Source organism: Trichococcus patagoniensis, assembly GCF_003051085.1.
Taxonomy (GTDB): Bacteria; Bacillota; Bacilli; order Lactobacillales; family Aerococcaceae; genus Trichococcus; species Trichococcus patagoniensis.
The window spans coordinates 1-188210 of the sequence record NZ_QAOM01000005.1 but is presented as its reverse complement, the minus strand read 5'-3'; the positions used below and the strand labels follow the sequence as shown (position 1 = coordinate 188210).

At 47.9% G+C, this 188210-nt stretch carries 159 protein-coding genes, 2 tRNA genes, 5 pseudogenes and 2 riboswitches; of the genes and pseudogenes, 46 read left to right on the top strand and 120 right to left on the bottom strand.

Annotated features, from left to right (window positions below; translation table 11 throughout):
• From carB to C8U37_RS04835, 7 genes are all read right to left on the bottom strand, one after another.
• Window positions 1-1448: carbamoyl-phosphate synthase large subunit (carB, locus tag C8U37_RS04865; RefSeq protein ID WP_146161809.1), on the bottom strand; the 1448-nt coding region annotated here is incomplete at its 3' end.
• Window positions 1441-2541 (bottom strand): glutamine-hydrolyzing carbamoyl-phosphate synthase small subunit, encoded by a 1101-nt coding sequence (gene carA, locus C8U37_RS04860; protein WP_108032134.1) that lies wholly within the window; start codon window positions 2539-2541, stop codon window positions 1441-1443. The genes carB and carA, both read right to left, overlap by 8 nt.
• Before the next feature lie 345 nt (window positions 2542-2886).
• The gene (locus C8U37_RS04855) at window positions 2887-3612 is read right to left on the bottom strand and encodes a histidine phosphatase family protein (protein ID WP_342749369.1); all 726 of its coding nucleotides are present in this window, start codon (window positions 3610-3612) and stop codon (window positions 2887-2889) included.
• Between the two features lie 127 nt (window positions 3613-3739).
• Window positions 3740-5725 carry a fructose-1,6-bisphosphatase gene (locus C8U37_RS04850; protein WP_108032132.1) on the bottom strand — a complete coding sequence of 662 codons (1986 nt, stop codon included), beginning with the start codon at window positions 5723-5725 and terminating at the stop codon, window positions 3740-3742.
• Between the two features lie 448 nt (window positions 5726-6173).
• On the bottom strand, window positions 6174-6632 hold the full coding sequence (gene smpB, locus C8U37_RS04845; RefSeq protein WP_086627473.1) for an SsrA-binding protein SmpB: 459 nt from the start codon (window positions 6630-6632) through the stop codon (window positions 6174-6176).
• A gap of 25 nt (window positions 6633-6657) precedes the next feature.
• Complete coding sequence (gene rnr / locus C8U37_RS04840; RefSeq protein WP_108032131.1) at window positions 6658-9024, bottom strand: ribonuclease R; 2367 nt, start codon at window positions 9022-9024, stop codon at window positions 6658-6660.
• Window positions 9025-9026: 2 nt separating this feature from the next.
• Entirely contained in the window at window positions 9027-9785 is a 759-nt protein-coding gene (locus tag C8U37_RS04835) for an alpha/beta hydrolase (protein ID WP_108032130.1), read from the bottom strand.
• Window positions 9786-9888: 103 nt separating this feature from the next.
• Here C8U37_RS04835 and C8U37_RS04830 point away from each other — a divergent pair, with 103 nt between their 5' ends.
• Window positions 9889-10227 (top strand): hypothetical protein, encoded by a 339-nt coding sequence (locus C8U37_RS04830; RefSeq protein ID WP_108032129.1) that lies wholly within the window; start codon window positions 9889-9891, stop codon window positions 10225-10227.
• A 39-nt stretch (window positions 10228-10266) separates the two neighbouring features.
• Here the strand turns inward: C8U37_RS04830 and secG are convergent, their stop codons facing one another.
• The 10 genes from secG to C8U37_RS04780 all read right to left on the bottom strand — a co-directional run bounded on the left by secG (window position 10267) and on the right by C8U37_RS04780 (window position 21916).
• Window positions 10267-10506: a preprotein translocase subunit SecG gene (gene secG / locus C8U37_RS04825; RefSeq protein WP_068561081.1), complete on the bottom strand. Its 240-nt coding sequence runs from the start codon at window positions 10504-10506 to the stop codon at window positions 10267-10269.
• Window positions 10507-10787: 281 nt separating this feature from the next.
• Complete coding sequence (locus C8U37_RS04820) at window positions 10788-11957, bottom strand: phosphoglycerate dehydrogenase (RefSeq protein WP_108032128.1); 1170 nt, start codon at window positions 11955-11957, stop codon at window positions 10788-10790.
• The gene (serC, locus tag C8U37_RS04815) at window positions 11957-13042 is read right to left on the bottom strand and encodes a 3-phosphoserine/phosphohydroxythreonine transaminase (RefSeq protein ID WP_108032127.1); all 1086 of its coding nucleotides are present in this window, start codon (window positions 13040-13042) and stop codon (window positions 11957-11959) included. The genes C8U37_RS04820 and serC overlap by 1 nt, the downstream gene beginning before the upstream one ends.
• A 325-nt stretch (window positions 13043-13367) precedes the next feature.
• Window positions 13368-14666, bottom strand: coding sequence for a phosphopyruvate hydratase (gene eno / locus C8U37_RS04810; protein WP_106450750.1), 1299 nt, complete (start codon window positions 14664-14666; stop codon window positions 13368-13370).
• A 94-nt stretch (window positions 14667-14760) separates the two neighbouring features.
• Window positions 14761-16293 carry a 2,3-bisphosphoglycerate-independent phosphoglycerate mutase gene (gene gpmI / locus C8U37_RS04805; protein ID WP_108032126.1) on the bottom strand — a complete coding sequence of 511 codons (1533 nt, stop codon included), beginning with the start codon at window positions 16291-16293 and terminating at the stop codon, window positions 14761-14763.
• Window positions 16293-17048: a triose-phosphate isomerase gene (gene tpiA / locus C8U37_RS04800; protein WP_108032125.1), complete on the bottom strand. Its 756-nt coding sequence runs from the start codon at window positions 17046-17048 to the stop codon at window positions 16293-16295. The genes gpmI and tpiA overlap by 1 nt, the downstream gene beginning before the upstream one ends.
• A 26-nt stretch (window positions 17049-17074) precedes the next feature.
• Entirely contained in the window at window positions 17075-18265 is a 1191-nt protein-coding gene (locus C8U37_RS04795) for a phosphoglycerate kinase (RefSeq protein ID WP_108032124.1), read from the bottom strand.
• 110 nt (window positions 18266-18375) lie between these two features.
• Complete coding sequence (gene gap, locus C8U37_RS04790; RefSeq protein ID WP_108032123.1) at window positions 18376-19377, bottom strand: type I glyceraldehyde-3-phosphate dehydrogenase; 1002 nt, start codon at window positions 19375-19377, stop codon at window positions 18376-18378.
• Between the two features lie 39 nt (window positions 19378-19416).
• Window positions 19417-20454, bottom strand: coding sequence for a sugar-binding transcriptional regulator (locus C8U37_RS04785; protein ID WP_108032122.1), 1038 nt, complete (start codon window positions 20452-20454; stop codon window positions 19417-19419).
• Between the two features lie 367 nt (window positions 20455-20821).
• Complete coding sequence (locus C8U37_RS04780; protein WP_146161808.1) at window positions 20822-21916, bottom strand: RNA polymerase factor sigma-54; 1095 nt, start codon at window positions 21914-21916, stop codon at window positions 20822-20824.
• Between the two features lie 225 nt (window positions 21917-22141).
• Between C8U37_RS04780 and C8U37_RS04775 the strand changes: the two genes are divergently transcribed.
• Window positions 22142-22213, top strand: a tRNA-Arg gene (locus tag C8U37_RS04775).
• A gap of 311 nt (window positions 22214-22524) precedes the next feature.
• Window positions 22525-23124 (top strand): annotated as a pseudogene (clpP, locus tag C8U37_RS04770) (ATP-dependent Clp endopeptidase proteolytic subunit ClpP); the annotation flags it as partial.
• A gap of 351 nt (window positions 23125-23475) precedes the next feature.
• Here the strand turns inward: clpP and C8U37_RS04765 are convergent.
• The 18 genes and pseudogenes from C8U37_RS04765 to C8U37_RS04675 all read right to left on the bottom strand — a co-directional run bounded on the left by C8U37_RS04765 (window position 23476) and on the right by C8U37_RS04675 (window position 39808).
• Window positions 23476-23664, bottom strand: a complete 189-nt coding sequence (locus tag C8U37_RS04765; RefSeq protein WP_233436832.1) for a DNA-directed RNA polymerase subunit beta — start codon at window positions 23662-23664, stop codon at window positions 23476-23478.
• Window positions 23665-23745: 81 nt separating this feature from the next.
• A pseudogene (gene mreB / locus C8U37_RS04760) lies at window positions 23746-24717 on the bottom strand (rod shape-determining protein MreB); the annotation flags it as partial.
• Window positions 24718-24781: 64 nt separating this feature from the next.
• Window positions 24782-26095, bottom strand: a complete 1314-nt coding sequence (murA, locus tag C8U37_RS04755) for a UDP-N-acetylglucosamine 1-carboxyvinyltransferase (RefSeq protein WP_108032119.1) — start codon at window positions 26093-26095, stop codon at window positions 24782-24784.
• A 120-nt stretch (window positions 26096-26215) separates the two neighbouring features.
• On the bottom strand, window positions 26216-26452 hold the full coding sequence (locus C8U37_RS04750) for a DUF1146 family protein (protein ID WP_245879760.1): 237 nt from the start codon (window positions 26450-26452) through the stop codon (window positions 26216-26218).
• Between the two features lie 274 nt (window positions 26453-26726).
• Window positions 26727-27152, bottom strand: coding sequence for a F0F1 ATP synthase subunit epsilon (locus C8U37_RS04745; RefSeq protein WP_108032118.1), 426 nt, complete (start codon window positions 27150-27152; stop codon window positions 26727-26729).
• Between the two features lies 1 nt (window position 27153).
• A complete protein-coding gene (gene atpD, locus C8U37_RS04740; protein WP_108032117.1) occupies window positions 27154-28587 on the bottom strand; it encodes a F0F1 ATP synthase subunit beta in 1434 nt (477 codons plus the stop codon).
• Between the two features lie 18 nt (window positions 28588-28605).
• Window positions 28606-29526 (bottom strand): F0F1 ATP synthase subunit gamma, encoded by a 921-nt coding sequence (locus C8U37_RS04735; protein ID WP_106450737.1) that lies wholly within the window; start codon window positions 29524-29526, stop codon window positions 28606-28608.
• 37 nt (window positions 29527-29563) lie between these two features.
• Entirely contained in the window at window positions 29564-31075 is a 1512-nt protein-coding gene (gene atpA, locus C8U37_RS04730) for a F0F1 ATP synthase subunit alpha (protein WP_108032116.1), read from the bottom strand.
• Window positions 31076-31097: 22 nt separating this feature from the next.
• Window positions 31098-31625: a F0F1 ATP synthase subunit delta gene (locus tag C8U37_RS04725; protein ID WP_108032115.1), complete on the bottom strand. Its 528-nt coding sequence runs from the start codon at window positions 31623-31625 to the stop codon at window positions 31098-31100.
• Window positions 31618-32121, bottom strand: a complete 504-nt coding sequence (gene atpF, locus C8U37_RS04720; RefSeq protein ID WP_170100193.1) for a F0F1 ATP synthase subunit B — start codon at window positions 32119-32121, stop codon at window positions 31618-31620. Before atpF ends, C8U37_RS04725 begins: the two co-directional genes overlap by 8 nt.
• A gap of 39 nt (window positions 32122-32160) precedes the next feature.
• Window positions 32161-32373 (bottom strand): F0F1 ATP synthase subunit C, encoded by a 213-nt coding sequence (atpE, locus tag C8U37_RS04715; protein ID WP_086627433.1) that lies wholly within the window; start codon window positions 32371-32373, stop codon window positions 32161-32163.
• Between the two features lie 61 nt (window positions 32374-32434).
• Entirely contained in the window at window positions 32435-33151 is a 717-nt protein-coding gene (atpB, locus tag C8U37_RS04710; RefSeq protein ID WP_108032113.1) for a F0F1 ATP synthase subunit A, read from the bottom strand.
• A gap of 600 nt (window positions 33152-33751) precedes the next feature.
• The gene (gene upp, locus C8U37_RS04700; RefSeq protein WP_108032111.1) at window positions 33752-34387 is read right to left on the bottom strand and encodes a uracil phosphoribosyltransferase; all 636 of its coding nucleotides are present in this window, start codon (window positions 34385-34387) and stop codon (window positions 33752-33754) included.
• Window positions 34388-34746: 359 nt separating this feature from the next.
• Window positions 34747-35985: a serine hydroxymethyltransferase gene (gene glyA / locus C8U37_RS04695; RefSeq protein ID WP_108032110.1), complete on the bottom strand. Its 1239-nt coding sequence runs from the start codon at window positions 35983-35985 to the stop codon at window positions 34747-34749.
• A 149-nt stretch (window positions 35986-36134) separates the two neighbouring features.
• The gene (locus C8U37_RS04690) at window positions 36135-37163 is read right to left on the bottom strand and encodes an L-threonylcarbamoyladenylate synthase (RefSeq protein ID WP_108032109.1); all 1029 of its coding nucleotides are present in this window, start codon (window positions 37161-37163) and stop codon (window positions 36135-36137) included.
• A gap of 115 nt (window positions 37164-37278) precedes the next feature.
• Complete coding sequence (gene prmC / locus C8U37_RS04685; RefSeq protein WP_108032108.1) at window positions 37279-38127, bottom strand: peptide chain release factor N(5)-glutamine methyltransferase; 849 nt, start codon at window positions 38125-38127, stop codon at window positions 37279-37281.
• Complete coding sequence (gene prfA / locus C8U37_RS04680) at window positions 38114-39193, bottom strand: peptide chain release factor 1 (RefSeq protein ID WP_108032107.1); 1080 nt, start codon at window positions 39191-39193, stop codon at window positions 38114-38116. Before prfA ends, prmC begins: the two co-directional genes overlap by 14 nt.
• Window positions 39194-39235: 42 nt before the next feature.
• Window positions 39236-39808: a thymidine kinase gene (locus tag C8U37_RS04675; protein WP_108032106.1), complete on the bottom strand. Its 573-nt coding sequence runs from the start codon at window positions 39806-39808 to the stop codon at window positions 39236-39238.
• 374 nt (window positions 39809-40182) lie between these two features.
• Between C8U37_RS04675 and C8U37_RS14550 the strand changes: the two genes are divergently transcribed.
• Window positions 40183-41535, top strand: coding sequence for a Mur ligase family protein (locus C8U37_RS14550; RefSeq protein ID WP_211306126.1), 1353 nt, complete (start codon window positions 40183-40185; stop codon window positions 41533-41535).
• A complete protein-coding gene (locus C8U37_RS14545; RefSeq protein WP_211306125.1) occupies window positions 41536-42198 on the top strand; it encodes a type 1 glutamine amidotransferase in 663 nt (220 codons plus the stop codon).
• A 593-nt stretch (window positions 42199-42791) separates the two neighbouring features.
• On the opposite strand, the gene C8U37_RS04665 is transcribed toward C8U37_RS14545, so the two are convergent.
• The 6 genes from C8U37_RS04665 to C8U37_RS04635 all read right to left on the bottom strand — a co-directional run bounded on the left by C8U37_RS04665 (window position 42792) and on the right by C8U37_RS04635 (window position 47834).
• Window positions 42792-43928: a DUF1648 domain-containing protein gene (locus tag C8U37_RS04665; protein WP_108032105.1), complete on the bottom strand. Its 1137-nt coding sequence runs from the start codon at window positions 43926-43928 to the stop codon at window positions 42792-42794.
• Window positions 43915-44316, bottom strand: coding sequence for a GntR family transcriptional regulator (locus C8U37_RS04660; protein WP_108032104.1), 402 nt, complete (start codon window positions 44314-44316; stop codon window positions 43915-43917). The genes C8U37_RS04665 and C8U37_RS04660 overlap by 14 nt, the downstream gene beginning before the upstream one ends.
• A gap of 315 nt (window positions 44317-44631) precedes the next feature.
• Window positions 44632-45198: an RDD family protein gene (locus C8U37_RS04650; RefSeq protein WP_245879759.1), complete on the bottom strand. Its 567-nt coding sequence runs from the start codon at window positions 45196-45198 to the stop codon at window positions 44632-44634.
• The gene (gene sppA, locus C8U37_RS04645; protein WP_108032102.1) at window positions 45198-46238 is read right to left on the bottom strand and encodes a signal peptide peptidase SppA; all 1041 of its coding nucleotides are present in this window, start codon (window positions 46236-46238) and stop codon (window positions 45198-45200) included. The genes C8U37_RS04650 and sppA overlap by 1 nt, the downstream gene beginning before the upstream one ends.
• Before the next feature lie 25 nt (window positions 46239-46263).
• Window positions 46264-47463: an AI-2E family transporter gene (locus C8U37_RS04640; RefSeq protein WP_108032101.1), complete on the bottom strand. Its 1200-nt coding sequence runs from the start codon at window positions 47461-47463 to the stop codon at window positions 46264-46266.
• Window positions 47464-47474: 11 nt separating this feature from the next.
• The gene (locus tag C8U37_RS04635) at window positions 47475-47834 is read right to left on the bottom strand and encodes a PTS glucitol/sorbitol transporter subunit IIA (protein ID WP_170100192.1); all 360 of its coding nucleotides are present in this window, start codon (window positions 47832-47834) and stop codon (window positions 47475-47477) included.
• Window positions 47835-48008: 174 nt separating this feature from the next.
• On the opposite strand from C8U37_RS04635, the gene C8U37_RS04630 reads away from it, so the two are divergent.
• Together C8U37_RS04630 and C8U37_RS04625 are read left to right on the top strand one after the other, a co-directional pair.
• Complete coding sequence (locus tag C8U37_RS04630) at window positions 48009-49040, top strand: lactonase family protein (RefSeq protein WP_108032099.1); 1032 nt, start codon at window positions 48009-48011, stop codon at window positions 49038-49040.
• A gap of 269 nt (window positions 49041-49309) precedes the next feature.
• Window positions 49310-49927 (top strand): flavin reductase family protein, encoded by a 618-nt coding sequence (locus C8U37_RS04625; protein ID WP_108032098.1) that lies wholly within the window; start codon window positions 49310-49312, stop codon window positions 49925-49927.
• An 81-nt stretch (window positions 49928-50008) separates the two neighbouring features.
• On the opposite strand, the gene C8U37_RS04620 is transcribed toward C8U37_RS04625, so the two are convergent.
• A complete protein-coding gene (locus C8U37_RS04620) occupies window positions 50009-50518 on the bottom strand; it encodes a PTS sugar transporter subunit IIA (protein ID WP_108032097.1) in 510 nt (169 codons plus the stop codon).
• 217 nt (window positions 50519-50735) lie between these two features.
• Between C8U37_RS04620 and C8U37_RS04615 the strand changes: the two genes are divergently transcribed.
• On the top strand, window positions 50736-51557 hold the full coding sequence (locus C8U37_RS04615) for an undecaprenyl-diphosphate phosphatase (RefSeq protein WP_108032147.1): 822 nt from the start codon (window positions 50736-50738) through the stop codon (window positions 51555-51557).
• Window positions 51558-51815: 258 nt separating this feature from the next.
• Window positions 51816-53759, top strand: a complete 1944-nt coding sequence (locus C8U37_RS04610) for a heavy metal translocating P-type ATPase (protein ID WP_108032096.1) — start codon at window positions 51816-51818, stop codon at window positions 53757-53759.
• Between the two features lie 479 nt (window positions 53760-54238).
• On the opposite strand, the gene C8U37_RS04605 is transcribed toward C8U37_RS04610, so the two are convergent.
• The gene (locus C8U37_RS04605; protein ID WP_108032095.1) at window positions 54239-55600 is read right to left on the bottom strand and encodes an aspartate kinase; all 1362 of its coding nucleotides are present in this window, start codon (window positions 55598-55600) and stop codon (window positions 54239-54241) included.
• Window positions 55601-55812: 212 nt separating this feature from the next.
• Here C8U37_RS04605 and C8U37_RS04600 point away from each other — a divergent pair, with 212 nt between their 5' ends.
• Entirely contained in the window at window positions 55813-56175 is a 363-nt protein-coding gene (locus tag C8U37_RS04600) for a DUF4828 domain-containing protein (protein WP_170100191.1), read from the top strand.
• A gap of 278 nt (window positions 56176-56453) precedes the next feature.
• Here the strand turns inward: C8U37_RS04600 and C8U37_RS04595 are convergent, their stop codons facing one another.
• The 7 genes and pseudogenes from C8U37_RS04595 to C8U37_RS04565 all read right to left on the bottom strand — a co-directional run bounded on the left by C8U37_RS04595 (window position 56454) and on the right by C8U37_RS04565 (window position 66784).
• Complete coding sequence (locus C8U37_RS04595; RefSeq protein WP_108032093.1) at window positions 56454-58853, bottom strand: glycogen/starch/alpha-glucan phosphorylase; 2400 nt, start codon at window positions 58851-58853, stop codon at window positions 56454-56456.
• A gap of 18 nt (window positions 58854-58871) precedes the next feature.
• Window positions 58872-60311, bottom strand: a complete 1440-nt coding sequence (gene glgA, locus C8U37_RS04590) for a glycogen synthase GlgA (RefSeq protein ID WP_108032092.1) — start codon at window positions 60309-60311, stop codon at window positions 58872-58874.
• Between the two features lie 17 nt (window positions 60312-60328).
• Window positions 60329-61474 carry a glucose-1-phosphate adenylyltransferase subunit GlgD gene (gene glgD, locus C8U37_RS04585; RefSeq protein WP_108032091.1) on the bottom strand — a complete coding sequence of 382 codons (1146 nt, stop codon included), beginning with the start codon at window positions 61472-61474 and terminating at the stop codon, window positions 60329-60331.
• Window positions 61461-62611 (bottom strand): annotated as a pseudogene (locus C8U37_RS04580) (glucose-1-phosphate adenylyltransferase). The gene glgD and the pseudogene C8U37_RS04580 overlap by 14 nt, the downstream one beginning before the upstream one ends.
• Before the next feature lie 58 nt (window positions 62612-62669).
• Window positions 62670-64580 (bottom strand): 1,4-alpha-glucan branching protein GlgB, encoded by a 1911-nt coding sequence (gene glgB, locus C8U37_RS04575; RefSeq protein ID WP_245879758.1) that lies wholly within the window; start codon window positions 64578-64580, stop codon window positions 62670-62672.
• A gap of 515 nt (window positions 64581-65095) precedes the next feature.
• Window positions 65096-65479 carry a (deoxy)nucleoside triphosphate pyrophosphohydrolase gene (locus tag C8U37_RS04570; RefSeq protein WP_108032090.1) on the bottom strand — a complete coding sequence of 128 codons (384 nt, stop codon included), beginning with the start codon at window positions 65477-65479 and terminating at the stop codon, window positions 65096-65098.
• A gap of 21 nt (window positions 65480-65500) precedes the next feature.
• Entirely contained in the window at window positions 65501-66784 is a 1284-nt protein-coding gene (locus tag C8U37_RS04565) for an alkaline phosphatase family protein (RefSeq protein ID WP_108032089.1), read from the bottom strand.
• Between the two features lie 338 nt (window positions 66785-67122).
• On the opposite strand from C8U37_RS04565, the gene C8U37_RS04560 reads away from it, so the two are divergent.
• Window positions 67123-68175, top strand: a complete 1053-nt coding sequence (locus tag C8U37_RS04560; protein ID WP_086987696.1) for an inorganic phosphate transporter — start codon at window positions 67123-67125, stop codon at window positions 68173-68175.
• Between the two features lie 13 nt (window positions 68176-68188).
• Window positions 68189-68821 carry a DUF47 domain-containing protein gene (locus C8U37_RS04555; RefSeq protein WP_108032088.1) on the top strand — a complete coding sequence of 211 codons (633 nt, stop codon included), beginning with the start codon at window positions 68189-68191 and terminating at the stop codon, window positions 68819-68821.
• 106 nt (window positions 68822-68927) lie between these two features.
• Here C8U37_RS04555 and C8U37_RS04550 read toward each other — a convergent pair whose 3' ends face one another.
• The 3 genes from C8U37_RS04550 to gloA all read right to left on the bottom strand — a co-directional run bounded on the left by C8U37_RS04550 (window position 68928) and on the right by gloA (window position 71688).
• Complete coding sequence (locus C8U37_RS04550) at window positions 68928-70061, bottom strand: DUF4349 domain-containing protein (RefSeq protein WP_108032087.1); 1134 nt, start codon at window positions 70059-70061, stop codon at window positions 68928-68930.
• 596 nt (window positions 70062-70657) lie between these two features.
• Window positions 70658-71305: an SGNH/GDSL hydrolase family protein gene (locus tag C8U37_RS04540; RefSeq protein ID WP_108032085.1), complete on the bottom strand. Its 648-nt coding sequence runs from the start codon at window positions 71303-71305 to the stop codon at window positions 70658-70660.
• A gap of 8 nt (window positions 71306-71313) precedes the next feature.
• Complete coding sequence (gloA, locus tag C8U37_RS04535) at window positions 71314-71688, bottom strand: lactoylglutathione lyase (RefSeq protein WP_108032084.1); 375 nt, start codon at window positions 71686-71688, stop codon at window positions 71314-71316.
• Between the two features lie 147 nt (window positions 71689-71835).
• On the opposite strand from gloA, the gene C8U37_RS04530 reads away from it, so the two are divergent.
• Window positions 71836-72678, top strand: coding sequence for a hypothetical protein (locus C8U37_RS04530; RefSeq protein WP_146161807.1), 843 nt, complete (start codon window positions 71836-71838; stop codon window positions 72676-72678).
• Between the two features lie 47 nt (window positions 72679-72725).
• Here the strand turns inward: C8U37_RS04530 and C8U37_RS04525 are convergent, their stop codons facing one another.
• The 3 genes from C8U37_RS04525 to C8U37_RS04515 all read right to left on the bottom strand — a co-directional run bounded on the left by C8U37_RS04525 (window position 72726) and on the right by C8U37_RS04515 (window position 74827).
• The gene (locus C8U37_RS04525) at window positions 72726-73124 is read right to left on the bottom strand and encodes a cytidine deaminase (RefSeq protein WP_108032082.1); all 399 of its coding nucleotides are present in this window, start codon (window positions 73122-73124) and stop codon (window positions 72726-72728) included.
• 106 nt (window positions 73125-73230) lie between these two features.
• Window positions 73231-74343, bottom strand: coding sequence for an iron-containing alcohol dehydrogenase family protein (locus C8U37_RS04520; protein ID WP_108032081.1), 1113 nt, complete (start codon window positions 74341-74343; stop codon window positions 73231-73233).
• Between the two features lie 22 nt (window positions 74344-74365).
• The gene (locus tag C8U37_RS04515; RefSeq protein WP_108032080.1) at window positions 74366-74827 is read right to left on the bottom strand and encodes an S-ribosylhomocysteine lyase; all 462 of its coding nucleotides are present in this window, start codon (window positions 74825-74827) and stop codon (window positions 74366-74368) included.
• A gap of 182 nt (window positions 74828-75009) precedes the next feature.
• On the opposite strand from C8U37_RS04515, the gene C8U37_RS04510 reads away from it, so the two are divergent.
• Window positions 75010-75921, top strand: coding sequence for an AEC family transporter (locus C8U37_RS04510; RefSeq protein ID WP_108032079.1), 912 nt, complete (start codon window positions 75010-75012; stop codon window positions 75919-75921).
• 24 nt (window positions 75922-75945) lie between these two features.
• Window positions 75946-76572: a carbonic anhydrase gene (locus tag C8U37_RS04505; protein ID WP_108032078.1), complete on the top strand. Its 627-nt coding sequence runs from the start codon at window positions 75946-75948 to the stop codon at window positions 76570-76572.
• A 375-nt stretch (window positions 76573-76947) separates the two neighbouring features.
• Here C8U37_RS04505 and C8U37_RS14440 read toward each other — a convergent pair whose 3' ends face one another.
• From C8U37_RS14440 to aroF, 7 genes are all read right to left on the bottom strand, one after another.
• Entirely contained in the window at window positions 76948-77505 is a 558-nt protein-coding gene (locus C8U37_RS14440) for a hypothetical protein (protein ID WP_170100190.1), read from the bottom strand.
• Window positions 77506-77601: 96 nt separating this feature from the next.
• The gene (locus C8U37_RS04495) at window positions 77602-78126 is read right to left on the bottom strand and encodes a transcription repressor NadR (RefSeq protein WP_108032076.1); all 525 of its coding nucleotides are present in this window, start codon (window positions 78124-78126) and stop codon (window positions 77602-77604) included.
• A 153-nt stretch (window positions 78127-78279) separates the two neighbouring features.
• Entirely contained in the window at window positions 78280-79425 is a 1146-nt protein-coding gene (gene pheA, locus C8U37_RS04490) for a prephenate dehydratase (RefSeq protein ID WP_108032075.1), read from the bottom strand.
• 20 nt (window positions 79426-79445) lie between these two features.
• The gene (gene aroC, locus C8U37_RS04485) at window positions 79446-80543 is read right to left on the bottom strand and encodes a chorismate synthase (protein WP_108032074.1); all 1098 of its coding nucleotides are present in this window, start codon (window positions 80541-80543) and stop codon (window positions 79446-79448) included.
• Window positions 80540-81835: a 3-phosphoshikimate 1-carboxyvinyltransferase gene (gene aroA, locus C8U37_RS04480; RefSeq protein ID WP_108032073.1), complete on the bottom strand. Its 1296-nt coding sequence runs from the start codon at window positions 81833-81835 to the stop codon at window positions 80540-80542. Before aroA ends, aroC begins: the two co-directional genes overlap by 4 nt.
• Window positions 81836-81886: 51 nt before the next feature.
• Window positions 81887-82960 (bottom strand): 3-dehydroquinate synthase, encoded by a 1074-nt coding sequence (aroB, locus tag C8U37_RS04475; RefSeq protein WP_108032072.1) that lies wholly within the window; start codon window positions 82958-82960, stop codon window positions 81887-81889.
• A 61-nt stretch (window positions 82961-83021) separates the two neighbouring features.
• The gene (aroF, locus tag C8U37_RS04470) at window positions 83022-84047 is read right to left on the bottom strand and encodes a 3-deoxy-7-phosphoheptulonate synthase (RefSeq protein WP_108032071.1); all 1026 of its coding nucleotides are present in this window, start codon (window positions 84045-84047) and stop codon (window positions 83022-83024) included.
• A 455-nt stretch (window positions 84048-84502) separates the two neighbouring features.
• Between aroF and aroE the strand changes: the two genes are divergently transcribed.
• The 6 genes from aroE to C8U37_RS04440 all read left to right on the top strand — a co-directional run bounded on the left by aroE (window position 84503) and on the right by C8U37_RS04440 (window position 88281).
• The gene (gene aroE / locus C8U37_RS04465; protein ID WP_108032070.1) at window positions 84503-85312 is read left to right on the top strand and encodes a shikimate dehydrogenase; all 810 of its coding nucleotides are present in this window, start codon (window positions 84503-84505) and stop codon (window positions 85310-85312) included.
• An 18-nt stretch (window positions 85313-85330) separates the two neighbouring features.
• Window positions 85331-85861, top strand: coding sequence for a shikimate kinase (locus C8U37_RS04460; protein WP_108032069.1), 531 nt, complete (start codon window positions 85331-85333; stop codon window positions 85859-85861).
• Window positions 85845-86705 (top strand): prephenate dehydrogenase, encoded by an 861-nt coding sequence (locus C8U37_RS04455; RefSeq protein WP_245879757.1) that lies wholly within the window; start codon window positions 85845-85847, stop codon window positions 86703-86705. The genes C8U37_RS04460 and C8U37_RS04455 overlap by 17 nt, the downstream gene beginning before the upstream one ends.
• 163 nt (window positions 86706-86868) lie before the next feature.
• Window positions 86869-87597 carry a DUF2238 domain-containing protein gene (locus C8U37_RS04450; RefSeq protein ID WP_108032068.1) on the top strand — a complete coding sequence of 243 codons (729 nt, stop codon included), beginning with the start codon at window positions 86869-86871 and terminating at the stop codon, window positions 87595-87597.
• A complete protein-coding gene (locus tag C8U37_RS04445; protein WP_108032067.1) occupies window positions 87594-88037 on the top strand; it encodes a GNAT family N-acetyltransferase in 444 nt (147 codons plus the stop codon). Before C8U37_RS04450 ends, C8U37_RS04445 begins: the two co-directional genes overlap by 4 nt.
• Window positions 88038-88056: 19 nt before the next feature.
• Window positions 88057-88281 carry a hypothetical protein gene (locus C8U37_RS04440; RefSeq protein ID WP_108032066.1) on the top strand — a complete coding sequence of 75 codons (225 nt, stop codon included), beginning with the start codon at window positions 88057-88059 and terminating at the stop codon, window positions 88279-88281.
• A 78-nt stretch (window positions 88282-88359) separates the two neighbouring features.
• Here the strand turns inward: C8U37_RS04440 and C8U37_RS04435 are convergent, their stop codons facing one another.
• From C8U37_RS04435 to C8U37_RS04410, 6 genes are all read right to left on the bottom strand, one after another.
• A complete protein-coding gene (locus C8U37_RS04435; RefSeq protein WP_108032065.1) occupies window positions 88360-89364 on the bottom strand; it encodes a sugar kinase in 1005 nt (334 codons plus the stop codon).
• Between the two features lie 857 nt (window positions 89365-90221).
• On the bottom strand, window positions 90222-90998 hold the full coding sequence (locus tag C8U37_RS04430; protein ID WP_108032064.1) for an IclR family transcriptional regulator: 777 nt from the start codon (window positions 90996-90998) through the stop codon (window positions 90222-90224).
• Between the two features lie 123 nt (window positions 90999-91121).
• A complete protein-coding gene (locus C8U37_RS04425; RefSeq protein ID WP_170100189.1) occupies window positions 91122-91769 on the bottom strand; it encodes a YrrS family protein in 648 nt (215 codons plus the stop codon).
• Between the two features lie 120 nt (window positions 91770-91889).
• Window positions 91890-92354 (bottom strand): threonine/serine exporter family protein, encoded by a 465-nt coding sequence (locus tag C8U37_RS04420; RefSeq protein ID WP_108032062.1) that lies wholly within the window; start codon window positions 92352-92354, stop codon window positions 91890-91892.
• Entirely contained in the window at window positions 92351-93136 is a 786-nt protein-coding gene (locus C8U37_RS04415; RefSeq protein ID WP_245879756.1) for a threonine/serine exporter family protein, read from the bottom strand. The genes C8U37_RS04420 and C8U37_RS04415 overlap by 4 nt, the downstream gene beginning before the upstream one ends.
• Window positions 93137-93216: 80 nt before the next feature.
• A complete protein-coding gene (locus C8U37_RS04410; protein ID WP_170100188.1) occupies window positions 93217-96495 on the bottom strand; it encodes a DEAD/DEAH box helicase in 3279 nt (1092 codons plus the stop codon).
• A gap of 441 nt (window positions 96496-96936) precedes the next feature.
• Between C8U37_RS04410 and C8U37_RS04405 the strand changes: the two genes are divergently transcribed.
• The 7 genes from C8U37_RS04405 (at window position 96937) to thiT (ending at window position 104751) form a co-directional block, all read left to right on the top strand.
• On the top strand, window positions 96937-97572 hold the full coding sequence (locus C8U37_RS04405) for a CBS domain-containing protein (RefSeq protein ID WP_108032060.1): 636 nt from the start codon (window positions 96937-96939) through the stop codon (window positions 97570-97572).
• A gap of 15 nt (window positions 97573-97587) precedes the next feature.
• A complete protein-coding gene (locus C8U37_RS04400; protein WP_108032059.1) occupies window positions 97588-98415 on the top strand; it encodes a pyruvate, water dikinase regulatory protein in 828 nt (275 codons plus the stop codon).
• Between the two features lie 24 nt (window positions 98416-98439).
• On the top strand, window positions 98440-101109 hold the full coding sequence (gene ppdK, locus C8U37_RS04395) for a pyruvate, phosphate dikinase (protein ID WP_108032058.1): 2670 nt from the start codon (window positions 98440-98442) through the stop codon (window positions 101107-101109).
• A gap of 545 nt (window positions 101110-101654) precedes the next feature.
• Window positions 101655-101996, top strand: coding sequence for a zinc ribbon domain-containing protein YjdM (locus C8U37_RS04390; RefSeq protein WP_108032057.1), 342 nt, complete (start codon window positions 101655-101657; stop codon window positions 101994-101996).
• A 653-nt stretch (window positions 101997-102649) separates the two neighbouring features.
• Window positions 102650-103438 (top strand): NAD-dependent epimerase/dehydratase family protein, encoded by a 789-nt coding sequence (locus C8U37_RS04385; protein WP_108032056.1) that lies wholly within the window; start codon window positions 102650-102652, stop codon window positions 103436-103438.
• A 144-nt stretch (window positions 103439-103582) separates the two neighbouring features.
• Entirely contained in the window at window positions 103583-103903 is a 321-nt protein-coding gene (locus C8U37_RS04380; RefSeq protein WP_108032055.1) for a hypothetical protein, read from the top strand.
• Between the two features lie 114 nt (window positions 103904-104017).
• A riboswitch (TPP riboswitch) is annotated at window positions 104018-104118 on the top strand.
• Window positions 104119-104175: 57 nt separating this feature from the next.
• Window positions 104176-104751: an energy-coupled thiamine transporter ThiT gene (gene thiT, locus C8U37_RS04375; protein ID WP_108032054.1), complete on the top strand. Its 576-nt coding sequence runs from the start codon at window positions 104176-104178 to the stop codon at window positions 104749-104751.
• 257 nt (window positions 104752-105008) lie between these two features.
• Here thiT and C8U37_RS04370 read toward each other — a convergent pair whose 3' ends face one another.
• Window positions 105009-105875, bottom strand: a complete 867-nt coding sequence (locus tag C8U37_RS04370) for a YitT family protein (RefSeq protein WP_146161805.1) — start codon at window positions 105873-105875, stop codon at window positions 105009-105011.
• Between the two features lie 294 nt (window positions 105876-106169).
• On the opposite strand from C8U37_RS04370, the gene C8U37_RS04365 reads away from it, so the two are divergent.
• Window positions 106170-107222, top strand: coding sequence for a type I restriction endonuclease (locus C8U37_RS04365; RefSeq protein ID WP_108032052.1), 1053 nt, complete (start codon window positions 106170-106172; stop codon window positions 107220-107222).
• Between the two features lie 54 nt (window positions 107223-107276).
• Entirely contained in the window at window positions 107277-107645 is a 369-nt protein-coding gene (locus C8U37_RS04360) for a PH domain-containing protein (protein WP_108032051.1), read from the top strand.
• Between the two features lie 85 nt (window positions 107646-107730).
• On the opposite strand, the gene C8U37_RS04355 is transcribed toward C8U37_RS04360, so the two are convergent.
• The 5 genes from C8U37_RS04355 to C8U37_RS04335 all read right to left on the bottom strand — a co-directional run bounded on the left by C8U37_RS04355 (window position 107731) and on the right by C8U37_RS04335 (window position 112127).
• A tRNA-Leu gene (locus C8U37_RS04355) sits at window positions 107731-107814 on the bottom strand.
• A 254-nt stretch (window positions 107815-108068) separates the two neighbouring features.
• Window positions 108069-108413 (bottom strand): hypothetical protein, encoded by a 345-nt coding sequence (locus tag C8U37_RS04350; RefSeq protein ID WP_108032050.1) that lies wholly within the window; start codon window positions 108411-108413, stop codon window positions 108069-108071.
• A 301-nt stretch (window positions 108414-108714) separates the two neighbouring features.
• Window positions 108715-109176, bottom strand: a complete 462-nt coding sequence (locus C8U37_RS04345; RefSeq protein WP_108032049.1) for a SprT family protein — start codon at window positions 109174-109176, stop codon at window positions 108715-108717.
• Window positions 109177-109192: 16 nt separating this feature from the next.
• On the bottom strand, window positions 109193-111370 hold the full coding sequence (locus C8U37_RS04340; RefSeq protein ID WP_108032048.1) for a Tex family protein: 2178 nt from the start codon (window positions 111368-111370) through the stop codon (window positions 109193-109195).
• Window positions 111371-111416: 46 nt separating this feature from the next.
• Window positions 111417-112127: a metallophosphoesterase family protein gene (locus C8U37_RS04335; protein WP_108032047.1), complete on the bottom strand. Its 711-nt coding sequence runs from the start codon at window positions 112125-112127 to the stop codon at window positions 111417-111419.
• A 337-nt stretch (window positions 112128-112464) separates the two neighbouring features.
• Here C8U37_RS04335 and C8U37_RS04330 point away from each other — a divergent pair, with 337 nt between their 5' ends.
• Window positions 112465-113928 carry an NCS2 family permease gene (locus C8U37_RS04330; protein ID WP_108032046.1) on the top strand — a complete coding sequence of 488 codons (1464 nt, stop codon included), beginning with the start codon at window positions 112465-112467 and terminating at the stop codon, window positions 113926-113928.
• A gap of 316 nt (window positions 113929-114244) precedes the next feature.
• Entirely contained in the window at window positions 114245-116917 is a 2673-nt protein-coding gene (locus C8U37_RS04325) for a cation-translocating P-type ATPase (RefSeq protein ID WP_245879755.1), read from the top strand.
• A 781-nt stretch (window positions 116918-117698) separates the two neighbouring features.
• Here the strand turns inward: C8U37_RS04325 and C8U37_RS04320 are convergent.
• The 8 genes and pseudogenes from C8U37_RS04320 to C8U37_RS04285 form a co-directional block, all read right to left on the bottom strand.
• Entirely contained in the window at window positions 117699-120302 is a 2604-nt protein-coding gene (locus C8U37_RS04320; protein WP_108032044.1) for a cation-translocating P-type ATPase, read from the bottom strand.
• 873 nt (window positions 120303-121175) lie between these two features.
• Complete coding sequence (locus C8U37_RS14830; RefSeq protein ID WP_108032143.1) at window positions 121176-121334, bottom strand: Na-translocating system protein MpsC family protein; 159 nt, start codon at window positions 121332-121334, stop codon at window positions 121176-121178.
• Window positions 121335-121793: 459 nt separating this feature from the next.
• Window positions 121794-122804, bottom strand: a pseudogene (locus C8U37_RS04305) (cation transporting ATPase C-terminal domain-containing protein); the annotation flags it as partial.
• A gap of 96 nt (window positions 122805-122900) precedes the next feature.
• A pseudogene (locus tag C8U37_RS14825) lies at window positions 122901-123155 on the bottom strand (cation-transporting P-type ATPase); the annotation flags it as partial.
• A gap of 332 nt (window positions 123156-123487) precedes the next feature.
• The gene (gorA, locus tag C8U37_RS04300; RefSeq protein WP_108032042.1) at window positions 123488-124837 is read right to left on the bottom strand and encodes a glutathione-disulfide reductase; all 1350 of its coding nucleotides are present in this window, start codon (window positions 124835-124837) and stop codon (window positions 123488-123490) included.
• A 19-nt stretch (window positions 124838-124856) separates the two neighbouring features.
• Entirely contained in the window at window positions 124857-125435 is a 579-nt protein-coding gene (locus C8U37_RS04295; RefSeq protein ID WP_108032041.1) for a dihydrolipoamide dehydrogenase, read from the bottom strand.
• A gap of 67 nt (window positions 125436-125502) precedes the next feature.
• On the bottom strand, window positions 125503-126066 hold the full coding sequence (locus C8U37_RS04290; RefSeq protein WP_108032040.1) for a chromate transporter: 564 nt from the start codon (window positions 126064-126066) through the stop codon (window positions 125503-125505).
• Complete coding sequence (locus C8U37_RS04285; RefSeq protein WP_108032039.1) at window positions 126063-126641, bottom strand: chromate transporter; 579 nt, start codon at window positions 126639-126641, stop codon at window positions 126063-126065. The genes C8U37_RS04290 and C8U37_RS04285 overlap by 4 nt, the downstream gene beginning before the upstream one ends.
• Before the next feature lie 273 nt (window positions 126642-126914).
• Between C8U37_RS04285 and C8U37_RS04280 the strand changes: the two genes are divergently transcribed.
• Together C8U37_RS04280 and C8U37_RS04275 are read left to right on the top strand one after the other, a co-directional pair.
• Window positions 126915-127511: a DedA family protein gene (locus tag C8U37_RS04280; RefSeq protein ID WP_211306124.1), complete on the top strand. Its 597-nt coding sequence runs from the start codon at window positions 126915-126917 to the stop codon at window positions 127509-127511.
• 431 nt (window positions 127512-127942) lie between these two features.
• The gene (locus C8U37_RS04275) at window positions 127943-128272 is read left to right on the top strand and encodes an iron-sulfur cluster biosynthesis family protein (protein WP_170100187.1); all 330 of its coding nucleotides are present in this window, start codon (window positions 127943-127945) and stop codon (window positions 128270-128272) included.
• Between the two features lie 344 nt (window positions 128273-128616).
• On the opposite strand, the gene gcvPB is transcribed toward C8U37_RS04275, so the two are convergent.
• The 4 genes from gcvPB to gcvT all read right to left on the bottom strand — a co-directional run bounded on the left by gcvPB (window position 128617) and on the right by gcvT (window position 133026).
• Entirely contained in the window at window positions 128617-130065 is a 1449-nt protein-coding gene (gene gcvPB / locus C8U37_RS04270) for an aminomethyl-transferring glycine dehydrogenase subunit GcvPB (protein WP_108032036.1), read from the bottom strand.
• Entirely contained in the window at window positions 130058-131413 is a 1356-nt protein-coding gene (gene gcvPA / locus C8U37_RS04265) for an aminomethyl-transferring glycine dehydrogenase subunit GcvPA (RefSeq protein WP_108032035.1), read from the bottom strand. The genes gcvPB and gcvPA overlap by 8 nt, the downstream gene beginning before the upstream one ends.
• A 1-nt stretch (window position 131414) precedes the next feature.
• Window positions 131415-131810: a glycine cleavage system protein GcvH gene (gene gcvH / locus C8U37_RS04260; protein ID WP_108032034.1), complete on the bottom strand. Its 396-nt coding sequence runs from the start codon at window positions 131808-131810 to the stop codon at window positions 131415-131417.
• A 97-nt stretch (window positions 131811-131907) separates the two neighbouring features.
• Window positions 131908-133026: a glycine cleavage system aminomethyltransferase GcvT gene (gene gcvT, locus C8U37_RS04255; protein WP_245879754.1), complete on the bottom strand. Its 1119-nt coding sequence runs from the start codon at window positions 133024-133026 to the stop codon at window positions 131908-131910.
• A gap of 453 nt (window positions 133027-133479) precedes the next feature.
• Between gcvT and C8U37_RS04250 the strand changes: the two genes are divergently transcribed.
• Together C8U37_RS04250 and C8U37_RS04245 are read left to right on the top strand one after the other, a co-directional pair.
• Entirely contained in the window at window positions 133480-136911 is a 3432-nt protein-coding gene (locus tag C8U37_RS04250; RefSeq protein ID WP_108032033.1) for a pyruvate carboxylase, read from the top strand.
• Between the two features lie 286 nt (window positions 136912-137197).
• On the top strand, window positions 137198-137635 hold the full coding sequence (locus tag C8U37_RS04245) for an acyl-CoA thioesterase (RefSeq protein WP_108032032.1): 438 nt from the start codon (window positions 137198-137200) through the stop codon (window positions 137633-137635).
• Window positions 137636-137833: 198 nt separating this feature from the next.
• Here C8U37_RS04245 and C8U37_RS04240 read toward each other — a convergent pair whose 3' ends face one another.
• The 17 genes from C8U37_RS04240 to coaA all read right to left on the bottom strand — a co-directional run bounded on the left by C8U37_RS04240 (window position 137834) and on the right by coaA (window position 161965).
• A complete protein-coding gene (locus tag C8U37_RS04240; protein WP_245879753.1) occupies window positions 137834-138490 on the bottom strand; it encodes an NUDIX hydrolase in 657 nt (218 codons plus the stop codon).
• Between the two features lie 54 nt (window positions 138491-138544).
• The gene (locus C8U37_RS04235; protein ID WP_108032031.1) at window positions 138545-138952 is read right to left on the bottom strand and encodes a secondary thiamine-phosphate synthase enzyme YjbQ; all 408 of its coding nucleotides are present in this window, start codon (window positions 138950-138952) and stop codon (window positions 138545-138547) included.
• 32 nt (window positions 138953-138984) lie between these two features.
• The gene (locus C8U37_RS04230) at window positions 138985-139953 is read right to left on the bottom strand and encodes a tocopherol cyclase family protein (protein ID WP_108032030.1); all 969 of its coding nucleotides are present in this window, start codon (window positions 139951-139953) and stop codon (window positions 138985-138987) included.
• Window positions 139954-140958: 1005 nt separating this feature from the next.
• Window positions 140959-142536 carry a hypothetical protein gene (locus C8U37_RS04220; RefSeq protein ID WP_108032028.1) on the bottom strand — a complete coding sequence of 526 codons (1578 nt, stop codon included), beginning with the start codon at window positions 142534-142536 and terminating at the stop codon, window positions 140959-140961.
• A 439-nt stretch (window positions 142537-142975) separates the two neighbouring features.
• Window positions 142976-144457, bottom strand: a complete 1482-nt coding sequence (locus C8U37_RS04215) for a glutamate synthase subunit beta (protein WP_108032027.1) — start codon at window positions 144455-144457, stop codon at window positions 142976-142978.
• Window positions 144458-144471: 14 nt separating this feature from the next.
• Window positions 144472-149049 carry a glutamate synthase large subunit gene (gene gltB, locus C8U37_RS04210; RefSeq protein ID WP_108032026.1) on the bottom strand — a complete coding sequence of 1526 codons (4578 nt, stop codon included), beginning with the start codon at window positions 149047-149049 and terminating at the stop codon, window positions 144472-144474.
• Between the two features lie 341 nt (window positions 149050-149390).
• Window positions 149391-150248: an agmatinase gene (speB, locus tag C8U37_RS04205; RefSeq protein WP_233436821.1), complete on the bottom strand. Its 858-nt coding sequence runs from the start codon at window positions 150246-150248 to the stop codon at window positions 149391-149393.
• Window positions 150249-150296: 48 nt separating this feature from the next.
• Entirely contained in the window at window positions 150297-151838 is a 1542-nt protein-coding gene (locus C8U37_RS04200; RefSeq protein WP_211306123.1) for an aminotransferase class I/II-fold pyridoxal phosphate-dependent enzyme, read from the bottom strand.
• 86 nt (window positions 151839-151924) lie between these two features.
• A riboswitch (SAM riboswitch) is annotated at window positions 151925-152059 on the bottom strand.
• Between the two features lie 468 nt (window positions 152060-152527).
• Entirely contained in the window at window positions 152528-154081 is a 1554-nt protein-coding gene (locus C8U37_RS04195; RefSeq protein ID WP_108032025.1) for a sodium/proline symporter, read from the bottom strand.
• Between the two features lie 154 nt (window positions 154082-154235).
• Window positions 154236-154745, bottom strand: coding sequence for a DUF2812 domain-containing protein (locus C8U37_RS04190; RefSeq protein ID WP_170100186.1), 510 nt, complete (start codon window positions 154743-154745; stop codon window positions 154236-154238).
• Window positions 154729-155049, bottom strand: coding sequence for a PadR family transcriptional regulator (locus C8U37_RS04185; RefSeq protein ID WP_108032023.1), 321 nt, complete (start codon window positions 155047-155049; stop codon window positions 154729-154731). The genes C8U37_RS04190 and C8U37_RS04185 overlap by 17 nt, the downstream gene beginning before the upstream one ends.
• Before the next feature lie 163 nt (window positions 155050-155212).
• The gene (locus tag C8U37_RS04180; RefSeq protein ID WP_108032022.1) at window positions 155213-156154 is read right to left on the bottom strand and encodes an alpha/beta hydrolase; all 942 of its coding nucleotides are present in this window, start codon (window positions 156152-156154) and stop codon (window positions 155213-155215) included.
• Window positions 156155-156284: 130 nt separating this feature from the next.
• Window positions 156285-157229 (bottom strand): Mn/Fe ABC transporter substrate-binding lipoprotein EfaA, encoded by a 945-nt coding sequence (gene efaA / locus C8U37_RS04175; RefSeq protein ID WP_108032137.1) that lies wholly within the window; start codon window positions 157227-157229, stop codon window positions 156285-156287.
• Window positions 157219-158076, bottom strand: coding sequence for a metal ABC transporter permease (locus tag C8U37_RS04170; protein WP_108032021.1), 858 nt, complete (start codon window positions 158074-158076; stop codon window positions 157219-157221). The genes efaA and C8U37_RS04170 overlap by 11 nt, the downstream gene beginning before the upstream one ends.
• Window positions 158066-158815 (bottom strand): metal ABC transporter ATP-binding protein, encoded by a 750-nt coding sequence (locus tag C8U37_RS04165; protein WP_108032020.1) that lies wholly within the window; start codon window positions 158813-158815, stop codon window positions 158066-158068. The genes C8U37_RS04170 and C8U37_RS04165 overlap by 11 nt, the downstream gene beginning before the upstream one ends.
• A gap of 651 nt (window positions 158816-159466) precedes the next feature.
• Window positions 159467-161020 (bottom strand): glutamine-hydrolyzing GMP synthase, encoded by a 1554-nt coding sequence (guaA, locus tag C8U37_RS04160; RefSeq protein WP_108032019.1) that lies wholly within the window; start codon window positions 161018-161020, stop codon window positions 159467-159469.
• A gap of 21 nt (window positions 161021-161041) precedes the next feature.
• Window positions 161042-161965, bottom strand: coding sequence for a type I pantothenate kinase (coaA, locus tag C8U37_RS04155; RefSeq protein ID WP_108032018.1), 924 nt, complete (start codon window positions 161963-161965; stop codon window positions 161042-161044).
• 406 nt (window positions 161966-162371) lie between these two features.
• On the opposite strand from coaA, the gene mvk reads away from it, so the two are divergent.
• Genes mvk through fni form a run of 4 tightly spaced genes read left to right on the top strand, consistent with a single transcriptional unit; the run spans window position 162372 to window position 166530 of the window.
• Window positions 162372-163328, top strand: a complete 957-nt coding sequence (mvk, locus tag C8U37_RS04150) for a mevalonate kinase (protein ID WP_108032017.1) — start codon at window positions 162372-162374, stop codon at window positions 163326-163328.
• The gene (gene mvaD, locus C8U37_RS04145) at window positions 163318-164325 is read left to right on the top strand and encodes a diphosphomevalonate decarboxylase (protein WP_108032016.1); all 1008 of its coding nucleotides are present in this window, start codon (window positions 163318-163320) and stop codon (window positions 164323-164325) included. The genes mvk and mvaD overlap by 11 nt, the downstream gene beginning before the upstream one ends.
• Window positions 164326-164348: 23 nt before the next feature.
• Window positions 164349-165473 carry a phosphomevalonate kinase gene (locus tag C8U37_RS04140; protein WP_108032015.1) on the top strand — a complete coding sequence of 375 codons (1125 nt, stop codon included), beginning with the start codon at window positions 164349-164351 and terminating at the stop codon, window positions 165471-165473.
• The gene (gene fni, locus C8U37_RS04135) at window positions 165463-166530 is read left to right on the top strand and encodes a type 2 isopentenyl-diphosphate Delta-isomerase (RefSeq protein WP_108032014.1); all 1068 of its coding nucleotides are present in this window, start codon (window positions 165463-165465) and stop codon (window positions 166528-166530) included. The genes C8U37_RS04140 and fni overlap by 11 nt, the downstream gene beginning before the upstream one ends.
• A 362-nt stretch (window positions 166531-166892) precedes the next feature.
• Here fni and trpX read toward each other — a convergent pair whose 3' ends face one another.
• The 3 genes from trpX to C8U37_RS04120 form a co-directional block, all read right to left on the bottom strand.
• On the bottom strand, window positions 166893-167918 hold the full coding sequence (gene trpX / locus C8U37_RS04130; RefSeq protein WP_170100185.1) for a tryptophan ABC transporter substrate-binding protein: 1026 nt from the start codon (window positions 167916-167918) through the stop codon (window positions 166893-166895).
• Between the two features lie 363 nt (window positions 167919-168281).
• The gene (locus C8U37_RS04125) at window positions 168282-168605 is read right to left on the bottom strand and encodes an AzlD domain-containing protein (RefSeq protein ID WP_108032012.1); all 324 of its coding nucleotides are present in this window, start codon (window positions 168603-168605) and stop codon (window positions 168282-168284) included.
• Window positions 168598-169302 carry an AzlC family ABC transporter permease gene (locus C8U37_RS04120; RefSeq protein WP_170100184.1) on the bottom strand — a complete coding sequence of 235 codons (705 nt, stop codon included), beginning with the start codon at window positions 169300-169302 and terminating at the stop codon, window positions 168598-168600. The genes C8U37_RS04125 and C8U37_RS04120 overlap by 8 nt, the downstream gene beginning before the upstream one ends.
• Before the next feature lie 179 nt (window positions 169303-169481).
• Here C8U37_RS04120 and C8U37_RS04115 point away from each other — a divergent pair, with 179 nt between their 5' ends.
• Window positions 169482-170186, top strand: coding sequence for an MgtC/SapB family protein (locus tag C8U37_RS04115; RefSeq protein ID WP_170100183.1), 705 nt, complete (start codon window positions 169482-169484; stop codon window positions 170184-170186).
• Between the two features lie 294 nt (window positions 170187-170480).
• On the opposite strand, the gene C8U37_RS04105 is transcribed toward C8U37_RS04115, so the two are convergent.
• Together C8U37_RS04105 and rpiA are read right to left on the bottom strand one after the other, a co-directional pair.
• Window positions 170481-171782: a pyrimidine-nucleoside phosphorylase gene (locus C8U37_RS04105; protein ID WP_108032008.1), complete on the bottom strand. Its 1302-nt coding sequence runs from the start codon at window positions 171780-171782 to the stop codon at window positions 170481-170483.
• Window positions 171783-171860: 78 nt separating this feature from the next.
• The gene (gene rpiA / locus C8U37_RS04100; RefSeq protein ID WP_108032007.1) at window positions 171861-172538 is read right to left on the bottom strand and encodes a ribose-5-phosphate isomerase RpiA; all 678 of its coding nucleotides are present in this window, start codon (window positions 172536-172538) and stop codon (window positions 171861-171863) included.
• A gap of 198 nt (window positions 172539-172736) precedes the next feature.
• Here rpiA and C8U37_RS04095 point away from each other — a divergent pair, with 198 nt between their 5' ends.
• Entirely contained in the window at window positions 172737-173417 is a 681-nt protein-coding gene (locus C8U37_RS04095) for a serine dehydratase beta chain (RefSeq protein WP_108032006.1), read from the top strand.
• Between the two features lie 18 nt (window positions 173418-173435).
• On the top strand, window positions 173436-174374 hold the full coding sequence (sdaAA, locus tag C8U37_RS04090) for an L-serine ammonia-lyase, iron-sulfur-dependent, subunit alpha (RefSeq protein WP_108032005.1): 939 nt from the start codon (window positions 173436-173438) through the stop codon (window positions 174372-174374).
• A gap of 689 nt (window positions 174375-175063) precedes the next feature.
• On the opposite strand, the gene C8U37_RS04085 is transcribed toward sdaAA, so the two are convergent.
• The 8 genes from C8U37_RS04085 to murB all read right to left on the bottom strand — a co-directional run bounded on the left by C8U37_RS04085 (window position 175064) and on the right by murB (window position 183141).
• Complete coding sequence (locus tag C8U37_RS04085) at window positions 175064-175441, bottom strand: Rid family detoxifying hydrolase (RefSeq protein ID WP_108032004.1); 378 nt, start codon at window positions 175439-175441, stop codon at window positions 175064-175066.
• Window positions 175442-175575: 134 nt separating this feature from the next.
• The gene (locus tag C8U37_RS04080) at window positions 175576-176079 is read right to left on the bottom strand and encodes a cyclophilin-like fold protein (protein WP_245879752.1); all 504 of its coding nucleotides are present in this window, start codon (window positions 176077-176079) and stop codon (window positions 175576-175578) included.
• A gap of 340 nt (window positions 176080-176419) precedes the next feature.
• Window positions 176420-177490 carry an ABC transporter substrate-binding protein gene (locus C8U37_RS04075; protein ID WP_108032003.1) on the bottom strand — a complete coding sequence of 357 codons (1071 nt, stop codon included), beginning with the start codon at window positions 177488-177490 and terminating at the stop codon, window positions 176420-176422.
• Complete coding sequence (locus C8U37_RS04070; RefSeq protein ID WP_108032002.1) at window positions 177487-178338, bottom strand: ABC transporter permease; 852 nt, start codon at window positions 178336-178338, stop codon at window positions 177487-177489. Before C8U37_RS04070 ends, C8U37_RS04075 begins: the two co-directional genes overlap by 4 nt.
• A complete protein-coding gene (locus C8U37_RS04065; protein WP_108032001.1) occupies window positions 178335-179150 on the bottom strand; it encodes an ABC transporter permease in 816 nt (271 codons plus the stop codon). The genes C8U37_RS04070 and C8U37_RS04065 overlap by 4 nt, the downstream gene beginning before the upstream one ends.
• A gap of 10 nt (window positions 179151-179160) precedes the next feature.
• Window positions 179161-180249 (bottom strand): ABC transporter ATP-binding protein, encoded by a 1089-nt coding sequence (locus C8U37_RS04060; protein ID WP_108032000.1) that lies wholly within the window; start codon window positions 180247-180249, stop codon window positions 179161-179163.
• 182 nt (window positions 180250-180431) lie between these two features.
• Window positions 180432-182135 (bottom strand): ABC transporter ATP-binding protein, encoded by a 1704-nt coding sequence (locus C8U37_RS04055; RefSeq protein WP_108031999.1) that lies wholly within the window; start codon window positions 182133-182135, stop codon window positions 180432-180434.
• A gap of 91 nt (window positions 182136-182226) precedes the next feature.
• Window positions 182227-183141, bottom strand: coding sequence for a UDP-N-acetylmuramate dehydrogenase (murB, locus tag C8U37_RS04050; RefSeq protein WP_108031998.1), 915 nt, complete (start codon window positions 183139-183141; stop codon window positions 182227-182229).
• A 336-nt stretch (window positions 183142-183477) separates the two neighbouring features.
• Here murB and C8U37_RS04045 point away from each other — a divergent pair, with 336 nt between their 5' ends.
• Genes C8U37_RS04045 through C8U37_RS04035 form a run of 3 tightly spaced genes read left to right on the top strand, consistent with a single transcriptional unit; the run spans window position 183478 to window position 185333 of the window.
• A complete protein-coding gene (locus C8U37_RS04045) occupies window positions 183478-183726 on the top strand; it encodes a hypothetical protein (RefSeq protein ID WP_108031997.1) in 249 nt (82 codons plus the stop codon).
• 16 nt (window positions 183727-183742) lie between these two features.
• Window positions 183743-184504, top strand: a complete 762-nt coding sequence (locus tag C8U37_RS04040; RefSeq protein WP_108031996.1) for an exodeoxyribonuclease III — start codon at window positions 183743-183745, stop codon at window positions 184502-184504.
• 43 nt (window positions 184505-184547) lie between these two features.
• Window positions 184548-185333, top strand: coding sequence for an SDR family oxidoreductase (locus C8U37_RS04035; protein WP_108031995.1), 786 nt, complete (start codon window positions 184548-184550; stop codon window positions 185331-185333).
• Window positions 185334-185432: 99 nt separating this feature from the next.
• Here C8U37_RS04035 and C8U37_RS04030 read toward each other — a convergent pair whose 3' ends face one another.
• The 3 genes from C8U37_RS04030 to C8U37_RS04020 all read right to left on the bottom strand — a co-directional run bounded on the left by C8U37_RS04030 (window position 185433) and on the right by C8U37_RS04020 (window position 187869).
• Entirely contained in the window at window positions 185433-186077 is a 645-nt protein-coding gene (locus C8U37_RS04030) for a dienelactone hydrolase family protein (RefSeq protein ID WP_108031994.1), read from the bottom strand.
• Window positions 186070-186723, bottom strand: a complete 654-nt coding sequence (locus C8U37_RS04025) for a phosphoribosyltransferase (protein ID WP_108031993.1) — start codon at window positions 186721-186723, stop codon at window positions 186070-186072. The genes C8U37_RS04030 and C8U37_RS04025 overlap by 8 nt, the downstream gene beginning before the upstream one ends.
• Before the next feature lie 177 nt (window positions 186724-186900).
• Window positions 186901-187869, bottom strand: a complete 969-nt coding sequence (locus C8U37_RS04020) for a metal ABC transporter substrate-binding protein (RefSeq protein ID WP_211306121.1) — start codon at window positions 187867-187869, stop codon at window positions 186901-186903.
• Window positions 187870-188210 lie beyond the last annotated feature (341 nt).

Sequence of the window (188210 nt, the reverse complement as noted above, 5' to 3'; positions counted from 1 at the left end):
GTTTCCAGGTCTTTCACGTTTGCAGCCACTTCTTTTTCAAGGTCGATGATGTGCTTGAATTTGTACAGGAAGAAGTAGTCGATTTCGCTCCATTCGTGGATTGTTTCCGGAGTCACGCCGCGGCGCAGCGCTTCGCCCAGGTAGAAAAGACGTTCATCGCATGCAACACGGATGTTCTGTTCGATTTCTGCCATCGTCACGGTCTGGCCTTGGTCTTTCGGCAATGCCAGATGGTTGACGCCGTATTCCAAAGAACGGACGGCTTTCAGCATCGATTCCTCGAACGTATGGCCCATGGCCATGACTTCCCCTGTCGCTTTCATCTGCGTGCCGAGGGTGCGGTCGCCCTTTTCGAATTTATCGAACGGGAAACGCGGGATTTTGGACACGATGTAGTCCAAAGCCGGCTCGAAAGCCGCGTAAGACGTGCCCGTGACCGGGTTCTTCATTTCATCCAAGGTCAAGCCGACAGCGATCTTCGCCGCCATCTTAGCGATCGGATAACCGGTCGCTTTACTCGCCAAAGCCGAAGAACGGCTGACGCGCGGGTTCACTTCGATGATGTAGTAGTCGAACGAGTACGGATCCAATGCCAACTGGACATTGCAGCCGCCTTCGATTTTCAGGGCGCGGATGATCTGTAGGGAGACATCGCGCAACATTTGGTATTCTTTATCGGACAAAGTTTGGGAAGGCGCCACGACGATGGAATCGCCTGTGTGGACGCCGACCGGATCGATGTTTTCCATGTTGCAGACCACAATCGCGTTGTCGTTGCTGTCGCGCATCACTTCATATTCGATTTCCTTGAAGCCGGCGATGGATTTTTCCAACAGACATTGCGTCACTGGTGAGTAGCGCAAACCGTTGGCCACGATTTCACGTAGGTCAGCTTCATTGTGACAGATGCCGCCGCCGGTGCCGCCCATTGTGAAGGCGGGACGGACAATCAAGGGATACCCGATTTCCGCTGCGAAGAGAAGCGCTTCGTCCACAGTATGGACGATGTCGCTTTCCGGAACCGGCTGATTCAATTCCGCCATCAATTGGCGGAACAGATCACGGTCTTCGGCTTGTTGGATGGAACTCAATTTTGTTCCCAACAGCTCGACATTGAATTCTTCCAATACGCCTGCTTTATCCAGTTCCACCGCCATATTCAGACCGGTCTGGCCGCCCAATGTCGGCAATAGGGCATCCGGGCGCTCTTTGCGGATGATGTTCGTGATGAATTCTACAGTGAGTGGCTCCATGTAGACTTTATCAGCGATCTCAACGTCCGTCATGATTGTGGCTGGGTTGGAGTTGACCAAAATGACTTTGTATCCTTCTTCTCTTAAAGCCAAGCATGCTTGCGTTCCGGCATAGTCAAATTCAGCGGCTTGGCCGATGATGATGGGGCCTGAGCCGATCACTAAGATGGATTGAATGTCGGTACGTTTAGGCATGTTGTTTTCCTCCTTGGACTGCTTTCATCATATCTACAAAATGATCGAACAAGTAATTTGCATCGTGCGGTCCGGGCGCTGCTTCCGGATGGTATTGAACCGAGAATACCGGTTTGGTTTTGTGTTTTACGCCTTCGTTTGTGCCGTCGTTCAGGGCGCTGTGAGTTGCGACCAAGTCAGTTTGGCTCAGGCTGTCTTCATCCACGGCATAGCCATGATTTTGGCTCGTCAGGCTGATTTTTCCGGTTGCAAGATCCTTCACCGGATGATTTGCGCCACGGTGACCGAATTTCATTTTGTAGGTTGTCGCACCGCCGGCTAATGAGATCAGCTGGTGGCCTAAGCAAATACCGAACATCGGCAGGTTTTCCTGCGCAATCAATTGTTTGATCGTTTCGATTGCTTCCGGAACAGATGTCGGATCTCCAGGTCCGTTACTCAACATGATACCGTCTGGATTGAACGTTAAAATTTCGTCTGCGCTTGTGTTCCAAGGAGCCAGAATGACTTCGCAGCCTCTTTTCAATAATTCTGCAAGGATGTTGTCTTTGAAACCGAAGTCAAGCAAGACGACGCGTGGACCTTCACCCGCAAATTTTTTGATTTCTTTTATTGAATTCAATTGGATTTCGTCAACCGGTAATTCGTAGGCTTTCAATGATGCAACAATCGCATCCAAGTTGTCCGCATTGCTTACCATTGTGCCGCGCATAACGCCGGCGTTACGGATTTTTTTGGTGATGCTGCGTGTGTCCACGCCGTAGATTCCTGGTACATCAAAGTCCTTCAAAGCTTCATCCAATGTTTTGGTGGAGCGGAAGTTGCTTGGATGTTCCGCCACTTCATGCACGACCATCCCTTTCAAGCCCGGAAGCACGCCTTCATAGTCGTCTACGTTGATGCCGTAGTTACCGATCAACGGATACGTGAAAGTGATGATCTGGCCCGTGTAGGAAGGGTCAGACAGCGTTTCTTGGTAACCTGTCATCCCTGTGTTGAATACGATCTCCCCGATTGCATCCTTTTCTGATCCGAAAGCATATCCTGGATAGCAGCTGCCATCTTCTAAAACTAAAAATCTACGTTGTTTCATATTGTTCCTCCTGATTTCTGATTGACAAGGTCCGTACCTCACTTGCATGAAAAATAGGAAAATGTAAAAAAAAACACACCTGTTATTGGGCGTGTTTCAACGGTTGTTTACATTAATCGTTTCACATGCCTTGTTAGCCTCGCTGTGCTAATTTAAAGACGTTCTAGCCACACTGTATCCCGTACAGCATTGTGGATTACGTTAATTTTAGACTATATGGATAAATTTTTCAATAAATATTTCCCAAAAAGGAAAAAAAGATGTGATTTTTAATTGTTTCTGACTCTAAAATACAGAAAAACCCTTGGAAACAAAAGGTTTTGTTCCAAGGGCATTATGCACAATTTATTTGACATCCTCTTCGACTTTATCGGCAGGCGTCACTTTATGGACTTCCGGTTCCTGCTCATCGCCAGGCGTGAAGTCATCGACAAAATGGTCGGTGCCGTTGTAGAGGTCCAAGTGATAGAAGCCATCCTCATAGCGGACGACCGAAATGCTGGCATTATCCAGATGGCGGTCGATCGAGAAATCAGGAATGACGGCATGGATCATGTTGCGGATCGTCATCCCGTGGGAAACAATCAGAATGTTTCTTTCGGAATCACGGTGCTCCCTGATCAGTTTGATCAAGCCGCGTTCGACGCGTAGCCAGAAAGTCATGTAATCTTCGGCTTCGTGGTAAGGATCCATTTCTTTCAATCCGTTCAGCTCTTCGATGACCGAGCGGTGGGCATCATAATTCGGCTCACCATTCGCGCTTCCCAGAAATTTATTCAGGTTTCCCCAGGTTTCACTCGCATCCAGTCCTTCAAAAGAGCCAAAGAATATCTCTCTGAATTCAGGCATCGCTACTACTTTCAAGTGATCGGCATGCTGGTTTTCTTTCAAAATGATCTGTGCAGTTTCAAATGTCCGCCTCAAGTCGCTGCAGTAGACCGCATCGAACTTGACATCGCCCAATCCTGCTCCGCTTCTCATGACGTCGCGTCTGCCTCTGGGCGTCAATGGTGTGTCGGACCAGCCTTGCATCCGATTGTATTTATTAAGATAAGTTTCTCCGTGTCGCATAAAATAAAACGTTACTCCCTTTTTCAAGGTTAACCCGCCTCTCTCAAGCTACTTTCGCATTAGGATACTTGCTTTCCTTCTCTTATCTTAACAATTCCGGCGGCTGATTGCATCTATTTTCATGCAACTATTTGTCGCTGAGCAGATCTTCCACAATTTCGCCGGATTTGTAGGCGCGCAGCAGTTGCTGCAGGTCGATGACTTGTTGGGTCAGCTTCTTGCCGACATCCGTCTGCCTTACTGTTTTGCGCTCCAATTCCTTGTCGACGATGCGTCGGGTCGAAACGATATCCTTTTCGTTCTCGATGGCATCCTGTCGGGATGTGAATGGCTGATGCGAAACCAGCTGCATCCCGAAGGAGTTGTACAGCAGTGTATAGCCGGCCAGCCCTGTCGTATTCTGGTAGGCTTTCGAGAAGCCCCCGTCGATGACGATCAGTTTGCCGTCCGCCTTCAAAGGATTCTCGCCGATCTTTTCTTGGACGGGCGTATGGCCATTGATGATATGGCCTTTAGTTGGGTCCAGGCCGAATTCCTTCAATATTTTGTAGGATAGTTCCACATTATCGCGTTGCTCGTAATACAAATTCTTCTTCTCGACATGGGTTTCTTTGTCGGCACAATAAAGGCGCTCGAATGTCGTCATCTTATCCTTGCCGAACAGGGACGACGCTTTGCCTTCCCACAGATACCAGATCAAATCCAGGCTGCGGGTATTGTGTTTGGCCGCTTCGCGGTTCAGATAGCCTCTGCGCAACACTTCTTCGTATTTGTCCAGGAGGGCTTTGCCGCGGTACTTGACGTTAGCGATTGCCATCTCCATGAAGCTGCCGTCCGGATTCAGCGGCACACAGCCGTGGAACAAGAGATTGTCGTTGTAGCTCAAATACAGACTGCCTTTGCTGAAAAGGAATTGGACATGCTTCTGCAGTCTTTCCGAATTCAGGAACCCTGTCAGGAGCCTTTCGACAACCAGCTTTTCCTCCTCGGTCAAGCGGTAAGGATCTGAGGGATCTACGGTCGGAAAATAATCGCAAAGCAAGGGATATTCCTTACCTTCCAACGTTACCGTTCCCTTCTCATAATCGATGAAGTTCAACGACAAGCGGTCAGCCATGTCAAATTCCGGATGGCGTCTGATGATTTCACCTTCGAGCTTGAATTGGATGATCGAAATGGCTTGGTTCATTTTGGCAATCTGACGGATCTCTTCCGGGAAGATTTTACTTTCGTCTTCGGTGTTGATTTTCGGCATGAACGGTTCGTAGCGGTCCTCTTTGTAGATCATTTCCGCGAACGTAATCAGCGGACGCAAAGAGATCCCATAAGCATCCTCGATGATCTCAAGGTTGTTGTAGCGGGCACTGATACGGATGACGTTGGCCATACAGGCTGCCGAGCCGCTCGCGGCGCCCATCCAGAGGACATCATGGTTGCCCCATTGGATATCCAGCTCGTGTCCATCCATGAAGGTGTCGATGATTTTGTCCGGAAACGGACCTCTGTCGTAGATATCCCCGACGATATGCAGGTGATCGACTACCAGACGTTGGATGACATGCGAAATGGCGGCGATCAATTCCGTAGCGCGGTCCAAGGAGATGACGGTTTTGATGATCTTTTCGTAATAATCCTCTTTGTTGGTCATGATTGTGTCTTTGAAGAGCAGCTCCTCGATGATATAAGCATAGTCGGCCGGGATCGCTTTTCTGACTTTCGAGCGCGTGTATTTTGAAACAGTGAACGCGCAAAGTTCCGTGATGCGCAACAAGGTCAATGAGTAGAATTCATTGATTTCCTCTTCGGAATCCAGGCTGTCCACGATCATATCGATTTTGTCTTCCGGGTAGTAGACGATCGTCGCAAGCTGGTTCATCTCGCGGGTGCTCAATCTCCCTTGAAAAATCTCGCGGATCTTTTCTTTGACGTTTCCGGATCCATTCCTGAGTACATGTTGCACAGCGTCATATTCCCCATGCAAGTCGCTGATGAAGTGCTCGGTTGCTTTCGGCAAGTTCATGATGGCTTCCAAGTTGATGATTTCGGTTACTGTTTTTGCTGCTGTCGGATATTCTTTTGCCAGCAATCGAAGATACTTGTCTTTCGTTATCATTACAATTACACCCCTACTTTTTTCAATTCACTCAGAACGGAACCCCGTAAGACAAACGCTGCTCACAGGATTATCTTTATTTTTTGTGACAAGATGATTACTTCTATCATAGCTTGAATTAAAAAAAAATGATAGACAAGATGCAAAAGTTACACAATTAGTCACAACTTAGACTATGTACACCCGCGTTGGCTTGCTTCGGTCAAGCCGAGGGGGGCCTTCTCCGGTGAGCGGCAGTCTGACAGGAGCTGACAACGGTAACGGGTTCCGTTCCTCCGGCGAAGCATGCCTCGTCGGAGGTGGATGTGGATTTCGCCGGTCTCCTCCGGCGAAGGGCGACTTCACCGGAGCTGCCGTTAACCGTTAACCTACCGCCAGACGCCAAAACCCCAAAAACGCGCCTGCACTCCATCAGGAATGCAGGCGCGTTTTTTGCGCAAGTTAATATTTATCTTTCTTTCATCGCTCTGTCGATTTCGCGCTTCATATCTTTCTGCTTCAATGCATCACGCTTGTCGTAGCTCTTCTTCCCTTTTGCGAGTCCGATGAGCACTTTCGCGACACCATTCTTGAGGTAGACTCGCAATGGTACCAATGTAACACCGGTCGTCTTCGTCTCCTCGATCAGGTACTTGATCTGCTTCTTATGCAGCAATAATTTCCTTGTGCGCAGCGGATCATGGTTGAAGATATTGCCCTGTTCGAAAGGGCTGATATGCACATTCTGCAGGAATACTTCCCCGTTCCGGATGCTTGCGTAGCCGTCCTTCAGGTTGATTTTCGCTTTGCGGACGGATTTGATTTCCGTTCCCGTCAGCACCATCCCGGCTTCTATCGTGTCGAGGATGATGTAATCATGGCTGGCTTTTCTGTTCTGCGCTAAAACTTTTCCTTCGCCTTTTGGCATAGTCGGACACCTTCATTTCGTTAGCTTACTTCTTTTTGCCTCTTTCCTTTTTCCCTTTGGCTTTTTTGCCTGGACGGGAATAGAACGGCTCTTTTCCTTTTTCGGTCTTTTTGCGCGGTCCGCTGTCGCGATCGGATTGGCCCGGTTTCCGTTTTTTGCCCTTCGGAATCTTCGAGCGGATCTGCTTGACCAGATCCAGGTCGCTCTGGCTCTGGGTCTTTTCCTTGTCGATGACCAGCGAGAAATCGATAGCGCGCGTGACAGGATCCGAATTTTCTACTTTTATTTTGACCTTTTGGCCGATACGATAGATGACACCGGTGCGCTCACCCATCAGAAGCAGATGGCTTTCGATATAGTTGAAATAATCTTCAGTCATTTTCGAGATGTGCACGAGACCCTCTACTGTGTTAGGCAACTGTACAAAGATGCCGAATTTCGTGACGGAGCTGATGACGCCCTCGAACTCTTGACCGATTTTGTCCATCATGAACTCTGCCTTCTTGAGCGATTCGGTTTCGCGTTCCGCATCAACCGAGCGGCGTTCCATCTGCGAACTCTGAACGGCGATATCAGGCAATTGGCCTTTCCATTTCTCAACCACTTTGGGCTCGACGATGCCTTTTCCATACGTGCGGATCAGGCGGTGGACGATCAAATCGGGATATCTTCTGATCGGTGAAGTGAAATGGGTATAATCTTTCGCAGCCAAGCCATAGTGGCCGACCGGTACAGCGTCATACTTCGCTTGCTGCATGCTGCGCAACAGCGTGGTCGAAACAACGGCTTCGTATGGTTCGTCCTTGACTTTCGCCAAAACGGCCTGCAATTGCTTCGGCTTGATGTTTTCATGCGTGCCGCTCACCAGAATACCGAATGTCGTCACGAATTCAAGGAAGCGCATCATTTTAGTCGGGTCCGGTTGATCATGGATCCGGTAGATGAAAGGCAGATTTGCCTTCGTGAAATGATGGGCGATTGTTTCATTCGCGCTCAACATGAAGGATTCGATCAGGCGCTCCCCGACACCACGATCCGTCACATAAATGTCCAACGGGTGCCCATTCTCATCCACAATGATTTTCGCTTCATCGGATTCGAAATCGATGGCGCCGCGTTTTTGGCGTTTCTTCAGGAGGATCTCATGCAGGATGCCCATTTCCTCGAACATCGACACGAAATCGCTGTATTTTTCGCGCAGTTTCTTGTCGTGGTCCGTCAAAATCGCATTGACATCTGAATAGGTCATCCGTTGTTTGGATTCGATGATGCTCGGGAAAATATCATAGGCAACCACTTCCCCATCCGCATCCAATTCCATTTCACAAGACAGCGTCAAACGGTCTTCATGCGGCAACAACGAACAGATGCCGTTGGATAATTTCTGAGGCAACATCGGCACGACCCGGTCCGTCAAATAGACGCTGGTGCCGCGTTCATAGGCTTCGCGATCGATCGGGGAATTCTCTGTCACATAATAGGAAACATCCGCGATATGCACGCCCAGCAGATAATTGCCATTATCGAGTCGTTTCAGGGAAATCGCATCATCCAAGTCTTTGGCATCAGCGCCATCGATCGTGACGATCTGTTCCGAACGCAAATCCCGTCTGCCTTCCAACGCCTCTGCCGGAATCTCCAAAGGAATGCTTTCAGCCTGGGCCAACACATCTTCCGGGAATTCGGAAGGAATGCCGAACTTATAAAGAATGGCAAGAATATCGACGCCCGGTGCATCCTTGTGGCCAATTTCTTTCGTGACCATCCCTTCCATCTTGACTGGATTCTGCGGTGTCGGATAGCTGGTGATTTCCACCAGACAGACACTGCCTTCAACAGGATGGATGCCTTCCGGTTTGATGTAGACAACGATACTGTTGATTTTCGTATCCCGCGGAACAACGAATCCCAAGAAACCGGTCTCTTCACGGCGATCGGAATCGTAAGGAACAAATTCGCCTACTACCTGATTCGATTTACGCGTCAGAACAGCCGTTACCTCGGCTTCGACTCCTTTGTCATTCCAAGGCTCCGCCTCGCGGGTGATCTTCAACTCGACGGTATCGCCGTCCATCGCGCTTCCGGTTTTGCCGCGCGGGACAAAAAGGTCACTCTCGTTCGGATCGACCGTCACAAAGCCGAAGCCGCGGTCATTGCTGCGGAAAGTACCTGTCAAAGTGGCGCCTTGCACCTTCAGACGGAATTGTCCGGTCTTGTTCAGCAACAGGATGCCTCTTTCTTCCAACTGTGCAAATACTTTGACCAATGCTTTGAATTCTTCGGATTCCGTGTAGCCCAACGCTTCACTTACTTCCTTCAACGTCATGCTCTTTGCGGCATGCTCCTGAAAATAGGCAAGAACGTCAATTTGGATCTGATCTATCTTTCTCATACTTATCCCTCATTCCAATTTAGTCGGTTCAAAAATGCCAAGACTGTTTCTTCGAATACGTTTCTGTCTTTCCCCACGGTGATGACATGCGTTGCTTCCGGGAAGAAATGATAATCCACTTCAGCGTCCACGAGGCGATCCGCCAATAATTTTCCACAGTCGGCGCTGATCAATTCATCCCTGCCGGACTGCGCGATGTAATAGGGAACGGCGATTTCGGCCAGATTCGCTTTGATCAGTTCCGTAAACTCATCCAATTGGGCAAGCTGGGCATTCAATTTAGGCTTCATCAATGCCAATTCATGCTCGATTTCCAAATTTGCCATGCCGAGTTTCTTTTTCGACATCTTGGCGAAATGCATAAAACTGATCGGCACCCGCGATTCCTCAAAACTGATGATCGGTGAATTGAAGGAGCCTCCGCCTATGAATCCGCCCGTTTCGATGGCCCTGGTCGCCATGATGCCACCCATTGACAACCCGAATACGGCAAGCTGATCATAGCCCTTTTCCAGCAGCTCTTCTTTTGCGCGCATCGCATCAGACAACCAGACATCAGGCCCTCCCAAATCAAGGATATCCTCAAAACGGCCGGTCGCATGTCCCGTAAAATTCGGTGCATATACAGTATACCCGTTCCGTTCCAAAAAGCGTCCCAACAAACGCACATCATTTGCGCTGCCTGTGTAGGCATGCAGCAAAAGGACGGCGCGCGGGCCAGCTTCGAAGAAAAAGGGTTCTGGTAAATTGATTGCTTTCATAATATTCCTCCCAACTCGTTCATCTTCATTTTACTGTATTTACAGCTTTTTTCCTAATATATCCAATCTGACTATAAATAATTTTGACCACCGGAAAAACATTTTGGCCAAGTCCGTTCCCGCTCCGAAAATTACCGGTGAACCGGCCCTCGTTGGGAATTCCGGTCTGTTCGATTCAGAAATTCCCGGTGAACCGGCCCTCGTCGGGAATTCCGGTCTGTTCGATTCAGAAATTCCCGGTGAACCGGCCCTCGTCGGGAATTTTGGTCTGTTCGATTCAGAAATTACCGGTGAACCGGTCCTCGTCGGGAATTTTGGTCTGTTCGATTCAGAAATTCCCGGTGAACCGGTCCTCGTCGGGAATTCCGGTCTGTTCGATTCAGAAATTACCGGTGAACCGGTCCTCATCGGTAATTTTGGTCTGTTCGAATTCTTTAACTAAAAAAAGCAGAAACCGGATAGTTGGTCTCTGCCTGCAAAATCAATTTGAGGATAGATAGGTTAAAGCCAGGGCGATCAGGATGAACAGTGCTCCGAGAACGACTGTGATCTGACGCAACACCGCTTCAAAACCTCTTGCCTTTTGTTTACCGAATAATTGCTCCGCTCCACCTGTAAGTGTGCTGGCTGCGTTTGTTTTTGATGGCTGCATCAGCACAACAATGATCAACAGCACAGAAACAACCAACAGGGCCGTTAATAGTACATCGTATAATGACAAAGGATGGACCTCCCTATAATAATTTTCTACTACTAACTTTAGCACAAACTATATGGTTTTGCTAGCAATTTCAGAAAAGAAAAGCGCCCGGACCCGCTCACCTCTTTACGAGGGAACTGTCTGGACGCTTGGGGTGTGCTTTTTTATTGGGATACCACACTCTGTAAACGTGTTCTGGTTCGCAGGGGACTCCGCCTAAGTTGACTAACCCACAAGGACAAAAAACGTCCTCTTTGGGTTAGTCCTCTTAGTGCTCATCCCCTCCCGCGAACCATCACACTCTATTTTCTGATGATGCGGACGTTTACGATGCCGTCGATTTTTTTGAAATTTTCGACAACTTCATCCAGTATTGCTTGATCTGTTTCGGCGATATCGATTACAGTGTAGGCATAATTGCCACGGCTGCGGTTCAGGATATCTTCGATGTTGATGAAGTACTTAGCCAAACCAGAAGAAATTTGGCCGACCATGTTCGGGATGTTCTTGTTGATGATCGTCAAACGGATCGGTGATTGCATCGCGATATCGACTCCCGGGAAGTTCACGGAATTCACGATGTTCCCTGTTTCCAAGAAGTATTTCAATGTTTGGGCTGCCATGATTGCGCAATTCACTTCAGCTTCTTCTGTAGAAGCTCCTAAGTGAGGCAAAACAATGATAGCATCGTTGTGAAGCAAAGCTTCATCAGCGAAATCCGTTACGTATTTGCGGATGCTCTTTTCTTTCAATGCTGCCAGCATATCAGCCGTGTTGACCAATTCGCCGCGGGCAAAGTTCAAAAGAACAGCATTTTCTTTCATTTGAGCCAAGAAGGCTGCATCAACCATGCCTTTTGTTTCGGCATTGACTGGTACGTGAATGGAAATGTAGTCTGCTTTTGCCAGTACTTCAGCGATTGAAGAGGCTTTTTGGACACGACGGTTGATGTTCCATGCTGTTTCCACAGAAACATATGGGTCATAACCGATGACTTCCATGCCTAAACGGAATCCGTCATTGGCCAACATCGCGCCGATAGCACCCAAGCCGATGACACCCAATGTTTTTCCGGAGATTTCTGTCCCTGCGAATTGGCTTTTGCCTTTTTCGACTTGCTTCTCGACATCGTCACCGCTTAATGTTTGGACCCATTCCATTCCTTCTTTGATCGGACGTGCAGCCATGATCATAGCAGCCAAAACAAGTTCTTTAACCGCATTGGCATTCGCACCAGGCGTATTGAAGACAACCACGCCTGCTTCGGAACATTCTTCAACCGGAACATTGTTGACGCCGGCGCCGGCACGAGCGATGCCTTTTAGGCTTTCAGGGAATTCCATGCCATGCAGTTTTTCGCTGCGCAGGATGATGCCGTCAGGATTTGCGCCTGAGTTAAGGACGAATTGATCTGCGTTCAGTAAATTTAAGCCTTCTGGGGCAATTGCATTGTAAGTTTTAATCTCGAACATTATTTGAATTTCCCTTCTTTAGCTTCAAAAGCTTTCATAAATTCTGTTAATTCTTTCACGCCTTCATAAGGGAATGCATTGTAGATACTTGCGCGCATGCCGCCTACGGAACGGTGGCCTTTCAAGTTAAGGAAGCCTAATGCTGTAGCTTCTTTGACGAACTTCGCATCCAAGTCTTTTTTTCCGGTAACGAATGGGATATTCGTCAATGAACGGGAATTGATGGCAACAGGGGAAGAGAACAAGTCTGATTCTTCGATTGTGCGGTACAGTAAGCCAGCTTTTTCTTCGTTCATTTTCGTCATAGCTTCCACGCCGCCCAGATCCTTCAACCATTCGAAGACTAATTTTGCTACATAGATGGAGAAGCTTGGTGGTGTATTGTATAAGGAATCATTTTTGATATGTGTACGATAATCAAGCATGCTTGGTAATTTATTCTCGGTCTGGATCAGATCTTCTTTCACGATCACGATCGTCAATCCTGCAGGCCCGATATTTTTTTGTGCGCCAGCATAGATCAAACCAAAGTCATTGACATCGTAACGGTTGGACAAAATGTTGGAAGACATATCGGCAACGATCGGTGCATTCACGAAACGAGGGATTGTTTGGAAAGCCGTTCCTTCGATTGTGTTGTTTGTTGTGATGTGGATGTAATCGTATGCTTCGTCTGTTTCCGGAATTTCAGGAATGTAAGTGAAATTATCCTCTTCGGAACTAGCCAATACTTCCATATTCGGTACTTTTAAGATTTTAGCTTCAGAGATGGCTTTCTTAGCCCATGATCCGGAGTTGATGTAACCGACTTTGCCGCCTTTTCCAAGATTCATCGGAATCATGGAGAACTGCAGGCTTGCGCCACCTTGCAAGAACAAGACTTTATAGCCTTCAGGGATATTCATCAATTCCCTTAATAATTGCTCTGCGTCTGAAATGATCTCTTCGAACAAGGAGGAGCGGTGACTCATCTCCATAACTGACATGCCACTATCTCGGTAGGATAGCATTTCACTCTGTACTTTCTCTAAGACTGATTCTGGTAGTATTGCTGGACCAGCGGAAAAATTTCTTGCTCTTTTCATCCTTTTGTCTCCCCCTTATCAATTTTCCTCATTAATTATTAATAATAATTTAATCTTATTATAGCAGATTCCGCGGCGAATGAAAGCGAAAATGCCCATTTTTCAAAAATAATTACATGCGGATGTTAGGAACAAACCTCCAAAATATGATGATATTGGAACTCAAAACAATTTTTTTGACTCAAAACCGAACGTTGTTGCTTTAAAGTACAAAAAAAGTCCGGCGTTCCAAGCGCCGGACTTTCTATCGCGTCTGGTTTTGCCAGACGTTAATTATGTGAAGACAGTGTTCCAAGCAGCTGTCTTCCTGTTAATCAATTTAAAATTATTTGTTTTTTAGGTTGTAGAAAGATTTCAAGCCATCGTATACAGCCAATTCGCCTAATTGATCTTCGATGCGTAACAATTGGTTGTATTTAGCGATACGGTCAGTACGGCTCAATGAACCCGTTTTGATTTGTCCAGCGTTTGTTGCAACAGCGATGTCAGCGATTGTAGCATCTTCTGTTTCGCCTGAACGGTGAGAAACAACTGCAGTGTAACCAGCTTTTTTAGCCATTTCGATTGCTTCAAAAGTTTCAGTCAATGAACCGATTTGGTTAACTTTGATCAGGATTGAGTTAGCAACGCCTAATTCGATAGCTTTAGAAAGTTTTTCAGTGTTTGTAACGAACAAGTCGTCACCTACGATTTGAACTTTGTCGCCTAAAACTTCAGTTAATTTCTTAGTACCTTCCCAGTCATTTTCATCCAAGCCATCTTCGATGGAGATGATTGGGTATTTTTTGCATAGGTCAGCGTAGAATTCGATCATTTCATCGACAGTCTTTTCGCCTTCGCCTGAATCAGCCAAGTCGTAAACACCTTTTTCTTTGTTGTAGAATTCTGAAGAAGCAGCATCCATAGCAAGAACAACGTCTTTACCAGGTACATAGCCAGCTTTTTCGATAGCTTCGATGATTACTTCGAAACCTTCTTCGTTTGAACCCAAGTTAGGAGCGAATCCACCCTCGTCACCTACAGCAGTAGAGTAACCTTTAGATTTCAAGATTGCAGCCAACGCGTGGAATACTTCAGCACCCATACGTAGAGCTTCTTTGAAAGTAGGCGCGCCTACTGGCATGATCATGAATTCTTGGAAGTCGATGCTGTTGTCAGCATGTGATCCGCCGTTGATGATGTTCATCATTGGAGTTGGCAATGTTTTAGCGTTGAATCCGCCTAAGTATTGGTACAATGGGATATCCAGGTAATCTGCTGCAGCGCGAGCTACTGCGATAGATACTGCCAAGATTGCGTTTGCGCCCAATTTTTCTTTGTTAGGAGTGCCATCTAAGTCGATCATTGTTTTGTCGATAGCTAATTGGTCACGTACATCGAAACCTAAGATAGCGTCAGCAATGATGTCATTTACGTTTTCTACAGCTTTCAAAACACCTTTTCCAAGGTAACGCGCTTTGTCTCCGTCACGTAATTCGATTGCTTCGTGTTCGCCAGTGGAAGCTCCTGATGGAACCATTCCGCGTCCGAAAGCGCCGCTCTCTGTGTAGACTTCAACTTCAATAGTTGGGTTACCGCGTGAATCTAGTACTTCTCTAGCTAAAATATCTGTAATGTATGGCATGGTTTTCTCTCCTTTTAGTTGGCTGAATTACTTGTGTTACCAAGTATCATTTTAGACAATTTTCTTACTTTATGCAATAGCTGAACCGTTTTGCTTACGCTTTAACGATCAGCGATTCGCCTGTCATTTCTGCTGGTTTTTCTACGTTCAATAAATCAAGCATAGTTGGAGCAACATCGGCCAATTTGCCGTCTGTGCGCAACGTGACGCCTTTTTTCGTTACGATCACTGGAACTGGCACGGTTGTGTGCGCAGTATGCGGTTGTCCGTCTTCAGTGGACATAGTATCCGCGTTTCCATGGTCAGCAAAAATGATCGCATAACCATCTTTTGCAAGGAGTGCATCCACGACTGCTCCAAGGTTCTCGTCAACTGCTTCGATTGCTTTGATTGTAGGTTCCAACATACCTGAATGGCCTACCATGTCAGGGTTCGCAAAGTTAAGGATGATGGCGTCGTATTTGTCGTCATTGATCTCTTTCACTAATGCTTCGCCCACTTCATAAGCGCTCATTTCAGGTTTCAGATCATAGGTTGCAACTTTCGGTGAAGGGATCAGGATGCGTCCTTCGCCTTCGAAAGGCTCGTGACGTCCGCCGTTCATGAAGAAAGTTACATGCGGATATTTTTCGGTTTCAGCGATACGCAATTGTGAAAGTTTGTGTTGCGCCAGAACTTCACCCAGAACGTTTGTCATCGGGATCGGCTTGAAGGCGATCTCCGCGATTACAGTATCTTGGTAAGAAGTCATCGTCACAAATTTCACATTTGTTGCGCGCTCTTTGCGGTCGAATAGAGTCCACTCTTCGTTAGTGAAGGCATTTGAAAGTTGGATTGCGCGGTCCGGACGGAAATTGAAGAAGATGATGGAATCATTATCTTTCAAAGTTCCGATCGGTTCGCCGTCTTTGACGATGACGGACGGCAATACAAATTCATCTGTTTTATTATCTGCATAGCTTGCTTTAACAACATCCTGTGCAGATTCAAATTTTTCCCCTTCGCCGTGTGCGATTGCGTTGTACGCCAATTCCACACGTTCCCAACGGTTGTCACGGTCCATAGCGTAGTAACGACCTGAAACAGTCGCGATTTCGCCAAGTCCGATCTCTTCCATCGCTTTTTCCACTGTTTCGATATAGCCTGGTGCAGCGTGTGGATCCACGTCGCGGCCATCAAGGAAAGCATGCAGATAAAGTTTTTTGACGCCTTTTTCTTTTGCGCTCTTGATCAAAGCAATGATATGGTTGATATGACTGTGCACACCACCGTCAGAAAGCAGACCGAAAAGGTGCAAAGCAGAATCATTATCGTTGGCGTGATCGTAAGCACCGACTAGCGCTTCGTTCGTCAAGAATTCGCCATCGATGATGGCTTTGTCGATTCTGGTCAAACTTTGGTAGACAACTCGTCCGGCACCAATGTTTGTATGCCCTACTTCGGAATTACCCATTTGGCCTTCAGGCAGTCCAACAGCAAATCCGGAAGCTAGCATCGTTGCATGCGGAAAATTGTTCCAATAACGGTCAAAGTTCGGTTTCTTAGCTAGCTTAACCGCATTGCCCATCATTTCGTTTCTCCAGCCGAAACCGTCTAAAATAATTATTGCTACCGGTGTTTTACTCATTATTTAATAGCCTCCAATAATGCTAAGAATGAATCAGGAACTAAACTAGCACCACCGACCAACGCGCCATCAATATGTTCTTCAGCCATGTATTCTGCAATGTTTTCAGGTTTAACGCTGCCGCCGTATTGAACGCGGACTTTGTCAGCCACTTCTTGTCCGAAGATTGTAGCAACAGTTGCGCGCACTACGCCGCAAGTGTCGTTCGCATCTTTTGCAGTAGAAGATTTGCCAGTACCGATTGCCCAGATTGGCTCATAAGCGAGAACAAGGTTAGCCACTTGGTCTGCAGTCAAATCTTTCAAAGCAGCCGTGATTTGTCCTGATACCCACTCGTTCGTTACGCCTGATTCACGTTGTTCCAACGTTTCGCCACAGCAAACGATAGGTGTCATACCATTACGTAAAATAGCATGTGCTTTTTTATTGATGTCTTCATCTGTTTCGTGGAAGTACTCACGTCTCTCAGAGTGTCCGATAATGACGTAGTCGACGCCTAAGTCCCCTAAAGCTTTCGGGCTGATTTCACCAGTGAAGGCGCCCTCTTCTTCAAAGTAACAGTTTTGCGCGGCAACTTTCAAATCAGTTCCCTCTGTAGCTTCTACCATTTTTTCTAAAAATAAAGCCGGTGATCCAATAACAGCTTCTACTTTATCAAAAGCAGGAACCTTAGTTTTTACAGCCTCGATGAATGCTTGTGCTTCCTTAGCTGTTTTGTTCATTTTCCAGTTACCGGCAATAATCGGTTTACGCAATATAATCACTCCTTAAGATAGGTTGCTTATTTGTCAGAAATTGATGCTACACCTGGTAATTCTTTACCTTCAAGGTATTCCAAAGATGCTCCGCCACCAGTTGAGATGTGCGTGAAGTCATCAGCAAAGCCTAATTGCATAGCAGCTGCAGCTGAGTCTCCGCCGCCGATGATTGTTACAGCATCGTCTAATTTAGCGATTGCTTCGCAGACACCGATTGTTCCTTGCGCAAAGTTAGATAATTCGAACACACCCATAGGTCCGTTCCATACGACTGTTTTCGCGCCTTGAAGTTCTTTAGTGAACAATTCGATGGAAGCAGGTCCGATATCCAATGCCATTTGATCAGCAGGGAATGCTTCGTTATTAGCGATTGTGATTTCTCCATCGTTGCCGAACTCATGAGCCATTTTAGCATCGATAGGCAAGATCAATTTGTCGCCAGCGCTTTCCAACAATTCTTTAGCCAATTCAACTTTATCAGCTTCCAATAAGGATTTGCCGATTTCCAAGCCTTGTGCTTTCATGAATGTGTAAGCCATACCGCCACCGATAAGTACTTTGTCGGCTTTGTTCAATAAGTGTTTGATAACACCGATCTTGTCGCTGACTTTCGCTCCGCCTAAGATAGCTACGAATGGACGAACAGGCTCGTCAACAGCTCCGCCGATGAACTTGATTTCTTTCTCCATCAAGAATCCAGCTGCGCTTTCAAGGTTAGAAGCGATTCCGACGTTGGAAGCATGAGCACGGTGAGCCGTACCGAATGCATCGTTAACGAACAGGTCGCCTAGGCTAGCCCAGTATTTGCCCAATTCAGGATCGTTTTTGCTTTCTTTTTTGCCGTCAACATCTTCGAAACGAGTGTTTTCGAATACCAAAACATCTCCATCTTTCAAAGCAGCAATTGCTGCTTCCAAAGCTTCGCCGCGTGTTTCAGGAACGAAAGTGACTTCTTTGCCCAACAATTCAGCCAAACGGTCAGCTACAGGCTTCAAGCTCAACTTCGCTTTGTCTTCGTCAGTTTTTACTTTTCCTAAGTGAGAGAAAAGGATGACTTTTGCGTTATTTTCGATCAAGTAGTTGATTGTAGGAAGAGCTTGAACGATACGGTTGTCGTTAGTGATTGCTCCATCTTTCATAGGAACATTGAAATCAGCACGAACCAATACTTTTTTTCCAGCTACATCTAAATCTGTTACAACTTTCTTTGTCATTACGTCGCCTCCTGATATGTGTATCTACATAAGAAAAGCGAGGAAGCGCGTTGCCTCCCCGCTTTTGTTATCTTCTACGATTCAGCTTTCAATAGATGAAAGACTTGATCTTATAAGCTAGCAAATTCTACTAAAGTACGTACTAATTGTGAAGCGTAAGACATTTCATTGTCGTACCAAGCAACAGTTTTAACTAATTGTTTGTCTCCAACTGTCATTACTTTAGTTTGTGTAGCATCGAATAAAGAACCGAAGTTGATACCAATGATATCACTTGAAACGATTTCGTCTTCAGTGTAGCCGTAAGACTCGTTAGAAGCAGCTTTCATAGCAGCATTGATTTCTTCAACAGTTACAGTTTTTTCCAATACAGTCACTAATTCAGTCAATGAACCGGTAGGAACTGGAACACGTTGAGCAGCGCCATCTAATTTGCCTTTCAATTCAGGCAATACATCACCGATAGCTTTAGCAGCACCAGTTGTGTTAGGTACGATGCTTTCTGCAGCAGCGCGTGCACGACGGAAGTCGCCTTTAGGATGTGGAGCATCCAAAGTGTTTTGATCGCCAGTGTAAGCGTGGATTGTAGTCATTAAGCCTTCAACGATTCCGTATTGATCATTCAATACTTGAGCCATTGGAGCTAAACAGTTAGTTGTGCAAGATGCGCCTGAAACGATAACATCGTCAGCATCCATGATATTGTGGTTAACGTTATAAACGATTGTTTTAACGTCGCTGCCTGCTGGAGCAGATAAAAGAACACGTTTAGCGCCTGCATCAACGTGAGCTTGAGCTCCCGCTTTGCTCATGAAGAAACCAGTACATTCCAATACGAACTCTACGCCAAGTTCTGCCCATGGAAGCTCTGCTGGGTTACGTTGTGATAACACTTTGATGTCTTTTCCGTTTACAGTGAAGAATCCGTCTTTAACTTCTACATCACCATTGAATCTGCCTTGAGTTGTATCATATTTCAATAAGTGAGCTAACATTTTAGCGTCAGTCAAGTCATTGATTGCTACAACTTCGATTCCTTCTACTTCTTGAATACGGCGGAATGCTAAACGTCCAATACGTCCAAAACCGTTAATACCAACTTTTACTGTCATACTGAGATTTCCTCCTTAGGATAAGTCAAAATTTTTATTTTAAAGGGTTACCCCTTTTAAAATCAGATTAGCTGCGCCCTCATCCGTAATCAGCCATGTTTGATGCGGGGCATATTTCATAAACGCTTTAATAGCCTTGGCTTTCGTGCTTCCCCCTGCAATGGCCATTGCGTACGGGATCTTTTCGATATCTTCAATCTGAAGTCCGAAGCGGGACAATCGATAGACGATTTCACCGTTCTCATTGAAGTAACAACCAAAGGCTTCACCTACCGCATTATGCGCTTCTAGGGACGAAATCAACCCGTGCGACATCCTGCGTCTTTCCATCATTACTTTAGCATTACCGATACTATATAACAAGCAGTTAGCCTTTTTCATGACGGATAAAGTATGTTTGATTGATGGCTCGGATTTCATGGATGCATAAGCTTTATCGCTCAAATTATCGGGAACGAAAAGTGCCATGTTCTCACCGCCGACCAATTGCGCCATACGATCGCTGACACTGTTGGCTTGTATCGACATGGATTCGCCTAAACCGCCTCGTGTCGGGACAAAAATGAACTCCCTGTTCTGTGACAATTCAGGTGAAAAATGTTCGGCAGCCTGTGCCATTGTACTTCCACCAGCAACAGCAACGATAAATTCGCCTGCCGGCAATAACGCATGCAGTTCTTTGGCTGCAGTTTTCCCGATTTCATCCAGAACGGATGCATCTTCATCACTATCGCCAGGAACAATCCTACAAAACTGAATGTTCAGATAATCCGCTAATGCCTTTTCTTTCGCATTCATATTCAGCAATAACCGCATGAACCTTTCCAGTTGACGAAAAATTTCTTTGCCTTCCTCAGTCAATTCCATCCCGTTCTTCGAACTGGAAAGAAGACCTTGTTTCCGCAAAAAATCTGTCTCAGTCCGCAAAGTCCTTTCTGATAAGGAAACTTTATCGGCCAGGACGCGTCTCCCGACTGGAGCATACATTTGGATATTACGCATGATATGGTAACGATTTTGAAGGACTGACATAAGGTCCGGGACTATTTGCTGCAAGACTGAAATAGACTCTTCCATAAAAACCCTCTTCATTTGCACGTGGACGCTTTTCGCCCCGCTGCAACCTTAGGCGGTCCTCGTTTATTTCATATCAAGAGAGATGGAATAGGACTGCAAATACTTTTTGCATCCGTCTACTCTCCCTCGTCTTTACTTCATCATTTTAACAGTAAACACTAGACGATTCAAGCGTTTTGGCAAATAAATTCGATTTCCCTCAAAATAGATTCGTTCAATATATCACGATTACGCTATAATCCGATTGCCTTTTAGACGCACGCTTTCAGAAAACCTTGATACAGCAACTTTTTGATAAGGGTCGATAATCGTCCCGTTATTGTTTAACGTTTCGCATCTTTTTCATTTATTATTATCGATTCACAGCCTATTCACCGCATAACTGGTGCAACAAAAATGTCCCGCGGTCCGTTTCAATCATTTTCTCCAATATTTCTTCGCGCATGACAGTCACCGGGACCGCCAATTCTTCTGCCAAACGAGTCATATCGAGCGGCTCCAATTCCCGGCCTTCAAGGAAAAAGCCTTTCTGCAAGCCGCAGATCAGTTCTCCCGCCGAAAGCAGCAATTCCTTTCTGAATGCCATTGCCGACCGCAGTTGCTCCCATTCCGTTTTCTTCGCTGACAGAAATTGTTGCACATCTTCAGCTTTGTGCTGCATCATCTCTTCATAATATTCTTTTTGGAAAACAACAACCGGAGAAACCAACTCATTGAATTTAACAGTCAGATGCCCATCCACCAGTTGCAGATAAAGATCCGGTCTGGGCAACGAAAAGCTCTCATCGCCGAATGCTGATCCCGGTGTCGGGTCCAAGGTTTGGGCATACTCGAATACCGCCTTCACGTCGGACAGTTCCACATCCATCTCGTCCGCAATTATTTTCCAGTCCTTGTCACTGAAGGCTGTAAAGTAATTCTCCAGAATATAATAAGCGATTTCCGGCGCATATTCATCGCGCTCCGTCTGCAGCATCAGACATTCCTGCAAATTCCGGGCCCCGACACCCGGGGGATCCAGTTGATGCAGCAGCGTCAACGCGTCCAGCATCACAATCGGTTCGACACCCTTCTGTTCCGCGGCTTCATTCAGATCGATGGTGACGTACCCCTCTGGATTGATGAATGCCACCAAAAATAAAACCAACTCGCGCAAGGGCGTGTCCCGCATATTTGCATAGATTTGTTCCAATAAGAATGTATCCAACGCCGGCACTTCTTCAAACACTTGATCCATAGCAGAAACCGTGTCCATCGGATCATCCTTATCGGGCTTATACACTACCGTTTTTTCTTTTACAGCGCGCTCATCGAATTCTTTATTGATTTTCACTTCGATCAAAGGGTTGCCTAACGCTTTTTGTTGTAGGTAAGCGAATAATTCTTCATTGTTGTACCCGACCAACTTCAGCGATTCCTCCAAGCTTTCCTTATCCATATGCATACTTGATATAATCGACACACCGATCCCTCCTCACCTTTTCAGAATCATTTTATCACACACAAGCTTTTATTGAAATCGTTTTCAATGATTGGGAGTTAATTTCAGCCGTGATTGGACTGTTGTTTCGTAAGGTTCCCAGCCGTTCCGCAGAGTTGAATCAGCACCAAAACAATCATGCGGATCGAGATCGCATTTTCCTCTTGCTATCTTTCACGCTATGGGTTATAATTTTTGATGTTGCTTGTCTCCTTGGTGTAATGGATATCACGTAAGATTCCGGTTCTTGAGATGGGGGTTCGATTCCCTCAGGAGACGTACTATTTTATTGATGCATCAACATTTCCAGTCATCGAATGCAAAAACAGTGTAAAAAATCTCCTTTCCCACGCGGAAGAGGAGATTTTTTTATTAGCTTCTCGCTTCTCTTTAAATCCGATCGGCATTTTCAAAATCTATTTTTGGACATTTGCTGACTGAAACGATATGATTGAGTAAGGTATATTTGATCAGAAAACGCGAAGCTTCAGGCCAAACATTACAATTGACCTTTTCTGACCAATGAGTTAAAATAAACCTTGTAAAGAAAAGCAAAGAAAAACTGTTCATTCAAAACGAACGAGGAGGAAACATATATGAATTTAATCCCTACAGTAATCGAACAATCATCCCGTGGTGAACGTGCGTATGATATTTATTCCCGTCTTCTGAAGGATCGCATCATCATGTTGAGCGGCCCGATCGACGACAACACAGCAAATTCTGTCATCGCCCAATTGCTATTCTTGGATGCACAAGATTCAGAAAAAGATATCTACATCTACATCAACTCTCCAGGCGGCAGCGTTTCTTCTGGCTTGGCCATCTTTGATACGATGAACTTCATCAAAGCGGACGTTCAGACGATCGCAATGGGCATGGCAGCTTCGATGGGCAGCTTCTTATTGACTGCCGGCGAAAAAGGCAAACGTTTCGCGTTACCGAACGCTGAAATCATGATTCACCAACCTCTTGGTGGCGCACAAGGTCAAGCAACCGAAATCGAAATCGCAGCCCGTCATATCCTGCAGACCCGCGAACGACTGAACAAAATTTTGTCGGAACGCACAGGACAACCGATGGAAGTCATCGAACGCGATACAGACCGCGACAATTACATGACCGCCCAACAAGCGAAAGAATACGGTTTGATCGACGAAGTCATGGTAAACTCAAAATCATTGAAATAAAAAAATACGAATAAAGCGAAGATGGCCGGCAACATACTGCCGGCTATCTTCGCTTTTTGATTTGGGATGCTTGTGTAACTGAGATAGCCGGACCATCAACCGGAGTACAGCACCGTGCCGGAGCCCCTGCTCCGGCGAGGCACTTGCTCGCCGGAATACACCGATAACTTTCGGCTTGTTCTCCGGCGAAGCCACTCTCACCGGAGAACACAAGAGAAATGTCGGCCGAACTCCGGCGAAGCCTCTGTTCACCGGAGAAAGCGGTGAGCTGTCCGGCAACCTACCAGTTCACTTATCCCCAAACAAAAAAAGCAGACGGAACGCAATCGCTCCAGTCTGCCTTTTTTTTCCTTAACGGATATAATTGAAGATATGTTCCCAGGTCTGTTTACTGAATACAAGCATCGGATTGCCGTCACCAAGGACGCCATACCCGACCATCAGACCGGCTCCAAACAGGATGAAGGCCATCAACATGAAAATCAAAACCCACATCACTGTTGACAGTACAGGTTTGAAATCAAATTTCACAGCGATCACCTATCTTCCTTTTTTGATTTTGGTTTTTTGGATCAATCGTGCCAATAATCCGAAAAGTCCACTGGATGGACGGTTCTTTTGGTCAATGTTATTCAAGAGGATACCAGTCCCCAAAGCAACAGCATCCAAAGGTTTTTCCGCAGCAAAGACAGGAACTTTCAACTCGCTCGAGAAAAGTTTCTCGATGCCGCTGATCAAAGCACCCCCGCCTGTCAAAACGATTCCGGTATTGATGATGTCCGCAGCCAATTCAGGAGGCGTCATTTCCAATACTTCCTTCGCTTGCTCCACGACAAGAACCAAGGTTTCGTGCATCGCTTCGTATACTTCTTTGGAAGTGATGTAGATGGTGCGCGGAAGGCCCGTCACCATGTCACGTCCGCGGATTTCCATTTTTTCTTCCTTTTCAGGCTCCAAAGCAGTTCCGATCGTGATTTTGATCTTTTCAGCTGTCCGCTCGCCGATCAACAATTTGTGTTCCCTTTTTACGAAGTTCATGATGTCGGCATCCAGTTTATCGCCGGCCGTTTTGATTGAGCTGCTCGTTACGATGCCGCCCAATGACAAGACTGCGATATCACTCGTTCCGCCACCCATATCGATTACCATGTTTCCGTTCGGCTGAAAAATGTCAAGACCGGCTCCGACAGCCGCAACTTTCGGTTCTTCCTCCAGATACACATTTTTTCCGCCGCTCTTTTCCGCAGCTTGGATGATCGCTTTTTGTTCGATTGTTGTGATGTTCGTCGGACAACAGATCAAAATATTCGGCTTGGTCAAAAAGCCCTTTACATTCAAGCGATCAATAAAGTGGGTCAGCATTGCTTCTGTGATGTCAAAGTCTGCGATGACGCCGCCTTTCAACGGACGGATCACTCTGATGTTTGCCGGCGTACGCCCGACCATCATATAGGCTTCTTCCCCAACTGCTAAAACTTTTCCTGTTTTTGTGTCTACTGCTACGACGGAAGGCTCATTCAAGACGATACCTTTCCCTTTAACGTGAATCAGTACGTTCGCTGTACCTAAATCGATCCCTATATCTCTGGCCACGTTGTTCCCCTCTCAAACATTCATCATTTAGCGATAGCTATCTTGCGGACGACAGTTGTCCGACTTATTTTGCAAAAAGTGCTTCAACATCTGAATCGCTGAAGGCCTTCTGTTCATCTTCTGTGACACGTTCGACGTCAGCTCCTAATGCCTGTAGCTTTTTATCGAATTCATAATAACCGCGATCCAAATGCGATAAGTTTGTGACGCGCGTATAGCCTTTGGAAACAAGGCCAGCAATGATCAAAGCAGCTGCCGCACGCAAATCTGATGCAGCCACTTCTGCGCCTTGCAGTTCCGTGTTGCCATGAATCAAGACTGTCTGCCCTTCGACTTTGAAATCAGCGTTCATACGGCGCATCTCTTCCAAGTGCATGAAGCGGTTTTCGAATACCGTTTCCGTCATCGTGCTTGTGCCTTGGGACACCAATTGCGCAATCGTCATTTGCGCTTGCATGTCGGTAGGGAACCCTGGATGCGGCATCGTTTTGACGTCCGTCGCTTTCAAAGTACGGGGACCGATGACACGCAGGCCATTTTCTTCTTCCTGGAAGGCAACGTGCATTTCCTTCAGTTTTGAAATCAGCGGTTTATTGTGTTCGGCAATCGCATCTTCAATGAACACATTCCCGTTCGTGACTGCAGCTGCGATCATAAACGTTCCTGCTTCGATACGGTCCGGGATAATCGAATGCTCCGTTGCTTTCATGGACGAAACGCCTTCGATTCGGATCGTTTCTGTTCCGGCTCCGACCACTTTCGCTCCCATGCGGTTCAAGAAATTCGCCAAATCAACGATTTCAGGTTCGCGTGCCACGTTTTCAATAATAGTGGTTCCTTCCGCCAAGGTAGCGCCCATCATGATGTTCTGGGTAGCACCGACACTCGGGAAGTCCAAGTAGATGCGTGCGCCGACTAATCTGTCGACTTTCGCTTCAACAAAACCATTTTCGATCTTGATGTCAGCTCCCATCGCTTCAAACCCCTTCAGGTGAAGATCGATAGGACGTGTTCCGATGGCACAGCCGCCCGGTAAAGCGATGCGAGCATGCCCCAGACGTGCCAAAAGCGGACCCATTACGACGATTGATGCACGCATTTTGCTGACATAAGCAAATGGTGCTTCAAAATTTATGTCGTTTGATGCATCCGCTAAGATGGTGTTGTTGTTTTCTTGAAATTCAACTCCGACATTCAGATGTTTCAGAACATTATTCATTGTGAAAACATCAGACAGTATCGGAACGTTCGTCAATACAGATTGCCCTTCGCTTGCCAAAAGTGTAGCAGCCAAAATCGGCAAAACTGCGTTTTTTGCGCCTTCAACTTTAACTGTTCCTTCAAGACGGTTACCGCCGCGAACAATTATTTTTTCCATAAAAAAATCCCTCCGAAAGTCAATTGTGATCTCATTTGTATGTTTGTATGCAACTATTTGATAATCCTGGAACTCCGACCTGCCCGTACAGCAACGATCTATTGTGTAACCCTGAGCGGATCATGAGAACAATAAGTAACTGATGTTCCGCGAAGTCGTCACCAACTCGAGCAGAAATGTACTTACTGTGTAGCCTAAAGCAATCGACAGAAAGAAATAGAGCACCCGTGCTTCGCGTATGTGCCCCTTCCTTATCCATTTCTCCAATCTGATGGCTTTCATCGACCAGAAAGAAATGAAAATGAATATCATATGGGATAGCAATACTATTATACCGTTAAACATCGTTAGGTCCAAGCGACGCACTCCTCCCATATTCTCAAACTATACTAACATAAATATTGTGAAAAAAAAACCAGGAAGCTCGTTTTTGTCGGACCATCTGCTAAGAATTTACTAAGAAAATCGTTTACATTTGTTTTCCTGTTAAGGTATAATAATATGTTACAACACATCAGAATGAAATTGAGTGCTATTTCTGCAGATGATTTGTGCATATTATCTCATCCACTAATTAATTGTCAGAAGATGCATGAAACTAAAAAAAAAGAGGCCTACGATGGCCTCTTTTTCAGCTGGATCTGTTCTTCGAAACACCGATACGGTTGACGGCTTTCGAAAGCGAGATCTTCGCACGTTGGAATTCTTTTTCATTTTTGATATCGCGCGCCTCTGCCATGCGTCTTTCGGCGCGTTCTTTCGCGACTTCGGCACGGTCGATATCGATATCCTTTTCGCGTTCCGCACTGTTCGCAATGATGTTGACGATATTGTCGCGCACTTCCATGATGCCGCCGTTGACGGCAATGTGGTTCTGCGCCAATTCATCGGTCACACGCGTTACGATCAGGTCAGCGATTGCCAAAGGCACGATGATCGGGGTATGGTTTGGCATGATTGTAATGCCGCCGTCCGTTGTCTTGGCGGTCACCGCTTTAGCGCGATGCTGAAAGGCGATGCCATCCGGCGTCACCACATTGACTTGCAGGTATGCCATCTCATTCCCCTCCTTTATAGCCTAATTCTTTCGCTCTATTCAGAACTTCTTCAATCGTACCGACGTTGCGGAAAGCTTCTTCCGGAACTCCATCGTATTTACCTTCCACGATCCCTTTGAAGCCGCGTACGGTTTCGGATACAGGGACATAAGAACCAGGAACACCGGTAAAGGCTTCGGCCACATGGAAGTTTTGGGACAGGAAGAATTGGATTCTTCTTGCGCGGTTAACCGTGATTTTTTCGGAATCGGACAGTTCGTCCATCCCAAGGATAGCGATGATGTCCTGCAGTTCACGGTAACGTTGCAAGATGCGTTGTACTTTTGTGGCCACATCATAATGTTCATCCCCGACGATTTCCGGAGATAAGGCACTTGAAGAAGAAGCCAACGGGTCCACAGCAGGATAAATCCCTTGTTCAGTCAGTTTACGCTCCAAGTTGGTCGTTGCATCCAGATGGGCAAAGGTTGTTGCCGGTGCCGGATCGGTATAGTCATCCGCCGGTACATAGATTGCTTGGATGGAAGTGATCGAACCATCTTTAGTAGAACTGATGCGTTCCTGAAGTTGGCCCATTTCTGTCGCCAATGTCGGTTGATACCCTACTGCTGAAGGCATCCGGCCCAATAGCGCGGAAACTTCGGAACCAGCTTGGGTGAACCGGTAAATATTATCGATGAACAAAAGCACATCCTGTTTTTCTTCATCACGGAAATGTTCCGCCATCGTCAAACCGGACAAAGCGACACGCATACGTGCACCAGGCGGCTCATTCATTTGACCGAATACCATTGCCGTCTTTTCGCCGACACCTGACTCCTGCATTTCGTGGTAAAGGTCGTTCCCTTCACGCGTACGCTCACCGACACCCGTGAACACCGAGATGCCGCCATGCTGTTCCGCTACGTTATGGATCAATTCTTGGATCAGTACCGTCTTACCGACACCGGCTCCACCGAAGAGACCGATTTTTCCGCCTTTCAGATATGGCGCAAGCAAGTCGATGACCTTGATGCCTGTTTCCAGGATTTCAAAGTTACTGCTCAACTGATCAAATGTCGGCGCTTTTCTGTGAATCGATTCACGACGGAAATCCTCTGGCATATCGCCCTTCAGATCGATCGTCTCACCCAACACGTTGAACACACGACCTAGAGTGCCCAGACCAACCGGCACTTTGATGGGTGCCCCGGTATCGACGACAGTCAGTCCTCTTTGCAGACCATCTGTCGATTCCATTGCAATTGCGCGAACAACACCATTCCCCAATTCAAGCGAAACCTCCAAAACGATGGTTTCCCCTTCTTCATTACTCCCAGCTTTGGGTGCCTTGTGTACGATCAGCGCATTGCGGATGTCCGGGACACCTTCTTCCAATGGGAAGCCAACGTCGACTACCGGCCCGATTACTTGTACAATATGACCTTTTTTCATGCCTTTTCCTCCCATTTTCTAATTTTCCAGAGCAGAAGCTCCACCGACGATTTCGGTGATTTCTTGCGTGATTGCAGTCTGTCTCACTCGGTTGTATTGAATCGTCATATCGTTGATCATATTGGTTGCATTATCGGTGGCACTCTTCATGGCCGTCATGCGTGAAGCATGCTCGGATGATTTAGCGTCGATAATGGCTCCATAAATCAAACTTTCCGCATATTGTGGAAGTAAAATTTCCAAAATTTCTTCTTTGTTTGGTTCAAAAAGATAATCTACTTCGTAACCGACCGCTTCATGGGAATCCAAGTCCGTCAACGGCAGCATTTTTTCAGCCCGATACTCAGAGATCAAAGCGTTGACATGATGTTTGTAACAAACATACAACTCATCAAAAGCACCATCACGATAAAGCTGGATTGCCTTCACTACGATATCACTGACTTCCGTAAAGCTGGGCTGGTCGTTCAAATCCCTGATTTCGAATGCAACTTCGATGCCGCTCTTTCTTAGATCATCAGCGACCGCTCCCCCTACCGACAGCACAACAAACTCATCGTTTGAAGCGTGGTCGATCGCAAGCATATCTTTTGTCGCTTTCAGGATCGAACTGTTGTACCCTCCGGCTAAGCCTTTATCGGAGGAAATGATCAGATAGCCTGTTTTACGGATTGGGCGCTCAATCAACATATCGTGAAAATCGACCAGAACTTGATCGCTCGCTGACACATGACCATGCTCCTCAAGCAAAGATAATTGCGTGCTGGCTATGTGTGTTACGATTTCGCGTATTTTTGCTGCATAAAGCTGATATCCCCGCACCTTTTGTTCGGCGCGGATCAGTTTGGAGGCAGATACCATTTGCATGGCGCTTGTTATTTGACTTGTCTTCTTTGTGGAAGCTATGCGTTTCCGGATGTCTATTAAAGACTCTGCCATATTATCACCTCAATATTATCTGTTCATGCTGACCAATCTACTCGACATGCGGAATAAAGATGCCCGCGAATGCACTCAGCGCTTCATCCAGGTCTTCCGTAGGCGGTAAGTCTTTTGTCTCCGAAATGATGGAGAACAGATTTGGATAGGACATTTTGACGAATTTGAACAACTCAGACTCATAACGTTCGATGTCCTGCACTGGAATGGAATCGATAAATCCGTGCGTCAATGCATAGAGAATGAGAACTTGTTTTTCGACATCCAAAGTCTTGTGCAAGTCCTGCTTCAGTATTTCCACGGTTCTGCGGCCGCGGCTAAGGCGTTTCTGTGTGGAAACATCCAAGTCCGAACCGAACTGAGTGAATGCTTCCAGCTCGCGATAGCTGGCCAAATCGATACGCAACGTTCCTGATACTTTTTTCATGGCTTTGATTTGAGCAGATCCGCCGACACGGGAAACGGATAAACCAGCAGATAGAGCCGGACGGATTCCCGAGAAGAACAGGTCGCTTTCCAGGAAGATCTGACCATCCGTGATGGAGATGACGTTCGTCGGAATATAAGCGGAGATATCCCCAGCTTGTGTTTCTACGATCGGCAGCGAGGTTATGGAACCGCCGCCCAACTCATCATTTAATTTTGCTGAGCGTTCCAACAGACGGGAATGCAAGTAGAACACATCCCCTGGATACGCCTCGCGACCTGGCGGACGGCGCAAAAGCAACGACATTTCACGGTAAGCAGCCGCCTGCTTGGAAAGATCATCGTACACGATAAGGACGTGTTTGCCTTTGTGCATGAACTCTTCTGCCATCGCTGTAGCAGCGTAAGGCGCGATATAGAGCATCGGCGCGGATTGCGAGGCACTGGCGGTCACGACAATCGTATAATCCATTGCATGATATTTTTTTAACGTTTCCGTCATATTTCGGACCGTCGATTCCTTTTGTCCGATTGCGACGTAGATGCAGATAACATCTTTTCCGCGTTGGTTGATGATTGCATCGATTGCGATGCTTGTTTTTCCGGTTTTGCGGTCACCGATGATCAACTCACGTTGGCCCCGACCGATCGGCACCAAAGCATCCAATGCTTTTAGGCCGGTCTGAAGAGGTTCTCTGACGGACTGACGATCCATAACGCCCGGTGCTGCGTTTTCAACCGGTCTTGTGCCCGTCGTTTCGATGCTGCCTAAACCGTCCACAGGGCTGCCTAAAGCATCCACAACGCGCCCGATCAAAGCATCTCCGACCGGCACTTCCATGATTTTGCCTGTACGTTTGACGATATCGCCCTCATGGATATTCTCATAAGCTCCAAAAATGATGATACCGACATCAGTCATCTCCAGGTTTTGGGCCATCCCGATGGAACCGTTGGAGAACTCCAACAATTCACCGGACATAACGTTCTCCAAACCTTTCGCGCGTGCGATTCCATCACCGATGTAGGTAACTTTTCCAATTTCTTCAAACTCTGACACAGATTGAAAAGTGTTGATCCTATTTTTGATCAATGAACTTAAATCTTCGTTTTCAGTAGCCACATTATTCACCTCTTCAACCCTATTAATCTTTCAGGATATGTCTCTTCATTTCTTTCAACTTCGTAGCGATGGTATTGTCAAAATAGTGGTTTTCCGACTCCAACCGGACGCCGCCCATCACTGTGGGATCGACCACTTCAGTCACAAAGAAGGTCGCTTCCCCGATTCTTTTTGCCATTTTGTCCATAATGCGCGTTTTTTGATCTGCCGTTAAAGGTACTGCAGAAATCAACTTCATGTTCACGAACTCTTTTTTATTCTCATAAAGCGCATTGAACGCCTTTACGGAAGCCAAGATACCTTCGTTATCAAGATTATCTTGGAGTCCCTCGAGAAACAAAAGCGTCTCCGGAGCGAGATACTTCACTGCCAAATCAAGATTTGGCTTCTCGCCCGCAGCGGCATTTGCATGATTGAAGGCATCCTTTAACTGGGACAGATCAAGATAGAGTCTATCTGCAGTCTTCGAGTCTGTCAGGCGGTTATAGTAGGCTTGCACATAGGCTTCTACAGTAGCGATTGCTTTACCGTGCTTTTCCATATCAATCATCCAGCCCTTCAATGAACGCTTCAATTAAGGTCTGTTGATCTGCTTGATTGATCTCCTTGCCGAGGATTTTTTCAGCGATTTCCACTGATATGACTCCGATTTCGGCGCGCAATCCTTCAAGAGCTTGTTTTCTTTCAAGTTCAAGCTCTTTTTGGGTCACTTGTTTGATCCGTAGCGCATCTTCTTTTGCTTCTTTGATGATGTTCTTTTGTATTTCATTGCCTTCCGCTTGCGCCCTGTTTAAAATATCGCTCGCTGTTGTTCTTACTTCTATCAGCTGCGCATCGACTTCCGCGTGTTTTTTCTCGGCATTTTCGCGCGCTGTTGCAGCTTTATCAATATTTGTGTGTATCATTTCTTCCCGATCCGTTAAGATCTTCATCAAAGGCTTCCATGCGAATTTTTTGATAAGAGCCATCAATATCAGAAATGACAACAGCGTGACAATCGTATCACCTAATGCGGTAATCTCTCCCAATACGAGATTGGCTGTCATTCTCATCCCTCCTGTAGTTATCGGTCTTGCTGGTCCCTATTATTGGAAAATCAGTAAGAAAGCTATAACTACCGCCATGATGGGAACAGCTTCGATCAAGCCGACACCGATAAACATCAAAGTCTGTAATTTGCTTTGCAATTCCGGTTGTCTTGCGATCGCTTCGATTGTAGTAGAAATAACCTTTCCGTTTCCTAATGATGCTCCGATGGCCGCACCGGCAACCGCAATAGCAGCTCCTATAAAGTTCATAATAATAATCTCCTTTTTCTCATATAATAATGCACACTTATTAAGCTCATGGATCGGCAGTTTATTCCGCTTCGATCTTATGAGCAAGGTAAACCATAGTCAACGTAGTGAAGACGAAAGCTTGGATCGACCCGATAAAAATGGAAAATCCTTGCCAAACCATTTGGAGAGGAATCCCGACCACCCATGTCAACAAGCCGTAAGAATTCGCTAATGAAGCAATCAACCCCAACAAAATTTCACCGGCATAAATATTTCCGTAAAGACGCAACGCCAATGTCAAAGTGTTCGTAAATTCCTCCAAAATTTTGATCGGCATGAGAGGTGCGACTGGGCGAACATAACTGTTCATGAAATATTCCTTGAACCCATTTTCCTTAATACCAAAGTAATGCGTCAGTAAAATCACCATCAAGGCTAAGCCTAATGTGACGATTGGACTGGCTGTAGGACTCTTCCAATAGGAATAGCCATCGATGTTCAAAATGAACACAAGCCCCAACATATTGGCAACCCATACAAATAGGAACAAGGTGAATCCCAACAAGTGGAATTGTTGCCCGACTTTCCAGTGAAGCGAGCTGGAAATCATGTTCCGGATAAAATCAACCAAATATTCAATCGCCAATTGGCTTTTGGATGTTGGCCTCACCGCCAGTTTCCGGGTAGCAATAAAACAAAATAAAAAAACAATGATGCAAGTCGCCAATACACTTATGATGATATTCAAACTGAAACCCAATCCCATAATATGGATGACTTTAGATTCAGCTTCCAATATTTTCACCTCTTTTCAATACAAATAAAAAAACAGCTATGCCAAACCTAGTCCATGCTACATTATTTTAAAAGACATTCGTAAAAGTAGACAACTAATTTAGCTGGACCTCCCATACTCTAGTCACAATAAGTGGCTATTCCATAAGTTTCTCTGCATATCTGTTCAACATCGCTAATCATAACACCAAGTTTATCGAAATTCAAAGCAAATCTACAGAATATAAGGATATTTTCGGCCTTTTCATGAAAATGATGAAAAGATACCGCCTTCATAATCACAGATACTCAATACATAAATATACTTATAGGATTATGAAAATACGATTACTGACCAAAAAGTTATTTAGACTGGGGAAATAAAAGCAAATTTATTGCCTTTCACGCTACCTTCCATACCCATCGGCACGGTAACCTTAAGCGATTGAAGTATAACTAATTTAACTTGCACAAAAAAACTGAGCCAGAAATGCCCATCGGGTTTCTGGCTCAGCTCTTTATTTTCATTTTTCAAGATTATGTAAATGGGAAGATCGTTCTCATGATAATATTGACTGTTCGACAATTATGGACACAATTGCCTCGTTGTCATTTTGAATGCTTATTTCGTGCCGAAAAGTCGGTCACCAGCGTCTCCCAATCCAGGCAAGATGTAGCTGTTTTCGTCCAATCTTTCATCCAAAGAAGCGGCATAGATATCCACATCCGGATAAGCCGCGTGCAATGCTTCCATTCCTTCTGGAGCTGCCACAAGACAGATGAATTTCATGGATGATGGCGATGCGCCTCTCTTTTCCAAAGCTTCGATGGCTGCGATAGCCGATCCGCCGGTTGCCAACATTGGGTCAACGATGAACAATTGACGTTCTTGGATGTCTGTCGGCAGCTTCACGAAATACTCGACAGGTTCCAATGTTTCATGGTCACGGTACATGCCGATGTGGCCAACTTTTGCAGCAGGCAGCATCGCCAAGAAACCGTCTACCATCCCTAAACCCGCACGCAAGATCGGAATGATGGCAACCTTTTTACCGGACAATGTTTTTTGAGTCGTTTTCACCAATGGCGTTTCGATCTCGATGTCTTCCAAAGGCATGTCCCTTGTTACTTCATAAGCCATCAACATGGCGATTTCGCTTACTACTTCACGGAATACCTTTGTTCCGCACTCTTTCTCGCGGATGATTGTTAATTTGTGTTGAATCAACGGGTGATTCATTACATGGAATTCTCCCATATACTTTTGCCCCACTTTCCTATTTTTGCTCAACCTATTGTAATAGAAAACCGCTACAAATACCAGAAATAAAACGATGAGAAAACACTGAAAGGTATGTTTAGAGATGAACCAACTCCAGTTTTGCTTGTTTTTGGGATTAAAGATGAGATTGTCGGCTGTTCGCTATTATTGGTATTCTGTTCAGCCGACAAAGTGGTCGTTCGTTTGCTCTTCAATATTTCCCACACTACATTCAGCTGACATAGAGGACTTTCGTCGGCTGTTCGCTATTCTCAAATCTACGATAACCTGACGTTGTGGACTGCTCCAGTCGAATAAAAGAGCCACCTCATGGAGGCAGCTCTTCGGTAATCTATTTAAGCTTCAGTTGCAGCTAATTTTTTATGCAATGGGAAACCTTGAGTGATGGCATGGACTGCCGCTCTGACTTCATCCAATTTCGCTTCATCTGTGTGGTTTTGGATAGTTTCCACGATCAATTCAGCAACCTTGCGTGCTTCCGCTTCCTTCAGGCCTCTAGTTGTGATGGCAGGTGTGCCGATACGGATGCCGCTGGCTTTATTGGCGCCAAGCGTTTCAAAAGGAATCGTGTTTTTGTTGACAGTGATTTCAACGGTATCCAACAGTTTTTCTACTTGTTTTCCGTTCAAACCGCTGCTTGTAACATCCAACAGCAATAAGTGATTGTCTGTTCCGCCACTGATGACGCGCAGATCGGATGCATTGAAAACCTCAGCCATTGCTTGGGCATTTTTGATGACTTGTCCGATGTATTCAGTGTACTCCGGTGTTGCAGCTTCAAAGAAAGATACAGCTTTAGCAGCGATGACGTGCTCTAAAGGACCGCCTTGGATTCCTGGGAAAACAGCGCTGTTCAACTTTTTGCCGAATTCTTCTTTGGCTAAGATGACGCCGCCGCGCGGGCCGCGAAGTGTTTTATGTGTAGTCGTAGTTACGATGTGGGCGTATTCAACCGGATTTTGGTGATGTCCAGTTGCGCAAAGTCCAGCGATATGAGCCATATCCACCATCAAATAAGCACCGACTTCATCAGCGATCTCTCTGAAACGTTTGAAATCGATTGCGCGTGGGTAAGCGCTGGCGCCGGCAACGATCAATTTTGGTTGTTCTTTCAAAGCAATCTCTCTGACTTTGTCATAGTTGATCGTTTCGGAATCTTTTTCTACGCCGTAAGCCACGAACTCATAAGTCTGGCCGCTGAAATTCACGGATGCGCCATGGGTCAAATGTCCCCCGTGACTCAAGTCCATTCCCAAAATTTTATCGCCGGGTTGAACCAAAACACGATAAGCAGCCATATTCGCTTGTGAACCGGAATGTGGTTGTACATTGGCATATTCTGCACCGAAGATTGCTTTGATGCGATCGATCGCCAAGTTTTCGATGATATCGATAAATTCGCAACCACCATAGTAACGACGACCTGGGTAGCCTTCAGCATATTTATTGGTCAAGATGCTGCCTTGCGCTCTCATAACATCTTCAGATACAAAGTTTTCGGAAGCAATCAGCTCGATTCCGTTCTCTTGTCTTTCGCGTTCTTTTTCAATTGCTGCAAATAATTCTTTATCCATGTTTGCACCCTTCCATCACATTATTCCAAAATTTTAAATATATAAAAAATGTAAGTTGAGTATAGCATAAATTTTCAGAAATAAAACATATAAGCCCCTGGATTTGAATAATTTGTGTAAAAAGTAAGCTAAAGACGGATATTAGACGGTTATTCCGCCTGTTTTTTCGGATATTTTGAAGAAGCCGCTTTTTCCAAACGATTCATGAATGCCTTCCCGAGTCCGGCAAGGTCATAAGCTTCCGCCAAAATCACATCGACCGGCTGTTCATCGAGATAACGCAAGCCCGCATAGAGACGCTGCGATGCAGCCGCCACATCATTCTTCAATCCTAATGAATAGGTAGCTAGCGCTGCATCCTTATGAATATCCAGTTGCTCTTCCGATGCCAAAATGCCGATTTGCTTGCCTTCACCGCGATATGCTTCAATGATGGCTGCCCAATCAGCGGCCGTTCCATCGATCAGGATGACCGGTTGCGCGGGAGCATAATGTTGGTACTTCATCCCTGGCGCTTTCGGAGCATCTGCTTCATTTGTTGATTGCGCACTGCCTGCCAGTTTGCCGATGATCGGTTCCAACTGCACTTCCGTGATGGCACCCGGGCGCAAAATGACAGGGCCAGCAGCATTGGTCAAATCAAGTACGGTTGATTCCAAACCGATCTGCGTTTCCCCGCCATCAAGGATGCCCGCAATTTTCCCCGAAAGATCGTGCATCACGTGTTGGGCTGTCGTTGGGCTTGGTTTGCCTGATGTATTCGCACTAGGCCCGACCAAAGGAAAGCCGGTTTTTCTGATCAATTCCAGCGTTTGTTCTTGAGCGGGCATGCGCAACGCGACAGTATTGTGGCCTGCAGTGACGGTAGGTGCAAAAACCCCTTCTTTCATAGGAAAAATCAAAGTCAACGGACCCGGCCAAAAAGCCTCCATCAAGGCTTCTGCTTGTTGCGGCACAAAGGCTACATATTCAGCAATCTCGCGATCGGACACATGAACGATCAAAGGATTATCGCTGGGTCTTCCTTTTACTTTATATACATTTTTGACGGCTTCATCATTTGATGCGATAGCACCCAGACCGTAGACAGTCTCTGTCGGGAAAGCAATCAATTGTCCGGCTTTCAGCAATTCGGCTGCCTCATCGATTGTTGCTGTTTCGTATATTTTTGTTTCCATAATAAATGCTCCTTTCTGAATGGTTTGGCACGGAGCAGCGCCGTTCATGTAAAAAAATAGCCGGGGCAATTGCCCGCAGCCCTTTTTTGCCCATGGATAACAGGCGACTCTTTTCTTATTTGACTATCAGCATGCGATCGAGGCCGGACAGATCTTTTTCGATCGTGACCGTTTTATCCGGGAAAGCTTTTTTGTAGAGTTCCAATAGTTTTTCACCTTGGCTGAATCCGATTTCCATGAACAGACACCCGTCCGTTTTCAAATGGAACGGAAGCGTGAAGGCCATCTGTTGGTATAGATCCAACCCATCGTGATCGGCGAACAAGGCCGAATGCGGTTCGTACTCCAGAACGGAGCGGTCCATCAAGCCGATTTCATCTTCGCTGATGTAGGGAGGATTGCTGAGGATGCAATCGAAAGTCTCAAGTTGAACCGGCTCCAGCAGATCGCCTTGCAGGAACCGGATGTCCACATCCAGTTGATCTGCGTTCTCTCTCGCCACAGCCAATGCCTCTTCCGAAAGATCGGTGGCTGTCACTTCATCCTGCGGGCGTTCCTTTTTCATCGCAATGGCTATAGCGCCGGACCCTGTCCCGATGTCGAGGACCTTCTGCGGCCCTTTCCCTTCCAGGCATTTTAGAGCCCGTTGCACAAGCTCTTCTGTTTCCGGACGCGGAATTAACGTAGCTTCCGTGACTTTTAAGGGATAGCCATAGAACCATTCGACGCCTACGATGTACTGGATTGGTTTGCCCGCAACGTACTCATTTATGTCGCTGAAATACTGCTTGTATTCTGGGTCCGTTATCGGATCGGCAAAACGCATCAACAAATCCGTTTTCGTCCAACCCAAACGATCCAAAAGCAGCCTTTCAGCAGCCAACGGACTTTTTTCGTTCTGTTCCAAAAAAAGCGCGCCATTCTGCAATGCTTGCTGGTAAGTGAGCTCCTTAGATTGACCCATTGTTCAAGGACTCCAATTTTTGCGTCTGATCTGCCATGATCAACGCATCGATGACTTCATCCAATTTTCCGCTCAAAATCGTATCCAACTTTTGCAAGGTCAAGCCGATACGGTGATCCGTGACACGGTTTTGCGGGAAGTTATAGGTGCGGATCCGTTCGGAACGATCGCCTGTACCGATTGCTGATTTACGCGTAGCATCGTATTCTGATTGTGCATCTGAAGAGATTTTGTCGTATACACGCGTGCGCAAAATTTTCATCGCTTTCTCGCGGTTTTTGATCTGGGAACGCTCATCCTGCATGGCAACGGCGATTCCGGTCGGTAAGTGGGTCAAGCGGACCGCTGATGCCGTCTTGTTGACGTGCTGTCCGCCGGCTCCGCTGGCATGATAGATGTCTGTGCGGATGTCTTTGTCTTCGATGTTCAATTCGACCTCTTCCGCTTCAGGCAAGACGACAACGGTGGCTGTGGAGGTGTGCACACGCCCTTGTGATTCTGTTTCCGGGACACGTTGGACACGGTGTGCGCCGCTCTCATATTTCAGTTTGGAGTAGGCACCGTTTCCGCTGATCATAAGGATAATCTCTTTGTAGCCGCCGATGCCGGTAATGTTCGCATCCATGACCTCAACACGCCAGCCTTGGTTTTCAGCGAATTTGCTGTACATCCCAAACAGCTTTCCGGCGAATAAAGCAGCCTCATCTCCGCCGGCAGCCCCGCGAATCTCCATGATGATGTTTTTGTCATCGTTCGGATCGGTAGGGAGCAACAAAACTCTGATGCGCTCTTCAAGATCGGCCTTCTCTTTCTTTAAGTCGCTCAATTCCTCTTTGGCCATAGCAGCCATGTCATCATCCAAATTTTCTGACAACATTTCTTCGGTGTCGGCGATTTCTCCTTCGACCTCTTTATAGCGATTGAAGGTCGCGACTTTCTCGCGCAGCCCTGCTTCTTCTTTGGTAAATCCCAAGAAGCGTTTTGTGTCAGCCTGAACTTCCGGATCACTTAATAATTCGGAAAGCTCTTCATAACGGATAATGAATGCATCTAATTGATCATACATAACTATTTCAAACTCCTCTTTTTTTGTTTCTGATTATCTGTTCTAGGCCAATGGCGGGTGGTGGTAATGGTTACGGCAGACGGGAAGATAGGATTCATTTCCGCCGATCTGGATTTGTTCGCCGGCATATACTGGTTTTCCGTCCACGACACGCATGTTCATGATCGCTTTTTTGTGACAGTACCAGCAGATGGTTTTGATTTCTTCTATCTTATCCGCGTAAAGCAACAGATATTTGGAGCCTTCGAACAATTCGTTCTGGAAATCATTCTTCAATCCGAACGCCATCACGGGGATAGACAATTCATCCACGATGCGTGCTAGTTGGATGACATGCGCTTTGGATAGGAATTGGGATTCATCTATCAAAATGCAGGCCGGCTTTTTCGGATTTTTGCTGACTTCCGAGAACACATCCGTATCATCCGCAATCGGAATGGCTTCGCGTTTCAATCCGATCCGACTCGATACATAGCCTACGCCATCACGGTCATCGATCGCGCTCGTAAAGATCATCACTGATTTGTTCTGCTCTTCATAATTGTAGGCAACCTTCAGGATCTCGATCGATTTCCCGCTGTTCATCGCCCCATATTTAAAAAATAACTGTGCCATTATATCCACCTTTCCAACAGCGTCTTGCCTATTTTTCATCAATCGGTCGGAATTTCCTGCAAAAAGAAAGGATGCCCTTGTGTCATCCTGCTTCCGACCCGCTATTATCTCACCTTCATCATTCCGCTCCGGTAAGGTTACCGAACGATAAAAAAACTGAATAACATCCCGTATAATGATAGTAGGAAATGGCACCAAAGTCAATAAAATTCACGATCATCCGCTGTCCTCCGGTAATCGGAACACCCATTTCTGACACGAAGAGGCATCTAAAAATATTCAATCCGGGCAAATTCTGCTATACTAACTCTATCGAAAAAAGCCTTGTTATATGCTATGATGGCAAGAGAAACATAAGTAAGGAGCGAATTTATTTGACTATCCGCGGTTCACTAGCAATCAATATCGGCAAAATCGCCCAGTGGGGTCTTCAGACATTCACTAAAGGCGGAACCAGTCTACCCGGCAAACTGGCCGTCAAATTGGATCCCGACGTGTTGCAACACCTTTCTGAAAATTTTGATGTCGTCATCATCACCGGCACGAACGGCAAGACACTGACGACATCGTTGACTTATCATGTCCTGCAGCAAAAATACCCGCATATCTTGACGAATCCAACCGGCGCCAACATGGAGCAAGGCATCATCTCCTCGTTCCTGGAAGGCTATTCGCGTAAAGTAAAAAAGGAAAGAGCCTTTGCTGTACTTGAGGTTGATGAAGCCAGCCTGGTTAAGGTGACGAAGTTCATCAAGCCGAAAATCATCGTCAACACGAATGTTTTCCGCGATCAGATGGACCGATTCGGCGAAATCTACACAATCTACCAAAAAATGGTCGATGGCGCTGCGTTAGCACCGGATGCCGTCATCCTGGCGAACGGCGACAGCCCGATCTTCAACTCCAAAGAGTTGGTCAACAAACAAATCTATTTCGGTTTCAATCACGAACCGGATGGCGACACCTTGGCGCATTACAACACGGACGGCGTACTTTGTCCGAAATGCCAGCACATTTTGCGCTATAAATTCAATACATACAGCAACCTTGGAAAATACTACTGTGCCCATTGTGATTTCAAACGTCCGGAATTGGCTTATGCTGTCACCAAAGTGGATAAATTGACGCACAAGAGTTCTTCCTTTGAAATCGATGGACATCCGTTCCACACGAATGTCGCCGGTCTCTACAACGTCTATAACGCCTTGGCTGCCTATTCAGTCGGCAAACATTTCGGCCTGACTCCGGAAGAGATCCAGGCCGGTTTCTCGGCTGCCCAGCAAAAATTCGGCCGTCAAGAAACAATCACCGTCGACGACAAAGAAATCATCCTGAACCTGATCAAAAATCCGGTCGGTCTGAATCAGGTCATCGATCTTCTGCATTACGAAGAGGAACCATTCAGCGTCGTCTCGATCCTGAATGACCGCCCCGCAGACGGAACCGATGTCAGTTGGATCTGGGACGGGAATTACGAGAAGTTTTTGGATTTTGATATTCCGAAAGTGACCGTCAGCGGCATCCGTCAAAAAGAGTTGACTTTACGGATGAAGGTTGCCGGTATTCCGGAAGAAAAACTGGAAGTTTTGCCGGAAATAACGGATGTCATCAAAGCTTTCAAAAAGGCTCCAACGAAAAAAATCTATGTGATGGCAACTTACACCGCTGTGCTGCAACTCCGTAAAGAGCTGGCGAACCAAGGCTATATAGCGGAAAGGATGAAATAAATGCGACTACGTATTTGCCACTTGTACGGCAACCTGCTGAACACATACGGCGACAATGGGAATCTCTTGATGCTCCAGTACTGTGCACGTGAAAAAGGCGTTGATTTCGAAACGGAAATCATCAGTCTGGACCAGCCTTTCGATCCCGAAAAATACGACCTTGTCTTTTTTGGAGGAGGCCAGGATTACGAACAGTACATCGTCTCCAAAGACATTCAGGATAAAGCAGCAGGAATCAAGCAATATATCGAAAACGATGGCGTGGTATTGGCCATCTGTGGTGGTTACCAATTGTTGGGCCACTATTATATGGATGCATCCGGCAACAAAATTTCCGGCATCAGCGCCCTGGATCACTATACATTGAGCCAGGACAATAACCGGTTCATAGGCGACATCACGATCCGCAGCGAGGAATTCAATGAGACCTACGAGGGGTTCGAAAACCACAACGGACGGACTTTTCTCGGCGAAAATATGCGTCCGCTCGGAAAAGTCGAAAAAGGCATGGGCAATAACGGGGAAGATAAAACCGAAGGCGCCCGCTACAAAAATGTCTTCTGTTCCTATTTCCACGGGCCCCTGTTGGTCCGCAACATCCACTTGGCTAACCGCATCGTCGATATGGCCATTGCCCAACACAACAAAAAGCTTGAAAAATAAACAAAAAGAAGAGGAGCTGTCCTGTGATGGAACAGCTCCTCTTTTTTGATAGTAGAGTACCGCTTGTCGGATTCCTGCGCATTATCCGACAACCTCAGGATCTCATGCGGGCTGTTTGTCGGATTCTTCCGCCTTATCCGACAACCTCAGGATCTCACGCGGGCTGTTTGTCGGATTCTTCCGCCTTATCCGACAACCTCAGGATCTCATGCGGGCTGTTTGTCGGATTCCTGCGCATTATCCGACAACCTCAGGATCTCATGCGGGCTGTTTGTCGGATTCCTCCGCCTTATCCGACAACCTCAGGATCTCATGCGGGCTGTTTGTCGGATTCCTCCGCCTTATCCGACAACCTCAGGATCTCATGCGGGCTGTTTGTCGGATTCCTCCGCCTTATCCGACAACCTCAGGATCTCATGCGGGCTGTTTGTCGGATTCCTCCGCCTTATCCGACAACCTCAGGATCTCATGCGGGCTGTTTGTCGGATTCTTCCGCCTTATCCGACAACTATCTGCATTCCGCTGAGTGTGATACCCAAAAAAAGGCTGCCCCAGAATGATGCAGCCCATCTGTTCTTTGCTTATATCGATGCCTATTCCATCGCGAACGAAAGCACGATCGTCAGCACTACAAAGGCCAACAGTCCGGCGATGAACGCCCAGGCTTGCCATTTCGCCATATTCAGCGTGCTTCCGATACCGAAGCGTTTTTCGACAAATATCGATGGATCTTCCGGGTTGTAATACCAGACGCCCCATTTCCAGTAGCGCTCTTCGTCCGCTTCCGTCACTTCGTCCGGCAGTTCGCCCGCTTCGTTCAGGAACAATTTTTCACCGCCTTGGCCGTATTTCCAAGTCAAATAGACGCTGTACCCAACTATGATGACCACGAACGGAATCGTCATGCCGATGATCCACTGGGCACCCTTGTCTGCGAAGAACAAGGAAAAGAAATGGATGCCGCTCAACAAGAGCTGCGTCAGCACCGTAACGACGAGGAAGTAATAGGACCAAGCCTGACGGAACAATTTGCTCTGCTTGCTGGAGAGATCGGACAGATAGGGCGAAATCTTCTGTTTCGATTTGATGAAGGAATAGTGGCTGAAAAACATCATCGGAATCATCAACAATTGAATCGCCGGCAACATGAATACATTCACATACGTTTTATCGACGATCCGATCCGGTTCATTCGAGCTGTTCCAGTGAACTGGGAACCGCTCGGGTATCAGGTCATAGAAATAAAGCGTGACCGCCACAGTCACCAAAAGGATGAACAGTTGCGCCGAAACGAAGACCGAATGGGAGACCACCTTCAGATCTTTTTGATAGGCGGTATCGATGACGATTTTGGCTTTTTTCGGTTCAATTTTGATGTCGTTTGCTAGTTTCCAACCGCGGAGCTGCTTTCGTTTCTGCAGGTAAAGCAGGAACGAAAGGAAGATGAAAACGAACATCGCGACCGTCACATAGATACTGGTGACCATCTCCACTTTCTCCTCATCATCCCAGAGAAGGAAGAAAAAGATTGGTGCAGCCAGCAGTATACTCCCAAATATATTTTGATAAAGGTAGTCCTTTTTAAGCTTCAAAACATAGGGATCCTTTTGATGCGATGTCGGAACGGTCACTCCAAACGGCGTACCTAACCGGCTATAATATGGCGTAATGCCGTTGACAACCCCAATAATCAAAAACATGATCACCATGAACCAACTAAATATCAGCATCTGCTTTCCCTTCCCCTTCCAACTCTTTCCCGATTTCGTTCAGCCACCCGTTGAACGTTTCTTCATTGACCTCAAAAATCTGCTTGTCAATCAGGATTTCCTTGAGCTTATCCTGCATCGCCGCTTTCGTGTGTTCATTGGACGCCATCGTTGCGCGTTCGCTCACGAAATAGCCTTTCTGGTTTTTTTCCAGCACGCCTTCGTCGGCCAAAAGATTGTACGCTTTATTCACCGTATGCATATTGATGCCCAATTCGCTTGCCAAACTCCGGACGCTCGGCAATCCAGCCCCATATGACCATTCCCGCTTGAGAATGCCAATTTTGATTTGGTACATCAATTGGGTGTAGATCGGCGTATCGCTGTTCGGAAGAATTTCGATGAACATATTTACCCCTCCTGTTCGTTATATAACAAGTATAACACTTGTGGCGGAATTTGCAAAACTAAACAAAGTCTTCAACAGCTCCGGTGAAGGAGGGCTTCTCCGGAGTTGGAGCCCGCATTTAAGTCTGTTCTCCGATGAGCGAGGCTTCGTCGGAGAACAATCCAAATATCACCGGGATTCTCCGACAAACTACGGCCTCGCCGGAGTTCCGCATCGCTTTTCACGCTGTACTCCGGCCAACACGCCCAAACGTCAAAAAAACGGCATGCGACCGATAACCACCGGTCGCATGCCGTTTTTCGACATTTCTTCTCTCTAGTATCCTTCTTGCAAAGCCCTGATGCTGTTTTCCGTCACGACCGAAGTATCGCAAAGCATATCGATCGGATGTTGTTTCTTGTTTTGGAAGGCAGCGACCAGATAGATCACAGCCACGATTTTGCCGATATAGCGGCCGACGCCTTCGCGGATCAGGATGGTCTGCCAAGTGAGTTTTTCTTCTTTGAAGCAGACGACACGGATGCCGAATATCATTTTCCCAAGCGTTTGGCCGTTCGTATATTTCGTCGTCACTATGAAATACCCGACAAAGATCAGCAACTGAAGGAATCCGTACAAGGTTAAGGGATCGTTCCCTTGCATCCTGATGCTGCCCAAAGCAAAGATCGGCTTGATCAGGATTGCCACCAAAGCCTGCACAACAAGCAGGTCGACGAGGTAGGCAAAGAACCGGATCCAAAAACCGGCGAATGCGTAATCCGGATAGCGGTGAAAGGGGCGTTCCTGTTGATCGGAAAAGCGCTCGGCTTCCTCCCAAGCTACTTTCTTTTTCCGGATTTCTTCCAGGCGTTCTTCATGCGTAGTGGTTTTCTCTTCCATCATCACTCACCTCCGTAGAGATAAAGCAATCTCGGAGCGGCGGTTGTCCCGAAAGTGTCACGGAGCAGTTGCAGTTCAGAAAGCGTCTGGTTATCCTGACTAGTCAGTTTGGCAGCCGCCTGAGCGAACAACCAAGAAAAATCGGAAAACAATCCAGGTGTCGAAGTATAGTCGAACACTTCGGCATCCTCAAGGTCATAAGTTGCTTTCATCGCTTTCAATGCATCATCCGTGTAGGCTATCTCATCCACTAACCCTAGCGCTTGAGCTTGGGTTCCCGAATAAATCATGCCGTTCGCAACAGCGCGGACCTCTTGTTCCGGCATATCCCTTCCGGTCGATACGACGGTGACGAAACGCTGATAAGCCTCATCGACGTATGCCTGAAGCAACGCACGTTCTTCTTCCGTCATATCCCGATCCGGAGACCCGATGTCCTTGAGGCTGCCTGACTTAATCGTATTGTATTCGATACCTAATTTTTCAAGCAGGCCAGAGTATTCGATTGCTTGCATGATGACACCGATCGAACCGGTAGTCGTTTCCGCGGTAGCATAAATTTTGTCTGCACCAGCGGAAATGTAGTAGCCCCCACTTGCGGCCGTTCCTTGCATCGACGCATAGACCGGGAGTTCCTTCTCGGCAGCGATGCGGTACAATTTATCGTGCGCCTCCGCACTTTCATATACCCCACCACCCGGACTGTCCACTATCAGGAAAATCGCTTTGATCGTGTCATCCTCTTCGATGGCTTTCAATTGCTCCAAGAAAAGGTCATGATCATAGCTGGCGCCGTCCGTCAGCATACTCCCCGTACCTGATTGGATGGTGCCTTCGATATGCAGAACCGCAATCCGATTACTGGCATCGCCGCTTTCCAGAACACTTTCCTGCAGGCTCGTTCCTGGAATCAGATTGCCGGTAAGTTGGCTGAGGGAATCTTCCGTTTGGTCAGCCAATCGGGTCGATAGGAATTGCGAGCCGATTGATGCCACGAAAAGCACAAGCGCGATTGCCACCGCAATCCATCTTTTTTTATTCATGAAACATTACCCCTTTTCATTCCGATTATTCTTGAGCATAATCCTCTTCCGGTTCTTCCTCGATTTCTGGTTCATCCAAATACAATCCGGAAATTTCCTTGTACCAATCGAAAATATGCATGAACAGCACTTTAAGGACAGCATAACCGGGAATGCCCAAAATGAAACCGGTCAGACCGAATAGTTTTCCTGCCGTAAGCAACACGAAGATGATTGTGACGGGATGGACCTCGAGATTGGTGCCGAGTACTTGCGGTGAAATGACGCGCCCCTCGATGAATTGCTCGATCGAGAAAACCAGCAGCACTTTTGCCAACATCAGCGGAGAATCCACTATCGCAACAATCACCGCGGGCACCATCGCAATAAAGGAACCCATATACGGGATGATGTTCAGGAAACCTGCGAGTATCCCCAGGACGATGCCGAATTTCATTCCGATGATGGCGTAGCCGATGACGAACATCAGCCCGACAAAGAAGGCGACCGTTATCTGACCGCGGACATATTGGCTGATCTGCGTATTGATTTTCTTCAACAGTTCCCCGATCGATTCCCGCAGATTTGTCGGAAAGAATTGCAGAAAAGTCAGCGGTAATTTCTCTCCTTCTTTCAGCAGATAATACAGAATGATTGGCATCGTGATGATTCCTACAAACGCATTCGTCAACAATCCGACGACACTGCCCAAGCCGCTGACCGTGTTCGACAGGACTTCGTTCAATTTCGCAGAAACACTGTTGAAGAGGTCCGCATTGATTTGGTTGATCTGATCCTGAAGGGAAGTGAACCAATCATAATTTATTAATTCAATCGTCATGCTCTCGAGCGCCTGCCAATAAGCCGGAAATTCGCGGACAATGCCTATCGTCTGATCGCGGATGATCGGGATCAGAATCGCAAATCCCCAAATCATCATCAGCAAAACCAGCACAAAGGCGATCCAAGTCCCTACAAAACGTTTAATTCCTTTTTTCTCCATCAGCGTAACCAACGGATTCAGCATATAAAAGAAAATACCCGCCATTATCAGCGGAAAACCGATAACACTGAAGAAGCTGCCCACCGGTCCCAAAAGATAGGAAATTTTTGAAAATACGAAAACGATCAGGAGAATCAGTAAAGTAATCAGAAGGACAGTCACGAATTTATTGTTCAGAAACCATCTTTCGAACCACGACAACCGATTTCCGGATTTCGTTCCTCTACGCGGAGCTCTTTCCATTGGACTCACCTTCAATCTTTCTTCTTATAAGTAATGGTGGTACCGTCCGTTATTGCCGGCAAAACATGAGGAGTCAAATAGATGCTTGTTTCCAGGCGTTCGTCATCCCAATTTTTGAAGATCATGGTTGTATGCCCAAGCGACTGCAGATTCTTCAGGACGTGCGTACCGACATAGGATATACGGTATTCCTGGTCGTCAAACAAAATCCGGTCACCGTCTTCCAGTTCGAACCATTCCTGGGGCTCCACAAAACGATGGATGACGGAAACCTCCTGCAATGGTGGCGTTGCGCTGTCATCGAACAGGATGATCATGGGTTCCTTTATATCTATCGCTTTTTCTCCAATTTGAATTACTTTGCTTTGCATTGACATATCTCCTTTTCAGACACTTTTTACAACTTCTATTCTATCACAGTTTAATTGGCAAACCATTGATTATGCCGTTGAATCCAACTTTATTTGCTTTACAAGCTTTTTTTCCTGTAATTGTTAAGGGCGTTTGTTATAATGGAATTATCATAATATTTAGGAGGTCTTTGGATGGAACAAGTTTTATATCTTGGCTCTTACACGAAAAGAGAAAGTAAAGGGGTTCATCAAATCACTTTGGACACCGATAAAAAAGAATTGCGTGATTATCGCTTGATTGCGGAAGTCGACAGCCCTACTTACCTGGACTTATCCGCGGACAAAGAAACGCTGTACGCGATTTCCAAAACGGATGAAGGCGGCGGCATCACTTCTTTCAAGAAAAATGAAAATGGAACCTATGACAAGGTAGCCGAAATTTCTGCTGAAGGATCTGCGCCTTGCTATATCTACTTCGACGAAGACAAAAAATTGATCTTCACTGCCAATTACCACGGCGGATACTTGACTGTCTACAAAGAGAACGCTGACGGCTCCTTCACGATGACTGACCGTGCGCAACACGAGGGTTCAAGCATCCATGAAAACCAAACTATTCCGCATTTGCACTACAGCGCGCTTTCCCCTGACAAGAAATACTTGTTGGCTTGCGATTTGGGCACCGACCACGTTTATACCTACACGGTTTCCGACGAAGGCAAATTGGCGGAAGTTGCCCGTTATAAAGCGACTCCCGGCACAGGCCCGCGTCACTTGGTTTTCCATCCGAACGGCAAAGTGGCTTACTTGTTCGGTGAATTGAGCAGCGATGTCGAAGTGTTGGCTTATGATGCAGCAGCAGGCACTTTCTCATTATTGCAAGTCATCACAACTATCCCTGAAGAGCATACCGGTTTCAACGGCGGTGCGGCTATCCGCATTTCCGCAGACGGCAAGTTCGTTTATGCTTCCAACCGCGGACATGATTCATTGGTTGTCTATGCGGTATCCGAAGACGGTAAAACGTTGTCCTTGGTGGAATATGTACCGACTGAAGGAAACATCCCGCGTGACTTCAACTTGGATCCGAGCGGCCAATTCGTGATCGCGGCGCATCAGGATTCCGACAATTTGACTTTATTCGAACGCGATGCAGAAACAGGCAAATTGACGTTGCTGCAAAAAGACGTCTACGCGCCAGAGTGCGTTTGCGTGTTCTACTAAAATTTTCACATTTCCCTCCACGTTCTGATGAACATTGGGGGTTTTTTTGTTTTTAACCTTAATCGGGGATCCCCTGACGTCCGGGCAAAAACCTTCCGGACACCGCTGAGCAGAATAGTTACCTCGCTGAGGAACTCTCCTGTATACTCGACTTATGGATTATTTGAACGGAGGTTGGAGCTTACATGACCACTGGTTTTCACCATATTTCCTGGAACCAAAACGAAAGACAATCGAATCCACTATCCTGAACAGAAAGAAGTGATCCCATGCAGCATTTCAATACCGAAGAACTCAACACGAAACAGATGTACAAATTTTTGACCGGGAGCATCATTCCCCGCCCGATTGCCTGGATCACTACCCAGAATCCGGAAACGCAAGTAGTCAATGCCGCGCCTTTCAGTTTTTTCAGTGTCGCCTCGAATGTGTTGCCGCTGATCAGCGTAGCCATTCTGAGGAATGACGGAAAAATCAAGGATTCCGCCAAAAACCTGCTCGCTTCCAGACAAGGCGTCGTCCATATCGTCAGCGAAGACTTGGTTGAGGAGATGAATAGGACGGCCGCCCAACTGCCGGATACGGAGAGCGAAATCGATCTGACGGAGTTGACGTTGACCGCCAGCCATACGGTCGCTGTACCCGCCATCAAAGAGGCAAAAATCCGCATGGAAACAACCGTCCACCAATATGTGCCTCTGACGGATGCTGAGGGCAACGTGCTGACGGATCTGTTCATCCTGCGCGTCGAAGATTTCTTTTTCGATGAATCGGTGTTCGACCAAGAGAAACAGTACGTTTTGGCCGACAAATTGGAGCCGGTCGCCAGACTTGCCGGCAACGACTATACAAAGCTCGGAGAGATTTTTTCGCTGGAACGGCCTTAACGGCTTGTCTGTCTATCCCACATATCAAAAAAGCTTCATCCGGCAATCACATCCGGATGAAGCTTTTTCACATCTATTCTGTTATTCCTTCGGCAGGACGCTTCCGATTTCTGCTTTGACGGCAGCCTCACCGGTCACATCAAGGCTGAAGTTTTTTACTTTTTCCATATTCGTGATGACGACGACCATCGCGGTGTCTTTGCCGGCTTCCTGCAGTTGCGCCAGATCCACTTTGGCGATCAGTGTATCCGCAGTCACAACTTGGCCTTCCTTCACGAAGACTTCGAATGGTTTCCCGTTCAACTCAACCGTATCCAATCCCATATGCAGCAAAAGTTCCAAGCCGCTGTCCAACAAAATGCCTACCGCATGCTTTGTCGGAAATACGCTCAACACTTTTCCTTTTGCTGGTGAATAGATGTTTCCGTCTGCAGGAATGACCGCGAAACCGTCACCCATCATCTTTTGGGAAAATACTGGGTCTGCAACATCGGAAACAGGTACCACTACACCGTTGGCAGGTGAATACAAGATTTCCTTCTCAACCGGCAGTTTTCCTTTTTTGTCATCCTTCTTAAAAAAGCCAAACATACTATCGCCTCTTCCTTATTTAAATGCGCTTTTGTGAAAATTGGTATACTTCATTTTAACATAAACCGACTAGTAATGTGAACTTTTTTAGGACCGCTTACATCCAAAAACGCCCTCCATTTCCTTAAGAATCCTTGAAAAGGATTGGCTAATCTTTTTCATTTCGCTATACTAGATGATGGAGTATAAAAAAAATGCACAACAGAAAGGATATTATATGGAATTTATGGAAATACTGAAAGCAATCATCCTCGGCATTGTTGAGGGTATCACCGAATGGCTGCCCATCAGCAGCACGGGCCACATGATCTTGGTTGAAGAGTTCATCCAATTGGATCTTTCGCAGGCATTCAAAGAGATGTTCTTCTACGTGATTCAGCTGGGCGCCATCCTCGCGGTCGTCGTCATTTATTTTCACAAACTGAATCCCTTCTCCCCAAGCAAAACGAAGGAAGAGAAGACACAGACTTGGGATATCTGGAAAAAAGTAGTCATCGGTTGCATCCCGGCAGGAGTCATCGGCTTGCCGTTGAACGATTGGGCGGACGAAAACCTCCTGAACGCGACAGTTGTGGCTTTGGCGCTGATCATCTACGGGATCCTGTTCATCGTGATCGAAAACAAGCATAAGGATCGCGAACCGAGCATCACCGATTTCAGCCAATTAACCTATATGAAGGCATTCCAGATTGGTCTGTTCCAAGCCCTCTCAATCATTCCGGGTACATCGCGCTCCGGTTCTTCCATCTTGGGGAGCATCGTATTGGGCACTTCCCGCTTTATCGCAACTGAATTCTCCTTCTTCATGAGCATTCCGATCATGTTCGGGATCAGCTTTTTGAAGATCATCAAATTCGGCTTCGACTTTACCGGACTTGAATTCGCCGTTCTTTTGTCAGGTATGATTACCGCTTTCCTCGTTTCGATCGTTGCCATCAAGTTCCTGATCGGTTACCTGAAACGCAACGACTTCAAAGCGTTCGGTTGGTACCGGATCGTACTTGGAGCAATCGTCCTGATCTATTTCCTGTTTGTCTGAAAAATGAGTTTGGCCATCCTCTTGGGGATGGCTTTTTATTTGTCCTCCCTAACATTTGGAGTTCTTATTGATAATAATTATAATCTGTTTTTTTGAGATATACTTCATATTTTATTGCTATACATAATTTTCCACCATTTCAAATTGTGTCTGAATTATGGATATTGAGAATGAGATTCATTTCCGTTTGATTGTAATGATTATAATCTGGATTTCTTTAGTGCTATCATGAAGGTATAAAAGAAAGGAGTGTCACTCATGAAAGACTTATTCAAGAATAAAGCGATGATCGCAACCATGATCAGCGGCATTCTCATCATTCTTGGCATTGTGTTGCAATGGCAAAACCTTGATACTGCTGCAGCCATCATTTTCGTATTATCGTTCATCATAGGCGGCTATAAACAAGCAAAAGAAGGATTCATCGATACAGTTGAAAATAAACATCTGAACGTTGACATATTGATGGTGCTTGCCGCAGTAGGTGCCTCGCTGATCGGTTACTGGATGGAAGGCGCGCTGCTCATCTTCATCTTCTCTCTATCCGGTTCACTGGAGGAATACGCGACCGAAAAAAGTACCCAGGCGATCACGGCATTGATGAACATTGTTCCTGAAATCGCAAAACGCATCAACCTTGACGGTTCGATTGAGGACGTTGCAGTCAAAGATCTGAAAGTCGGCGATACATTACTGGTCCCTAAAGGTGCCAGTATCCCCATCGACGGCACGATTGCATCGGGTCAAGGTCTGATCGATGAAGCCGCCATTTCCGGCGAATCCGTCCCTGTCGAAAAGACTGTCGGCGATGATATCTTCGGCAGCACGATCAACCTGAGCGAAGCGTTGACCATGACCGTCTCGAAAGAATCCAAGGATACCCTGTTCGCAAAAATTATCCGTATGGTCGAAGAAGCGCAAAAGACCCCTTCGAAGACGGCAAGCTTCATCAACCGCATCGAAAACACCTATGTCAAAATAGTCCTCATTTTTGTGCCGGTCATGATCGCCGTTTTTTATTTCCTCCTGGATTGGGGTTGGAATGAATCATTCTATCGCGGCATGGTGCTGTTGACTGTCGCCTCCCCTTGCGCATTGGTGGCGTCGGCCACTCCTGCTGTCCTTTCCGCCATTTCCAATGCAGCCAAGCACGGTATACTGTTCAAAGGCGGCATCGCGATCGAAAACTTCTCGGCCATGGATTGCATCGCATTCGACAAAACTGGCACGCTGACGGAAGGCAAACCTGTAGTGACGGAATCCAGCTATATGACAGGCACGGATGAAAAACACATCATGTCCGTCGTCTATGCGTTGGAGCACTCCTCAACCCACCCAATCGCTTCCGCGTTGGTCCAACATCTCGATACAAAGGAATATGAGAAGATCCAGATGGATTCAATCCAGGACCTTACCGGATTCGGTTTGGCTGGCGAAGCATTCGGAAGCCAATGGAAAATCGGGAAAAAAACCTTCGTCGTAAACGATGATCTTAACGAGCCTCCCTTCGTTAAGGAAGCATTCGCGCTCCAGAACGAAGGCAAGACTGTCATCTACATTTCGCAAGATGACAAAGTCGTAGCCTATTATGCTTTATTGGATACACCTAAATCAGAGGCAAAAGACATGATCGCCTTTTTCAAAGCAAATGGTGTCCATACGATCATGATTACAGGCGACAATGAAGCAACCGGGCAAACAATCGGCAAGCAATTGGGTGTGGATGAAATTCGCGCAAATTGTCTTCCTGAAGATAAAACAACCATTCTGAAAGACCTACAGTCGAAATATAAACTGGTCGGCATGGTCGGAGACGGCGTGAACGATGCACCTGCACTGGCAAATGCCGACATCGGCATCGCTATGGGTGAAGGAACGGACATCGCCATGGAAACAGCGGATGTAGTACTGATGAAGAGCGAACTGGACAAACTGGAATATTGTTATGGGTTATCGAAGAAGCTGAAAAAAATTACCATGCAGAATATCATCTTCTCGATCACCGTCATCCTCATTCTGATCCTGTCAAACCTGTTCCAACTCATCAACCTTCCGCTTGGGGTAGTCGGACACGAAGGCAGCACAATACTGGTCATCATGAACAGTCTGAGGCTCCTGGCGAAAATCCCTACCCACCACTTTCAGGGCACTGCAAAATCTGCCGGAAAGACTTCCAGCACAGGCCTCGTACAAGAAAAATAAAGACAAAAAGAAAAGCGTTCGGGTTTTTGACTCCGGGCGCTTTCCTTTTTGTATCGCTTGTATCGTGAACGGGATCACAGCAACGGAATCGTTGCGCATCTCCGGTGAGGCAGCCGTTCGCCGGAGAACAGCTGTGTTTACCGCCCTGGACTCCGGCGAAGCCGTCCTCGCCGGAGAACGCAAATAAAATGTTGCACGAACTCCGGGAAAGCCCTGTTGGCCGGAGTTCCCAAGTCAGCAGCCCAATCTGCAAATAGGAAAAGCAAGAAAAGCTGAACGGGTTCGCTCAGCCCTGAAAGAAATTTAGGAAATCGTGCCGACTGAGCATCGTAGAGCGCAATAGGCACGATTTATCTAATTTCCGAAGGGCATACCCGAGAAGCTAGCCAACTTTTTTGGTTGCATAAAATATTTTATTCTTTCCTCGTTATACAAAAAAATGTGGCTGCTTCGAAAGGAAACAGCCACATCCTATTGATTTAGTCTTTTTTAGCCGGGAAAAATGCATCATACAGCACTTTGACTGCTCTGGCTTCGTCCTTTTCGTCGATCCCGAACATAATGCTGACTTCTGATGAACCTTGGTTGATCATTTCCAGGTTGATGTCCGCTTCAGCTAGAGCGGTACAGGCTTTCGCTACTGTCCCGACGGAATTGACCATGCCTTCGCCGACGATCATCAATAAGCAGATGCCGCCTTTGACATTTACATCGTCCGCTTCCAGTTCATTCTTTAAGCGGTACAACAACTCTTGTTCCTGTTGCATCGTCATCTGATTGGCGCGCAGGATGATCGACAAATCGTCGATACCGGACGGCATGTGTTCGAAGTTCAGGTTGAAATCTTCGAAAATCTGCAGCACTCTGCGTCCGAAACCGACTTCGCGGTTCATCAGGTATTTGCCGATATAGATGCTCATGAAGCCGGTCGAACTCGCGATACCGGAAACGATCTGTTTGTTTTCAGGCTTCGTCCTTGTGATGCTGGTACCTGGAGCAGACGGATTGTTGGTGTTTTTGACGACTACCGGAATGCCCGCGCTGAAGGCCGGCTGCAACGCTTCATCATGGAAGACAGAAAATCCGCTGTAGGATAATTCACGCATTTCACGATAGGTCAATTGCTTGATTTTTTTCGGATGTTTGACCATTTTAGGGTTCGCCACATAGATGGCGTCCACGTCCGTGAAGTTTTCATACAGGCTGGCTTTGACGCCGTTCGCGACGATTGCGCCGGAGATGTCCGATCCCCCTCTTGAGAAGGTCAACAATTGTCCTTCTTTTGTGTAACCGAAGAATCCCGGGAACACGATGACTTCTTTCGAATCCCGCAATGCATAAAGATTCTTGTATGATTCGGATAATACACGTGCGTTTCCTGGGTTGTCGGTGACCAAAAGGCCGGCATCCTTCGGGTTGACGTATCTGGCAGGGATACCCTCTTTATTGAAAAATGCTGCCACAAGAATGGCGCTGTTGTTTTCACCACTTGCTTTGTAAGCATCCGACGCATACAATTCATTGTAGAATTTCGTCTGGATCAATTCATCATAGTTTTTGGAAATGATGGCCATGACACTCGGATCGATCTCCAATTCATCTACGATATCTTGATATCTTTTCAGGATCGCCTTCAGCGTTTTTTGGTGATCTTCTTTATTTTGTACCTCATCGGCCAACTTGATAAGCAGATCCGTAACTTTCTCGTCCGAGTCATTGCGCTTTCCGGGTGCTGAAACGACCACAATTCTTCTGTCTGCGTCATCTTTCACAATCTGCAATACTTTTTTCAATTGAGTCCCATTCGCAAGGGAACTCCCGCCAAATTTAATAACCTTCAAACCGAACACTTCCTCACTTGATTTCTTTAATCTTTTTTTAATTTTGTAATTGTTTTTTCATTTATGCTTTAGAATATCATCATATCACGGCTATGGCAATTACCTTTTCAAACTTTACATCATTTGTAACATATTTGTATTGTTAATGCTATGGCCATTTACAAAAAAAAGAATATACTATGAGTTAACTTAGTGTGGGAGGTTTCAAATCAGTGAAAAAAAGTAATCCTTGGAGGATCGTAGTCGGGTTATCTGTAATCGCAAGCATCAGCTCTGCTTTGTTCAAGTCAAATCGCAATGCCGGTAAGAGCCAATCAACATCTTATACCCCTTACATCGGCACATGGAAAAACGACGCACAGTCCTTGAAGGTTGAAATTACTGATAATCTGGAGATTCTCCTGAACAACAAAAAATTAAAAGCAACCCTTGAAGAAGCCAAACCCAACGAACTGGTCTTCCGCGACCACTTCGGCTATTATCTGATTCTGAAAAAAGATACTTCCCCTACGCTGACCATCTACGATGAAGCGGAGGAGCAAGAATTCTACTTCAAACGCGAAACCGATACATAACGGATCGTTAATGCCACACCGCCGCCCCTAATCAGGGCTTTTTTTGTCGGGAATTGAATTTATGCTCAGAGATTCCCCGTCAAAATCTATTTGGCGGGGAAAAATGTCCAAGGGCAACACGAGATCCCCCGCCAAAACCTATTTGACGGGGTAAAATGTCCGTGGATAACACAATATTCCCCTCCAAAGCCACTTTGGCGGGGAATTACACCGCTAAACGCAAGCAAGGGCTGCCTCTAAAATGAGGCAGCCCTTGCTTGCGTTTCGTTACCTTTTGATCAGGACTGTGGTTTGATCTTCCAGATTTCATCCGCGTAACGCAGAATCGTGTAATCCGATGAAAACGGACCTGAGCTTGCGATATTCATCAGTGCCATGCGGTTCCATCTATCTCTGTCAGAAAAGGCCGCATCCGCCTCATATTGCGCTTGCAGGTATCCGTCAAAGTCCTTCAGCAGGAAATACTCATCGTTGTACATGACCAACGAATCGAAGATATCCCGGCCTTCTGTCTCGACACCTGGAATCGTGCCATCAATAAGCAGATTCAGGATACGTTTCAAACGCGGATTCTTGTCGTAGATATCTCTTGAATTGTATACGCCATTGCGATAGTACTCTTGGACTTCATCACTCTTCAGGCCAAAGATGAAGATATTGTCTTCACCGACATTATCCCGGATTTCAACATTGGCACCGTCCAATGTGGCCATCGTGATGGCACCATTCGACATCAGCTTCATGTTGCTGGTACCGGAAGCTTCCTTGCCGGCAAGAGAAATCTGTTCGCTGATATCGGCAGCCGGGATGATCAGCTCAGCCAACGAAACGCCGTAGTTCTCAACGAAAACAATCTTGATTTTGTCATTGATGGAAGGGTCATTGTTGATCAGATAAGCAATCGAATTGATCAATTTGATGATTTGTTTTGCGTAATAATAGCTAGGCGCAGCCTTAGCGCCGAAAATGAAGACGCGCTTCTGAAGGTTAGCATTGGGATTATCCTTTAATTGCAGATATCTGTCCAAGATGTGCAGAACGTTCAACAATTGGCGTTTGTAGGCATGCAATCGTTTGATCTGCACATCGAACAATGCAGTCGGATCGATTTCGATGCCCATCTCGTTTTTCGCATATGCCGCAAAACGTTCTTTGTTGGACAGCTTGACTTGTTCCAGCTTATCCAGGACATTTTTATTGTCGCGGTGCGCCTTCAGGATTTTTATTTCTTCCGGATTGCTTTTCCACTCCGTACCGATCGTTTCATCAAGCATCGCGGTCAGATTTTCGTTTGCAATCTGGACCCAACGTCGTTGCGTGATCCCGTTCGTTTTGTTGTTGAATTTTTGCGGATACATCACGTAGAAGTCATTCAGAGTATCAGCCATCAGGATATCCGTATGCAATCTAGCGACGCCATTGACGCTATGGCTGCCGATGATGGCAAGATTGGCCATCTTAATCTGACCATTGGCAATGATGGCAGTGCGCTGGGATAATTCTTCCCCATATAAAGGCGTTTTTTTGTCGATATGGCGACGGTTGATTTCCTGGATGATTTGGTAGATACGCGGCAACAGATCCGCAATCATCGTTTCTGGCCAACGCTCCATTGCTTCCTGAAGAATCGTATGGTTGGTATAGCTGACTGTTTTCTTCGTGATTTCCCATGCTTGGTCCCAAGTCAACCCTTCCTCATCCATCAGGATCCGCATCAATTCAGGGATTGCCAAAGTTGGGTGCGTATCATTGATGTGGATGGCGATTTTATCAGGGAAAAGGCTCCAGTCCAGTTTCAGTCGTTTGAAATAGCGGACGATGCTTTGGATGCCGGCAGAGGAGAAAAAGTATTCCTGCTGGACGCGCAAGAGACGTCCTTCGTAATTGGAATCATCCGGATACAATACTTCGGTGATGCGTTTGACTTCTTCGCGTTGTTCTTCTGTAGAAAACCGTGCCTCATCCCCGTAAGGAATTTCCGCCGACCAAAGCCGCAGATTATTTACGACGCCGTTATTGTAGCCGACTTGGGCAGTATCGTAAGGAACCGCAAGGATATCACGGGTATTTTCGTGACGCACACGCAATCTGCTGTCCCCGTCCTCCTGCGTAAAGCTGACATCTCCGCCGAAACGGACGATGACGGCTTTGTTCTCTTTTCTGACTTCCCATACGTTCCTGTTGCGGAGCCAATTCTCGGGCAATTCAATCTGATAGCCGTTGATGAATTTTTGTTTAAAAAGACCATAACGATAGCGGATTCCGTTACCATTTCCGGCAAGGCCGGTCGAGGCGATAGAATCCATAAAGCAGGAAGCCAGTCTACCTAGTCCACCGTTCCCTAAAGCCGGATCGACTTCAGCACGCGCCACTTCATCCAAGTCCAGTCCAAGTTCATCCATGCCTTGTTTGACGCAGTCCAGTATACCCATATTCAGGAGATTGCTTTTCAGCATCCTTCCGGGCAAGAACTCCATCGAAAAGTAATAGACTTGCTTTTCCTTTTTCTTGTTGTACTCCATGATTGTTTGAATCCAATCCTCGGAGTAGAGCCCGCGGACCAAGTCCCCCAAAGCAATGTACTGTTCCGTTTTCGAACCAGCCTCATAACCGTAAGCGAATAATTCCTCAAATTTCTTTTGATATTCTTTTTTGAACTCTTGAACGTCAAATGCCATATATGCTTCCAACTCCTCTTATTCGTTGACTAATGACTGATAGACGTCCAGATAATCCTTGGCGGGTTCTTTCCAGCTGAAATCGCTGCTCATTGCTTCGCGGACCATTTCCGCCCAGGCTTTCGGTTGGTTTTCGTATACATCCAAAGCACGATAGATAGTTCCGAGCAGTGCATAGCCACTGAAATCAATGAAAGTGAAGCCGGTGCCTTCACCTGTATAGGAATTATAAGGAACCACTGTATCTTTCAAGCCGCCTGTCTCGTGCACAATCGGCAAAGTGCCGTAGCGCAAGGAAATCATTTGCGACAAGCCACACGGTTCGAATGCGGAAGGCATCAGGAACATATCCGCACCTGCGTACATCTGCTGCGCCAAGGTGATGTCAAAATCGATGACCGCCGCAAAGCGATCAGGGTATTTTGCGGCAAAGTAACGGAAGGAGTTCTCGTATTCCGCTTCGCCGGTACCGAGGATAGCAATCTGCACATCACGGGCATTCAATAATTCCTCGGTTTTTTCCTGCACAAGCTGGTACCCTTTTTGATCAGTCAAGCGTCCAACGCTCGTGATCAATGGGATGTCAGGATTCACTTCCAATCCCAACCGCTCCTGAAGGGCCGCTTTATTTGCCGCTTTACCGGTCAAATCGTCGGCAGAGAAATGGAATTCCAGTTTCGGATCGGTTTCCGGATCATTGACATCGTAATCGATTCCGTTGATGATGCCTCTGATTTTCCAACTGTTGTATCCTAACGTTCCTTCCAAGCCTTCTCCGAATTCCTGTGTCTGGATTTCATTCGCATAGGATGGGCTGACCGTCGTGACGACATCAGAGAAATTGATGCCGCCTTTCATGAAATTGACGTTATCATAATACTTCACGCCGGCTTCATGATAGATGTTCATGCCGGTTCCGAAAACACTTGTCAGAACGGAAGGATCGTAGACGCCTTGGAAACGGATATTGTGGATCGTGATGACTTTGCGGATGCCTTGATACGCTTCGACCCAATGGTATTTATCCACAAGAAGAACCGGAACCATAGCCGTATGCCAATCATTCACATGGACGACATCCGGGATAAAATCGATTTTTTCCATCATTTCGCAGATTGCCAAGGAGAAGAAGCCGAATCTTTCGGCATCATCCATTTGACCGTACAGGGATGGGCGATTGAAATAGGCTTGATTATCGATGAAATAGTACGTCACGCCTTCCAATTCCAATGTTTTCAAACCGCAGTACATGCTTTTCCAACCGACCTGCACGCGGAAATGCAGCAATTCTTTGATGTCTTCTTTGTATTTTGCGGGCATGGTCGAGTAATAGGGAAGTACAACCCTGATATCCACGCCTTGTTTTACTAACTCCTTCGGCAATGCGTACGCGACATCGCCGAGGCCACCTGTTTTAAAGAAAGGAGCGGCCTCACTTGCGGCAAATAAAATTTTCATCGTGCGCATCCTTCTTTCTATACTGTGAGTGTTTTATTTTTTTCGAGCACAACAAGGTTATCTCTTGTGCCTTTCAATATCACGCCAGGACCGACAGTCACATTTTTATCCAGGATACAATATTCGAGGATTGCGCCTTCACCGATCTGTGCACCCTGCATGATGATGGAGTTGCGTACTTCGGCATCCTTAGCGATGTTGACTTTACGATGAATCACGGAGTCTTCGACTGTTCCTTCAATGACACAACCAGTAGCGAACTGGGCATTTTTCACATGAGCCCCTTTGGCATAATAGGTCGGTGCTCCGTTCTTCACTTTCGTGATAACGTGTTGGCTGCCATGGAACAAAGCTGAAAACTTATTCTTTTCCAGCATTTCCATACTTGCGGCGAAGTAGGCATCGATTGAATCGATGTTCGCCATATAGCCGGTATACTCGTAAGTATTGACTTGGTATTCAGGCAAGTATTTTTCAATCAGTTTGTCCGAATCGAGTTGCACGTTTTCCAATTCGGCGCGCTGGATCAATTCCAACATCTTGTCCGCTCTCATGAAGTACATGTTCATGCTCATCGCAAGGCGCTCGCTATCGGAAGGTGCATCCTGCACGTCGGTCAGATGCAGCAAATATTCATCACGATCGATTTTCAGTACTTTTTCATGCGGTCTGTTTTCAACGAAGGATTTAGGCACGGTCTTGTAGACTACCGTGATGTCACCATCCTTTGCCAAATGATGTTGCATGATCGCTTTGATGTCGACATTCGCCAAGATTTTGCTGCCCATGACGATGACATATTCTCCTTGGGATCGTGTGATGAATTCTTTATGGTTCATGTAGAAATCCATGGCGTCGCCATTATGTTCCTGGACCGCTTTCAGCAACTGTTGGGAATAAGTGAAGATTCCGCCACTCAAGCCGGATTCAAGATTCCAAACGGATCCGCTGCGGATATGATCATAAATAGAGCGACCGCTTCCGGCGATGAACATACCAACTGATTTGATTCCAGCATGGCTGATGCTTGAAAGATTGAAGTCGATCAAGCGGTAACGACTCGCAAATGGCAAGGAAGCGATTGGGCGGACTTTCGTCAACGGTTTCAACGCTGTCTCGTCCTCGGTCAGGTTTAATATGGCACTAATACTATTCATCTTCATCTTTCAGTCCTCCTATAACTTCAGCATATCCGACAACTTCGATTTCACCGTTCTTGCCGATGACATTCGCATTGTCGGCAATTTTTGCATTTTCTCCAATGATGGCATGCTCGATTGTGACATTCTCTCCGATTGTTACGTTCGCCATGATCAAACTATCGCGTACGACTGAACCGTTGCCGACCCGAACATTCTGGGAAAGGATCGAATGAGTGATTTCACCAGCCACATAACAACCATCAACGATCATGGAATCCGTCACATTGGATGTCTCTGTCAAGAACTGCGGAGGGGACACCGGATTTTTGGAATAAATGCGCCATTCTTCATCCCTGATGTTCAGGATATGTTCTGGATCCAGGAATTCCATGTTCGCTTCCCAAAGGCTTTCGATGGTACCGACATCTTTCCAATATCCATCAAACGCATAAGCAAAACAGTTTTCGCCATTTTCAAGATAGGTCGGGATGACGTTTTTGCCGAAATCTTCCATTTCGCGCTGTTTTGCTTGATCCTCAACCAAATATTTACGAAGCACTTGCCAATTGAAAATGTAGATCCCCATAGATGCCAGATTGCTTTTCGGTACTTTCGGTTTTTCATCGAATTCAATGATGCGGTTTGTTTGATCCGTATTCATGATCCCGAAGCGCGGTGCTTCTTCCATCGGAACAGGGATAACACCGACTGTCAAACTGGCATTGTGCGCAATATGGACTACTCCAACATGTTGGAGTAGTCCATCTTGTAGATATGGTCACCGGACAGTACCAAAACATATTCCGGGTTGTATCTGTCGATATAAGCGATGTTCTGGTAGATCGCATGCGAGGTCCCCTTGAACCACTTTTCGCCATCTGCGCTCGAATACGGCTGCAGAATAGTCGCTCCACCATCTCCGCCGTTCAGTCCCCATGATTCACCGTTGCCGATGTGTTCATTCAATTCTAAAGGTTGATACTGTGTAACTACCCCGACTTTATTGATGCCTGAGTTAGCGCAGTTACTTAAAGCAAAATCGATTATTCGATATTTTCCGCCGAACGGAACGGCCGGTTTGGCTGTTTCGCGCGTCAATTTCCCAAGCCGAGTGCCTTGCCCTCCGGCTAATATCATTGCTACCATTTGATTTTTCATAGTATCAGGAAGAATGCCTCTTCCTTTCCCCTCCTTCTCATCATAACTATCTGTAGATCTATTTATTAACACCAAAAACACGTTTTGGTTTGATGAACAAAACTCCTAATGCGGGTAAAGTAAACTCGATCGAGAAAGGTTGGCGATTCATGCCATCGAGGCTAGTGATCATTTCAGGAAGATTTTCCGTCCAAGTACCGCCGAATTCCTGCATTTCCGTATTCAACAATACTTCGTAGTGGCCTTCGTATGGTACGCCCACCCGGAAATTGCGTCGCTCGACAGGCGTGAAGTTGCACACGACAATCAGGAAATCGCGGGGTTTCTCACCTGTTCTAATGAAGGAAAGGACTGACTCCAAGCTATTGTCAGCGTCCAGAATCTCTAAACCGGTATTTGCATCATCGACCTCATGCAAAGCTTTCGTATCTTTGTAAAGATGATTCAACGTTTTGATGTAATGTTGGAACTCCGGATTGAATTCGTTGTTCAGGACACCCCATTCGATTTGATCGTAGAAGCGCCATTCCAGGAATTGTCCGATTTCGTTGCCCATGAAGTTCAATTTTTTACCAGGATGAGCCATCATGTAGGCTTGCAGCGTCCGTAAGCCCGCGAACTGCTTATAACGGTCACCCGGCATTTTGGCCAAAAGGGACTGTTTCCCGTGGACCACTTCATCATGGGATATCGGCAAAATAAAGTTTTCATTGAAAGCATACATAAATGAGAAGGTGATCAGGTTGAAATTGTCTTTTCGGAACAACGGATCCATTTCGAAGAAACGCAAGGTATCATTCATCCAGCCCATGTTCCATTTATAGTTGAAGCCCAAGCCGCCCATCTCGATCGGTTTCGTGACGTTCGCCCAGGCAGTGCTTTCTTCCGCGATCATGTAAGTATCCGGCTGGCGCTCAAAAATTTTCGTGTTCATCTTCTTCAGGAATTCGATCCCTTGTCTGTTATGATTGCTGCCATCTTCGTTCGGTGTCCAAGGACCTTCATCATAATCAAGATACAGCATATTCGAAACGGCATCGACACGGATTCCGTCAAAATGGAACTCTTGCAGCCAGAAAATTGCGTTCGAAATCAGGAAACTGTGCACTTGCGCCTTGCCCAAGTCAAAATTCAATGTGCCCCAACGATTGTTGATGGCGCGATTCGGATCGGCGTATTCAAAGGTCGGTGTGCCGTCAAAATTGGCTAACGCATAATCATTTTTGCAGAAATGTCCGGGAACCCAGTCCATAATGACCCCGACCCCTTCTTTATGCGCTTCTTCCACAAAATCCCGCAATTCAATCAAATTGCCGTAACGGGCAGCCACCGCGAAGTACCCGGTGATTTGATAGCCCCAAGAAGCTTCCAACGGATGTTCCATCAATGGCATGAATTCGATGTGCGTGTAGCCCATTTCCTTCACATATGGAATCAACGTTTCAGCAAGATCCTTAAAGGAATACCAGCTGCCATCCTCATGTTTTTTCCAGGAACTGAAATGCACTTCATAAATGTTAAGCGGTTTTTGGTAGATGGACTTTCTTTTTTTGTTTGCGGCCCATCTGCCGTCTTTCCATTTTTTCTCGGGCATATCAAACACGACAGAGGCGTCTTTTGGCGGAATTTCGTACGCGAAAGAATAAGGATCGATTTTGTATTTCTTTTTGCCGTTTTTGTCCTCGATATAATACTTGTAACAGTCCCCTTGTGCTGCATCCACGGTAAAGAGCGACCAGCCTCCGGTTTTGCCGATTTTTTGCATTTCTACGGGTTTCCACTCAGTAAAATCCCCGACCAATGAAACATTTTTTGCATGGGGCGCCCAGACTGTGAAACGCCATCCTTCAATCCCGTTTTCGGTCCGTTGTTTACTTCCAAATAAGCGGTAGCTTTCAAGATGTTCCCCGATGTTGAACAAATACATCTCTTTTTCCAACTCTTTAAGTATGTTCATTTTTGCACTCATCCAGACACTCTCCTTACAATTATATTGCTGTAACAAAACGATCCAATAATGATATATTTAATCATTCCAGGCCCTTTCATTAATATATATCCATAATACCATTTTAAAGATGATTTTGCCATAAATCATGATAAATATATTGAACGGTGTTTTTCTTACTAGTAGTAATAAGCTATCATCCATCGTGGCTTTTTTACATAAATTCAACATTGTAAACGCTTTGGAAATAAAAGACACGAATATCACTATATAGGATCCAACCGAATCACAAAAATGAGCATTCAATTAGAAAGTGATTAGAGATAATCCGAATAAGCTTATCGTTACAACGTTTTTCAAGTTTAACTTACAAATAAGAATATGAAAACACTCAGACAGGATTAGTTATCTATTTCACAATCTACGCATTCCACCATATTGAAAATGTTGACGCTTACATATACATAGTAAAAAAAATCTGATTTGCAAAGATTGTGGCATAATCTTTACAATTCAGGATTATTTTTACTTGCTATTTACAATCGTTGAAGCAGCAACTCCACCGTAGGCACATCTGCCGGCGCCCAGTCCAACTCGGGCAATTCTGAAATCTTCACCCAACGCATTTCCATATGCTCCGACAATCGCGGTTCGCCCTCGTACAATTCACAGAGAAGCGTCGTCAATTCTACGGTTCCGAAATCATATGGATGCTTGATCGTGAGAAGCTTATCTTTGACCAGGATTCGGCAGGAAAACTCCTCTTCCATCTCCCGGACAAGCGCCTCTTCCGCCGCCTCATCGTCCTCAAGCTTGCCTCCAGGGAATTCCCAGAGGCCAGCCAAAGCCTTACCCAGCCCTCTTTTGGCACAAAAAATGCTGCCCTCTTTTTCTATTACAGCTCCTACTACCTTGATCATGCGGTGATTACATCCCCCTAATTACAGAAATATTTTATTGATGACCCTTCCATCCGTTGCTTCCGGAAATTTCAGTCCGATCGCATGCAGGAAAGTCGGTCCTTCGTCTATCAACCTGCCCTTTTCGACAACAGCGTTTTTGTCGATTCCGGGTCCGGAAACCATCAGCATCGTGGCATATTTTTTCTTTTTCGGGCTGAAACCGTGCGTTGCGCTATGCAGTCTTCGGTCGGGAAGGTTTTTGGCGGTGCTTTCCATGAAAGGATACAGCACGTCGCTCTCAAAATAATAACCCGCCTTCGCTTCCAAAATGAAGAGGCAATTCTCATCCGCTCCCATTTTTCTGGCTTCTGCGGCTGAATGGATAGTTTCAACCCGGTCTTCAATCCCTTTCAATGCATCCAATATCATTTTATTGGTGATACTGACATCTTTACGGTAAATATAACAAGCACCATCCGCGGCTTTTGCCAGCACTTTCCAGTCCTTGATGTTCTTTTTGCGATCCAAAGTCTGCCACCCTTTGTCCATAAACAGGTGGTTCGGGCGGATGACCGTATGCGTATCGATCTGATAATGATCTCCCAGTATAGCCAACACGGTTTCCTCATAGATGTCCGTTTCTTTCATCGCGTCGATGATTTTGCCGAGATGGCGATCCATCCGGACGATGGCTTCTTTCGATTGGTCGCTCAAGACGCCGTATTGATGACGCATGCTGTCCAAATCGACCAGATGCACAGCCAGCAGATCTGGCTGTTTCGTTTTGATTGTGTCGACCGCGATTGCCGTGACAAATTCATCCAACTCCGGTTGGGCAATGCCGTTCCGCAACGAACTGTATTTTTTGTTCATCTCCAGCGCATATTTTGTGCTGGATGCAAAAGCGGAAACCATCACTTGATTTTGCCATGGCCTGTTCGGAAAAATTTCCGCGAGGTTATAGTCGATGGATGGACTTTTCCCTGTCACTGGCCAAAGCAAAGCGCAGGTTGTATAACCAGCCTTCTTTGCGACATCAAACAATGTCGCCTTCTTTATTTCTTTGGCATACCAATACCAGTCCGGAGACTGCCTTTCCGGTTGCCGATGTGTATTGTGGATGATTCCGTGGCGATTCGGATTCATCCCTGTTGCGATCGAAGTATGGGCTACGTAGGTCAAAGAAGGATAAACCGATTCCACCTCTTTGACAAGTGCACTTCTGTTCAATATTTCCTGGAAATGGGGCAGCGTCTTGGCAAATTCTAAGTCACTGGCACCAAATGCATCTAACGAAATGATATACAGTTTTCTTTTTACCATAATACACCCTCCTATCCTGTTATTTTACCATATATTGGGAGCCTCATGGATACAGCAAAGTATTTAATTTCAATATTCTTGTGACTGTGGAGGAACGTATTTCGTCACCGCCTTTTTAAAAACATAAACAGCAGAGTTCTTTCCGCTTCGTTTCTTTCAAAATGCTATTCTTTTTTTGGACAGTTAGGAGTAAAATGGATAATGTCCAATATCTAACAATATAATAGTGGAACCATTGAATACGCTGACCTCCGCCGCCACATGGGCAGTTATCGAAAATAAAGGAAGCGATTAGATTTATTGTTTACGCTATTCAAGAAAGTGTGGAAATGCAAACTATGACAATCACATTCTCGGATTTTATCGACAGCATCCAGACGAATCCCATCCTCTTGATCATTGTGGTATTGACTTTGGGTGTTATCTTGGTGAACGGCTGGACCGATGCACCGAACGCAATTGCAACTTGTGTATCCACCCGGTCCATTGCTCCTCAGAAAGCCATCCTGATGGCCGCCGTATTTAACTTTCTGGGAGTCTTCGTGATGACCTCCGTCAACGCCACAGTTGCCCAAACGATTGCGAACATGGTCGATTTCGGCAACGACCCGAAACAATCCATCATCGCGCTCTGCGCCGCTCTTTTCGCGATCGTCCTTTGGGCAACGGCAGCTTGGTACTTCGGAATCCCAACCAGTGAGAGCCACGCCCTAATTGCAGGCATCTCTGGGGCTGCGATTGCATTACAAGGGGGCTTCGGGGCCATAAATGGAGCGGAATGGATCAAAGTCATCTACGGTCTGTTCCTCTCCACGATCCTGGGCTTTGGCTTCGGTTTTGGCGTATCAAAGCTCACCACTGCCATCTGCAGGAATAAAGCGCGGCAAAAAACGGGACCGTTTTTCCAGAAAGGCCAAGTGCTTGGTGGAGCGGCTATGGCCTTTATGCACGGTGCCCAAGACGGTCAAAAATTCATGGGAATTTTCATGCTGGGAATTTTCCTAGGGCAAGGCAACAGCGATACAACCCAATTCATCATCCCGCTTTGGATGATGATTCTCTGCTCATTGGTAATGGCCTTGGGTACCTCGATTGGTGGTTATAAGATCATCAAAACGGTGGGCATGAACATGGTGAAACTGGAAGGATATCAAGGCTTCAGTGCTGACGTCGGTGCTGCAGCGTGCCTTTTGCTCTCATCTATCTGGGGTTTGCCGGTCAGCACCACACATACCAAAACGACTGCCATCATGGGCGTCGGCGCAGCTAAACGGCTGTCTTCCGTAAATTGGATCACCGTCAAAGAAATGGTTTGGGCTTGGGTTCTGACGTTCCCGGGCTGCGGTTTGGTTGGTTACCTGATGGCGCTTATTTTCATGAATATATTCTGAGGAGATTGCAACTATGCTGATGAGAAAAAAAACAAAAGAATATAGCTACTACCAAGAATTCATCGAAGTTTCCGCAATGGCCGTTTCCGCAGCCAAATTGATGACTAGCATTTTGGCTGATTACAATCTGGAGACTTTAGAGGCCCGACTCAAGGAACTCCATGAGATCGAGCATGCAGCGGATCAAAAGAAGCACGAGATGATGAGTTACCTATACAGCGATTTTCTCCCTCCACTCGAACGCGAAGACATCATCGATTTGGCCGGGGAATTGGATACCACCATCGACACGATCGAAGACACGCTCATCCACATCGATATCTACCAGATCCAAAAAATCACGCCGGCAATGTTGAAGTTTATGGAGATAATCGAAAAGAGCGCGTTGAACCTGGATGAAGCCATCAATGATCTGAAGAATTTCAAGAAATCAAAAATCATCAAAGAAGCTATCATTACCATCAATCGCCTTGAAAAGCAGGGAGACTCCTTGTACACCCGTTCGGTCAAGAAATTATTTGTCGAACAGAAGGATGCGCTGACGACAATGGCTACGACGAATATCTACGACCGCTTCGAACGGGCTACCGATTCCTTTGAAGCGGCAGCAGATGTCATCGAAAGGATTGTCCTGAAAAATTCGTAGCATTTTGCGGTGTCAAGCATTTAGTATCCGGAAAAGCAAAGAAGCAGCCACCGAATCTCAGCGGATTCGGTGGCTGCTTCTTCTTTTTCACGCGTATTTGCTCAAATTATGGTTCCAAGGGATCTTCCTTGTTGCCGTCTTCAGATTTTATTTCCTTTGTGGCATCGCTTTTCTCGACCGGCGTTTCCAGCACATTTGTTGCACCATCTTTTGGCGCTACAGGCGGGGTAACGTTCGATTTCGTTGCTACTACGGTCGTTCCTCCGGATTTTCTTGGATGGGTCCGTTCAAACCGTTCTTTCCGGCGCTCCTCGATCTGTTTTCTTTCCTGGAGTTGCTTTTCGGCCCTTTGCTTGCCCCAGATCGTTTTGCCGAACAGTTTTTTGATTGCCCACAACAGCAGCAACACTAACAGAACGGCTACGAAGAACGGCATCGCATAGATGAACCAGATCGCAGCATCCTGCAGCCAATAGTAGAACGAATAGAGCGAATCGGTGAAAGCGTCCTTGACGCGACCCCAAAATGGCGTCGATCCGCCTTGGTTGTTCGAGATGCGCGAACGCTCGGAAACGGTCAGATACAAAGCCGTATAGTCGATCAAATCATCGATGTTGTCCAATTGAGACTGCAGCACTTCCCTTTCGGCTATGGCCGCACTGAGACTGTCTTCGATGGTAAGGATCTCTTCGACCGTCTCGGCCTGCTCGAGCAGCGCCAACAAGCGCTCTTCCTTCCTTTGCAGCACGCTGATGCGGGTGGCTGTATCCTCGTAATATTGCGTAACATCTTCGTTGCCTTGCTGCTCGCTGACTTTTGTGCCCAAGCCGCCTTCCAGATCACCCAAGAAAGCTGACACGGAATCTTTCGGAATCCGGATCGTGTAGGTGCCCTGACGATGGTTTTGAGTCAACGGAGAAGTCGTGTAGAATATGTCGCCGCCGCTTGATTCGTAGGAATATTCCACATAGGCTCCGTATTTTCCGACGATTTCTTTTAGGTAAGCGATGGAATCATCATATTTGAGCGTTTCATAGGAGAGATGGACGGTGGTGACTACCTTTTCACCGATCAAAAGTCCCGAACCGACTTGCCCATCCATTTTGGATATTTCCGTCGTCACATTGTCTACTCCGGCAGCGTCCTGTTGTGAAACACTCGTTTCTTCCGTCGTTAAGAATGAACAACCCACCAGTGAGAATGACAGCAGCGATAGGATCAATAATTTCAGATTTTTCAATTGAGGCGCCTCCAATCTTTACCAAGTTTCCTACTTAGATTATACCGCATGGAAGCCGTGGCGCCTAATAAAGCCCTTACGGATTTAACGGCCGGCTGCGGCGGATTTGGCTTGGCCGGAGATGCCTCGGTTTTGATACCCTCAGCTCCGGTGAAGCGCCCCTCATCGGGATTGCCGCTCATTTGGTGCTCCCTGCTCCGGCCAAATGAACCTCATCGGAGTTGAGGTGCCCCTAATGGCCGGCTCCTCCGAGAAGACGGCTCTTCGCCGGAGCTACCGGCCACATTACTGACGGCACAAAAAGAAAGGGCCGGAAAGGTAAACACCTAAGTGTTCAACTTTCCGACCCTTTCTTCTGATACGGCATGGGTAAACCCATGGATGGGACTGTTCACAGCAGTCACCATCAAACATCCACATCCTGTGGTTGTGCAAGCACGTATGTCCCGTTTGATTTGCAATCACTTCGCCGCTTGCGCGGAATGGGCGAACCCACCTGATTGCTCGTCGCCTCATCGCATGTAAAACATCTTATCATGCAGAAATCGAAAAAGCAAGACTTTTATTTTGGTTGCAGTCAGACTGCTCAATAGTTCTTATTCTTTACCGCTTTCGTCAAATTGCTTCAGCCAAGCGTCGGCGATGAGCCGGTGACCTTTTTTGGTCGGATGGACGCCGTCATTTGATAATGTTTCATAGCCCTCGACAGCACCGATCGCATTCAGATAAGCATCCAGGCCGATCCAATCGGCATCGAATTCTTCGGCAAGGCGTTTGACGATTTCCTGTTTCGGATCCAAATCAACCCGCCAAGTCTTGCGGTCTTCCGGATACGGGAAGACGAACGGCTCCATCAGAATGAGCCTTGCATCCGATTTTTTCCGCAAGGAGGCCAACAAATGGCGGTAATGCATTTCGAACTGTTCCGCGCCCTGTTCGGTCGCGAACACCTTTTCATCGCCGACATTATGCCACGTATCATTGATGCCGATCAACATAGTGACGACATCAGGCTCGAGCGAAACGCAATCGCCGTGCCATCTTTCCGCTATATCATGAATTCTATTGCCGCTGATGCCGCGGTTGATCAGCTGGTAGTGTTCGGAATCGCCTCTGTCCGCAAGAGCCTTCGCGATCAGAGCCACATAGCCTTTTCCCAGCGAATCCGGATTGTTGCGGTTGCGGCCGACATCGGTGATGCTGTCGCCGATGAAAAGCAATTTGTACTTGGTCGTTTTCTCCATAGGTCCGCCTATCTGTTCTGGATGACTTCAACCTTGTAGCCATCCGGATCGGTGATGAAGTAGTATCTTACGGAAGAATCAGGCAAACCCTTATAGTCGGTCACGTTGAATCCGGCAGCTACCTGTTTGTCATGGAGTGCTTCAAATCCGTCCACTCCGATGGCGATATGGCCATAGCCGTCACCGATGTTGTAAGGTTCATGATCGTAATTGTAAGTCAATTCCAACTCGTAGTCATCGCCTTCCAAACCTAAGTAGACGATCGAAAACTTGTGCTCAGGGTAATCCAGCTTCTTTTTCTCTTGGAAATCAAAAGCCTCTTTGTAGAATGTGATCGATTTATCCAGGTGCTGCACGCGGATGCAAGTGTGTAACATTTTCATTAAGTCATCATTCCTCTCGTTTTTGCTGTCCTTATCATACCGAATTATCGGTTCCATTACAAAAAGTTTGTCGCAAAAATAACCTTGCTATATCCTACAAACTGAATTATTCTAGAAGTTAGTTATCAGTGAGAAGGAGAAAATCCAATGAAGATATGTATCTATTGCCATAATCGCATCCCAAAAGAGGCTTTGATCTGCCCAATGTGCGGATCGGATGTTTCCGATTCGGACGCGATCCAACAAGACGAATTTTATCAATCCACTTTATTCGAAGATAATACGGAAAATTTTGTCGACCTTACGGAAGATGAAGAAACAGCCGAAGCGGCTTCGCGTGCCGATAAGCAAGCCTTCACTTTCAATGAAGCAATAAATAAATTCATCCGCTACATGCGTTTTTTGTGGAAAAAAATGAAAGACCCCGCGGAGACCAGAAAATCGCGCAGAGAAAGCCACAATCTTTACGGCTACTTTACATTCGTCCTTTCGGCGTTGCTTTCAGCCGGGTTGGTGACACGGATTGCGGTCGCATTGGCTAATCAATATGATCTGCTATCGCAGATTTCCTTGCTGCCGAACGTCACTTTCCGGGTCGAAGCGGTTGTTTGGTTCATGAAGAGTTTACTGTTGTTCCTGGCGTTCTATTACCTGTACCCACTCCTGGCATACCTCATCAAAACATTTTTTCTGCACAGACGCCATGCCTTCCACAACTGGATGACGCAATACGCAGGAATGAACGCTTTCAGTCTGTTGCTGTTGGGGACTGCCTTTGTGATCAGCCTCATCGCACCGATCCTGATGGCTGTCCCGGTGCTGTTGTTGTTCTTGGTCCATCTTTCCAGCTATCTGGTGACGTTCATCGCCAGCCTGTACCAGACAATAAACGAAACAAAACGGGATACCCTTTACCTTTGCCTCGGCGGCATCAGCGCCCATTTGCTGTTGCTGATGACGATAGCCTATGTGCTGTTTCTGAAAATGTAAAAAACAACTGCGGCCTACCTCTGATTGGTGGGCCGCAGTTGTTTTTTTTACATATCCATATCGGTAAAGGCGTAAGGAACCAACTCTTTGATCGTCAGTTCCTTGATACCTCCGTGCTTATCGGAAAGGTAGACAGGCGTTTCGTATCCGCACAATTCCACCATCACCTGGCGGCAGATGCTGCAAGGTGGGAGGAACGTTTCCGTGTCGCCAGCGATGGCGATGGCTGCGACGTCGTCTTTGCGGTAGCCTCTCGTAACGCCGGTGAACAAGGCGGTTCGCTCAGCGCAGTTTGTCGCGCCGAAGGAAACATTTTCCACGTTCACGCCTTCGATCACTTCGCCGTCCTTATAGAGGACTGCCGCTCCTACCGGAAAATGGGAATACGGGATGTATGCATGTTGCATGGCCGCTCTAGCTCTGGAGACTAATTCTTCACTGTTCATCGATGATCCCTCGCTTATCAAGAATGGGTATTTTTTCTGATCGGTAAATGTTCGTGTTTACAGTATACCGATTATTCCAGATTTTGCCAAATCGGAGAGCCGCAGATCAGAGTTCCGGCAAATTCGCCATGTAGGCCTCGAGTGCCTGGATCGCTTCCGTCATCAACTCGGCAGTGACTTCGTAAGGCAGTCCGTGCGCCGGTGCTTCAGGCTTGGTCGACAGACGGGCGATTTCCATGATGCCTTGCGCGTCCAGCCTGTCCAGATGCAGATCGTGGAGGCTCTTCGGAATGTCCAAATGTTCGTAGAACGGAATCAGATTATCGATCTCCGCCCATTTCTTTTCATAGGCCAATTGGACCATGATTCCATAGGCAACTTTATGCCCATGCAGGAAATGATGCGATTCTGGGAAGTTGGTGATGGCATCATGGATTTCATGGGCGATGGTCGTCCGCGCAAAAGCGTCGCCCATCCCGCCGACCATGCCGCTGATGGAAGTGATGACTTCCGTCAGTTTCACAAAAGCTTCCGTCACTTCACCGGCTTCCAGACTGGCGATCGCCAACTCGGCGTGGTCCAGGATGCTTTGTCTGCAGATGAAGGCAGCTTGGCGCGCCATCATCAGCATCGGTTGTTGGGCATTCTCAGGCAGCGAAAGGATTTCATCCGATTCGTACCATTTGGCCAGCGTATCCGCCAAACCGGCCACAAAGAAATCCTTGGGCGAATCGATGATCAATTTTGGTTCCAACAACAAAAGCGAAGCTTGTTGCTGCAGGAAATCGTAGCGGATGAACACGCCATCCTCAGTATACATGACGCTCAGCGGCGTCCATGGCGCGCAATTGCTCGCTAATGTCGGCACCATTACGTTCAATGTCCCCTCCGCTTTCGCGGCAGCATATTTCACCGCGTCCATGATTTTCCCCCCACCGACGCCGATGATCGCATCGCTCTCATGCTGTGCAGCCAACCCGACGATGCGGTCGACTTCTTCATAGCTGCATTCGCCCGAAAAAGCCACTTCTGTGATTACAAATCCCGCTTGATAAAGATCTTCAAGGTAGGGACGGGCTTTTTGCCAGGATACGGTTCCGTGCACGATCAGCACTTTCTTGACGAAGCGCTCATCCAATCGTTTCGGCAAAGTCGACAGGACGCCTCCTCTGCATTCATATTCTTGCGGTCCTGTCCTTACGATTAATTCTTTCGTCATAACGTCAATCCTCTCTGAATTTCTAGACTGTGCGCGTGAAAGGGTCGCGGCTGATGCCCGCCGCCAACACTTGCTTCGCGTATTCTTTTGCGCCGAACAAGGAATGATCGCGGTAATTTCCGCATTCCTTTGCAGTTGTTGCCGGAACTACGGTCGTTTCCAGCACAATCTGCAACACTTTTTCCAAGGCAACAGCGATTTCTTCCGGAGTATGTTCACCCCAACAAATCATATAAAATCCAGTGCGGCAGCCCATCGGTGACAAGTCGATGACACCATCCACATAATCACGGATATTGATCGCCAAAAGGTGCTCCAACGTGTGCATAGCCCCTGTCGGCAACGCATCTTGGTTAGGCTGCACGAAACGCAGATCGAATTTTGTGACGATTGCTCCTGTTTCATGCACTTCGTAGCCTGCTTGGCGGACATACGGCGCCTTCACCAAATCGTGATCCAATTCAAAACTTTCTACTTTAGCCATCTCTATTTCTCCATTCTTCAGCTTGACACGCTGTTGTTTGTTTATCATCAAAATGCATTCCAATACATTATACTAGACATTTATGAGATTTTCCTTAAAATAATATCACGTGGTATGTTATCATGGAGGAACAGAAAAATCTGACATTCAACTTCACTTGATGAAAGGAGTGCCGCGCCACTTTGATAAGTATCGTTTTCCAACAGATGCTGACTATGTTCAGCATCATGTTCTTTGGTTATTTTCTGATCCGGTCGAATATCATCACCAGCGAAGGGACTCGTCAAATATCGACCATCCTCTCGTTGTTCGTGATGCCCGCGACCATGATCACCTCGTTCAATGCCGCTTTTGATGCGCAACGATTGAAGTTGTTATTATGGGCGACGTTGGCGGCTTTTCTGACGATTTCCATCCGCGCGTTCATCGTCCAGGTCCTGCTGAAAAAAGAGGACCGTATCGATAAATATGCCACAATTTTCCCGAATGCCGGATTTGTCGGTATCCCCTTGGTCCTGGCTACCGTGGGCTATGAGGGCGTCTTTTTTATGTCCGGTTACATCATGGCAAATAACGTCACCCAATGGACTTATGGCCAATATTTGATATCCGGCGACAAAAAGTCTATGTCTTTGCGGCAAACACTTCTCAACCCGGGAATGATCGGTGCCGCCATCGGTTTGTTCATCTACATCAGCCGATTTCCAATCCCTGACTTTCTCTGGAAATCCGTCGATAGTTTGGCCGCGTTGAACACACCTCTGGCCATGATCATCCTCGGCAGCTACATCGCCAACAGCAATTTTGCGGAATTGTTGGCTTTCCCGAAAGCGTATTGGATAACCTTCCTGCGCTTGATCGTGACCGCGATTGTATCGATCATGATCATTTATTTGTTGCCGATCGACAACTATATGGTCGAAATCGTCCTGACCATCGCTTCCTGTGCACCGGCTGCAACGAATACCGCCATCCTTGGCCGTCTGTTCGGCGGCGACTATGAATACGGCGCGCGGCTCGTGGTCCTGACAACTTTATTGTCCATCTTTACAATCCCGATCATCGTGCAATTGGCGCAACTGTTGTTCGGTTAATCAATTCAGAAAGAAGGTATGAGCATGGATAAGTTATTAAAAGGTATCGTCAATTTCAGGAGGAGAGATTTTGAATCTCATCGCGAGCTGTTCAAGGGATTGAAAAGTTCCCAGAAACCTCATACCCTCTTTATTTCCTGTTCCGATTCGCGCATCGATCCTAATATGATCACCGGGACTTTGCCGGGGGAATTGTTCATCATCCGCAACATCGCCAACATCGCTCCGCCTTACCGGATTTCTTCGGAATATTTGGCGACGACATCCGCTATCGAATATGCCGTGCTCGCGCTCGGCGTAGAGAACATCATCATCTGCGGCCACTCGAACTGCGGCGGCTGCGCAGCTTGCTTGCATCCCGAAGGCAAACTCGATGATTTGCCGCATACGCGCAAGTGGCTGGAACTGATCCATCCGGTCCGCGACCGCGTCCTGAAGGAAATTCCGGAATCCGAACCCGAAGCCCGGGCCTGGATGATGGAACAAGGCAATGTCTTGGAGCAGCTGAAGCATTTGGTTACCCATCCCTACATCGCCGAAAGAATGGAAGCCGACACGCTGCAGATCAGCGGTTGGCACTACATCATCGAGACCGGTGAAATCTTCATCTACGACCCCAACCTGTGCGAATTTTTGCTGGCGAACGGTTAAGAAAAACCAAAGAGTCCGTAAGTTACGTGCAACAGAAAGCGGCTGTCTAGTCCCGAAAAGAAGACGGCCGCTTCTTTGTGGTTTGATGGTAAGCTTGTCTGGTCCGAGGTAAGGGTTCGGGATCGGAATCGGGTTAACGGTTAACTTCGGAATTCCCCGCAAAAATGGGTTTGGCGGGTTATCTCGTCTTGTCCGCGGCCGTTTTCCCCCGACAAGGACGTTTTGGCGGGTTTTCTTGCTCTGATTTGAACGGATTTTCCCCGCCAACAAGGTTTTGGCGGGTTATTTCTGAGCATATATTCAATTTCCAAATAGAAAAGGACGCATCCCGCCGAAATCTGGGATGCGTCCTTCTTATTTGATTCGTTTTCCGATCTACACAGAGCGCACAGGTGCTGCTTTTTTGCCGACCGTTTTCCAGACGATTTGGGCCAACCAGTAGTCGACCATGCTGTGGATGACGGTTCCGATGCCGACCAGCAGCATGACGGAAGAAATCAGACCTTTATCGTAATATGCTGTCGTAAGGTTTCCTGCAAAGTAGAACAGGCTCACGACAATGACTTCGCAGCCAGCATGCAACACACCTAGGACTAAGCTGAACAACAATGATTTTTTGAAATCATGCGCCATATCCGGGTGCTTTTGGATGTATTTCGCCCCGACATAAGAAAAAATCATGTGCGTCGCCGCACGCAGGACTACGACCAATGGAAAGCCGCCAAGCATGAAGCCGACTGCCGTTCCAAAGGCAACCGCAACAGCGATGCCGGGTGAAATGAACATGGCGATCATCGTCGCCACATGGCTAGCCAATGTAAAGGATGCCGGTTCCAGAATTATTTTCAAAGGGGAGATCATCGGTATCAGAATCCCTATCGCAATCAGTAGAGCAGCTATCGTAATGTGTTTCGTTTGTGTACGTGTATTCATTTCGCCAATCCCTCCAAAGAAGTTTACAACTGTCTTGACAGTTGTAATATATTATATAATCTTTTCAGGAGTTGTCAAGCTTATTTTCATGCGTTTTCACCCGGAATACAGAATGCCTGCTTCCTGCAATTCTTTTTTGATGCGCAGGAATGTTTCTTCATCCTTGCAGGCAAGTGTATGCAGATGCACGCCGCCCGTCAGCGAAGACAGCATCGCTGCTTCGTTCGAGGCGATCTTTTTCATGAAATCGATGACATCATGGCGCGAGCGGATATGCAGTTCACCGGTCAAAGTGCCGTAGACGGGATGCTCAACTTGGACATCCACGACCTCGCCGCCGTTGTCCACGATGATGTTCAGTTCCGTCACTGTCTCGGCCCGCGAATGCTGGCAGGCAATTTTGCCTGTGAACCGGCTCTCTTCGCCCTTGAATGCACTGGCGGAAAGATAGCCCCTTGGCGTTGCCAGAACTTCGATCCCTTTTGCTCGGATCAAGGCGATATCGCCGACAATGACTTGGCGGCTGACCGAAAACATTTCGGCCAATTGGGTGGCGTTCACCGGTTGATCCGTGGCTTCCAATAATTTGATGATTTCATTTCGTCTCTCTGCTGCTTTCATAAATATCATCCTTCCGTAACACGTTCTCCTCCTAATAGTACCCATTTTTGCGTTGGACTGCAAGAATCGAAAAAAACAAATAGCCAGCAACACACCGCACGGAGCGGTCATCGCTGGCTATTCAGGCCACCCCCAGAAGCACGGATAGCTTATTTATTTGTTTTCGGTAGCGGCCTTATAGCAGCCCAAGAGTCGGAAGTAGACGCTGCTCCGGTGGATGAAGCGCAGGGCTTCATGGACGTTTTCGTCGGAGATGTTGCCTTCGAAATCCAGATACAGCAGGTACTCCCATTTTTCCCCTTCGACGGGGCGGGATTCGATTTTGATCAGGTTGATGTGATACCTAGCGAAATGGCGCAGCAATTTGAACAGCGTACCGGCTTGGTTGTCCAAAGAGAACACCACGCTGACTTTGTTGCAGCGCGGATTCGACTCAAGATCCTTGCCGACGATGATGAAACGGGTCGTGTTTTCGCTCTGATTCTGGATGCTCTCCGCCAAGATGGCGAGGCCATGAATCTGAGCGGCCCTTCTGCTGGCGATAGCACCTTTATGCGGATCTCCGGAGTCCTTCACCATTTTGGCGCTGTCGGATGTGCTGTGGAAGGGAATCTGGCGCCACTGCTCGTGGTCCTTGAAATAATCGGTGGATTGCTGGAAACCTTGCGGGTGCGAATAGACTTCCTCGATCTGATCCAAACCGGTCCCTTCCAGGCCGATCAGATGCTGCTCGATTTTGATGTATTGCTCACCCACGATGGATAGGCCGTATTTGTACAACAGATCGAGCACTTGTGAAATCGCACCAGTAGAAGAATTTTCCACTGGCAGAACGCCGTAATCGATTTCCCCGTTCTGGATACCAATAAACAGCGATTCAAAGGTATGGTAGTTTTTCGGATCGCGGGGTGCTTCCTTGAAATAGGCCAACATCGCTTCTTCGCAGAACGAGCCCGTTTCCCCAAAATAACCGATCTGTGCGCGCTCTTTTGGTTCGTGAATCGCAAAAATCTGCTCATAATCATTCGAAGCCGCCCGGACATCCTTTTGGACTTCCTTCGAAAGATCCATGATCGTATCCAAGAAATGATGGGTCTGCACCGCAAACTCTTCACTCTTCAGATGGGTAAGATTCTTTTCCACTACGCGCTGCTCACGGCCTTCGTCAAAGATGGGCAAATCATGCACCAGCTTATAATTGCCGATGGCTTGGGAAATGTGCATCCGTTTTTCGAACAGAGCCACAAGCTCCTGATCAAGGGCATCCAACTCTTTGCGATAGTCTTCTAAATCCGTCATACTCGCCTTCCACTCCGTTCTCAGTCGTATTTATAGAATTTGGAATCCAACAGCAGATCCAGGATCGCGATCGCCGTCACGGCTTCCAATACAGGGATGGCACGCGGTACGATGATCGGATCGTGTCTGCCTTCAACCGATAATTCCGCATCCGTCTTGTCTTCGATGTTGATGGTCTGCTGCAGCTTCGTGATGGAAGCTGGCGGCTTGATCGCCACTTTGTAGATGATCGGCATGCCGTCCGTGATGCCGCCCAGAATACCGCCGTTATGGTTCGTGCGCGTCTTGATCTGGTCGCCGTCATAATAGTAGGAATCATTCGCTTCCGATCCGAGCATTTCTGCGATGCCGAAGCCGCTCCCGAATTCCAAACCTTTGATGGCAGGCACGGAAAATAAAATATGCGCCAGAACGGACTCAACGGAATCAAAGAACGGATTGCCGACTCCTGCTGGGATGCCCAATACACAGATTTCTGCGGTTCCACCAACGGAATCACCGCTGGCTTTTGCTTCGCGGATCAGATTGCGCATTTCCTCTTCAAGCGACTCGTTCAACAACGGCAGTTCTTTAGTTGCAAAGCCTTTCAGCATTTCAGGTGTGACTTCCGTGTTCAGGAAGCTGTCATCCTGGATTTTGGCTACACTCTTCACGTGGCCGCCGATTGTGATGCCTTGTTTTTCAAGCAATTGCTTCGCAATCGCGCCAGCAAACACTAGCGGTGCCGTGATCCGGCCGGAGAAATGGCCGCTGCCGCGGTAATCGTTGAAGCCGTCGTAGCGGACATAGCCGGGATAATCGGCCTGGCCGGGGCGCATAACTTTCTTCATCTGGCTGTAGTCTTTGGACCGCGTGTCGCTGTTGCGGATGATCGCCGCAAGCGGGCTGCCTGTCGTCATGTCGTTGAAGTAACCGCTCAAGATTTCAGGCTGATCTTTTTCTTTCCTTGGCGTCGTCAAAGCCCCTTGGCCTGGCGCTCTCCGTTTCATTTCCTCCAGAACTTTATCCATATCTATCTCATGGCCTGGTGGCAGACCGTCGATGGTGACGCCGATTGCGGAACCATGTGATTCGCCGAAGATGGATACCTTTAATTTATTCCCAAAAACACCGCTCATTGTATCTTGCCCCCTATTGCTTTATAGTCTTCCCAAAAATTCGGATACGATTTTGAAACGCACTCGGCATCCGTGACCGTGATCGGCTGTTCGCAGACTGTCGCAGCGATTGCCAGCATCATGGCGATGCGGTGGTCTTTGTAGCTCCAGACCGTCTCTCCGCCCTTCAGCGATTTGACGCCGTGGATCAACAGCCCTTCCGGCAATTCTTCGATGTCAGCGCCCAGTTTCTTCAATTCGCTGGCCGTTGCTTGCAGACGATCGCATTCTTTGATGCGCAGTCTGCCGGCGTTGATGATTTCCGTTTTGCCTTCGCTCAGGCAAGCCGTCAACGCGACGACCGGAATGATGTCCGGGCATTGCGCCGCATCGATCAGTGTACCGTGCAGCCCATCTTTTGCCGTGCCGATCAGGCCGTTGCCCTGCTGCTCAAAAGAGACGCCCATCGCTTCCAGAATGGAGACGACAGCGCGGTCACCCTGAAGGGAATCCATCGACAGATCATCCACCAACAAGTCGTTCCCCAATGCGTCTGCGCAAAGGAAGAAGGCCGCTTGGGAATAATCCCCTTCGACGCGGTAATCCGTCGCTTTGTAGGACTGGCCGCCCGAAATCCGGAAGAGCTGATGGCCTTCGTTTTCGATGGTGACACCGAAAGCATTCATGACATCCAGCGTCAGATCGATATAGCCGATCGATTCAAGCGGCGTCGTGATCGTGATGACCGAATCTCCGTCCAACAACGGCAAGGTGAACAAAAGGCCCGTGATGAATTGTGAACTGACATTCCCAGGAAATGAGAAATTACCTGGCTTCAGGTTCCCATCCACAACCAAATCAAGTTCGCCTTCAGTCGGTTTGTAAGAGATGCCTTGTTCCTCGAAAATATCGTAGAAGATGGTCAATGGACGTTTGCCCAGATTCCCTCTGCCGACGAAACGGCTCGCGCCTTGGAAAAGCGTCGAAATCGGAACGACAAAACGTAAAGTCGAACCGGATTCGTTGCAGTCGATCAGGTGCTCAGCGGTCGTTGCACTCTCATTGGCTTTTGCGTCTGTAACGTATTGGCCCGCACCGGTGATCGTCAAGGTGCTGCCGTCCTGCTCGATGACTGCTCCGAATGCCTTCATGGCCTCCGTAGTTGCGATGATGTCATCCGAAAGCGCGATATTGTCGATCTTGCAGGTGCCGTCGGAAAGCGCCGCACAGATGACTGCACGGTGCGCCAAACTCTTTGAAGGCGGGACAGTCACTGTTCCCGATAGCTTATGTGGCTGTATCGTCAAATCCATTTTAATCCTCCTGTTTGTTGCTTCGATTTTGTTTCTTCTATAGTATAAGTTCTACATGTTCTCCAGATCATCAAAGAAGGCGATGGTTTCATCCTGGACGTAGCTGATGCCGATTTCCTTCAACAGGATGACTTTCAGATGATCGTCCAAATTCTTTTTGTCCAACGTCATGATCGCCAACAAACTGTCCAAATCAACTTCTTCCATATGCAGTTCCGTAGGCAAGCCGACTTGTTTCGCCAGTGCTTCGATTGCAGCTGCAGTGCCAAGTTTTGTGAAGCCTTTTTTCTCGGAAAGGCGTGTGATCGCGACCATCCCGATGGCCACCGCTTCACCGTGCGAGTATTTCGCATAATTGGTGTAGGTCTCCAAAGCGTGCGCAATCGTGTGGCCAAAGTTCAACAACATCCGTTCGCCGGTGTCCTTCTCGTCTTCTTCCACGACTCTGCGCTTGATGTCGCAGCACGTATAGAGGATCTTTTCGATGTGCGCCATCATCTCTTCGCGGGTATGCAACGTCTGCAGGAAGCTGAAAAATTCGGCGTCCTTGATGCAGCCGTATTTGATGACTTCCCCTAGACCGTCTCGGAAAAAGTGGTCCGACAACGTGTTCAGCATTTCCGGATCGATGAACACTTTCTTCGGTTGATAGAAAGCCCCGACCAGATTCTTCCCTCTTGCCAGATCGACGCCGACCTTGCCGCCGATGCTGCTGTCCACTTGGGCCAACAAGGAAGTCGGGATCTGGATGAAGGGAACGCCGCGCAGAAAACTGGCAGCCGCGAAGCCCGCTAGATCCCCGATGACGCCACCACCCAAAGCAATGATCAATTCACTGCGGTTGAGTTGGAAATCCAACAATTGTTCATAGATCAGCGGCAGCATCTGGAAATCTTTCGTCTGCTCGCCGGCCGGCAAGGCAACCACAAGCGTTTCGTACCCCGCCGCCTGCAGGCCTTCCTCCAACTGGGACCCGTAATGCGCGTTGACGTTATGGTCCGTGATGATGGCAATCTTCTTGCCGCTGTAGATTTTTTTGATTTCTTCCGGAAGACGGTGGCGCAAGCCATTTTCGATCAGGATCGTATAGCTGTTTTTGCCGAGTCCTACATGTAATTCAGCCATTGTTTCACTCCTCATTCAGATCTCATTCAGATTTCGTTTTTTATCAAGGAAAGTGCTTCCTTTATTTTACCGCATCCAAATGCTTTCCTTCAATGGCAATCAATTGTTTTACGACAGCCATCAACTCATCGAACTCATTCGGGTTCAGGCACTGTTGGCCATCGCTCCATGCGTTCTCAGGATCGTGATGGATTTCGACCATCAGACCGTTCGCGCCGGACATGACTGCGGATTTGGACATGGATGGCACAAGGTAAGCAGAACCGCCGGCATGACTTGGGTCGATGATGATCGGCAAATGGGATAATTTTTGGATGACCGGAACGGCTTGGATATCCAATGTATTGCGTGTTTCCGTTTCGAATGTGCGGATGCCGCGTTCGCAAAGGATGACGTTTTCGTTCCCTTCGGACATGATGTATTCAGCAGACATCAACCATTCTTCGTAAGTTGCGGACAGGCCGCGCTTCAACAAAACGGGTGTCTTTGTTTTGCCGATTTCCTTCAATAGATCGAAATTCTGCATGTTGCGGGCACCGATTTGGATCATATCGACATCCGCCTCGAATTCATCAACGAATTTCGTCGACATCAATTCCGTTACGATCGGCAAACCAGTCGCTTCCTTCGCCAATTTCAACAAACGCAAACCTTCCAATTCCAAGCCTTGGAAGCTGTATGGGGATGTACGCGGTTTGAAAGCTCCGCCACGGAGGAAGTTAGCGCCTGCCGCTTTTGCGCGCTGCGCGATGCTGATGATCTGTTCTTCGCCTTCAACGGAACAAGGACCTGCGATCACGCCGAAGTAGCCGTTACCGATGCGTTGGCCGTCGATTTCGACAACCGTATCGTCCGGATGGAATTTGCGGTTGGCCTTTTTGTAAGGCTCCTGAACTTTCAATACGCGTTCAACGATATGATGTTGCTGGATGGTGTCCATCGATACTTTGGAAGTATCGCCCACCAAGCCCAAAATAGTCATTGTTTCGCCGATTACCGGGCTCACGATGACCCCTTTATCCGTTAAGCGTTTAGTCAGTTCGTCGATTTCCTCTTTTTTGGCCGTTTTCTTCAAAATGATGATCATGTCTTGTTCCTCCTAGTGTGTTTTTGCTTTTAAAAAAATAAAAAGCGGTGCCCATGTTATATGAGCACCGCGTTAAGCTTCGTTATCCAAAAATGCTGTTGCCTGACAATCCGTCCTGCAACCTATTTTTCGCATCCTCTGATGTTTCTCATATTCGCTCTATGCAATTTTTTCCAAACAAAATATCCAGCGCTAAAATAGAAGCCCCAGAATGTAAAGTATGTAAAGTAAAAGTTTGTTTGTAAAAGATTGATAGCATGCGTGGAACCCATCGGATGACCTCTTCTCTTGTGTATCATTTAATCAGCTGAACTCATAATGAAAACGTCTGATTTCAATCATTATAACAAACACTCTAATCATTGCAATAGTTTTTTTAATTTTTTTTTAATTTAATCTGGGTATTGAAATTTACAAGGCAATAATCTACACTTTCCTAAAAGGAGTGAAACTTGATGCAATTTTTCGGCTTATTCGGCGAACATCTCAGCCACAGTTATTCAGAAAGAATCCATTCGACTTTTTTCAATCTGATCGGAATGAACGCCGGTTATAAACATATTGAACTTGCCCCTGAAGATTTGGAAGCGGCCATCGAAGGGATCCGCGTGCTTCAGTTCGTCGGCGTCAACGTGACGATTCCCTACAAACAGACGGTGATGCCTTACTTGGACGAGATCACACCGGAAGCCACGCGCATCGGTGCTGTCAACACAATCAAAATAAAAGACGGCAAGCTGTACGGCGCCAATACTGATTATTACGGATTCGGAACCATGTTGGCTTCGCACGACATCGCGATCGAAAACAAAACGGCCATGGTCTTGGGCTTCGGCGGTTCCGCAAAGGCAGTCGTTTTATATTTACTAGATAATGGCATCAATAAGATTATCATCGTTTCACGAAAAAAAGGCTCCCTGACTGATATTCCGGACGATCCGCGCATCTCCTTGATGAGTTATGATGAGATAGCCGATATCGCAGGCGATCTGATCATCAACACGACGCCGCTTGGCATGTTCCCTGACAAGATCGGCCTCAGCGCGGTACCATTGGAAGTAATCCGTCACTTCAGTGCAGCAGTGGATCTGATCTACAATCCGCAGGAAACGGAATTCCTCCGCTTGGCAAAAACAGCCGGCCTGAAAATATGCAACGGATTGGAAATGTTGGTGCATCAAGGCATCAAATCCCAGGAAATCTGGCTGGAACGGCCTTTCGAGCTTACATTGAACCAAGAAATCTATGACAAAATAATATCATAACGGGAATAGGTGAAAGATTTGGGAAAAAATATCATCCTGATCGGACTGCCTGGCGCAGGCAAGACGACTTTAGGCAAATTATTGAGCAATATAATCGGTTACCGTTTCATCGATTCGGATGCCTTCATTGAGGAGAAGACCGGCAAAAGCATCACTGACCTCTTCCAAATCGGGGAGGACTATTTCCGCAACATCGAGTCGGATGCCTATAAAGAAATTGCCGATTTCGAGGATACGATCGTGAGCACGGGCGGTGGTGTCGTCAAACGAAACGAAAACATCGTGGCCTTGAAACAGAACGGCACAGTCTACTACATCGACCGTGCAGTCGAAGACATCACGCATGACATCGAAGTTTCCCATCGACCGCTGCTGAAGGATGGATTCGAACGGATCTATGCGCTGAAGGCCGAACGCGAGGCCCTCTACCAAGACGCTGCAGATTTCGTCGTCAAGAACGACAAGCCTTTGGAAGAGCTTGCCGCTGAAATCATCGCGCACCACATAGGAGCAGGAAAGGAAGGCGAAGCCCATGACAACCCTCAATAAGGACCTGAACATCACGATCGTCGGCCTGGGCGTAATCGGCGGGTCCTTCGCGATGGCCCTTCACGATGCCGGCTACCGCAATCTTTACGGCATCGACATCGATCAAGCGACACTGGACAAAGCCAAAGCGCAACAGCTCATCAAGGAGGGTTATCAGGATGGCAAAGACATCCTGCCGCAATCCGATTTAGTGATTTTTTCGCTCTATCCCCGTCTGGTGCACGATTTCATCGTCACCCACAAGCAGCATTTCAAGCCGGGCTCGATTCTGACGGATGCAACGGGCGTCAAAAAGTTCTTCATCGAAGATATCCTGTCGGTTTTGCCTGCCTCGATCGACTTCGTCTTCGGTCATCCGATGGCCGGTCGCGAGAAAAAAGGCATCGATTTCGCCAGCAGTTCCGTCTACAAAAATGCGAATTACATCCTGACGCCGCTTCCGTCCAACAAAGAGGAGAATCTTGCTTTCATGGAAGCTTTGATCATGGAGATGGGCTTCGGGAGGATCACGCGCATCTCTGCCGATTACCATGACGAAATGATCGCTTTCACCAGCCAGTTGCCGCACGTTATCGCCGTGGCTTTGGTCAACAGTGATGTTGAAGGCCGCGAAACGGAAAAATTCACCGGTGACAGTTACCGCGAGTTGACCCGGATCGCCAAAATCAATGAAGACCTGTGGAGCGAACTTTTCCTGGAGAACAAAGAGTACTTGCTGGAGAGCATCCAGACGTTTGAGGATCAAGTCGACCTGATCAAGGCGGCCATCAAGAACGACGACAGTGTTGCGTTAAAACAACTTTTCATCAAGTCAACCAAGCGTCGGGAAAAGTTTGACAGATAAGCACCCGTTTTAATTTAGGCTTGCCACCAAAAAAAGGATGCCCTAACAGCATCCTTTTTTTGGTGGCTTAATCGGACTTGACAAGTTGCGAATCCCGCTGAAGTCGACTAAAATGAGAGTAGATGATATATGCGCTGAATAAATGAAAGAAGGCTGAAGAACCATGCGTGAAACTCTGAAAAAATTCAGTTACGCTGTTATCCTGTTCATCTTTGCGAGCTTCATCCTGATTACCGGGTATGAATTTGTGCGGTTCATCCAAACGAGCGGCACTGAGAAGCAAGCTGAGCATTTCCTGAGGCTCGTTCAGGTCGGCTTCGGGCTGGTTGCTTTGCTCTTCCCTTCGCTCCTGGGGAAACATACGCGTATCCTCCTGCCTCAAAGAATCACCTTTATCTATGCTGTGTTTCTCTATTTGGCTCTCCTGTTGGGCAGTCTTGGCGGGTTCTATGACACGGTTGCCGAATGGGATACCATCCAACATGCCTTGAGTTCCGCTTTATTCGGGGTGCTCGGATTTTCCGTCATCGCCAATCTGCAGGAGGGCGGCGTCCAAAGGTTGAACCTGACACCGGTTTTGTCTTCGCTTTTTTCTTTCTGTCTGGCAACTACAATCGGTGTGCTCTGGGAATTCTATGAATTTTTCGCTGACAGCGTCATGGGCCAGAACACGCAACGGACCGCTACAATCGAGGGCATCCCGCTGATCGGTCAGGCAGCTTTACTGGATACGATGGGTGATCTGATCGTGAACTGCACCGCCGCAGCGATCGTCGCAATCCTCGGCTACTTCGCTTTGAAGAGCAGCGGCAATTGGCTTGAGGCCTATCTCATCACCTTCGAAACGGAAACGGAACCAAAAATAATACAACGGACAAGGGGTAAAAAATGATCACTATACGTAACCTTTCACAAGATAATATCGAAACCGCGCTTGCGTTATCCGTCGATGATTGGCAGCGCAAATATGTCCGTTCGAATGCGGAAATGATCGCGTTGGCTTATGTCCAGCCGCAAGAATTGTTCCCAGTCGCCCTGTATGCCGAGGAAGAACTGGTCGGCTTGGCGTTCATCAAAAAAGAAGCAAAGGCTGCAATCATGACGCTCGAACAGATCATGATCGGCCAGCCCTTCCAATCCAAAAGTTTCGGTTCCGAAAGCGTCCGGGAGATTGCGAAATGGATCGAAACGCAATTCGCCTGCACGCTGCTGCAGGCATCGATCCAGATCGGCAACCAATGGGGACGGGAAACGCTCGAAAACGCCGGCTTCATGAAGCGCGGCACCGATCTTGAAAAGCGCGAAATCGAAATGATCTACATAATGAAATAAAGAAAAGTGAGGTAACCATATGAAACCTAGACAATACGAAGCATACATCAAATGGCGCGACAACATGGTCGATTTATCGGAAGATCTCGATGAAGACGAGGCAGCGCACACGCTCATCTGGGATGCCACCGATGCGGAAGCCCGCGATGATTTCAACCTGCTGTTGGCTTTCATGACGCTCGACCAAGTGAGTCAAAATGAAATGAAACAATTGGAGAAGCAATACGACAGCGAATTCATCTGATGAAATCACCACGGCGGAGCCGACAAAAAGGCAAGCATCCGATATTTTGGTCGGATGCTTGCCTTTTTTTACGAATACTTATCTTTTGATTGCGCCGGATTCGGAATTCTTGAAGTCTTCCACTTCTTCGGCGGAGAACTGGTTGCAGTCGCCGTGGATCGTGTGTTTCATGCTGGATGCGGCAATCGCGAAATCGACGGTATGCTCCGCAGTGTACCCGGAGAGGATACTGTGAATAACCCCAGCTGCATAGGCATCCCCGCCGCCGACCCGGTCCACGATCGGTGTGATCGTATGCACGTTTGAGAAGGTCGTTTCGCCTTTGCACCACATCGTCCCTTGGAGCACATTGTGGCTGGCGGAATGCACTTGACGGATGGTGGAGTAGATGACTTCGATGTTCGGATATTTTTCCGCCATCTTCTCGTAATAATAAGTCACATCTTCCTGTTCGCTCGTATTTTCCGGAATCCCCATCAGATACAAGGCATCTAATTTACCGGCCGAAAGATAATCGGTCAACGGCAGGACTTCCTTCAGGAAAGCCCCGCATTCGGCCTGCGTCCAAAGTTTGGCGCGGTAGTTGATGTCGAAACTGACTTTGATGCCGCGTTTATTCGCTTCACGCACCAACTCGACCGTCCATTCGGCCCATTGCTTCGTGAGGGCGGCGGTAACGCCGGAAATGTGGAACAGGTTCACGTTCTCGAACAACTCGTCTAAATCCCATTCTAGCGCTTCCATGCTTGAAAAACTGGAATAAGCACGGTCGTAGACAACCGAAGCCGCCCGTTCCCCGACGCCGCTTTCCAAATAATACGTGCCCAAGCGTTCTCCGCCCTTCCGCAGCAAGTCCGTGCTGATCCCGTAACTTTTCAGATGCTTGCGGACGGCAACCCCCAGCGGATTGGCCGGCACTTTGCTTGCAAAAGCCACATCATGGCCAAAATTAGCCAGACTGATGCCGACGTTCGCTTCCCCACCGCCGTAATGCCCAGTGAAATTCGTTGAATAGGTCATCAATGTTCCTGGATCTGTAGATAGGCGCAACATGATTTCGCCCAATGTCAAAATTTTACTCATCTTTTCGCACGCTCCCGATTATATTAATGGATTTACCTGAACGCGGTTACATACTTCTTTCTGGTATGATGCAACCGACCTGAAATGCAATGTTAAACTCTGTGTATTTCCAAATAGGAAACAATGTTTTCATTTAGGAAATAACTTGGTTTCATTATACGGTTTCCTTTTGGTTATTTCAACACCTATGTGAGCGAATTTCTATTTTATTGACGTTTGGACGATAGTCTGTCACTTAACATAACGTAGCATTGATAAATGAGGTAATTTGTAAGTCGTTAAAATCAATTTAGATCAGTATGAGCGATGAAATGATGCTAAATATCAACACTAAACTAAACTAGTTGTCCGATGACTCGACAGAATAGGACAACCGGAAGCCAGTACCAGCGTTAGTTGTCCGATAACTCGACAGAATCGGACAACCGGAAGCCAGTACCAGCGTTAGTTGTCCGATAACTCGACAGAATCGGACAACCGGAAGTCGGCGCCAGCGCTAGTGTAGTGCGGCCTTAATAAATGAGGTAATTTGTAAGACTTTAAAATCAATTAAGATTAGTATGAGCGATGAAATGATTCTAAATATCAACGAGACACTACACTATATTCTGATTTATCCTGAGAATTGAGGCTTCGGGACATTTAGATATGAATTATCGCGCCAAAATAACCCGCCAAAAGTGTTTTGGCGGGGAAAATCCGTTCGAATAACAGTCAGAAAACCCGTCAAAGCGGCCTTGGCGGGGAAAAAAGTCCACGGACAACACGAGATTCCCCGCAAAACCCATTTTAGCGGGGAATCTCGGTCAAATCCAAACGCGCGAACTCGAACTAGAATACCAAATCAGAACGCCAAATCAGTTAATAAAAGTATTCGTCCTGCTCAATCCGGCCAACAGATTTTTTTTCGTTTCTAGCACCTTTGCGATGGTCTTCTCGCGCTCGAAGCGGTACTTCGGCGTGCTGACGCTGAATGCGCCATAGATTTTGTTGTCGATCACGAGCGCTGCCCCGATGCAGATGACATCCAGGTCGTTCTCCTCGTCATCGGTGGCAAACCCCGACTCTTTGACTTTTTTCACTTCTTCCTTCAGAACATCCCGATCCGTTATCGTGTTTGGCGTGTCCGCAACCAATTCGACCCGATCCAGATACGCCGCTAATTTCTCATCGCTGAAGGCGGCCAGCATCGCCTTGCCCATCGCTGAACTGTAGAGATGGTTGGTGTTGCCGATCCGCGAATTGATGTTGGCGATGGCTTTTTGCGTCTCCAACTTGTTGACGTAGAGGACCTCATCCTTATCCAGAATGCCCAAATGGACGGTTTCATCCAGTTCCGCCTGCAGATTCCGCAGGTACGGATCGGTGATTTTGATGATATCCAGATTCGCCAGCCGGTTGTTGGCGTGGCGGATCAGCGCGCTGCCCAAGGTAAAACGCTTCATCTGCTCGTCCTTTTCGACATATCCGATCAGCAGCAGCGTATCCAAGATTTTCAGTGCCGTCGGGCTGGACAGACCCGTGTTGGCGGCGATGGCGGCCAGACTCTGGGCCTCCTTGCTGTTCGATAAATGATCGATTATTTTTGCGGCTTTCAGCAAGACCGTTCCGTAAGGTTTTTTCTCTTCTTCCATTTTTGACACCCCTCAACTGTTTCCTATTCAAAAATAGCTTACCCCAAAATGAGCAATTCGTACAGAACCCTTTCCAAATAAGCAACAAAAAAAACGCCCTGCAAGAGCGTCTTCTTAGATGAATCAATTGTTCGGTATCGCGTTCAGTTCTTCCACAAGCGTGACTTGCCAGCCTTCGCCGTCGATCCAGTCGAGCTGGACGCGGGCGATCGTTTCTTTCTGTGTGTCCGAGACTGTGGCGGTGACTTGCTGATCGCCGGCGTTGCCGATCCACCATTCGATCATGTTATCGCTACTGATGCCGGTCACGGCAGCAATGGCTTGCTTGATTTCATTGCGGTCGGCGGAGCCGTCGCTGTAATCCGTGACATGTTCCCCGGTTTGGGTTGTGCCGATCGGTTCCCAGTCGCCGGTATAGGCCGTGCTCACATTGTCATCGGTGGATGGAACTTCCTCCGTCTCGGTGTCTTTATCTTTATCGTTCTCTTCTTCCGACTCTTCCTCGGAGCTGTCTTCCTCTTTATCCGAAGATTTTTTAGCTGATGATGAAGTTTCGCTGGAATCATTCGATTCGGTGATGATCATGTTTTGTGAATTTGTTTGATTACCTGCCGCTACGGATGGTTCTTCGTCATTACCGTAAAAAATATTATAAAGGAGCACGAGCCCCAAAAATGCGGCGGCGATAATGCCCACTATAACGAGCAGGTTATTGCGTTTATGATTTCGGTGTAAATCTTGTCTTGTCGGTTTTTGATTGTTCTCGGACATGCAGTAGCCCCCTTCTGAATGATACAAGTTTAGCATATTTCCGATACGGCTATGTTAAATCCAGTTTACAACTCTGTGTCGTGGAAAGCCGTCCACCCGCTTGCCCGCACCTCGCAAACACTATTTGGCCGGGCTATTCTTTTCCTTTGAAGCCTTAATCCTGGTCATGAGCCCGAAAAGGCTGTCCACAATGAAGATCGCCAGTGCGATAGCTCCTGATATCTGCAATGTCAGGATCAGATGTTGCTGCGCCAATGCATACTCTTTGTTGATGAAGGAATAGACCGATTGATAAACGCCGGCTCCGGGAACCAAGGCGATGAAGGCCGGAATGAAATAGATCGTCACCGGCGTTTTCAAATATCGCGCGAACAGGTGCGCGATCCAAGCGATGAACAGGCTCGCCATAAAAGTGGCTCCCACGATGTCCAAAAAAGACAAACCGACAAGGTAGACGCCCCAGCCTAAAGCCCCGCCCAAAGCGCTGTAGCGCAACGTCCGTTTCGGAGCTTCCAAGGTGATGGCGATAAAATAGACGGCCACAAAAGCAACGATCATTTCCACAATGATAGTGAACAGAGTCATCGGATCACCTCCCCGCCGACGACCAAACCGGCACCGATGCCGATTGCGATGAATACCGCGATCACAAAGGCCTCCAATATTTTGGCCGCTCCTGACATGTAATCCCCGCGGAAAGTGTCACGGATGCCGTTCGTCAGCACGGTACCGGGCAATAAGGGCATGATGGCACTAATGATGATTGTATCCGGCTGGATCGGAAACGTTAATAGTTCGGACAAAATGGCCGTCAACACGGCGATCACAAAACTGGAGACCATGTTCTGGATGAACGGGCGGATCTTCCATTTGGCCGCGATGTGCAGGACAAAAGAAACTGCGGCGCTGACCGGGATCATCGCCAAAAAGTCATAGAAAGTGCCGCCCATCAAAAAGATGAACATTTGGATGAAGCCGATCAGTGCAAAACTCTTTTGGCGTCCGCTGTATTGGATTTCGTCGATGTTCTGCAGCGCATCGTAAGCCTCTTGGATCGTCAATCTGTCTTCGACGAAATTCCGCGAAACGGCATTGACGCGGGAAACACGGTTCAAATTCGTCGTGCGTTCCGTGATCCGTTTAACGACCGTGATCGCGTGCATATTCGGACTGTCGAGCGTAGCGACGAGCCCGGTGGTCAAAGCCAACGCTTCGGTCATCTCCAGCCCGGTCTTCTTCAGGATGCGCGTCACCGTATCCTCGACACGGTACGTTTCTGCGTTGCTTTCCAGCATGATTTTCCCGGCCAGGACCGCTGTATCCATGTATAATTCAAAATCCATTTCCGGATTTGGTGTAGCCGTCATCAAGATTCCCCTTCCTTTTCAGACCATTTATTTTGTTGCAGACATCGGCAACAACTTCACCGATTCAACAAAAACAACCATTACATTTCCAGCAGCTGCATCAATTCTTCCTTCGTCAAGGAGGTCACTGATTGGCCGCCTGCCTGGATGACCGAATCGATCATTTCGCGTTTCAGTTCCTGCAATTCGTTGATCCGTTCCTCGATTGTGCCAGTCGCAATCAGGCGGATGACCTGGACGACCTTCTTCTGGCCGAAACGGTGCACGCGGTCGGTCGCCTGGCTTTCGACGGCCGGATTCCACCAGGAGTCGTAGAGGATGACGGTATCCCCGCCGGTCAAGTTCAGGCCGGTCCCGCCCGCTTTCAGTGAAATCAGGAAAAGATCCTTCTCGCCTTCATTGAAGCGGGTCGTCAAAGTCAACCGATCCTGATTCGGCGTCTTGCCATCGAGATAGAAGTAGGCCGCATCCAACTGATCCAGCTTTTCACGGATGATGGCCAGCATTTGCGTGAACTGGGAGAACAGGACGACCCGCTTGCCGTTCTCTTTGGCTTCGGCCAGATACTCCATCAGCCGGTCGAGTTTGCCGGAACCGCCGTCATAGTCGGGCAGGACCAAGGCAGGGTCGCAACAGATTTGGCGCAGGCGCGTCAGCCCGGCGAGGATTTTGATCCGGTTTTCGTTCAGCGTATCCGCATCCAGCATCTCTTTTGTTTCGCTGCGCATCAGCTGCAGCTGCGACAGATAGACGGTCTTTTGTTTTTCCGTCATTTCGATGTAAGCGATCGATTCGATCTTCGCCGGCAGATCCTTCAGCACATCCGATTTCAGCCTGCGCAGGATGAACGGTTTGACTTTCTTGGCGATTTGCGCCGGTTCCATATTCTTGAAGTCCGTTCTTGTTCCGAAAAGGCCGGGCTGCGCAATGCTGAAGATGGTGTACAGTTCGGACAGGGCATTTTCGATAGGCGTTCCGCTCAAAGCGATCTTGTTGTTGGCGATAAGCGCGGATGCGGCTTTCGTCGTCTTCGCGGTGGCATTCTTGACGCTCTGGGCTTCATCCAAAATGACGGTCCGGAAAGCCAAGCCTTCATAAAGGTCCTCATCGCGCTGCAGCAGCGGATAGGAAGTGATCCAGACCGGCGTCTGCTCGGCCTGCGCGTCTGCGATGCAGCCTCTTCTTTCGTTCTTGTTGCCGGTGATGAGCTGCGTTCGGATCGTAGGCGCGAACTGTTTGAATTCCTTTTGCCAATTATAGAGCACGCTCGAAGGACAGATGACCAAATAAGGTTTACTGTCGCCCTCCCCGAGCGAACCGGCGATGAAACTGATGACCTGCAGCGTCTTGCCGAGCCCCATATCGTCCGCAAGGATCCCGCCGAAGCCGTAATGATCAAGCCCCTTCAGCCATTTGAAGCCTGTTTCCTGGTAAGGACGCAAAGTCGCCGTCACATCCTCAGGCAAGTCGAATTCGATCTTTTCGGGCTTCTCCATCCGGTTTATGAGCGTCATGAAATCCTCATCCTGATGTACGATCCCCGCAGCCGTATCGACTCCGAAAGCTTTATAGAGCGGCAAGGACATTTCCTTCTGCAGACTCTTCAGCGGCACATCCAACTGCACGACCGCATCGGTCAGTTCCTTGATTTCCTTTTGGCGCAGATCGACAATTTTGCCGTTGGACAAGCGATGATACGACTTGTTCTGCGCAATCTGAAGGACCATCTGTTTCAGGTCCTCCACATTGATGTCCTCCGTGCTGAAGGTCACATCCAAAAGCCGCGACTGATTGTTGACTTCGATGGCGACTTTCGGCGGCCGCACTGGTTGGTAAAGGAGGTTCTCGACGGCTGGGGTCATGAATATTTCGCAGTGCGGAGAGAGTTTCTCCAAGCCTTCGTAAAGGAAAGACATGATGTCATCCAAATCCGCCAAATAGAGGGCTTCATTATAAATGAAGGCATCATTGCTTGTTTCAGTCAACTTTTGGATTAAGATGCTTTCGGCGATCCGATCCCTGATGACCGTATCCGGGGCTAAATCTTTGTGGACCGCAGCCTCTTTTGCGGCATCAATCTTCGTTTCCCCGTAATTGAAAAACAATTCCATGATCAGCCTATCCTTTTTCCAATCCAGATAGAGTTCAGTCTTCAAAGGAAATTGTTGGTAAGTTTCCCGAACGGATTCCTCCAGCGTTATCGTTGCAACCTTCTGCAAAGCCGGAATGGCGATCGCCAGGAAGTCCCCCGCCGCTTCCGGGGGTATATGCAGCCCATTATGACCGGAATCGGCAAGCGCTTCGTAAAGACTGAGCAGGCGTTCCTTCATGCTTGACTTCAAAAAATAGAAACGGTCGTCGACCATGAGGATGTCCGCCTCGTCGAAAAACAGACTGTTCTCCGCCGGATCCGTTGTTTCATCGAAAAGAAGGCCCCCATCCGGCAATTCGCTCAACACGAAACTGATCGGAAGCTTAGCGGAATCCGGGATCAAATGTTCAGGCGTCAGCCTTTGTCCGCTGGTCTGATAGGAATTGGTTTTGACCGTGACAAATGGTCGTTGCGCCAAGCGCTCCATCAGCTCCTTCACCATGCTCGGCGGAAAGACGATTTCTTTCCGCTCCTCTGCCGTCGGGTAATGGTACCTGGAGACGGCCGCGGTATCGATGACCTGTTTCAACGTCAGGAAAATGGCGCGATCTTCCGGGGATAATGCGTATTTGTCCGCAGAAAATGTGAACTTCTTTCCGAAAGGGATCGTATTCCCTTTCAGCATATCATCGATGACTTGCTCGCAGTCCTTGAGCGTATAAAAGTTCCCGGAGCCTATCCGCATCCGCAGGCTGTAGCGTTTGGAATAGCTGTAATCGACCATGAAAAGCGTATACTCCACCTGAATCGGGGTCCGCTCGATCAGATCATTTTCCTGAAGCAATTCGAACTGGAGCACATCGAGCAAGTGTTTCGTCTGTTCGGTATCGTACTTTTTCCGGGACGGGCTGTTTGCTTTATTGCCCGTCGTTCCTGACCCGCTGAATGGTTTCCCGTCGTCCGTAAAACCCGATGAAGATTTGAGTATCGTCATCAGGAACGCGACTACATGTTTGCAGGGCCCATCATAGTTTTCGAAAGCCGGGCAGGTGCAGTAATAATCGTCCACATCGCCATCTTCATCCAGATAAACTTCGACTTCATATTTTTTCGTGCCTTTGATGTCGGCCTTGAAATTTTGGTGAGAATGGTCCGAGACAAATCCCCGCAACGCTCCGCTCTCGTACAAGTGTTTCCCTTTGCTGTACGTCACATCGCTATATGTCATATCATAAATATCTTGTATATCGAAGCCCACTTCGTACATATCCAGCCACATCCTCACATATCTAGTCTCTGCTATTTTACCATAGAGCAAGGTGCTTGATGCCACAAAATTGGCGCTGGAGTTGTCGGAAATGGTGCCGGATGCTTTTGGGACATGCGCTCTGCTATCCTAATGGCCTGTGTTGCCCAATTCCCGAATAAGCCAGTCGCATTCGCGTATTTATTCTGCGGCAAGGCTCATATTCCCGAATGCTCCTCCAACATTCGGGGCTTTCGCTCCCTGCTGATACAAATTTATCGGATACCCGTCTTGCATTCGGGAATTTCACCTTCCACAGCTATATTTCCACTTGCTTCGGCCCCACCGCTCTCAGCACTTGGAACATTACTGTGAAAAAGATGTCACTTTGTGTTGACAACGTCTTCAATGTGACATACTATATACTCATTAGCACATCACATTAAGAATTGAGGTGGAAAAATGGAACTCACCGACAGGCAAAAACAGATCATCGAAATCGTCAAGAAACAGCAGCCGATTTCCGGTGAAAAGATTGCCTTCATACTAGGGTTTGCGCGGGCGACACTGCGCCCGGACTTCTCGTTGCTGACGATGAGTGGCATCCTGCTTGCCAAACCGAAAGTCGGCTATCTGATCAACGAGGAGCACACCAACTCTGTGCTGGTCGAACAGATTGCCAAACAAAAAGTCGAAAAGGTGATGGCCATCTCGGTCAATCTCACCAAAGAAACGAGCATCCAGGATGCCATCATCCAGCTTTTCCTGGAGGATTGTGGTTCCCTTTATGTCACAGACAACCGGGAAATACTTGGGATCGTTTCCCGCAAGGACTTGCTTAAGAGCGCTTTGGGCGATTCCGATCTGAATGCCATCCCGGTCGGAATGGTCATGACGAAGATGCCGAATCTGTATACCGTCTTCAGCGACACGTTCGTTGTCGATGCCACCAAATTGCTCGTTACCCATCGCGTCGACAGTTTACCAGTCCTTTCCCGTTCCGTGTATGAAGAAACCGGAAAAAAAGAGGTCATCGGAAAATTTTCAAAATCGACCGCCAGCAGATTATTGCTTGATATATTCAACAAAGACCTTTAGGAGGAAAGTGTGCAAATGGACCTTAATGCGATTTACTTAGTATCCGATTCCATCGGTGAGACAGCTGATGTGGTGATCCGTTCCGCCCTCTTCCAATTCGAGACGGAAAATTACCAATTGAAGAAATATTCCTACGTGCAGACGACCGAGGAAATCGACGAAATCTGCGCAAAAGCGGCCGATGACGACCATGCGATGATTTTCTACACCTTCGTGAAAAAGGAAATGGCCGATTACATGAAGGACCGGATCGAAAAAGCCGGCTTGATCGGCGTCGACATCTACAGTCCGATCCTGACCGGTTTGGGGCAACTGTTCCAACTTCCGGCCAAGGAAAAACCGGGCATCAACCGCCAACTCAATGCGGACTATTTCAACCGCGTCGAGGCCATCGAGTTTTCCGTGAAATATGACGACGGACGCGATCCGCGCGGCATCGAAAAAGCCGACATCATTTTGATCGGCGTGTCCCGCACCTCGAAGACGCCGCTGTCGATCTATCTGGCGAACAAAAACGTGAAAGTCGCAAACATCCCGCTCTTTCCGGAATCGAAGCCGCCGAAAGAGATTTTCTCGATCGCGCCGGAACGGATCATCGGCCTCGTCAATTCGCCGAAGAAACTCAACGAAGTCCGCAAAGAGCGCCTGAAAACGCTGGGACTGCCGCCATCCGCCAGCTACGCCGGCATGGAGCGCATCCTTGAGGAACTCGAATACGCAGACCAGATCATGAAACAGATCGGCTGCGAAATCATCGATGTCTCGAACAAAGCGATCGAAGAAACCGCTGACCATATTCTGCACTACATGGATGTCATGAATATCAACCGCAAGCAACTATAGACCAACCACAAGGAGGAAAAGTATATGACGAAGCAATGGGTGTACCGTTTTTCAGAAGGCAAAAAAGAACAAAAGATGTTGTTGGGGGGTAAAGGCGCCAACCTCGCCGAGATGACCAATCTCGGCCTGCCCATCCCTCCAGGATTCACGATCACGACGGAATCCTGCATCCATTATTTTGATGAAGGCCGGACGCTTTGGACTCCGATCCTGCAGCAGATCGACTCCGCCCTCATCGACCTGGAAAACGCGGTCGGGAAATCTTTCCATGACCCTGCCAACCCGTTGCTGGTGTCGGTCCGTTCCGGTGCCGCCTTCTCGATGCCCGGCATGATGGACACGATCCTGAACCTGGGGCTGAACGATGCATCCGTCGCCGGTCTGGCTGAACAGACGCAGAACCCGACTTTCGCATTCGACAGCTACCGCCGTTTCATCCAGATGTTCGCCGATGTCGTGAAATCCGTGCCACGCATCCATTTCGAAGCGATCCTGGATACTGTCAAAAATGAGAACGATTACCAGTTCGACAACCAATTGAGTTTGGATGATTTGACTGCCTTGGTCGCGCAATACAAAGCCGTCTACCAACGCGAAACCGGCGAAACTTTCCCGCAGGAACCGTTGGACCAATTGCAGCAAGCCATCCAAGCCGTCTTCGCTTCATGGAACAATGAAAGGGCTATCCTTTACCGCGACATCCACAATATTTCGCACAACCTCGGCACAGCCGTCACCGTCCAAAGCATGGTGTTCGGAAACCGCGGCAATGATTCGGGTACCGGCGTAGCCTTCACGCGCAACCCGGCGACCGGAGAGAAAAAACTGTTCGGCGAATTCCTGATGAATGCGCAAGGCGAAGATGTCGTCGCCGGCATCCGCACGCCATTGAACATCGACACGCTGGAAGAAGTGATGCCTGCCGTCTACAACGAATTCAAGAACATCGCCGAAAAACTGGAGGACCACTACGCCGATATGCAGGACATCGAATTCACGATCGAAAAAGGCAAACTATACCTGCTGCAGACCCGCAACGGGAAACGCACAGCAGCCGCAGCCGTCGCAGTGGCCGTGGATTTGGCTGATGAAGGCCTGATCACGAAAGAAGAAGCCGTGATGCGCATCGAAACCGGCCAGTTGGACAAATTGCTCCACCCTACTTTTGACACAAAAGCCTTGGATGAAGCTGCGATATTGGCTACCGGACTCGGCGCTTCGCCTGGAGCGGCATCCGGCCATATCTACTTCTCCACAGCCGATGCCGAAGCAGCACAAAAGGACGGCCTGCCGGTCATCCTGGTCCGCCGCGAAACATCACCGGAAGATTTGGCCGGCATGATGAGTTCCGAAGGCATCCTGACAGCACGCGGCGGCATGACGTCGCATGCGGCAGTCGTGGCCCGCGGTTTGGGCAAATGCTGTGTGGCCGGCTGTACTGCAGCTGTCATCGATGAAGAGAACAAAACCGTCGTCATCGATGGCGTGACCATGCACCAAGGCGACCTACTGTCGATCGACGGCGCAACCGGAAGAGTCTACGCCGGCACCATCGCCAAACAGAACCCGACTTTGGGCGGCAAATTCAGCACTTTCATGGAATGGGTCAACGAAATGAAACTGCTGCAGGTCAAAGCCAACGCGGACTCACCGACCGACGTCAAGCAGGCATTGGCCCTGGGCGCGGAAGGCGTCGGCCTGTGCCGGACTGAGCACATGTTCTTCCATAAGGATCGGATTCCGGTTGTCCGCCAGATGATCCTTTCCCGGACGTTGGACGAACGCAAAAAGTACCTGGCAGAATTGTTGGGAATGCAGCGCCAGGATTTCCAGGAAATGTTCGCCCTGCTGCAGGATCGCCCGATGACCGTCCGCTTGTTGGACCCGCCGTTGCATGAATTCCTGCCTACTGCACATGCAGATAAAGTTGCCCTGGCGGAAGCGATGGGAACCGGCTTGGCTGGTTTGGAAGCGCACATCGATTCGCTCCACGAAGTCAACCCGATGCTTGGCCACCGCGGATGCCGTCTGGCCGTCACTTACCCGGAAATCTACCGGATGCAGGTGCGCGCCATCATCGAAGGGGCCATCGTCGCTTCCGAAGAGACCGGTAGCACAATCACACCGGAAATCATGATTCCGTTGGTCTGCGACGTCGATGAACTGCGCTACGTCAAAGCGGAAATCGTTGCGGAAATCGAGGAGGTCTTCTCCGAAAAGGCTGCGACCATCCCTTACTTGATCGGAACCATGATCGAGATCCCGCGCGCGGCCGTCACTTCCGACGAAATCGCAATGGAGGCCGACTTCTTCAGCTTCGGCACGAACGACATGACCCAGATGGGCTTCGGCTTCTCCCGCGACGACGCCGGCAAGTTCCTGCAGGAATACGAAGACAAAGGCTTGCTGAAACCGAACCCGTTCCATACCTTGGACGTCAAAGGCATCGGCAAACTCGTCAAATTGTCCGCCAAATTGGGCCGCGAAACCAATCCCGGCTTGGTGCTGGGCGTCTGCGGCGAACACGGCGGCGATCCCGAATCCATCGCCTTCTTCTCAAGCATCGGCTTGGATTACGTTTCCTGCTCGCCGTACCGCGTGCCGATCGCCCGCTTGGCGGCTGCGCAAGTAGCAATCAAAGAGAATAAAGCGAAAATGTCAGTTCAGAAAGATGCTGTTTTGAGCGCTAAATAATCGAAAAGGCCCGGATCGATGCCTACGATCCGGGTCTTTTGTGTAGAGCGCAATGCGTTTGTGCTCTGGTTGTCCGATTCTTCCGGGTTATCGGACAAGTTCCACAACATTCATGCTCTGATTGTCCGATTCTTCCAGATTATCGGACAAGTTCCACAACATTCATGCTCTGGTTGTCCGATTCTTCCCGGTTATCGGACAAGTTCCACAACATTCGTGCTCTGGTTGTCCGATTCTTCCCGGTTATCAGACACGTTCCACAACATTCATGCTCTGCTTGTCCGATTCTTCCTGGTTATCGGACAAGCTCCACAACATTCATGCTCTGGTTGTCCGATTCTTCCGGGTTATCGGACAAGCTCTGTCGGGAAAACACGAAGAAGCGGTTCTCTTTCTGCTTATTGGTTATTATTCTTATATTGTCCGGATTCTATTGTCAACAAGGCGAAAATGTGGCAGTATAGAAGCATCTTCCGCCTGGGAAAAAAAGGCCGGAAATGAAAAGTCAGAAGACAGTATTTCAAAACAATGGAGGAATAACAATCATGATGGAATTACCGAATTGCCCGAAATGCGGCTCAGCTTACACTTACGAAGACGGCACGATGCTGGTCTGCCCCGAATGCGCGCACGAATGGAGCGCGGATGCTGCTGAAGAAACGAACGAAGGTCAATTGATCGTCAAGGACGCGAACGGCAACCTGCTGCAGGACGGCGACACTGTGACGGTCATCAAGGACCTGAAAGTCAAAGGCAGCCCGACTGCATTGAAAGTCGGCACGAAAGTCAAAGGCATCCGCTTGGTCGAAGGCGACCACAACATCGACTGCAAAATCGACGGCTTCGGCGCGATGAAGCTGAAATCCGAATTCGTCAAAAAAGCATAATATCGATTCAAAAATCAAAAAACTGGCGGGGATCCCACAAAGGATCCTCGCCAGTTTTTTTATCTTTACAGTTTTTCGGGTGATACGTTCCCATGCTATCCGGCCTCACGCCTTTCATCGGTACGATGGCTGTCACACCTGACAGCTAGGAGATATGCGTCGGATCACCGTTCCTTTCCGTTTTGGCTTAAGTTGAGAAAGTTTGATAATCATCACCCCCGTTTAATGCTCGTGTTCATGATGATAAGCCTTGCTGATTCCGTTCAGGACCAACAAAAAAACACATGCGAAAGCACGTGCTCTGTCGGGCAATAGAATGAATGGGAAGATTGTTGCGCAACAGATCCGCACTGACCTTGAAAAGCGCGCATTTGCAAATTCAACAATTCCATCCGACTCATCCCTTCATTTTCGATTGAAAAACAGCTTGCCCTTGCCTATCACCTTACCCTTATTATACTCGGATAATCGCCCGGGCTCAATTAATTTACCCATTCCTTACACAAATAAAACATTGCTTTTGCTTGCCGAATCGGCGTATTTGTAAGGGCTATCCATTGACATTTTCCGGCAGCTTGCATACAGTTAAAGTAAAGCCACTCACGAGCATAACAGCAAAGTTTGTCGCATAGAAACAAGGAGGTTTACCAATAATGACTACAATCATGATCACAGGCGCAAGCGGTAATATAGGAAAAGTTTTGGTGGATCATCTGAAGAAGGACTACGAACTGACTTTGGTTGATATCCATTTCCATGACGTCGAGCCGGCCCTTTTGGAGGGAACCATCGTCAAGGAGCTGGACCTGACTGTTCTCGGCAACTGGGATGGCCTGCTGGAAGGGATCGATTACGTCATCCATCTGGCCGCAAACCCTTCGCCCTATGCTGCTTTCGACGATTCGCTTATTAGCTTGAACTACAAAATGCCCTACTACCTGTTTAAGGAATCATCCAAGTACGAGAACTTCGTCAAGCGCATCATCTTTGCGAGCTCCTTCCATACCGTCAGCGCATACCCAAAAAATGTACAGATTCCCGTCGATGCCCCCGTCCGTCCGGGTGACCTTTACGGCGTATCAAAAGCCTATTTGGAGAGCTTGGCCAGCCACTTCGCCTTTACCGAAGGCCAAGAATCAATCGGCATCCGCATCGGCAACTTCGATGAAAACCTCGACAATCCATTCATTAATGAAGCAGACTTGGCCGAATATGTGTCGCCGAGGGACCTTTGTCATCTCATCGATTGCGCTCTCAACGCCACGCTGATCGAGCCGTTCCTATTGGTGAACGGACTGTCGGACAATCGGTTCCCGCGTCTGGACATCTCGCAGGCACGCACAGCCATCGGTTATCGGCCACTTGACGATGCCTTCGTGATGAAGGGCTTCTTTAAGGATGACAACGGTGATCCCGTTGAACTGTCAGAAACGGAAGACTGATAAGCCGAATTTGGAACAAATTTTTCTTTTTCTTCCCCTCTTTGCCATTCCGACGCCAAAAGCTATTGAAGAGCCCGAAACGAACTGATAAGATGATTATTGGAGAGTGAAATGTTCCAAGATAGACGGAAGGATGTACAATAAATGGCGAAAAAGAACAAAGGCAATCAGATCCAACGCAAGAACGTGACCCCGAAAGTTCCGGAACTGCATAAAAACAATACCGGCGCGGCAGCAAAGAAAAATCTGCCGGTGGATGAAGATCCAAGTTTGCAAAATTCCTTTAATTTCACGATGTACGGTATGCTGATCGGGGCTTCGATCGGTTACTTCGCGGGCAACCTGACCATCGGGTTCGGTATCGGTACATTGATCGGCGCCGTGGTAGATTCCTACTTGAATACGCAGAAGAAAAAGAAACGCGAAGCCATCCTGAAGGTACAGGCTGAAAAAGAACGGAAATAGGCCGTTCTGCACAAACGTAAAGGCGGACTGCATTGTTTTCGGACGTGCTTTTGTGCAACCTGCAGCTTGCATAAAAAAATCAACTGTAGTAAAGTTAATTTCAACTGAATAAACCGTTTCACAAAGGGGTGCCATCATGGCTGAGATAGAATGCAAATTCTGACCCTTCGAACCTGTTCGTTAACACGAGCGTAGGGATTGTGATTGAGAAATGAAATTCATTCTCCTCCTTTGTTGATGGTATATTATGCCCAAAAAGGAGGAGTTTTTTTATGTCTAAAAATCTGAACATCTGGATTGAAGGAACCATCATCGCTGCTTTAGCAACCGTGTTGTCCTTGATTCCTTTCAATATCGGCCCGAGTTTTTCCGTAACAGTTGGTGCACCGGTCATGATCCTGTACTGTCTGCGCCGCGGATTGGTTCCTGGGTTCTTCGCCAGTTTCCTGTGGGGTGTGTTGCACATTCTGATCGGGACGGCCTACATCCTGACCCCGTTGCAAGGATTCATAGAGTACTTCATCGCCTTCGGTTTCACCGGCTTGGCCGGCCTCTTCACGCCGAAAGTCCAACAAGCGATCGCTGATCAAAATCAAAAAGCATTAGTGTGGCAAGTCATTTTGGGCACTATCGTCGGCACGGTCGGCCGCTACTTCTGGCACACAATCGCCGGCTATTATTTCTGGGGATCCTACGCACCTGAAGGCTGGAGCGCTTGGCTCTACTCGATCGTTATGAACGGCGTGAGTGCTTTGGCCACCGGTGCCTTCACGATTATGGTTTTAGCGGTCATCGCGAAAACCAACCCGCAATTGTTCGTACCGAAAAAAACGGTGCGCGGGTACTGAACAGCTGCCGAATAACTATATCTTAGCAGGCCACGTCGGCTGTTAGCGTTGGAACGAAGATAGAACAGCCGACGCTTTCGGGATTCGTTGACTTTTCACGCTGACGCGCAAGAGAGCAGTTGACGCCTCCGCTGTTTGTCGACTGTTTACCTCGATTCACTAACGGAACTGTCAACAAACCAATTTTAGTTGTGTAATAAAAACCAATAAAGCAGAGGCAGCCTCGAAAAATTCGAGGCTGCCTCTGCTTTATTTTATTATTCGACAAGCCCGGATTGGCGTTCCAGCGTGAAACCCTTCCCTGCGACCTCATGGACCTGTCCGATGATCACGAAAGCAAATGGATCGATATCGTTGACCAAGGCATTGATGGCGGACAGTTTGCGCTGCTCGATGACACAAAGGACAGCCTGCTGCTGCACCCCTTCAAAAGCCGTTTCGATGTTCACCATCGTCAACCCGACATCCTGCACGAACAGTAGCGCCTGTTGGATTTCCTTATATTTTTTGGAAATGATGAAAAGCTGCATCTTATTTGTTCCGGTCACCATGACTTTATTAATGACAATGGACGTCAGGAAAACCATGATGAGCCCGTAAAGTATCTGCTCCATACTGGAAAAGAATGCCTGGACCAGCAGAAATATGACGTCGAACGCATACATCCCCACCGCAACCGGGATGCGGAAATGCTTGTTCAGAAGCAGCGGCGGGATGTCCATCCCGCCGGTCGAAGCGCCGACCTTGAACACCAGTCCCACACCAAGACCGCAGAGGATCCCCGCGTAGATCGCCGAAAGCAAGATGTCATCGGTCATGTCCTGCAAAGCGGGCACTGTCCGAAAAAAAGTCAAAAAAGTCGGAAAAATAATCGTGCTCAAAATCGTCGTCAAGGCGAACTTTTTGCCCAACAAAGCCGCCCCGACGAAAAACATGAAGCCGTTGAAAACCAGCACGACCAAGGAAATGTTCAATCCAAAAAAATGATTCAAAATAATGGCAAGACCCGTCGATCCCCCGGCGATCAAGTTTTTGGGCAGGATGAATGCCGCAATCGCAAAGGCTACGATGATATTTCCGGCGACGACCGCTGCTATTGGTTTTAATGTATGCAGTAACTTCAAAGAGGTCACTCCTTTATGTATGATTTGAAGCAGTTGGATACCTTTCGGGAAAAGATATCCACGCCATTATAACAGATATATGGCGGATGGAAAGGGCCGTATCAAATTTTATAAAGTAAAGACTCACCCACAACTATACAACAAAGGAATGTCAAATCATCAATAGGAAAAGTTTCATTTTAATACAAATTAAATATTTTATTTTGCCTGCAATATTTATCGCTAATTAGAGTATAATTATAATAACGGCAAGAGGTCTTCCGTGAATATTACATAATTGGAGGAGGATATAAAATGGATGTTGAAAAATTCGGTGAAGAATTAAAGAAACTTGGTAAACGCGTTGAAAAGATAAAAAACAATATAAATACTGAGGAAGCTACTAAAACATCTCTGGTCATGCCTTTTTTTCAAATTTTAGGATATGATATCTTTGATCCGACCGAATTCGTACCCGAATTTACAGCAGATGTGGGCATAAAAAAGGGTGAAAAAGTTGACTATGCCATCATGCTCAACAGTCAACCGGTAATACTGATTGAAGCAAAAGCAATCAATGAACAACTAACTAAACATGATTCTCAGCTATTTCGATACTTTGGTACCACGACTTCAAAATTTGGAATATTAACTAATGGAGAGGAATATAAATTCTTTACAGATTTAGAAGAACAAAATAAAATGGACATCACGCCGTTTTTGATAGTGAATATCTCCAACATTAAAGATAGCCAAATACCCGAAGTTGCTAAATTCCACAAAGATAATTTTGACATCGAAAATATTATCAGCACCGCTTCTGAGCTGAAATATTTAAATAACTTAAAAATATTTTTAAATGATCAGATGAATACTCCCTCCGAAGAATTCACAAAATATTTAGTCGGTGAAATTTATGATGGCGTAAAAACAAAAAATACATTGGACAAATTTAAACCTATAATTAAAAAGGGCCTTTCTCAATTTATCAATGAGCGTGTTAATGAAAAGTTAAGCGCCGCTTTAAATACATCCGCTGCATCCAAAGAAGAAATAATTGAACCGACTCCATCAGAACCAGAAATTATCACTACTGCTGAAGAAATGGAAACATTTACCATAGTTAAAATAATCTTAAAAGATACGATTCAAATAGATCGCCTGTATTATCGTGATAATAAAAGCTATTTTAATATATTACTTGACGATAATATTCGTAAATGGATAATGAGAGTCTTTGTATATGATAATAAAATCAAGATGGTTCTAAATGACAGTAATAAAACCAGTTATGAAATTTCAAACCCAGTTGAAATAACAACACATTCAAATGAAATAGTAAATGTAGTGGAAACGCTAATACGCTAAACCGTTATAAATGCAGTATTGTAAATAAAAAGAAGACCTAAGGAGGAAATCAAATTGGCAGAAACAAGTGCAATTTTAGCATGGACTTTAGTCAGCGAATGCCCCATTCCTGAAGACGTGAATGATTTATTGGTTACTGGTGAAGAAGCAGTAGCCGCATACAGAACAATGCGGGATAGTGCCATTTTTACAAACAAACGATTGATAATTAGAGACGCACAAGGTTTGTCCGGAAAGAAAATTGAAATCTATTCATTGCCTTATTCGTCCATAAACATGTGGTCGACAGAAAATGCCGGAACATTCGATTTGAATGCAGAAGTGGAATTGTGGACGCGCGCAGGGCACATCAAAGTTAATCTAAAAAAAGGCATTGATATCAGAAAATTTGATAAGCTCATCGCAAATGCGATTTTGAAATAAATAAACAATAACAAATTTGGTACTGACAAAAATAGGATTCTCTGCATCAACGCGATGAAGGGAATCCTATTTTTTTGTATTATTATGCGGCCAAGAAGACTCGAACTTCCACGGGAGATACTCCCACCAGCCCCTCAAGCTGGCGCGTCTGCCATTCCGCCATGACCGCAAAACTAACTATTTCATTATACTTTTGAAGTGGATTGATGTCAACGTCTGATTTCGTCCCTTTTGTTAAAAGCAGTCGATTTGTTAAATGACGCCAACAAAATAGAGTCAGTTGGTAGGAATAGCCGTCCCATCAACCGACTCTCTATTTGTGTCATCCTGCACACCTTAACTAACACAATTTCCACGGTATATCGTTCTATGAAGACCCTCCATTTTATGCCTACTTACTTTTATTACTCAATTAATTTATACTTAACACGAGCATTCTTCATAATTGTAGTCGACCGGATAATCACCGACTGCGATATTGTAAACATTCTTGACATTCAAAACAAGTGCAGGTTCATTTCCAGTCGGTTCAAAAGAGAAAATTCCCACTTTCAACAGTACCAGATCGTTGAAATCGATCACTAGTTTATTTGCCACATCCTCATACTTTTCAGAGGCAATGACCTCTTTTGAAAGACTCAGAATATAAACTTCCGAGTTATTTCCCATGATTAATTCCACATTTGACTGGATGCCTTCCAGACCTTCTGCTACAACCCCTTTTGTGATTTGGAAACCATCTTGCATAGTCAACATCAAAGTACACATTAGGCGATCCACTATTGACCACTTAATAGTCCTCTTTCCACAAACTCTTAAAATCCCCATTTCCTAATTTCTCCCAAAGTTGTATCTGAAGATTCTCATTTGAATAGTCATCATCCAGATTGATGAAGGGTAAAGCTTCGCCGTCCCATATTTTCTCATAGGTGTCTGTTGCATCCGCATAAATATTATTTGTAGATGACTATAAAATCCCTGCAAAAAATTTGGAGGCTACTTGGCGTAATGCAACCCTTTGATATCTATCGCGCCCTTATTCAACTAATTTTATAATATATTCTTAATGTTAAACCTTCATTTGCAGTTTACCCTTGCACTTCCCGCAAACATACTTCTTCACATCGATCCTTCGCTTACGCGGATAATTCTGTCCACATGCACTGCAACTATAGAGCCATTTCGGGGCGGCTGCAATTTCCTCAGCAGGCGCGGGGCGGAGGTCCTTCACAAACCGGCTCCCCCCGCTCGCCTTCAGCAAGTTCCGGAAATCCGCATCCCGATGCCGATACCCCCGCCCTTCCAGATGCAAGTGGTAGTGGCAGAGCTCATGCTTCACGACCTTTTCCAGTTCCTCCAGTCCATGCACTTCCAGCACCAAAGGATTGAAATCTAGATTGTGGCTGTTGAGGTGGTAGCGCCCGCCCGTCGTGCGCAGTCGGCGGTTGAAGCTGGCGCGGTGGCGGAACGGTTTCCGGAAAATGGTAATCGAAATGTGTTCCACCAACTGCTGCAATTCCTGTTCGTTCATTGTTTGTTCCTCATTCTTATTGTTGCGTTAGCATCGTCAAAGCGATCCGGCCTTTGTTCGTATCGACGCTATCGATCCAGACGGTAACGATATCGCCGACCGCGACTACATCTGAAGGATGCTTGACGAAGCGATTGCTGAGTTTGGAGATATGGACCATGCCGTCTTGTTTGACGCCGATGTCGACGAAGGCGCCGAAATCGACGACGTTGCGGACGGTGCCCTGCAGTTCCATGCCCGGCTTCAGGTCTTCCATCGACAGGACATCCTGGCGCAGCAACGGCTGGGCGATGTCATCGCGCAGATCGCGTCCGGGTTTGGTCAGGCCGGTGATGATGTCCTGCAGCGTTTCTTTGCCGAGGCCAGTCGTTTCCCGGGCTTGCGCACGGTCCAGGGCCCCCAAGTCTTCGCGGGCGCGATCGGTGCCTACGTCCTTCAGGCTGAGGCCGGCAAGTGCCAACAGTTCCTTGGCGGCTGGATAGGATTCCGGATGGATGTCCGTGTTGTCGAGTATGTTCTTGCCGTCGACGATGCGCATGAAGCCGACCGATTGTTCGAAGGCTTTCGGTCCCAGGCGCGGCACTTTCTTCAGCTGTTGGCGGCTATCGAAGGCACCGTTCTCTTCGCGGAAGGCCACGATGTTGTTGGCGATCGTCTTGTTCAGACCGGCGACATGCTGCAGCAGCGGTGCGCTGGCTGTGTTCAGGTTGACGCCGACCTGGTTCACGGCAGTTTCGACGACGAAGTCCAGGCGCTCGCCCAATTGTTTTTGAGAAACGTCATGCTGATACTGGCCGACGCCGACTGATTTCGGATCGATCTTGACCAGTTCGGCCAATGGATCCTGCAAACGGCGGGCGATGCTGACGGCGCTGCGTTCCTCGACTTGGAAATCAGGGAATTCTTCGCGGGCGATGTCGCTGGCAGAATAGACCGAAGCGCCCGCCTCGTTGACGATGGCGTAATAGACCGTATTCGGCACTTGCTTGATCTGCTCGGAGGTGAACAGCTCAGATTCGCGGCTTGCGGTCCCATTGCCGATGGCGACCATTTCCACGTTATAATCCTGCAACAGCTTGCGGAAAGCCGGGCCGGCAGCGGCGCGCTTTTCTTGGTTGGCCGGTTTGTGCGGATAGATGACGGTCTTCGCCAAAACTTTGCCGGTTGCATCCACAATCGCCAATTTGCAGCCGGTGCGGTAAGCCGGATCCAGTCCGAGCACGGTTTTCCCTTTCATAGGCGGCTGCAGCAACAAGTTGCGCAGGTTGTCGCCGAAGACATCGATCGCCTGTGCGTCTGCGGCTTCAGTCAATTCGTTGCGCAGTTCGCGTTCGATGGCCGGGCTGATGAAACGGCGGTAGCTGTCCTCATAGGCGGCTTGCACAATCGGCGCCGCGATGCTTTGCGGATTCTTCAGCACTTTTTTCGCTAGATAAGCGAAGATTTTTTCTTCATCGACCACGATCGCAACTTTCAGGATGCCGGTTTTTTCGCCGCGGTTCATAGCCAGGACGCGATGCGGTACAGCCGTGGCGACGCCTTGCGAAAAATCGTAGTACATCTCGAAGACGCCCTTCTCGTCGCTTTCGGCGTCCTTCGCCGTGCTGACAAACTGGCCGTTCTTGCGCGTGAATTCGCGGATGTGTTCGCGGTAAGCCGGTTCGTCGCTGACGATTTCGGCGATGATTTCATGGGCTCCGGCCAACACGTCTTCTATAGTAGAAAGTTCCATCTCCTCGTTCAGGAATTCTTTGGCTTTCGCCTCGACTGATCCGCCAGTAGGACCCGCCAATAGCCACTCTGCAAAAGGAGCCAGTCCCTTTTCCCGGGCGATGGCCGCTTTCGTGCGGCGCTTTTGTTTATAGGGACGGTACAGGTCTTCGACGCGCTGCATCTTGTCGGCGCGTTCGATCTTTGCCCGTAATTCCGGCGTCAGTTTGTCTTGTTCCGCGATGATGCGGATGACTTCTTCTTTGCGTTTATGCAGGTTCGTTGCGTACTGGTGGCGCTCCTCGATTTCGCGGATCTCGACTTCATCGAGCGAACCGGTCGCTTCCTTACGGTAACGGGCGATGAAAGGGACGGTATTGCCCTCCCCCAAAAGCGCCAATACTTTTTCTATTTGTGCGGGTCTGAATTGGTTCAACTCGGCCTTGACCAAGTCCAAGACGATTTTTTCTGCGGTTTCTGTCATTTTTGTTTATTCCTGCCTTTCGGATGAGCCTGCCTTTTCGACCAACTCATCTTTTTTGTACGATATAGTCTTCCTTCAGTCCGTTTTTGTCGAACACGACGCCGTGCAGCGATCCACCGTAGACGGCCCCGCCATCGATGCCGATCTTGCCGTCCGAAATCCACAGATCCGAAATGTCATTGTCGCCGTGGAAGTAAAAAGTCGGGGTGTGCCCGAACACGATCGTTTTACCGGTGCGGTTGGGCTTTTTGTGGAACGGTTCGCGGATCCAGAGGAAATCCTCCTCGGTGCTGTCGTGCCAGTCCTTTTTGCCCAGATCGACGCCGGCATGGACGAACACGTATTGTTCCCATTCATAATACAGAGGAAGCTCCGCCAAAAATGCAAGCAGATCCTTGTAGTAGTGTTTCATCATCAGCGCGATTTCGGTCGGCGAATACTCCTCGTTGATGCGCGCATGCAGAAAACTTTCAAGGGAACCCAAACCGCCGTTCAGAAAATAATTGCCGGCGTATTCCTCCGGCTTTGCGATAAAATTCAGCAGGATAGCCTCATGATTGCCCTTCAGATAGATGGCACCATACTTTTCGACAAGCTCCTTAGCCAGCAGAAAACAGGCCTTCGAATTCTCGCCACGGTCCCCCAGATCGCCGATAAAAATCAGCTGCTGCTTCTCCCGGTCCCACTTTTCCAATAATCTCTTCAGTAAAGTGATCTCCCCATGGACATCACCCACCACAAACACTTCGTCTTTCATGATCCGCACCTTCTCTCGACTAGACTGTTTCGCTACCTTACATTTTAGCATATCACCCGCTTTCCTGCTCAAGCAGATTTCTCAAAAAATACCAAATTTTCCCGAAAAGCTAACGTTAAGATGTAAGGATGGCGTTTTTGATGCGCTTTCATTTCCTATTTTAGCAAATACCGAACATTAAAGTGATAAAACGATTAAATCATTCACTTATTTATTGCAAGCTTTTGGGTGATTGGTTATAATAGTCGAATGGCAAGCAAGGAAAGCATCTGAAATCATTTATTGTACCTGTTTCCTGTCGCTGCCGAAAAAAATTCAGATGGGAGATCTTTTCAAAATGGAAAATTTCTTTAAACTCAAAGAACACGGAACAACAGTTTCCACAGAAGTCGTTGCCGGGATCACAACTTTCTTCGCAATGTCGTATATCATTTTCGTCAACCCTGCAATCCTTTCTTTATCAGGGATGCCTAGCCAAGCAGTCTTCTTGGCGACAATCATTTCCGCTGCAGTCAGCACATTGGTGATGGGCCTTTTCGCCAACGTACCTTATGCTTTGGCACCGGGTATGGGCCTGAACGCCTTCTTCACTTACACGGTCGTCTTCTCACTTGGCTTTTCTTGGCAACAAGCTTTGGCCATGGTATTCATCTGTGGGCTGCTCAATGTTTTCATCACGGTCACTAAAGTAAGAAAAATGATCATCAAATCGATCCCTGAGAGCCTGCAGCACGCAATCAGCGGCGGTATCGGTATCTTCATCGGTTATATCGGGATCAAAAATGCCGGCTTTTTGGAATTCACTTCCGATTCCAGCACCATCACAGCCATCAATGGCGCTCCTTATGACGCAACAGCTGAAACGTTCGCTGGCGGTGTAGGAGCAGTTGTGACAGGCGGCGGCATCGTCCCTGCATTGGTCAATTTCACGCAAATGCCTGCTTTGTTGGCCTTGATCGGTTTGATCATTACGGCTGTCCTGATGGTCAAAAATGTACGTGGTGCGATCCTTATCGGTATCGTTGCGACTACTTTATTGGGTATCCCGATGGGTGTTGTTGATATTTCAACAGCAAGCCTGCAAGCAAACTCGCTTGGGACTGCTATCTCAGAATTAGGTACCACTTTCGGTGCCGCCTTCGGTTCAGAAGGTCTTTTGTCTCTTTTCTCTGATGCTTCCCAATTGCCTTTAGTATTGATGACCATCTTCGCATTCAGCCTTTCCGATACGTTCGATACGATCGGTACATTCATCGGAACCGGCCGTCGCACGGGCATCTTCTCTGCTGAAGATGAAAAAGCGCTTGAAGAAGGATCCGGATTCAGCTCGAAAATGGATAAAGCATTGTTCGCCGATTCTGTCGGTACAGTAATCGGTTCAATTTTTGGTACTTCCAATACAACTACTTACGTCGAAAGTGCTGCCGGCATCGGTGCTGGCGGTCGTACAGGTTTGACTGCGGTTGTTGTTGCCGGTATGTTCATCATCAGCGCGTTCTTCGCGCCTCTGATTGGGGTCGTGCCTGCTGCCGCAACGGCTCCAGCTTTGATCCTCGTCGGTATTTTGATGATGGGTTCGTTCGCGGAAATCAACTGGCATGATCTGGAAGATGCGATCCCTGCCTTCTTCGCATCCATCTTCATGGGTCTTTCTTACAGCATTTCCTACGGTATCGCAGCTGGCTTCTTCTTCTTCTGCATCGTGAAAGTCGTAAAAGGAAAATCGTACGAAATCCACCCGATCGTGTGGTTCACTTCGGCTTTATTCCTGGCTAACTTCATTATCCTGGCACTGATTTAATGAGAATAGGCATATTTCCGATTGATGCGGAAATATGTCTTTTTTTTTAAATGTTTTCATTTCCGGTAATAAATTGTTGCGATTACCTGATTTTGTCGATATAATAAATCCGAGTGTTAAACTGAATATCTCCATAGGGGAGTAACTAGCAGTACAAGGCTGTGGTAACGTCAACAATAAGTAGAGTAATCCTATCTGCTGGTGTTACCTTAAATAGTGAGACTTATGCATACAGTGTTGTCTGACAGACAATTTTATGCATAGGTCTCTTTTCATTTTAACACTACTACATTCAGGTCAAGAGAGGGGAAATACTGTGTCAAAAGAACAACTGAATAAAGCGTTCTTCGCGCAAACGGAAGAGGAAGTCTTAGCTGAACTTAATTCAACTAGAAACGGACTTTCCAAAGAAGAAGCAGCGAAGAGATTGGCTGAGTATGGCGAGAACGTACTGGAAGCAGGTGAAAAACGCACAACTCTGCAAAAATTCTTGGATCAATTCAAGGATTTCATGATTCTCGTTCTATTGGCTGCAGCTATCATTTCTGGTACTATCGGTCATGAAATCGCTGATGCTATCATCATCTTGGCTGTTGTCATCATCAACGCATTCTTAGGCGTCTTCCAAGAGAACAAAGCTGAAGAAGCGATCGAAGCTTTGAAGAAAATGGCTTCGCCTCTTGCTAACGTAAAACGTAGCGGAGAAATCATCCAAGTCAAGTCTGAGTTGCTTGTGCCTGGTGACATCATCGTATTAGAAGCCGGAGATGTTGTTCCTGCAGATATCCGCCTTTACGATGTAAATTCACTTAAAGTTGAAGAAGCTGCTTTGACTGGTGAGTCTGTACCAGTCGAAAAAGACTTGCGCGACGTTGAAACCGATGCTGCTTTGGGTGACCGCAAGAACATGGCGTTCTCAAGCACAAACGTTACTTATGGCCGTGCGGAAGGTGTCGTCGTCCTTACAGGGATGAACACGGAAGTCGGACATATCGCGAACATGCTGCAAAACGCTGAAGAGAAGAAAACGCCCCTGCAGATCAACCAAGATCAAATGGGTAAATCTTTGACCGTCCTGATTTTGTTGGTTGCTGTAGTGATGTTCATCATCGGCTTTGGTTTCAATGGCCGTCCTTGGTTGGATATGTTGATGGTTTCCATCTCCGTTGCCGTTGCCGCCATTCCTGAAGGTTTACCGGCCATCACGACGATCATCTTGGCGTTGGGTACGCAAAAAATGGCAAGCAGAAATGCGCTTGTGCGTAAATTGCCGGCCGTTGAAACGCTGGGTGGTACTGAAGTCATCTGTTCCGACAAAACCGGTACATTGACTCAAAACAAAATGACGATCGAAAAAGTATACTATGATGGCCAAGTTCACGATGCCGATGAAAACATTGACTTGGAATTGCCTGTCATGAAGATCATGAACTTGGCGAATGACACAAAAATCGCCAACGACAAATCTTTGATCGGTGACCCTACCGAAACAGCGATGGTTCAATACGGTTTGGAAAAAGGTTTTGACCTTTCAGCCAAATTGGTTGATATGCCGCGTGTTGCTGAAGTTCCTTTTGAATCAGACCGTAAATTGATGTCAACGATCCACCCTGAAGGCAACCAATTCATGATCGCTACAAAAGGGGCTCCTGATGAATTGTTGAAACGTTGCACGCACATCATCAAAGCTGGCGTCGTTTCACCGATCACAGATGCTGACAGAAAAGAAATCCTGGACACAAACCACAGCTTGGCAATCCAAGCCTTGCGTGTATTGGCAATGGCATTCAAAAACGTCGCTGCTGTACCTGCAAAAATGACGACAGAAGCAGTCGAAACCGACTTGGTCTTTGCCGGTCTGATCGGTATGATCGACCCTGAGCGTCCGGAAGCTAAACAAGCGATCGCTCAAGCACAAAAAGCTGGTATCCGTACCGTCATGATCACGGGTGACCACAGAGACACGGCTTCCGCTATCGCAACACGTTTAGGCATTTTGGATGCGAACTCTTCTGCTGAAGCGGTCATCACCGGTGCTGAATTGAATACTATCTCTGATGATGATTTCTTGCGCACAGTTCAGAACTACTCTGTATACGCGCGTGTTTCTCCTGAGCATAAAGTACGTATCGTCAAAGCTTGGCAAGATAACGGTAAAGTGGTTGCCATGACTGGTGACGGCGTCAACGATGCACCTTCATTGAAACAAGCTGACATCGGTATCGGTATGGGTATCACAGGTACGGAAGTATCTAAGGGCGCTTCCGATATGGTATTGGCTGACGATAACTTTGCCACAATCGTTCACGCGGTTGAAGAAGGACGTAAAGTTTTCGCAAACATCCAAAAAGCGGTTCAATACTTGCTTTCCGCTAACTTGGGTGAAGTATTGACGTTGTTCATCGCTACTATCTTGGGATGGCAGATTCTTGAACCAATCCACTTGCTGTGGATCAACTTGGTTACGGACGTATTCCCTGCTATCGCTTTAGGTTTGGAAGAAGCTGAGAAAGATGTTATGGAACAAGCGCCTCGTGGCCGTTCTTCCAACTTCTTCTCGAACGGCGTCTTCGCCAGCATGATCTACCAAGGTATCTACGAAGGTGCCATCACCTTGTTCGTATTCTGGTTGGCAACTATCCACTACGGTTTCGAATTGCACATCGGTGAAGCAATGGCCTTCTTGACATTAGGGTTCATCCAATTGTCGCATGCCTTCAACTGTAAATCAGTCTTCAAATCATTGTTCTCGGTCAACCCGTTCGGCAATAAAATGTTCAACTACGCAATCCTGCTGTCGTTGGCATTGATGCTGATGGTAGCATTCACGCCTGGTTTGAACAGAATCTTCGGTATCTACGACATAACCGGCCAACAATGGATGATCGTAATCCTGGCTGCCTTGTCGGTTATCCCATTCGTCGAGATTATGAAAGCAGTCTTGCGCGGTATCGGATACGACGATAAAGTCAATAAAATAACGAAATAAGCCTCAAGGATGGCTGAAAAACCACTTTATGTGCGACTTTCACTTTAGAAACTAGTTACTTGGGAGCTTCAGCGTTGGCGCGTGGCTTCATAAGTAATTAGTTCCTAAAAATTAAATTAACGCAACACAAGTAGCCGATATACAACGCGATTTTTTCGCAAGTATTCGGCTATTTCTTTGTATACGGCCATATGTCGACAGTACTTTTTCAGCTCTGGCATGCATCATTCCGTAAGTCCACATTCAAAAGACGCATATAAATGATTCGCACCTCGTGGTAGGAAAAACGTATCAATTTAAGAAGGCACTTTTCATATGCCACAACAAAAACCATCATCTCCCCGTTCATTTACACACCGAACACGAAATTCATTCTGTCACCCATTCCGAAATCCTTCCTTTAGATCCAATTTGTACAATCAAAATAGCAACCGTTGAAATATCCTTCTTAACTGGGATTGGGACCTTTTATGAAATTAACCTTTGTATCAGTTGAATAAAATAATTGACCGTCCATTCGTACGAATGGACGGTCAATTATGGTTCCTCTTTGTTGGTTGACCCAGTAAAGGAATGTTGAAGGGTCTATGATTCTAAACTAGTTTTGCGATGTAAAGCGTCATAGCAACTTATTGATTTGCGTATATGTCCGAAAATCTGAGCGGTTTTTTCATCTTGTATCCGCTTAAATGAAGGTGAATATCATGGTAACAGTCGTGAAGACGCCGTGCTTTGGTATCTCTCGTTGCTTCTTCCAATTCGTAATCCGTATATTGATATCTTATTGGTATCTGCGCTTTCTAATTCTGCGTACAGTCTGTATGCATATTAATGGGATTATAGAAAGTCCGAGAACCATAAGATACTGTTCATTTGTAAGAGTGGCAATTTCAAATAGTTTATTTAGTGGGCTCCAAGTAAGTACAGCCACAAGAAGTGAAGCACCTATCATGAAAGCTGCCCAGATATATCTATTTGAAAATAATATATTGAACGTCAGTGGTTCCTTAGTTCGGCAATTAAATCCATGAACAAGGCGCGAAAGACACAAAACAGCAAACGACATCGTTGTAGCCGTAGTTATAGATGTTTGCATTCCAATATAGAATGCTACCATAGTCACAGATGCGATCAATGAACCTTGAATCAAAATTTCAATTGCAAATGGTTTAGTAAGAAGCGGTTCTTTGATGTCTCTAGGTTTATAATTCATCACTTCAGCGTTTGGAGCTTCTAAGCCAATGGCAATAGCCGGTAAGCTGTCCGTAACTAGGTTTATAAATAATAAATGGACAGGAGCAAATGGGGCCGGGAGATTAAACAGCGAAGCAAAAAGGACTGCCAAAATTCCTGCAGTGTTTCCTGAAAGAAGAAATTTAACCGCATTTTTTATATTATCGTAAATGTTTCTTCCGTTACTAATAGCTTTTGCTATAGTTGCGAAATTGTCATCAGTGAGTACCATAGAAGCAGCATCTTTTGAAACCTCTGTACCGGTTATACCCATAGCTACACCGATATCGGCCTGTTTCAGCGCGGGGGCATCATTAACGCCGTCTCCAGTCATTGCGACCGAAAAACCCAACTCTTGCCAGGCTCGCACTATCCTGATTTTATGTTCTGGAGAAACTCTTGCATAGACCGATACTGTTGGAACAATTTCCTTAAGAGCTTCATCGCTCATTGACTCAAGTCGGTATCCTTCAATAGCTTGAGTGGACTCATCCAAAATACCAATTTCCTTTGCTATAGCTGATGCTGTAACAATGTGATCTCCCGTTATCATAACTGTTCGTATGCCGGCCTTGCGACAATCAGATACTGCTTTTTTTGACTCTGGTCGAGGAGGATCCATCATAGCTATCAGCCCCATAAACGTCAGTCCAGATTCGTCATCGATATCCAATTTATCATTAATTAATTCCTTGTATCCAAAAGCAAGGACACGCAGTCCCTCCTTACTTAAAAGATTATTCATTCGCTCTATTTCTTCTTGAACTTCAGGTGATAGTGGACTAATTTGATTTGCATCATCTATCATAGTTGTTCTTCTTAGAATGACGTCCATCGCACCTTTTGTAATCATCAGGCGTTTACCTTCAATATCATGTAGCGTACTCATCAGTTTTCTGTTGGAATCAAACGGCAACTCTGATATTCGCTTATACTGTCGTCTAACCTCTAGTTCATCCATTCCGTATATTTCCCCTAGTTTAACTAGGGCAATCTCTGTTGGATCACCAATTTCATTATGCTCATTTGTAATAGAATCATTACATAGCATTGCCATCAACAATAGCCTTAAATCATGCTCTCTTTGAATGTCCAATTCATTATCTTTGAATAGCTGACTTCTTGTGTATATCCTTTTTACTGACATTTTATTCTGAGTCAGTGTGCCGGTTTTGTCTGAGCAAATCACAGATACGCTTCCTAAGCCTTCAACTGCATGCAACTTTCTTACAATCGCATTCTCCTGAGCCATCCTTCTGGTACCAACAGCTAATACGATTGTGATGATTGAACTCAATGCTTCAGGTATTGCCGCTACTGCAAGGGATATAGAAAACATCATCGCATCAACAAGGGCATTGTTTCTGTATAAATTCAGGGCAAATACCAATACAGCGATTGCAATAATTATCATAGCCAACTTTTTCCCGAATTCATCGAGACTTTTTTGCAGAGGCGTTTCTTTTTCCGTTGCCTCCTCAATTAAGGTTGCGATTTTACCAATTTCTGTACCCCTGCCAACGCTTGTAACAATAGCCCGGCCTCGCCCATAAGTGATATGCGTTCCAGAAAAAATCATGTTATGCTGATCTCCAGGAGATAAGTCTGTTTCATCAATGAGTAAAGTATCTTTTTCAACACTTACTGATTCACCTGTTAGTGAGCTTTCGTCCACTCTTAGACTAAATGAATCAATGATTCTTCCGTCTGCAGCTATGAAGTCCCCTGACTCAACAAGCATCAAATCCCCAACAACAACATCTTTTGAGTCAATTGTCACAGTCTCGCCGTTTCTTATCACTTTGGATTTAGGTGCCGACAACGCCTTTAACGCAGATAGAGACTCTTCTGCCTTCAAGTGTTGGACCGTTCCCAGTATTGCATTGATAAGAACGACCACAGCAATAACAAGCGTACTTTCTAACTTCCCTAAAACACCTGACAGCACTGCGGCTACTAAAAGTATCCATATCAAGAAGTCGTTAAACTGTAACAAAAAAACGATGAACGGCGTTGACCTTTGTCTTTCCAGTAACTCATTAGAACCATATTTGATACGCATGTTTTCAACTTGAATATCATCAAGTCCTTCTGTGCCAATTTGGAATTCATGTATAATTTCATCTTTTGATTTTGCATAAAAATTCATCATACCCATCCTTCTTTCTTGGAAATCAATATGAGTTAAGCAAAAAACTTAGCATTCTTAGGCACTAAACACGAAGAATCAAATGGTGCTCTGGGAATACAATTATTTTTCAAATTCCAATACATCCTCATAAGAATTTGTAAGCATATGGTTATAGTTTGTTTATGGTCCCTCGTTAATTCTAATACCTGCGATATTCAGTGCGATTGTATTCTCTCGAGAATGTGCCGAGTTTGTCAGGGTCAAATATGCTCTTGACAATTACATTACACCTGGTTTCTTTTTCCATTATTGGACTAACGACACTTTCTTTACTGGGTTTTGTCACAAAAACTATGTTGCGGTTTTCGAATATTCTCATCTATTATCCCCCCTTTCGAAATGTTATCCCACATGAATTTAACTGTAAAAACACCTCTAAAATGCATAATATCAAAATATAACAAACTATCGAATCATGGTTGCCAGTGGCATCCAATAGCCTGCCTGTAGTCAAAACTCCAGTGACAGAAGACGTAAGGATAAATGCATATGACAAGAACATTGCTTTTGATAGTTTTAATTTGTCTGTCAACCAACCAAATATTGGTCGAACCAAACCGTTAGAAATTGCGTTACTATTTTCTAGTATTCAAAATCAAAAACCTAAATTTTAATGCTAACGTTATTTACTAGTGGATTTTCCAGTTGCCACACAACTTAGAGTTACGCATCAAACTTCACCTAAGGGCACTAATCAATCTATTTGCCTTCTATATAATATGTTTACACATTATACAAAAATAAGCCAATTACAACACTCCAAAAAGAGGTATTGTTATTGACTTACTTTTAGACTGGTTAAAATCCTTTTCGAAGTTTTCCAAATTTATTACACTAAATTTTATCAATAGTTCGACCAACAACAATAGCTATGATTTTTTCTGCTGTTTTAATGCTGATATCAGAGTAGGTATTGATAACTCCAATATCTATTACTGATTTAATAGCAGCCTCAAATTCGACTTGAACGTTTCCGAAGAGAGCTGTCCTGATTTTTTTTGACTAACTCAATTCCACCTTTGGTTTTAGCTTGGCTTTTCCCTTAAAAATCAAAAACCCTTTAAGTCTGAAAATAATTATATCTTGAAAAATTATCGTCCTTATTCTCTCAAGGCTCTGCACATTTGTTCAATCTCAAATTTACTTATTCCTTCGCTCATAAAAGAATCAGTTCGTTATTAGCAAAATGTCACTTTTTATCAATTTCCGCCAGAAGACTCCCACCTCAAGAAATGATGGAACAAAGTCTAAAAGGATGCGGGGAAGGGTCTGAGCTACGGAATCTGTTCCACGGTTCAAAAGCAACCGGAATCCGGTCCAGTCCTACACGACCAGACAGACTAACGTAGAGAAACCAAGAATAACCAACTATGCATTATTTTACCTTTTATAGATAATTCCCTCGATATTAACGGGAGAAATATGTCTCGGCTTAATTTGTTAGTCAGTTTATCAGTTTTTGGCTCTTTTGATGATCAGCTTCGTCACTTCCATCAATGCGACAGCTGCCAAGGCCAATCCTGCTGCCATCCCGAAATGCACACAACCGAAGTCGGCCGGTATCGAGAAGATGCCGCGCACCGCCGGCAGCAACGTCACTGCGTACAGGGTGCTGCAGAATGCTACAGCATAAAGGACATATTTGTTGGCAAAGAAGCCTGCGCCGATCGCCGTCTGGGAATTCGAACGAGCCGGGAATGTCTGCAAGGTGCGGGCGATGATCAAAGTTGAGAACGCCATGGCTACACTCATCTCAGCCGAGTAGCCGCGTCCGATGTATTGTGAAAGGATGACGGCTGCCCCGATCAATACCCCGCGGTAGATGACCGAAACGAGCGTGTCGCCCGAAAAAATCCCCTCGTTTGGATTCCTTGGTTTGCGGGACATCACGTCAGGCTCACCCTTCTCCATCCCCAAAGCAATCGCGGGAATGGAATCATTGACCAAGTTGATGAACAGCAGCTGCAGAGCAGTGAACGGATTCACCCAATCCATCAAGAGCGCCGCGATGATCGCGATGATCGCCCCCAGATTTCCAGAGAAGAGATAAGCGATGGCTTTCTTGATGTTGTCGTAGACGTTCCGGCCGACTCCGACCGCGCTGACGATGGAAACGAAATTATCGTCGGTCAGCACCATTGCTGCCGCCTCTTTCGCTACATCCGTTCCGCTGCCCATGGCGATGCTGACTAGGATCAGGTCATGTTCCACATTAAAATCAAGTGCCTCGTTTTCATCCAACGGCCTGTAGGCGAAAGCCAATACACGAAGGGCGCGATGCGAGAACTGTTCATTCTGTTCTTTGATTTTTTCCAGTAGTTCCTTTGTCAACGGCAACACGTCACCGTTCAGCATCGCTTCATCCACCTTCAGCGAACCGGCTTCAAACAGACGGCCATCCGCAGGGACATAATCGCCGGCGGACAAGCTCTTCAATGCATCCAACGAACCTTCTGCTTTTCGCGTCTGGATGACACTGACGATCGCATTGATCATCAGAACAGCGAAAATAATCAAAGATTCCGCCGCATGCCCCACGACCATCTGAATTGCGGCGACAGCCAGCAACACCATGACCATTGCATCCTTGAAAGTCTCAACAAACAACTTCAGCACCGAATCCCGTTCTTTCGTCTCCAGTTCATTGAACCCATACTCGGCCTGTCTCGTTTCGACGGTCCGTATGTCGAGCCCATCCTTGCTGCTCCCTATTTCCGCAAAAATGGTCTCCAGACTCTTTTGGTATGCCTCCAAGGATGTTTCCCCCGGCTTGTTTTTGTGCAGATGGCCCGCATTTTGTTTTGCCGTTTTCACCCACTTTCCTCCGCAACTGAGTAATAAAAAAGAGACTTACGCCTACCGTCTCTCTCAAGAAACGGTAGGCATAAGTCTCACTATTTAAGGCAACACCAGAAGACCCTCTCGGATCTACTTATTGTTGGCATTGCCGCAGCATGGCTGCTAGTTACTCCCTTACGGAAAAACTTCTATTCAATTCCTATTCACAATAAACGACGGGGAAGAAAAAGCAAATCAAAAGTCTAAGTTCTTAATTTTGTAGGAATCCGGGTAAGGAGTTGGGTTATATTTTTTATAGCCATCCGTTTTCTCCAACGAACGGTGAGCTAATTGGCATTTCTCAATTTCTATCGCATCGTCACAAATTCTTCCGCTCCGGTGGGATGGATGGCGACGGTGTTGTCGAAGTCGGCTTTGGTGGCGCCCATTTTGATGGCTACGGCGAAGCCTTGGATCATTTCATCGACGCCGTAGCCGATGCCGTGGAGACCAATGACTTGTTCATTTTCGCCAACGCAGACCAGTTTCATCTTCACTAGCTGACGATGGGCTGTAACGGCCGTGTACATCGATGCAAATGTGGACTTGTAGACTTTTACCTGATCCGCTCCGAACTTGGTCACAGCGTCTTTTTCGCTCAATCCAATGCTGCCGATCGGCGGATGGCTGAAGATCACGGTCGGGATGTTGTCGTAATCCAGCTTTTCGTTCGGCTTGTTGTTGAACAACCGTTCCGACAGTCTGCGTCCGGCTGCGATCGCTACCGGCGTCAGCATGTTCTTGCCGTTCACATCCCCGACTGCGTAGATGCCATCGACCGAACTGTTCTCGTATTCGTCGACGATGATGAATTTTTTGTCGCTGACTTTCACATCCGTCGCTTCGATATTAAGCCCGTCGATGTTAGCTGTCCGGCCGATCGCCCAGATGATTTTGTCGAAGACTTCCGATCTGCCATCCTCGAGATGCAACGTCAAAGTACCATCCGCATTCTTTTCGACGGATTTGGAAACAGCGTGCGTATGCAACGTCGGACCATCCTTTTCGATTTCCTGCATAAGGCCTTCAATGATGATGTCATCGTATTTGCGCAGTGGTGTATCATAACGGACATAAAGGTGCGTGTCCACGCCCAAATTATGCAGCACACCAGCCAATTCGATAGCGATGTAGCCCGCACCGACGACTGCGACTTTCTCGGGCAGTTCAGTCCATTCGAAGAATGTATCGGAAACATCACCGTATTTTGCGCCATGTATCCGCGGACGGATCGGTTTTGCGCCGGTTGCGATCAGTATATGTTTGGCGCGGATCAGTTCCCCATTCACTTCCACCGTATGGTTGTCGACAAATTTGGCGAACCCTTCGATCACATCGACATTGCGGCGTTCGAATCCGGCTTGGTAAGAATTGCGGGAACGTTCAACGTAGGCATCCCGGTTCTTCAGCAAGGTCGGGAAGTCGATTTTATGCGCGCCTGTATCGAACCCGTAATCTGGTCCGTATTTGTGGATTGCCTCGGAAATCTGGGACGCGTACCACATGATTTTTTTCGGTACGCAACCGATGTTCACGCATGTTCCTCCCAATAAATCCCCTTCAATGACAGCTGTTTTGGCGCCATATTCTGACGCGCGATTCATTGTTGCGATGCCGCCGCTGCCGCCTCCGATGGCGATAAAATCATATTCCCTCATTATGTTCCTCCAATAATAGCTACGTATTCTTATTTTTTTCTTTCAGCCAGACACAACCGATCGTCTGCGCTGCCGGCAAAATGGCCTGATAGCGGCCATGGTTATCGTAGGCCTTATAGAAAAGCTTTCCGTCATCATTGTAGCCATACGCATAGACGACTACCCAATGGTTTTTGTACTTGCTGTTGAACAGCCGCGTCGTTCCCACAATGACCGGAACCGGCTCCGGTCGATCAAGCAACGCCGGCACGATTTTTTCCGTGATAAGGCCCGATTTGACAGTCCAATCCGGAATGTCCGCCAGCAAGGATTTCAGTCCGTGCTGCACATCCCAGAAGAAGGTCCCTTTGTAGGGCAGAAATTCGTCAACGACCGTCAGCAAGCCCGCCAACAGCGTATCTTTATCCAGGGAATGCTTGTATTTATGCAGAACCGCATCATGCACCAACACGGCGCTGCAATAAGTGCCGCAGATCCCTGGGCTGCCACTGTTGATCCAGCTGCGGTACTTCGCAAAGCGTGACGGTTTCAGACCGTGCCATTTCTTAGGCAGATTCTTTTTGGACTGAAGCTCTTTATCTGTACGATTTGACGTCATGACAAGTTCCTTTCTTCTTTCTTCAATATTAAAGAAGCGAATGTGCTGTCTTTCATTATACACCCTGTCAGCTGAATAACTGGAAAAGGATGCTCACGGCTCCCGAGACCAGGATGAGCCAAATTGAGTCGATTTTCGTCGTCCGTAGTGCATACAGGGCGGCAAGGAAGATGGCCACCGCCAGGAAATTGATGGTGATGCCGCCGATTGCTGTCCCGCCGGATTGGAATAAGGCAGCCACAAAGAGCGCCAGACCAGCCGCGGCAATCAAAGCCACGACTGCCGGCCGGAGCCCGCCGAGGATTCCTTGCATGATTTTGATGTCACGGTACTTATAGTAGGCCCATGCCAGAATCAGCGAAAGAATGATCGATGGTGTGACCGTACCCATCGTAGCGACAACCGCTCCGGCAAAACCGCCCACTTTGGTACCGACGAAAGTAGCCGAATTGATGGCGATAGGACCCGGGGTGATCTGTGAAATCGTGATGATGTCCGTGTATTCCTGCATCGTCAGCCAGCCTTGGTTCACGACAATTTCATCGCGGATCAGCGGCAAGGATGCATAGCCTCCGCCGATCGTGAATAAGCCTATCTGGAAAAAGGACCAGAATAATTGCAAATAAATCATTTGCCCACCCCCATCTTCGCCCTGTAGCTCAGATTGATGAAACCGACCAAGCCTGCTAGGAAAATGATCAGGACGACATGCACATCGAAGAAATACGATGCGACGAAGGCCGCCAACAGCAACAGCGTATTCACAACATCCCGTTGTTTGATGACGCCGCTGACCATGCCGATGACGACATTGACGATGACTGCCGCTACACCGGCCTGCATCCCGATCATCAAAGCATCCACGATCGGATTTTCACGGAAATTCATGTAAAAATAGGAAATGATCGTGATGATGATAAGTGGCGGCGCAACCGTCCCGAAGACCGTCACTAATGCCCCCAGCAAACCCGCCATCCGGTAGCCGACCAAAATGGACGTGTTGACGGCGATCGCACCCGGCGCGGACTGCCCCAAGGCGACCAGGTCCAGCATTTCGTCCGATTCGATCCACTTGAGTTCCTCCACAAATTTCTTTTGCATCAACGGCACGATGACATACCCGCCGCCGAAAGTAAATGCGCTTAGCACAAACGTTGATTTGAACAACGTCCAAAACAATCGGGCTGATTTTTCTTTATTTACCAAAGCTTCTCCCCGCCTCTTCTTCAATTTCAAGCCATATACTTTTAATTCTACCAAAATTGCTTATCGATGTAAAAAGAACGATTCGGAAAATGCGCGTTGCGACAGTTCTTGGGCATGATTGGGCAGCAATCATTCCAATAGGATTTTCTTAAGATTGTTCAAAATAAATTGAAAATGCTGATGCTTCGTGTATAGTTAGATTAGAACATTAGAATAATATAGAACTAATTTTTGGAGGAGTGAATCACTATCGAAGCTTGGATTCAAAGTATTATGGAACAATTTGGCTACTTCGGAGTAGCATTTTTGATTATGATCGAAAATCTTTTTCCACCGATCCCTTCTGAAGTCATCTTGACTTTTGGCGGGTTTATGACAACCACTACGGAGCTCAATATTCCCTTGATGATCGTGGCCGCAACAATCGGTGCTGTAGTCGGGGCTGCGATCCTTTATGGTGTCGGTACGCTTTTGGATGTCGAAAGATTGGATAAAATCGTCGACAAATATGGCAATATCCTGCGCATCACGCATGAGGATATCCACAAAGCGGATTCATGGTTCGACCGCTACGGTTTCTGGACAGTCTTCTTTTGCCGCTTCGTGCCGTTGATCCGGAGCTTGATTTCTTTACCAGCCGGAATGGCGAACATGAACTTCGGTCTTTTCCTTCTGTTCACGACTGTCGGTACCGTCATCTGGAACACCGTCCTGATCTATTTGGGGGCAGCGGTAGGCTCGCAATGGGAAATGATCGTCCATTACATGGATATCTATTCCAACATCGCCTACGTCATCATCGCTATTATCGGGATTGCCGTCATCATTTGGTATATCCGCAAACGAAAACAAACCGTAAAAGCAGATTAGAAAAGCCGAACGGGTTCGTTCAGCCCTGAAAGAAATTTAGGAAATCGTGCCTTGCAACGTTCCCTTCGGTCACCTTGTACTGGGGCTCTAAGGGATGAATCCCTAAGAGCCCCATGCAACTGAGCATCGTAGAGCGCAATAGGTACGATTTATCTAATTTCCGAAGGGCTAACCCGTGAAGCTAGCCAATATTTTTGGATGCATGAAACATTTTGCACACCTGTGATACACCATCGGTGATGCACTTTTGTATTCGAAATGTTTTATACTTTCCTTTAACATAAGAAGTCTTGCCATCCTCCATTTGGAAGATGGCTTTTTTTGTTTTTTGGTTGATATGTCGTATACTATATGTAAGAAAGTCCAACCGAAAAGTCAGTTTCCCCGAACGGTCACTTGCGGTTAACATACAGAAAGAAAGGGATCACATTATGAAATTCACTTTTACCGATTCCGCTATCGCGGAAATCCAAAAACGTTACGACCTCAAGGACATCAGCCTGTTCTATGCGGTCGGCGAAGATTGCGGCTGCCCTAGCACCGGCATCTTCATGCTGAAGGCCCATGATGCCGGAATGGCGGAATACGATGCCGTGATCGAAACGAACATCGGCCCAGTGCCTGCCCAAAAATGGGCACTGGTTTTTCTCGACAGCGACAATGTTGTTGACTTCAACGCCACCAAACATGCTTTCCAACTAAAAAGCGAGCGTGGCTTCCTGAACATGAACCTGTTGCTGGAGCAGACTGTCGCACAATAAGCTTCGCGCAGAAATGTCAAAAGAAATCCCGACACGGGGGCGTTCTCTCGGGTTTTGGACCAGCATTCCGATCCGAAATCCCGACGCGGGGGCATTCTCTCGGGATTTTGACCAACATTTTGATCCGAAATCCCGACGCGGGGGCATTCTCTCGGGATTTTGACCAACATTCCGATCCGAAATCCCGACACATTGACGTTCTGTCGGGTTTTTGACCAACATTCCGATCCGAAATCCCGACAAACAAACTTATATCCGACTCGGGCCGCCTGCTGCGGCCACAAAACATCTGAAGGGCTGCCTCGTCGAGGCAGCCCTTCAGATGTTCTTTTTTTGGAATCAAATCAGTATTTAACCTTAATCACCCTTGCGGCGCGCACTTCATCCAGTCGTCTGACCGATGTATGATGCGGGGCCTGGGTGACGGTTTCCGGTGTTTCTGCGGCTTCGCGCGCAATCGCGATCAGTGCGTCCGCAAAGTCATCGAGCGTTTCCTTGCTTTCGGTTTCCGTCGGTTCGATCATCAAAGCTTCCTCGACGATCAGCGGGAAATATACGGTCGGAGCGTAATAGCCGTAGTCCAACAAGCGTTTCGCCATGTCCAAGGTCCGCACGCCGCCTTTTTTCTGGCGGTTTCCGGAGAGGACGAATTCGTGTTTGCAGATGACCGGGTACGGCGTGTCGAAATCATTTTCGAGAAGCTTGCGCAGGTAATTCGCATGCAGCACGGCGCTCTCGGATACTTTGCGCAAACCGATTGGACCCATCGTGCGGATGTAGGTGTACGCCCTGACTAGGACGCCGAAGTTGCCATAATAGCCTTTGACCGGACCGATTGAAGCGGGATGATCGCTGTTCAGCACATAGCCCTCTTCCGTCTTTTCCACTCTCGGGATCGGCAGAAACTCCTTCAAGTATGCTTTTACGCCTACCGGACCAGCTCCCGGGCCACCGCCACCATGCGGTGTGCTGAAGGTCTTGTGCAGGTTCAGATGGACGATATCGAAGCCCATCGTGCCGGGCGTCGTTTTGCTCATGATGGCATTCAGGTTCGCACCGTCGTAATACAGCAATCCACCGGCACCATGGATGATTTCGGCAATCTGGACAATGTCGCGTTCGAATAACCCCAATGTATTCGGATTCGTCAGCATCAAGGCAGCAGTCTGGTCATCGACTGCATTGCGCAAAGCTTCGAGATCGACCAGGCCTTCAGCGGTCGACGGGATACTTACCACATCGAAGCCCGCGATGTGCGCACTGGATGGGTTGGTCCCATGGGCGCTGTCCGGCACGAAGACTTTCGTGCGTTGCAGGTCGCCATTTTTTCCATGGTAGGCACGCACCATCATTAGCCCTGTCCATTCGCCGTGCGCTCCGGCTGCCGGCTGCAGGGAAACACCGTCCATACCGGTGATGACCGCCAGATCATCCTGCAGTTCATGCATCAGTTGCAGTGCGCCTTGGACGGTCTCCACTGGTTGATACGGATGGATGTTGGCGAAACCGTCCAAACGGGCGGTCACTTCATTGATTTTCGGGTTGTATTTCATCGTGCAGGAACCCAGCGGATAAAAGCCGTTTTCCACGCCAAAGTTGTCCTGGGAAAGATTGGTGTAATGGCGCATCAGCTGCAGTTCGCTGATTTCCGGCAGTTCGGCCGGCTGTTTGCGGACAAGATGCTCCGGCAGTTTTGCTTTGAAATCCATTTTGGGGACATCGCTCTTCGGCAGGCTGTAGCCTACGCGCCCCGGACGGCTTAATTCAAAAATCACATTTTTCGTTTTACGCATGGTTCACACCCTCCAATACCGCAATGAATCGGTCGATCTCTTCCTTCGTGCGTTTTTCGGTGGCACAAACCAACAACTGATTCGGCTTTTTATAGGTTTCCGCCAAACTGTAGCCGCCGATCATGCCCGCTTCGAGCAAAGCCTGATTCGCTTCTTCAGCCGGGAAAGGCAGATCGATGACGAACTCATTGAAGAACGGCGACTGGTTCAGGATCGCGAAGCCTTTATCCTGCAAAGCTTGGGAAAAATAAGCCGCTTTGTCGACGTTCAGCTGCGCCATTTCCTGGACGCCCTGCTTCCCGAGGGCTGCCATGCAGACGGCAGAAGCCAACGCATTCAAGGCTTGGTTCGAACTCATGTAGGAAGTCGCTTTTTCACGTCGGATATGCTGCTCTCTGCTTTGGAGCGTCAGCACAAAAGCGCGCTCCCCATCAGCATCTACGGTTTCCCCGACGATCCGGCCGGGTACTTTACGGATATGCTTTTGGTTGACGGAGAAATAACCGCAGTGCGGACCGCCGAATGACATCGGCAACCCGAACGGCTGCGTGTCACCGACAACGATATCCGCACCCAAGTTTCCGGGCGCTTCCAGTATCCCCAACGCCAAAGGATTGGCCATCACGATCAACAGCGCCCCTTTGTCCTCGGCGATCTTTTTGACGACAGCCAAATCTTCGACCGATCCGAAGAAATTCGGATACTGGACGACAATCGCGGCGGTATCCGGCGTCGTCAGGCATCTTGTGACATTGAAGTTGGTGACGTCCTTCTCCATCAATACCTCGATGACTTCCAGGCCGCGTCCTTTTGCGGCAGCGTGGACGACGGCACGGGCATTCGGATGGACCGCCTGCGAAAGCACGATTTCATTACGTTTCGTGACGGCCGCTGCCAAACCGACTGCTTCGCTCAAGGAAGCGAAGCCATCATATAAGGAAGAGTTTGTCGCTTCCATCCCCGTCAATTCGCTGATCATCGATTGGAATTCAAAAATCGCCTGCAGCTCCCCTTGACTGGCTTCCGCCTGATAAGGCGTATAGGCTGTATAAAATTCGGAGCGCGAAATCACCGCATCGACCACGCTCGGAATGTAATGATCGTAGGTGCCGGCACCCATGAAAATCGGCATCTGCCCAGCACTGACGTTTTTTTCGGCCAAAGCCTTCATTTGCTTCAAAAGTTCCGATTCGGAGACGGCAGCCGGAATCGCCAACTCTTCCTTCAGGCGGATCGCTTCCGGGATGTCCGTAAACAGGTCCTCCATGCTTTCGACCCCGATGACAGCCAGCATTTCCTTTTCATCTTCGGCTGTATCTGGTAAATAACGGAATTGCTCCTCAGTCATATTAGGCTTCCTCCTCGGCCACGAATGCTTCGTATTCGTCGTAGCTCAACAATTCATCCAATTCGCTGGCATCGCTCAAGCGCATTTCGTACATCCAGCCGCCTGCAAAAGCTTCCGCATTGACGGTTTCAGGCGCATCAGCCAAGGCTTCGTTTTGTTTCGTCACCGTTCCGGACACCGGTGCATAGACTTCCGAGACGGATTTTACGGATTCGACAGTGACCGCTTCGTCCCCTTTGGCCAATTCCGCATCCAGATCGGCCACGAAATCCACGAACACGATGTCGCCCAACTGTTCCGCCGCATGCTCGGTGATGCCGATGCGTACGGTGTCTTCCGTGATTTTTTCTACCCATTCATGCTCTTTCGTGTAATAAAAATTTTTGTGGTCTGCCATTTTGATCATCCTTCCGCGCAGTGCGCTGGTTTATTGTTTATAGAGAATTAAAAAATTTATCTTTATTCAATAATGATGGTTAGCTGAACGAACCCGTTCAGCTTTTCATCCTTTTATAAAATGGTTTCGGAATGATTGTCGCTTGGATGCGTTTGTTGCGTATTTCGATCTGGATTTCCGTTCCGATGGTGGCCGCATCCGACTTCAGCAAGGCCATCCCGATGCTTTTATTCAAAGTCGGCGATTGTGTTCCGGAAGTGACGATTCCGATTTCTTCCCCATCCGATGAAAAGACTTTGTATCCTTCGCGCGGGATCCCTCTTTCGGTTGCTTCGAAACCGACGATTTTTTCGGTCGTTCCGTTCTCGCGGATTGCCGTCAAGGCAGCTTTTCCGATAAAGTCGCTCGCTTTTTTCGTCTTGACCGCGAAGCCCAAGCCCGCAGTCAACGGATTGATTTGCTCGGACAATTCATGCCCGTAGAGCGGCATCCCTGCTTCCAGGCGGAGCGTGTCCCGCGAACCGAGTCCGCAAGGCAACACACCGTAGGCTTCCCCGGCCGCCAACATTTTTCCCCATAAGAACGCGGTCTGTTCACCCGAAAGGTACAATTCAAAGCCGTCTTCACCTGTGTAGCCCGTCCTTGAAATCAAGACATGCGGAATTCCTGCCACTTCCTGGTCCGCGATGAAATGGTAATTTCCGATGGCATCCAGATCGGCGTCCGTCAGTTCCTTCAGGATCTTGATGGCTGACGGTCCTTGCAGGGCGAGCAGGCCGATGCTGTCGGAAATATTTTTGAGGATCGCTTCCGACCCTTTGTTTTGCTGCATCCATGCATAGACTTTATCCGTGTTGGACGCGTTGCAGACCAACAGGTAACTTTCTTCGTCCATTTTGAAAAGGATGACATCATCCACTGCCCCGCCATCCGGATAACACATGATATTGTATTGGGCTTGTCCGCTGCTCATCACGCTGACAGCATTCGTCAGCAGCCCGTTCAGGTAGCTTTCCGCTTCCCCACCGGATATTTCAATCTCCCCCATATGCGAACAATCGAACAGTCCGGCGCGTTCACGGACAGCCTCATGCTCGGCAAGGATACCGGAAAATTGGATCGGCATCTCCCATCCCCCGAAATCAATCAGCTTCACGCCGTTCGCTTTATAATAATCAAATAATGGCGTGCGTTTGCCTATCGTTGGTTCACTCACGTACAAATCCCCCTTTGCTTTCCTGGATTCCGCATTTTTTACGACTGTTTTTCGGCTTTCCGTCACATTACCATGTAACCGCTTCACGTCCCTTTGTTATCTATTTTAGCATAGAAAACGGGCAAAACACTCTCATAAAAGATTGTTCGTATTAAATACAAAACCATTCTCATAATAGCACGGGTCATTTTTAATTACGAAATATATACTTACATTTAACAGTTCACGCTTTATAATCGTTCGTATTTTGTGCATAATTGGCATTTTATTCAATTATTAACAGATTCTTAAAAAGGTTGTTGTAAACTGGCCTGATAATGTGTAAAATGAATAATTAAAAAGATATAATTGATTTCTCTCGCCAAATTTTCATCTTTGGCGGAAATCACGAATCATTTTTAATCATTGTATAAGAAATGTTTCTGAATTTAATAAACTGGCGAGGTGGAAATATTGAAAAAAGTTTTGGTTGCAAATCGCGGCGAAATCGCGATACGTGTATTTCGTGCACTGACTGAACTGAAAATCCCTACTGTTGGCGTTTATGCGCAAGAGGATGAAGGTTCTGTGCACCGTTTTAAAGCAGATGAAGCCTATTTGGTCGGAAAAGGCAAAAAGCCTATCGACGCCTATCTGGACATCGAAGACCTTATCCGCATCGCTAAAGAATCCGGTGCAGACGGCATTCATCCAGGATATGGTTTCTTATCTGAAAATATCGACTTCGCTAGACGTTGCCAAGAAGAAGGCATCAAATTCATCGGCCCTTCTTTGGAACATTTGGACATTTTTGGCGATAAAATCAAAGCAAAAGTTGCAGCTGTGGAAGCCGGCATCCAATCCATCCCTGGTTCGGACGGTCCAGTCGCAAATATCGACGAAGTCATTGCGTTTGCGGAAACTTACTCCTACCCGATCATGATCAAAGCGGCTTTAGGCGGCGGCGGACGTGGTATGCGTATGGCCTTCAACGAACAAGAAGCCCGCGAAGGTTTCGAAAGAGCCCGCAGTGAAGCTTTGGCCGCATTCGGCAGCGATGAGATTTATGTCGAAAAATATATTCAAGATCCTAAACACATCGAAATTCAGATTTTAGGGGATGAGCATGGCAACATCGTTCACCTTTACGAGCGTGACTGTTCCGTGCAGCGCCGCCACCAGAAAGTTGTCGAAGTGGCACCTTGCGTTTCCATGTCGGATGAAGTCCGCCATAAAATCTGCAACTCTGCTCTTCAATTGATGAAACACGTCGGCTATGTGAATGCCGGAACTGTGGAATTCCTTTTGGAAGGCGATCAATTCTACTTCATCGAAGTGAATCCGCGTGTCCAAGTAGAGCACACAATCACAGAGTTGATTACAGGAATCGATATCGTGCAATCACAGATCCTGATCGCACAAGGTCAAGATCTGCATAAAGAAATCGGTATCCCGCAACAGGCAAATATCCCGTTGATCGGCGCTGCTATCCAATGCCGGATCACGACGGAAGATCCGTTGAACAACTTCTTCCCTGATACCGGAAAAATCAATACGTACCGTTCTCCAGGCGGCTTCGGAATCCGATTGGATGCTGGTAACGGGTTCCAAGGTACGGTCGTAACACCATTCTTCGACTCTTTATTGGTTAAATTATGTGTACATGCTTCGACATTCGATCAAGCTGTAAGCAAAATGGAACGTTCCCTGATCGAATTCCGTATCCGTGGCGTAAAAACGAACATTCCGTTCATGTTCAATGTCATTACGCATCCGATTTTTGTATCAGGCGATGCGAAGACGACTTTCATCGACACAACGCCAGAATTGTTCGAATTCCCGAAAACGCGCGACCGCGGAAACAAAACGATGCAGTACATCGGAAACATTACCGTGAACGGCTTCCCGGGCATCCAAAAAGGCCACAAGAAATTCTATGACAAGCCTCGGATCCCGACTGACATTGTCATGCCGGAACAAAAGATCATCACCGCCAAAAATATTTTGGATGAAAAAGGCCCTGCAGCCGTCAGTCAATGGATCAAGGACCAAAACCGTGTGCTCTTGACGGATACGACTTTCCGTGACGCGCACCAAAGCTTGTTGGCTACCCGCATCCGCACAAACGAAATGCAAGCCATCGCAGCCGAAACGCAAGCAGCCATTCCGCAATTGTTCTCTTCCGAAATGTGGGGAGGAGCTACCTTCGACGTTGCCTACCGCTTCCTGAGCGAAGATCCTTGGAAACGATTGAAGAAACTGCGCGCGCAAATGCCGGATACTCTATTGCAGATGCTGTTCCGCGGATCGAATGCGGTCGGATACCAAAACTATCCCGACAACGGCTTGGAAGAGTTCATCAGACTTGCCGCTAAAAACGGAATCGATGTTTTCCGTATCTTCGACAGCTTGAACTGGACGAAGCAGATGGAAAAAAGCATCCAGTACGTACGCGACAACAATAAGATCGCTGAAGCAGCCATCTGCTACACAGGCGATATCAATGATCCGACACAAACGAAATACACGATCCAATACTACAAAGAGATGGCCAAAGAGCTTGAAGCCTTGGGCGCACACACCATCGCAATCAAGGATATGGCCGGTCTTTTGAAACCGCAAGCGGCTTACCGTCTGATCAGTGAGTTGAAGGATACTGTCGATCTTCCGATCCATCTGCATACGCATGATACAAGCGGAAACGGCATCTACACGTACTCAGAAGCGATCAAAGCGGGCGTAGACATCGTAGACGTGGCCATGAGTGCCATGAGCGGCACAACCAGCCAACCGAGCATCAGCAGCTTGTATTATGCCTTGGAAGGTTCTGAGCACGAGCCGGACATCAACATCCACAACGTGCACAAAATCAACCGTTATTGGGAAGATATCCGTGACTACTACGAAGAATTCGAAGGCGGCATCCAAACGACTTCAACCGAAGTCTACGACCACCAAATGCCGGGCGGACAATACACGAACCTGCAACAACAGGCGAATGCTGTCGGCTTGAACGACGAGTGGGATAAAGTCAAAGAGATGTACGCTGACGTCAACAAAATGTTCGGCGACATCGTCAAAGTGACGCCATCCTCAAAAGTTGTCGGCGATATGGCCCTCTACATGGTCCAAAACAAATTGACCGAAGAAGATGTCTATGCTAAAGGCGAAACGATCGACTTCCCTGAATCCGTCGTCAGCTTCTTCAAAGGTGACTTGGGTCAACCTACCGGCGGATTCCCGGAAAGACTGCAGGAAATCATCCTGAAAGGCAAAAAAGCCATCACAGAAAGACCGGGCAGTCTGCGTGAGCCGATCGACTTCGTTGCTTTGAAAGCTGAGTTGGAGGAAAAAATCCAACGCCCAGCCAGCGATGAGGATGTCATCAGCTACCTGATGTACCCGCAAATCTTCCTGGATTATATCGCAGTCTATGATAAGTTCGGCGATGTCACAAAACTTGACACCCCTACTTTCTTCCACGGCATGCGTATGGGCGAGCAGATCGAAGTTCAGATCGAAAAAGGCAAAACCTTGATCATCAAATTGAACTCGATCGGTGAACCTGATTCGGACGGGATGCGTATCCTTTACTTCGACCTGAATGGCCAAGGCCGTGAGATTGAAGTCAAAGACATGTCCATCACCAGCACGAAAGCGATCCGCAAAAAAGCGGAACCTACCAACAAAGAGCATGTCGGCGCAACAATGCCGGGTTCTGTATTGGAAGTTCTCGTCAAACGCGGCGATCGCGTTTCTCAAGGCGATCCAGTCGTGATCACCGAAGCGATGAAGATGGAAACGATGATCCGTTCCACAATCAACGGTGTCGTCGATCAGATCTATGTCATCGACGGCGATCAGATCGAAGCCGGAGACCTCTTGATCGAGATCGAAGCAAAATAATGCATACAGGGCTGCCTCTCTTTCGAGGCAGCCCTGTTCTTACGGAAGCAGCCTGGTGCCCGCTTTGCCGGACATGGGGGCGATGGCGCACCTCAACTCCTGGGAAGCACATGTTCATCGGAGTTGACGCTCCGGAATTCCGGTAAAAACCGGTGAAGCGGCCTTCACCGGGAATTGGAGCCCTGAATACTGCATCATCTCCGCCGAAGTATCCCTTCGCCGGAGATGATGCTCTCGGGTACCGGTTCGCTATCCAGAGAAAACTGTCACAAGGAGGAAGCTTTTTTTGAAAAATGAACTGAACCCCTATATCCACGTCGCCCAATATTACGAAACGGATCAGATGAAGATCATCCACCACTCCAATTACATCCGTTGGTTCGAAGAAGCCCGCGTGGACTTTCTTGACCAGATCGGCGCGAATTATGCGAAATTGGAAGAAGCCGGCATCATCAGCCCAGTCCTTTCCGTCGAAGCACATTACAAAACGATGGTCCGCTTCGGAGACTCCGTCTATGTTCTGACCGAAATCGATTCTTACAGCGGAGTGAAATTAGGCCTAACCTACCGTGTCATCGATGTCGCAACCGGAGAGTTGCGCACAACCGGCAAAAGCAAGCATTGTTTCCTGAACGAAGAAGGCCGCCCTGTTTCGTTGGAAAAAGTCCAACCGCATGTGCACGACAGCTTCGAAACCTATCGGGAACATGTTTTCAGCGTTTGATCAGGTGTTTTTGAGGTTGCCACCAGGAAATACTAACTAGACAAACACATCCAACAGCCCCTCAGCTTCGCGAGAGCGGCCTTTACTGGAGAAAACTGTTGTGGATGCGGCAACAGTACTCGTCACCCGAACATGCGAGTACTGTGCCTTTATCTAGCGCAAAAAGCATGAGCCCTCGAATGAATGGGCTCATGCTTTTTATTCTGCGCTCTGATTTTCATTTTGTTCCAATATGCTCACGAAGCGGTCAGTCAGGTTCGCGGTGAATCCCCACAGTCGATAGTTTTCCAGATGATAGAACGGCACGCAATGGACACCGATCCTGAATTTGTAATCCTTGCCGTTCGGAATCAGTTCAAACGGGAAATCATCGGGGTGCTCCAGCCGGACCGTCGAGGAATAATAAGTCGGACGGTTATCCATGAAATACTGAAGTGGAACTGTGAAGATTTCCTGCACTTCCTTGTTGAAGCGGATATCTTCCTTGTCCACGCCGACGATTTCCCCGACAAAGCAATGGATGATTGCGCGCTCATTCATGATATAATCCATTTCTCCCAGAATCTTGATGTTATCCCTCTTTATGTTCAACTCTTCCATTGTTTCACGGATCGCCGTTTCTTCAAAGCTTTCTCCCGGCTCCACTGCGCCACCCGGGAATGACGTATCGCCCGGTTGAGAGATATGTTCGCCCCGCACTTCATAAAGCACATGACGCTCCCCTTCCACCCTGATTAAAGGGAGCAGGACGGAAAAGTAGCGCTGTTCCCCGATTGGCTTGGGTTCATGTTCCGCAAATATTTTTTTGATATCCTCCAGCATCGTGTCCTCACCTACCGCTTGTTTTTCTTTCATTATACATGTCATTATCTCGAATTCGAAACAATATGCTCGGACCATTTTTTAAACCTATCCGGCGATGATTTTCACATGGAATTTTCGGTTGCGCGGGCCATCGTAATCCCAGAAATAGATGCTTTGCCAAATCCCGAGCAGCATCCGTCCTTCCGTCACGATGATCGTTTCGCTGACTCCGGTCAAGGAGGACTTGATGTGGGCGTCCGAGTTGCCTTCTACATGGTGATAGCTCCCCTTGTTCGGGAACGTATCCGTATATCCCCAATTCAGGTCCTTCTGCACGTCCGGGTCGGCGTTTTCATTGATCGTGATGGCCGCAGTCGTATGCGGACAGAAGACGACCATGATGCCGTCCTTCACGCCGCTTTTCGCCAGAGCATCCTCGAGATAGACATCGATGTTCGTCAGCGACTGTTTGCCGCTCGTTTGGATGCGATAAGTAAACAGATTTTGGCTCATCTCCCTTTCCTCCCTTCGGTTCGATAAAACGTTCAGCGCACCACTTCAATGCCTGCCACATTCCCGACATCGTGGTAATTTTTCCCGGTTTTCTTGTCGGTGAAGTCGACCGTTACGACGCCGGAAAGTCCTTCTTTAATCAACTTATCCATCCCCTGTCTGGTCGGCGCCACCAAGGCAGCGCCGTGGAGCACTTCCGCACAGATGGTAAGGGAGGCGGAGCCATGGGACACTTCGATTTCGATCCGATCATCGGTCAACAATCCCAATGTGAATTTGCTGCGGTTATAGGTCGCAAATCGGTATTCCTCTCCATCCACGATAAAATTGCAGATGAAGCCTTCGAAAGAGGAACCCCGGAAAGGGATTTTCGCCACCGAGAAAAAGAGGCTGGTCTGCTCCTCACGGAAATGATTGCATTGGATCCAGACATACTCCTCCGGAAATGAGGTTCCCCAATCCTTTTCGAGGTAGCCTTTGCCGCCCGTAAAATCACTGGTTTTGTTTCCGATTGCAACCGTTCCGTCGATAGCGTGATTCATGCTGATGACGCCGTGGTAACATTCCATGTTCGGGATGTAGGCGAAGAAACCCATGATGGATGGCGACATAGGTGTGCGTTTGACATTTTGGAACGGCCCAAGCTTCAGGATGCCATCTATCCGGAAATCATCCTCCTCCAGATGCACACTGACGAGTGTTTCCGAAAAGACACTGTTGCCGATTTTCAGCACAAATGGCGTTTGGTTGCATTGAAACGCAGACAATGGATAGCGGATGTAGCCGGTCCGCAACTCTTTTTCGAGCGCTTCTCCGGTATGGACATAGGAATATTGGATGAAACAGTGCGGGTCTTCCTCGGTGATTGAAATGCCGGGGATCAGACTAAGGACGGTCTTTTCATCTGCTGAAACACTCTTGAAATACCACCCTTCAAAATAGGGACCTTTCTTTTTCAGGTCGCCTTGAAACAGAATCGGATGGGTCACTTTATTTGCCATGGCGCAGCGCTTCCTTTCGCATGCATTCTTATCTTTACTATGCAACAACAGCCCTTGTTCCGTCAATTTTTTGCATTTGCGGACAACTAATTTTTCGCTAGATCCGGTAACTTGGGCAGCAGCTCCGATGAGAGGTGCGCCTCATCGGAGAACAGACCTGCGCCGGGGAGCCCAACTCCGACGAGCGAACGCTGGCCGGAGGAGACTGCGTTGCGGACGGCCGAACTCCGGCGAAGCCGCCGTGGTCGGAGGTAATGATCATTTTTGGCTTTCCTCCTCCGGCGAAACACCCCCTCACCGGAGGAAAACGCCAGCTCCGATGAAAGATGCGCTCATCGGAGAACAGACTTGCGCCAGACAGCCCAACTCCGTCGAGCGAAGAACCCCCTCACCGGAGGAAAACGCCAGCTCCGATGAAAGTGCGCCTCATCGGAGAACAGGCCTGCGCCGGGGAGCCCAACTCCGACGAGCGAACGCTGGCCGGAGGAGACTGCGTTGCGGACGGCCGAACTCCGGCGAAGCCGCCGTGGTCGGAGGTGATCATCTTTTTGACTCTCCTCCTCCGGCGAAACACCCCCTCACCGGAGGAAACCGTCAGCTCCGATGAGAGGTGCGCTCATCGGAAAACAGACTCGCGCCAGACAGCCCAACTCCGTCGAGCGCATGCTGGCCGGAGGAGACTGCGTTGCGGATGGTCGAACTCCGGCGAAGCCGCCGTGGTCGGAGGTAATGATCATTTTTGGCTTTCCTCCTCCGGCGAAGAACCCCCTCACCGGAGGAAAACGCCAGCTCCGATGAAAGTGCGCCTCGCCGGAAAACAGACCTGCGCCAGACAGCCCAACTCCGTCGAGCGCATGCTGGCCGGAGGAGACTGCGTTGCGGATGGTCGAACTCCGGCGAAGCCGCCGTGGTCGGAGGTAATGATCATTTTTGGCTTTCCTCCTCCGGCGAAACAACAAAAAAGAGCCTACCTTCAAATAAGGCAGACCCTTCTTCCAATTGTGTTTACTGTTTGATGATGGATACGACGCGCGCACCGTCCACTTCGATCGTCACGCTGTCGCCGGCTTTGATGAACGGCAACTGCTTGTCGATGGACACTTTAGCGATATAGATGGTTTCGGCATCGCCTTCCAACGTGAAGTAATAAGTCGTTTCGCCGTCGATGACGACTGATTCCATGGCGGTGATGGCACCGCTGATGGTTTCGGTCTCGACGACCTCTTCTTCCTCATCGGTTGTTGTGGAAACGACGCCTCCGGTATAGGCGTTCCAGGCAGCAGCCAAGGAATTTCCGGTACCGACTTTCTGATAGTTCGTCGCATTCACAAAGGCGTACATTTTGATCAAACCAGCATCATCCTTCAAGGACAATTGATAAACCGGCTTGCTTTCCATATTGAACAAAAGCGGGAATGTGCTGATGTAGCCTTTTTCCTGCACTGATCCCTGGGCGCTCTCCATGGCACTCCATTCGGTAGCTGTGCTGATGTTGTAGCGTTTCGACTCTTTCGTCCGCGAATTGACAAGCACAAAACCGATATTCGATTCATCGGAAGCAACCGACGTCAGGCCTGTGTACAAATACAGATCGTCATTCAACACGATGTAGTTGTAGCCCTGCGCATTTTGGATGACACCCTTTTTGCTGATGACGCTGTTCAAGTAACCGCCTTGGTATTGCCCGTTGTAATTGATTTGCGTCATCACCATGTTCGCTGGGAACACGCGATCGACCCAATCAGGTACATCGGCAACACTATAGCGCGTGATGTCACCGGAGGAAGCATCCACGACGAAAACGCCGACGACTTCCTTAGGCCCCATGAAGCTGAATTTCTTCTCAACGATAGGCGCGATGTAATACGGATTGCCCTCTTCATCCAATTCAAAGACCGGGTTTTCGAACATCACGGTCGGATAATTGAAAAAGATATGCCGCGTGATGTCATCCCCAAAATAGCCGGAATGGGAATAATGGATGTTTTTCTCCAGATTCACCAATTCAGAATCTCCCGTCACCATATCGACGGTCACATAATGCGGAATCCCATCGGCGCGATTGTTCAACCAACGGAAAAAGCTGACGTATTCCAATGGCGAAACACGGACCGAATCGCCTTTGTAAGCGATTTGCGTGTATTCCGTGCTGACGTCGAATTGGGAAACCAAATTGAGGACTTCGCCAAGCTTGCGGCTTCCCAGACGCTCTGCCATATCACGGTCGATCGTCGGTATCTGCGAAGGATCCGTAATGCTCAGGTCCTCTTCAAAATTGCCTTCCGTATGCGTAATCAGGCTGGCGTAATCTTTGGCCCTGAAAATTTGGGAGCCAAATAGCATTCCTCCGATGAGGAAAACGATACTGATCCCGATGATGGCTCCAGAAACTTTGTTGACTTTATCAGCTTTCGAGCGATCAAAGACGTTCATCAATGCTGCACTTGCGACTAAATACAAAAACATATTCGTCCAAAACTCCGGTGACTGGATCGACACTGGGGTCAACGCCGAATACCAATATCCTAAAAGAACGACTGCTGGTAGGCCATAGGCAATCGCCACACTTTTCCAATTTTTCACAACTCTGCACCCTTTCTTTTTCTGCGAATCTTCCCTCTTAAACTACTTAAGGATTTGATGCTAGTATTATACCATTTTTTTGAGCTATATTTCGAATTTCAATATATGGGATTATTTAGGCTACCAGACAAGGTTGGTACTCTTGATCAGCGCTCCGATCAAATGTAGGGAATGCGGGTTCACCGGAGGACGGCACTCCGGGACGGCGTCAGCTCCGGTGAAGGCGGGTTCGCCGGAGCTGACGCTATTGTTCGGATCCTTTCTCCGGTGAGCGCGGGCTCGCCGGAGTTCGCGGTGCTATTCTTCTCTCAGCTCCGGCCAGGTACAGCTTCACCGGAGCTGGGCGAAAAACCGCCGCCGCGCCCCCGTGAATCCGCAACACCCTCAACGCAAAAACCCGAAGCAGCGCACTTCCGCTGCTTCGGGTTTTTTAAACTGATTAGTAGATGTCTGTGTCGCCTGACAAGAAACGGTCCACTTCGCCTGCGGCTAGTTTTCCTTCTTGCAGAGCCCACACGACCAAGCTTTGTCCACGGCGCATGTCGCCGCATGTAAAGACTTTTTCCACGTTCGTTTTGTAGTCGGTCTCTGCTGCTTGGATGTTGCTGCGCAGATCGCGTTTCAAAGCTAATTCATCCGGAATGGTATCTTCAGGACCTGTGAAGCCCATCGCCAGCAAGACTAAGTCCGCTTTCCAGACTTTTTCGGTTCCTTCGACGGGTATTGGATTCATTCTGCCTAACGCATCACGTTTCCATTCGATCTGTACAGTATGGACAGCCGTAACTTCGCCTGCCTCATTCTTTTCGACTTTCGTCGTGTTGATCTCATAGTTGCGCGGATCAGAGCCGGTCAAGTAGATCGCTTCTTCTTGGCCGTAGTCCGTTTTCAGCTTTTTAGGCCATTCTGGCCAAGGGTTCGTATCTGCATCACGTTTGTCCGGAGCTTGCGGCATGATTTCAAATTGATGCACGCTCTTCGCGCCATGACGGATGGATGTACCGACACAATCGGTACCGGTATCCCCGCCACCGATTACGATGACGTGTTTGTCTTTGGCAGTGATTTTGCTTTCCTGCGGTTCACCCGCAAGGATATTTTGTGTGTTTGCAGTCAGGAAATCCATAGCCATATGCACGCCTTTTGCGTCATTGCCTTCAACATTGATGCCGCGGGCGCGGGTTGCGCCGCCGCACAGAACGACTGCATCATACGTGTCGACCAATTCCTGTGCACTGATGTCTTTGCCGATTTCGGTGTTGCAGACAAATGCCACGCCAGCTTCTTCCAGGATATCCAGTCTTCTTTGGATGATGTCCTTATCCAACTTCATGTTCGGGATACCGTACATCAATAAACCACCCGGACGGTCGCTTCTTTCGAAGACAGTGACCGCATGGCCGACTGAAGTCAAGTAGTGCGCTGTCGCAAGGCCGGCAGGGCCGGAGCCGACAACCGCAACGCGTTTGCCGGTAGCTGGAGCTTTAGCCGGTTTTACCCAACCATTCTGGAAAGCATGTTCGATGATTTCGTATTCGATGCTGCTTATCGTGACGGGTTCACCGATAAGTCCAACTGTACAAGAACCTTCACAAGGAGCCGGACAGACACGTCCTGTAAATTCCGGAAACGGGTTGGTCAAGGCTAAACGTTCGTACGCTTCTTTCCATTGACCGCGATACACCATATCATTCCACTCGGGGATGAGATTGTGCAGAGGGCAACCGGATGCCCCGTTCGGCAGCATGATGCCTGCCGAACAGAAGGGAATGCCACAGCTCATACAACGGGCCGCTTGGGTCCGAATCTTTTCTTCTGATGTTTCTTCACGCATCTCGCCCCAATTTTTGATGCGGACTTCCGGAGAAATCTTTTCATAATTGGAACGGCTATATTCCTTAAATCCAGTAACTTTTCCCATCTTATCCCTCCTCCTTAGTTTGTCACCACTGGTTTGTAGCGCTCATCAAAGGCATAACGCATTGCGTCTTCTCCGGTGATGCCCATCTGGTTCGCAATTTCGATGTTTTCCAGGATGAACTTGTAGTCATTGGAGATGACCTTAGTGAAGCGGAATTTCATTTGATCCCAGTTAGCCAAGATGCTTTGCGCTTTTGGACTTCCCGTAAAGATCATATGCTCCTGCAGCATGCGTTTGATTGTGTCATTCTCTGTGTCATTCAAATCTTTCGTTGCGCTGACCATTTCCATGTTCAGATTGTTTTCATCGAAATCAAGGATATAAGCTACCCCGCCCGACATCCCGGCAGCGAAGTTACGACCGGTTTTTCCGATGATCAGAACCGTTCCGCCAGTCATGTACTCACAACCGTGGTCGCCGATTCCTTCAACAACAGTATCCACGCCACTGTTACGGACGCAGAAACGTTCTCCGGCGATTCCGTTGATGTATGCTTTACCACTGGTTGCGCCATAGAAAGCGACGTTACCGGTGATGATGTTTTCTTCAGGTGCGAATGTAGCCTCATTCGGTACGCGTACGATGATTTTACCACCGGACAAGCCTTTACCGATATAGTCATTCGAATCGCCTTCCAGCGTCAATGTCATCCCTTTAGGAATGAATGCGCCGAAGCTTTGTCCTGCCGAGCCTACGAAAGTCAATTGGATCGTATCTTCCGGCAAGCCTTCAGCACCATATTTTTTCGATATTTCGCTGCCGATGATGGTTCCGACAACCCGGTCGATGTTTTTGATGGCTGATTTTGCTACGATGCGTTTTTTAGAGTCGATGGCCGGTTTCACGATTCTCAACAGACGACGCATATCCAATGTTTTCTCTAACTCATGGTCCTGCTCCGTCATGTTGTATCTGCCGACATTCGGTGCTGCATATGGTTGGTACAATACGCTGGACAGATCGACTGTCTTCGCTTTCCAATGCTTCACATTTTCTTTCATCTTCAACTTGTCGCTGCGTCCGACCATTTCATTGATCGTGCGGAAGCCTAATTTCGCCATGATTTCACGCAATTCTTCGGCAACGAACATCATGAAGTTCACGACGTATTCCGGTTTGCCTTGGAAGTTCTTGCGCAACGTTTCATCCTGCGTAGCGATACCCACTGGACAAGTGTTCAGGTGGCAGACACGCATCATGATGCAGCCGATAGCCACAAGCGGCGTTGTCGCAAAGCCGAATTCTTCGGCACCCAACATACAGGCGATCGCAACATCGCGACCAGTCAATAATTTACCATCCGTTTCGACGCGGACACGGTCACGCAATTTGTTCAACACCAATGTTTGGTGCGCTTCAGCCAAGCCAAGTTCCCACGGCAAGCCGGTATTGCGGATGCTGGTTCTTGGTGCTGCACCTGTACCGCCATCATACCCGCTGATCAGGATCGTATCGGCATTTGCTTTCGCAACACCTGCTGCGATCGTACCAACGCCAGCTTCAGAAACCAATTTCACGTTGATGCGCGCATGACGGTTGGCATTCTTCAAGTCAAAGATCAATTCTTTCAAATCTTCGATGGAATAGATGTCATGATGCGGTGGCGGTGAAATCAAGCCTACACCCGCGATGGAGCCACGTGTTTTGGCGATTTCAGGATACACTTTCGGTCCTGGCAATTGTCCGCCTTCACCCGGTTTTGCACCTTGGGCCATCTTGATCTGGATTTCTTTCGCGTTCACCAAGTAGTGGCTCGTAACGCCGAAACGTCCGGAAGCGACTTGCTTGATGGCACTGTTGCGTGAATCTCCGTTTTCATCCAATTCGAAACGGCGCGGATCTTCTCCACCCTCACCCGAGTTGCTCATACCGCCGAGACGGTTCATGGCGATCGCTAAAGTTTGGTGCGCTTCGATACTGATCGAACCGTAAGACATCGCTCCGGTCTTGAAGCGTTTCACGATGCTTTCAGCCGATTCGACTTCTTCGATCGGAATCGCATCTTGAACGTTTGGCTTGAATTGCATCAGTTGACGCAGTGTGTACGCGTTCGTATCAGCATTGATTTCGCGAGAGAACTCTTTGTATTGCTCGTAGTCTCCTTGGCGAGTCGCTTGCTGCAGACGGTAGATCGTGCTCGGATTGTACAAGTGTTCTTCACCCATGGCCGAGTATTGGAAATGACCGCCCACACCCAGCGTTTCGCTGTAAGGCGCTGTAGCTTTATAGGCACTGTCATGGCGCATTCTGTTTTCTGTAGCAATTTCCTGCATACCGATACCTTCGATACGGGTAGGCGTGCCTGTGAAGTATTTAGCGACAATTTCGCTGTTGACTCCCAGCGCTTCAAAAATTTGTGCCCCGTGATAACTGCGCATCGTTGAGATACCCATTTTGGTCAATACTTTGGACATGCCGTGGACAGCTGCGTGGATGTAGTTCGCTTCTGCTGCTTCAGCATCCAGTCCGTCCAACAAGCCTTCTTCAGCAAGTTCGCGGATGGTCGCATAAGTCAAATATGGATTGACCGCGTTACAGCCGTATCCGACCAATGTGCAGTAATGATGCACTTCTCTTGGTTCACCGGATTCCAGCACAAGGCCGACGCTCGTGCGTGTTTCTTCGCGGATCAAATGATGATGCAGACCGGAAACAGCCAATAAAGCCGGAATGGCTGCCCATTCAGCGTTCACGCCGCGGTCGGAAAGGACCAAAATGTTGGCGCCTGAAGCAATAGCTTTGTCCGCTGCACTGAAAAGGCGTTCCAAAGCTTTTTCCATCCCTTTCGCATCTTCTTCGACGCGATATAAAAGGGAAAGAGTGACTGTTTTGAATTTGTCGTCCTGCAATGCTTTGATTTTCGCTAATTCAGAATCCGTCAAAATCGGGCTATCCAAGTAGATGGCATGCGTATCAGCATTATCCGGATCTAAAAGGTTACCGCAATTTCCGACAAGCATTGTATCGGAAGTAACGATTTCCTCACGGATCCCATCAATCGGAGGGTTCGTAACTTGCGCAAATAATTGTTTGAAGTACAGATACAACATCTGTGGTTTGTCAGATAAAACTGCTAACGGAGAATCGATCCCCATCGCTCCGACTGAATCGCCACCCGTAACGGCCATCGGTTTGATCAATAACTGGATGTCCTCGAACGTATAACCGAAAGCTTTCTGTTGGTGCAACAATTCTTCTGGTTCAACCGTTGCGGTCAACGGAGCAGGCGCAATGTCCTTCATTTTGGACAGATGTTTCTCAGCCCATTCTCCGTAAGGTTGTTTAGCAGCGACCGTTTCTTTGATTTCTTCATCCGAGATGATACGTTTTTGCTTCGTATCGATCAACAGCATCTTGCCTGGCTCCAGACGGCCCTTGTAGGCTACATCTTCCGGACGCACATCTACGACACCTACTTCGGATGAAAGGATGACTCGATCATCTTTCGTCACATAGTAACGGGAAGGACGCAAACCGTTTCTGTCCAACACCGCTCCGACGATTTCGCCATCCGTGAAGCCCATTGCTGCAGGGCCATCCCATGGTTCCATCAGGAAGTTGTTGAAGTTGTAGAAATCTTTTTTGGATTTCGACATCGTTTTGTTCTTTTCCCAAGGCTCAGGAACCATCATCATGACAGCTTCCGGCAATGAGCGGCCGTTCAGATACAGGAATTCCAGATTGTTGTCGAATTGGGAAGAGTCGCTCCCTGTTTCGTCGACGATCGGATAGATTTTTTCGCTGGCATCCAACAGATCCTGGGACATGCTGCCTTGACGGGCGCGCATCCAATTGATGTTCCCGCGGATTGTGTTGATTTCGCCATTGTGGATCAAGTAACGGTTTGGATGGGCTCTTTCCCAGCTCGGGAAGGTATTCGTACTGAAACGGGAGTGGACCATCGCCAAAGCAGATGTGAAATCCAAATCCGTCAAATCAAGATAGAAGCTGCGCAATTGTTCTGCAGTCAACATCCCTTTGTAGACGATTGTTTTCGAAGAGAAGCTGGCAAAATAGAACGAGCCGCCTCTTTTTTCGCTCATCGGTACGATCAGTTTTTCGGATAACTTACGGATGACGAACAATTTGCGTTCGAAATCCATTTCAGTCATCTCAGGATTTCCTTTACCGACAAAAACTTGGATAAAACGCGGGATAGCTGCTTTTGCAGTCACACCGATTTCGGAGCTGTCGATCGGAACCTCACGCCAACCCAACACTTTTTGACCTTCGGAAGTGACAATCTCTTCCACCATTCTCATTTGTTCGTGACGTAGATCGTCATATTTATGGGCAAAGAGCATCCCTACTCCATAATCGCCTTTTTTAGGCAAATGGATTCCTAGGACGTCGCACTCCCTGCTGAAAAAATGATGAGGAATCTGCACCATGATACCTGCTCCGTCACCTGTTTTGGCATCAGCGCCGGAAGCACCCCTATGCTCCATGTTTTCCAATAAATCCAACGCATCAGAGACTAATTTATAAGAGCCATTACCATTGATATCAACGACAAATCCCATACCGCATGCATCATGCTCGTAGGCGGGATCATACATTCCTTGTTTTTTTGGAGGAGTGTAACTATTCATTTCGGCGTCCCTACTTTCTATTATGTTATTCTGATATTATAATCAAACTCTAATTTAAATACAATCCATTTTCATTCATTTTTTCACAATTAGTTGCATCTTTTTTTTGATAGTAACAATATTAACTTTGGAAAAAACATTTGATATAACACAATTATACAACCTGACGACCGCTTACTGACTTGTGATAGATTTCATAACATCACCATGTAAACAATTACCGTTTTCATTACTTTTTAATGCAAGTTGGTTTCATTCTGTCATTTTGACCTGCAGATGCTATTTTTTATTAAAAAATACCCGACCTTGATTAATTTTAAGGTCGGGTAATTGATTTTGTACTATTTGGTAAGTGTCAAAAGCATTTCTCTGACAGTTTTGCAGGCCATAGCGGTAGAAGCGCCTGACGGATCGTATTGCGGAGAAAGTTCAACGACGTCAGCTGAAACGATCTGGTTCAAATCCTGCAACGCAGCGATCCCCGCCAACAATTCCTTATAGGTAATGCCGCCTGGCTCAGGTGTGCCGGTTCCAGGGAAAGTGCCTGGGTCCAATACGTCCAGATCGATCGTCACATAAACGGGAACATCCTTCAATTGCTGCACAATCTGCGGAAGCGTGTCGATGGTGAATTTCTCCATATAAGTATGCTCTTTCGCCCATTCGAATTCTTCCTTCAAACCGGAACGGATACCGAATTGGAAAATGCGGCCGTCTCCCAGGAAGTCGAAGCAGCGGCGGATGACTGAAGCATGCGACAAGGATTCTCCCATGTAGTCTTCACGCAGATCTGTGTGGGCATCGATATGGATGACATGCAGATCTGGGTATTTTTCATAGGCAGCCTCGATGGTAGGCAGGCTCACGAGGTGCTCGCCGCCGACCATCAAAAATTTCTTGCCATTGTCCAATACTTCTTTTGTGTAGGTTGCGATATCGCTCAAGACGCGCTCTGTGTTGCCGAAAGGCAGATCCAGATCTCCGCCATCATGGATGGCCTCTTCTTCAAGATCACGATCCAAATAAGGGGAATAACTTTCCAAGCCGAATGAATCTTGGCGGATCGCCTGCATCGCAAAACGCGTGCCTGGCCGGAAACTGGTTGTTCCGTCGAATGGAATCCCGAATAATACGGTAGATGCTTCTTCAAATGAAGATTCGCAGCCGATAAAGGTCTGGATGTTCATGTTATTTTTCACTTTCTGCCGTCCTCCAACTGTATGCTATTTGATTGTTGTTTCGATTGATTAGTCTTTCAGGACTTTGATCTGATGAGGCATTTTTTCCTCAGTCAGGACGTTGCCTAAAGTTTCATTGTAGTAGTGGTAATGCTGCACGACTGCCTCAGAGATCACTTCACCAGGGATGATCAACGGAATTCCTGGCGGATAGATCATAATCGAGTCAGCACTGATGCGGCCGATCGCGTCGTCTATGCTGACCACTTCGTTATCGGCATAGAAGGCATCACGCGGGCTGCAAGCCAATTTGTTGATGCTGCAAGTCATCACGTGCGCATCGAAATGTTGGCTTGCTTTTTTGTAGCGTCTGCGGACATCCATCAGGGCATCAACCAGTCTTCCGATCGATTCGCGCGTATCGGCTGTGCTGATGACTGCCATCACGACATAGCCTTCAGCCAACTCCATTTGGATGCCGTATTCTTCCTTCAAGATTGTGTAGACTTCGAAGCCGGTCAGGCCGATGTCATTGACACGGATCACCAATTTGGTCCAGTCATAAGTCTGATAGAATTTATCTTTGATGTAGTCGGATTTCAACACTTCATAGTCGCCGAATGCTTCGATCGTTTCAATCGCTTCGCTGATGATCGGGCGCAGTTTTTTGTAGCGGTCTTTGCCGTACATCGCCAATTCGCTGCGTGCGGCATCGATCGAGCTCATCAACAAGTAGTTTGCGCTTGTCGATTGCAGCATGTTCAGCACTTTTTGTAATTTTGTTGCGGAAATGCGATCGCCTTGCATCACCATCAAGGAACTCTGCGTCAAAGAGCCGCCGGTTTTGTGCATGGAATAAGTCACCGCATCGGCTCCAGCTTTCATCGGATCCTTCATTTTTCCGGGCATGAACGGCAAATGCGCACCGTGCGCACTGTCAACGATGACAACAACACCGCGTTCATGTGCGATATCACAGATCGTCTCCAGATCGTTCAAAGATCCGAAATAAGTCGGATAAGTGACCAAAAGAGCTTTCGCTTTAGGATTTTCATCCAAGCCTTTGATGATGCGTTCCACTGAAATGCCATGAGAGATTCCGAAAGCCAAATCCATTTCGGGCTGGATGAAGATCGGCTTTGCGCCGCTCAAGATCAACCCATTCATCACTGATTTATGACAGTTGCGGGGAACCAAGATCGTATCGTTCGGCCCCACTACGCTCATGATCATCGCTTGGATGCCTACAGTTGTACCGTTAACCAAGAAAAAGGCCTGATCGGCATTGTATGCTTTTGCAGCCAATTCCTGTGCTTCTTTTATGACGGATTGCGGATGGCTCAACAAGTCCAATTCTTTCATGGAGTTGACATCCATCTGCATCATCATATCACCGACTGCCATTTTAAATGGCGTCATCTGCGCACCCATTTTATGTCCAGGGACATCGAAAGGCGTAACGTCCTGTTTCGCATATTTAACAAGCGCTTCGAAAAGCGGCATTTTGATATGTGTAATATTTTTTGCTTTAACGTTAGAAATTTGGTAAGTAATTTTGTCAGAATGACCATCCAAATAAGTGTCTGAATTGAATAAAACCTTTTCAGCCAAATAGATTTCCCCCTTTGATATAAAAAATGGGCATAAAAAAAGCTCTCCAACCAAAGGAAAGCTTCGATATCTATCAGCTGCTTTTCCTCTTATTGCTCATAGGACTTGGATAATCCTACGCTCAGGTTGGGCACCCAATATCAATCCTTGAAAATAAAAATTAGATTGATTGGTTTGCCACCGTATCTTCGACCCCTCGTCTCAACGGCTATTAATAAGAGATATTCAATTTATGCAAGCTAAATTCTATACAAATATGGTGTATATGTCAATGATTTTGAATAGAAAATTATAATTTTTCAGCATTTTTTTTTAACAGGTTTCCCGAACGATGTTTTGACATTTGTTTATGAACATTCATAATTGTCGGCAAAAATATATTTTGCTGTTCCCTAAGCCGTTCGGGCCGGCTGTTTTTCACGCTCTGCTCCGGTGAACGGTGGCTTCGCCGGAGCTGCCGTCCGGATTTTTAGATGTTTCTCCGATTAGACGATCCTAACCGGAGTTCAGGCCAACATTTTGTGTTGATCTCCGGTGAACTGTGGCTTCACCGGAGCTGGGCCTGCCTTTCAGGCTATCCTGAATAAACAGGGGCATTCATACCCAATTTGTGACAACTTTCCAAGAATTCGCTGGGAATCAAAAAAACAACCCAGTTCGGATTGTTTTTTTGGTCCATACTTTATTTTTTAGGCTTTCGACTGGCTTTTCACCATTTCGAATTCCTCTTCCATCGCAGCGGACGGTTTTTCACCGATCAAGGAGAAAATCACGATCGCCACGCAGGAAAGGATGAATGCCGGCAACAGTTCGTAGATGCCGAACGCGCCGCCCATCGGCTTGATCAGCAGTTTCCAGATGAAAACAGCGATTCCGCCGGTCAACATGCCAGCGATGGCACCTTGACGCGTCGTCTTTTTCCAGAACAATGAGAACAGCATCAACGGTCCGAATGTCGCACCGAAGCCCGCCCAAGCGAAGGATACGATCGTGAAGATGACGGAGTTCTCATCCAAAGCGATGATGATGCCGACAATCGCCAATACGATCAGGATCATGCGCGTCATCGCCATGATTTGTTGATCGGAAGCATCCTTGCGCAGAACGCCTTTGTAGATGTTTTTCGAAAAAGCACTTGCAGCAATCAAGAGATACGAATCAGCGGAACTGATTGTCGCAGCCAAAATGCCTGACATGACGATTCCGGCCAACAGCGGCGGGAACAATAAAGTAGACATCTCGATGAAGATCGTTTCCGAAGTTGCAGCAGTCGTCAATGCCATCGGGAACATCGAACGTCCGATCAGACCGATCAGGACGGCAGCAGTCAATGAAAGTGTCGACCAAATGATGCCGATGCGGCGTGATTGTTTGATTTCACCTGCCGAACGGATTGCCATAAAGCGCAACAGCACTTGCGGCATACCGAAGTAACCGAGGCCCCAAGCCATGCTCGACGCGATTGTGATCAATCCGTATTTGCCTGCAGGTCCAAAGGCAGCCATCGCGCCATCAGCCTGTTGCACACCATCGACCAATGTCGGGGTTGCGATACCGAAGAAATCCAAAAATCCTGGGATGCCTTTCAGGTTATCGATGACCGCTCCGGGACCACCGGCATACACGACGCCTCCGACCAAAACAACAGCCAAAGCCGCGATCATGATGATGCCCTGCATAAAGTCGGAGACACTCTCCGCCAAAAATCCGCCGATGAACGTGTAGAACACGACGAATACTGCTCCGGCAATCATAACGGGGATGTAAGGCACTTCGAACAAGGTAGCGAAGAGCTTCCCTACCGTCACAAAGCAGCTGGCTGCATAGACGGAAAAGAAAACGAAGATGAACGTGGAAGAAACCGTCAAAATGACGCGTTTGTCCTCATGGAATCGATTGCTGAAGAATTCCGGCAAGGTGATCGCTTCCGCTGATTCGGAATAATGACGCAACCGTTTCGAGACAATGATCCAGTTCAAGGCTGTCCCTGCGGCCAAACCGATCGCTGTCCAGAATGCATCTGACAATCCTGACCAGTAAGCCACGCCCGGAAGTCCCATCAGGAGCCAACCGCTCATGTCCGACGCTCCGGCACTGATTGCGGCGACCCAAGGGCCCAGACTGCGTCCCCCCAAGAAGAAATTATCGGAGCTTTCGTTTGAGCGCTTGTAGAAATAGAAACCGATACCGATGATGATCGACATATAGCCGGCCATCGCCATAAAAATTAATGCTTTATCCATAAGTTACCTCCAAAATAAATAATGACATGTTTCATCATTCTAATTTAATTTAATTAAAATTTAATGAATTCACTCAGCCATCATAGCACAAGAGTAAAATTGTAAGCAACCTTATTTTCAGGATAAGCAGGAGTCGGTCTCTGTAAAATAATTATTAAGTCAAATTTTGGAGCTTATCGATTTTCTTGCTGCATGTCATAGCCTGTTTCAGGAAAACAAATGCGAGCATTGTCAAAAGCATAGACATCAAGATGAGCATCGGCTCCTTTGTTTGGATTGCATTGTACCACTGCGGGATAGAAAGCAGAAATTCCACAATGGCCAAGCGGACAAATATCGTACGGATGCGTTCGAATTGTTTGACCTGGCTTTCCGGATCCGTATAGAGTTCAAAATCGCCTTTTTTCCGGAAGATTGCCCAGATGCCCCAAGTCTGCACGAGTTCCCCACCGGTGTCACGTATCAGATCATACAGTTCATTGCGTTGCTCGACCGTCTTATCGCTGATGAGATCCACCCGGTAGGTATATTCACTCGGCCGGCATTTTTCAAAAGTATACAATCCCAAGAAAAAACGTTTCATGGCATAGCCTTTTGCGGACATGTCATTCAGGAATGCTTCTTCCTTATCTTTGTCGTAGTAGAGCCTAAATTTTTTCATCATTTTCCATCGCCTTTCTGCCATTTTCGAGAAGTTCGCCCAGTCTGACGATTTCCTCATTCAGAACTTCTTTACCTAGTTCCGTGATCAGGTATTCCTTCTTTTTGCGGGATTGGTCGTCCTGGCTGTGCAGCATGATCCATTTTTTCTCCAATAAAGAGTTCAACGCACCGTACAGCGTACCGGCTCCCAGAGCGACCCTGCCCTTCGTCCGCTCCTCCACCTGCTGCATGATGCCGTAACCGTGGTTCGGCTGCAGCAAAGAAAGCAGGATATAAAACATCGATTCCGTCAGTGGTGCTCCCATCACATATCTCCCCTTCCGATATATCGTGTATCGTTATATATAATATATCGCGAGGCGATATATTTGTCAATGGAGAATTCATACACGCTCACCAAACAAAAAAAACTTGCCTGATTTCGCCGTTTTCGGGAAAAATCAGGTAAGCTGAAAATTTTTGTGCCGATCAAAGGGATTCCAAACGAGCAAAAACCCACTCGATAACATCTTGCGTTACTGCATCTTTGTTCGTCTCTTTGAGCAGTTCATGACGGGCACCCTCGTATAGTTTGTAGCTCACATCCTGAAGGCCGGCTTGTTGGTAAGCCTTGCATGTTTGGACGATGCCTTTTCCGGCCTTGCCTCCGACCGGATCGGCGGTGCCTGAAATGAAATGCAGCGGCAAGTCCTTCGGTATCGATTGGATGTTCACGGCGTTGTTCATTGCCAGCAATCCGCTGAAGAAATCCTGGAAATAGCCGGCCGACCCGATTTTGCCGCGCAATGGATCCGCCAAAAATTTATCCACTTCCGTAGGATCCCGACTGAGCCAATCCAATTCCGTCCGTGCGGGCTTGAAACCCCGGTTGAAGTTCTGGAATACCAGTTTGTCCAGCAAACGACTTGGATGGGGGCGACCATTTCTTTTGATTTCTGACGCTGCCACGACTGTCCCCAGCTTCAACAAACCATTCGAAAAGACACCGGAACCGGACAGAATTGCGCCAGCAAGATTGTCCCCGTACAGCTGGATATAGCGTCTGGTCAGCATCGAACCCATGCTGTGACCAAACAGAAAAACCGGAATGGCGGGGTTTTCTGACTGGATGATTTCCGTCAGCATACGCATATCCGCGACGACCTTGTCGAATCCAGCCTCATCGGCAAAACAGATCGCTTCGCCGACATTACCGTTCGTTTTGCCATGACCGCGATGATCATTACCATAGACGACGATTCCTGCTTCCGCCAACTTGCCAGCAAAAGCATCATAGCGTCCGATATGTTCTGCGTAACCATGCGCGATTTGGACGGCCGCTCTCGGTTTCTGCGGGTCTTCCGGCAGCCATTTCATCGCGAAGATTTTTGTCCCATCGCTAGATTGGAAAGTGAATGATGCTGCTTTCATGAGCGGTCCCCTCTTCTGGTATCAGGTTATACAATTGGTTAATAAGCATGGATACCGATATACTTTTCCCCAATTTAGCGATACCGGTCCAAAATGTCAAGCACAACAACAGACGGGCAATGAATCGCTTTTACTGACTCAATCCTTCATGAATCTTTTCCAGGTTCCATTTCATCATATCGTAATAGCTGTCGCCGGCTTCCCCTTGCTTCGCGATGGAATCAGTGAACAGATTGCTGTAAACGGGAAGATCCACCTCATTTGCTAACCGTTCCATGCTTCTGGGATCGACGCTCGTCTCCACAAAGAGAACCGGAACTTCAGAATCTCGGACTTTTTCAATGATTTGCTTCATCTGATCAGGCGTACCTTGACTTTCGGTATTGATTTCCCAAATATAGGCGGCTTGCAGTCCGTAAGCTTGGGAGAAATACTTGAAAGCTCCTTCGCTCGTCACCAACAGTTTCTTTTTTTCGGGGATATCAGCGAATTCTTTTTTTGCTTCGCTGTCCAGTTCCGTTAAATCGGCAATGTACGCATCTGCATTTTTTTCATAGGCTGCTTTATTTTCAGAATCTTTTTCGCTCATGACGCGCGTGATTTCGGTGATGTACCGAATGCCGTTGGAAATGTCCAACCAGGCATGAGGATCTTGTTGCGAACTGTTTCCCGACAGATACAGCGGCTCAACATTTTTACTGACAACGAAGTAATCCTCATCTTCCGACTTACCAGCAGTTTCCATCAATTTATCAAACCAGCCATTGCCAGTTTCCAAATTCAATCCGTTGTAAAACACGATATCAGCTTCGCTGGCTTTTCGAATGTCTTCCGGCAAGGGTTCGTATTCGTGTGGGTCGGTCCCGACAGGCACGATACTGTGGGCATCGATCAGATCCCCTCCAATTTTTTCTACCATGTCGCCAATAATGGAATTGGTGGATACCACTTTTAGCTTGGTTTCTGTTGTGTCTGTTGCATCCGAACTTCCTTTATCATCTTCCGGAGAATTTCCGCAGCCTCCCAAAATACCTACAAAAAGTACCGCAGTAAGCAACAATAGTTTATTCTTCATCATGCAAATTCTCCTTTCTTAATTGACCGATAAGACCCTTCTTAGGGGCAAAAATAAATGCCACAATGAAAAACATAGCCGCTGCCATGACAATCGTCGCCCCGGACGGCAAGTTGTAACTGTAGCTGAAGTATAGCCCTACGATAGAACTGAGGGTTCCGAATACTGTTGACAGGACAATCATAGCAAGCAATTTATCGGTCAGTTGGTAGGCAGTCGCAGCCGGTGTGATCAACATCGCGATCACCAGAATCGTCCCGACTGTTTGTAGCGAAGTCACCGCTACAAGTGTCAGCAAAAACATTAACCCATAGTTGATTGCACTGGTGTTCCAACCATATGATTTTGCGATAGTCGGCGCAAAAGAAGTCAGTTTGAGTTGTTTATAGAAAAGCGGCACTGCGATCAACACGATAATAAGGACAGCGGCTGTCAACAACATGTCAGAATCCCGGACAGCGAGCACATTTCCGAAGAGGATGTGATACAAATCCGTGGAACTTCTGGCGAAAGAAATCAGGATAATCCCGAGAGCAAAAAAGGCGCTGAAGACGATGCCGATTGCCGTATCGTTCTTTAACCGACTATGTTTCGTGACAAAACCAATGAGAGCGGCCGACGCCATCCCAAACACTGTGGCGCCGATGATATAGCTGCTCCCCAGCATATAAGATAGCGCCACTCCCGGTAATACTGCGTGCGAGATGGCATCCCCCATTAAAGACATCCCTCGCAAGATGATGAAGGAACCGATGATTCCGGCAGATATCCCGACCATAACGGAAGTGACCAAAGCGTTTTGCAGAAATTGGAAATCCACGAGTCCTTGAATGAAATCATTTAACATTTGTTCCACCCCCTAGACTGATCATTTCGGAAATTGCTTCCCCATAAGCCATTCCCATATTGTCGGCAGTAAATACCTCAGATACCGTACCAAAGGCAACCACTTCTTTATTGAGCAGGACAATATTATCAAAATACGTTTTTACCTTGTGCAAATCGTGATGGACGATCACGATTGATTTGCCTTCATCGCGGAGTTGTTTCAACAGCTCGATGATGATTTTCTCGCTGGTAGCATCAATCCCGGCAAAAGGTTCGTCAAGCAACAGCCATTCAGCTTCCTGCGCCAACGCTCGCGCAATGAAAACGCGCTGCAGTTGTCCACCGGATAATTCACTGATATGCCGATCTTTAAAAGTTGCCATACCGACTTTCTCTAAAGCTTTTAATGCCAAATCCTTTTCTTTTTGCTTGGGTCTTTGGAAAAAACCTAATTTTGCGTAGGTGCCAAAAAGTACGGTTCCAAAAACGTCTATCGGAAATGAGAGATCGATTTCTTGTCTCTGTTCGACATAGGCTACTTTGTTTATCATTTCCTTCAGCGGTTTGCCGTAAAGACTAACTGCTCCAGTATTTAACGGCGTCAGTCCCATGATTCCTTTCAATAAGGTTGATTTCCCGGCTCCATTCGGGCCCACGATCCCTGTTAATTTGTTCGACTCAAACGCAAGCGTTGCATCTTTGATTGCAGACTGCCCTTGATAGGCTATGTTCATATTCTGGATTTTTAAATTTCCCATTATTTGTCGGTCCTTTCTCGTTTTAAAATTTTCCGGTATCTGAATTTGTGTGGAGTGCCCCGAAAATAACAAGGCTAAATTAAATATTTTATTAGGCTTGCCTAACTTTTTGTTTAAGTTTAGCTTATTCAATGTAAACGAGCAAGTATTTTGCATTTTCGCATGTTTTTTAATGTCACAGCGCGTCAGTTTCATTGGAAATGGAACATATGCCCAGAAATAACCCGCCAAAAGCATTTTGGCGGGGAAAATCAGTTCAAATCACAGGCAGAAAACCCGCAAAAACCACCTTGGCGGGGAAAAACGTCCCCGGACAACACGAGATTCCCCGCCAAACCCATTTTGGCGGGGAATCTAGCCATCAAACCGCACAACAAAAAAACAGATAGGCTGACTCGAAAATGAGTCAGCCTATCTGTCCCTTTCTTCTCCGGCGAACGAAGGCTTCACCGGAGTTCAGGATGCATTCCGATTGCGTTCTCCGGTGAAGGTGGCCTCGTCGGAGTTAAGTCCGATTATTACCGGTTTACTCCGGTGAGCAGACCGTTCACCGGAGCTGGGAAACAACTGGATTACACGCACGCCTCCGGTCAGCGGGCGCAAAGAAGGCTGCCTCTTTTGAGAGACAGCCCCTTAGATTTAATTCTTAGTTTATTCCCACTCGATGGTCGATGGTGGCTTGCTCGTGATGTCGTACACGATGCGGTTGACGTGCTTCACTTCGTTTACGATGCGTCGGGAAATCTTGTCCAACACTTCGTAAGGGATGCGTGCCCAGTCGGACGTCATGCCATCGATGGATGTCACGGCGCGGATCCCGATTGTGTAGTCATACGTACGGCCATCGCCCATTACGCCTACGCTGCGGAAGCCTGGCAGGACAGTAAAGTATTGCCATACATCGCGGTCCAAACCGGCATTCGCGATTTCTTCGCGCAGAATGTAGTCTGATTCGCGGACGATTTCCAATTTTTCTTCGGTGATTTCGCCGATGACGCGGATACCCAAACCAGGGCCTGGGAATGGTTGACGCCAAACGATGCTGTCAGGCATGCCAAGTTGTGTTCCCAATTCGCGGACTTCATCTTTGAACAAGGTGTTCAATGGCTCGATCAATTTGAATTGCATATCTTCAGGCAGTCCGCCAACGTTGTGGTGAGACTTGATTGTTTGGGCAGTCTCTGTTCCACTTTCGATCACGTCTGTGTAAAGCGTTCCTTGCGCCAAGAAGTCGATGCCTTGCAATTTCGTAGCTTCATCGTCGAATACGTAAACGAATTCGTTACCGATGATTTTACGTTTTTGTTCCGGATCGCTGACGCCTGTCAGTTTGTCCATGAAACGTTTTTTCGCATCAACGCGGACGATGTTCAAGCCGAATTTGCCTACAAGGCTTTCCATAACTTGATCGCCTTCGCCTTTGCGCAAGAGGCCGTGGTCAACAAAGATACAAGTCAATTGAGAACCGATCGCTTTGTGCAACAGCACGCCGACTACGCTTGAATCAACCCCGCCGGACAGTCCCAACAAGACTTTTTTGTCCCCGACAGTTTCTCTGATTTTTTTGGTTTCGATTTCGATAAAGTTAGCGATAGACCAGTTGCCTGAGCAGCCGCAGACTTCGAAGGCAAAGTTCTTCAGCATTTCGTTTCCGTGTACAGAGTGCTGTACTTCCGGATGGAACTGGACGCCGTAGAATTTTTCTGCTGTATTGGCGAAGGCTGCAACAGGACAGTTGTCGTTTGTGGCAGTCACTTTGAAGCCAGCAGGAATTTCAGTGATTTTGTCACCATGGCTCATCCAGACAGTCTCGATGTCGGAAAGGCCTTTGAACATTGGCGTATCCAAATCAAGGATTTCGATGTCGGAACGTCCGTATTCTCTTTCATCAGCAGGAATGACTTTTCCGCCGAAATGGTCGGTCATCAATTGCATGCCGTAGCATATGCCCAATACGGGAATGCCCAAAGCGAAAATGGCCGGATCGACTTTGAAAGCATCGTCTTCGTAGACGCTGTTCGGGCCGCCGGAGAAAATGACTCCTTTGACGTTCCCCATCGCTTTGATATCTTCAGCAGTTGTGCGGTGTGAAACCAACTCTGAGAATACGCCGAATTCGCGGATGCGTCGTGTAATCAATTGGTTATATTGACTGCCGAAATCCAGTACGACGATTTTTTCCAACTCGGTAAATTGCTCTATCATCTAATAATCTCTCCAATTTCCTTAATATTTTTTTATGTACAATTCATCAATAAAGTGATTCGTTGTTTTATGAATCACTAAATTTGCCCGTGTGATCGTGGGATAGATATACTCCCGAAGGTTTTTGAGGTTGACCCTTTTCCAGACGCCTCTGGCCATCTCGATGGCATCCTCGCGTTTGCCGATTGCATAGTTGTAATAATAATTGTCCGGTTGATCGATTGCCAGGTCCATCAGCATTTCGAAACGTTCGATGTACCATTTTTCGATCATATCTTCCTCGGCATCCACATAGATGGAAAAGTCAAAGAAGTCGCTGACGTAAATCTGTTGATTGCTCGGCAACTGCAGCACATTGATCCCTTCCACGATCAGGATATCCGGATGATTCACTTCTTCATAATCGCCAGGGACAACATCATAGATGCGGTGGGAATAGACCGGAAACTGGACATTCGGCTTGCCTGTCTTCACATCCAGCAGGAATTGCACGAGATTCTCCATGTCGTAGCTTTCCGGGAACCCTTTGCGGTCCATGATGTTGCGTTCCCTCAATATCCGGTTCGGATACAGGAAACCATCCGTCGTCATCAATTCGACTGCTTTTGTCGGATAGGCCCGTTTCAAAAGATTCTGCAGGACACGTGCGGTCGTACTTTTACCGACTGCGACACTACCCGTTACGCCAATGATGAGCGGTGACGGTTCATAGGATCTGCCAAGAAATCTGCTTTTATCCCGCTGAAGATTCCGGTACTGCTGCAAGTAAATATCGAACATATGCACCAATGGCACATAGACATCCTTGACATCTTCCAATGAAAGTCTATCATTCAATGATGTCAATTCCTTCAGTTCCTCTTCCGTGATTGCCGGAATGGAATCTTGATGAAAAGTTTGCCATTCTTCACGATGGATTTCGTAGTAGTTTCTATCTTCTATCATAGCTTTTCCCTTCTGGAAATAATCAAACTTTTGGTAATTGTATCATACTTTTCTGAAAATTTAACCCCATCAAATACGAACATTAAATTTTAATCGAAACCTAATCTTTGCTTTCTGTGGCGATAAAGCTTTTTAAGTTTCTTTTTAAGTTTCTGTAAAATACCAAAGAATAGATTTACTTTGCATTTTTGCTCCGATACAATGAAAATGATGAAAGAAAATAGCGAAAAATATGTGCCGAATTTGTTGGATTTCCGTAACAGTCAAACTTCAAAAAGCGAACGAATTGCAGGAATCATGCCGATTTGCAAAATCCATGACCGGCAAGCATAATAGAAGACGCATAAGAATCAGCGGGAGTATGACTGTACCCGCTGGATTCACAACCAGTAAAGGACGATCCTATATGATAAAAACACGTTGCTCAACCGGCAAGTCGCACGGCAAAATCATCCTGATGGGGGAACATGCCGTCGTCCACGGGGAGCCATCCATCGCACTGCCTTTCCCGGCAGTCGAAATGACCGCGACCGTATGCGAAGCGGAAGGTCCCTTGACCATCGATTGCTCCTATTATAACGGCATCGCTGCAGAAATGCCTGAAATCCTGGAAAGCATGCGGACCGCCATCCAATCGGCTTTGAACGAACTGCAGGTTCCGGACGAAAATCTGGCGATTTCGCTTTCCAGCACCATCCCGGCTGAAAGGGGCATGGGCTCCAGCGCGGCCGTTTCGGTGGCTTTGACCCGTGCCCTTTTCGCCTACTTCGATAAGCCGTTGGACCAAGCGACCTTGCTCCGGCTCGTCAACATATCCGAAATGGTCGCACACGGAAATCCCAGCGGTCTGGATGCCGCCACGGCAAGCGGGGATGCCCCGCTCTTTTACATCAAAGGCCAGCCGGTCGAAGCTTTTTCTTTGAACCTGGAGGCTTTTCTGATTGTCGGGGATACCGGCGTGACCGGGCAAACAAAGGAAGCCGTTGCCAGCATCGCCACAAAACTGAACGGGAAAAATCGGCAACCGTACCGAGACGCCATCACCCGTTTGGGCAGTCTTGCCCAAACGGCGAAGGCCGCGATTGAAGCGAATGACCCGCACCAGTTGGGGAAATTGATGAACCAAGCCCATGAAACGTTGTCTTTTCTGGACGTATCCAGCCCGGATCTGGACAGACTCGTCTCAGCAGCCCGGTCTGCAGGAGCGCTGGGCGCCAAATTGACGGGCGGCGGACGCGGCGGTTGCATGATCGCTTTGGCCAGCACCAACTCCGAAGCGGAAAAAGTAGAAGAAGCTATACGACAGGCCGGAGCAATCCGGACTTGGATCTATCAAATGGGAGGAACGGAAGATGCCGAATAAAGCTTGTGTCCGAGCGCATACCAACATCGCGCTGATCAAATATTGGGGGAAGCGGGACGAAACCAACTTTCTTCCTATGAACAGCAGTCTTTCCTTGACCTTGGATAAACTCTATACGGATACGATGGTCGTCTTCGATGAAGCCCTCCCGCAGGATTTCTTCTATCTGAACGGCGAGCAGCAAGGCGAAAAAGAGACGCAAAAAATTTCCAAATTCCTTGATCTTTTCCGCGCAGAAAAAAAGACAGCCTTGCGTGCACGTGTCGAAAGCATCAACCATGTCCCTACCGCAGCTGGCTTGGCTTCATCCGCCTCCGCCTTCGCTGCTTTGGCAGGAGCTGCCAACTTGGCCTTGGGTCTTGATTTGGATCCGCAGCGATTGTCGACCTTCGCCAGACGCGGCAGCGGCAGTGCTACGCGCAGCATCTACGGCGGTTTTGTGGAATGGGATATGGGGACTTGTTCCGACGATTCCTTCGCGGTACCGGTCGACGATGCCGGCTGGGATATCGGCATGGTCATCGTGGCCGTCAACCAGAAAGCGAAGGAAGTCTCCAGCCGCATCGGCATGAAACGCACGGTCGAGACTTCGCCCTTCTATCCAGCTTGGGTGGAATCGGCTAAAAAAGATATTTTGGACATCAAAGCAGCCATCGCCGCGAAGGATTTCATCCGCTTGGGCGAAATCACCGAGGCGAACGGCATGAAGATGCACGGAACGATGTTGGGGGCGGAACCGCCTTTTTCCTATTGGGAACCGGACAGCATCGTCGCCATCAAGACCGCACAGGCTTTACGAAAACAAGGCATCCCTTGCTATGTGACGATGGATGCCGGTCCGAATGTGAAAGTGCTGTGCCGCCTTTCGCAAGCCGAAACGATAAAAGCAGCGTTTTTGGAACATTTCACAGAGGATAAATTGATCATCACCAAACCCGGAAAAGGAATCCGGGAATTGACGGAAGCAGAACGTGCTGTCTACAATTGGAACGACTAACAGGAACAGAGAGGGTTGAATGCATGACTGTAACAGAAGCAAGTGCTCCGGGTAAATTGTTCATTGCCGGAGAATATGCGGTAGTGACGCCTGGCCACCCATCGATTTTGGTCGCTTTGGATCAGTTCATTACGGTTTCTTTGGAGGAAGCTGATACGACCGGGACAATCCGATCGGCGCAGTATGGCGGTTTACCGATACCTTGGACCCGCGAAGAGGATCAGCTGGTCATCGACCAACGCGAAAATCCTTTCCTCTACATTACCGAGGCGGTCAAGGTGACGGAACGCTACATCAAAGAATCCGGGACTCCGTTATCCTATTTCCATCTGTCCGTGAAGAGCGAGTTGGACAACGCCAGCGGAAAAAAATACGGACTGGGATCGAGCGGTGCTGTGACGGTCGCCACGATCAAAGCCTTGCTGAAATTTTATGCGATCGATCCGGAATTCGAATTGGTCTACAAATTGGCAGCTTTGGCGCATCTATCCGTCAAAAGCAACGGTTCCTTCGGCGACATTGCCGCGAGTACATACGGCGGCTGGATCGCTTATGCCTGTTTCGACAGGGAATGGGTAACGAACAAGGCAACCGAGCTTACGCTCACCGAATTGTTGGAATCAGCTTGGCCGCAATTGATGATTCGGCCCTTGACACCACCAGCCAATCTGCGATTGGTGATCGGCTGGACCGGCTCCCCGGCTTCGACCACCCATCTGGTCGACCGCGTCAACGATGTCCGCGGCGGCATCGACGATTTTTACAAAACCTTCCTGGAGGCCAGCAAAAAATGCGTGAACGCCATGATTGCGGCTTTCGAACAAAGCGACTTGCAGGCGATTCAGGCAGGCATCCGCGAGAACCGCTTGCTGCTGCAGCAATTGACCGCGCACACAGGCGTCGTCATCGAAACGCCGCCGTTGACGCAGTTGTGCGATTTGGCCGAGAAGAATCTGGGTGCGGCCAAATCATCCGGTGCCGGCGGCGGTGACTGCGGTATCGTCATCATCGACAGGCAAGCGGGCATCATCCCCTTGATTTCGGAATGGGAAAAAGTCGGGATCATGAACTTGCCGCTGCACGTCTTCAGCTACGTGCGCACTGCCCACGCCATCGAATGGAAAGGAGTATCCGAATATGACGCTTGATTCAAACAGAAAAGACCAGCACGTAGTTCTGGCCGAAAAACAGTATCAGCCAACCGATTTGTCCGATTTCGGGAAGATGCGCTTTGTCCATCACTCTTTGCCCAATCTGAAAGTGGCGGACATTTCGCTGCAGACGGAGATGGCCGGGATGAGCCTGGCTGCGCCCTTCTACATCAATGGCATGACCGGCGGCAGCGAACGGACCAAACAGATCAATGCCGATCTGGCGATGGTCGCAAAAATGACCGGTTTGGCGATGGCTTCCGGTTCCGTCAGTGCGGCGTTGAAGGATCCGAGCGTCAGCGACAGCTTCTCGGTCATCCGCAAAGTGAACCCGAACGGCCGGATAATGGCGAATATCGGAGCCCATCATTCGCTCGATAATGCCAAGCGCGCCGTGGCGATTCTCGAGGCCGATGCCTTGCAGATTCACATCAACGCACCGCAGGAAATGATCATGCCCGAAGGCGACCGCGATTTCACGATGTGGCTGCGCCAGATTGAGGAAATCACTGCGCATGTCGGCGTCCCGGTCATCGTGAAGGAAGTCGGTTTCGGCATGAGCCGTGAAACGATTGGGCAATTGATTGCGGTCGGTGTCCGTACGATCGATGTCTCCGGCAAAGGCGGCACGAACTTTGCGGCGATCGAAAACGCAAGACGCACGGCCATAGCCTACGATGACTTGGAAAACTGGGGCCAATCGACGGTGATCTCGCTATTGGAAGCCGATGTTCATCGCGGAAAGGCGGAGTTCCTCGCATCCGGCGGCATCAAGTCACCGTTGGACATCGTGAAAGCTTTGAGCTTGGGCGCGAAGGCTGTCGGACTCTCCGGCCAATTCCTGCACATGCTCCTGAGCGACGGACCGGAGAAGACAGCCGAAACGGTCGAAGCCTGGAAGGAACAGATTACGACGGTGATGGCGATGCTCGGAAAAGTATCTGTTGCCGATTTGGCGCGCACGGATCTCATCTTCCAGCGCGACATCCTCGACTGGTGCGACATGCGCGGAATCGATTTCCGGCAGTACGCCAATCGTTCAATTCAGCATTAATTGAAAATAAAAGCAGCGCGCCAGCGAACGGTAGGATGATACCGGTCGCTGGCGCGTTTTTTGTGGTGGTTGAGGCAATTTTGGATTTATGGATTTTGCTTCAGGGGCTTGCTGTCGGGTGTACTTTTGGATTTACGGACGAGCAGCCGACATAACCGGTCTGCGTCGGCTGTTCGCAACACTCCTGGATCCGATCAGTCGACACAAGACAATTTCGTCGGTTGTTCGCAACGCTAATGGATCCATTCAGTCAACATGCCCTTCTTGTTCCGCTTCCGGTAACCTCAGCGATCCCTTTTCCAGCGCCACGCCAAAAAAGAGGCTCATCCGCAATTGGATGAAGCCCCTCCCCTGAACAATTATTATTCAGCTAATTCCACAAACACCGCATCAGCTTTGACCTCTTCCGGAATCGTCAATTTCAGTTCGTCCACCTTTGCTTGATTGATGTATACGGAATTTTCTTTGACCAGTTGGACCGGATAAGTCGCCGGATCCGCGCCCTTCAGGATGTCGACCGCGATTTGGCCGATCTGGGTGCCCATGCCGTATTGACTTGGTGCGAAGGTAGCTACGCCACCGTCTTTCACCATTGTATCAGCAGCCGGGAAAACCGGGATACCGAACGCGTCGGCTGCATCCACCAAGGTTGCCATTCCGCTCGCGATGACATTATCATTCGGTACATAGATCGCGTCCACCTCTTTGGCGAGGCTTTCCGCAGCTTGGGCGATATCGTTCGTAGTTGTGATCGTTTTCGTCACGACTTCAAATCCAAGATCCGCTGCCGCTTGTTCGGCGCGTTGGCCGGAAATGATCGCGTTGTCTTCGGCAGTCGTGTACATGACGCCGATCGTTGTGGCATCCGGCAGGAATTGCTTGATCAATGCCATCTGTTCGTTGGATGGTGTCCGGTTAGACAGCCCGGTCGCATTGCTGCCGGGAGCTTCCAAGGATTCAACCAGTCCAGCGCCGACCGGATCCTGGACCGCGCCGAGGATCACCGGAATCTCATCGGAGGCATTCTTCAACGCTTGCGCGGCGGGCGTCGCAACGCCGATCATGATGTCCGCATCATGGCTGACGAAGCTTTCCGCGATCGATTTCATGTTCGCTTGGTCTCCCTGCGCATTCTGGAAGTCGATGGTGGCATTTTCGCCGTCGACATATCCGGCCGCGGCCAACTCATCCAGGATGCCTTCCGTGATCTGGTCCAAGGCCGGATGCGTCGTGAGTTGCAGGATGCCGATATAGACCTGTTCCTGTTCACTTTCATTTGTAGCTGCCGAAGAATCAGCTTCAGAAGCTGTGTTTCCGCAAGCAGCCAACAACCCGATCGCCAATACCGAACTCATTCGCAACATGTTTTTCATCCCATTTTTCATCATCAAAACTCCTCCATTTTTTTGAAATTTGATTTTCATACACATCCCAATCCGGATCAAAAACGCGTTTTTGGATGCAAAAAAACCGCAGAGACCCTAATAGTCTTTGCGGTTGTCTATTCCTACAGTTGTAAAAGAAGGAAAAATCCGCATAGACGCTAATCCAGATCGAATCTGAGGTTGCATCTATGGACAGTCCTGTCACACGATCAACCTACTCCATGCGGCTTTGCCAGCTTATTCCGTTCGTTGCTGTTACAAGCGTGATCGTTTGCATTGCGACTGCCTCCTCTTCTCTTATGCTTTCATCATAATCAACAAACAAAAGTATGTCAACAGAATAATGAAAATATGGTGGCAAATAAATTAAAGAACCCACACCGTCAGGCTGATGCCCGCGATGCCGATGATGACGGAAAGGATCATATTTTTCGAATAATAAGCCACCAGAGCTGTCACAAGCGACGGCAGCAGTTTGGCGTTCTCCAATGCATTCAAAGAAACGTTGCCCTCCCAGAAAAAGATATCCGAAGCGATCAAGGCCGAAAAAATCGAAACCGGCAGGAAGCTCATCCATTTCTGGAACCAAATCGGGATCCGCGCATTCTTGAGGGCAACAATCGGCAGCCATCTGGGCAAGAACGTCACCAGACCGCCTCCCAAAATCAGCCATAACGCTTTATCATCCACGCAAAATCCCCTCCTTATCGTCTTTCTTGTTCTGCAGGTAGAGTCCGAATCCGGAGGCCAATACCGAAGTCAGGACGATGGCGATGTTATGGTGCAGCAGGCTCATCAACAGGACCGCCGTGATGCCGGAGACAATCGCTGTCCAGAACACGATGCGGTTCTCGATCTGGGAAACGAGCAGAAAGATGAACATCGCAATGAGGATGTAGTTCATCACGACCGGTGACAAAGCGATGCTCTTTCCGGCCATCGCCCCTATCCCGGTGCTTAAAATCCAGGTAGCATAGGCCGTGACATTCGCAGCCATTGCTTTGGTTGGATTCCACATGCCGTCGTTTTTGAAATACAGCGTGTTGACGGCGAAGGATTCATCCGTGATCGTCTGCGCGAAGAAGATGCTGAACAGCGTGCTCTTGTCGCGGATCCTCCGGGCCAAGCTGGAACCCATCAAAAGATGCCGCAAATTGATGAAAAAGATCATGATCACCATTTCCAACAGCCCTGCCCCGGCCACCGTCATCGAAGCGATCATGAACTGCGCGGCACCCCCGTAGATGAGCAGGCTCATCAGCATGACCGCCAGCCAATGATAGCCCGCTTGCTGCAGCAGGACTCCGCAGGCCAATCCCATCGGAATGTAGCCGAAACAAACCGGATAGATGGCTTTCATCCCGGCCAGCCATTCTTTTTTCGACATATTGTCCCTCCTCTGATTAAATATCCATACTTTATTTTTCATTTTATCACATAGTTACGGCAGAATCGGCGAGATGCTGCAAATTTTCAGAAAATCGTCAATTCCGCTTATTTCCTTTTACAGAAAACGGTTGGTGCATTAGAATAGAGGAAATGCTCATTCTGAAAGGGGGAATTGCTGTGTATTCCATCAGCACATTGGAAATAACGATGCGCTTGCTTGCGGCGGTCTTCGTCGGTGGCGTCATCGGTTATGAACGCGAAGAGAACCGTCAGGCAGCCGGATTGCGGACGAACATCATCGTTTCGGTTTCAGCTTGCCTCATCACCTTGATCCAACTCGAAATCGCTTTTTATAGCCTGAATTTGGCGATCGCCAATCCGGATATCGCATCCAGCATCACCGTCGACTTCACCCGCATCATCGCCCAGATCGTCAGCGGGATCGGATTTTTAGGAGCCGGCACAATCCTCATCACCAAACGTGATACGGTCACCGGCTTGACATCAGCGGCAACGATCTGGACGGTCGCTGGTCTCGGGATTGCCGTCGGGATGGGTTATTACTTTCTTTCTTTCATCGGCTGTCTGATCCTTTATGTAGTCCTGCATATCATCAAAAAAATCAGGACTTCCATAGGCGGTCTGCATGTGGAGATCCATTACCGGCAGCCGGAACTGAAAAAGGCGATCGAATTGTTCCTTTCCGAAAACAACATCGAAACTTCGGATATGAAGTTTCTGATCGAGAATCCGGAGAGCGAGCAGCCGACCTACATCGTCATCTACGGGATCGGTTTGCCGCATTACTACAAGAAAAAGGATCTGGTGAGCGACTTGTCGAAAATGAGCAAAGACATCACGAATGTGGCTTTTGATCAATGATTGGAAAAGCAAAGAAGCAACCGGAATGCGCTCCGGTTGCTTCTTTGCTTTTGTGCTGAAATTTATTTGTGGCGCAACCACTCTGCTCCGGTGAACGGAGGCTTCGCCGGAGTTCGGCCCACATTCTGCTTGTGTTCTCCGATGAAGGCAGCCTCGTCGGAGTTAAGTCCGATTGTCATCGGCGTCCTCCGGCGGGCGAACCCTTCACCGGAGCTGGGATACCTTCCGTCGCCCTTCTCCGGCCAGCAAGCACAACAAATAAAGAAGGCCATCCTTTTTCGGACAGCCTCCTCATTAATCCGTAATGATACCGTGGATCAGGGTGATTTCTTTTCTTTCTGCGCCAATGGAATAAGCTTCCTGGATCAGCTTTTCGGCCGGGCCGAAATCTGCTTTGTTGGCGAACATCGTGACGATCACTTCGCCTTTTTGGACCGGATCGCCGACTTTTTTCAGGACCTTCAGTCCGGCCGACAGATCGATCGTGCTTTCTTTCGTGGCGCGTCCGGCCCCCAAAAGCATCGCGGCCACGCCGATATCATCCGCAACGATTTCAGTCACGTATCCGGATGCTTCGGCCAAAACATCCTGTTGGCGCGAGGCTTGCGGCATCAAGGAATAATCATCCACCACTGCCGGGTTCCCGCCTTGGGAAGCGACGAAAACTTTGAATTTCTCCAACGCTTTGCCGTTGCGGAGGTTTTCGGTAACCAGTTTGCGGGCTTCAGCGAGATCAGCCGCTTTTCCGCCCAAGTAGACCATCTGGCTTCCCAATTCGATGCAGAGCGCCTCCAGGTCTTGCGGACCGTTGCCCTTCAACGTTTCGATCGCCACTTCGACTTCCAAAGCATTGCCGACAGCCACACCCAAAGGCTGGCTCATGTCGGAAATGATCGCCATCGTTTTGCGGCCGGCCAGATTGCCGATTTTGACCATCGCATGGGCAAGCGCCCTCGCATCTTCTTCCGTCTTCATAAAGGCACCGGCGCCAATTTTAACATCAAGCACAATCGCATCCGCACCGGCTGCGATTTTTTTGCACATGATCGAACTGGCGATCAGCGGCAATGAATTGACGGTTCCGGTCACATCACGCAGCGCATACAATTTCTTGTCGGCTGGGCAGAGATTGCCGGATTGTCCGATGACGGCGACTTTATTTTCGTTCACGATGGATGCGAATGTCTCTTCATCGATCTCCACATGGAAGCCGGGAATCGATTCCAACTTATCCAGTGTGCCGCCTGTATGGCCGAGTCCACGTCCACTCATTTTCGCCACCGGCACGCCGCAGCTGGCGACCAAGGGAGCGAGCACAAGCGTAGTTGTGTCACCGACGCCACCGGTTGAATGTTTGTCGACTTTGATGCCTGCGATGGCGGAAAGATCGATCTGATCGCCGGATTCAGCCATGGCAATCGTCAATTCCATCCTTTCCTCATCGGTCATGTCCTGAAAAAAGACGGCCATCGCCCAGGCGCTCATCTGGTAATCGGGAATTGACCCATCCGTGTAGCCATCAATGATGAAACGGATCTCTTCTTTCGTCAATGCTTTGCCTTCTTGTTTCTTGATAATTAAATCTACCATTCTCATAGGTTGTTCCTCCATTTGAATCTGACTTTTCGAATATCAAGCACAGCGCAAAACGTTTTTGTGCACCTAAGTTGAAGCTTATCTCTTCGCTTCGATCACTTTCACGCCGTCTTTTGTACCGACCAAAACGGTATCCACACAGTCAAGGAACAAACCATGTTCCACGACACCGGTCAGATGGATCAGATCCTCGGCAAGTGCCATCGGATCCAAAATTTCACCCAGATGCAGATCGATGATATTGTTCTTCTCATCAGTCAAATAATAGTCCCCGCTTGCTGTCTTGCGGAATTCCGGATTGTAGCCTTTTTTATTGAATTTATTGAACAGTTGGATTGATCCGTAGCAGACGACTTCCACCGGCAGCGGAAATGCGCCCAGATGTTTCACCATTTTGCTTTCATCGACGATCCAGATGACTTTCTTGGAATTGTCGGCAACGATTTTTTCAAACAGCAAGGCTCCGCCGCCGCCCTTTATCCCTTGGAAATCTTCGCTGATTTCATCGGCTCCGTCCACCGTGATGTCGATGCAAGTCACTTCATCCACACTTTTTAACGGTATCCCCAACGATTCGGCCAACTCCTTTGTTTGGATCGAAGTCGTCACTCCAGTGATCTTCAAGCCTTCCTCGTTCACACGTCTACCGATCTCTTTTACAAAATAATAGGCAGTCGAGCCTGTTCCCAGTCCAACTGTCATACCGTCTTTGATGTATTCTGCAGCTTTTAATCCAACCAGTTCTTTAAGTTCCATTTTTTCACGCGTTCCTTTCAGGATGATGAAATCATTATATCATACGGAAAGGAAGCGTTTCTATGGCTGGCAGCGTATACTCTGTTAAAAAGCAATTAGAATCCGATAAAAAAGCAAGTAGGCGTTCTGTCATTCCGACAGCCTTTTCGCTATAATGAGAGGCAAGCTTCCATGAACCAATAAGGAAAGGGGATCGTCATGAGCCATACATTCAGAAGCATTTTCGATATCATCGGTCCGGTGATGGTTGGCCCTTCCAGCTCGCATACAGCCGGGGCTTTGGCATTGGGGAAAGCGGCGGCGCAGCTGTTCGAGGTTAAGCCGAAAAAGGTCACGATCCATTACTATGAATCGTTCGCGGATACCCATCTCGGGCACGGCACCGATTTTGCGATCCTTGGCGGAATACTCGGTTTTGCGGCGGATGATCCGATGATTCCGCAATCCCTCAAAATGGCCAAATCCCAAAAGATAGCCGTGACATTCATCGAAGAGAGCGGCGACTCTCCCGTCGGCCACCCGAACACGGCCACGATGGTGTTGGAACGGGACAAGAAAAAAATAACCGTTACGGGCAGTTCCATCGGCGGCGGCTCGATCGTTTTGAACCATGTCGCCATCGACAACTTCTCGATGCGATTGGATGCGCATCTGCCTATCTATTTCATCCATCAGAATACGCTCCAATACCATCTTTACAGCGAAGCGGAATGGCAGAATTATTTTGCATTCAAAGGCTATCCCTTGAATGATATCCGCATTTTCAGGGAAAGTGATACCGAATGGGTCGTCCTCTATCTGGATACGGTCCCCACTAAAGAAATGATCTACGAAATCAACGAGCTGCCTTTCATCGAAAAGGCGATACTGATCAGTTAGGAAAGAAGGAATACCGCTTTGTACAATAAGATTGCAGAATTGGTTACCGCCGCGGAGGAAAGCGGCAAACCGATTTCCGAATTGATGCTGCTGCAGGAAATGGCCAAAAGCCACCGGACGCGTGCGGAAATTTGGGAACAAATGCGCAACAATTACCACGTCATGAAGGCCGCAGTCGAAAAAGGCTTGGCTGGCGATGGCGTGTTTTCCCCCACTGGATTGACAGGCGGTGAAGCCGTGAAACTGCGGAACTATCGCCAACGCGGCAAGACGCTTTCAGGCGACGACCTGCTGATCGCGGTGGAGAGCGCCATCGCCACGAACGAAGTCAACGCTTCGTTGGGAATCATCTGCGCTACCCCGACTGCCGGCTCATCGGGGACTTTGCCCGGTGTGATGTTCGCCATTAAGGACAAGCTGGGGCTGACGGAGGAACAGATGGTCCAAATGCTGTTCTGCGCCAGCGGCTTCGGCATGGTGATCGCCAACAATGCCATGATTTCCGGCGCCGCTGGAGGCTGCCAAGCCGAAGTCGGGAGCGCATCTGGAATGGCTGCCGCTGCGGCTGTAGAAATCGCGGGCGGAACGCCTGAGCAGGCCTCGGAAGCGATGGCGATGGCCATCAGCAATCTGCTCGGCCTCGTCTGCGATCCGGTTGCCGGACTGGTCGAGATCCCCTGCGTCAAGCGCAATGCAATCGGTGCGGTCAATGCCCTGATCAGCGCCGATATGGCCTTGGCCGGGCTGACGAACAAAATCCCCGCCGACGATGTGATCGAAGCGATGCGCAAAGTCGGGAAAAACCTTCCCGCCTCCCTGCGCGAAACCGGTTTGGGCGGCCTCGCAGCCACCCGTGAAGGCGTCCGCCTGAAAATGATGATCTTCGGGCAGCAGTTGGAAATCAAGCCGGAATGGGTGGATGACCAGCCCCCGGCCAAAGCGAATCCGTTCGAATAACGGATCGGAATGGGTTCGTTGCGTCTGAGTGTTTTGCATTCTATGCTTCACACAAAAGTGCTAAGAATGTCCGATAATCCGCATGAATCGGACATCCGGAACACATCCAGACCCAAGCTTGTCCGATAACCCGCATGAATCGGACATCCGGAACACATCCAGACCCAAGCTTGTCCGATAACCCGCATGAATCGGACATCCTGAACACATCCAGATCCAAGCTTGTCCGATAACCCGGAAGAATCGGACATCCTGAACACATCCAGACCCAAGCTTGTCCGATAACCCGGAAGAATCGGACATCCTGAACACATCCAGACCCAAGCTTGTCCGATAATCCGCATGAATCGGACATCCTGAACACATCCAGACCCAAGCTTGTCCGATAACCCGCATGAATCGGACATCCTGAACACATCCAGACCCAAGCTTGTCCGATAACCCGGAAGAATCGGACATCCTGAACACATCCAGATCCAAGCTTGTCCGATAACCCGCATGAATCGGACATCCTGAACACATCCAGACCCAAGCTTGTCCGATAACCCGCATGAATCGGACATCCTGAACACATCCAGATCCAAGCTTGTCCGATAATCCGCATGAATCGGACATCCTGAACACAATCCTATCAAATAAAAGAAGAACGGCTATCTCACTTGGAGATAGCCGTTCTTCTTTTATTTGTATTAGTCTTTAAATGCGATAGCTTCGATTTCGATGACGGCATCTTTCGGTAAAGCGGCAACCTGCACCAATGAACGGGCTGGTTTATGTTCGCCGAAGAATGCGGTATACGCACCGTTGATCGCGTCAAAATCATTGATGTCCTTCACGAACACGTTGACTTTCAGGATTGATTCCAACGAGCCGCCGCCCGCTTTGACGATCGTCAACACATTGTTCAAGCTGGCTGTTGTCGCTGCTGCAGGATCAGTAACAAGTTCCTTCGTTTCCATATCGATTGGTAATTGTCCGGATGAAAAGATGAAACCGTTCTTTCTTGTTCCTTGCGAATAAGGACCGATCGCTGCGGGCGCTTTGTCTGAACTGATGAATTTAGTCAAGAGATTCCCTTCTTTCTTTTAATCTTATTTTAATGATAGCATAACCTTGCGCGGATTGTGAAGCGGAATTTCTTCGACGGGTAGTTTGAGGCTACTGTAAAAGCGGCTGCCAAATCAATACATTCCAACTGATTTCATTCAGAAATCTTAGTGACAGAGATTTCCCCTGTCAATTTTCTGATATGTTCTCCACCTGAAATAGCTGTTCCCAAATCATACAACCCCCGGTAACGTCCAAAGCTGCCGTAATACATGACCACATTTCCCCATGGTTCGAAATATGCAAGTGTGCCGGCAGGGCCCTCTGCACTCGGCGTGTCAGTAGTATTCAGTTTTGTTGGTGGATAAAATATTTTTTCGTTGTTCCCATAATTCTCCACCCTTATTTTAAAAGGAAGCTGATTATAGAGTGATTCTGCTGCAACACTATTATTAAGCATAAATACAACAGTATGTATCTCATCTTTAACTTGTATCTGCATTTTGTTTCCTCCTGTCTCACTATCATTTTCTGATGATTGACTATCTTGTAACCTTGAGTTCAAATCTGTTTCACCTCTTTCAGAAGTTTGTCTGAAGCAAGCGGCTAATAGTCCAAAAGCGAAGAGCACGACAGTCAGCAAGATTCTCTTTCTCATTATCCCGCCTCGCTTAAATGAAATGCTAGCATCTTTATATGCAAGCATACCTATTAACCTTAAGATCAAGTCAATGTTTTTCTCCAACAAGGGGCAGCATCAAACTAGAGTGGTATTTTCTAGTTTGATGCTGCCCCTTTCTATAGGAATTGAATTTATGCTTAGAAATAACCCGCCAAAAGCATTTTGGCGGGGAAAATCAGTTCAAATCACAGGCAGAAAACCCGCCGAAACCACTTTGGCGGGGAAAAACGGCCTCGGACAACACAAGATTCCCCGCTAACCCTATTTTGGCGGGGAATTCCGCAGAGAGTGCACGTCATTTCCAATGTTTTATATGTTATTTCCTGAACATCTTGATCTCGAGGAACAGGTCATTGTACGTTCCCAGTGTTTTGGCTCCCAGGTTTTCGTAGACTTCGAGTTTGTCCATGACTTCATCGGACGGATAAAATTGTTTATCGCTGGTTATTTCGGGATCCATCAGCTCGATGGCGGTTTGGTTCGGTGTGGCGTAGCCGACGTATGCCGCATTGATGGCCGCATTTTCAGGTTCCAGCATGAAATTGATGAAGGCATAAGCGCCTTCGATATTTTTTGCGGTCTTCGGGATGACGATATTGTCGAACCAGAGATTTGAGCCCTCTTCCGGGATCACATAATGGAGATGTTCGTTTTCCCAAAGCATCTCGCTGGCTTCGCCGGAGAAAGTCACAGCGATGGCCGCTTCTTCCTGGATCATGTACATTTTGATTTCATCGGCAACGATTGCTTTGACGTTCGGCGTGATATCCTTCAGTTTCTCTGCGATTTCTGTCAACACGACCGGATCCCTTTCGTTGAGAGAGTAGCCTTCAGTTTGGAGGCCCAGCCCCATCACTTCGCGCGCCCCATCGATCAGCAGCAGGCTGTTCGCATAGCTCGGATCCCAGAGATCGGACCAGGAAGTGGGCTCTTCCGTCACCATTTTGTCATTATAGATGATTCCCAACGTTCCCCAGAAATAAGGGATAGAATAGTTGTTGCCCTCGTCGAACGGCAGATCCAGGAAGCGCGGGTCGATGTTCTCCAGGCCTTCGATCTTCGAATGGTCCAGCTCAATCAGCAATCCTTCTTCAGCCATTTTATTTATCATGTACTCCGAAGGGATGCTCAGATCGTAGGCCGTGCCGCCCTGCTTGACTTTGGTGTACATGGCCTCGTTCGAATCAAACGTTTCGTAGGAAACCTTATACCCGGACTCCTCTTCGAATTTCGTGATCAGCTCCGGCTCGATATAGTCGCCCCAGTTGTAGATGGTCAGTGTATTCCCGTCCGTGAAGCCTTGCGACCTGTTCAACGAGCTGATTCCGAAAGCGATCGCTGCACAGACAAACAGCACAGAGGCCGCCATTCCCATTAATTTTTTCATCCTTTTTTCACCGTCCGTTCCGAACCGGCATGTTTTCCGATTGCCTTTAATTGCTGCGCGCGTTTATTGTGCCCATATTGTTGGATGAAATAGTAGCCCAATACCAAAAGCAGCGTGAACAGGAACATCAGCGCACTGAGCGCATTGATTTCCAGGCTGACACCACGGCGAGCCCGCGAATAGATTTCCACCGCCAAAGTGGTGAAGCCATTCCCGGTCACGAAAAAGGTCACCGCAAAATCATCCAAGGAATAAGTGAAGGCCATGAAGAAACCGCTCAGTATTCCCGGAGTGATGCTCGGTATCAGGATTCTGCTGAACACTTGGCCGGAGCTCGCACCCAGATCCTGGGCCGCGCTGATCATCGAATCGTTCATCTCATAAAGCTTCGGCAGCACCATCAGCACGACAATCGGAATCGAAAAAGCGATATGCGACAGCACCACCGAGGAGAAGCCCAACGAAAAGCCGAGCAGCGTGAAAAGGATCAACAGGCTCGCCCCGATGATGACGTCCGGCGAAACCATCAGCACGTTGTTCAGGCTCAAGAGCGTATTTTTAGTGCTGCGTTTCTTCGTGTAATAAATATAGATCGCGCCCATCGTGCCGATTGCAGTCGCGCTGAGAGCCGAAAGCAAAGCCACCAAAAACGTGTTCAGCACGATGCCGATCAAGCGCGTGTCCTCAAAGACAGCTTGGTAATGCTCCCACGTGAAGCCGGTGAAAGTGTTCATGGTCCCGCCGGCATTGAACGAATAAAAGATCAGATAAAAAATCGGCAGGTACAGGATGGCGAAAACGAGCACAAGGAATGCATTGTTCCACTTCGTGTTGGTTGTTCCCTTCATTTGACTCCCCTGCCTTTCTTCTTTTTATCACTCGTCAGGGACATGATGGCGATCATGCTGATGATCAGAATGACGCCGATCGTGGAGCCCATCCCCCAGTTCTGGGTGACGAGAAAATGCTGTTCCACAGCTGTGCCCAAAGTGATGACCCGGTTTCCACCGATCAGTCGCGTCAACATGAACAGCGAAAGTGACGGAATGAAGACGGCCTGGAAACCGCTGCGCACGCCGCTCAGCGTCAGAGGAAAGATGACCCTCGTCAAAGTCTGCATCCTTGTCGCACCCAAGTCCTCACTGGCCACGATCAGGGACGGGTTCAGCTCTTCGATCGAATTGAAGATCGGCAAAATCATGAAAGGCAACTCGATGTAGGCCGCCACGAAAATGAAACTGAAGTCCGTGAACAGGATCTGTTGGGGACCGATGCCCATGAAGCTCAGGAATTGATTGACCGTCCCGCTCTGACTGAACAACCCGATGAAGGCATAGGCCTTCAGCAAAAGATTGATCCATGTCGGCAAAATGATCAAAGACAGCCAGAGCGGCTTATGCTTCGTCCGGCTCAGGAACAAGGCCGTCGGGTAACTGATCAGGAACGTCACGAGGGTGATGATGAACGCATACAGGAACGAATTCAACGTCATCCGCAGATAATTTCCCGAGCTGAAATAGGTCGCGTAGTTAGCAAAAGTGAAGGCTCCGGTGATGTCGAAAAAGGACTGGTACAGAATCAGCAGCACCGGGGATATTACAAACAGCCCCAGCCACAGTATGTAAGGAACAGAATAGAATGCTCTAGAATTTTTCGTCATGTCTTTCCCCCTACTCTTCATAGCTTTCCAGACGGGCATCGAACTCTTCCTCGGATTCGCCCAGGCGCATGACATGGATATCCTGCGGACCGAAATGGAGTCCGACATCCTTGCCGATTTCCGCGCGCTTGGTGGAATGGATCATCCACTCGTTTCCGTCCTTGTCATAGCCGATGATTTCATAGTGGACGCCGCGGAACAGCTGCGTATCGATATTCACGACCAGTTTGCCGTTTTCGACAGTCGTCAGTTCCAGATCTTCCGGACGGATGACGATTTCGATTTTTTCACCCGGAGTGATGCCCGCATCGGAACATTCGAACTCCTTGCCAACGAAGCTGACTTTGTAGTCCTCCACCATCATCCCAGGAACGATATTGCTCTCGCCTATGAAATCCGCAACGAATCGGTTGATCGGCTCATCGTAAATATCCACAGGTGTGCCGCTCTGGACAATCGCACCCTTGTTCATGACGAAGATCCAATCGCTCATGGCCAATGCCTCTTCCTGATCGTGCGTTACAAAAATAAAGGTGATACCCAAACGCTGCTGCAGTTCACGGAGTTCGTACTGCATATCCGTGCGCAGTTTCAAATCCAAAGCCGACAAAGGTTCATCCAAAAGCAGCACATCCGGTTCGTTGACGATTGCCCTGGCGATTGCGACCCTTTGTTGCTGGCCGCCCGACATTTCGCTGATTTCACGGTTTTCATAGCCCTCAAGCTGTACCATTTTCAGTGCCTCTTCCACTTTCAGCTTGACTTGGTCCTTGGGCATTTTTTTGATCGTCAGCCCGAATGCGATATTATCGAAAACATTCATGTGGGGGAACAAAGCGTAGTCCTGGAAAACCGTATTGACTTTGCGCCGGTTCGCCGGTATGTCATTCACTACTTCCTCATTGATTTTGATGATGCCTTCCGTTGCGTCCGCGAACCCCGCGATCAAACGCAGAATCGTCGTTTTTCCGCAGCCGGATGGTCCCAAAAGGGTATAGAATTTGCCTCTTTCAAGCTCAAAGTTAATATCATGCAACACAGTTTCATTATCGTATACTTTTTTTACATTCTCCAAAGTAATGATTGGTTTATCAGTCATTTTCTCCCGCCTTTATCGTTTATGTATGGGCGCTGAACGTTCACTCCAATCGGATGCGACCGGATATTCACTCATCACTATTATGTTAGCACAAAACACTATTATTATATAAGAAGTCGCATCCTTTACAACAAAAAACGCCAGAAATGATCATTCTGACGTTTGGACTTATCTGTATTTTTTTAGAAAAGACGCGCGGCCCGATCGTAGTAGACGAATTTTTCCGTGAAGGAGTAAGGATCCGTCATTCCGATCTGATTGGCGAAGGTGAACAAGGTGGTCTCTTTCAATGAGGCGATCTGGATCAGCCTCGGATTGATGAGGACAAAAGCGGAACTCGTATCGGCCACGATCTTCCCCTTGGCCATGACGACCGCTCTGCGGGTGTATTCCAGCATCAGGTGCATGTCATGCGTTACGATCACGACGGTCACACCGTTCTGATGGATCCGCTGGAGGAAATGCATGATGTCTTTATAATGGCTGAAATCCTGCCCCGCTGCCGGCTCATCCAAGATGATCAACTCCGGATCCAGCGCCAAGACGGAGGCGATCGACACCCGTTTCAGTTGACCGAAACTCAGCATCGATAACGGCAAGTCTTTGATGTATTGCAGTCCGCAAACTTTCGCCACTTCATCGACTTTCCTTACGATCTCTTCCTCAGGCATGTTGCGCTGCTTCAGTTTCAAAGCAATCTCTTCATACACGGTTTCCTGTGACAGGCTATCTTTCGGGTTCTGCGGGACGTAGCCGACATAATTTGCCGCTTCATCCGCATCGATGTCGCTGACTTCATGGCCTTTCCAGTAGATACGGCCACTCTGCGGCTTTTCTTCTCCGGTCATCAAACGGGAAAGCGTTGATTTGCCGGCTCCGTTTGCACCGACCAGGCTGATCATTTCCCCTTTGTAGATGCGGAGAAAGGCACCGTCGACGATGTCCTTGTCGTTCCAAGGGTATTTGAATGATAAGCCATCCAGCTCCAGAAGCACTTCATCATAATCGGGATACCTGAATTGAGGCAGATAATTCAGCCAGCTCTCCATCTGTTCCTTTAATTGCGGTCCGTTCACTTTCTTTGCATTCGCCAGTTCCCGGACATTGTCCAGATCGACTCCGGCATAGCGCATGGCCGTGATGTAAAGTGGTTCCCGGATGCCGATATCGCTCAAAATTTCGGTGCGGAGGATCTCCTCCGGCGTTGCGTCCGCGATGATCCGCCCGCCGGAAAACAGCAGGATGCGATCGATCGGTTGCGCCAAGACATCTTCCAGCCTATGTTCGATGATGAGGACGGTCGTGTCGCTGACGCGATGCAGATCATCAATGAATTTCATGGCCAAATCCCCGGAACTCGGGTCCAGATTCGCTAATGGTTCATCGAATAAAATCACTGGCTTGCCATCCAAGGAGATGCCGGCCATTGTGATGTCGCCCAACTGTTGTTCCGACAATTTCATGAAACTGCGCTTCAGATACGGGCGTTTCTTCAAAAAATCATGCCAATTGTCCATTTTTTTAACATCATCCGCTGTACGGAACGGGACGTGTTGCTTCACTCCAAATTTCCCCATCTGATCCGCGTGGGGAATCAGACTGTTCTTGACCAGTTTCATTTCATTCGGAAGAAAATCTTCGAAGGGGGCAACCGTTTGATCGATCTGATGGTGAAAGAGGATGTTTCCGCTCGCATCGCCGTTCTCTTCACTCGGCAATACGCCAGTGAGGCAACGGGCAAAGGTCGTTTTCCCGGAGCCGCTAGGGCCGAGCACAAGTATTTTTTCTCCTTCGTAGATGGTGACATTCAGTTCTTCCAGCGTCGGTTCCTTTTGATCTGAATAGGTGAAACTAAAGTTCTGAAAAGATATCAGTGGTCTTCGCATGGGCTATCCTCCTTCATTATATATTTTTAAAAAAAATAATTGAGTGCTATTCAAAAAAGAGCTGAATGTTCACACCCAGCCTTCTTTTCACCTATAAGCTTCCCACTGTATCTTCTCCGATGATCCGGACTTCCGTTTCCAATGGCACACCATAATGTTCCATTATGACTTCTTTGATATGCGCGATCAGTTCAATGTAATCGGTCGCTGTGGCATTGTTGATATTCACGATAAAGCCTGCATGCTTCATCGACACCTGTGCCCCGCCCCAAATCAAACCTTGCAGACCCGCTTCTTGGATCAATTTGCCTGTAAAATACCCGGTCGGCCGTTTGAAGACGCTGCCGCATGAAGGATATTCCAATGGTTGCTTCGATTCGCGCAAAGCCGTCAAGTCATCCATTCGGGCTTTGATTGTTTCCTGCTTGCCTTTTTCCAGGTGGAAGACGACTTCCAGAACGATTTCGTTCGTTTCCTGCAGCTTGCTGTGGCGATAGGAAAACTCAAGCTCATTCTTCTCGTAGATTTTGATTTTGCCTTCGCGTGTGATCACCACTACGGATTCGATGACTTCTTCGACTTCACCGTCATAGGCTCCGGCGTTCATGTAGACCGCTCCACCGACGCTGCCGGGAATGCCGCATGCGAATTCCAAGCCGCTCAACCGCTCAGCCAAGGCCATCCGCGAAGCATCGATCAAGCGTGCGCCGCTCTGGACGATCAACCGATGGCGCTTCACTTCCATATGGTCCATTTCCGTCAGGATCATGACGATGCCGCGGATGCCGCCATCCTTGATGATGACATTGCTGGAATTGCCCAATACGGTCAAAGGCGCTTGCTTTTCATTCACCCATGCAACGATTGCCGCTACTTCATCTTTGGATTTCGGAAAGACCAGCACATCCGCAGGTCCACCTGTTTTTGTGTATGTATAATTTGATAAGTTTTCATTCTCTTTAACGATCGTTTCAGGAAACTGTTGTTTTATTTCCGTCCCCAACATGCATTTCACCCACTAATTTTATTTATGTAGTCCATTCTAACATCACTTGATGCGGATTTGTATCAAATAAGTAAGCGGCAACGATTAATTATATTTCTTTAACCAAATGTTAATCATTTTTTAATCAAAAACATTTCCGCACCTGTTCATGCTATTTTAACACAAGTTTATGAAAAAATTTACAATTTAATCAATTTGAAATAGCTTTGTTAGATATCTGTCTGCCGGAAAGAATCCTTTCTCATTTTTTGGACACGAATTCCGGCCCTCTTCCTTGCGATCCAAGCGCATAGGTATGGTAAAATATTACAGATAACAGAAAAAGGAGGCTGCTTTATGCAACCCAAACAAACCAGAAACGGAATAACATTCACACTATTGTCCATCCTTTACCCTCTTTACCTCTTCACTACCAAAGATCCCGGCTCCGTATCCACTACTTCGTTGGTTTTGGCGCTGTTTTTGCCGATTGTCGGAACGATTTTTGCGTTGAACATCCCAGAGCCTAAAATGAAGTGGACACTGGCCGCCATCAATCTCTTCCTCTTCATCCTGTTCCTTTACTATACGATTGCGTTACGTTAAGGCAGGTGAACATAAAATGGAGCTAAAATTTGTCTCATGGAACGTCAACGGCTTGCGGGCCATTGTAAACAAAAATTTTGCGGATATTTTTTCGGACTTCGATGCCGATTTCTTCTGTCTGCAGGAAACAAAATTGCAGGAAGGCCAGATTGAGCTTGCATTCCCCGGGTATGAATCCTACTGGAATTACGCGGAGCGCAAAGGCTATTCCGGTACGGCCATATTCACAAAGCATACACCGCTTTCTGTGCGGTTGGGCATAGGCGCTGCCGAACATGATTCGGAAGGACGCGTCATCACCCTGGAGTATGCCGGCTTCTACCTAGTCGCTGTCTATACGCCCAATTCACAGGAGCAGCTGAAGCGGTTGGACTACCGGATGGATTGGGAGACAACCTTTCTGGCTTATCTGAAAGGGCTGGAGTCTGAAAAACCGGTTGTCGTCTGCGGCGACCTGAACGTTGCCCACGAGAACATCGATCTGAAGAATTGGAAAACGAACCGCAAGAACGCGGGCTTTTCGGACGAGGAACGCGCCAAGTTCAGCGAAGTGGTCGCCAACGGTTTCATCGATACTTTCCGCTACTTCCATCCGGATGCGGAAGGCAGATATTCCTGGTGGAGCTACCGCTTCAACGCCCGCAAAAACAATGCCGGCTGGCGGATCGACTATTTCCTTGTATCGGACACATTGAAGGATGCCTTGGTCGACGCGGATATCCATGAAAATATCTTCGGCAGCGACCATTGCCCGGTATCGCTGAAGCTTTCGCTGTAGTCACGAAATATTTGAAGCATCAAACAGTCAGGAGGAATGGAATATGGATTTTCAAAATCGTGTGATCGTGGTGACCGGCGGAGCGAACGGCATCGGCCGAGCCACTGTGGAATCTTTTTTGACAGCGGGTGCCGTTGTTGCATTCGTGGACACAGATAAGGAAGCCGGCGAAAAGATCGTTTCCCGTTTCGCAAGGAACGATGTGTATTTCCATCACGGGGACATCGCGGAGGAAGCTGCCCTTCACGCTTTTGCGGAAGCCGTCAAGCAACGCTTCGGCAAAGTCGATTATCTGGTGAACAACGCTTGCATCAGCAAAAAAGGTATCCTGTCGGAATGTTCCTATCAGGACTTCAATTATGTGTTGGCTTTAGGCGTCACGGCGCCATACATGTTGACGAGTTTGCTTTTGCCGGTGTTCACAGCTGGCGCTTCGGTCGTGAACATCGCATCAAGCCGCGGTTTCATGTCGCAAGAGGACACCGAAAGTTATTCGGCAGCTAAAGGCGGCATCCTTGCGTTGACGCATGCGCTCAGCATTTCCTTGGCTGGAAAAGCCCGCGTCAATGCCATCAGCCCTGGTTGGATCGACACGGGTTCCTTCCATAAAGAAGAGAATTACCAGCCTGACTACGAAACCGCCGACCTGTTGCAGCACCCTGTCGGTCGGGTCGGCGTACCCGATGACATCGTGCAGACGATCCGCTTCCTCTGCAGTGACGCAGCCAGCTTCATCACCGGACAGAATTTCACTGTCGACGGCGGGATGTCAAAGCTGATGATTTACCACAACGATCATGGCTGGACTTATAATCCTGAATCCAAGTGATAGACACTTTCACATTTTAAAAAAAAAATAAGCAGGACGACCTTCGCATGAAAGGTGTCCTGCTTTTTGTCATCCTGGCCGAAATCAATTCGGTCGCTCTTATTTTTCCGGAAACTGCTTCACAAACCATTGCGCAGCCAACTCGGCGACTTGTTCCAGGGTGCCGGCCTCTTCAAACAGATGTGTTGCTCCGGGAATGATGGTCATTTCCTTTTCGCAGTTCAGTAATGCGTAGGCCTGCTCATTCAGTTCGATCACTCCGTCATCATAGCCGCCCACCAGCAAAAGTGTCGGAGCCTTGACCTTTGCCAGATGCGCCTTGGCCATATCAGGACGCCCGCCGCGCGATACGACGGCCTTGATTTCATCGCCCAACACCGCGGCTGATTGCAAAGCGGCAGCCGCTCCGGTGCTGGATCCGAAATAGCCGATCGGTAACAGTTTCGTTTCATCCTGCTGCTTCACCCATTTTTCCGCAAGCGTCAACCGTTGGGTCAACAATTCGATGTCGAACCGTTTGTCAGTCCACTCGCTCTCGGCTTCCGTCAACAGATCCAGCAACAAGGTGGATAAGCCATGCGCCCGCAGCACGCTTGCCACGTATTTGTTGCGGACACTATGCCGGCTGCTTCCGCTGCCATGGGCGAAAATAACGAGCCCTTTCGCGTCTTTGTGCAAGGCCAGATCACCGTTCAGTGTGACACCCGCACCGGTTATCCGCACTGCCTTTTCTGGATCACTCATCTGCCTTCCCCTCCTTCACGTTCATGCCTTGGAGCAAGGAGACGACCTCCGCGTCATCGAGCTGATCGAAACGGACATAATAAGCGCCCACAGCGCCGAGATAGTCATCCGTCCGCTCCAAAGCAACGACTGCATCCACCATTTGATCCATCCTTTTTGCGGTATCCTCCGGCGTTACCGGAACGGCGACGATGATGCGTTTCGGATGCCGCTTTTTCAGAGCCGCTATCGAAGCGAACATCGTGAAACCGGTCGCGATGCCGTCATCCACGATGATGGCCGTTTTGCCTTCCAAGGATTGGATGTTCGCTGCCCCGACATAGGTTTCCCTGCGCCGTTTGATTTCCTGTCGAAGCCGCTTCAGCTCCCAATCCAGCCATTTCTGGTCCAACACCCCATGCTCGCCCGGATTGAAGATTGGGTCCGCATCCTCTGTGATGGCCCCGATGGCGTATTCAGGATTGAACGGGTGTCCGATTTTCTTTGTGATAAGCAAATCAAGCGGCGCCGCCAATTTTTTGGCAATCTCCACTCCCAACGGCACTCCCCCTCGCGGCAAGGCAAATACGACGATATCTTCTCCGCGGTACTTCTCCAAAGCCTCGGCCAGCAGGATGCCGGCTTCTTTCCGATCGGTAAATAACATGATGCTTCCTCCTTGTCCGACAATACCTTCCCATTGACTGAAACAAGTGTGTGTTGTTCAAATTGAAATTACACTTGGATTGCTGTTATCTTAACCTGTCATTTTGATTCTTTTCTGTCCACTTAGCTCAACCAAATCATAGCACGCAAACGCTCTGAGCAGGAACAATAACCCTTATCAGTTGATACTTTTCTTCAATGCCTCAAGATTATCCATCATGACCGAAATATAATCCGAACCATTTTCCTGTTCTGCTTCGGTGATTCCTTCGAGAGGGCTTAGCACCGCCAATTCCACTCCAACCTCTTCCGCTAGCGTCTCCGCCGTCTGCGAAGAAGCATTGTTTTCAAAATAGATGTGCGAAATATTGTTCGCCTTCACGTATTCGGAAAGTGTCGCCAAGGCAGCTGCACTCGGTTCCGTTTCGGCATTCAGACCCGTCACCGAAATCTGCTCAAGATTATAGCGGGCAGCCAAGTAGGCGAAGGCGGCATGCTGCGTCACAAAAGTACGGTTTTCTGCTCCCTCAAAAGCAGCACGGTAGGCTTCATCCAATTCGTTCAGTTTTCCGTTATACGTTTCGGCATTTTTCAGATAATTCTCGGCATGGTCCCCATCCGCTTCGGCCAAGCCTTCCGCAATCGTCGTAACCTCTGTTTGCGCCAACACAGGGTCCAACCATACGTGCGGATCGACAGTATGGGTATGTCCAGTCTCCGCATCTTCCTCCTCGGACTCATGGTCATGCGCGTGGGCCTCGCCTTCATACTCCAATAGCGTGATCGCTTCGCTTGCACATAGGACAACCATATCCGAAGTGTCGATGGAAGCCAACACGTCCGGTACCCACGTCTCCATCTCAGCGCTGTTGTAAATGAACACATCCGCATCCTGGATTTCCGCGATCATCTGGCTCGAAGGCTCAAAGGAATGGACTTCCATTCCGGCTTCCAAAAGCAGGCTCACGTCGGCATCGTCCTGCGCGACCTGTTTCGTAAAATCGTACATCGGGTAAAAGGTCGTGACAACCTGCAGCTTGTCCGACTCCGTATTTTCTGTTGTGCTCTCGGCTGCTCCACAACCAGCCAATAGTGCAGTTGCGCCCAACAGCGACAACGCCCACTTCATACTCTTTTTTTGATTCATTTATTTTTCCCCCGTTTTCTCTTTATGGCCTATCCGAAGTCGGATAATGATTGCTCGCTACAAATCGTAACGATTACGTTTTAAAGGATAACGTAAAGATTTAGTTGATGCAAGTCATTTGTGTGCAATAATTAATTTCTTCATATGTAGAAATTTTTATAAACAGAAAAATAACGTCCCTTCCCGAGCGACGCAAAAAAAGGTTCTATAATAAATGGTGTTGATGAAGTAAATTTCATCAACACCTTTTTTGTGAAAAGTGCAAAAAAAAGGACAAATGAAATACTCTGTTAAAATAAAGGTGACTAAGCCAGATATTTTAAGGAGTGATTTCATTTGTC

Bases quoted from the DNA above. Each gene is read 5' to 3' on its own strand.
- carA (WP_108032134.1), bottom strand. From the start codon at position 2,541: ATGAAACAACGTAGATTTTTAGTTTTAGAAGATGGCAGCTGCTATCCA.
- C8U37_RS04855 (WP_342749369.1), bottom strand. From the start codon at position 3,612: ATGCGACACGGAGAAACTTATCTTAATAAATACAATCGGATGCAAGGC.
- C8U37_RS04850 (WP_108032132.1), bottom strand. From the start codon at position 5,725: ATGATAACGAAAGACAAGTATCTTCGATTGCTGGCAAAAGAATATCCG.
- smpB (WP_086627473.1), bottom strand. From the start codon at position 6,632: ATGCCAAAAGGCGAAGGAAAAGTTTTAGCGCAGAACAGAAAAGCCAGC.
- rnr (WP_108032131.1), bottom strand. From the start codon at position 9,024: ATGAGAAAGATAGATCAGATCCAAATTGACGTTCTTGCCTATTTTCAG.
- C8U37_RS04835 (WP_108032130.1), bottom strand. From the start codon at position 9,785: ATGAAAGCAATCAATTTACCAGAACCCTTTTTCTTCGAAGCTGGCCCG.
- C8U37_RS04820 (WP_108032128.1), bottom strand. From the start codon at position 11,957: ATGTTCGAGATTAAAACTTACAATGCAATTGCCCCAGAAGGCTTAAAT.
- serC (WP_108032127.1), bottom strand. From the start codon at position 13,042: ATGAAAAGAGCAAGAAATTTTTCCGCTGGTCCAGCAATACTACCAGAA.
- eno (WP_106450750.1), bottom strand. From the start codon at position 14,666: ATGCCATACATTACAGATATTTTAGCTAGAGAAGTACTAGATTCACGC.
- gpmI (WP_108032126.1), bottom strand. From the start codon at position 16,293: ATGAGTAAAACACCGGTAGCAATAATTATTTTAGACGGTTTCGGCTGG.
- C8U37_RS04795 (WP_108032124.1), bottom strand. From the start codon at position 18,265: ATGACAAAGAAAGTTGTAACAGATTTAGATGTAGCTGGAAAAAAAGTA.
- gap (WP_108032123.1), bottom strand. From the start codon at position 19,377: ATGACAGTAAAAGTTGGTATTAACGGTTTTGGACGTATTGGACGTTTA.
- C8U37_RS04785 (WP_108032122.1), bottom strand. From the start codon at position 20,454: ATGGAAGAGTCTATTTCAGTCTTGCAGCAAATAGTCCCGGACCTTATG.
- murA (WP_108032119.1), bottom strand. From the start codon at position 26,095: ATGGAAAAAATAATTGTTCGCGGCGGTAACCGTCTTGAAGGAACAGTT.
- C8U37_RS04745 (WP_108032118.1), bottom strand. From the start codon at position 27,152: ATGGCATACCTGCAAGTCAATGTGGTGACGCCGGATGGCATCGCCTTT.
- atpD (WP_108032117.1), bottom strand. From the start codon at position 28,587: ATGAAAAAAGGTCATATTGTACAAGTAATCGGGCCGGTAGTCGACGTT.
- C8U37_RS04735 (WP_106450737.1), bottom strand. From the start codon at position 29,526: ATGGCAGAGTCTTTAATAGACATCCGGAAACGCATAGCTTCCACAAAG.
- C8U37_RS04725 (WP_108032115.1), bottom strand. From the start codon at position 31,625: ATGATTGATATGGAAAAGCACGGTAAAGCAATCGCTACTGTAGAAGCC.
- atpF (WP_170100193.1), bottom strand. From the start codon at position 32,121: ATGACAGCCAATCTCGTATTGGGAGAGATTACCGCATTAGGTGATACG.
- atpE (WP_086627433.1), bottom strand. From the start codon at position 32,373: ATGAACTTTATAGGAGCTGCTATTGCGGTTGCCGGTGCGGCCATCGGA.
- upp (WP_108032111.1), bottom strand. From the start codon at position 34,387: ATGGGAGAATTCCATGTAATGAATCACCCGTTGATTCAACACAAATTA.
- glyA (WP_108032110.1), bottom strand. From the start codon at position 35,985: ATGGATAAAGAATTATTTGCAGCAATTGAAAAAGAACGCGAAAGACAA.
- C8U37_RS04690 (WP_108032109.1), bottom strand. From the start codon at position 37,163: ATGGAAACAAAAATATACGAAACAGCAACAATCGATGAGGCAGCCGAA.
- prmC (WP_108032108.1), bottom strand. From the start codon at position 38,127: ATGGGTCAATCTAAGGAGCTCACTTACCAGCAAGCATTGCAGAATGGC.
- prfA (WP_108032107.1), bottom strand. From the start codon at position 39,193: ATGTATGATCAATTAGATGCATTCATTATCCGTTATGAAGAGCTTTCC.
- C8U37_RS04675 (WP_108032106.1), bottom strand. From the start codon at position 39,808: ATGGCACAGTTATTTTTTAAATATGGGGCGATGAACAGCGGGAAATCG.
- C8U37_RS14545 (WP_211306125.1), top strand. From the start codon at position 41,536: ATGCGACTACGTATTTGCCACTTGTACGGCAACCTGCTGAACACATAC.
- C8U37_RS04665 (WP_108032105.1), bottom strand. From the start codon at position 43,928: ATGCTGATATTTAGTTGGTTCATGGTGATCATGTTTTTGATTATTGGG.
- C8U37_RS04660 (WP_108032104.1), bottom strand. From the start codon at position 44,316: ATGTTCATCGAAATTCTTCCGAACAGCGATACGCCGATCTACACCCAA.
- C8U37_RS04650 (WP_245879759.1), bottom strand. From the start codon at position 45,198: ATGATGGAAGAGAAAACCACTACGCATGAAGAACGCCTGGAAGAAATC.
- sppA (WP_108032102.1), bottom strand. From the start codon at position 46,238: ATGAATAAAAAAAGATGGATTGCGGTGGCAATCGCGCTTGTGCTTTTC.
- C8U37_RS04640 (WP_108032101.1), bottom strand. From the start codon at position 47,463: ATGGAAAGAGCTCCGCGTAGAGGAACGAAATCCGGAAATCGGTTGTCG.
- C8U37_RS04635 (WP_170100192.1), bottom strand. From the start codon at position 47,834: ATGCAAAGCAAAGTAATTCAAATTGGAGAAAAAGCGATAGATATAAAG.
- C8U37_RS04630 (WP_108032099.1), top strand. From the start codon at position 48,009: ATGGAACAAGTTTTATATCTTGGCTCTTACACGAAAAGAGAAAGTAAA.
- C8U37_RS04625 (WP_108032098.1), top strand. From the start codon at position 49,310: ATGCAGCATTTCAATACCGAAGAACTCAACACGAAACAGATGTACAAA.
- C8U37_RS04620 (WP_108032097.1), bottom strand. From the start codon at position 50,518: ATGTTTGGCTTTTTTAAGAAGGATGACAAAAAAGGAAAACTGCCGGTT.
- C8U37_RS04615 (WP_108032147.1), top strand. From the start codon at position 50,736: ATGGAATTTATGGAAATACTGAAAGCAATCATCCTCGGCATTGTTGAG.
- C8U37_RS04610 (WP_108032096.1), top strand. From the start codon at position 51,816: ATGAAAGACTTATTCAAGAATAAAGCGATGATCGCAACCATGATCAGC.
- C8U37_RS04595 (WP_108032093.1), bottom strand. From the start codon at position 58,853: ATGGCATTTGACGTTCAAGAGTTCAAAAAAGAATATCAAAAGAAATTT.
- glgA (WP_108032092.1), bottom strand. From the start codon at position 60,311: ATGAAAATTTTATTTGCCGCAAGTGAGGCCGCTCCTTTCTTTAAAACA.
- glgD (WP_108032091.1), bottom strand. From the start codon at position 61,474: ATGAAGATGAATAGTATTAGTGCCATATTAAACCTGACCGAGGACGAG.
- glgB (WP_245879758.1), bottom strand. From the start codon at position 64,580: ATGAGTGCAAAAATGAACATACTTAAAGAGTTGGAAAAAGAGATGTAT.
- C8U37_RS04570 (WP_108032090.1), bottom strand. From the start codon at position 65,479: ATGATCAAGGTAGTAGGAGCTGTAATAGAAAAAGAGGGCAGCATTTTT.
- C8U37_RS04565 (WP_108032089.1), bottom strand. From the start codon at position 66,784: ATGGTAAAAAGAAAACTGTATATCATTTCGTTAGATGCATTTGGTGCC.
- C8U37_RS04560 (WP_086987696.1), top strand. From the start codon at position 67,123: ATGACAATCACATTCTCGGATTTTATCGACAGCATCCAGACGAATCCC.
- C8U37_RS04555 (WP_108032088.1), top strand. From the start codon at position 68,189: ATGCTGATGAGAAAAAAAACAAAAGAATATAGCTACTACCAAGAATTC.
- C8U37_RS04540 (WP_108032085.1), bottom strand. From the start codon at position 71,305: ATGGAGAAAACGACCAAGTACAAATTGCTTTTCATCGGCGACAGCATC.
- gloA (WP_108032084.1), bottom strand. From the start codon at position 71,688: ATGAAAATGTTACACACTTGCATCCGCGTGCAGCACCTGGATAAATCG.
- C8U37_RS04530 (WP_146161807.1), top strand. From the start codon at position 71,836: ATGAAGATATGTATCTATTGCCATAATCGCATCCCAAAAGAGGCTTTG.
- C8U37_RS04525 (WP_108032082.1), bottom strand. From the start codon at position 73,124: ATGAACAGTGAAGAATTAGTCTCCAGAGCTAGAGCGGCCATGCAACAT.
- C8U37_RS04520 (WP_108032081.1), bottom strand. From the start codon at position 74,343: ATGACGAAAGAATTAATCGTAAGGACAGGACCGCAAGAATATGAATGC.
- C8U37_RS04515 (WP_108032080.1), bottom strand. From the start codon at position 74,827: ATGGCTAAAGTAGAAAGTTTTGAATTGGATCACGATTTGGTGAAGGCG.
- C8U37_RS04505 (WP_108032078.1), top strand. From the start codon at position 75,946: ATGGATAAGTTATTAAAAGGTATCGTCAATTTCAGGAGGAGAGATTTT.
- C8U37_RS14440 (WP_170100190.1), bottom strand. From the start codon at position 77,505: ATGAATACACGTACACAAACGAAACACATTACGATAGCTGCTCTACTG.
- C8U37_RS04495 (WP_108032076.1), bottom strand. From the start codon at position 78,126: ATGAAAGCAGCAGAGAGACGAAATGAAATCATCAAATTATTGGAAGCC.
- pheA (WP_108032075.1), bottom strand. From the start codon at position 79,425: ATGACGGATTTAGAAGACTATCGCAAAGAGTTGGATGCCCTTGATCAG.
- aroC (WP_108032074.1), bottom strand. From the start codon at position 80,543: ATGAGCGGTGTTTTTGGGAATAAATTAAAGGTATCCATCTTCGGCGAA.
- aroA (WP_108032073.1), bottom strand. From the start codon at position 81,835: ATGGATTTGACGATACAGCCACATAAGCTATCGGGAACAGTGACTGTC.
- aroB (WP_108032072.1), bottom strand. From the start codon at position 82,960: ATGGCTGAATTACATGTAGGACTCGGCAAAAACAGCTATACGATCCTG.
- aroF (WP_108032071.1), bottom strand. From the start codon at position 84,047: ATGATCATCATTTTGAAGAAAACGGCCAAAAAAGAGGAAATCGACGAA.
- aroE (WP_108032070.1), top strand. From the start codon at position 84,503: ATGCAATTTTTCGGCTTATTCGGCGAACATCTCAGCCACAGTTATTCA.
- C8U37_RS04455 (WP_245879757.1), top strand. From the start codon at position 85,845: ATGACAACCCTCAATAAGGACCTGAACATCACGATCGTCGGCCTGGGC.
- C8U37_RS04450 (WP_108032068.1), top strand. From the start codon at position 86,869: ATGCGTGAAACTCTGAAAAAATTCAGTTACGCTGTTATCCTGTTCATC.
- C8U37_RS04445 (WP_108032067.1), top strand. From the start codon at position 87,594: ATGATCACTATACGTAACCTTTCACAAGATAATATCGAAACCGCGCTT.
- C8U37_RS04440 (WP_108032066.1), top strand. From the start codon at position 88,057: ATGAAACCTAGACAATACGAAGCATACATCAAATGGCGCGACAACATG.
- C8U37_RS04435 (WP_108032065.1), bottom strand. From the start codon at position 89,364: ATGAGTAAAATTTTGACATTGGGCGAAATCATGTTGCGCCTATCTACA.
- C8U37_RS04430 (WP_108032064.1), bottom strand. From the start codon at position 90,998: ATGGAAGAAGAGAAAAAACCTTACGGAACGGTCTTGCTGAAAGCCGCA.
- C8U37_RS04425 (WP_170100189.1), bottom strand. From the start codon at position 91,769: ATGTCCGAGAACAATCAAAAACCGACAAGACAAGATTTACACCGAAAT.
- C8U37_RS04420 (WP_108032062.1), bottom strand. From the start codon at position 92,354: ATGACTCTGTTCACTATCATTGTGGAAATGATCGTTGCTTTTGTGGCC.
- C8U37_RS04415 (WP_245879756.1), bottom strand. From the start codon at position 93,136: ATGACGGCTACACCAAATCCGGAAATGGATTTTGAATTATACATGGAT.
- C8U37_RS04410 (WP_170100188.1), bottom strand. From the start codon at position 96,495: ATGTACGAAGTGGGCTTCGATATACAAGATATTTATGATATGACATAT.
- C8U37_RS04405 (WP_108032060.1), top strand. From the start codon at position 96,937: ATGGAACTCACCGACAGGCAAAAACAGATCATCGAAATCGTCAAGAAA.
- C8U37_RS04400 (WP_108032059.1), top strand. From the start codon at position 97,588: ATGGACCTTAATGCGATTTACTTAGTATCCGATTCCATCGGTGAGACA.
- ppdK (WP_108032058.1), top strand. From the start codon at position 98,440: ATGACGAAGCAATGGGTGTACCGTTTTTCAGAAGGCAAAAAAGAACAA.
- C8U37_RS04390 (WP_108032057.1), top strand. From the start codon at position 101,655: ATGATGGAATTACCGAATTGCCCGAAATGCGGCTCAGCTTACACTTAC.
- C8U37_RS04385 (WP_108032056.1), top strand. From the start codon at position 102,650: ATGACTACAATCATGATCACAGGCGCAAGCGGTAATATAGGAAAAGTT.
- C8U37_RS04380 (WP_108032055.1), top strand. From the start codon at position 103,583: ATGGCGAAAAAGAACAAAGGCAATCAGATCCAACGCAAGAACGTGACC.
- thiT (WP_108032054.1), top strand. From the start codon at position 104,176: ATGTCTAAAAATCTGAACATCTGGATTGAAGGAACCATCATCGCTGCT.
- C8U37_RS04365 (WP_108032052.1), top strand. From the start codon at position 106,170: ATGGATGTTGAAAAATTCGGTGAAGAATTAAAGAAACTTGGTAAACGC.
- C8U37_RS04350 (WP_108032050.1), bottom strand. From the start codon at position 108,413: ATGTGTACTTTGATGTTGACTATGCAAGATGGTTTCCAAATCACAAAA.
- C8U37_RS04345 (WP_108032049.1), bottom strand. From the start codon at position 109,176: ATGAACGAACAGGAATTGCAGCAGTTGGTGGAACACATTTCGATTACC.
- C8U37_RS04340 (WP_108032048.1), bottom strand. From the start codon at position 111,370: ATGACAGAAACCGCAGAAAAAATCGTCTTGGACTTGGTCAAGGCCGAG.
- C8U37_RS04335 (WP_108032047.1), bottom strand. From the start codon at position 112,127: ATGAAAGACGAAGTGTTTGTGGTGGGTGATGTCCATGGGGAGATCACT.
- C8U37_RS04330 (WP_108032046.1), top strand. From the start codon at position 112,465: ATGGAAAATTTCTTTAAACTCAAAGAACACGGAACAACAGTTTCCACA.
- C8U37_RS04320 (WP_108032044.1), bottom strand. From the start codon at position 120,302: ATGATGAATTTTTATGCAAAATCAAAAGATGAAATTATACATGAATTC.
- gorA (WP_108032042.1), bottom strand. From the start codon at position 124,837: ATGAGGGAATATGATTTTATCGCCATCGGAGGCGGCAGCGGCGGCATC.
- C8U37_RS04295 (WP_108032041.1), bottom strand. From the start codon at position 125,435: ATGACGTCAAATCGTACAGATAAAGAGCTTCAGTCCAAAAAGAATCTG.
- C8U37_RS04290 (WP_108032040.1), bottom strand. From the start codon at position 126,066: ATGATTTATTTGCAATTATTCTGGTCCTTTTTCCAGATAGGCTTATTC.
- C8U37_RS04280 (WP_211306124.1), top strand. From the start codon at position 126,915: ATGGAACAATTTGGCTACTTCGGAGTAGCATTTTTGATTATGATCGAA.
- C8U37_RS04275 (WP_170100187.1), top strand. From the start codon at position 127,943: ATGAAATTCACTTTTACCGATTCCGCTATCGCGGAAATCCAAAAACGT.
- gcvPB (WP_108032036.1), bottom strand. From the start codon at position 130,065: ATGCGTAAAACGAAAAATGTGATTTTTGAATTAAGCCGTCCGGGGCGC.
- gcvPA (WP_108032035.1), bottom strand. From the start codon at position 131,413: ATGACTGAGGAGCAATTCCGTTATTTACCAGATACAGCCGAAGATGAA.
- gcvH (WP_108032034.1), bottom strand. From the start codon at position 131,810: ATGGCAGACCACAAAAATTTTTATTACACGAAAGAGCATGAATGGGTA.
- C8U37_RS04240 (WP_245879753.1), bottom strand. From the start codon at position 138,490: ATGAAAGAAAAACAAGCGGTAGGTGAGGACACGATGCTGGAGGATATC.
- C8U37_RS04235 (WP_108032031.1), bottom strand. From the start codon at position 138,952: ATGAGCCAAAATCTGTTTACTTATCGCATCCAAACGAGCGGCAAACAG.
- C8U37_RS04230 (WP_108032030.1), bottom strand. From the start codon at position 139,953: ATGGCAAATAAAGTGACCCATCCGATTCTGTTTCAAGGCGACCTGAAA.
- C8U37_RS04215 (WP_108032027.1), bottom strand. From the start codon at position 144,457: ATGGGAAAAGTTACTGGATTTAAGGAATATAGCCGTTCCAATTATGAA.
- gltB (WP_108032026.1), bottom strand. From the start codon at position 149,049: ATGAATAGTTACACTCCTCCAAAAAAACAAGGAATGTATGATCCCGCC.
- C8U37_RS04195 (WP_108032025.1), bottom strand. From the start codon at position 154,081: ATGGATAAAGCATTAATTTTTATGGCGATGGCCGGCTATATGTCGATC.
- C8U37_RS04190 (WP_170100186.1), bottom strand. From the start codon at position 154,745: ATGATGAAAAAATTTAGGCTCTACTACGACAAAGATAAGGAAGAAGCA.
- C8U37_RS04185 (WP_108032023.1), bottom strand. From the start codon at position 155,049: ATGGGAGCACCACTGACGGAATCGATGTTTTATATCCTGCTTTCTTTG.
- C8U37_RS04180 (WP_108032022.1), bottom strand. From the start codon at position 156,154: ATGAAAGCAGCATCATTCACTTTCCAATCTAGCGATGGGACAAAAATC.
- efaA (WP_108032137.1), bottom strand. From the start codon at position 157,229: ATGAAGAATAAACTATTGTTGCTTACTGCGGTACTTTTTGTAGGTATT.
- C8U37_RS04170 (WP_108032021.1), bottom strand. From the start codon at position 158,076: ATGTTAAATGATTTCATTCAAGGACTCGTGGATTTCCAATTTCTGCAA.
- C8U37_RS04165 (WP_108032020.1), bottom strand. From the start codon at position 158,815: ATGGGAAATTTAAAAATCCAGAATATGAACATAGCCTATCAAGGGCAG.
- guaA (WP_108032019.1), bottom strand. From the start codon at position 161,020: ATGATAGAGCAATTTACCGAGTTGGAAAAAATCGTCGTACTGGATTTC.
- coaA (WP_108032018.1), bottom strand. From the start codon at position 161,965: ATGATAGAAGATAGAAACTACTACGAAATCCATCGTGAAGAATGGCAA.
- mvk (WP_108032017.1), top strand. From the start codon at position 162,372: ATGATAAAAACACGTTGCTCAACCGGCAAGTCGCACGGCAAAATCATC.
- mvaD (WP_108032016.1), top strand. From the start codon at position 163,318: ATGCCGAATAAAGCTTGTGTCCGAGCGCATACCAACATCGCGCTGATC.
- C8U37_RS04140 (WP_108032015.1), top strand. From the start codon at position 164,349: ATGACTGTAACAGAAGCAAGTGCTCCGGGTAAATTGTTCATTGCCGGA.
- fni (WP_108032014.1), top strand. From the start codon at position 165,463: ATGACGCTTGATTCAAACAGAAAAGACCAGCACGTAGTTCTGGCCGAA.
- trpX (WP_170100185.1), bottom strand. From the start codon at position 167,918: ATGATGAAAAATGGGATGAAAAACATGTTGCGAATGAGTTCGGTATTG.
- C8U37_RS04120 (WP_170100184.1), bottom strand. From the start codon at position 169,302: ATGTCGAAAAAAGAATGGCTGGCCGGGATGAAAGCCATCTATCCGGTT.
- C8U37_RS04105 (WP_108032008.1), bottom strand. From the start codon at position 171,782: ATGAGAATGGTAGATTTAATTATCAAGAAACAAGAAGGCAAAGCATTG.
- rpiA (WP_108032007.1), bottom strand. From the start codon at position 172,538: ATGGAACTTAAAGAACTGGTTGGATTAAAAGCTGCAGAATACATCAAA.
- C8U37_RS04095 (WP_108032006.1), top strand. From the start codon at position 172,737: ATGAGCCATACATTCAGAAGCATTTTCGATATCATCGGTCCGGTGATG.
- C8U37_RS04080 (WP_245879752.1), bottom strand. From the start codon at position 176,079: ATGAGAAAGAGAATCTTGCTGACTGTCGTGCTCTTCGCTTTTGGACTA.
- C8U37_RS04075 (WP_108032003.1), bottom strand. From the start codon at position 177,490: ATGAAAAAATTAATGGGAATGGCGGCCTCTGTGCTGTTTGTCTGTGCA.
- C8U37_RS04070 (WP_108032002.1), bottom strand. From the start codon at position 178,338: ATGAAGGGAACAACCAACACGAAGTGGAACAATGCATTCCTTGTGCTC.
- C8U37_RS04065 (WP_108032001.1), bottom strand. From the start codon at position 179,150: ATGACGAAAAATTCTAGAGCATTCTATTCTGTTCCTTACATACTGTGG.
- C8U37_RS04060 (WP_108032000.1), bottom strand. From the start codon at position 180,249: ATGACTGATAAACCAATCATTACTTTGGAGAATGTAAAAAAAGTATAC.
- C8U37_RS04055 (WP_108031999.1), bottom strand. From the start codon at position 182,135: ATGCGAAGACCACTGATATCTTTTCAGAACTTTAGTTTCACCTATTCA.
- murB (WP_108031998.1), bottom strand. From the start codon at position 183,141: ATGTTGGGGACGGAAATAAAACAACAGTTTCCTGAAACGATCGTTAAA.
- C8U37_RS04045 (WP_108031997.1), top strand. From the start codon at position 183,478: ATGCAACCCAAACAAACCAGAAACGGAATAACATTCACACTATTGTCC.
- C8U37_RS04040 (WP_108031996.1), top strand. From the start codon at position 183,743: ATGGAGCTAAAATTTGTCTCATGGAACGTCAACGGCTTGCGGGCCATT.
- C8U37_RS04035 (WP_108031995.1), top strand. From the start codon at position 184,548: ATGGATTTTCAAAATCGTGTGATCGTGGTGACCGGCGGAGCGAACGGC.
- C8U37_RS04030 (WP_108031994.1), bottom strand. From the start codon at position 186,077: ATGAGTGATCCAGAAAAGGCAGTGCGGATAACCGGTGCGGGTGTCACA.
- C8U37_RS04025 (WP_108031993.1), bottom strand. From the start codon at position 186,723: ATGTTATTTACCGATCGGAAAGAAGCCGGCATCCTGCTGGCCGAGGCT.
- C8U37_RS04020 (WP_211306121.1), bottom strand. From the start codon at position 187,869: ATGAATCAAAAAAAGAGTATGAAGTGGGCGTTGTCGCTGTTGGGCGCA.